Annotated in this window: 230 protein-coding genes, 4 tRNA genes, 2 pseudogenes and 1 riboswitch (2 of these 237 running past the window's edge); of the genes and pseudogenes, 103 read left to right on the top strand and 133 right to left on the bottom strand. The window is 64.5% G+C overall.

Annotation, left to right across the window (positions count from 1 at the left end; all coding sequences use genetic code 11):
- Positions 1-885, top strand: partial view of a lysylphosphatidylglycerol synthase transmembrane domain-containing protein gene (locus tag WOC76_RS11665; protein WP_341106727.1) — the 3' portion only. The gene continues 111 nt to the left of window position 1, outside the view; only the last 885 of its 996 coding nucleotides appear in the window; its start codon lies beyond the left edge, outside the window; the stop codon is at positions 883-885.
- A 159-nt stretch (positions 886-1,044) separates the two neighbouring features.
- On the opposite strand, the gene sciP is transcribed toward WOC76_RS11665, so the two are convergent.
- The 3 genes from sciP to WOC76_RS11650 form a co-directional block, all read right to left on the bottom strand.
- Positions 1,045-1,320: a CtrA inhibitor SciP gene (gene sciP, locus WOC76_RS11660; RefSeq protein WP_341106728.1), complete on the bottom strand. Its 276-nt coding sequence runs from the start codon at positions 1,318-1,320 to the stop codon at positions 1,045-1,047.
- Between the two features lie 123 nt (positions 1,321-1,443).
- Positions 1,444-2,166: a cytochrome c biogenesis CcdA family protein gene (locus tag WOC76_RS11655; protein WP_341388450.1), complete on the bottom strand. Its 723-nt coding sequence runs from the start codon at positions 2,164-2,166 to the stop codon at positions 1,444-1,446.
- Position 2,167: 1 nt separating this feature from the next.
- Complete coding sequence (locus WOC76_RS11650; protein ID WP_341106730.1) at positions 2,168-2,551, bottom strand: thioredoxin family protein; 384 nt, start codon at positions 2,549-2,551, stop codon at positions 2,168-2,170.
- Between the two features lie 76 nt (positions 2,552-2,627).
- On the opposite strand from WOC76_RS11650, the gene mobA reads away from it, so the two are divergent.
- Entirely contained in the window at positions 2,628-3,242 is a 615-nt protein-coding gene (gene mobA / locus WOC76_RS11645) for a molybdenum cofactor guanylyltransferase MobA (RefSeq protein WP_341106731.1), read from the top strand.
- 22 nt (positions 3,243-3,264) lie between these two features.
- On the opposite strand, the gene WOC76_RS11640 is transcribed toward mobA, so the two are convergent.
- Positions 3,265-4,296 (bottom strand): cysteine synthase A, encoded by a 1,032-nt coding sequence (locus WOC76_RS11640; RefSeq protein WP_341106733.1) that lies wholly within the window; start codon positions 4,294-4,296, stop codon positions 3,265-3,267.
- A 36-nt stretch (positions 4,297-4,332) separates the two neighbouring features.
- Complete coding sequence (locus WOC76_RS11635; protein WP_341106734.1) at positions 4,333-5,214, bottom strand: aldose epimerase family protein; 882 nt, start codon at positions 5,212-5,214, stop codon at positions 4,333-4,335.
- Between the two features lie 127 nt (positions 5,215-5,341).
- Between WOC76_RS11635 and WOC76_RS11630 the strand changes: the two genes are divergently transcribed.
- The 6 genes from WOC76_RS11630 (at position 5,342) to WOC76_RS11605 (ending at position 12,185) form a co-directional block, all read left to right on the top strand.
- On the top strand, positions 5,342-5,992 hold the full coding sequence (locus WOC76_RS11630; protein WP_341106735.1) for a MarC family protein: 651 nt from the start codon (positions 5,342-5,344) through the stop codon (positions 5,990-5,992).
- 72 nt (positions 5,993-6,064) lie between these two features.
- Positions 6,065-7,873, top strand: coding sequence for a single-stranded-DNA-specific exonuclease RecJ (gene recJ, locus WOC76_RS11625; RefSeq protein WP_341106736.1), 1,809 nt, complete (start codon positions 6,065-6,067; stop codon positions 7,871-7,873).
- A 309-nt stretch (positions 7,874-8,182) separates the two neighbouring features.
- The gene (locus WOC76_RS11620) at positions 8,183-9,151 is read left to right on the top strand and encodes a septal ring lytic transglycosylase RlpA family protein (RefSeq protein WP_445730627.1); all 969 of its coding nucleotides are present in this window, start codon (positions 8,183-8,185) and stop codon (positions 9,149-9,151) included.
- A 129-nt stretch (positions 9,152-9,280) separates the two neighbouring features.
- Positions 9,281-10,444 carry a D-alanyl-D-alanine carboxypeptidase family protein gene (locus WOC76_RS11615; RefSeq protein ID WP_341108787.1) on the top strand — a complete coding sequence of 388 codons (1,164 nt, stop codon included), beginning with the start codon at positions 9,281-9,283 and terminating at the stop codon, positions 10,442-10,444.
- Complete coding sequence (gene tmk / locus WOC76_RS11610) at positions 10,441-11,112, top strand: dTMP kinase (protein ID WP_341388446.1); 672 nt, start codon at positions 10,441-10,443, stop codon at positions 11,110-11,112. Before WOC76_RS11615 ends, tmk begins: the two co-directional genes overlap by 4 nt.
- On the top strand, positions 11,109-12,185 hold the full coding sequence (locus WOC76_RS11605; RefSeq protein ID WP_341431423.1) for a DNA polymerase III subunit delta': 1,077 nt from the start codon (positions 11,109-11,111) through the stop codon (positions 12,183-12,185). Before tmk ends, WOC76_RS11605 begins: the two co-directional genes overlap by 4 nt.
- A 19-nt stretch (positions 12,186-12,204) precedes the next feature.
- On the opposite strand, the gene WOC76_RS11600 is transcribed toward WOC76_RS11605, so the two are convergent.
- Complete coding sequence (locus tag WOC76_RS11600) at positions 12,205-13,209, bottom strand: GGDEF domain-containing protein (protein WP_341106741.1); 1,005 nt, start codon at positions 13,207-13,209, stop codon at positions 12,205-12,207.
- A 255-nt stretch (positions 13,210-13,464) separates the two neighbouring features.
- Between WOC76_RS11600 and tuf the strand changes: the two genes are divergently transcribed.
- Complete coding sequence (gene tuf / locus WOC76_RS11595; RefSeq protein ID WP_341104687.1) at positions 13,465-14,655, top strand: elongation factor Tu; 1,191 nt, start codon at positions 13,465-13,467, stop codon at positions 14,653-14,655.
- A gap of 87 nt (positions 14,656-14,742) precedes the next feature.
- On the opposite strand, the gene WOC76_RS11590 is transcribed toward tuf, so the two are convergent.
- Both WOC76_RS11590 and WOC76_RS11585 read right to left on the bottom strand, forming a co-directional pair.
- On the bottom strand, positions 14,743-15,654 hold the full coding sequence (locus WOC76_RS11590) for a metallophosphoesterase (RefSeq protein ID WP_341388443.1): 912 nt from the start codon (positions 15,652-15,654) through the stop codon (positions 14,743-14,745).
- Positions 15,655-15,692: 38 nt separating this feature from the next.
- Positions 15,693-15,893 carry a hypothetical protein gene (locus WOC76_RS11585; RefSeq protein WP_341106742.1) on the bottom strand — a complete coding sequence of 67 codons (201 nt, stop codon included), beginning with the start codon at positions 15,891-15,893 and terminating at the stop codon, positions 15,693-15,695.
- 192 nt (positions 15,894-16,085) lie between these two features.
- On the opposite strand from WOC76_RS11585, the gene WOC76_RS11580 reads away from it, so the two are divergent.
- The 7 genes from WOC76_RS11580 to WOC76_RS11550 all read left to right on the top strand — a co-directional run bounded on the left by WOC76_RS11580 (position 16,086) and on the right by WOC76_RS11550 (position 22,028).
- The gene (locus tag WOC76_RS11580; RefSeq protein ID WP_341106745.1) at positions 16,086-16,862 is read left to right on the top strand and encodes a DUF1499 domain-containing protein; all 777 of its coding nucleotides are present in this window, start codon (positions 16,086-16,088) and stop codon (positions 16,860-16,862) included.
- 106 nt (positions 16,863-16,968) lie between these two features.
- The gene (gene pdhA, locus WOC76_RS11575; protein WP_341106747.1) at positions 16,969-17,970 is read left to right on the top strand and encodes a pyruvate dehydrogenase (acetyl-transferring) E1 component subunit alpha; all 1,002 of its coding nucleotides are present in this window, start codon (positions 16,969-16,971) and stop codon (positions 17,968-17,970) included.
- A 117-nt stretch (positions 17,971-18,087) separates the two neighbouring features.
- Complete coding sequence (locus WOC76_RS11570) at positions 18,088-19,509, top strand: pyruvate dehydrogenase complex E1 component subunit beta (protein ID WP_341106748.1); 1,422 nt, start codon at positions 18,088-18,090, stop codon at positions 19,507-19,509.
- Between the two features lie 6 nt (positions 19,510-19,515).
- Positions 19,516-19,668 carry a hypothetical protein gene (locus WOC76_RS11565; RefSeq protein ID WP_341106749.1) on the top strand — a complete coding sequence of 51 codons (153 nt, stop codon included), beginning with the start codon at positions 19,516-19,518 and terminating at the stop codon, positions 19,666-19,668.
- A gap of 18 nt (positions 19,669-19,686) precedes the next feature.
- Positions 19,687-20,616 (top strand): 2-oxo acid dehydrogenase subunit E2, encoded by a 930-nt coding sequence (locus WOC76_RS11560; RefSeq protein WP_341108788.1) that lies wholly within the window; start codon positions 19,687-19,689, stop codon positions 20,614-20,616.
- Positions 20,613-20,825, top strand: coding sequence for a GDCCVxC domain-containing (seleno)protein (locus WOC76_RS11555; RefSeq protein WP_341106750.1), 213 nt, complete (start codon positions 20,613-20,615; stop codon positions 20,823-20,825). Before WOC76_RS11560 ends, WOC76_RS11555 begins: the two co-directional genes overlap by 4 nt.
- A gap of 75 nt (positions 20,826-20,900) precedes the next feature.
- Positions 20,901-22,028 (top strand): Mrp/NBP35 family ATP-binding protein, encoded by a 1,128-nt coding sequence (locus WOC76_RS11550; RefSeq protein ID WP_341388440.1) that lies wholly within the window; start codon positions 20,901-20,903, stop codon positions 22,026-22,028.
- Positions 22,029-22,092: 64 nt separating this feature from the next.
- On the opposite strand, the gene WOC76_RS11545 is transcribed toward WOC76_RS11550, so the two are convergent.
- The 5 genes from WOC76_RS11545 to WOC76_RS11525 all read right to left on the bottom strand — a co-directional run bounded on the left by WOC76_RS11545 (position 22,093) and on the right by WOC76_RS11525 (position 27,329).
- The gene (locus WOC76_RS11545; protein WP_341106752.1) at positions 22,093-23,430 is read right to left on the bottom strand and encodes an OmpP1/FadL family transporter; all 1,338 of its coding nucleotides are present in this window, start codon (positions 23,428-23,430) and stop codon (positions 22,093-22,095) included.
- A 118-nt stretch (positions 23,431-23,548) separates the two neighbouring features.
- Positions 23,549-23,776 (bottom strand): sulfurtransferase TusA family protein, encoded by a 228-nt coding sequence (locus tag WOC76_RS11540; protein ID WP_341106753.1) that lies wholly within the window; start codon positions 23,774-23,776, stop codon positions 23,549-23,551.
- 9 nt (positions 23,777-23,785) lie between these two features.
- Positions 23,786-24,286, bottom strand: coding sequence for a sulfur carrier protein DsrE2 (gene dsrE2 / locus WOC76_RS11535; protein ID WP_341106754.1), 501 nt, complete (start codon positions 24,284-24,286; stop codon positions 23,786-23,788).
- Positions 24,287-24,388: 102 nt separating this feature from the next.
- Positions 24,389-26,872, bottom strand: coding sequence for a cation-translocating P-type ATPase (locus WOC76_RS11530; RefSeq protein WP_341388437.1), 2,484 nt, complete (start codon positions 26,870-26,872; stop codon positions 24,389-24,391).
- A gap of 130 nt (positions 26,873-27,002) precedes the next feature.
- Positions 27,003-27,329 (bottom strand): hypothetical protein, encoded by a 327-nt coding sequence (locus WOC76_RS11525; protein WP_341106756.1) that lies wholly within the window; start codon positions 27,327-27,329, stop codon positions 27,003-27,005.
- Positions 27,330-27,481: 152 nt separating this feature from the next.
- Positions 27,482-27,576: riboswitch (TPP riboswitch) on the top strand.
- An 86-nt stretch (positions 27,577-27,662) separates the two neighbouring features.
- Here WOC76_RS11525 and thiC point away from each other — a divergent pair.
- Positions 27,663-29,489: a phosphomethylpyrimidine synthase ThiC gene (gene thiC / locus WOC76_RS11520; RefSeq protein ID WP_341106757.1), complete on the top strand. Its 1,827-nt coding sequence runs from the start codon at positions 27,663-27,665 to the stop codon at positions 29,487-29,489.
- Between the two features lie 36 nt (positions 29,490-29,525).
- Here the strand turns inward: thiC and WOC76_RS11515 are convergent, their stop codons facing one another.
- Complete coding sequence (locus WOC76_RS11515; protein WP_341106759.1) at positions 29,526-30,086, bottom strand: Uma2 family endonuclease; 561 nt, start codon at positions 30,084-30,086, stop codon at positions 29,526-29,528.
- A gap of 216 nt (positions 30,087-30,302) precedes the next feature.
- On the opposite strand from WOC76_RS11515, the gene WOC76_RS11510 reads away from it, so the two are divergent.
- Positions 30,303-30,515 carry a hypothetical protein gene (locus WOC76_RS11510; protein WP_341106760.1) on the top strand — a complete coding sequence of 71 codons (213 nt, stop codon included), beginning with the start codon at positions 30,303-30,305 and terminating at the stop codon, positions 30,513-30,515.
- 83 nt (positions 30,516-30,598) lie between these two features.
- Here WOC76_RS11510 and WOC76_RS11505 read toward each other — a convergent pair whose 3' ends face one another.
- Positions 30,599-31,078, bottom strand: a complete 480-nt coding sequence (locus WOC76_RS11505; RefSeq protein ID WP_445730628.1) for a septal ring lytic transglycosylase RlpA family protein — start codon at positions 31,076-31,078, stop codon at positions 30,599-30,601.
- A 387-nt stretch (positions 31,079-31,465) separates the two neighbouring features.
- Here WOC76_RS11505 and WOC76_RS11500 point away from each other — a divergent pair, with 387 nt between their 5' ends.
- From WOC76_RS11500 to cysG, 11 genes are all read left to right on the top strand, one after another.
- The gene (locus WOC76_RS11500) at positions 31,466-33,205 is read left to right on the top strand and encodes a SulP family inorganic anion transporter (protein WP_341431422.1); all 1,740 of its coding nucleotides are present in this window, start codon (positions 31,466-31,468) and stop codon (positions 33,203-33,205) included.
- 45 nt (positions 33,206-33,250) lie between these two features.
- Entirely contained in the window at positions 33,251-33,793 is a 543-nt protein-coding gene (gene mog / locus WOC76_RS11495) for a molybdopterin adenylyltransferase (protein WP_341106761.1), read from the top strand.
- Positions 33,794-34,036: 243 nt separating this feature from the next.
- A complete protein-coding gene (gene dapB / locus WOC76_RS11490; protein ID WP_341106763.1) occupies positions 34,037-34,852 on the top strand; it encodes a 4-hydroxy-tetrahydrodipicolinate reductase in 816 nt (271 codons plus the stop codon).
- 21 nt (positions 34,853-34,873) lie between these two features.
- Positions 34,874-35,494, top strand: a complete 621-nt coding sequence (locus WOC76_RS11485; protein ID WP_341108790.1) for a 2,3-bisphosphoglycerate-dependent phosphoglycerate mutase — start codon at positions 34,874-34,876, stop codon at positions 35,492-35,494.
- A 27-nt stretch (positions 35,495-35,521) separates the two neighbouring features.
- A complete protein-coding gene (locus WOC76_RS11480) occupies positions 35,522-36,148 on the top strand; it encodes an alpha-ketoglutarate-dependent dioxygenase AlkB family protein (protein WP_341106764.1) in 627 nt (208 codons plus the stop codon).
- A 241-nt stretch (positions 36,149-36,389) separates the two neighbouring features.
- Positions 36,390-36,785, top strand: a complete 396-nt coding sequence (locus tag WOC76_RS11475) for a cytochrome c-554 (protein WP_341106765.1) — start codon at positions 36,390-36,392, stop codon at positions 36,783-36,785.
- 309 nt (positions 36,786-37,094) lie between these two features.
- On the top strand, positions 37,095-39,530 hold the full coding sequence (locus WOC76_RS11470; RefSeq protein ID WP_341106766.1) for a TonB-dependent receptor: 2,436 nt from the start codon (positions 37,095-37,097) through the stop codon (positions 39,528-39,530).
- Positions 39,531-39,738: 208 nt separating this feature from the next.
- The gene (locus tag WOC76_RS11465; protein ID WP_341106767.1) at positions 39,739-42,168 is read left to right on the top strand and encodes a TonB-dependent receptor; all 2,430 of its coding nucleotides are present in this window, start codon (positions 39,739-39,741) and stop codon (positions 42,166-42,168) included.
- A 68-nt stretch (positions 42,169-42,236) separates the two neighbouring features.
- Positions 42,237-42,734, top strand: coding sequence for a DUF4405 domain-containing protein (locus WOC76_RS11460; RefSeq protein ID WP_341106769.1), 498 nt, complete (start codon positions 42,237-42,239; stop codon positions 42,732-42,734).
- A gap of 77 nt (positions 42,735-42,811) precedes the next feature.
- A complete protein-coding gene (locus tag WOC76_RS11455) occupies positions 42,812-43,012 on the top strand; it encodes a hypothetical protein (RefSeq protein WP_341106771.1) in 201 nt (66 codons plus the stop codon).
- 178 nt (positions 43,013-43,190) lie between these two features.
- A complete protein-coding gene (gene cysG / locus WOC76_RS11450; RefSeq protein WP_341106772.1) occupies positions 43,191-44,600 on the top strand; it encodes a siroheme synthase CysG in 1,410 nt (469 codons plus the stop codon).
- A 262-nt stretch (positions 44,601-44,862) separates the two neighbouring features.
- Here the strand turns inward: cysG and WOC76_RS11445 are convergent, their stop codons facing one another.
- From WOC76_RS11445 to WOC76_RS11435, 3 genes are all read right to left on the bottom strand, one after another.
- Positions 44,863-45,591, bottom strand: a complete 729-nt coding sequence (locus tag WOC76_RS11445) for a uroporphyrinogen-III synthase (RefSeq protein WP_341106774.1) — start codon at positions 45,589-45,591, stop codon at positions 44,863-44,865.
- Entirely contained in the window at positions 45,588-46,514 is a 927-nt protein-coding gene (gene hemC, locus WOC76_RS11440) for a hydroxymethylbilane synthase (RefSeq protein ID WP_341106776.1), read from the bottom strand. The genes WOC76_RS11445 and hemC overlap by 4 nt, the downstream gene beginning before the upstream one ends.
- A 133-nt stretch (positions 46,515-46,647) precedes the next feature.
- A complete protein-coding gene (locus tag WOC76_RS11435; RefSeq protein ID WP_341388427.1) occupies positions 46,648-46,896 on the bottom strand; it encodes a hypothetical protein in 249 nt (82 codons plus the stop codon).
- Positions 46,897-47,120: 224 nt separating this feature from the next.
- On the opposite strand from WOC76_RS11435, the gene metG reads away from it, so the two are divergent.
- From metG to WOC76_RS11390, 9 genes are all read left to right on the top strand, one after another.
- On the top strand, positions 47,121-48,686 hold the full coding sequence (gene metG / locus WOC76_RS11430; RefSeq protein WP_341106778.1) for a methionine--tRNA ligase: 1,566 nt from the start codon (positions 47,121-47,123) through the stop codon (positions 48,684-48,686).
- Positions 48,683-49,486, top strand: coding sequence for a class I SAM-dependent methyltransferase (locus WOC76_RS11425; RefSeq protein WP_341106779.1), 804 nt, complete (start codon positions 48,683-48,685; stop codon positions 49,484-49,486). The genes metG and WOC76_RS11425 overlap by 4 nt, the downstream gene beginning before the upstream one ends.
- A gap of 32 nt (positions 49,487-49,518) precedes the next feature.
- On the top strand, positions 49,519-49,974 hold the full coding sequence (locus WOC76_RS11420; RefSeq protein WP_341106781.1) for a hypothetical protein: 456 nt from the start codon (positions 49,519-49,521) through the stop codon (positions 49,972-49,974).
- A 67-nt stretch (positions 49,975-50,041) separates the two neighbouring features.
- Positions 50,042-50,443, top strand: a complete 402-nt coding sequence (locus WOC76_RS11415; protein WP_341106782.1) for a hypothetical protein — start codon at positions 50,042-50,044, stop codon at positions 50,441-50,443.
- Positions 50,444-50,452: 9 nt separating this feature from the next.
- A complete protein-coding gene (locus WOC76_RS11410) occupies positions 50,453-51,244 on the top strand; it encodes a TatD family hydrolase (protein WP_341106783.1) in 792 nt (263 codons plus the stop codon).
- Positions 51,241-52,035 (top strand): MBL fold metallo-hydrolase, encoded by a 795-nt coding sequence (locus WOC76_RS11405; protein WP_341388424.1) that lies wholly within the window; start codon positions 51,241-51,243, stop codon positions 52,033-52,035. Before WOC76_RS11410 ends, WOC76_RS11405 begins: the two co-directional genes overlap by 4 nt.
- A 463-nt stretch (positions 52,036-52,498) precedes the next feature.
- A complete protein-coding gene (locus WOC76_RS11400; protein ID WP_341106784.1) occupies positions 52,499-53,167 on the top strand; it encodes a cold-shock protein in 669 nt (222 codons plus the stop codon).
- A 74-nt stretch (positions 53,168-53,241) separates the two neighbouring features.
- Positions 53,242-54,063: a nucleoside triphosphate pyrophosphohydrolase gene (gene mazG, locus WOC76_RS11395; RefSeq protein ID WP_341106785.1), complete on the top strand. Its 822-nt coding sequence runs from the start codon at positions 53,242-53,244 to the stop codon at positions 54,061-54,063.
- Between the two features lie 61 nt (positions 54,064-54,124).
- Positions 54,125-54,688, top strand: coding sequence for a cytochrome b (locus tag WOC76_RS11390; RefSeq protein WP_341388421.1), 564 nt, complete (start codon positions 54,125-54,127; stop codon positions 54,686-54,688).
- Here WOC76_RS11390 and WOC76_RS11385 read toward each other — a convergent pair.
- The 8 genes from WOC76_RS11385 to dusB form a co-directional block, all read right to left on the bottom strand.
- Positions 54,685-55,011, bottom strand: a complete 327-nt coding sequence (locus WOC76_RS11385; RefSeq protein WP_341388419.1) for a DMT family transporter — start codon at positions 55,009-55,011, stop codon at positions 54,685-54,687. The genes WOC76_RS11390 and WOC76_RS11385 overlap by 4 nt on opposite strands.
- Before the next feature lie 6 nt (positions 55,012-55,017).
- Positions 55,018-56,370: a GTPase HflX gene (gene hflX, locus WOC76_RS11380; RefSeq protein WP_445928466.1), complete on the bottom strand. Its 1,353-nt coding sequence runs from the start codon at positions 56,368-56,370 to the stop codon at positions 55,018-55,020.
- An 8-nt stretch (positions 56,371-56,378) separates the two neighbouring features.
- Positions 56,379-56,642, bottom strand: a complete 264-nt coding sequence (gene hfq, locus WOC76_RS11375; RefSeq protein ID WP_341108791.1) for an RNA chaperone Hfq — start codon at positions 56,640-56,642, stop codon at positions 56,379-56,381.
- Positions 56,643-57,300: 658 nt separating this feature from the next.
- Entirely contained in the window at positions 57,301-58,665 is a 1,365-nt protein-coding gene (ntrX, locus tag WOC76_RS11370; RefSeq protein ID WP_341431421.1) for a nitrogen assimilation response regulator NtrX, read from the bottom strand.
- Positions 58,665-60,914 carry a sensor histidine kinase NtrY-like gene (locus WOC76_RS11365; RefSeq protein ID WP_341106788.1) on the bottom strand — a complete coding sequence of 750 codons (2,250 nt, stop codon included), beginning with the start codon at positions 60,912-60,914 and terminating at the stop codon, positions 58,665-58,667. The genes ntrX and WOC76_RS11365 overlap by 1 nt, the downstream gene beginning before the upstream one ends.
- Before the next feature lie 161 nt (positions 60,915-61,075).
- Positions 61,076-62,551, bottom strand: coding sequence for a nitrogen regulation protein NR(I) (gene ntrC / locus WOC76_RS11360; protein ID WP_341106790.1), 1,476 nt, complete (start codon positions 62,549-62,551; stop codon positions 61,076-61,078).
- 28 nt (positions 62,552-62,579) lie between these two features.
- Entirely contained in the window at positions 62,580-63,755 is a 1,176-nt protein-coding gene (locus tag WOC76_RS11355) for a two-component system sensor histidine kinase NtrB (protein WP_341106791.1), read from the bottom strand.
- Complete coding sequence (gene dusB / locus WOC76_RS11350; RefSeq protein WP_341108792.1) at positions 63,752-64,798, bottom strand: tRNA dihydrouridine synthase DusB; 1,047 nt, start codon at positions 64,796-64,798, stop codon at positions 63,752-63,754. The genes WOC76_RS11355 and dusB overlap by 4 nt, the downstream gene beginning before the upstream one ends.
- Before the next feature lie 111 nt (positions 64,799-64,909).
- Here dusB and WOC76_RS11345 point away from each other — a divergent pair, with 111 nt between their 5' ends.
- On the top strand, positions 64,910-66,118 hold the full coding sequence (locus WOC76_RS11345) for a bifunctional 2-C-methyl-D-erythritol 4-phosphate cytidylyltransferase/2-C-methyl-D-erythritol 2,4-cyclodiphosphate synthase (protein WP_341431420.1): 1,209 nt from the start codon (positions 64,910-64,912) through the stop codon (positions 66,116-66,118).
- Between the two features lie 162 nt (positions 66,119-66,280).
- The gene (gene cysD / locus WOC76_RS11340) at positions 66,281-67,186 is read left to right on the top strand and encodes a sulfate adenylyltransferase subunit CysD (protein ID WP_341106792.1); all 906 of its coding nucleotides are present in this window, start codon (positions 66,281-66,283) and stop codon (positions 67,184-67,186) included.
- Between the two features lie 5 nt (positions 67,187-67,191).
- Here the strand turns inward: cysD and WOC76_RS24330 are convergent, their stop codons facing one another.
- Both WOC76_RS24330 and WOC76_RS24325 read right to left on the bottom strand, forming a co-directional pair.
- Positions 67,192-67,392, bottom strand: a complete 201-nt coding sequence (locus WOC76_RS24330) for a DUF6671 family protein (protein WP_445730671.1) — start codon at positions 67,390-67,392, stop codon at positions 67,192-67,194.
- Positions 67,393-67,401: 9 nt separating this feature from the next.
- Positions 67,402-67,552: pseudogene (locus WOC76_RS24325) on the bottom strand (DUF6671 family protein); the annotation flags it as partial.
- A 416-nt stretch (positions 67,553-67,968) separates the two neighbouring features.
- On the opposite strand from WOC76_RS24325, the gene arfB reads away from it, so the two are divergent.
- Positions 67,969-68,391: an alternative ribosome rescue aminoacyl-tRNA hydrolase ArfB gene (arfB, locus tag WOC76_RS11335; protein ID WP_341388414.1), complete on the top strand. Its 423-nt coding sequence runs from the start codon at positions 67,969-67,971 to the stop codon at positions 68,389-68,391.
- A gap of 150 nt (positions 68,392-68,541) precedes the next feature.
- On the opposite strand, the gene WOC76_RS11330 is transcribed toward arfB, so the two are convergent.
- The 6 genes from WOC76_RS11330 to WOC76_RS11305 form a co-directional block, all read right to left on the bottom strand.
- The gene (locus tag WOC76_RS11330; protein ID WP_341106794.1) at positions 68,542-69,024 is read right to left on the bottom strand and encodes a type II toxin-antitoxin system RatA family toxin; all 483 of its coding nucleotides are present in this window, start codon (positions 69,022-69,024) and stop codon (positions 68,542-68,544) included.
- A 407-nt stretch (positions 69,025-69,431) separates the two neighbouring features.
- A complete protein-coding gene (locus WOC76_RS11325) occupies positions 69,432-69,590 on the bottom strand; it encodes a Flp family type IVb pilin (RefSeq protein WP_341106796.1) in 159 nt (52 codons plus the stop codon).
- 165 nt (positions 69,591-69,755) lie between these two features.
- The gene (gene lipA, locus WOC76_RS11320) at positions 69,756-70,742 is read right to left on the bottom strand and encodes a lipoyl synthase (RefSeq protein ID WP_341106797.1); all 987 of its coding nucleotides are present in this window, start codon (positions 70,740-70,742) and stop codon (positions 69,756-69,758) included.
- Positions 70,743-70,767: 25 nt separating this feature from the next.
- On the bottom strand, positions 70,768-71,106 hold the full coding sequence (locus tag WOC76_RS11315; protein ID WP_341106798.1) for a hypothetical protein: 339 nt from the start codon (positions 71,104-71,106) through the stop codon (positions 70,768-70,770).
- Between the two features lie 370 nt (positions 71,107-71,476).
- Positions 71,477-74,938, bottom strand: coding sequence for a DNA polymerase III subunit alpha (dnaE, locus tag WOC76_RS11310; protein ID WP_341106800.1), 3,462 nt, complete (start codon positions 74,936-74,938; stop codon positions 71,477-71,479).
- A 137-nt stretch (positions 74,939-75,075) separates the two neighbouring features.
- Positions 75,076-75,414 carry a phasin family protein gene (locus WOC76_RS11305; RefSeq protein ID WP_341106801.1) on the bottom strand — a complete coding sequence of 113 codons (339 nt, stop codon included), beginning with the start codon at positions 75,412-75,414 and terminating at the stop codon, positions 75,076-75,078.
- A gap of 271 nt (positions 75,415-75,685) precedes the next feature.
- On the opposite strand from WOC76_RS11305, the gene WOC76_RS11300 reads away from it, so the two are divergent.
- Entirely contained in the window at positions 75,686-77,446 is a 1,761-nt protein-coding gene (locus WOC76_RS11300; protein WP_341106802.1) for a D-alanyl-D-alanine carboxypeptidase, read from the top strand.
- Positions 77,447-77,502: 56 nt separating this feature from the next.
- On the opposite strand, the gene WOC76_RS11295 is transcribed toward WOC76_RS11300, so the two are convergent.
- On the bottom strand, positions 77,503-78,213 hold the full coding sequence (locus WOC76_RS11295) for a DnaJ domain-containing protein (protein ID WP_341106804.1): 711 nt from the start codon (positions 78,211-78,213) through the stop codon (positions 77,503-77,505).
- Between the two features lie 3 nt (positions 78,214-78,216).
- Positions 78,217-78,930, bottom strand: coding sequence for a VWA domain-containing protein (locus WOC76_RS11290; RefSeq protein WP_341106806.1), 714 nt, complete (start codon positions 78,928-78,930; stop codon positions 78,217-78,219).
- 124 nt (positions 78,931-79,054) lie between these two features.
- On the opposite strand from WOC76_RS11290, the gene WOC76_RS11285 reads away from it, so the two are divergent.
- The gene (locus WOC76_RS11285; RefSeq protein WP_341106807.1) at positions 79,055-79,585 is read left to right on the top strand and encodes a DUF2478 domain-containing protein; all 531 of its coding nucleotides are present in this window, start codon (positions 79,055-79,057) and stop codon (positions 79,583-79,585) included.
- Here WOC76_RS11285 and WOC76_RS11280 read toward each other — a convergent pair.
- Positions 79,577-80,533: a DUF817 domain-containing protein gene (locus tag WOC76_RS11280; RefSeq protein ID WP_341388406.1), complete on the bottom strand. Its 957-nt coding sequence runs from the start codon at positions 80,531-80,533 to the stop codon at positions 79,577-79,579. The two genes, WOC76_RS11285 and WOC76_RS11280, sit on opposite strands and share 9 nt — an antisense overlap.
- Complete coding sequence (locus tag WOC76_RS11275; protein WP_341106811.1) at positions 80,514-81,548, bottom strand: amino acid ABC transporter substrate-binding protein; 1,035 nt, start codon at positions 81,546-81,548, stop codon at positions 80,514-80,516. Before WOC76_RS11275 ends, WOC76_RS11280 begins: the two co-directional genes overlap by 20 nt.
- A 114-nt stretch (positions 81,549-81,662) precedes the next feature.
- Here WOC76_RS11275 and metC point away from each other — a divergent pair, with 114 nt between their 5' ends.
- The gene (metC, locus tag WOC76_RS11270) at positions 81,663-82,847 is read left to right on the top strand and encodes a cystathionine beta-lyase (RefSeq protein WP_445730629.1); all 1,185 of its coding nucleotides are present in this window, start codon (positions 81,663-81,665) and stop codon (positions 82,845-82,847) included.
- On the opposite strand, the gene WOC76_RS11265 is transcribed toward metC, so the two are convergent.
- The 9 genes from WOC76_RS11265 to WOC76_RS11225 form a co-directional block, all read right to left on the bottom strand.
- On the bottom strand, positions 82,813-83,286 hold the full coding sequence (locus WOC76_RS11265) for an NUDIX hydrolase (RefSeq protein ID WP_341106815.1): 474 nt from the start codon (positions 83,284-83,286) through the stop codon (positions 82,813-82,815). The genes metC and WOC76_RS11265 overlap by 35 nt on opposite strands.
- The gene (locus WOC76_RS11260) at positions 83,283-84,281 is read right to left on the bottom strand and encodes an inorganic phosphate transporter (protein WP_341106816.1); all 999 of its coding nucleotides are present in this window, start codon (positions 84,279-84,281) and stop codon (positions 83,283-83,285) included. Before WOC76_RS11260 ends, WOC76_RS11265 begins: the two co-directional genes overlap by 4 nt.
- Positions 84,282-84,291: 10 nt before the next feature.
- The gene (locus WOC76_RS11255) at positions 84,292-84,936 is read right to left on the bottom strand and encodes a DUF47 domain-containing protein (RefSeq protein WP_341106817.1); all 645 of its coding nucleotides are present in this window, start codon (positions 84,934-84,936) and stop codon (positions 84,292-84,294) included.
- Positions 84,937-85,038: 102 nt separating this feature from the next.
- A complete protein-coding gene (locus tag WOC76_RS11250) occupies positions 85,039-85,782 on the bottom strand; it encodes a DUF2865 domain-containing protein (protein ID WP_341106819.1) in 744 nt (247 codons plus the stop codon).
- A gap of 86 nt (positions 85,783-85,868) precedes the next feature.
- Positions 85,869-85,945, bottom strand: a tRNA-Arg gene (locus WOC76_RS11245).
- A gap of 12 nt (positions 85,946-85,957) precedes the next feature.
- Entirely contained in the window at positions 85,958-86,269 is a 312-nt protein-coding gene (locus WOC76_RS11240; RefSeq protein WP_341388404.1) for an ETC complex I subunit, read from the bottom strand.
- 185 nt (positions 86,270-86,454) lie between these two features.
- On the bottom strand, positions 86,455-87,183 hold the full coding sequence (locus tag WOC76_RS11235; protein ID WP_341106820.1) for a class I SAM-dependent methyltransferase: 729 nt from the start codon (positions 87,181-87,183) through the stop codon (positions 86,455-86,457).
- 11 nt (positions 87,184-87,194) lie between these two features.
- Positions 87,195-87,821, bottom strand: coding sequence for an HAD family hydrolase (locus WOC76_RS11230; RefSeq protein WP_341106821.1), 627 nt, complete (start codon positions 87,819-87,821; stop codon positions 87,195-87,197).
- A gap of 231 nt (positions 87,822-88,052) precedes the next feature.
- Positions 88,053-88,625 (bottom strand): hypothetical protein, encoded by a 573-nt coding sequence (locus tag WOC76_RS11225; protein WP_341431419.1) that lies wholly within the window; start codon positions 88,623-88,625, stop codon positions 88,053-88,055.
- Between the two features lie 51 nt (positions 88,626-88,676).
- On the opposite strand from WOC76_RS11225, the gene WOC76_RS11220 reads away from it, so the two are divergent.
- Positions 88,677-89,066: a hypothetical protein gene (locus tag WOC76_RS11220; protein WP_341431418.1), complete on the top strand. Its 390-nt coding sequence runs from the start codon at positions 88,677-88,679 to the stop codon at positions 89,064-89,066.
- 168 nt (positions 89,067-89,234) lie between these two features.
- Here WOC76_RS11220 and WOC76_RS11215 read toward each other — a convergent pair whose 3' ends face one another.
- The 3 genes from WOC76_RS11215 to WOC76_RS11205 form a co-directional block, all read right to left on the bottom strand.
- On the bottom strand, positions 89,235-90,230 hold the full coding sequence (locus tag WOC76_RS11215; protein ID WP_341388399.1) for a glycosyltransferase family 2 protein: 996 nt from the start codon (positions 90,228-90,230) through the stop codon (positions 89,235-89,237).
- 18 nt (positions 90,231-90,248) lie between these two features.
- Positions 90,249-91,352 (bottom strand): DegT/DnrJ/EryC1/StrS family aminotransferase, encoded by a 1,104-nt coding sequence (locus WOC76_RS11210; RefSeq protein WP_341388397.1) that lies wholly within the window; start codon positions 91,350-91,352, stop codon positions 90,249-90,251.
- Positions 91,353-91,720: 368 nt separating this feature from the next.
- Positions 91,721-93,751, bottom strand: a complete 2,031-nt coding sequence (locus tag WOC76_RS11205) for an acyltransferase family protein (protein WP_341106830.1) — start codon at positions 93,749-93,751, stop codon at positions 91,721-91,723.
- Positions 93,752-94,703: 952 nt separating this feature from the next.
- On the opposite strand from WOC76_RS11205, the gene WOC76_RS11200 reads away from it, so the two are divergent.
- The 12 genes and pseudogenes from WOC76_RS11200 (at position 94,704) to WOC76_RS11145 (ending at position 106,590) form a co-directional block, all read left to right on the top strand.
- Positions 94,704-94,931: an excisionase family DNA-binding protein gene (locus WOC76_RS11200; RefSeq protein ID WP_341106831.1), complete on the top strand. Its 228-nt coding sequence runs from the start codon at positions 94,704-94,706 to the stop codon at positions 94,929-94,931.
- A gap of 130 nt (positions 94,932-95,061) precedes the next feature.
- Positions 95,062-95,571, top strand: coding sequence for a hypothetical protein (locus tag WOC76_RS11195; protein ID WP_341106833.1), 510 nt, complete (start codon positions 95,062-95,064; stop codon positions 95,569-95,571).
- 38 nt (positions 95,572-95,609) lie between these two features.
- Positions 95,610-96,710, top strand: coding sequence for a hypothetical protein (locus WOC76_RS11190; protein WP_341388394.1), 1,101 nt, complete (start codon positions 95,610-95,612; stop codon positions 96,708-96,710).
- Positions 96,711-96,714: 4 nt separating this feature from the next.
- Positions 96,715-98,688, top strand: coding sequence for a hypothetical protein (locus WOC76_RS11185; RefSeq protein WP_341106837.1), 1,974 nt, complete (start codon positions 96,715-96,717; stop codon positions 98,686-98,688).
- 586 nt (positions 98,689-99,274) lie between these two features.
- Positions 99,275-99,475, top strand: a pseudogene (locus WOC76_RS11180) (ProQ/FINO family protein); the annotation flags it as partial.
- A gap of 1,066 nt (positions 99,476-100,541) precedes the next feature.
- Positions 100,542-100,841 (top strand): hypothetical protein, encoded by a 300-nt coding sequence (locus WOC76_RS11175; protein WP_341106838.1) that lies wholly within the window; start codon positions 100,542-100,544, stop codon positions 100,839-100,841.
- Positions 100,834-101,286 (top strand): hypothetical protein, encoded by a 453-nt coding sequence (locus tag WOC76_RS11170; RefSeq protein ID WP_341106839.1) that lies wholly within the window; start codon positions 100,834-100,836, stop codon positions 101,284-101,286. Before WOC76_RS11175 ends, WOC76_RS11170 begins: the two co-directional genes overlap by 8 nt.
- Entirely contained in the window at positions 101,283-101,603 is a 321-nt protein-coding gene (locus WOC76_RS11165; RefSeq protein ID WP_341106840.1) for a hypothetical protein, read from the top strand. Before WOC76_RS11170 ends, WOC76_RS11165 begins: the two co-directional genes overlap by 4 nt.
- A gap of 76 nt (positions 101,604-101,679) precedes the next feature.
- Entirely contained in the window at positions 101,680-102,339 is a 660-nt protein-coding gene (locus WOC76_RS11160) for a hypothetical protein (protein ID WP_341106841.1), read from the top strand.
- A gap of 175 nt (positions 102,340-102,514) precedes the next feature.
- Complete coding sequence (locus WOC76_RS11155; RefSeq protein ID WP_341106842.1) at positions 102,515-103,456, top strand: phage major capsid protein; 942 nt, start codon at positions 102,515-102,517, stop codon at positions 103,454-103,456.
- 287 nt (positions 103,457-103,743) lie between these two features.
- A complete protein-coding gene (locus tag WOC76_RS11150; protein ID WP_341106844.1) occupies positions 103,744-106,035 on the top strand; it encodes a hypothetical protein in 2,292 nt (763 codons plus the stop codon).
- 318 nt (positions 106,036-106,353) lie between these two features.
- A complete protein-coding gene (locus WOC76_RS11145; protein ID WP_341106845.1) occupies positions 106,354-106,590 on the top strand; it encodes a hypothetical protein in 237 nt (78 codons plus the stop codon).
- A 408-nt stretch (positions 106,591-106,998) separates the two neighbouring features.
- Here the strand turns inward: WOC76_RS11145 and WOC76_RS11140 are convergent, their stop codons facing one another.
- From WOC76_RS11140 to WOC76_RS24320, 3 genes are all read right to left on the bottom strand, one after another.
- On the bottom strand, positions 106,999-107,310 hold the full coding sequence (locus tag WOC76_RS11140) for a hypothetical protein (protein ID WP_341106846.1): 312 nt from the start codon (positions 107,308-107,310) through the stop codon (positions 106,999-107,001).
- Positions 107,311-107,474: 164 nt separating this feature from the next.
- Positions 107,475-107,690: a hypothetical protein gene (locus WOC76_RS11135; protein ID WP_341106848.1), complete on the bottom strand. Its 216-nt coding sequence runs from the start codon at positions 107,688-107,690 to the stop codon at positions 107,475-107,477.
- Positions 107,691-107,720: 30 nt separating this feature from the next.
- On the bottom strand, positions 107,721-108,188 hold the full coding sequence (locus tag WOC76_RS24320; protein ID WP_445730630.1) for a GcrA family cell cycle regulator: 468 nt from the start codon (positions 108,186-108,188) through the stop codon (positions 107,721-107,723).
- Here WOC76_RS24320 and WOC76_RS11130 point away from each other — a divergent pair.
- Positions 108,166-108,342 carry a hypothetical protein gene (locus tag WOC76_RS11130; protein WP_341106849.1) on the top strand — a complete coding sequence of 59 codons (177 nt, stop codon included), beginning with the start codon at positions 108,166-108,168 and terminating at the stop codon, positions 108,340-108,342. The two genes, WOC76_RS24320 and WOC76_RS11130, sit on opposite strands and share 23 nt — an antisense overlap.
- Before the next feature lie 165 nt (positions 108,343-108,507).
- Here WOC76_RS11130 and WOC76_RS11125 read toward each other — a convergent pair whose 3' ends face one another.
- From WOC76_RS11125 to WOC76_RS11105, 5 genes are all read right to left on the bottom strand, one after another.
- Complete coding sequence (locus tag WOC76_RS11125; RefSeq protein WP_341106851.1) at positions 108,508-109,110, bottom strand: hypothetical protein; 603 nt, start codon at positions 109,108-109,110, stop codon at positions 108,508-108,510.
- Positions 109,103-110,275 carry a tyrosine-type recombinase/integrase gene (locus WOC76_RS11120; RefSeq protein WP_341431417.1) on the bottom strand — a complete coding sequence of 391 codons (1,173 nt, stop codon included), beginning with the start codon at positions 110,273-110,275 and terminating at the stop codon, positions 109,103-109,105. Before WOC76_RS11120 ends, WOC76_RS11125 begins: the two co-directional genes overlap by 8 nt.
- Positions 110,276-110,409: 134 nt before the next feature.
- A tRNA-Pro gene (locus WOC76_RS11115) sits at positions 110,410-110,486 on the bottom strand.
- A gap of 66 nt (positions 110,487-110,552) precedes the next feature.
- Positions 110,553-111,038: a DUF192 domain-containing protein gene (locus tag WOC76_RS11110; protein ID WP_341106853.1), complete on the bottom strand. Its 486-nt coding sequence runs from the start codon at positions 111,036-111,038 to the stop codon at positions 110,553-110,555.
- A 62-nt stretch (positions 111,039-111,100) separates the two neighbouring features.
- Complete coding sequence (locus WOC76_RS11105; protein ID WP_341108795.1) at positions 111,101-111,712, bottom strand: cold-shock protein; 612 nt, start codon at positions 111,710-111,712, stop codon at positions 111,101-111,103.
- A 405-nt stretch (positions 111,713-112,117) separates the two neighbouring features.
- Here WOC76_RS11105 and WOC76_RS11100 point away from each other — a divergent pair, with 405 nt between their 5' ends.
- The 3 genes from WOC76_RS11100 to WOC76_RS11090 all read left to right on the top strand — a co-directional run bounded on the left by WOC76_RS11100 (position 112,118) and on the right by WOC76_RS11090 (position 114,667).
- On the top strand, positions 112,118-113,566 hold the full coding sequence (locus tag WOC76_RS11100) for an aspartate aminotransferase family protein (RefSeq protein WP_341106855.1): 1,449 nt from the start codon (positions 112,118-112,120) through the stop codon (positions 113,564-113,566).
- Positions 113,567-113,678: 112 nt separating this feature from the next.
- Positions 113,679-114,245 carry a hypothetical protein gene (locus WOC76_RS11095; protein ID WP_341106856.1) on the top strand — a complete coding sequence of 189 codons (567 nt, stop codon included), beginning with the start codon at positions 113,679-113,681 and terminating at the stop codon, positions 114,243-114,245.
- Between the two features lie 26 nt (positions 114,246-114,271).
- On the top strand, positions 114,272-114,667 hold the full coding sequence (locus WOC76_RS11090) for a hypothetical protein (RefSeq protein WP_341106858.1): 396 nt from the start codon (positions 114,272-114,274) through the stop codon (positions 114,665-114,667).
- Positions 114,668-114,802: 135 nt separating this feature from the next.
- On the opposite strand, the gene WOC76_RS11085 is transcribed toward WOC76_RS11090, so the two are convergent.
- Positions 114,803-115,675, bottom strand: a complete 873-nt coding sequence (locus WOC76_RS11085; RefSeq protein WP_341106860.1) for a branched-chain amino acid aminotransferase — start codon at positions 115,673-115,675, stop codon at positions 114,803-114,805.
- A 215-nt stretch (positions 115,676-115,890) separates the two neighbouring features.
- Between WOC76_RS11085 and WOC76_RS11080 the strand changes: the two genes are divergently transcribed.
- The 3 genes from WOC76_RS11080 to WOC76_RS11070 are packed head-to-tail and all read left to right on the top strand — an operon-like array spanning position 115,891 to position 118,520.
- On the top strand, positions 115,891-116,403 hold the full coding sequence (locus WOC76_RS11080) for a MarR family winged helix-turn-helix transcriptional regulator (protein ID WP_341108796.1): 513 nt from the start codon (positions 115,891-115,893) through the stop codon (positions 116,401-116,403).
- Complete coding sequence (locus tag WOC76_RS11075; protein ID WP_341106861.1) at positions 116,400-117,140, top strand: response regulator; 741 nt, start codon at positions 116,400-116,402, stop codon at positions 117,138-117,140. Before WOC76_RS11080 ends, WOC76_RS11075 begins: the two co-directional genes overlap by 4 nt.
- Positions 117,141-117,149: 9 nt before the next feature.
- Entirely contained in the window at positions 117,150-118,520 is a 1,371-nt protein-coding gene (locus WOC76_RS11070) for an ATP-binding protein (RefSeq protein ID WP_341106863.1), read from the top strand.
- 61 nt (positions 118,521-118,581) lie between these two features.
- Here WOC76_RS11070 and WOC76_RS11065 read toward each other — a convergent pair whose 3' ends face one another.
- From WOC76_RS11065 to WOC76_RS11050, 4 genes are all read right to left on the bottom strand, one after another.
- A complete protein-coding gene (locus WOC76_RS11065; protein ID WP_341106864.1) occupies positions 118,582-119,247 on the bottom strand; it encodes a TetR/AcrR family transcriptional regulator in 666 nt (221 codons plus the stop codon).
- Positions 119,248-119,377: 130 nt separating this feature from the next.
- Positions 119,378-120,196: a pyrroline-5-carboxylate reductase gene (gene proC / locus WOC76_RS11060; protein WP_341106866.1), complete on the bottom strand. Its 819-nt coding sequence runs from the start codon at positions 120,194-120,196 to the stop codon at positions 119,378-119,380.
- Positions 120,193-120,696 carry a YbjN domain-containing protein gene (locus WOC76_RS11055; RefSeq protein WP_341106867.1) on the bottom strand — a complete coding sequence of 168 codons (504 nt, stop codon included), beginning with the start codon at positions 120,694-120,696 and terminating at the stop codon, positions 120,193-120,195. The genes proC and WOC76_RS11055 overlap by 4 nt, the downstream gene beginning before the upstream one ends.
- A 348-nt stretch (positions 120,697-121,044) precedes the next feature.
- The gene (locus WOC76_RS11050; protein ID WP_341106869.1) at positions 121,045-121,575 is read right to left on the bottom strand and encodes a L,D-transpeptidase; all 531 of its coding nucleotides are present in this window, start codon (positions 121,573-121,575) and stop codon (positions 121,045-121,047) included.
- Positions 121,576-121,806: 231 nt separating this feature from the next.
- On the opposite strand from WOC76_RS11050, the gene WOC76_RS11045 reads away from it, so the two are divergent.
- The 4 genes from WOC76_RS11045 (at position 121,807) to WOC76_RS11030 (ending at position 123,903) form a co-directional block, all read left to right on the top strand.
- The gene (locus WOC76_RS11045; RefSeq protein WP_341106870.1) at positions 121,807-122,676 is read left to right on the top strand and encodes a methyltransferase domain-containing protein; all 870 of its coding nucleotides are present in this window, start codon (positions 121,807-121,809) and stop codon (positions 122,674-122,676) included.
- Positions 122,677-122,908: 232 nt separating this feature from the next.
- On the top strand, positions 122,909-123,121 hold the full coding sequence (locus WOC76_RS11040) for a cold-shock protein (protein ID WP_341106871.1): 213 nt from the start codon (positions 122,909-122,911) through the stop codon (positions 123,119-123,121).
- 269 nt (positions 123,122-123,390) lie between these two features.
- Positions 123,391-123,636, top strand: a complete 246-nt coding sequence (locus WOC76_RS11035) for a hypothetical protein (RefSeq protein ID WP_341388372.1) — start codon at positions 123,391-123,393, stop codon at positions 123,634-123,636.
- Between the two features lie 18 nt (positions 123,637-123,654).
- On the top strand, positions 123,655-123,903 hold the full coding sequence (locus tag WOC76_RS11030; protein WP_341106874.1) for a hypothetical protein: 249 nt from the start codon (positions 123,655-123,657) through the stop codon (positions 123,901-123,903).
- A 3-nt stretch (positions 123,904-123,906) separates the two neighbouring features.
- Here WOC76_RS11030 and WOC76_RS11025 read toward each other — a convergent pair whose 3' ends face one another.
- Together WOC76_RS11025 and WOC76_RS11020 are read right to left on the bottom strand one after the other, a co-directional pair.
- Positions 123,907-124,254 (bottom strand): protease inhibitor I42 family protein, encoded by a 348-nt coding sequence (locus WOC76_RS11025; protein ID WP_341106875.1) that lies wholly within the window; start codon positions 124,252-124,254, stop codon positions 123,907-123,909.
- Positions 124,255-124,309: 55 nt separating this feature from the next.
- The gene (locus tag WOC76_RS11020) at positions 124,310-125,602 is read right to left on the bottom strand and encodes a glycosyltransferase (protein WP_341106876.1); all 1,293 of its coding nucleotides are present in this window, start codon (positions 125,600-125,602) and stop codon (positions 124,310-124,312) included.
- Between the two features lie 70 nt (positions 125,603-125,672).
- On the opposite strand from WOC76_RS11020, the gene rlmN reads away from it, so the two are divergent.
- Both rlmN and WOC76_RS11010 read left to right on the top strand, forming a co-directional pair.
- Complete coding sequence (gene rlmN, locus WOC76_RS11015; RefSeq protein ID WP_341106877.1) at positions 125,673-126,848, top strand: 23S rRNA (adenine(2503)-C(2))-methyltransferase RlmN; 1,176 nt, start codon at positions 125,673-125,675, stop codon at positions 126,846-126,848.
- 115 nt (positions 126,849-126,963) lie between these two features.
- Entirely contained in the window at positions 126,964-127,596 is a 633-nt protein-coding gene (locus WOC76_RS11010) for an SGNH/GDSL hydrolase family protein (protein ID WP_341106879.1), read from the top strand.
- Here the strand turns inward: WOC76_RS11010 and WOC76_RS11005 are convergent.
- Both WOC76_RS11005 and WOC76_RS11000 read right to left on the bottom strand, forming a co-directional pair.
- Positions 127,593-128,090, bottom strand: coding sequence for a disulfide bond formation protein B (locus WOC76_RS11005; RefSeq protein ID WP_445928465.1), 498 nt, complete (start codon positions 128,088-128,090; stop codon positions 127,593-127,595). The two genes, WOC76_RS11010 and WOC76_RS11005, sit on opposite strands and share 4 nt — an antisense overlap.
- Before the next feature lie 2 nt (positions 128,091-128,092).
- Entirely contained in the window at positions 128,093-128,671 is a 579-nt protein-coding gene (locus WOC76_RS11000; RefSeq protein WP_341106881.1) for a YqaA family protein, read from the bottom strand.
- A gap of 147 nt (positions 128,672-128,818) precedes the next feature.
- On the opposite strand from WOC76_RS11000, the gene WOC76_RS10995 reads away from it, so the two are divergent.
- From WOC76_RS10995 to WOC76_RS10980, 4 genes are all read left to right on the top strand, one after another.
- A tRNA-Leu gene (locus tag WOC76_RS10995) sits at positions 128,819-128,903 on the top strand.
- A gap of 195 nt (positions 128,904-129,098) precedes the next feature.
- A complete protein-coding gene (locus WOC76_RS10990) occupies positions 129,099-130,277 on the top strand; it encodes a tyrosine-type recombinase/integrase (protein ID WP_341106883.1) in 1,179 nt (392 codons plus the stop codon).
- A gap of 179 nt (positions 130,278-130,456) precedes the next feature.
- Positions 130,457-131,050, top strand: a complete 594-nt coding sequence (locus WOC76_RS10985; RefSeq protein ID WP_341388366.1) for a hypothetical protein — start codon at positions 130,457-130,459, stop codon at positions 131,048-131,050.
- Positions 131,051-131,053: 3 nt separating this feature from the next.
- Positions 131,054-132,142 (top strand): helix-turn-helix domain-containing protein, encoded by a 1,089-nt coding sequence (locus tag WOC76_RS10980; protein ID WP_341106887.1) that lies wholly within the window; start codon positions 131,054-131,056, stop codon positions 132,140-132,142.
- Between the two features lie 29 nt (positions 132,143-132,171).
- On the opposite strand, the gene WOC76_RS10975 is transcribed toward WOC76_RS10980, so the two are convergent.
- From WOC76_RS10975 to WOC76_RS10960, 4 genes are all read right to left on the bottom strand, one after another.
- Positions 132,172-132,339 (bottom strand): hypothetical protein, encoded by a 168-nt coding sequence (locus tag WOC76_RS10975; RefSeq protein WP_341106888.1) that lies wholly within the window; start codon positions 132,337-132,339, stop codon positions 132,172-132,174.
- Positions 132,336-132,581, bottom strand: a complete 246-nt coding sequence (locus tag WOC76_RS10970) for a recombinase family protein (RefSeq protein ID WP_341106889.1) — start codon at positions 132,579-132,581, stop codon at positions 132,336-132,338. The genes WOC76_RS10975 and WOC76_RS10970 overlap by 4 nt, the downstream gene beginning before the upstream one ends.
- Positions 132,581-133,456 carry a hypothetical protein gene (locus tag WOC76_RS10965; RefSeq protein ID WP_341431416.1) on the bottom strand — a complete coding sequence of 292 codons (876 nt, stop codon included), beginning with the start codon at positions 133,454-133,456 and terminating at the stop codon, positions 132,581-132,583. Before WOC76_RS10965 ends, WOC76_RS10970 begins: the two co-directional genes overlap by 1 nt.
- 145 nt (positions 133,457-133,601) lie before the next feature.
- Entirely contained in the window at positions 133,602-134,540 is a 939-nt protein-coding gene (locus tag WOC76_RS10960) for a DUF4238 domain-containing protein (protein ID WP_341431415.1), read from the bottom strand.
- Positions 134,541-134,805: 265 nt separating this feature from the next.
- Here WOC76_RS10960 and WOC76_RS10955 point away from each other — a divergent pair, with 265 nt between their 5' ends.
- Both WOC76_RS10955 and WOC76_RS10950 read left to right on the top strand, forming a co-directional pair.
- Positions 134,806-135,354 (top strand): hypothetical protein, encoded by a 549-nt coding sequence (locus WOC76_RS10955; RefSeq protein ID WP_341106893.1) that lies wholly within the window; start codon positions 134,806-134,808, stop codon positions 135,352-135,354.
- Positions 135,355-135,677: 323 nt separating this feature from the next.
- Positions 135,678-135,878, top strand: coding sequence for a hypothetical protein (locus tag WOC76_RS10950; protein ID WP_341431414.1), 201 nt, complete (start codon positions 135,678-135,680; stop codon positions 135,876-135,878).
- Positions 135,879-136,125: 247 nt separating this feature from the next.
- On the opposite strand, the gene WOC76_RS10945 is transcribed toward WOC76_RS10950, so the two are convergent.
- From WOC76_RS10945 to WOC76_RS10935, 3 genes are all read right to left on the bottom strand, one after another.
- Positions 136,126-136,614 carry a hypothetical protein gene (locus WOC76_RS10945; RefSeq protein ID WP_341106896.1) on the bottom strand — a complete coding sequence of 163 codons (489 nt, stop codon included), beginning with the start codon at positions 136,612-136,614 and terminating at the stop codon, positions 136,126-136,128.
- An 885-nt stretch (positions 136,615-137,499) separates the two neighbouring features.
- Positions 137,500-137,733 (bottom strand): type I restriction-modification system subunit M N-terminal domain-containing protein, encoded by a 234-nt coding sequence (locus WOC76_RS10940; RefSeq protein WP_341106898.1) that lies wholly within the window; start codon positions 137,731-137,733, stop codon positions 137,500-137,502.
- Positions 137,734-137,830: 97 nt separating this feature from the next.
- Positions 137,831-139,378: a sigma-54 interaction domain-containing protein gene (locus tag WOC76_RS10935; protein ID WP_341106899.1), complete on the bottom strand. Its 1,548-nt coding sequence runs from the start codon at positions 139,376-139,378 to the stop codon at positions 137,831-137,833.
- Between the two features lie 557 nt (positions 139,379-139,935).
- On the opposite strand from WOC76_RS10935, the gene WOC76_RS10930 reads away from it, so the two are divergent.
- From WOC76_RS10930 to WOC76_RS10920, 3 genes are all read left to right on the top strand, one after another.
- Positions 139,936-140,433, top strand: coding sequence for a hypothetical protein (locus WOC76_RS10930; RefSeq protein ID WP_341106901.1), 498 nt, complete (start codon positions 139,936-139,938; stop codon positions 140,431-140,433).
- Positions 140,414-140,698: a hypothetical protein gene (locus WOC76_RS10925; RefSeq protein WP_341388356.1), complete on the top strand. Its 285-nt coding sequence runs from the start codon at positions 140,414-140,416 to the stop codon at positions 140,696-140,698. The genes WOC76_RS10930 and WOC76_RS10925 overlap by 20 nt, the downstream gene beginning before the upstream one ends.
- Positions 140,699-140,872: 174 nt before the next feature.
- On the top strand, positions 140,873-141,307 hold the full coding sequence (locus tag WOC76_RS10920; RefSeq protein WP_341106903.1) for a hypothetical protein: 435 nt from the start codon (positions 140,873-140,875) through the stop codon (positions 141,305-141,307).
- A 475-nt stretch (positions 141,308-141,782) separates the two neighbouring features.
- On the opposite strand, the gene WOC76_RS10915 is transcribed toward WOC76_RS10920, so the two are convergent.
- The 5 genes from WOC76_RS10915 to WOC76_RS10895 form a co-directional block, all read right to left on the bottom strand.
- Positions 141,783-142,217 carry a hypothetical protein gene (locus WOC76_RS10915; protein ID WP_341106904.1) on the bottom strand — a complete coding sequence of 145 codons (435 nt, stop codon included), beginning with the start codon at positions 142,215-142,217 and terminating at the stop codon, positions 141,783-141,785.
- Positions 142,218-142,345: 128 nt separating this feature from the next.
- Positions 142,346-142,654, bottom strand: a complete 309-nt coding sequence (locus WOC76_RS10910) for a hypothetical protein (protein WP_341106906.1) — start codon at positions 142,652-142,654, stop codon at positions 142,346-142,348.
- A gap of 166 nt (positions 142,655-142,820) precedes the next feature.
- Complete coding sequence (locus WOC76_RS10905; protein WP_341106907.1) at positions 142,821-143,540, bottom strand: hypothetical protein; 720 nt, start codon at positions 143,538-143,540, stop codon at positions 142,821-142,823.
- 169 nt (positions 143,541-143,709) lie between these two features.
- Positions 143,710-144,894: a JmjC domain-containing protein gene (locus WOC76_RS10900; RefSeq protein ID WP_341431413.1), complete on the bottom strand. Its 1,185-nt coding sequence runs from the start codon at positions 144,892-144,894 to the stop codon at positions 143,710-143,712.
- Positions 144,895-144,959: 65 nt separating this feature from the next.
- The gene (locus tag WOC76_RS10895) at positions 144,960-145,262 is read right to left on the bottom strand and encodes a hypothetical protein (RefSeq protein ID WP_341106912.1); all 303 of its coding nucleotides are present in this window, start codon (positions 145,260-145,262) and stop codon (positions 144,960-144,962) included.
- A gap of 143 nt (positions 145,263-145,405) precedes the next feature.
- Here WOC76_RS10895 and WOC76_RS10890 point away from each other — a divergent pair, with 143 nt between their 5' ends.
- Genes WOC76_RS10890 through WOC76_RS10880 form a run of 3 tightly spaced genes read left to right on the top strand, consistent with a single transcriptional unit; the run spans position 145,406 to position 147,531 of the window.
- On the top strand, positions 145,406-146,227 hold the full coding sequence (locus tag WOC76_RS10890; RefSeq protein ID WP_341388350.1) for a lytic murein transglycosylase: 822 nt from the start codon (positions 145,406-145,408) through the stop codon (positions 146,225-146,227).
- A gap of 20 nt (positions 146,228-146,247) precedes the next feature.
- Positions 146,248-147,267, top strand: a complete 1,020-nt coding sequence (locus WOC76_RS10885; RefSeq protein ID WP_341106914.1) for a zinc-binding dehydrogenase — start codon at positions 146,248-146,250, stop codon at positions 147,265-147,267.
- Between the two features lie 33 nt (positions 147,268-147,300).
- On the top strand, positions 147,301-147,531 hold the full coding sequence (locus WOC76_RS10880; protein WP_341106915.1) for a hypothetical protein: 231 nt from the start codon (positions 147,301-147,303) through the stop codon (positions 147,529-147,531).
- Between the two features lie 10 nt (positions 147,532-147,541).
- Here the strand turns inward: WOC76_RS10880 and WOC76_RS10875 are convergent, their stop codons facing one another.
- The 3 genes from WOC76_RS10875 to WOC76_RS10865 are packed head-to-tail and all read right to left on the bottom strand — an operon-like array spanning position 147,542 to position 149,704.
- Positions 147,542-148,276 (bottom strand): class I SAM-dependent methyltransferase, encoded by a 735-nt coding sequence (locus tag WOC76_RS10875; protein ID WP_341106916.1) that lies wholly within the window; start codon positions 148,274-148,276, stop codon positions 147,542-147,544.
- A gap of 15 nt (positions 148,277-148,291) precedes the next feature.
- Positions 148,292-149,176, bottom strand: a complete 885-nt coding sequence (locus WOC76_RS10870) for a patatin-like phospholipase family protein (protein ID WP_341106917.1) — start codon at positions 149,174-149,176, stop codon at positions 148,292-148,294.
- A 36-nt stretch (positions 149,177-149,212) separates the two neighbouring features.
- The gene (locus WOC76_RS10865) at positions 149,213-149,704 is read right to left on the bottom strand and encodes a DUF2165 family protein (RefSeq protein WP_341388341.1); all 492 of its coding nucleotides are present in this window, start codon (positions 149,702-149,704) and stop codon (positions 149,213-149,215) included.
- Between the two features lie 333 nt (positions 149,705-150,037).
- On the opposite strand from WOC76_RS10865, the gene WOC76_RS10860 reads away from it, so the two are divergent.
- Together WOC76_RS10860 and WOC76_RS10855 are read left to right on the top strand one after the other, a co-directional pair.
- A complete protein-coding gene (locus tag WOC76_RS10860; RefSeq protein ID WP_341106920.1) occupies positions 150,038-150,742 on the top strand; it encodes a glutathione S-transferase N-terminal domain-containing protein in 705 nt (234 codons plus the stop codon).
- 44 nt (positions 150,743-150,786) lie between these two features.
- Complete coding sequence (locus WOC76_RS10855; RefSeq protein WP_341106922.1) at positions 150,787-151,470, top strand: orotate phosphoribosyltransferase; 684 nt, start codon at positions 150,787-150,789, stop codon at positions 151,468-151,470.
- A gap of 77 nt (positions 151,471-151,547) precedes the next feature.
- Here the strand turns inward: WOC76_RS10855 and WOC76_RS10850 are convergent, their stop codons facing one another.
- The gene (locus tag WOC76_RS10850) at positions 151,548-151,859 is read right to left on the bottom strand and encodes a peptide-binding protein (protein WP_341106923.1); all 312 of its coding nucleotides are present in this window, start codon (positions 151,857-151,859) and stop codon (positions 151,548-151,550) included.
- 58 nt (positions 151,860-151,917) lie between these two features.
- Here WOC76_RS10850 and WOC76_RS10845 point away from each other — a divergent pair, with 58 nt between their 5' ends.
- A complete protein-coding gene (locus WOC76_RS10845; RefSeq protein ID WP_341106925.1) occupies positions 151,918-152,559 on the top strand; it encodes a M15 family metallopeptidase in 642 nt (213 codons plus the stop codon).
- A gap of 68 nt (positions 152,560-152,627) precedes the next feature.
- On the opposite strand, the gene WOC76_RS10840 is transcribed toward WOC76_RS10845, so the two are convergent.
- The 3 genes from WOC76_RS10840 to WOC76_RS10830 all read right to left on the bottom strand — a co-directional run bounded on the left by WOC76_RS10840 (position 152,628) and on the right by WOC76_RS10830 (position 155,273).
- Entirely contained in the window at positions 152,628-153,038 is a 411-nt protein-coding gene (locus tag WOC76_RS10840) for a type II toxin-antitoxin system death-on-curing family toxin (protein WP_341106927.1), read from the bottom strand.
- A 223-nt stretch (positions 153,039-153,261) separates the two neighbouring features.
- A complete protein-coding gene (locus WOC76_RS10835; protein WP_341106928.1) occupies positions 153,262-153,519 on the bottom strand; it encodes an AbrB/MazE/SpoVT family DNA-binding domain-containing protein in 258 nt (85 codons plus the stop codon).
- A gap of 185 nt (positions 153,520-153,704) precedes the next feature.
- Positions 153,705-155,273, bottom strand: a complete 1,569-nt coding sequence (locus WOC76_RS10830) for a hypothetical protein (protein ID WP_341388336.1) — start codon at positions 155,271-155,273, stop codon at positions 153,705-153,707.
- A 537-nt stretch (positions 155,274-155,810) separates the two neighbouring features.
- On the opposite strand from WOC76_RS10830, the gene recG reads away from it, so the two are divergent.
- Positions 155,811-157,913: an ATP-dependent DNA helicase RecG gene (gene recG / locus WOC76_RS10825; RefSeq protein ID WP_341106932.1), complete on the top strand. Its 2,103-nt coding sequence runs from the start codon at positions 155,811-155,813 to the stop codon at positions 157,911-157,913.
- Between the two features lie 64 nt (positions 157,914-157,977).
- Here the strand turns inward: recG and WOC76_RS10820 are convergent, their stop codons facing one another.
- The 13 genes from WOC76_RS10820 to WOC76_RS10760 form a co-directional block, all read right to left on the bottom strand.
- Positions 157,978-158,268, bottom strand: coding sequence for a hypothetical protein (locus tag WOC76_RS10820; RefSeq protein WP_341431412.1), 291 nt, complete (start codon positions 158,266-158,268; stop codon positions 157,978-157,980).
- Positions 158,269-158,414: 146 nt separating this feature from the next.
- On the bottom strand, positions 158,415-159,110 hold the full coding sequence (locus tag WOC76_RS10815) for a hypothetical protein (RefSeq protein WP_341431411.1): 696 nt from the start codon (positions 159,108-159,110) through the stop codon (positions 158,415-158,417).
- A complete protein-coding gene (locus tag WOC76_RS10810) occupies positions 159,094-160,305 on the bottom strand; it encodes a DNA methyltransferase (protein WP_341106935.1) in 1,212 nt (403 codons plus the stop codon). Before WOC76_RS10810 ends, WOC76_RS10815 begins: the two co-directional genes overlap by 17 nt.
- Positions 160,286-160,807 carry a HigA family addiction module antitoxin gene (locus WOC76_RS10805; RefSeq protein WP_341106937.1) on the bottom strand — a complete coding sequence of 174 codons (522 nt, stop codon included), beginning with the start codon at positions 160,805-160,807 and terminating at the stop codon, positions 160,286-160,288. The genes WOC76_RS10810 and WOC76_RS10805 overlap by 20 nt, the downstream gene beginning before the upstream one ends.
- 48 nt (positions 160,808-160,855) lie before the next feature.
- Positions 160,856-161,992, bottom strand: coding sequence for a tRNA guanosine(34) transglycosylase Tgt (gene tgt, locus WOC76_RS10800; protein ID WP_341106939.1), 1,137 nt, complete (start codon positions 161,990-161,992; stop codon positions 160,856-160,858).
- The gene (locus WOC76_RS10795; RefSeq protein ID WP_341106940.1) at positions 161,989-162,321 is read right to left on the bottom strand and encodes a hypothetical protein; all 333 of its coding nucleotides are present in this window, start codon (positions 162,319-162,321) and stop codon (positions 161,989-161,991) included. Before WOC76_RS10795 ends, tgt begins: the two co-directional genes overlap by 4 nt.
- Positions 162,318-163,397: a tRNA preQ1(34) S-adenosylmethionine ribosyltransferase-isomerase QueA gene (gene queA, locus WOC76_RS10790; RefSeq protein WP_341389820.1), complete on the bottom strand. Its 1,080-nt coding sequence runs from the start codon at positions 163,395-163,397 to the stop codon at positions 162,318-162,320. Before queA ends, WOC76_RS10795 begins: the two co-directional genes overlap by 4 nt.
- Before the next feature lie 124 nt (positions 163,398-163,521).
- Positions 163,522-163,977, bottom strand: coding sequence for a peptidylprolyl isomerase (locus tag WOC76_RS10785; RefSeq protein ID WP_341106941.1), 456 nt, complete (start codon positions 163,975-163,977; stop codon positions 163,522-163,524).
- 151 nt (positions 163,978-164,128) lie between these two features.
- The gene (locus WOC76_RS10780) at positions 164,129-164,683 is read right to left on the bottom strand and encodes a peptidylprolyl isomerase (RefSeq protein WP_341106943.1); all 555 of its coding nucleotides are present in this window, start codon (positions 164,681-164,683) and stop codon (positions 164,129-164,131) included.
- A gap of 18 nt (positions 164,684-164,701) precedes the next feature.
- Positions 164,702-165,202, bottom strand: coding sequence for a pantetheine-phosphate adenylyltransferase (coaD, locus tag WOC76_RS10775; protein WP_341106945.1), 501 nt, complete (start codon positions 165,200-165,202; stop codon positions 164,702-164,704).
- The gene (pyrC, locus tag WOC76_RS10770; protein ID WP_341106946.1) at positions 165,199-166,503 is read right to left on the bottom strand and encodes a dihydroorotase; all 1,305 of its coding nucleotides are present in this window, start codon (positions 166,501-166,503) and stop codon (positions 165,199-165,201) included. The genes coaD and pyrC overlap by 4 nt, the downstream gene beginning before the upstream one ends.
- A gap of 43 nt (positions 166,504-166,546) precedes the next feature.
- Entirely contained in the window at positions 166,547-168,871 is a 2,325-nt protein-coding gene (locus WOC76_RS10765) for an ATP-binding protein (protein WP_341106948.1), read from the bottom strand.
- 168 nt (positions 168,872-169,039) lie between these two features.
- A complete protein-coding gene (locus WOC76_RS10760) occupies positions 169,040-169,621 on the bottom strand; it encodes a hypothetical protein (protein WP_341388327.1) in 582 nt (193 codons plus the stop codon).
- Positions 169,622-169,782: 161 nt separating this feature from the next.
- Between WOC76_RS10760 and ftsE the strand changes: the two genes are divergently transcribed.
- The 4 genes from ftsE (at position 169,783) to WOC76_RS10740 (ending at position 173,183) form a co-directional block, all read left to right on the top strand.
- Positions 169,783-170,445 carry a cell division ATP-binding protein FtsE gene (ftsE, locus tag WOC76_RS10755; protein ID WP_341106951.1) on the top strand — a complete coding sequence of 221 codons (663 nt, stop codon included), beginning with the start codon at positions 169,783-169,785 and terminating at the stop codon, positions 170,443-170,445.
- A gap of 4 nt (positions 170,446-170,449) precedes the next feature.
- Complete coding sequence (locus WOC76_RS10750; protein WP_341106953.1) at positions 170,450-171,427, top strand: cell division protein FtsX; 978 nt, start codon at positions 170,450-170,452, stop codon at positions 171,425-171,427.
- 25 nt (positions 171,428-171,452) lie between these two features.
- Positions 171,453-172,214 carry a YdcF family protein gene (locus WOC76_RS10745; RefSeq protein ID WP_341106955.1) on the top strand — a complete coding sequence of 254 codons (762 nt, stop codon included), beginning with the start codon at positions 171,453-171,455 and terminating at the stop codon, positions 172,212-172,214.
- A gap of 150 nt (positions 172,215-172,364) precedes the next feature.
- Entirely contained in the window at positions 172,365-173,183 is an 819-nt protein-coding gene (locus WOC76_RS10740; protein WP_341106957.1) for a lysophospholipid acyltransferase family protein, read from the top strand.
- A gap of 24 nt (positions 173,184-173,207) precedes the next feature.
- On the opposite strand, the gene WOC76_RS10735 is transcribed toward WOC76_RS10740, so the two are convergent.
- The 3 genes from WOC76_RS10735 to WOC76_RS10725 all read right to left on the bottom strand — a co-directional run bounded on the left by WOC76_RS10735 (position 173,208) and on the right by WOC76_RS10725 (position 174,840).
- A complete protein-coding gene (locus WOC76_RS10735) occupies positions 173,208-173,456 on the bottom strand; it encodes a hypothetical protein (RefSeq protein ID WP_341106959.1) in 249 nt (82 codons plus the stop codon).
- A gap of 76 nt (positions 173,457-173,532) precedes the next feature.
- Positions 173,533-174,102, bottom strand: coding sequence for an RNA 2',3'-cyclic phosphodiesterase (thpR, locus tag WOC76_RS10730; RefSeq protein WP_341106961.1), 570 nt, complete (start codon positions 174,100-174,102; stop codon positions 173,533-173,535).
- A 30-nt stretch (positions 174,103-174,132) separates the two neighbouring features.
- Entirely contained in the window at positions 174,133-174,840 is a 708-nt protein-coding gene (locus tag WOC76_RS10725) for an arylesterase (RefSeq protein WP_341106963.1), read from the bottom strand.
- Between the two features lie 13 nt (positions 174,841-174,853).
- Here WOC76_RS10725 and WOC76_RS10720 point away from each other — a divergent pair, with 13 nt between their 5' ends.
- Positions 174,854-175,531, top strand: a complete 678-nt coding sequence (locus tag WOC76_RS10720) for an ABC transporter ATP-binding protein (protein WP_341106964.1) — start codon at positions 174,854-174,856, stop codon at positions 175,529-175,531.
- Complete coding sequence (locus WOC76_RS10715) at positions 175,531-178,089, top strand: ABC transporter permease (protein WP_341106966.1); 2,559 nt, start codon at positions 175,531-175,533, stop codon at positions 178,087-178,089. The genes WOC76_RS10720 and WOC76_RS10715 overlap by 1 nt, the downstream gene beginning before the upstream one ends.
- 3 nt (positions 178,090-178,092) lie before the next feature.
- Here WOC76_RS10715 and WOC76_RS10710 read toward each other — a convergent pair whose 3' ends face one another.
- Positions 178,093-178,455 (bottom strand): copper resistance CopC family protein, encoded by a 363-nt coding sequence (locus WOC76_RS10710; RefSeq protein ID WP_341106967.1) that lies wholly within the window; start codon positions 178,453-178,455, stop codon positions 178,093-178,095.
- Positions 178,456-178,633: 178 nt separating this feature from the next.
- Positions 178,634-179,809 carry a patatin-like phospholipase family protein gene (locus WOC76_RS10705; protein WP_341106968.1) on the bottom strand — a complete coding sequence of 392 codons (1,176 nt, stop codon included), beginning with the start codon at positions 179,807-179,809 and terminating at the stop codon, positions 178,634-178,636.
- Positions 179,810-180,104: 295 nt separating this feature from the next.
- On the opposite strand from WOC76_RS10705, the gene WOC76_RS10700 reads away from it, so the two are divergent.
- Together WOC76_RS10700 and rplI are read left to right on the top strand one after the other, a co-directional pair.
- Positions 180,105-181,100, top strand: coding sequence for a DUF2232 domain-containing protein (locus WOC76_RS10700; protein WP_341106970.1), 996 nt, complete (start codon positions 180,105-180,107; stop codon positions 181,098-181,100).
- 49 nt (positions 181,101-181,149) lie between these two features.
- Positions 181,150-181,713 carry a 50S ribosomal protein L9 gene (rplI, locus tag WOC76_RS10695; protein WP_341106971.1) on the top strand — a complete coding sequence of 188 codons (564 nt, stop codon included), beginning with the start codon at positions 181,150-181,152 and terminating at the stop codon, positions 181,711-181,713.
- A 74-nt stretch (positions 181,714-181,787) separates the two neighbouring features.
- Here rplI and WOC76_RS10690 read toward each other — a convergent pair whose 3' ends face one another.
- The 7 genes from WOC76_RS10690 to WOC76_RS10660 form a co-directional block, all read right to left on the bottom strand.
- Positions 181,788-182,375 carry a redoxin family protein gene (locus tag WOC76_RS10690; RefSeq protein ID WP_341106973.1) on the bottom strand — a complete coding sequence of 196 codons (588 nt, stop codon included), beginning with the start codon at positions 182,373-182,375 and terminating at the stop codon, positions 181,788-181,790.
- Between the two features lie 61 nt (positions 182,376-182,436).
- Entirely contained in the window at positions 182,437-183,564 is a 1,128-nt protein-coding gene (locus WOC76_RS10685) for an anhydro-N-acetylmuramic acid kinase (RefSeq protein ID WP_341106974.1), read from the bottom strand.
- An 84-nt stretch (positions 183,565-183,648) separates the two neighbouring features.
- Positions 183,649-183,831, bottom strand: coding sequence for a hypothetical protein (locus WOC76_RS10680; protein WP_341106975.1), 183 nt, complete (start codon positions 183,829-183,831; stop codon positions 183,649-183,651).
- A 74-nt stretch (positions 183,832-183,905) separates the two neighbouring features.
- The gene (locus WOC76_RS10675; protein ID WP_341106977.1) at positions 183,906-185,981 is read right to left on the bottom strand and encodes a hypothetical protein; all 2,076 of its coding nucleotides are present in this window, start codon (positions 185,979-185,981) and stop codon (positions 183,906-183,908) included.
- A 148-nt stretch (positions 185,982-186,129) separates the two neighbouring features.
- Entirely contained in the window at positions 186,130-188,904 is a 2,775-nt protein-coding gene (locus WOC76_RS10670) for a DUF4159 domain-containing protein (RefSeq protein ID WP_341106978.1), read from the bottom strand.
- Complete coding sequence (locus tag WOC76_RS10665; RefSeq protein WP_341106979.1) at positions 188,904-189,824, bottom strand: DUF58 domain-containing protein; 921 nt, start codon at positions 189,822-189,824, stop codon at positions 188,904-188,906. The genes WOC76_RS10670 and WOC76_RS10665 overlap by 1 nt, the downstream gene beginning before the upstream one ends.
- A gap of 121 nt (positions 189,825-189,945) precedes the next feature.
- Positions 189,946-190,944 (bottom strand): AAA family ATPase, encoded by a 999-nt coding sequence (locus tag WOC76_RS10660; RefSeq protein WP_341108797.1) that lies wholly within the window; start codon positions 190,942-190,944, stop codon positions 189,946-189,948.
- A 277-nt stretch (positions 190,945-191,221) separates the two neighbouring features.
- Here WOC76_RS10660 and WOC76_RS10655 point away from each other — a divergent pair, with 277 nt between their 5' ends.
- Positions 191,222-191,479 (top strand): DUF6111 family protein, encoded by a 258-nt coding sequence (locus WOC76_RS10655; RefSeq protein ID WP_341106980.1) that lies wholly within the window; start codon positions 191,222-191,224, stop codon positions 191,477-191,479.
- Complete coding sequence (locus tag WOC76_RS10650; RefSeq protein ID WP_341106981.1) at positions 191,476-192,708, top strand: CCA tRNA nucleotidyltransferase; 1,233 nt, start codon at positions 191,476-191,478, stop codon at positions 192,706-192,708. Before WOC76_RS10655 ends, WOC76_RS10650 begins: the two co-directional genes overlap by 4 nt.
- 36 nt (positions 192,709-192,744) lie before the next feature.
- Here the strand turns inward: WOC76_RS10650 and gyrA are convergent, their stop codons facing one another.
- From gyrA to WOC76_RS10595, 11 genes are all read right to left on the bottom strand, one after another.
- Positions 192,745-195,480, bottom strand: coding sequence for a DNA gyrase subunit A (gene gyrA / locus WOC76_RS10645; RefSeq protein ID WP_341106982.1), 2,736 nt, complete (start codon positions 195,478-195,480; stop codon positions 192,745-192,747).
- 209 nt (positions 195,481-195,689) lie between these two features.
- Positions 195,690-197,657, bottom strand: a complete 1,968-nt coding sequence (locus WOC76_RS10640) for a DUF2167 domain-containing protein (protein ID WP_341106983.1) — start codon at positions 197,655-197,657, stop codon at positions 195,690-195,692.
- 117 nt (positions 197,658-197,774) lie between these two features.
- Complete coding sequence (locus tag WOC76_RS10635) at positions 197,775-198,146, bottom strand: HesB/IscA family protein (RefSeq protein ID WP_341106985.1); 372 nt, start codon at positions 198,144-198,146, stop codon at positions 197,775-197,777.
- Positions 198,147-198,165: 19 nt separating this feature from the next.
- A complete protein-coding gene (locus tag WOC76_RS10630) occupies positions 198,166-198,591 on the bottom strand; it encodes a VOC family protein (protein ID WP_341106986.1) in 426 nt (141 codons plus the stop codon).
- A gap of 12 nt (positions 198,592-198,603) precedes the next feature.
- Positions 198,604-198,915, bottom strand: coding sequence for an SUF system Fe-S cluster assembly protein (locus WOC76_RS10625; RefSeq protein ID WP_341108798.1), 312 nt, complete (start codon positions 198,913-198,915; stop codon positions 198,604-198,606).
- An 82-nt stretch (positions 198,916-198,997) separates the two neighbouring features.
- On the bottom strand, positions 198,998-200,239 hold the full coding sequence (locus WOC76_RS10620) for a cysteine desulfurase (RefSeq protein WP_341106987.1): 1,242 nt from the start codon (positions 200,237-200,239) through the stop codon (positions 198,998-199,000).
- The gene (gene sufD / locus WOC76_RS10615; RefSeq protein ID WP_341106988.1) at positions 200,239-201,525 is read right to left on the bottom strand and encodes a Fe-S cluster assembly protein SufD; all 1,287 of its coding nucleotides are present in this window, start codon (positions 201,523-201,525) and stop codon (positions 200,239-200,241) included. The genes WOC76_RS10620 and sufD overlap by 1 nt, the downstream gene beginning before the upstream one ends.
- 4 nt (positions 201,526-201,529) lie before the next feature.
- Entirely contained in the window at positions 201,530-202,282 is a 753-nt protein-coding gene (gene sufC, locus WOC76_RS10610; protein ID WP_341106989.1) for a Fe-S cluster assembly ATPase SufC, read from the bottom strand.
- Between the two features lie 143 nt (positions 202,283-202,425).
- Complete coding sequence (gene sufB / locus WOC76_RS10605; protein WP_341106990.1) at positions 202,426-203,895, bottom strand: Fe-S cluster assembly protein SufB; 1,470 nt, start codon at positions 203,893-203,895, stop codon at positions 202,426-202,428.
- 58 nt (positions 203,896-203,953) lie between these two features.
- Positions 203,954-205,114, bottom strand: coding sequence for a cysteine desulfurase family protein (locus WOC76_RS10600; protein WP_341106992.1), 1,161 nt, complete (start codon positions 205,112-205,114; stop codon positions 203,954-203,956).
- A gap of 9 nt (positions 205,115-205,123) precedes the next feature.
- Positions 205,124-206,200, bottom strand: coding sequence for a hypothetical protein (locus WOC76_RS10595; protein ID WP_341106993.1), 1,077 nt, complete (start codon positions 206,198-206,200; stop codon positions 205,124-205,126).
- A 150-nt stretch (positions 206,201-206,350) separates the two neighbouring features.
- Here WOC76_RS10595 and WOC76_RS10590 point away from each other — a divergent pair, with 150 nt between their 5' ends.
- The 4 genes from WOC76_RS10590 to WOC76_RS10575 all read left to right on the top strand — a co-directional run bounded on the left by WOC76_RS10590 (position 206,351) and on the right by WOC76_RS10575 (position 209,435).
- Entirely contained in the window at positions 206,351-207,025 is a 675-nt protein-coding gene (locus tag WOC76_RS10590; RefSeq protein WP_341106995.1) for an alpha/beta hydrolase, read from the top strand.
- 303 nt (positions 207,026-207,328) lie between these two features.
- Positions 207,329-208,834, top strand: a complete 1,506-nt coding sequence (locus WOC76_RS10585) for a replicative DNA helicase (RefSeq protein WP_341106996.1) — start codon at positions 207,329-207,331, stop codon at positions 208,832-208,834.
- 119 nt (positions 208,835-208,953) lie between these two features.
- Complete coding sequence (locus WOC76_RS10580) at positions 208,954-209,142, top strand: hypothetical protein (protein ID WP_341106998.1); 189 nt, start codon at positions 208,954-208,956, stop codon at positions 209,140-209,142.
- On the top strand, positions 209,142-209,435 hold the full coding sequence (locus tag WOC76_RS10575; protein ID WP_341106999.1) for a helix-turn-helix domain-containing protein: 294 nt from the start codon (positions 209,142-209,144) through the stop codon (positions 209,433-209,435). Before WOC76_RS10580 ends, WOC76_RS10575 begins: the two co-directional genes overlap by 1 nt.
- A 130-nt stretch (positions 209,436-209,565) precedes the next feature.
- Here the strand turns inward: WOC76_RS10575 and WOC76_RS10570 are convergent, their stop codons facing one another.
- The 4 genes from WOC76_RS10570 to WOC76_RS10555 all read right to left on the bottom strand — a co-directional run bounded on the left by WOC76_RS10570 (position 209,566) and on the right by WOC76_RS10555 (position 211,958).
- Positions 209,566-210,120 carry a PRC-barrel domain-containing protein gene (locus WOC76_RS10570; RefSeq protein ID WP_341107001.1) on the bottom strand — a complete coding sequence of 185 codons (555 nt, stop codon included), beginning with the start codon at positions 210,118-210,120 and terminating at the stop codon, positions 209,566-209,568.
- A gap of 154 nt (positions 210,121-210,274) precedes the next feature.
- Positions 210,275-211,333, bottom strand: coding sequence for a MaoC family dehydratase (locus WOC76_RS10565; protein ID WP_341107003.1), 1,059 nt, complete (start codon positions 211,331-211,333; stop codon positions 210,275-210,277).
- 12 nt (positions 211,334-211,345) lie between these two features.
- Entirely contained in the window at positions 211,346-211,675 is a 330-nt protein-coding gene (locus WOC76_RS10560; protein WP_341107004.1) for a DUF167 family protein, read from the bottom strand.
- Between the two features lies 1 nt (position 211,676).
- Positions 211,677-211,958 (bottom strand): YggT family protein, encoded by a 282-nt coding sequence (locus WOC76_RS10555; protein WP_341107006.1) that lies wholly within the window; start codon positions 211,956-211,958, stop codon positions 211,677-211,679.
- Between the two features lie 158 nt (positions 211,959-212,116).
- Here WOC76_RS10555 and WOC76_RS10550 point away from each other — a divergent pair.
- Together WOC76_RS10550 and WOC76_RS10545 are read left to right on the top strand one after the other, a co-directional pair.
- A tRNA-Ala gene (locus tag WOC76_RS10550) sits at positions 212,117-212,192 on the top strand.
- Between the two features lie 324 nt (positions 212,193-212,516).
- Positions 212,517-212,804: a hypothetical protein gene (locus WOC76_RS10545; RefSeq protein WP_341107007.1), complete on the top strand. Its 288-nt coding sequence runs from the start codon at positions 212,517-212,519 to the stop codon at positions 212,802-212,804.
- Between the two features lie 502 nt (positions 212,805-213,306).
- Here the strand turns inward: WOC76_RS10545 and WOC76_RS10540 are convergent.
- The 5 genes from WOC76_RS10540 to WOC76_RS10520 all read right to left on the bottom strand — a co-directional run bounded on the left by WOC76_RS10540 (position 213,307) and on the right by WOC76_RS10520 (position 218,200).
- Positions 213,307-214,875, bottom strand: coding sequence for a fimbria/pilus outer membrane usher protein (locus tag WOC76_RS10540; RefSeq protein ID WP_341388295.1), 1,569 nt, complete (start codon positions 214,873-214,875; stop codon positions 213,307-213,309).
- Between the two features lie 66 nt (positions 214,876-214,941).
- Positions 214,942-215,790 carry a hypothetical protein gene (locus WOC76_RS10535; RefSeq protein WP_341388293.1) on the bottom strand — a complete coding sequence of 283 codons (849 nt, stop codon included), beginning with the start codon at positions 215,788-215,790 and terminating at the stop codon, positions 214,942-214,944.
- Positions 215,765-216,481 (bottom strand): fimbrial biogenesis chaperone, encoded by a 717-nt coding sequence (locus WOC76_RS10530; RefSeq protein WP_341107011.1) that lies wholly within the window; start codon positions 216,479-216,481, stop codon positions 215,765-215,767. Before WOC76_RS10530 ends, WOC76_RS10535 begins: the two co-directional genes overlap by 26 nt.
- A gap of 79 nt (positions 216,482-216,560) precedes the next feature.
- Positions 216,561-217,064: a Csu type fimbrial protein gene (locus tag WOC76_RS10525; RefSeq protein ID WP_341107012.1), complete on the bottom strand. Its 504-nt coding sequence runs from the start codon at positions 217,062-217,064 to the stop codon at positions 216,561-216,563.
- A gap of 176 nt (positions 217,065-217,240) precedes the next feature.
- Entirely contained in the window at positions 217,241-218,200 is a 960-nt protein-coding gene (locus WOC76_RS10520) for a Csu type fimbrial protein (protein ID WP_341107014.1), read from the bottom strand.
- Positions 218,201-218,402: 202 nt separating this feature from the next.
- Between WOC76_RS10520 and WOC76_RS10515 the strand changes: the two genes are divergently transcribed.
- A complete protein-coding gene (locus WOC76_RS10515) occupies positions 218,403-219,527 on the top strand; it encodes an alpha/beta hydrolase (protein WP_341107016.1) in 1,125 nt (374 codons plus the stop codon).
- A gap of 120 nt (positions 219,528-219,647) precedes the next feature.
- Here the strand turns inward: WOC76_RS10515 and WOC76_RS10510 are convergent, their stop codons facing one another.
- Positions 219,648-219,860: a hypothetical protein gene (locus WOC76_RS10510; RefSeq protein ID WP_341388289.1), complete on the bottom strand. Its 213-nt coding sequence runs from the start codon at positions 219,858-219,860 to the stop codon at positions 219,648-219,650.
- Between the two features lie 147 nt (positions 219,861-220,007).
- Positions 220,008-220,221: the 3' portion of a beta-N-acetylhexosaminidase gene (nagZ, locus tag WOC76_RS10505; RefSeq protein WP_341107017.1), read on the bottom strand. It continues 791 nt past the right edge of the window; 214 of the gene's 1,005 nt are visible here — the last part of the coding sequence; its start codon lies beyond the right edge, outside the window; it ends in the stop codon at positions 220,008-220,010.

Here is a 220,221-nt window from a genome sequence, read left to right as displayed (position 1 = left end):
TGGGCCAATCTCAAGGCCATACCGCCGACCGATTATCTCTTCGCCTTCCTCTCCACGCTCGTCGCTTATGCGGCGCTCGCCTGGTACGACCGGATCGCGCTGCTGCATCTCGGGGTAAAGCACATCTCCTGGATGTTCATCTCGATGTGCTCCTTCACCACTTATGCGCTGTCGCACAATATCGGGGCCAGCGTCTTTTCGGGCGCGATGGTGCGCTATCGCGCCTATTCCACCAAGGGCCTGTCCGCGACGCAGGTCGCCGCGCTGGTGGTGCTGTGCTCCTATACCTTCGCCTTCGGCAATGTTCTCCTCGGCGGCGTTCTGCTGACCTACGATCCGGGCATGATGCAGCGCCTCGCTGGCTTCCTGCCGGATATTTTCACCCATCCGCATACGGCGCGCACGGTGGGGCTCATCTGCCTCGGCTTCGTGGCGCTTTATGTCGCGGGCTCGCTGATGCATTTTCGGCCCTTCCGGCTGGGCCGCTTCGAGATCCTTTACCCGCGCCCCGACATCATGGTGCGCCAACTCTTCGCGGCGCCGCTGGAACTTATCGGCGCGGCGGGCATCATCTATTTCGCGCTGCCGGAGCAGGGGAACCCCGGCTATGTCGTCGTGCTCGGCGCCTTCCTTTTGTCCTTCTCGGCGGCGCTGGTCTCCCACGCGCCGGGCGGCCTCGGCATCTTTGAGCTCATCTTCATCAATCTGATGCCCGAGGTGCCGCGTCTCCAGGTTCTGGCCGCGCTTCTTGTCTGGCGCCTGTTCTACCTTATCATCCCGCTTCTCGCGGCCCTCGTCGTGGTGGCGCTTTTCGAGCGCAAGAAGCTGATCGAAAAATTGCGACACGCGGTCGAAGGCGAGACGGAAGAACCGCCGCCCGCATAGCGGGGAATCGGCGCGCGCGGGGCGCCGTCAGGGCTGCCGGCGCGATCCGCGAGGCGCAAGAAACTCAAACCCTGCGAGCGCGACGCCGCGGGGGGCCACCCACCCCGAGAGAGGGAGGGGCTTGGCTGGCCCGATAGACCGAGGCGTATGGGAGATTTTTTAAAGTCGATATTGCTGGAGGCGGGTGGTGCGCAGGCCGGCGAGGCCGTGCTGATCGATTGAAATTTGCCAGCTCAGAAATTCGTCGACCGTGAGCGTGTAGCGGCTGCATGCCTCGTCGAGGGAGAGAAGCCCGCCGCGCACGGCGGCGACAACTTCCGCTTTGCGGCGAATGACCCAGCGCTTTGTCGTCGGCGGGGGAAGATCCGCGATGGTCAGGGGGCTGCCGTCGGGTCCAATTACATATTTGACACGCGGACGATGCGTCTCGGTCATTTTGTCAACTCACATACCGTACAACAACACAGTGGCCACTTTGTAGCGCGGCCGCTTTTAATTTTTGGCTAAAGGACCAAGCCCTTAGGGCGATACGATTTGAAACGGGGGGTCAACGGCCGCTCAGAAGCGCGTCGTCAGCTGCGTGAGCCATTCGGGCGAGGCGGAGACCAGTACGGTTTCGAGAGATTTGTCCGCGCCGCTGATGACGAGCAGGCCGAGCGCCAGGAAGACGAGCCCCAGCGCCTGTTTCATGCGCTTGGAGGCCGCAAGCAGCGAATCTCGCCAGTGCATGAACGCCTTGCGCGACAGAAGGCCGAGAAGGAGCAGGGGCGCCGCGGCGCCGGCGCCGAAGACGCCCATGGTCACAGCGACGGCGATGAGATCCTCGCCCCGCGCCGCCAGCACGGAGGCGGCGCCGAGCGTCGGGCCGACGCAGGGGCTCCACACCGCTCCGAGTAGAAGACCGACGGTAAATTGTCCGAAAAGCCCGCGAGATGGTTCCCCGCCGAAAGCGGCGTTCAGGCGATCGCTCAGCGGCCCGCCCGCCGCCGCGACGCGCGCCTGCAGGGCGGGGAAAAGCAGAATGACGCCGACAGCCATCATCAGCGCCGCCGCGACGGTGCGGAATACGCCCGCGTCGAGCCCGATGGAAAAGCCGATTGTCGCCACGAAAAGACCAATGACGACAAAGGACAGCGCGACGCCGAGTGCGAGCAGGGCCGGCGCCCATTTGTGTTCGGCCGCCGCCGCGCCGAGAACGAGCGGCAGCAGCGGCAGCACGCAAGGGGAGAGCGCCGAGAGCAGCCCGGCGACAAAAGCGAGGCCGAGGGCGCCGGCGCTCACCTCAAAGCGCCTTGTCGATCAGATCGGCGATGGCCTTTGGATTCGTCTCGCCCACCGAGCGGCCGACCTCCTTTGCGCCCTTGAAGACGATGATGGTGCTTTGCGCGCTCGCCTTCAGCGCCCGAACCGCGTCCTTCTGCCCGTCGAAATCGACGCGAAACGCCTCCGCGCCCGCGAATTTCGGCTCGGATTCAAGCTTGTGAAGAATTGGCTCCTGCGCCCGGCAGGTCGGGCACCAGGGCGCATAGACATGGACGATGATCGGCTTGCCGGCGCCCTGCGCGGCCGCGAGCGCCTCCTGCGTAAAGGGCTTCTCGGCGGCGAGGGCGGCCGTAAGCGAGCCGAGAAAGGCGAGGGAGGCGAGAAGGGCGCGACGAGACAGCATGAAAGCTCCTTTCCGTAAAACCGTGCTTTGAGGTAGATCGACCCTCGGGGCTTTTCTTGCAAGGGCGGCTGAGACCATGCGGCATTGTGGCGGCGTTCTTCTCGCGGGCGGGCTGGCGCGCAGGATGGGCGGCGGCGACAAGCCGCTTCTCGAGCTCGGTGGTCGCCCCATTCTCACCCACGCCATCGAGCGGCTCGGCCCGCAATGCGCCGGCCTTGTTCTCAACGCCAATGGCGACCCCGCGCGCTTTTCCGCCTTCGGCCTGCCGGTCGTTTCCGACAGCGTCGAGGGATTCGCCGGCCCGCTCGCCGGTGTGCTGGCGGGACTGGATTACGCGCGCGCCCACTGGCCGGACGTGACGGACATTCTCAGCGCCCCCGCCGATACGCCTTTCCTGCCCGCCGATCTCGCCGAGCGTCTCGACGCGGCCCGCGACGCCGCCGGGGCGCGGATCGCCGTCGCGGCGTCTGGCGGGCGGGTCCATCACGCGGTGGCGCTCTGGCCCGTCGCGCTGCGCGAGGAACTGCGCCGGGCGCTGGTGGAGGAGGGCGTCCGCAAGGTCTCGGCCTTCATCGCGCGCTACCCGAATGTAACGGTAGACTGGCCCGTCGCGCCGCGCGACCCGTTCTTCAATGTGAACGAGCCGGAAGATGTGGCGCAGGCGCGGGAAATGATGGCTCGGCCCGACTGAGCCAGACCGGGAGGAGCCGAGATCAGACGAAACCCGGATCGATCGCGACCTGCCTCTCCAGCCATTTCGGCGTCGGCAGGTTCTGGCTGCGCAGGAAGGCGACGTTGAAGAGTTTCGAGGCGTAGCGGGCGCCGCCGTCGCAGAGGATCGTCACGATGGTGTGGCCGGGGCCGAGGTCGCGGGCGAGGCGGATGGCGCCCGCCACATTGATTCCCGACGAGCCGCCGAGCAGCAGCCCTTCCTCCTCGGCGAGGGCGAAGACGATGTCGAGCGCCTCGCTGTCGGGGATCTGATAGGCGACGTCGATCGGCGCGTCTTCGAGATTGGCGGTGATGCGGCCCTGACCGATCCCTTCCGTGATGGAGGAGCCCTCGGCCTTCAGCACGCCGCTGGTATAATAAGAATACAGGGCCGCGCCGAAGGGGTCGGCCAAGCCGATCCGGATCGCCGGATTGCGCGCCTTCAGCGCCATGCCGACGCCCGCGAGCGTCCCGCCCGTCCCGCAGGCGCAGATGAAGCCGTCGACCTTGCCGCCGAGCTCCTCGTAAATCTCCGGGCCGGTCGTGACGATATGCGCCTCGCGGTTGGCGACATTGTCGAACTGATTGGCCCAGACGGCCCCCGCCGGGTCTTCCTTCGCCAGCCGCTCGGCAAGGCGGCCGGAGACCTTCACGTAATTATTGGGATTGGCGTAGGGGACGGCCGGCACCTCGACGAGCTGCGCGCCCTGAAGCCGCAGCATGTCCTTCTTTTCCTGGCTCTGGGTCTCCGGGATGACGATGACCGTGCGAAAGCCCATGGCGTTGGCGACGAGGGCGAGGCCGATGCCGGTATTTCCCGCCGTGCCCTCGACGATGACGCCGCCTGGCTTCAGCGCGCCCTTCGCGATGGCGTCCTGCACGATGAAGAGGGCGGCGCGATCCTTGACCGAGCCGCCGGGATTCATGAACTCCGCCTTGCCGAGGATGCGGCAACCCGTGGCCTTGGACGCGGCGCGCAATTCGATCAGCGGCGTGCGGCCAATGGCCTCGATAACGCTGGCGGCGATGGTCATGAAAAGCGATTCCCCGATGTGGAACGATCTCATTTCCTAACCGGAAGCGGGGTTCCGCTCAAAGGCAAAACGCGCGCCGTGCCGCGCCCGGGCCCCAGGCGCGAGAATACGCATGGAGGGCTTCTGGTAGAGATCGCCGTGAAAATCCTCCGGGTCGCCATATCCGGTCCAGGGTTCGATACAGAGATAGGGCGCCGGCGGCAGCGTCCAGAAGCCGACATGGGGGAAGTCGTCGAGCGTCACTTTCAGCCGCGCGCCGGCCCCATTGTCGAAGACGAGGCTTCGGCTGTCGATATTCAGGAAGCACAAGGCGTCGCGGGCGAACATCTGCGGCTCGAGCGGCAGGCGGTTCCCTTCGAGCGGAGTTCGGCGCGCAGGCTTCGAGAAGAGGCCGCCCGGTCCGATGATCGGCACGTCGGGATTTTCCGGCTTCTCGAAAATGATGGCGTGCTCGGCGCCCGAGCCGGCGAGGGGCCAGCGGAAGGCGGGATGCAGGCCGCAGGCGTAGGGCAGGGGCCGCGGGTCCGTGTTCGTGACGATGAGATTATTGTCCAGCGCGCCCTTGCGGAGCTGGAACTCGACTTCGAACCGAAAGGCGAACGGATAGAGCGCATGGGTCTCGGCGTCGTCCAGCAGCACGAGCCGCAGATAATCGGGACGCCTCTCCGCGATCTCGAAACATTTTTTCCAGGCGAAGCCGTGGAGCGCCAGCGGATAGGTCTTGCCCTCGACGGTGACGCGCCCGTCGCGCGTCCAGCCCACGACGGGGAAAAGAACAGGCGCAGTCTGGTCCCAGATCTTCGGGTCCTTCGCCCAGATCATGTCCACGCCATCCGCCCGCCAGGCGGAAATCTCTGCCCCAAAAGGAGAAATTTCGGCGCGGTCGCCGTCTGCCTCGAGAAGAATCGCGTCGCTCATCGCTTGACCTTTGCATGTGTTGCGGGCCATGTCGCCTCGTGGGCTCGGGGACGGACAAGGGCCGCCGACGATGTCCCTGCCTGAAAACCCATCCGCCTTGCGGGGGGTTCATTCTCCAGGAGCGAACGTGATCGCCGGCAATCTCCAGCTTTTCTTCACCTCCTTCACGACGCTGCTTGCGGTCATCAACCCGTTCGAGGTCTTGCCCGTCTTTCTCTCTCTGACCCATGACAGGGACGCCGCCGGTCGCCGCGGGATCGCCTTTCGCGCCTCGCTCTATACGGCGCTCCTGATCCTCTTCTTCCTGTTCTTCGGCGCGTTTGTGCTGAAGATCTTCGGCGTGTCGCTTCCCATGGTGCGGATTGCCGGCGGCATCGTTCTGACCCGCATCGGCTTCGCGCTCTTTACGCCGTCGTCCGGCAACAGCTCCTTTCTCGACCCCGGCCCTGAGGCCAATATCGCCTTCATGCCGCTCGCCATGCCGCTGATGTTCGGCCCCGGCGTCATCGCCACCGTGCTCGGCCTGATGGCGACGATCGAGAAATCGCCCAGCGAAATCTCGGCTTACGCCGCCATACTGAGCGCCGGCGCGCTCGCAGTCTTCGTCACTTATCTCTGTCTCGCCTTCGCCGGGCGGCTGGTGAAGTGGCTCGGGCGCACAGGGATCGACGCCGTCACCCGCATCGTCGGCTTTTTCGTCTCCGCCATGGGCGTGTCGCTGGTCTTTGGCGGCGTCATGACGGCGCTCGGCGCCTATGGGGTCAAGGTCGTGCTGTGACGTGGCGCGGTTTCCTGTGGATTTCCGCCGCCCGGCCTCAAAAAAAGCCGGGCGTCCCGTCCAGTTGACGCAATGTCTGAAATGATTGCTCCCCCACGCGCCTTTCTGGGCGTCGAACGCTCCGTCCTGGGCCGTCCCTGGCGGGCGCGGCTGGATGCGGCCGGCGAGGCGGCGGCGCTCGCGCTCTCCCAGACGCATGGGCTCGACGATCTCCTCGCGCGCGTGCTTGCCGGCCGGGGCGTCGGCGTCGCCGAGGCCGCGCGCTATCTCGATCCGGCGCTGCGCGATCTGATGCCCGACCCGTCGACTCTGACCGCGATGGACGAGGCTGTGGAGCGGCTGGCCCACGCCATGGAGACCGGGGAGCAGATCGCCATTTTCGGTGACTACGACGTGGACGGCGCCTGTTCCTCCGCGCTCATCGTCGACTACTGGCGCGCCGCCGGGGCGCCGGAGCCGCTGCTTCACATTCCAGACCGCATCTTCGAGGGCTATGGCCCCAACGCCGACGCCATCCGCGCCCTCGCCGCCAAGGGGGCGACGCTCCTCGTCACGGTGGACTGCGGCACGGTGAGCCACGAGCCCTTCGCCGTGGCCAAAAGCCTCGGGATGGATGTGATCGTTCTCGACCATCATCAGGCCCCCGAAGCCTTGCCTGCCGCTATCATCGTCAATCCAAACCGGCAGGACGATCTTTCAGGCCAGGGCGGGCTGTGCGCGGCCGGGGTCGTGTTTCTGGCGCTCGCCGGTCTGACGCGGCGGCTTCGGGGGCAGGGGTTCTGGACGGAGACGCGTCCGGCGCCCGACCTTCTCGCCGCGCTCGATCTCGTGGCGCTCGCCACCGTCGCCGACGTGGCGCCGCTCAAGGGGCTCAATCGCGCCTTCGTCGCGAAGGGCCTCGCGGTGATGCGTAACCGCGCCCGGACGGGGCTCGCCGCGCTGATGGACGCCGCCCGAATGGATGGGCCGCCGCGCGCCTATCATCTTGGCTTCGCGTTGGGGCCGCGGATCAACGCCGGCGGGCGCATCGGCGACGCCGGGCTCGGCGCGCGGCTCCTCACCTTGTCCGATCCGATCGAAGCCGCTCGCATCGCGCGCGAACTGGACCGGCTGAATGGCGAGCGGCAGGTCATTGAGAGCGCCGCGCTGGAGGAGGCGATCGCCAGGGCCGAGCTGCTCTTCACGAAAACCAACCGCCTGTCCTGCATCGTCGTCGAGGATGATCACTGGCATCCGGGCGTCGTCGGCCTGATCGCCTCACGGCTCAAGGACCGCTTCAACTTTCCTGCGTTCGCCATTGCTTTCAATGGAGAAACGGGAACAGGTTCTGGTAGAAGTTTAACTGGCGTCGACCTCGGCAAGGCCGTTCGGCAAGCGGTCGAGCTGGGCCTCGCGGTCAAGGGCGGCGGCCACGCCATGGCGGCGGGCGTGACCCTCTCTCGCGAGAAGCTCGCCGACTTCCGCGCCTTTATGGACGACGCGCTCGCCGACGCCGTCGAGGCGGCGCGGGGCGCCGACGCGCTCGTCATAGACGCCGCGCTCTCGGCGCGCGGGGTCGGCCTCGATCTCCTGCGCCGGGTGGAGAGGGCTGGCCCATTCGGGCAGGGGAATCCCGAGCCTGTCTTCGTCCTGCCGGAGCATCGGCTGATCGACGCCATGATCGTCGGCGAGCGCCACATCCGCGCGCGGCTGCGCTCGGGCGACGGCGCCGCTCTCGAGACCATCGCGTTTCGGTGCGTCGGCGCGCCGCTCGGCGACGCGCTGCTAAAAGGGCGGGGCGAACTGTTCCATGTGGCGGCGCGGCTGTCGCCCAACAGCTTCCGCGGCGTCGAGCGGGTGGAGGCGCGCCTTGTCGATATGGCTCGCGCCGACGCGCGTTAACGATAACTGTGGCGCCGTGGCCACAGCCGTTCCGAAAAGGCCTGCTTGGGCGCAAGCTGGGGGCAATGTCTGATTTTCGCCAGATTTCAGCCGCCTTTCCGCCAAGGCCGAACCGTGTCGTTAACGTCGACTTCAGACTTTCGGGGGAAACTCTCGGCGTTCGCTTCGTCATCGGCTGGGCAGGGGATGCGTCCTGCGCAATCCGCCACCATGTCGGATGTGAACGATATTCCGATAGCGGCCGCCCGAACGTCGCCTTCGACAAGGACCGTTTCGATGCGATTTGCCGTGTCCCGGGAGCGTGATTGCTTGTTGAGCCCTGTTGAGCAAACGGTCGTCTCTCTTCGCCGGTCGATCCTCTTCCTCTCCCTGGCTTCCCTTGCCGGTTGCGCGTCCACGGCGACCTCGCCCCGCTATCCGGGCGTGGCCGGCCTCAGCCATGTCGACCCTCGTTATGGCGTCCGCCCGAGCCCCCGCGTGGTGGTCGATGGCGAGGAGGTGCCCAAGGGCGGCGGCGCCTATATGGTCGGCAAGCCCTATAAAATCGCCGGCCTGACCTATGTGCCGAACGAGAAACCCTATACCGCCACCGGCACGGCTTCCTGGTATGGGTCGGATTTCCATGGTCGCCGCACGGCCAACGGCGAGATTTTCGACCGCGACTCGATTTCAGCGGCGCATCCGACGATGCCGCTGCCGAGCTACGCGCGCGTCACCAATATGAAGAACTCCCGCTCGATCATCGTCCGCGTGAACGACCGCGGGCCTTATCACGGCCACCGCGTGATGGATGTCTCGCAGCGCGTGGCGGAGGCGCTGGATTTCCGCTCGGTCGGAATGGCGCGGGTGAAGGTCGAGTGGGTCGGCAAGGCCGAACTCGCCGGCGACGACGACGCCCGGCTTCTCGCCACCTTGCGGGACGACGGCGAACCGGCGCAGATCGAGGGCGCCGCCCCGGTCATGGTCGCCTCGAAGCAGGACCCGCTGCGCACGGCGGCGCTGGCGGAGCGGGCGCAGGAGGAGAATACTCCCGCGACGCAGCCCGTCGTCGGCGAGGTCGAGATGATGGCCTATGCCGAGACGGAGGCCGCAGCTGCCTCTGCGGCGCAGGCGGCCAGCAATGCGGCGGAGGAGAAAGCGGAGGCGGAGGCCCCCGCCGCGCCGGCGCGCGCGATGAAAGCCTTTCAGACGGCGCCCCTGCCGCCCGTTCGGCCCGAATCTTTCGGCCATAGCGAAGTATCGGCGCCCAAGCCCCCGCTGCGTCACGCGGCCAACTGAAGCGCCTGCGTAGACAGGCGTGCCGCGTTGCATTTTCGCGTTCGCGGGGCCATTCTCTGCTTGCGTCGCCGGGTGAGGGCGTCGCAAGCGAGCGGAGCGTACGCCTTGTTTGAGCGCAAAACCCGGAAAATCATTTCTTATCTTCTGTTTCTTTTTGCGGTGCTGATCGCCGGCGCGGTGCGGGCGCAGCCTTTCCAGACAAGCGTTCCGCAGGCGATCCTGATCGACGCGGCGACCAACACGGTGCTTTTCGAAAAAGGCGCGGACGAACTGGCGACCCCCGCCTCGACGGTGAAGATCCTCACCGCCGAACTCGTCTTCCGCGAATTGGCCGAGGGCCGCCTCAAGCTCACCGACCAATTCCCGGTTTCCGAATATGCCTGGAGGAACGGCGGCGCCCCCGCGGGCGGCTCCGCCATGTTCCTCAAGGTCAACAGCAGCGCCAGCGTGGAAGATCTACTGCGCGGGCTGGTGATCGTCTCGGGCAATGACGCGGCTCTCGTTCTGGCGGAGGGCCTCGCAGGCTCTGAGGAAGCCTTCGTGATACGCATGAACAAGCGCGCCTCCGAGCTCGGCCTCGTGAAATCGCGCTTCGGCAATCCGTGGGGCAAGGCGAGCGACGACCAGAAGGTCACCGCCCGCGAAATGGCGAAGCTCGCCCTCCACGTGATCCAGACCTATCCCGACTTCTACAAATATTTCGGCGAGAAAGAGTTCACCTGGAACAACATCCGCCAGCAGAACCGCAATCCCTTGCTCACGATGAGCATCGGCGCGGACGGGCTCAAGACCGGCAATATCGAGAAGGGCGACTTCGGCATGGTCGGCTCGGCCGTTCAGGACGGCCGCCGGCTGATCGTCGCGGTCTACGGCGCCAAGACCGCCAAGGAGCGCGCCGAGGAAGCGCGCAAGCTCCTGCAATGGGGCTTCCGCAATTTCGAGGAGAAGGAATTGTTCAAGGCCGGCGAGCCGGTCGGGCCGGCGCAGGTCTATGGCGGCACACAGGGCTCGATCGACCTTGTCTCCAAGAGCGACGTGAAGGTGCTTCTGCCGCGCGGCGCCACGGAGCGGCTCACGGGCAAGATCGTCTATGAGGGGCCGGTGATTGCGCCGGTGGCCGAAGGCCAGAAGATCGGCCGGCTCGAAGTCAGGCGGGGCGCCAATGTCGTGCTGGAGCAGCCGCTCGAGGCGAGCGCGGCGGTGGATGAAGGGTCGCTGTCGAGGCGGGCCTTCGACGCCGTTTACGAATATGCGGCCGCCAAGATCCACGAGAAGCTGCTGGCGAAGAAATGACCGGAGCCGAAAAGGGCCGCTTCATCACCTTCGAGGGCGGCGAGGGCGTCGGCAAATCGACGCAGCTTGACCGCCTCGCGGCGCATCTGCGCGCCCGTGGGCTCGAGGTCGTGACGACGCGCGAGCCCGGCGGCACGTCCAAGGCCGAGGCGCTGCGCAAGGTTCTGCTCTCCGGCCGCATCGCGCCGCTCGGCCCGCTGGCCGAGGCGGCGCTCTTCGCAGCCGCGCGAATCGACCATGTGGGGCAGATCATTGCGCCGGCGCTCGCCCGCGGCGCCTATGTGCTATGCGATCGCTTCGCCGACTCGACGCGCGCCTATCAGGGCGCGCGGGGCGGGGTGGACGCGGGAACGCTTGCGCTTCTCGAACAGGCGGCGATTGGCGACACTCGGCCCGATCTGACCTTCATTCTCGATCTGCCGCACGAACAGGGCATGGCCCGCGCCGCCAGCCGCCGCGAAGCCACGGGGCTGAGGGCCGACCGCTTCGAGGCGGAGGACAGCGCCTTCCACGAGGGTCTGCGCCGCGCCTTTCTCGACATAGCCGAGCAGGAACCGGAACGCTGCTGCGTGATCGACGCCTCCCGGCCTGTGGACGAGGTGGCGCGTGCCATCCGCCAGATCGTCGATTCGCGTTTTCTGGACACGCAGGCCGCCGCCGCGCAATGAAAAAGGAGCTTGCCGGTCCGCCCGAGAGCGACCGTTTCGAGGGCGCGCCGCATCCGCGCGAGACGCTCGCCTTCTTCGGCCACGAGGCGGCCGAGCGCGAGCTGCTCGACGCCTATCGGCGCAACCGTCTGGCGCAGGCCTGGATCATCGGCGGCCCGGAGGGGATCGGCAAGGCGACGCTCGCCTGGCGCGTGGCGCGTTTCCTGCTCGCCCATCCCGACCCGGCCTCGCCGGAGGTGCAGAACGCCTCGTCGCTTGTCGTGCCCGAGGAGCATCCCGCCGCGCGGCGCATCGCGACCCTGGCGCTCGCCGACATCTTCCTGCTGCGGCGTGAGTGGAACGAGAAGGCGAAGCCTCCGAAGCACTTCACCGAGATCAGGGTCGATGACGTCCGCGAGATCACGCGGGCCTTCCATCGGGCCTCCGGCGCCGGCGGCTGGCGCGTGGCCATCATCGACTGCGCCGACGATCTGAACAGGAACGCCGCCAACGCGCTCCTCAAGCTCATCGAGGAGCCGCCGGAGCGGTCGCTGTTTCTGCTGGTGGCGCATCAGCCGGGCCGGGTTCTGCCGACGATCCGCTCGCGGTGCCGAAAGCTCATGCTCGGCGCGCTGACGCAGGAGGAGACCGTCGCGGCGGTCGAGGGGCTCGGATCGCCCTGGAGCGGGCGGGGGGATGAGATCGCCGCCGCCGCCGGCCGGGCCGAAGGCTCCGTTCGCGAGACGTTGCGCCTGCTCGGCGGCGACGCCATGGCCTTCGACGCCGCTGTCGCCCGCCTGCTGCAAAGCCTGCCGCGCGTCGATTGGCTGGGCGTGCATCTGCTCGCCGACAAGCTGACCGGGCGCAGCAATGAAGACGCCTATGAGACCTTCATGCGCGCGCTGGAGCGGCATCTCGATGCGCGGGTGAAAACGCTCTCACGGGACGGCGCCCCGCCCGCGCGCCTCATTGGCTACGCCCGCGCCTGGGACGAGATCCGCGACCTCGCCCGCGAGACGGAAGTGTTCAACTTCGACAAGAAGGCGATGGTGCTCGGGGCGTTCGACCGGCTGGCGCGGGCGGAAGGGGCGTAGCGCGGAATTCCCCGCAAGGTCAAAATAGCTCGACCTCGTCGGCCGCTCGCGTGTGATCGACCAGTTCGCACGCCGCCACCAGCTCTTCGTAGGAGAATAGCTGATTGCGGCCGTTCCGTTTGGAGAAATACAAGGCCTGGTCGGCGCGGCCGAAGGCGGCGGCCCCGGTGTCGCCGGGACGGATTTCACTGAAGCCCAGGCTGACCGTGACGCTGCCGACCTGCGGAAAGGGGAAGCTTTCGACCGTCGCGCGGAGACGCTCCAGAGTCGCGCGCGCCTCCGCTGAGGTCATGCCGTCCAGGAGAACGACGAACTCCTCGCCGCCAAACCGGAAAAGATAATGCGTATCCTGGAAATGCGCGGACATGAGCCGCGACAGCAGCACGATCACCTCGTCGCCATAGGGGTGGCCGAAGGCGTCGTTGATGCGCTTGAAGTGGTCGATGTCGATGACGGCGATGAAGCCGCCGCCAGCCGTGTCGTCCCCAAAGGCTCGGGTCGAGACCTTTCTGAACGTCTCGTCATAAGTGCGACGATTGAGAAGGCCGCTCAGTTCGTCGCAGTCGGTGTCGTCCAGCAGTCCCAGATGATTGCGATAGACGCGCAGAAGGCCCAGAACGAGCCGTTCCTGTTCTTCAGTCAGCGCGTCCGGGCGCAAAATCTCAAGAATGCCAATCGGCTCCCGGCTATCGAGGATAGGAAAGGCGTGCCGACAAAGGCCATTGGCTCCCGCTGGCCACCGCAGATTGGCGCGGGCGGCATAACAGGCATGAAGCTCGGGCCAGGAGTCGAGCTTGCTGCGCGGCGCCGCGTCGCCAGAGTCGTGCGCCGCGCTCTCTCCGCCGCTCCCGCCAAGGGAGACGCGCCGGCGCAAGACCACGGCGTCGTTCTGCCGCGATAGCCGCCACAGGACGAGCCGCGCCGCACCGAGGAGATCGAACATCGCCGCCGCGAGGCTCTGCTCCAGTGAGTCCTTGTCGCGTGCGTCGGTCAGATCGCCGACGGAATCGAGCAGTCCATCCATTTGATTACCGGCCGAGCCGAAGTGACTGACGCGGCAATGCTCGCGGCAAAGACCTAATTTTTCGTTTTCGATGTAAGCGCAAATGATTGTAATCACGCGAAATTTTATCGCACGCGCCGCTGGGTGCGCCGCCTGGGCCGGGACCGGCGCGTCAATGGCTCCGCAAGGGGCCGATCCGGCCCCTTGCGGATTTTCTTCAACGGCCTTAAAGGCTCGCCCGCGCGCGGGCAGTGGACCCGCCAGAGGAACGGGACCATGGCCAAGGAAAAATTCTCTCGCACCAAGCCGCACTGCAACATCGGGACGATCGGTCACGTCGATCATGGCAAGACGTCCTTGACGGCGGCGATCACCAAGGTTCTGGCGGAGACGGGCGGGGCGACCTTCACGGCCTATGACCAGATCGACAAGGCTCCGGAAGAGAAGGCGCGCGGCATCACGATTTCGACGGCGCACGTCGAATATGAAACGCAGAACCGCCACTATGCGCACGTGGACTGCCCTGGCCACGCCGACTATGTGAAGAACATGATCACCGGCGCGGCGCAGATGGACGGCGCGATCCTGGTGGTTTCGGCGGCCGACGGCCCGATGCCGCAGACGCGCGAGCACATTCTGCTCGCCCGCCAGGTGGGCGTGCCGGCTCTGGTCGTGTTCCTCAACAAGGTCGACATGGTCGACGATCCGGAGCTCCTCGAGCTCGTCGAGCTGGAAGTGCGCGAGCTTCTGTCGAAATATGAGTTCCCGGGCGACGACATTCCGATCGTGAAGGGCTCGGCGCTGTGCGCGCTGGAGAGCAAGAACCCCGAGATCGGCCATGACGCGATCCTGAAGCTGATGCAGGAGGTCGACCGCTACATTCCGCAGCCGGAGCGTCCGAAGGATCAGCCGTTCCTGATGCCGGTCGAGGACGTGTTCTCGATTTCGGGCCGCGGCACGGTGGTGACGGGCCGTATCGAGCGCGGCGTCGTGAAGGTGGGCGAGGAAGTCGAGATCGTCGGCATCCGTCCGACGACGAAGACGACGGTGACGGGCGTCGAGATGTTCCGCAAGCTGCTCGATCAGGGCGAGGCGGGCGACAACGTGGGCTGCCTGCTGCGCGGCACGAAGCGCGAGGACGTGGAGCGCGGCCAGGTGCTGTGCAAGCCGGGTTCGGTGAAGCCGCACACGAAGTTCAAGGCCGAGGCCTATATTCTGACGAAGGAGGAGGGCGGCCGCCACACGCCGTTCTTCACCAACTATCGCCCGCAGTTCTACTTCCGCACGACGGACGTGACCGGCATCGTGACGCTGCCCGAGGGCGTCGAGATGGTGATGCCGGGCGACAACGTCACGATGGAAGTGGCCCTGATCGTTCCGATCGCCATGGAGGAGAAGCTGCGCTTCGCCATCCGCGAAGGCGGCCGCACGGTCGGCGCGGGCGTCGTCGCCTCGATCATCGAGTAACAGAAAAGACAGGGAGGGCGCCGTTGGCCTCGAGCCAATCGGCGCCCTCGCCGTTTTGCGCCCGCGAAGCCCCTCAGCCGCTCGAAGTCACGCGGCGGCCGGCGGCGCCACTGTCACTTCGACGATCTCCGGCGGCCGCATGAAACGCATGGGCAGGATCGACTCGCCGAGGCCGCCGGAAATGACGAGGTGGCGCCCGTCCTGCACGTAATGCCCGTAAACTCTGCTGCCGCCGCCATAGCGCAGTTCCGCGGCGATGGGGCCAAGAACGGGCAGATTGACCTGCCCGCCATGCGTATGGCCGGAGAGCGTCAGCGCGACACGGCCCGGCACGCGGTCGAAGACGAAGGGCTCATGGGCCAGAAGAATGGCCGGCGAATCGTCGATCACGCGAGCGAGCGTCGCATCGAGATCGTCTCGCCCCCGCCATCGCCCGCGCTTTCCGATCTGGACCCATTCGGCCAACTGGTCGGCGAGGCCGAGAAGCCAGAAGGGCTCGCCGTTCTTTTCCAGACGCATGGCGTCGTTCTCATAGAGCCGCGCGCCCATCTGCTTCAACGCGGCGCGCGCGGCCTCGGCGCCGTCAGACGGATCGCCGGGAAGGGCGCCGTGCCACCAGTCGTGATTGCCGAGCACCGCATGAACCCCGAGCGGCGCCTCGAGGTTCGAGAGCGCCTCGGCCCATTGCTCGGGCTGCACAGGGCCCGTGACGAGATGCGTGCCCGCCGCGAAATCGCCCAGCAGCACGATGAGATCGGGCGCGAGGGAATTGGCGAGTGCGGCGATGCGGCGGATGCGCGCCGACGGCATCCAGGGCTCGCAGGCGTGCAGGTCGGTAATGACGGCGATGCGCAGAGAGAGGGCGGGAGGCCAGTCTTTCGGCGTCACGCGGTAACGCGTAACCTCGAGCCGGAAGTTCGGCTCGATGGCGACGGAATAGGCCGCGCCTGCGAGCGCGATGGCGGCGGGCAGGCGCAGAAAGGCGCGGCGGTCGATCATTGAGCCCCCAAGGCAAAGGCCAAGGCAGGGCTCTTCTATCAGGCTGCGATCTCGCCGCCCAGCGGCGACCAGGCGCCGTCTTCTTGCGGCGCGTCGTCCGTAAGGTCGGAAAATTGCGCGGCTTCGAGCGCGGCGGCGACGGCGGAAATGCCGATCTCGCGATAAAGCCGCGCGAGGAGATCATGGGGATGGCCGCCGGCCTGCGGCTCATTCGACTCGACTGGATGATTGTCCGACATTGCGGGCCTCTACGCGAACGCAGCTACAAGAAAAATGCACGCCCTCAAATTCGCCGCATTCGCTTAACGCCGCGCTAACGCGCCAGCTGTTTTCACGATGCCGCTATTTCGTTGCATTTCTCGCCGCCTTTGGCGAAAAATGCGCTCATCGCCGCATCCAGCGGCATGAAACAGGCGAGGCCGCTCGGTCCCATGCGTCGCACACTTCCGCCGGAGCCATGGTCGCGGGCCGCGTTGTGGAGCCGCAGCGTCGCCGTTTTTGCGGGAACGGTCGCCATCCTCTCGGTCCTGCTGGTGCGGCTGAACATGATCGCGCCCGTTTCCGCGCTGGCGTCGCTCGGAGCCGCCGTGGCGTTGGCGCTCATCGGGCTTTTGCTCGTGGGCGCCGCTTGGGTCAGCATCTGGAACACCGGCCGGCGCGGCGCGGGGGCTGCGTTCGCCGGCGCGCTGATCGCGCTGCTGACTCTCGCCTATCCGTCCTATCTCGCCTTCGAGGCGGTGCGTTTGCCGGTGCTGTCGGACATTTCCACCGACATCGCCAACCCGCCGTTTTTCTCGTTGTCCGGGGCGGCCTATGCGGCGCGGGGAGGCTTTCAGCCAAAGGGCGTGACGCAGAAGGCGCGCGAGGCCCAACGCCCCGCCTATCCGGACGTCGAGCCCATCGTCGTCGATCTCGACGCCGACGAAGCTTTCGCGCTCGTTCTCAAAACGGCGAAGGCGATCGGCTGGAAGGTCGTCGATCAGCGCCCGCCCGGCGGCCGCACCGGAGAAGGGCACGCCGACTTTCTCGACAAGACGCTGATCATGGGGCTCGACGAGGACGTGACAGTCCGACTCAAGCCGCTGCCGGGTCAGACCCGCATCGATCTGCGCGCCGCCTCCCGCTACGGACGCCACGACTTCGGCGCCAACGCCAAGCGGATCATGGCCTTCGCCGAAGAGCTGCAGACGCAGCTCGACGCGAAATAAGCCACAGCCGCAACCGGTGGGGACCCGGCGCCCTCGTCTTTGAACGGCGACTCTGGTATTGTCCCGCTCGTTCTCCAAATAACGGTTGGGAGGCCGAGAACAGCCGATGGCGACTGCAGGCGACGGCGCGAGCGCCGCTCAATCCGTTCCACCTTTCACCCGCGAGGAAGAGCTTCACGCCCTGCGCGACATGTTGCTCATCCGCCGTTTCGAGGAGAAGGCGGGGCAGCTCTACGGCATGGGCGTGGTCGCCGGCTTCTGCCATCTCTACATCGGCCAGGAAGCCGTGGTCGTCGGCGCCAAGATGGCCGCGCGCGAGGGCGACGAATTCACGACGAGCTATCGCGACCATGGCCACATGCTCGCGAGCGGCATGGACCCCAAGGGCGTGATGGCGGAGCTTGCCGGCAAGCGCGGCGGCTACTCCAAGGGCAAGGGCGGCTCCATGCACATGTTCTCGCGGGAGAAGAATTTCTTCGGCGGCCACGGCATCGTCGGCGCGCCGGCGCCGATCGGCGCGGGCGTCGGTTTCGCCAATCTCTATCGCGGCGACGGACGCGTGTCGCTCACCTTCTTCGGCGAGGGGGCGGCCAATCAGGGGCAGGTCTACGAGACCTTCAACATCGCGGCGCTGTGGAAGCTGCCGGTGCTCTTCATCGTCGAGAACAATCGCTACGCCATGGGCACGTCGCTGACCCGCGCCGCAGCGCAGACGGACTTCGCCATGCGCGGCGGCGCCTTCGGCATCCCCGGCCGGCAGATCGACGGCATGGACGTGCGGGTGGTGCGCGAGGCGACCGCCGAGGCGCTGGCCTGGTGCCGCTCGGGCAAGGGACCCTATCTCCTGGAAGTGCAGACCTACCGCTATCGCGGCCACTCCATGTCCGACCCTGCGAAATATCGCTCCAAGGAAGAAGTGCAGAGGATGCGCGAGGAGCACGATCCAATCGAGCAGGTGCGCCTGCGCCTGCTGGCCGACGGCGTCAGCGAGGACGAACTGAAGAAGATCGACGCCAATGTTCGCAAGGTCGTCGCCGAAGCAGCCGATTTTGCGATGAGCGACAAGGAGCCGGAGCCTTCCGAGCTTTATACCGACGTGCTGGCGTAAGGATCGAAAGACAATGACTTTCCTATTTGTGCGGGCGATCCGCGACGCCGATAGAGGCTGCGCTCTGCTCCCTCTGCCGCGCCAGCGGAGAGGGGCGGGGGAAGAGGTTTCCTTCAAATGACTGTCAACGTCCTCATGCCCGCCCTGTCGCCGACCATGGAGCAGGGCAAGCTCGCCAAATGGCTGAAAAACGAAGGCGACGAGGTCAAGGCCGGCGACGTGATCGCCGAGATCGAGACCGACAAGGCCACCATGGAGGTTGAGGCGATCGACGAAGGCGTGCTGGCGCGCATTCTCGTGCCCGGCGGTACCGAGAATGTCGCGGTCAATACGCCGATCGCGGTGATTGCGGGCGAGGGCGAGGATGCGTCGGCCGTGGCCGCGCCGCCCGCCGCCGAGGCCCCGGCGCCGCCGAGCGCGCCGCAGGACGAGGCGGGCGAGGCGAATGCGGCGCGACTCGAGGCCGCGAAGGAGGCAGCCGCGCCGGCGCCCAAGCCGGTCAGCGTCTCCGCGCCGCCGACTGTCAGCGCCGCGCCGGAAGTGCCCGCCGGCACGACCATGATTCCGATGACCATGCGCGAGGCGCTGCGCGACGCCATGGCCGAGGAAATGCGGCGCGACCCCAATGTCTTCATCATGGGCGAGGAGGTCGCGGAATATCAGGGCGCCTACAAGGTCACGCAGGGGCTGCTTCAGGAATTCGGCCCGATGCGCGTGCGCGACACGCCCATCACGGAATATGGCTTCGCCGGCATCGGCGTCGGCGCGGCCTTCGCGGGCCTGAGGCCGATCGTCGAATTCATGACATTCAATTTTTCGATGCAGGCCATCGACCACATCGTGAATTCCGCAGCGAAGACGCTCTACATGTCGGGCGGGCAGATCAACAGCCCGATCGTGTTCCGCGGCCCGAATGGCGCGGCGGCGCGCGTCGGCGCCCAGCACAGCCAGGATTACGCCGCCTGGTATGCGCAGGTGCCGGGGCTCATCGTCATCTCGCCGTCCAACGCCAGCGACGCCAAGGGCCTGCTGAAGGCGGCGATCCGCAGTGACAATCCCGTCGTCTTCCTCGAGAATGAAATTCTCTACGGAAAAACTTCGGATGTGCCGGCGCTGGAGGATTTCGTCCTGCCGATCGGCAAGGCGCGCATTGCGCGGCCGGGGACCGACGTGACGCTCGTCTCCTTTTCCATTGGCATGACCTATGCGCTCGGCGCCGCCGAGGAGCTTGCGAAGGAAGGAATCGAGGCCGAGGTGATCGACCTGCGCACGCTGCGCCCGATGGACAGCGCGACGATCATCGAGTCCGTGAAGAAGACCGGCCGCTGCGTCGCCATCGAGGAAGGCTGGCCGCAAAGCGGCGTTTCGGCCGAGATCGCCACGCGCGTGCAGCTGGAGGCGTTCGACTATCTCGACGCGCCGGTCCTGCGCGTGACCGGCAAGGACGTGCCCATGCCCTACGCGGCCAATCTCGAGAAGCTTGCCTTGCCGAGCGTCGCGGAAGTGATCGCGGCCGCGAAGGCCGTTCTTTATCGCTAGGCCGCCATGCCGCGCCGGAATGTCGTCATCGTCGCCGCCGCCCTGTCGGGAGTCCTGCTGACGGGAGCCTACGCCGTCTCGCAGGATCAGGCGTTCGTCGGCGATCTGTTCCGCGCGCTGTTCGGCCTTTCCGGGGGCAATACGGCCGGCGGACAATAGGAGAGCATCTTGAACGCCATGGCGCGCATATTCGCTTCGCCCCTCGCGCGGCGCCTCGCGAGGGAGGCGGGGCTCGACCTCTCCGCGCTGGCGGGCTCCGGCCCGCATGGCCGCATCATCGAGCGCGACGTGAAGAGCGCGCTCGCGGGCGGCGGCGCCCGCAAGGCCGCGCCGGCGCCCGAGGCGAAGCCGGCGCTCGCGGAGGCGCCGTCCGCCGCGACGACGCGGAAATTCTACGAGGCGGGCTCCTACGAGGAAGTCCCGCACGACTCGATGCGCAAGGCCATCGCGCGGCGTCTGACGGAATCGATCCAGACCGTCCCGCATTTCTACCTCGACGTCGATTGCGAGATCGACGCGCTGCTGAAGATGCGGGAAGACTTCAACGCCGCCGCCCCACAGCGGGGCGATGGGTCGCCGGAATGGAAGACATCGGTCAATGATTACGTCGTGAAGGCGCTGGCGCTGGCGCTTCAGCGCGTGCCGGAGGCGAATGTCACCTTCACGCCCGAAGCGATGCTGAAGCACAAGGCGTCGGACATTGGCGTCGCGGTCGCCATCCCGGGCGGGCTGATCACGCCCATCGTCCGCAATGCGCAGGCCAAGACGGTGCGGGAGATTTCCGAGGAAGTGAAAGAGCTCGCCGGCCGCGCGCGGGACCGCAAGCTGAAGCCGCAGGAATATGAGGGCGGCGTTTCAGCGGTCTCCAATCTCGGCATGTTCGGGATCAAGAACTTCTCGGCGGTGATCAACCCGCCGCAGTCGACGATTCTTGCAGTGGGCAAGGGCGAGCCCCGCATGGTCGTGAAGAACGGCGCCCCGGCCGTGGCGAACATGATGAGCGTGACGCTTTCCTGCGACCATCGCGCGGTGGACGGCGCGCTCGGCGCACAGCTGCTGGCCGAGTTCAAGCGCCTCATCGAACAGCCGATGGGGCTCTTCGCATGAAGTCCGTGGCGTCGATCAAATGCCCGCGTTGCGGCCATGCCGCTATGATGACCATGCCGTTGGACGCCTGTGTGGTCGTCTATGACTGCCCCGCCTGCGGAGCCCGACTGACCCCAAAAGCCGGCGACTGCTGCGTCTTTTGCTCTTATGGCGACGCACCCTGTCCAGCGGTGCAGGCGGAGGGGCGTTGCAGCGGAAAGTCGGTCTAAATATCGCATGGACGCGGGCGGCGTTTAGCGGCATATCCTTGTCTAGAATAACTCTAAACAGGCAAGGAGCGGCCCGTGGCGACGGAAGCTGACATTCTCAAAGCCCTTGAAAACCTTTACGGCCCCGGCGGCGTGTCGCTGGCGAATGCCGTGAGTGGCGTCAATCTTTCCGGCGCGAAAGCCTTTGTTTCGCTCTCGGGCGATCCCGCAAAGCCCGAAGGCTGGGAGGCGGCGCGCGTCAACGCCGAGAAGGCGCTCAAGGCGGTGCCGGGAATCGAGTCGGCCGTGGTGACGCTCACCGCCGAGCGCGCGGCAGGTTCGGCGAAGCCCGCCGGCGCCGGGCATCATCACCATCATGGCCACTCCCACGCCGCACCGCCGCCGCCCCAGCGCCGCGGCATGTCGCCTTCCCTCGACAGGATTCGCTACATCGTCGTCGTGGCGTCGGGCAAAGGCGGCGTCGGCAAGTCGACGACGGCCGCCAATCTGGCGCTCGGCCTTGCCGCGCAGAACTGGCGTGTCGGTCTGCTCGACGCGGATATTTACGGACCGTCCGCGCCGCGCCTCTTCGGCCTGCACGAAAAGCCAAAGGTCGAGGGCGGCAAGCTCGTTCCGCTCGAAGCCTACGGAATCAAGATCATGTCCATGGGCTTCCTCGTCGATGAAAATACGCCCATGGTCTGGCGCGGGCCGATGGTCGCGCAGGCGCTGACGCAGCTTCTCAACGAAGTCGCCTGGGGCGACCTCGACGCGCTCGTCGTGGACATGCCGCCCGGCACGGGCGACGTGCAGCTCACCATGGCGCAGCAGACGCCCATCGCCGGGGCGGTGATCGTCTCGACGCCGCAGGACCTCGCGCTCATCGACGCGCGGCGGGCGGTGGCCATGTTCCAGAAGGTCGAGGCGCCCATTCTCGGCATCATCGAGAACATGAGCTACTTCCTCTGCCCGCATTGCGGCGGCCGCTCGGAGATCTTCTCCCACGGCGGCGCGCGCCATGACGCCGAAAAGCTCGGCGTGCCCTTCCTCGGCGAGGCGCCGCTCGACATGAAGATCCGTGAAACTTCGGATTCGGGGAAACCCGTCGTCGGCGCGGAGCCCAACAGTCCGCAGGCGGCGGTCTATCTCAATCTCGCCGCCAAAGTGAAAACTCTTCTGGAGACGGCGAAACCCCGCGCCGCCCCCAATATCGTCGTGGGCTGAGCGCGGCGGCTTTAGTGGAAAGAGCGGGCAAGCCGGTTTGCAGCCGGGTTGCCCGCGTGACAGTCTAGAAGCGCAGGGGAATGAGCGAATTGTCGCCCTGATCCCATTTGTAGTCGTAGCCGAATGTCAGCTCCCACCCCTGCACCCAGGGCGTGATCGTCGCACGCGGATTGGCCGAGCCTAAGGGCAGGGTCGGCTGTTGGGGAATCCACTCCACGCCCGTGAAGGAATTCTTGAAGCCGTAAACGAAGGCGAAATCGAAGGCGGAATTCTCGGTGAGGGCGTAATTGGCGCCGAGCGCCGCGTGATGGCGGTTGATGATCGGAGCCAGCGCGTTCACCGTCACTGAGCGCCAGCGGAGCGGGTTCGATGTGTAGTGATAGCCGGTTCGCAACGTCAGCGCCGGCGAGTAGCGCCATTCGAGGCCGACGGAGCCCGAGTCGACGTCGGTCCAGTCGAAGCCGGAGCCGTTCGGCGTTCCCATGGATCGGTAGGTGAGCGGATTCGACGGGTTTCCGAGCGAGGGAACGCCCGAATAGAAGACATGCCGCCAGTCGAGCATGGCGGTCAGATTGGGAAGCAGATCATAGGCGACGCCCGCCTGCATCGTGGCCGGAATGTCGAAGCCGCCATGGTCGGTAAGGAGCCCCGCGTATTTTCCGAATTTCGACATCCACATCGGCGTCGAGGCCGAGAAGCCGAAGCGGGCGCTGTCCGTCACGGCCCAGGTGAGGCCCGCGCGCAGGCCGCCGCCCGCTGACCAATCGTAGCCCATGTCCGACAGCCGGTAGGGATTGGAGGAATAGGGCGCGAAAACGCCCGCGCCCTGGATGTTGAGCATCTGCACCGCCAGTGTCGGCGCGACTCCGAGCGTCACGTCTCCGGCAGGCGTCGCGAAGCGGCGCGCGTAGCCGGCGCTGATGAAGGATTGTTGCAGATCGACGCCCGTGAAGCCGCCGCCGAAGAGGCCGCCCCTCGGGGCGTGCCAATTGCCCCAGCCATAGGATGTGTTGACGCCCCCATTGGCGTAGCTCACGACGCTCCAGGCCGAGTCCTCGTCGATCGGCTGGATGTAGCCGCTGTTGGGGACGGGGAACCACGGTCGGCCGCTCTCGACATACCCCGGCGTGATCACGCGCGTCGGCCCACTGGTGTAATAGCCGCGCTCGGCGTTGATGACGGTCATGCCGAGTTGAAATTGGCGCCGCAAGCCGACGATCCCGGCGGGATTGACCGAGAGCGCCATGGCGTCGCGCTGATCGGCGGCGCCCGCGCCCGCGAGCGCCTTCTGGCGCGGACCGTAGCCGATCAGGAAATAGCCGTCGGCGGCGAAAGCGGCCTGCGGACCGGCGGCAAGAATTGCGAGAATAAGCGCGGACGAACGGGAAACATATCTACGCATGGCGGCGGCCGGGGTGAGCGAACTTTATGGTAAAGTTCACCCTAACGCCCCCAGCTTGCGCAAGGCAGTACAGCGGCATGGTCGAAAGAAAACCGCCTTGCGGCTTAGCGGCAACAGTTCAGCTCTTGCGACGCAGCACGTAGCGGAAATGCCCGTTGGCTTCCTCGGCGGTGACCAGTTCGTCGCCGGTCTGACGCGCGAAAGCGGCGAAATCCGCCATGGAGCCGGGATCGGTCGCGAGAACTTCGAGCGTCTCGCCAACGGCCAGTTCTTTCAGCGCCTTTTTTGTACGCAGGATCGGCAGCGGGCAATTGAGGCCGCGGGCGTCTACACTATGGTCGGTCATCCGGAGTCCTTAAACGAAAAGATTGACGTCGGCCTTCACGGCCTCTTCGAGATAAGTCGCGGCGCCGCCGAAGCAGACGCCGTCGATCATGTCTTCCTTTTTGAATTCGAAAAGGTCCATCGTCATCTGGCAGGCGACGAGCTTCACGCCGCTTTCGAGCGCGATGTCGCGCAGCTCTTCGATGCTGGCGACGCCCTTTTTCGCGATCATGTTCTTCATCATCGCCGTGGCGCCGGCGGTGACGCCGGGCAGCGCCGCGACGAGATTGGGCATGCCGAGATGCATCCCGCCCATGGGCATTTTCATCGCCGGATTGCCGAGCGGCGACACGCCGAGATCGAGCTTCTTCTTCAACAGGCCGAGGCCGTAGAAGGTGAAGAAGAGCGTTGCGTCCATATCCATCGCCACCGCAGTCGTCGCCAGGATGAAGGGCGGGTAGGCCCAGTCCAGCGTCCCCTTCGAGACGATGATGGAGAGCGATTTGCGGTTCTGCGCCGTCTCGTTTGTCACGTTGGGTCCATCTGTTGCGCGGTGCCGCGAAGGCATATCAGCCCGCATGACGGGAATGCAAACGTCGCCCGTGGCGTCGCTCTCCGGCCGGGGAAGATTGGATCACGCTCGTCCGACCAGCCGCCGCCACATGCCGTACCAGCCCCCCGCGCTGAGCCCGAGGAGCGCCCCCAGCGCAAGGTCCTCCGGCTGTGGCGGCGCGAAGCGCAGCAGATTTGCGAGGGGCGGGAAAAACAGGCCCGCGGCGACGACCGAGAGCGCCGTCGCCGCGATGGCCCAGAACGGCAGATTGTCCCGCGCGAAAGGCGAGACGCCCCTCGGCAGCGCATCCGACAGGGCGAGCGTCAGATTGCCGATGATCAGCGTCGCGAAGGCGAGGCCGCGCGCCTCGGCGTCGGCGACGGAGAAGCTGGTCGCGAGAATATAGATGCTCAGAACCGCGAGGAAGACGGCAAGGCCCTGCACTGCGCCGAGCAGCAGGTCGCGCGTCCCGAACAGCGGCTCGCTCTGCGGGCGGGGTGGCTTGAGCATGGCGTCCCTCTCGCCGGGCTCCGCCTCGAAGGCGAGCGAGCAGGTCGGGTCGATGATCAGCTCCATCAGCACGACATGGGCGGGCAAAAGCATCGGCGGCAGGCCCATCAGAATGGGTGCAAGCGCAAGGCCGGCGATGGGGATGTGGATCGCGGTGACATAGGTCAGCGCCTTGCGCAGATTGCTGGAGATGCGGCGGCCGAGCTCGATGCCGGCGACGATCGAGGCGAAACGGTCGTCGAGCAGAACGATATGCGCCGCCTCGCGCGCCACGTCGGAGCCGCGCTGACCCATCGCAATGCCGATATGGGCCGCTGCGAGGGCAGGGCCGTCGTTCACGCCGTCGCCGGTCATGGCGACGATATGGCCGTCCGCCTTGAAGGCCTCGACGAGGGCGAGCTTGTTCGTCGGCATGATCCGCGCGAAGACGCGGATGCTTCTAATTTTCTCGGCAACCTCTTCCGGCGCCATCGCGGCGACCTCCGCCCCGGTCAGCGCGCCGGCGCCCGTGTCGATGCCGGCGTCGCGCGCGATGGCGAGCGCCGTTGCGGGATAATCGCCGGTGATCATGGCGACCGAGACGCCCGCCCGCCGCGCCGCCGCCACTGCCTGCGGAACGTCCTCGCGGATCGGGTCCTCGAAGGCGACAAGGCCCCTGAGCCGGTAGGGTGCGGCCTCCACGGCCGTCGTGCCGGGCTCGGTCTCCGCGACCGCGAGGACGCGCATCCCCTCGCGCGCCATCTCTTCGACGACAGCGCCATAGCGGGCGCGCTCGTCGTCCGTCGCATGGGCCAGGCGCAGGACAGCCTCGGGCGCGCCCTTGGCCGCCCGCGTGACGCCGCCCTCGACCCGCCATGTCTGAATGAAGGCCAGAAGCTCGGGGCGGATCGGAAAGCTTTCCGTCACGGCGCCGCCGGCCGGGATTTCGAGCCGTTCCGCCAGCGCATGGACGGCCCGGTCCATGGGATCGACGGGATGTTCGGACGAGGCGCGCAGCGCCGCGCGGATCAGCCGGTGCTGCTCGGCGTCGGGCGCGTCGGGGACCGGCTCGATCGCCCCGCCCGTATAGAGCGCGATCACCGCCATGCGGTTTTCGGTGAGCGTGCCGGTCTTGTCGACGCAGAGCAGCGAAGTGGAGCCCAGCGTCTCCGTCACGGAGGAACGGCGCACCAGCACATTGCGGCGCGCCAGCCGGAAGGCGCCGAGCGCGAGGAAGATCGCCAGCACCATAGGGAATTCTTCCGGCAGCAGGCCGATGGCGAGCGTGATGCCGGCGATGGCGCCCTCGAACCAGTCGCCATGGACGAGCCCATAGGCGACGATGACCAGCGCGCAGAACAGAAGCGCGAAGGCCCCGAGCCGCGCCACGAGCGCGCCCGTGCGCTGTTGCAGCGGGCTCGGCTCTCCCTTTATGGCGGCAAGAGAGGCGCCGAGGCCGCCGACGGCCGTGCGCGCGCCCGTGCGCTCGACATGGGCGACGCCCGAGCCGCGCACGATCATCGCGCCCGCATAGAGGAAGGGCGTGTAATCCCCGCCGGGATCAGGAAAGTCGAGATCCGTTTCGCCGGCGAGCGTTTTGGTGACGGGCGCGGATTCGCCAGTCAGGATCGACTCGTCGACGACGAGCGCGTCGCCCGCCATCAGCAGGGCGTCGGCCGGAATGCGCTGACCCTCGCCGAGAAGGAAGATGTCGCCCGGCACGAGGTCGCGCGCGGGGATGCGCCGCGCCTCGCCATCGCGGCGGGCAAGCGCGGAAGGCTCGGCGAGCCGTTGCAGCGCCTGCAAGGCGCGTTCGCTGCGCAGCTCCTGTATGACGACGAGCGAGATGGAGGCGCCGGCGCCGGCGACCATGAACAGGCCTTCGCCGAGGTCGCCGACGAAAAGATAGATCGTCGCCGCCGCCGCCAGCAGAAAGAACATCGGTTCTTTCAGCGTGCGCAGCGCGATCTGCAAAATGCCGGGCGGGGGCGCCTCGGGCGGCGCGTTGGGACCATATTCGGCGAGGCGCCGGGCGGCTTCCTGCGAGGTGAGGCCTTGGAGGCTGAGCGAAGTCATTCGGGGTCCCGACGGAGAATCTCAGCCTGAAACTATCTCGTTATGTGCACTATGAAACGTGAAGTAGCTCCTTCGGAAAGATGGAAGGACTGGGCCGCGTGCGCGCGCCCGCGGCCAGTCCCCCCGGGGCTTACATCGGTCCGAACGTCTTCGTCTTCCCGTCGTGGGTCTGGATCGTGACCATGCGGACATAGCCGCAGCCAAATCCCGGCACGATGCTGCCTCCCTTGGCGGGGACCGTGAACTTGTCGCCTGCATTGTAGGGGTGGTGGAGAACCTCGGCGTTTTCCGCCACCGGACAGCCGCCGCCATTGACCGTGATCGCGTCGACGACGACCTTGTCCTTCTTGACCTCACATTTCACAGAGCCGTCGTTCTTCTTGGCGCAGTCGACGGCGTCGTCGCTCGCATAGGCGAGGGTGGGCAGCAGCGCGAACAGAAACAGAAATTTCTTCATGACGATTCTCGACCTGGAGGGTTGCAGACGATTGAGCCTCGAGCTCCAGCACACGGCAAAAGCACAGCCATAAAAAGGAAATATGACAGTCCGAAAGCTTTGGCGGCGCCATGAGCCGCCTTGCCCCCGCCTGCCCGACGCGCTAGCTTTGTCGGGTTGGCGAGGGGCGCCGCGCGTCGCGGCTGAGAAGCACCCATCGAACCTGATCCGGGTCATGCCGGCGGAGGGAATGCCAGGGCAGGGCGGTTCGCGCCCTCACAACCCGATTCCGCGCTTCGTCTGCATCCCCCTCAATCCGCTCCCCTTGAAGGAGCGCGATCAATGGAGCGCGACATGAACCTGCACGACAAACGCACGCCCCTGACCGTCACCACCGGCCCCATCGGCAAGTCGCGCAAGGTCTATTCCTCGCCCGAGGGGCGCGATGACATCCGCGTTCCCTTCCGCGAAATCCCGCTCGATCCCTCATCCGGCGAACCGCCGCTGCGCGTCTACGATCAGTCCGGCCCCTACGGCTGCGGGAATTTCACGCCCGACCTCTCGGCGGGCCTGCCGGCGGCGCGGCCCTGGCTCGCGACCCGCGCGGGGCTCGAGACCTATGAGGGACGCGCCGTGAAGCCGGAGGACAATGGCTTCGCCGAGGGCGAGCGGCTCGTGCCGCCGTGCCCGGCCGAGCGCAAGCTCTATCGCGCCGCGGGCGCGGCGCCCGTCACACAGCTGGAATTCGCGCGCGCCGGGACCATCACGGAAGAGATGATCTTCGTGGCGCATCGCGAAAATCTCTGCCGCGCGCGCGCGCTCGACGTGGCGAAAGAGCGCATCGCCGACGGCGAGAGCTTCGGGGCGGAAATTCCGGAATATGTCACGCCCGAATTCGTGCGCGCGGAGATTGCGCGCGGGCGGGCGATCATTCCGGCGAACATCAATCACCCCGAGCTGGAGCCGGTCGTCATTGGCCGCAACTTCCTCGTCAAGGTCAACGCCAATATCGGCAATTCGGCCGTGACTTCTTCGGTGGCGGAAGAGGTGGAGAAGATGGTCTGGGCCTCGCGCTGGGGCGCCGACACGGTCATGGACCTCTCCACGGGGCGCAATATCCATAACATCCGCGACTGGATCATCCGCAACGCCTCCGTGCCGATCGGCACTGTGCCGATCTATCAGGCGCTGGAGAAGGTCGGCGGCGATGCGCTCAAGCTCGATTGGGAGGTGTTCAAGGACACGCTGATCGAGCAGGCGGAGCAGGGCGTCGATTACTTCACAATCCATGCCGGCGTGCGGCTCGCTTATGTCCCGCTCACCGCCAATCGCGTCACGGGCATCGTCTCGCGCGGCGGATCCATCATGGCGCGCTGGTGCCTCTCCAAGCACAAGGAGAGCTTCCTTTACGAACGCTTCGACGAGATTTGCGACATCATGCGCAAATATGACGTCTCCTTCTCGCTCGGCGACGGGCTGCGCCCCGGCTCCAACGCCGACGCCAATGACGCCGCGCAATTCGCCGAGCTGGAGACTCTGGGCGAATTGACGAAGATCGCCTGGGAGAAGGGCTGTCAGGTGATGATCGAAGGCCCCGGCCATGTGCCGATGCACAAGATCAAGGCCAATATGGACAAGCAGCTCAAGGCCTGCGGCGAGGCGCCTTTCTATACGCTCGGGCCGCTCGTGACCGACGTTGCGCCGGGCTACGACCACATCACCTCGGGCATTGGCGCGGCGATGATCGGCTGGTTCGGCACGGCGATGCTCTGCTACGTCACGCCGAAGGAGCATCTGGGCCTGCCCGACCGCGACGACGTGAAGACCGGCGTCATCACCTATCGCATCGCCGCCCATGCCGCCGACCTCGCCAAGGGCCATCCGGCGGCGCGCGAGCGCGACGACGCCATGAGCCGGGCTCGCTTCGATTTCCGCTGGACCGATCAATTCGAGATCGGACTCGATCCCGATACGGCCCGCGACTACCATGACGAAACCATGCCCAAGGAGGCGCACAAGCTCGCGCATTTCTGCTCCATGTGCGGGCCGAAATTCTGCTCCATGCAGATCACCCGCGACCTGCGCGAGGAGGCCGCGGCCATCGCCGAGCGCGAAAAAGGCATGGCCGACAAGGCGGAAGAGTTCGTGGAGAAGGGCGCGGAAATCTATGTCGCGCGGTAAGCGACTGTCCTTCGCGGGGCTCAGCCCGGCGAGGGACTACCTGCTTGCGTAAATCTCCGACAGCGCAAGCGTGAGGCCCGGCGGATCGAGCGACAATATTCCGTCCCGCAGAATATGCGTGAGAATGTCGCCGTCGGGCCGGCGCTGGTGGTGGATGATCAGCGGCGCGTCCGTATCGACGATGAGATAATGGGCGAGGCTCGGCAGGCGGAAATAGTCTGCAAGCTTGCGCCCCTTATCGTTTCGCCCGGTCGTCGGAGAAAGAATTTCCACCACGATGACCGGATTTTCGACGACCATGGAGTCGCCATCCACTTCGCGTCCGCAGTAAACCAACGCGTCAGGCTCGTAAGCGGTCCTCTCATCGATCCTGACAGTCGCGCCATCCGGCACGACATGGCAATCGAGGGACTTGGCTTTCACGGCGTTGAGCAAGGCGACATGCGTCGCGAGCTTGATCGTCCAATGCTTCGCCCGCTCTGACGCCTGAGCCACGACCTCGCCGCCGATGAGTTCGTAGCGGCCGGGACGGCCCGCCGCCCAGACAAGGAATTCGTCGACCGTCATGCGGGGCGGCGTTTGCTTGGGCGTGGTCATGGCGCGTCTGTCGCTTCCGAAAAGTCGATAAGCGGAATCTAGCAGCTCCTCGTCCGGCTCGCCATGAGCGCCGGGGAAAGGCGGCGTGGCGAATTTCGCGCTCCTTTTGACAGGAAATCGGCTGTCGGGGACGCGGCCGGTGCGAAACTATCGTGTCACTGGCGCTCGAAGTTGCGGCGTCTTTCACAGATGCGCCTGATCGAAAAGGGAAACGCCATGGCCAATCATGAATCGAACCTGCCCAAGGACAAATACACCGGCATGCGCAGTTTCGACTTCGCCATCACGCCCAATGTCCTGATCTGCGCTGCGGCCGGCGCGGTGCTCGGCCTTGTCCTCGCGCTTTGGGGCACCTCCGACCTCGGCATCGTTACGGCGACGGTGATCGTCTTCTCAATCCTTTCCGGAATCTTCGGGATGTTTGTCTGAGCTCAAGTCTCCAGGAGTCTCATCAACAGCCGAAGGAGAGGCGCCCGGCCCTTTTGGGACCGGGCGCTTCGCTCTTTTTAAGATCAACCGCCGTTGAGGACCTGCACCAGCACGGGCCCGGTTCCATTGGCGATGAGGCCGATGCGCGTCGCGGCGCCCCGCGAAAGATCGAGGCTTCGACCGGTCCAGGCCGCCGGCCCGCGATCATTCACCCTTACAACGACCGAGCGGCCATGGTGCGTCACGAGCAGCCGCGTGCCGAGCGGCAGCGTGCGATGGGCCGCGGTCAGGCCCCACTGATTGAACCGCTCGCCGCTCGCGGTGTGCGTATTGGGTTCATAGCGACGCGGGCCGCCGCCGTAATAGGACGCCTTGGCCGTGAAGGAATGGGCGCCATCGGGCATGGCATTGCCGGGAACGCCCTGGCTCGCTCTGCCATAATGACCTTCAGGCGCCTGCTGTTGTTGTGGTTCGGCCCCTGGTTCGCGTGCGGCGAGAACATCCGCGGCGGCGGGAATGGTCATGAGACCGAGAAGGGCAACCACAACAGATATACGCTTCATTCGTTAGTCTTCTCCTGTTTTACCCCAATCGTCAGAAGAATACGCATGCGCCATAAGAGTGGACGCATGGATATTTCGATCGAACTGACGATGTGGGGATGAGGCGATAGCCGGTCTAACGGCGAATGATGGCCAAAACGTCCAGACAATTTGACAATTTGTTCAGAAAATGTGGCGTGTATGAACGTTATTCTGTCTGATATTGCGCGGACAGGCCAGAAAAACGTGATTTGCTCTTACTGAGGCAAAAACCGTGGTCGGCAATGTTTTGCACCCATGGCGCTAGGGTTTTGGCGCGCGGATGACTAAATCTCCCTTATTCCAACAGCTGCGTGCGGCTTGCGCATGGATGCGCCGGGCTCCGGCCAGGCGCTGGGAGGTGAATGAATGTCGATTGACGTGGTGGGGGGAGGCGCCGCTCGAGGGGCGCGGTTTGTCGAGCTTTTCATGCCGAAGCTGGTGACGGCGCTGCGGGAGGGCTACGGCCTGGCCCAATTGCGCGCGGACTCCGTCGCAGGGCTGACGGTCGCCATTGTGGCGCTGCCGCTTTCCATGGCGATCGCGATCGCCTCGGGCGCGAGCCCTGCCCAGGGCCTTTACACCGCCATCGTCGGCGGGTTTCTGGTTTCGGCTCTGGGCGGTTCGCGGTTCCAGATCGGCGGCCCAGCCGGCGCCTTCATTGTTCTCGTCTCCACCGTGGTCGCAACGCAGGGGATGGAAGGGCTCGTCATCGCGACTTTCCTCTCCGGGCTCATGATGGCCGCCATGGGGCTGCTGCGCCTCGGGACCTTCATCAAGTTCATTCCGTTTCCCGTGACGGTGGGCTTCACGGCGGGGATTGCGGTCATCATCTTCGCGAGCCAGCTCAGGGAGTTGCTCGGTTTGACCCTGGCCGAGGGCGAGCCGGGGCCGCTTCACGAGAAGATTCCCGTGCTTGTCGCGGCGGCGCCCAGCGTCACGTTGGAGGCGGTCGCCCTGTCGTTCGGGACTGTCGCCGTCATCGTCGCGCTGAAATATGCGCGCCCGCATTGGCCGGGAATGCTGATCGCTGTTGCAGCCGCCGCTGCGGTCGCGGCTGGCCTGCATCTGCCGGTCGCGACGATCGGCTCGAAATTCGGCGGCATCCCAAACATTCTGCCCGCGCCCGTGCTGCCCGATCTCTCGCTCGAGAAAATTCAGGCGGCGCTGCCGGCCGCGGCGTCCTTCGCGCTGCTCGGCTCCATCGAGTCTCTGCTCTCGGCCGTCGTCGCGGATGGCATGACAGGCCGGCGGCACCGCTCCAATTGCGAGTTGGTGGCGCAGGGCGTCGCCAATATGGGCTCGGCCCTGTTCGGAGGCTTCTGCGTCACCGGCACGATCGCCCGCACCGCGACCAACGTCAGGGCCGGCGCCCATGGCCCGGTCGCGGGCATATTGCACGCGCTTTTCCTGTTGCTGTTCATGCTGCTCGCCGCGCCGCTCGCGGCCTATATCCCGCTCGCCGCACTTGCCGGCGTGCTGGTGATCGTCGCCTGGAACATGGTCGAGCGGCCCGCGATTGCGGTGCTGGTGCGGTCGGGATGGGGGGACGCGGCCGTGCTGGCGGCGACCTTCTTCCTCACCATCTTCCGCGAGCTGAGCGAAGCGATCATGGTCGGTTTCGCGATGGGCTCGGTCCTGTTCATCTACCGGATGTCACAGGCGACGGCTGTCCAAAAGAGCCGGCCGCTCGTGCGCGAGGACGCGCCGGACGAGGGCCGGGCCTATGACGAGACGCGCGCCGCCGATCCCGAAGTGGTGGTCTATCGGATCGTCGGGGCCTTCTTCTTCGGCGCGGCGGCGTCGATCGGCTCGGTGCTCGACCGCATTTCCGACAGCTACAAGGCGCTGATCATCGACTTCTCGGAGGCGCCCTTTCTCGACTCGACGGGCGCCAATGTCATGGAGGGGCTCGCGCACAAGGCGCATCGCAAAGGCGTGCAGCTCTTCGTGACGGGCGCCAGCCCGGACATCCGCCGCGCCCTGACGCTGCACGGGCTCGACCCGAAGCAGGTTGGCTATGCGGCGACGGTGGACGAAGCTCTCGCGCAATATGACCAGACGCATCCCGGTCATCGCGCCGCGCATCCAGCCGTCTCGATGGGCTGACAAGCCGCGCGCGAGGCGCCAAAAGGGCGGCGGGAGATCAAACGCATGACCGACACCAGAAGCGAGGCCGTCATCGGCGTCGTCACCGCCTCGGACCGCGCCAGCGCCGGCGTTTACAAGGACGAGAGCGGCCCGGCGATCGAGGCCTATCTTTCCGCCGTCCTCACGACGCCTTTCCGCATCGAGCGGCGCATCATCCCGGACGGGTTCGAGAGCGTGCGCGACACGCTCATCGAGCTCGCCGACGCTGTGGGCTGCGATCTGATCGTCACGACAGGCGGTACCGGCCCGAGCCCGCGCGACCTCACGCCCGAGGCGACGCTCGCGGCCTGTCCGCGCGAACTGCCGGGGTTCGGCGAGCTGATGCGCCAGGTCTCGCTGGCGCAGACGCCCACCGCCATCCTCTCGCGCCAGGTGGCCGCCCATCGCGGCAAATGCCTCGTCATAAACCTGCCCGGCAAACCTGCCGCGATCGAACTCTGCCTCGACGCCGTAATGCCCGCCGTGCCCTATTGCCTCGACCTGATCGGCGCCGCCTATATCGAGACCGATCCTGCCCGCGTCAAAGCCTTCCGGCCCAAGAAGTAGCCGCCCGTACGGGTGGGTCCTGAACGTCGCCGCGACAATTCGAAGGCTTCTCTTAAGCGGCCGCGATCTGTATAGGAGGGTGCGCGTCAGAAGGCCCGAGTCGCCTGTCCGAGCGTTATGAGCTTTTTCAGCCGTAGCGATCCGGTTGGGAAATCGCGTCGAAACAAGGCGCTGGAGCAGGCTTTCCTGATCCGGGCGGCCGGACAGACTCCGGTCAGGGCGCCGCAGGCGAGGGCAGTTGAGATGAGCGAATTGCGTCTGGTCGTGGTAGGCGCGGCGGGCCGCATGGGCCGTATGCTGACGCAGACCATCCCCGACACGCTGGGCGTGCGGCTCGTCGCGGCTCTGGAAGCGGAGGGGTCCTCGGCCATCGGCGCGGACAGCGGCGCCGCCTTCGGACTGCCGCCGACGGGCGTTCCGGTCACCAGCGACATTCCCGCCGCATTGGCCCAGGCCGACGCCGTCATCGATTTTTCGACGCCCGCCGCCACGGCGGCCATGTCCAAAGCGGCGGCGGCGGCGCGCGTCGCCCATGTCATCGGCACGACCGGACTGACGGCCGAGGATCTCGCCCGGATCGCCGAGGAGGCCCGCGACACGGTCGTCGTGCGCTCGGGCAATATGAGCCTCGGCGTCAATCTTCTCGCCGGACTCGTCGAGAAGGCGGCCAAGGCGCTCGGTCCCGGCTGGGACGCCGAGATCGTCGAAATGCACCACAAGCTGAAGGTCGACGCGCCGTCGGGCACGGCCCTGCTGCTCGGCGAGGCCGTGGCGCGGGGCAGGGGAATCGACCTTGCCGAACACAGCGCGCGCGGGCGCGACGGCGTGACCGGCGCCCGCAAGCCTGGCGACATCGGCTTCGCGGCGCTGCGCGGCGGGACGGTCGTGGGCGACCACACGGTGATCTTCGCCGGCATGGGAGAGCGGATCGAGTTCTCGCATCGCGCCGAGGACCGGGGCATTTTCGCACGCGGCGCCCTTGCGGCGGCGCTCTGGACCCGGGGCAAGACGCCGGGCCTCTATTCCATGGCCGACGTTCTCGGCCTCTCTGGCGCCTGAGTCTCGAGTTAGCCCATGAGCATGCACCGCACCCTCGTCCTCGTCCGGCACGGCCAGAGCGAATGGAACGCGAAGAATCTCTTCACGGGCTGGAAGAATCCCGACCTCACGCCGCTGGGCATAGAGGAGGCGCGGCGCGCGGGCCGTGAATTGCGCAAGCTCGATCTCCTTTTCAGCGTCGGCTTCACCTCCGCGCTGCTGCGCGCGCAGCATACGTTGCAGCTCATCTTCGAGGAGCTGGGCCAGTCCAATGTGCCGACGGTGAAGGACCGCGCCCTCAACGAGCGCCATTACGGCGACCTCTCCGGCCTCAACAAGGACGAGGCGCGCGAGCAATGGGGCGAGGAGCAGGTGCGCCTGTGGCGGCGCTCCTATGATGTGCCGCCGCCGGGCGGCGAAAGCCTCAAGGACACTGTCGCGCGCGTCGTGCCGTTCTACGTCCAGCGCATTCTGCCGCCGGTGATGCGCGGCGAGCGCGTGCTGGTCGCGGCTCACGGCAATTCGCTGCGCGCGCTGTGCATGGTGCTGGAGCAGATGACGCCGGAGAGCATCTCCACGCTCGAAATCGCGACCGGCATTCCGATCATCTACAAGCTCAACGCCGATTCGACGGTCGCCTCCAAGACGGTTCTGGAGCCCTGATCCTCGTCCGGCGGAGGCGGTAAGCTTTTGCTCGAACGCGCGCCCGGCGCCTTCCATCATCCCGGCTGGCTCGATTCGGCCGCGCAGGAGCGGCTGGCCGAGGCGATCGCGGATGTGATCGCCCGCGCGCCGCTCTTCGTGTCCCGGATGCCGAAGTCCGGCCTGCCCATGTCGGTGCGCATGACCAATTGCGGGCCGCTCGGCTGGATGAGCGACAAGGACCGCGGCTATCGCTACGAGGCGACGCATCCGGAAACCGGCGCGCCATGGGCGCCGATTCCCGCCATGCTGCTCGACTCCTGGGCGGCGCTCACCGGCTACCCGAAGCCGCCGGAAGCCTGCCTGATCAACGTCTATTCCGACGACGCCAGGATGGGCTTGCATCAGGACCGCGACGAACAGGATTTCGCGGCGCCGATTCTCTCTTTCTCATTGGGAGCGGATTGTCGCTTCAGGCTAGGCGGACAGAAGCGCACAGACAAGACTCTCGCCTTCACGCTATCCGCAGGCGATGCGCTCGTTCTCTCCGGCCCGGCGCGGCGCGCGTTTCACGGCGTGGATCGGATTTTGCCATCGATTCTCACACCGTTGCCTGCGCCGCTCTCCGGCCTTGGCGCGCGGGTGAACCTCACCTTGCGCCGGGTGACGTTTTGAACCATCACAGCGGGCGCTCTCTGACCAGCGTTTCGGGCGGGGTTCAGGCGCTGTTCAGTTCCGGCCCGATAGGTTTGGCGCGTCGGGACGAAAGAGTGGCGTATTGTGTCGGGGCGCACCTTCGTTGTAGTTTCGAAGCCGTCTAAAGTGCGCCGGCAAGGCGCCGACCTTTGGCATGGCGATTTCAAGAAATAGGCGAACGCTCGCATAGCGAACGCCAAGGATGAGGAAAGGATCAAGGATGAAGACGATTTCCCTGCTGACGTTCGCTGCGAGCGTCGCTTTCGCCGCTTCCGCCGGCCAGGCCTTCGCCGCTGGCGACGCCGCCGCGGGCGAAAAGGTCTTCGCCAAGTGCAAAGCCTGCCATCAGGTTGGCGAAGGCGCGAAGAACGCCGTCGCGCCGGAGCTGAATGGCCTGAACGGCCGCAAGGCCGGCTCGGTCGAGGGCTACAACTATTCCGAGCCGATGAAGAGCTCGGGCATCACCTGGGACGAGGCCTCCTTCAAGGAGTTCATCAAGAACCCGAAGGCCAAGGTGCCGGGCACCAAGATGATCTTCCAGGGCCTCGCCAACGACGCCGATCAGGAGAACGTCTGGGCCTACCTCGCCCAGTTCAACGCCGAGGGCAAGAAGTAAGATCAGCCCTGTTGAGACGCCAGGAAAGCGGCCCTGATCCAGGGCCGCTTTTTGTTTCATTTGTGCAACAGTCAAGAAATACTACTATTTTCTAAAAGAGAAATAATTCCAAAAAGGAAGTCTGTCCGACCTGATTCAATACAGGCGGAAAACTTACAAGATTTCCAAGGTCTCGCACCTCGCGTTGACGCGCTTTTCGGCGCTGGAATACTGATCTGCATCCGACTCTGTAAGGAGCCGAAATCGATTGATCGCCGGAGTGTCTCCTTGGTTCGCTTCTTCGCGTCTGGAAAATTGAATCGCCCGCACGTGAGCCTTTGCGCTCTCAGCGCCGCATTCATTTCCGTCGCGCCGTCCACCTTCGCCCAGCAGGCGCTTCCCACGATCGAGGTCGGCAAGGCGCGCAAGACAGTCGCGCGCACCCAGGCCCCGCGCCCGACGCGTCCCGTGCAGGCGGCGCCGGCCGCCGCGGCGCCTGCGCCTGGACCTGCGCAACCCTCCGAGCCCACGCCCTTCGTGCCTTCCGAGCAAGTGCTCGGCTACGGCCCGAGCGGAGTGGTCGGCTATGTCGCGCGCGGCACCTCGACGGCGACCAAGACGAACACGCCGATCATCGACATTCCCCAGTCGATCACGATTCTTACCAAGCAACAGCTTCAGGATCGCAACAGCGTGTCGCTGAATCAGGCGCTCACCTATGTGCCGGGCGTGACGGTGACGGGCGGCGAGGGCAACAAGGACGCGGTCACGATCCGCGGCCAGAGCACCTCGGCCGACTTCTACAGGGACGGCGTGCGTGACGACGCCGAATATTACCGCGACCTCTACAACATACAGGCGGTCGAGGTTCTGAAAGGACCGAGCGCGCTGACCTTCGGTCGCGGCGGCGGTGGCGGCGTCATCAACCGCGTCACCAAGAAGGCCGATGGCGAGACCATCCGCAATATCGAGACGAGTTTCGGCAGCTTCGGCCGCAAGCGCGTGACGGCGGATCTGGGCCAGGCGGTGTCGGACACGCTCGCCGTTCGCCTGAACGCGCTTTACGAGCAGTCCTACGGCTATCGCAATTTCTTTCGGATGGAGCGGTACGGCGTCAATCCGACGCTGACCTGGAAGCCGCTCGAGAAGACCTTCGTGACGCTCGGCTATGAGCATTACCACGACCGGCGCTTCAACGACCGGGGCATTCCGTCGGTCGGCATCGGCTCTTTCGTCGAGGGCTTCCCCGCCGGCCTCGCGGCCTTCGCGCCGGGCTATCCCTCGCCTGCGCCGCGCTGGCAATTCTTCGGCGACGTCAACCCGAGCGCGATGGCGAACAATTACGCCCGCGTGGATGTGAACTCCGTCGATCTCAATATCGAGCACACAACCGATTTTGGCCTCGAAATCCGTAACCACACGGTCTACGCCAACTACCAGAAGCGCTACGCCAATACTTTCCCGGGCGAGAATGTCCTTCTCTTCGAGGGGCCGCCCGGCGGGCAGATGGAAATCGAAGGCTACGTCCACAACACGCCACGGCGCAATGTCTTCAACCAGACAGACCTCGTCTATCGTTTCGAGATGACGCCCGAGATCAAGCACACGCTGCTCATGGGCTCGGAGGTCGGCAATCAGAAATCGGCGAGCGAGCGCAATCTCTCCTGCTTTGGCACGCCGGAGAATAACTTCAATGTCGCCTGCGACGGCAGCGCGGTCGCGGTTGACGCGCCCTTCTTCAACCCGACGATCTATAATCCCATGGTCTACGGCGACGCGCGCGAGCGTCGCTACACGAATCTCGACGTGGCCTCGGGCTATGTTCAGGATCAGATCGCGGTCACGAATTATTTCGACATTCTCGCCGGCGTGCGGTTCGACCATTTCGATCTGACATTCCGCGGCGCGGATTTCCCGCTTCCACCGGGCGCCGATCCGGCGGGGCAGGCGACGGAGCAGGCGGAAGGCGAAATCGTCGACTCGCTCAACCAGACCATTCGCAACGTCACCAACAAATGGTCGCCGCGACTTGGCGTCGTCTTCAAACCGACGCCGGATCTCTCGTATTACTTCGCTTATTCGCGCTCCTTCCTGCCCGCCTCCAGCGATCAGTTCGTCGTGCTGACGCCGTCTCTCGCCGCGCTGTCGCCGCAGGGCTTCGAGAATCTCGAAGTCGGAACGAAATACCAAATCACGCCTCGGTTGCTGCTCACCGGCGCGCTCTATCAGCTCAATCGCTCGAACCAGCCTGTCACGGTCAACGCCTTCAACGCGGTCGCCGCCAATACGCGGACGCGGGGCGGCGAAGTCGGACTCGTCGGCTATGTCACAGACGAGTGGCAGGCCTCGCTTGGCTATGGTTTTCAGTCCGGCCGCGTGCTGAACGCCAGCTATTTTCCAAATCCAGCCGATCCGTGGCTCGTCTATTCGGGCAAGGTGACGCCCAATGTCCCGCGCAACACCTATTCCTTCTGGAACAAGGTCGACATTTCGTCGCTCTTCGACGCCGGGCCGGGGGCGCTGGGTCTTGGCGGCGGCGTCATCTACAACGCCAAATTCTATCCGGCGATTGACAACGCCGTCGTCGTCCCCGGCTACGCCCGCGTCGATGCGGCGGCCTATGTGAAGCTCAGCGAACGGGTCAACGCGCAGCTCAATATCGAAAATCTGCTCGGGGCGCGATATTACGTCGCCGCGACCAACAATAATAATATCATGCCCGGCGCGCCGCGTTCAGCGTTCGTCACAGTAAACGCGAAGTTTTAAACCTCTCGCATTTTGATCGGCGTGAGCTTCGGGCGAGTGTCCAACGACGCTCGCCTATTTGCGTTTCCTTGGTGAAACGCCATTTCGAACTTGAAAAGTTTCTCAATTATTTCAGTATTTATTTGTGGCAATGAACTGGAAATATTAGCGTGAAGGCCAGGATGTTTGCCGGGTTCTGACGACCCGCCGCACTTCAGGACTTTGCGACATGACGAAATCGACCTCCGCGAGATCTCTGCCCCTAACCTGCCTCTGCGCGATCTCGACGGCGTTTTCTTTTGCGGACGTGGCGCTGGCGCAGCAGTCGCTACCCACCATCAATGTGGGAGGCGCCCGGCGTGCGTCTACGGCCTCCGGACCCCGCGCGGTTCGTCCGGTTCAGGCGGCGCCGTCGGTCGTCGCCGCGCCGCAATCCGGCTCGGGCTCGGGGAGCGGAACGGGTTCCTTCATTCCGGCGGGCATGCAGGTCGGGCGCGGTCCGACGGATGTTCACGGCTATTTCGCCGGCGGCACGTCGACCGCGACGAAAACAAACACGCCGATCCTCGACATTCCGCAGTCGATCACGATTCTCACCAAGCAGCAGCTCGAAGATCGCAACAGCCTGACGCTCAATCAGGCGCTCGCCTATGTGCCGGGCGTGACGGTCGCGCAGGGCGAGGGGCAGCGCGACCAGATCACCATCCGCGGTCAGCCGACGACCGCCGATTTCTACACGGACGGCGTGCGCGACGACGCCGAGTATTATCGCGACCTCTACAACATACAGGCGGTCGAGGTGCTGAAAGGCCCGAGCGCGCTGATCTTCGGACGCGGCGGCGGCGGCGGCGTGGTCAATCGCGTCACCAAGAAGGCCGACGGCGTGATGCGCCGCGACATGCAGATCAGCACGGGCAGCTTCGGCCGCAAGCGCATAACGTTCGATGTGGGGCAGGAGATCAACGATCAACTCGCCTTCCGCGTCAACGGCCTCTTCGAGCAATCCTACAGCTACCGCGATTTCTTCAACATGCGTCGCTGGGGCATCAATCCGACTTTCACCTGGAAGCCGCTCGACAAGACTCTCGTCACGCTCAGCTACGAACATTATTTTGATCACCGCTTCCTCGATCGCGGCATACCCTCGGCGAATTTCAACCTGGGGCCCGAAGCCCTGCGCGCGCAGACGCTGGGGCTCGGCTATCTCTTCCCCGGCTATCCATCGCCAGCGGGGCGCTCGACTTTCTTCGGCAATCCGGCGGTCAATTACGCGAAGACCGACGTCGATCGCGCGGTCCTCATGATCGACCACACGACGGACTTCGGCGTCAACATCAAGAACCAGACCGTCTTCGCCAATTACGCTAAGTTCTATCAAAACACCTTCGCCAACAGCGGCGTCATCTTCAACGCCGCCTGCGCGGGAACGCTGCCACCCTGCGTGCAGCTCTCCGGCTACAATAATGAGACGCCGCGGCAGAACATCTTCAACCAGACGGATCTGACCTACACGCTGGTCATGGCGCCGGAGATCAAGCACGTGCTGCTCGGCGGCATGGAGTTCGGCAATCAGAAATCTGACACCAATCGTAATAATGCACGCTGGCTCGATCCCTTCACCGGCTCGGCGAACTTCAATACGTTCTTTGGGGCGCCGACGGTCTATTCGCCGGTCGTGTTCAACAACTCCAATGCGCCGAACGGCTTCCGCCGCCATACGGATCTCGATCTCGCAGCCGGCTATGTTCAGGACCAGATCAGCATCACCAAATATGTCGACATTCTCGCGGGCGTGCGCTTCGACAACTTCAATCTGAAATACGTCAACAATTTCGCAGGCATCAATCCGACCATCGACAATTACCGCGGACAGACGATTTACAGCAACACGAGCCGCTGGTCGCCGCGCGTCGGCCTCGTGGTCAAGCCTCTCGAACACGTCTCTCTTTACGGCGCCTATTCCCGCTCCTTCCTGCCTGCCGCTGGCGATCAGTTCAATACGCTGACGGTGTCATCCGCCAATCTCCAGCCGCAGGGCTTCGAGAATGCCGAAGCCGGCTTCAAGGCGGAGATCACGCCGACGCTGCTGTTCACCGGCGCGCTCTACAATCTCAACCGCACGAACCAGCCCATCGCCATCAATGCGTTCTACAATGTGTTGACGAACACGCGCACGGTCGGTGGCGAACTGGGGCTCGTCGGTTATCTCACGAAGGAATGGGAAATCTCGCTCGGATATGGCAACCAGCACGCCTATGTGACGAGTTCAGACCGAAACGTCGCACTCGCGGGTACGGGCAGCGGCGTGTTCTTTACCGAGAAGGGCAAGAACGTTCCCTCCGTTCCGCAAAACACCTTCTCGTTCTGGAACAAATACGACGTTTCTTCGCTCCTCGGCCTTGCGCCCGGCGTCCTCGGTCTCGGCAGCGGCGTGATCTACAACAGCAAATTCTTCGCCGCGCTCGATAATGCGGTGATCATTCCAGGCTACGCGCGGTGGGATGGCGCCGTCTATGTCAAGCTGACCGACAACATATCTGGCCAGGTCAATGTGGAGAACATTCTGGGCGCCTTTTATTATGCCTCCGCGCACAACAACAACAACATCATGCCCGGCGCGCCGCGTTCGGCTTATGTGACCATCAACGCAAAGTTTTAGATGAAGAGAGGAGGGCGCGCGTTTCGCCTTCCTCCTGCATAAATCAAAAACCAATTTGGAGTGGGCAAGTGCAAATCTCCCGCGAATGGGCGACGCCGCTGACCATCGGCGCATTCAGCCTGATGAGCGTCACGGGCCTGTTGATGTTCTTCCATTGGGACTTGGGTCTGAACAAGCTCGCTCACGAATGGGTCGGGCTGGTGATGATCGGCGGCGTCGCCGCGCACGCGGCGGCGAATTGGCCGGCTTTCAAGCGATATTTCCTGGCAGGCAATCTCGGCCGCGGCATCATTGCCTTCAGTCTTGCCGTGCTGGTCGGCTCCTTCTTTTCATGGACGGGCCAAAAGCGCCTGCCGCCTCCTGTCATGGCGATGCGCGCTATTGTAAACGCGCCGCTCGCCAAGATTGCGCCGCTGTCCGGCCGCTCGACGGAGCAAGCCATCGCCGCTCTCGCAAAAGCCGGCGTTCACGTCGCAAGCGGCGAAATGTCTTTGGAACAGGCGACAAACCGCGACCGAGACATGCAGGCGAAGGCGATTACTGTTTTATTCGGCAAAGGCCATTGAGCGCCCGTCTCCAGGTTTTCGGCTTAATGGATTTTTAAGACGCTACGGCAATGCTCACGGTTGTGAGGGCGTGAGCTATGCTGAAACTAAGTATAATCGTCATGGGGGTCGTTCTGTTCAACGCCTATCTGATCCTCGACAAAAAGGCGTTGCTGCTTACGGAGGGGATGTCGTCGGACGGCTGGCGGCGTTCCTGCACCTATTATCGTCCGTTCCGCAAAATTGTGGTTTCACGGCCGATCCATTTCACCTGCACGAGATTCGAGAGCCTTTCCTGAGGCTCGCGGAAGCGGTTCGGCGTTCGACTCAGGGGCCCCATCCTGAAAGCCCTGCGGCGCTCGCGCTTCGACAGGACGGCGACCGCCCCGGACACGTCACTCACGCTCTTGCGGCCGGCGCCTTTTGCGGCGCTGCGGGATGGGCTATGCGTTTGCCTTCTAGCAAACAGGCCCGATCGTGACGCGTAAACCCGACGAAGTTTCATCCAGTCTGATGCAGCCGCTCGAAACGCTGCCGGTTTTCTACCCCCTCGCGGGCAAGCGGGTGGTGGTGATCGGAGACGGGGAGGGCGCCGCCTGGAAAGTCGACCTTGCCGCCGCGACGGGAGCGCAGGTCGACGTTTTTGCGCGCGACCCGTGCGAGAAGCTGCGCGAGATCGCCAGCGACAGAGATAACGTCGCCATATACGAGCGCGCCGCTGCGCCGGCCGATTTCGAGGGCGCGACGCTCGCCTTCGGCGCGACATTCGACGACGCCGAGGCCGAGGCCGCTCGCAAGGCGGCGGATGCGGCGGGGGTGGCGCTCAATCTCGCCGACCGGCCGGCGATGAGCGATTTCATCATGGGGGCGATCGTCAACCGGTCGCCGCTCGTGATCGGCGTCTCCACGGGCGGCGCGTCGCCGGTCTTCGCCCAGGCCGTGCGCGGGCGCATCGAGTCTCTTGTGCCGGCAACCTTTTCGGCGTGGGCCAAGGCGGCGCAGGAGTGGCGGCCGCAGGTGCTCTCTTCCGGCCTCGACTTCCTGGCTCGGCGCGATTTCTGGCGCCGCTTTACGCGGCTCGCTTTCCGCGACATAGAGCGCGCGCCGACGCAGACGGACCGCGACGCGCTCCTCGCCGAGGCGCGTGCGGCGGGTGACGACGCCGTGCGCGGGCGGGTGACGCTTGTGGGGGCGGGGCCGGGCGACCCCGAGCTTATGACGCTCAAGGGCCTGCGCGCGCTGGCGGGGGCCGACGTGGTGCTCTTCGACGATCTCGTGCCCGCAAGCATTCTCGACTTCGCGCGCCGGGAGGCGACGCGGATCAATGTCGGCAAGCGGGGCTATGCGCCCTCGGTGCGGCAGGAGGAGATCACGACACTGCTGGTCGAACTCGCCCGCGCGGGCAAGAATGTCGTGCGTCTGAAGGGCGGCGACCCTCTGATTTTCGGCCGCGCCAATGAAGAAATCGCCGCACTGCGCGAGGCGGGCTTCGCGATCGAGATTGTGCCCGGCGTCACCGCCGCCTGCGCCGGCGCCGCCGCGCTCGGCGCATCGCTGACCAGCCGAGAGACGGCGCGGCGCGTCCAGTTCATCACCGCGCACACCAAGGACGGCGAGTTCCCCGAGGATTTCGACTGGAGCGCGCTCGCAGACAGGCGCGCGACGACGGCGGTCTATATGGGCAACCGCACGCTTCCGGCGCTCTCCCGTCGCCTGCTCGAAGAGGGCATGGCGCATGACACGCCCGCCTTTGTGATCGAGCGCGCCTCGACGGCCGAGGAGCGGGTCATCCGGGGCACGATTTCCGATCTCCCGGCCAAGGTCGCGCAGGAACGTCTTACGGGGCCCGTCATGGTTCTGATCGGATGGGCGCTGATCGAGAACTAGATCCAGCGACTCGGATTTCTGCCGTTTTAACGGATGTTCGTTCGAACATTTGTTCGTATTCGCCAGATCCTGACGCGTCGCCTCTTGGCGCTCGTGCGGATTAGCCTGACGCTTGCCCTCCCATGCCGCAAGACCGTCCATCGGGGATGGTCATGCCCCGTCCCGACGTGAGGGACGAGGAGTTGTCGGCGCGCCCTAATCGTCTCGTAGATTCGACGCTGAAATTACGACACACGTAAAATACGCATAACGTAAGCCATATTTACGTATCTCGTAATAAGGCGCCCTCCAGGGCGTTGCGCGCCGCCGCAAGCAATCCGGCCTCGTCGGGCTTTGCTGCGACGGCAGGGTTGAGGCCGATGGCGCGCAGGGGTTTTGCGACCTCTTCCGACAAGGCGACATGAGCCATGCGAGAAAGATGGGGGGTGAGCCCGGCGGCCTCGGCGAGCGCGAGGAAGATTTCGGCGCTGCGTCGGGAATAGTGCAGCGCGATGTCGACGGCGCCTTCGCGCATCGAGGCGACCGCCTCGTCGGACAGGCGCTCGGCCGCGCGCGCCTCATAGACCTCCGCGGCCGTGATCGCGTGACCGCCGGCGCGCAGCCCCGCCTCCAGCGCCGCCTGACGATCGCGCCCGGCGAGATAGAGGAAATGGGCGGGGGCTCCATAATGGTCAAGGAGCAGCGGCAGAATGGCCTCGGCGTTCCCCGCGACGATTTCCGGACGCCAGCCCTGGGATTGCGCCGCCGCGGCGGTCTTGGCGCCAACGGCGTGGAACGGAAGAGATTTGTAGGGCTGCGCCTCGGCCCCGGCGCATTCGAGGCCCTTGGCGCTCGAGGCCAGAACGGCGTCATAGGCTCCAGCCGGAATCGGCTCGCCTGTCGCGGCGATTTCCAGCACCGGAGAGAGCAGGGGCTCGTAGCCGAGCTCCCTTAGCTTCGCGGCCGTGCGCGCGGCGTCTTCCCGCGCGCGCAGCACGAGCGCGCGCGTCACATCAGCCCCGCAAGGCCATGCGGCAGCTTCAGCACGATCTCGTTGCCGGCGTCCGCGCCGATCATCGCCGCGTCAATGGCGCGGCCCTTGCGGCGCGCCATCCAGACCTCGCTGCCATCCGATTTGAGCACCTCGCCGTAAAAGGAGAGTTCGCCGCCGTCGACCGTCGCATGGCCGGCGATTGGCGTCCGGCAGGAGCCGTCAAGGGCGGCGAGAAAGGCGCGTTCGGCGGCGAGCGCCAGCGCGGTCGCCTCGTCGAGAATGGGCGCGAGCGCGGCGCGCGTCTTCTTGTCGTCGGCCCGTGCGGTAATGCCGATGGCGCCCTGTCCCACGGCGGGTGGAAAGGCGTCGAGCGGCAGCAGCGCGGTGGCGCGGTCGGCGAGGCCGAGCCGCTTCAGACCCGCCAGCGCCAGCAGGGTGGCGTCCACCTCGCCGCTCTCGACCTTGGCGAGACGCGTATGGACGTTGCCGCGCAGAAGCGTCGTCCGCAGATCGGGACGGCGGCGCTTCACCTGCGCGGCGCGGCGCAGCGACGCCGTGCCGACGACGGCGCCAGAAGGCAAGGCGTCGATGCCCGCGCCGTCTCTGCCGATCCAGGCGTCGCGCACGTCCTCGCGCGGCAGATAGCCGGCGATCACGATCTCCGCGGGGAGATGCGTCGGCAAGTCCTTGGAGGAATGCACAGCAAGGTCGATGCCGCCGGCGATGAGCGCGAGATCCAGCTCTTTCGTGAAGAGCCCCTTGCCGCCGGATTCGGAGAGCGGGCGGTCCTGGATCATGTCGCCGGTCGTCTTGATGATCTCGATGGCGAAATGGTCCTCGGCGACGCCGTGCGCCTTCGCGAGCAGCGCGCGAACCATGTGGGCCTGGGCGAGCGCAAGCGGGCTGCCGCGCGTGCCGATGCGTAGGCTCTCGATCGTCATGGACCTTTCCAGCGTGGGAGGAAGCCGGGACTATAAGGTTCGGGAGGGGAAGGGCAAGCGGTCCTTGCTCGGCCTCTTCGGGACGCGCGAAGCGCCCCACGGCCGCGCCTCCTCGCTCGCCATCCACGCCGCGTCAGTCTGCGCTCGGCAGGCGCCGCATGACGAATTCGATTCGTCCATCCTCGAGCTCACGCCAGAACTCGATTTCGGTCATGTAGGCAGCCTTGGGATAGCGGTCGAACCACTCCCGCGCCTTGGCGCGGGCGTCGGGGCGCGGCAGGGTGAATGTCTCGCGCCGCCAGCCATCGCCCTTGTCGCTCCTTGCTCGGCTTTTCTCGCCAAGCCGGCGCGCAATGTCCCTCGGCGCCCTGGACATGCTCATGACGACACTCCCGAAGATCGTTAGAAGATAACGCGCGGCCGCAGGGAAGGGGAGTCGAATCACAACCCCCCGCTCCCGGCCCGGACCACGCTTTAGGCGACGCGTGTTTAGAGGTGATGAAGGCCGGCGGCGCCGTCAGGCTTCCGGCAGTCGGCCCCATGTGTCCCGCAAATGGCGAAGGCTGCGACTTTCCCCTTTCGCAAAAGCGCGCTATCTCCGCGCCCATGTCTGAGCGCCCCACTTACATGATCACGACCGCCATTCCTTACGCGAATGGCGCGCCCCATATCGGCCACGCCTATGAGCGTATCGCGACGGACGCCTTCGCGCGGTTCAAGCGGCTCGACGGCTTCGACGTGCTCTTCGTCACCGGCATGGACGAGCACGGGCAGAAGATGCAGCGCACGGCCGAAAAGGAGGGGCTGACCCCCCAGGGCCTCGCCGACCGCACGGCCGCCCAATTCGCCCGCATGGGCGAGGCGCTGAACGCCCGGGCCGACGACATCGTGCGCACGACGCAGGAGCGCCACAAGAAGACGGTGCTGGAAATCTGGCGCCGGATGGAGGCGAACGGCGACATTTATCTCTCAAAATATTCCGGCTGGTATTCCGTCCGCGACGAAGCCTATTACGACGAGAGCGAACTCACCGAGCGCGAGGGCAAGAAATTTGCGCCCACCGGCACGCCGGTCGAATGGGTGGAGGAGGAAAGCTGGTTTTTCCGGCTTTCGGCCTATGCGGACAAGCTCCTCGCCTATTACGAGGCGCATCCCGAGTTCATCACGCCCGAGCACTACAGAAACGAGATCGTCGCTTTCGTGAAGCGCGGCCTTTCGGACCTTTCGGTCTCGCGCACGACCTTCGACTGGGGCATTCCGATTCCGCCCAGCCCGCAGACGACCGCCAACCATGTGATGTATGTGTGGGTCGACGCCCTGACCAATTACATCACCGCGACGGGCTGGCTCACGAAAGAGGGCGACAAAACGGGCTTTTGGCCGGCCGACGCCCATGTCATCGGCAAAGACATTACGCGGTTTCACGCCATTTACTGGCCGGCGTTCCTGATGTCGTCAGGCGCGCCGCTGCCGAAGCAGGTCGTCGTGCACGGCTTTCTGTTCTCGCGCGGCGAGAAGATGTCGAAGTCGGTCGGCAATGTCGTCGACCCGATCGAGCTCGCCGAACGCTATGGCGTCGATCAGCTGCGCTATTTCTTCCTTCGCGAAATTCCCTTCGGTCAGGACGGCAACTATTCGCACGAAGGGATCGTCATGCGGATCAACGCCGATCTTGCGAACGATCTCGGCAATCTGGCGCAGCGCTCGCTGTCGATGATCGCCAAGAACTGCGCCGGCGCCGTGCCGAAAAAAGGCGCGCTTAGCGAGGCGGATCAGGACATTCTCGGGCAGGCCGCCTTCGCGCTGGACAAGGCGCGCGCGGCGATGAACGACTATGCCCCGCATCATGCGCTTTCGGAGATTTTCCGCGTGGTCGCGGAGGCCAATCGCTATTTCGCCGGCGAGGAGCCCTGGGCCAAGAAGAAGACCGACCCCGCCCGCATGGAGACGATCCTCTATGTGACGGCCGAGACTTTGCGCCGGCTGGCGATCCCGCTTCAGGCCTTCATCCCGGAAGCCGCGGGCAAGCTCCTCGACCTTCTGGGCGTCGGGCCGGATTCGCGCGATTTCGCCCACGCCGACGCGGCCAATGCCTTGCAGGAAGGCGCGCCCCTGCCGCCGCCCGCTCCCGTGTTTCCGAGATTCGTGGAGCCAGAGGAGGGGGCGGCATGACCGACCCGGCCCGCTTCGTCGGGGACATCCCGCGCCATTACGACCGCGGCCTCGGCCCAATCCTTTTCGACCATTATGCGCGGGACATCGCGCAGCGGGCGGCGCTGCGGGCGCCGCGCGCCGTTCTGGAGATCGCGGCCGGGACGGGCGTCGTGACGCGCAGGCTGCGCGAGGTTTTGCATCCGCAGGCGACGCTCGCTGCAACGGATCTGAACGCGCCCATGCTGGAGGTCGCTCAGGACAAGTTCGAGCCTGGCGAGGTCGAGTTTTCCGTCGCCGATGCGCTGGCCCTGCCGTTTTCCGACGGCGCCTTCGACTGCCTTGTCTGCCAGTTCGGCCACATGTTCTTCCCCGACCGGGACGCGGCGCACCGGGAAGCCTGGCGTGTGCTTGCGCCGCATGGGCGCTACCTCTTCAGCGTATGGGACGCGCCCCGCTACAATCCGTTCTCGCGGATTGGGCTAGAGGCGGCGGCGCAATTCTTCCCGGACGATCCGCCGAAATTCCTCGAGAAGCCATTCTCCTGCCCGCAGATCGATCCCGTGAAAGAGTCGCTGATCGCGGCGGGCTTCACGCATATCGCCGTCTATGTCCTGCCGCATCTCCAGGAAATCCCCGACGTCCCCGCCTTCGCGCGGGGCCTCGTCTTCGGCAGCCCGTTGATCGAAGAGATACGCGCGCGCGGCGGGGTGGAGCCCGAGGCCGTCGTCGAGAGGCTCGCCGAGCGTTTCACCGAGGAATTCGGGAGCCCGGCACGAATGCCGTTGCAGGCCATTCTCTTCGACTCGGTGCGAGGGTGAGGCTCTTTCTCGGTTTGCTCCTCGGAGCCCTTTTGCTGGGCTCCGCGTCCGACGCTGCGAGCTTCCGACCTTATCACAACGACCGATTCGGCGTGACGGCGGACGTGCCCGCCGGCTGGCGCATGGGCGAGGCGCCGGAGAATGACGACGGGCGGGTTTTTTCGTCTCCCGACGGGTCGGCGGAGATCATCGTTTCAGGCAGCTTCGTCGTCCTGCCGATGGCGGAGGAATTCGCTCTGAGGCTGAAGGCAGAAGCGGGCGAAACAATCGACTACACGAGCCGGGGCAGGGACCGGATCGTCGTCGCCGGCCGCAAGGGCGACCGCATCTTTTACCGCAAGTCGGTTTTGAGCTGTGGCGGAACGGTCTGGAACAGCGTCTCGCTCGATTATCCCGCCGCCAGCAAGACGGCCTTCGACCCCATTGTCGCCCGCGTCGCCGGCTCGCTGCGTGGCGGCCGGGGGTATGGAACCGGCGCGTGCAGGTGACGCGTCGACCGGAAAGGCGCTATTTGTCCTTGGAAAATGCGGCGACGATCGGAGGCGAGCGGCCCGGATGCTTCTGCACCACGCCAAAGACATCCTCATCTGCGCTTTTCTTTTTCCCGCCATCGCTCCGGCGCAGGCCGGCTCCGCAACGGCCGCCGTTCCGGCGGGGAACAGCTTCGACGGGCAGTGGGTCATCGACGCCACGACTTCCAGCTTCTTCTGCCCGGTGAAAAAGAAGCGGCTCATCGCGACCATGGCGGGCGGACAAATCGTCAGGCTCACGGGCCTCCCCGCGTCGGCGACCGGGGGCGTCGGCGAGGACGGCGCCGTATCCATGAGCCTCAAGGCCTTTGGCGTCACGGCAATGGTGCGCGGCCGCTTGACGGGTGGGGTCGGCGCGGGCGACTGGTCTTCCAACAGCGTGATCTGCGCCAAGGGCGGCTGGCGCGCGGCGCAATCCGGGAACTAGAAACCACACATGCTCATCGACACCCATTGCCATCTCGACTTTCCCGATTTCGCCCCCGAACAGGCGGACATTGTCGCCAGAGCGCGGGCGCGCGGCGTCGGGCGCATGATCACCATCTCCACCCATCTCTCCCGCTTCGACCGGGTGAAAGCCGTCGCCGAAGCCTATCCGGACGTGTTCTTCACCGTCGGGACGCACCCGCATCATTCGCATGAGGAGGCCGAGCCGACGGTCGAACAGCTCGTCGAGCTCTCGCGCCACCCGAAATGCGTCGGGCTCGGCGAAGCCGGGCTCGATTATCATTACGACCACGCGCCCCATGAAGTGGCGCAGCGCGTCTTTCGCACCCATATCGCGGCCGCGCGCGAGACGGGCCTGCCGCTCGTCATCCATACCCGCGACGCCGACGCCGACTGCGCGGCGATTCTCGAGGAGGAGATGGGGAAGGGCGCCTTCCCGGCCCTGCTCCACTGTTTCACATCGAGCCGCCAACTCGCTGAAACCGCTGTCGGGCTCGGGCTCTACATCTCCTTTTCTGGCGTCGTGACCTTCAAGAATTCGGCGGAGCTGCGCGAGACGGCTAAGGCCGTGCCGCTCGAGCGAATGCTGGTCGAAACCGACGCGCCGTTCCTGGCGCCCGTGCCGCATCGGGGCAAGCGCAACGAGCCGGCCTTCGTCGCGGATACGGCGCGTTTGTTGGCCGAACTCAAGGGCGTATCGGAGGCCGACTTCGCCCGGGCGACGACCGAGAACGCGCTGCGGCTCTTCTCCAAAATGCCGCCGCTGGAGAAAGCGGCGTGACGCTCGCCGTCACGATTCTCGGCTGCGCTTCGTCGGGCGGCGTGCCGCGCGTCGGGCAGGGCTGGGGCAAGTGCAATCCGGACAACCCCAAGAACCGCCGCCGCCGCTGCTCGATTCTGGTCACGCGCGGCCATGCGCAGGACGGGACGCAGGTTCTCGTCGACACCGGTCCCGATCTGCGCGAGCAACTCGTCGCGGCGGATGTCATCCGGCTCGACGCCGTGCTCTACACCCATCCGCACGCCGACCATACGCATGGGATCGACGACGTGCGCGGGCTCGTTATCCGCAACGGCCGGCGCATTCCCGCCTATATGGACGAGCCGACCTCCCGCGACGTCTCCCACAAGTTCGGCTACATCTTCGTCACGCCGCCCGGCAGCTATTATCCGCCGCTGATGACCGAGCACCGGCTGCATACGGGCCGGCCCGTGACCATCGAGGGTCCGGGCGGACCGATTGAGGCGACGCCGTTTCGCCTCGACCACGGCGACATGGACGCGCTCGGCTTCCGCTTCGGGAACATCGCCTATACGCCAGACCTTCACGCCGTTCCGCCGGAAAGCGCGCGCTTTCTAGAGGGTCTCGACCTCTGGATCATCGACGCGCTGCGCTGGCAGCGGCACGGAACCCATCTCTCGGTCGAACAGGCGCTGGCGCTCATCGACCAGTTCCGGCCGCGCCGCGCCATACTAACCGACCTCCATGTCGATCTCGACTACGACGCGCTCGCCGCGACGCTGCCGGCCAATGTCGAGCCGGCCTATGACGGCCTGCGAATCGAGGTGTAATCCTTCGCCAGCCGCCGAGATGTGGAGCGGCGGTTCGTAATCGGCGTTGGCCCCGCGTCCGCCCCCTGGGGTTTGGTTCCATAATATCGATTATACGAATCGTGGGGCCCGGTATCTTCCGCCCTCCAATTTGAGCCCTGCACCGAAATCCCAGGGATCCAGGGGCCATTCCTTCAGGGATCAAATGCGGCGGCTTCGCGCCGGTCGACCTCCTCGTCTGTGGGGCGCGAGCCTGGCCGCATCGAAGCATTTCCTAGGGTTTTTTCGATCGGGCCACGAAATTTTCTGGCCAGATCGGGCCTTTATCTGGTAAAAGGCTTCCCGCGCGGGACTATATGGCATTCAACTGGCAACATCCCATCGTTTCTCGACGGTCGCAGATTGCGCGCCCGATTGAGCACGCCTGGGCGCATGCGTTTGACATAAAAGTCTTGCCGTGATTGGCGGAGACGAGCAGGTAAACATGAGCAAAGGTAGAGACTTCCGGGGACCTCGCAAACGCGGGTTCGATGACGACGGGCCGTATGGCTATGACGCCCCGCGCCCCAGCCGTGCGCCGCGGTCGCCGTTTGGCGGCGGCGGTTTCCCGGATATGGCGCCCCCGATGATGAGCAACGAGCCCGCGGTGGACGCCATTGTGAAATGGTTCAAGGCCGACAAGGGCTTCGGCTTTGTCGAGCTGGGCAATGGCACCGGCGACGCCTTCCTCCACATCGGCGCGGTGCAGGCGGCGGGCTACGACTCGTTGCCGCCGGGCGCCAAGCTGCAGGTGCAGGTGACGAGTTCCGTGAAGGGTCAGCAGGTCGCCCGCATTCTGGATGTCGATCTCGCCGGCGCCGCCGAGCGCGCCCCTCCGCCGCCCCCGCGCGGCGGCGGCTTCGATAGCCCCCGCCCCCGCCGCCAGGCGCCCGACCCGTCGTCGGCCGTGCCGGTCTCCGGCAAGGTGAAATGGTTCGACGAAACCAAGGGCTTCGGCTTCGTCCAGTCGAACGACGGCGGCAAGGACGTCTTCGTGCATATCTCGATTCTCGGCCCCTCCGGCGTGAACCGCCTGCTGGAAGGTCAGCCGGTGACTATGCAGGTCGTCGACACCGCCAAGGGCCGCGAGGCGCTGTCCATTACGCTGGACTGATCGCCCGAGGCGCTTCAAATCGACGCCGCGTTCCCGCGAAGGGCAGCGCGGCGTTTTGCTTTTGTGGGAGAGACATGTCCGGCGATATTTCGCGACTGATCGAGATCATGGCTGCCCTGCGCACGCCGGGGACCGGCTGCCCCTGGGATCTCGAGCAGGATTTCCGCTCCATCGCGCCTTACACGGTGGAAGAAGCCTATGAAGTCGCCGACGCCATCGAACGTGGCGACCTGGAGGATCTTCGGGACGAATTGGGCGATCTGCTGCTTCAGGTCGTTTTCCATGCGCGCATGGCGCAGGAGCAGGGCGCCTTCGCCTTTCCCGATGTCGTCGTGGCAATTTGCGAAAAGCTCATCCGCCGCCATCCGCATGTTTTCGCGCAAGCCGACGCGCTGACCGCCGAGGGCGTCACTGCGCAATGGGATGAGATCAAGGCCTTGGAAAAAGCCGCCAAGGCGCGGCGCGCCTCGGAAGGCCTCGCGCCCGCGAGCCTACTCGACGGCGTTCCGGTCTCCCTGCCCGCCCTTACCCGCGCGGTCAAGCTTCAGAAAAAAGCCTCGAGGGTGGGCTTCGACTGGAACGACGCCAGGCATGTTCTGGGCAAAATCCGCGAGGAGACCGAGGAGGTCGCGGCCGAACTGGAGGATCCGGAGGCGAACGCAAAGGCGCTCGAAGAGGAAATCGGCGATCTTCTCTTCGTCGTGGCCAATCTTGCCCGCCACGCCAACGTCGACCCGGAACAGGCGCTGCGCGGGGCCAACGCCAAATTCGAGCGCCGATTCCACCATATCGAGCGGCGCCTATCGGAACAGGGCTCCACGCCCGAAGCGGCGTCGCTGGACGACATGGAGGCGCTCTGGATCGAGGCCAAGCAATTGGAAAAGAAGAGCGCCTGAGACAAAGCCATAATTTTTGCCCGTCGTCGCGCTAGGGTCAGCCAAACAATATGGAGGCCAAATGACCCACGCCGCGCTTCGCTTCGGCCTACCCACGCAAATCTTCCACTGGCTCACCGTGCTCTGCGTCCTTGCGGCCTGGACGCTCGGCCTGCTCGGCGACGAACTTCCTCGCGGCCCCATCCGCCACGCCGGCGAATTTACACATGTGATTTTGGGCGAGCTTGTCGTGATCTTGCTCGCTTTGCGTGTTGTCTGGCGTTTCGTGGCGCCCGCCCCCGCGCCCGAGCCGACGCGGTTCGGCACGGCGGGCGATATCGCCGCGAAAGCCTTGCAGCTTGCCCTCTATGGCCTGCTTCTCGCCGTACCTGCGGTGGGCCTCGTCACGCTGTTCCATGGCGGCGAGCCGCTGTCGCTGTTCGGCGTGTACGACATCCCCTCGCCCTGGCCGAAGAACCGCGAACTCAAGCATAACTCCAAGGAGATTCACGAGTTTCTCGCCCATCTCCTGGTCGCGCTCGCGATGCTGCACGCAGCAGCCGCGCTGGTCCATCACTATCTGTTCAAGGACGACACGCTGCGGCGGATGCTGCCAGCGGCGGCGCTACCCGGCCGGCGAAGCTAAGCCCCCGCCTTGCCGCCGAATTTAAGGATCACGACGCCGAGCGTGATCAGCACGATCCCGAAAATCTCGGCGGCGCCGAGGCTCTGCTTGTAGTAAATCCAGCCGACGAGGGAGATCAGCGCGAGGCCAACGCCGGACCAGACTGCATAGGCGACGCCGAGCGGGATCTCTTCGAGCGTAAGCGAAAGGAAATAAAACGCCGCGCCATAGCCCGTCACGACAAGCAGCGTCGGGAGCGGATTCCGAAAGCCCCCTGACGCGGGCAGCGCCGATGAAGCAATGACTTCCGAGAGAATCGCGATAGCGAGATAGAGCCAGTGCATGACAGCTTATGCGTCCTTCTGCGCGGGGACGTCCGCGCCGTAGCGCCGCCTGACCTCGTCCGCGCGCTCGGGCGCGACGCGCACCAGGAGGCGGGAGCCGCCGTCTTCACGCGTCTCGCGCGAAAGCACCTCGGCATGGGCATGGAGCCAGGCGAGCCCCTGCCCGTCTTCCGGCGCAAGCTCGAGCGAAAGCGTCAGGCGGCTTTCTGCAAGCAGATTCTCAATGCGCGCAAGGAGATCGTCGAGGCCCTCGCCGGTCAGCGCCGACACCAGAGCCGGCCGGCGTGCAGGCTCATAACCGCGCGCAGCGATCCGCAGCGCATCCAGGCGTTCGAAATCGAGCGAGTCGATCTTGTTCCAGACCTCAATGATCCGGCCTTCGGCCTCTCCCTTGAGGCCAAGCTCCTCGAGGATGGACTCGACGTCGCGCGCCTGCGCCTCCGAGTCTTCATGCGAGACATCCCGGACATGCAGGATCACGTCCGCGAGCGTCACCTCCTCCAGCGTGGCGCGGAAGGCGGAAACGAGCATGGTCGGCAGGTCGGAAATGAAGCCCACCGTATCGGACAGCAGCACCCTCGCGCCGTGTGGCAGGCGAATCTGGCGCAGCGTCGGGTCAAGGGTGGCGAAGAGCATGTCCTGCGCCAGCACCTCGGCCTTGGTTAGCCGATTGAAAAGCGTCGACTTTCCGGCGTTGGTGTAGCCGACGAGGGCGACCACCGGGTAAGGCACGTCGCGCCGCGTCTTACGATGCAGCCCGCGCGTGCGCTTCACCTTGTCGAGGTCGTGCTCGATGCGGCGCATGCGCTCCTCGATGAGGCGGCGATCGGTTTCGATCTGCGTTTCGCCCGGACCGCCAAGAAAGCCGAAGCCGCCGCGCTGGCGCTCGAGATGGGTCCAGGAGCGCACGAGCCGGGATTTCTGATAGGCAAGGTGGGCGAGTTCGACCTGGAGGGCGCCTTCCTTGGTGCGCGCCCGTTGGCCGAAGATTTCGAGAATGAGCCCGGTGCGGTCGATGACCTTGGCGTCCCAGGCTTTTTCAAGGTTGCGTTGCTGCACGGGCGACAGCTGGCAGTCCACGCTGACCAGCCCCGCCTCCTGCTCTTTGACGATCTCCGCGATCTCGTCGACCTTGCCCTTGCCAAGGTAGGTCGCGGGACGCACCTCGCTCAGCGCCACCTGAATTTCGCCGGCAATGTCGAGATCGATCGCCTGCGCAAGGCCCACGGCCTCGCAGAGGCGCGCCTGCGGGTCTCGCGACAGCGCGGCCGCGCCGCGCGCAAGATAGGGTCCAACAACGATCGCGCGCGTCCGGCTTCCGCCCGGCGCAGGGCCATGGTCCGACTGTGTCTCGTTCAAAATATGTTCTACCGCTGCTTCTCCGCAGGCGCTTCGTCTTCGCCTGGCTCGAACATCTGGATCGGATGACCCGGCATGATGGTCGATATGGCGTGCTTATAGACGAGTTGCGAGTGTCCATCGCGCCGAAGGAGCAGGCAGAAATTGTCAAACCAGGTGACAATCCCCTGCAGCTTCACGCCGTTGACGAGGAAGATGGTAAGTGGGACTTTGTTTTTCCGAACGAAATTCAGAAATGTATCCTGAAGATTTTGCGAACGCTCCGACGACATCGGCTTTCCTGTTTGTTTTTTGATTGAGCCGAGCGGTTTGACGCCGCCCCCCGGTTATCTTTATTTTTTGGCCTCCGCAGGCGCGCATTAGACCCCTTCGCTTGACGAAGCGCAAGGCGGAAGTGGGCGGGAGCGTCAGCTCAGCGCCCATTGTGGCTGGGGCCCCCTCTCGATCGGCAGGCTCAGGCGGGACCGGCATGCGCCAACGCCGCAAGAAGCCTAGCAGCCAAGGTCGAGAATAACAACCTTCGCGTGCTTTTCATGCTGCGAGTCAGAAGAAAAAGCCGCCGCGCCCCTCCGGGCGGAAGCCGCCCACGCCGCTGTGGATCTATCCCACTCTGTGTGGGCGCACGCGCCGATGCAAGAGTTTTTATTGCGCCGCAATATCGCGAGCGGATCGAAACCCGCTTTTCGGGCGGACCGCAGGATTGGCGTGCGCCGGACGCCGGGCCGCCCGGAGCGCATGCCGCCTGAGAGCAAATCTCCGAGGACAGTTTTCGGACCGTCTTTCCTCCGATCGCGCGGGCGCCCTTCACCGCGACGGAGGTGAATTCCGCAGCCGCGACCTTTTCCCCACGCGACTGCAGCGAAAGCTTTTTCTCGCCGCGCCTCATCCTCAGAAAGAGGATGAGGTATCAGTCAAAAATTTTTGATTTTGCTAGTCGATCGAGAGCGACTTCAGCTTTCTGTGGAGGGCTGATCGCTCCATGCCGATGAATTCGGCGGTACGCGAAATATTGCCAGAAAAGCGGTTGAGCTGGGCCACCAGATATTCGCGCTCGAAGACCTCGCGCGCCTCGCGGAGCGGCAGGCTCATCAGTTTTTCGCCCCTGACGCCCGCCGGTGTGGCCGGCACGAGCTCCCCGACATCGGCCGGCAACATGTCCGCCGTGATCGCGGCGCCGGGCTCGCCCGCCGTCAGGATCATCAGTCGTTCGACGTTGTTCTTCAACTGACGGATGTTTCCTGGCCAGTCGTGCAACTGGAGGACGGCAAGCGCATCCTCGGCGATTTTGCGCCGCGGCATGCCGGAGGCGAGCGACATGTTCTCCATGAAATACTCGATCAGCGCGGGAATATCCTCCCGCCGCTCGGCCAGCGACGGCACCCGGATCGGCACAACCGCAAGGCGATGGAACAGGTCCTCGCGGAGCGCCCCCTCCTCTATGGCCGAGGCCAGGTCGCGCGCCGAGGAGGAGATCACGCGCACATCGACCTGAACCTTGGTGGAGCCGCCCACGCGCTGGAAGGTCTGGTCGACAAGGACGCGCAGGATCTTGGCCTGCGTATCCTTGGGCATGTCTGCGATCTCGTCGAGAAACAGCGTGCCGCCATGGGCCTCTTCCAGCGCGCCGATCTTGCGCTCGCCATCTGGACCCTCGCGCCCAAACAGCTCGATCTCCATGTTTTCAGGCGTGATCGTGGCGGAATTGATCACGACGAAGGGGCCGCCGGCGCGCTGCGAGGCCTCGTGGATGCAACGGGCGGCGAGTTCCTTGCCCGTGCCGGGGGCGCCGGTGATGAGCACGCGGGAATTCACGGGTGAGACGCGGGCGATCACCTGCTGAAGCTGATTTGCGGCAGGGGACGCGCCGACGATGCGGTCGAAGGCCCCTGCCCGCTGGCGCAGCGCCGAGAGTTCACGGCGAAGCTGATAGGCCTCCAGCGCGCGCTCGGCGACCAGCACGAGCCGATCCGCCTTGAAGGGCTTCTCGATGAAGTCGTATGCGCCGATCTTGATGGCGCTCACGGCGGTCTCGATGTTGCCGTGGCCGGAAATCATGACGACCGGCAGGCCCTTGTGCTGCTTCTGGATCTGCTCCAGCACCTGGAGGCCGTCGAGGCGCGAGCCTTGCAGCCAAATGTCGAGAAAAACGAGATGGGGCCGGCGCGCCGCCACTGCCGCGAGCGCCTCGTCCGCGTCCTTGGCCGTCCGAGTCCCATGGCCTTCGTCGCCCAGAATGCCCGCGACCAGTTCGCGAATGTCCGCTTCGTCGTCGACGATAAGAATGTCGCTCGCCATCAAGCCCCGCTCGTTTCGGATGAAATCGCCGTTTCCGGCTCGCCCCTGTCTTTCTCCGCCAGCGGCAGGATGAGCCGCACGCAGGCGCCGCGGCCGGACGGCGCGTCCAGAAGCTCCAGCCGCCCCCCGTGATCCTCTATGATCTTGGCGACAATAGGCAGACCGAGGCCCGTGCCGTCGGCGCGGGTCGTCATATAGGGCTCGAGCAGCCGCTGCCGGTTCATCGCCGGGAAGCCCTTGCCATTGTCGATCACGTCGATCTCGGCCATGCCGTCGTGCCGCGCGACCCTGATCTCGACCCGGCCCTTCTCGGCGGCGTCCGTCTCCTCGCGGGCGGCGATGCCCTCGGCTGCGTTCTTGATGATGTTGGTGAGAGCCTGGGACAGAAGCCGGCGGTCGAACTGGGCGTAAAGCGGCGTCTCCACATGGGTTTCGACGATGTCCAAGTCGGCGTTGCCGACGCGCATCAGAAAGGCCACCTGCCGCACGCATTCATTGAGATCGTCCCGCTCCGGCCGCGCCTTGGGCATGCGCGCGAAGGAGGAGAACTCGTCCACCATCCGCTTGATGTCGTCCACCTGGCGCACGATCGTGTCCGTGCACTGGTCGAAAATCTCTCGGTCCTGCTGGATGAGCTTGCCATATTTGCGCTTGAGCCGCTCGGCGGAGAGCTGGATCGGCGTCAGCGGATTCTTGATTTCATGGGCGATTCGACGGGCCACATCCGCCCAGGCCGAGGTGCGCTGCGCCATGACGAGGTCGGTAATGTCGTCGAGCGTCACGACGAAGCTCGGATGGCCCTCGCCCGCTCGCCGGGCCGAGGTGACGCGGATGTTGAAGGTCCTTTCCGCCACGCCGCGCTTGATCGTGATCTGGCTCTGGACCGCGCGCGGGAACAATTCCATGGCGTCGGTGAGCAGCGGCGCAATCTCCGGCATGACCTCGGCGATGCTCGCGCCGACCGTCGCCTGCCCCTTGGCGTCGTTGAGCGAAAGCTCCTCCGCCGTACGGTTGAGGATGGTGACGACGCCGTCGGAGTCGACGCCCATGACCGCCGCCGGCACGCCCGCCAGCACGGCTTCGGTGAATTCCCGGCGCTCGTCGTTCAGTCGGTTGGCCTCCAGTAGCCGGCGCTGCTGGAGGTTCAGCTCCGTCGTCATATTGTTGAAGACGTCGCCGAGCCGCGCCAACTCGCCATGCGAGCGGTCGAGCTTCACCCGCACGCCGAGATTGCCCCCCGAGACCTGATCGGTCGCGGCGATGAGCGTTCGGATGGGCGAAACCAGCCGGTCCGCGAAGTCGAGGCCGAACCAGATCGACGATAGCAGCATGATGGTCGTGAGCAGCGCGTACATCTGCACGAAGGCCCGCTGCACGGCGGCGCGGTAGCTGTCGAATTCGTCGTAGCGGCTGATGAGCATGTCGGCCTGTTTGGGAAATTCGACCGCAAAGGGGTCGATCGGCCGGGTCACATAGAGAAAAGTGTTCTCGAAGGCGCTCAGCGCCCTGACCGCCACGAAGCTCTTGCCGTCGTCGATCATCAGGCAGAGCGGTTCGCCCTTGCGGGCATTGTCGAATTCCGATTGCGGCGGCGCGATGATGATGGCCGAGGCGTTTTTGGCGACATCCACGCGGTCGATGATCTCGCCGTTGGACTTGACCAGCGCCGCGACCGAGAAGCCGAGAAAGTTCGCCCGCGAGGCGAAGATCTGATGGAAATAGTTCCGGTCGGTGATGAACAGCACGCGCGCCCGGTCGAGATCCGAGGCCGTGAGCTGCGCCTCCTGCAAAAGCGCCTGACACTGGCTCGACTGGAAGGCCTGCGCCGCCTGGGCGGTGTTGTGGACGAAGACCTTCACGCTCGACATGAAGGACGGGTTGAGCGCCCGCTCCAGAGTCATGGAGCCGGCGATGGCCAAAAGCACCGCGGGAATCAGGGCGATGACCGAGAATACGCCGACGATGCGCACATGCAGCCGCGCGGCCGCCTCGCCCCGCCGCCAGACCCGGTAGAGCCGCGTCGCCTTGACGACCACCATGACGAGCAGGACGCTGACGAGCACGCCATTGGCGATCAGCAGCGGAATGAGCCGATCGTCGGTCGGTGAGACGACCCCGAACTCGGCCGTCGCCAGGAAGGTCGCGAGGGCGCAGCCGACGGCGCCTATGACGATAATCGGACCAAACCAGGCGCGGGGACCCGCAACCTTGCCGCTATCGGTCAGCGCCTGTTCGCCCGCCTGTTCCATGGCCGAAACTATATGCCGGGGGCGTCACTGTGGCAAATCTGCAACGCGTAAAAGCAGCGCTTGCGAATGGGCGGCTCCAGATCGGGCGATATGATGGCCCGTCCCCACGCCGTGGGAGACGGGGCCGTCGCCTTTATCGCAGCCGCGGCCCCGTTGCGACGTCACCGCGGCGAGCGCATCAGCCTGATATCGAGGTCATTGACCTTCTTGCGCAAGGTGTTGCGGTTGAGGCCGAGCAGCTCGGCCGCCTTGATCTGATTGCCGCGCGTCGCCGCCAGCGCGGCGGAGATCAGCGGGATTTCGATCTCGCGGATGACCCGGTGATACAGCCCCGGCGGCGGCAGGCCATCGCCATAATCCCGGAAGAGCTTGGCGAGGTGCTGCTCGACGGATGTCGAGAGCGTCTGGCCGTTCTCCAGCTCGCGCGACGGCTGGCCGGAGCCATTGCCGGCAGGCCTTTCCGCGACCGCCTGGCGCAGCTCATGATCGAGTTCCGCCTCGACGAGCGCATCGGAGATCACCTCCTGCGGATGCAGCGCCGCAAGCCGGCGGATCAGATTCTCTAACTCGCGGATATTGCCCGGCCAGCGGTATTTCTTCATCCGGTCGAGCGCCGCCTGCTCGATATATTTCTGCGGCAGGCCCTCGTTTGCGGCCATCTTGAAGAAGTGATGCACGAGGTCGGGAATGTCCTCGGCGCGCTCGCGCAGCGGCGGCAGCCGCAGCGGCACGACGTTCAGGCGGAAATAGAGGTCCTCGCGGAACAGGCCCTGCTGGATCAGAATGCGCAGGTCCTTGTTGGTCGCCGCAATGATCCGGACATTGGTCTTGATCGGCGTGCGGCCGCCGACCGTCGTATATTCGCCCTGCTGGAGCACGCGCAGCAGCCGGGTCTGCGCCTCCATGGGCATGTCGCCGATCTCGTCGAGAAAGAGCGTGCCGCCCTCCGCCTGCTCAAACCGGCCGGCTGAACGCTGGTTCGCGCCGGTGAAGGCTCCCTTCTCATGGCCGAAGAGTTCGCTCTCGATGAGGTCGCGCGGAATCGCCGCCATGTTGACGGCGACGAAGGGGCCTTTCTTGCGCTTGCCATAATCGTGCAGCGCACGGGCGACCAGCTCCTTGCCGGTGCCAGACTCGCCGTTGATCATGACCGTCAGGTCGGTCTGCATCAGCCGGGCGAGCGCGCGGTAGATCTCCTGCATCGCCGGCGAGCGACCGACGAGCGGCATGCCCTCCATCTCCTCGGGCCGCTCCTCCTCGCCGGATTTCCGCGGCTCGGCCATGGCGCGGCCGACAATGCCGACGAGCTCCTTCAGGTCGAAAGGCTTGGGCAGATAGTCATAGGCGCCCCGCTCCGAGGCGCGGATCGCGGTCATGAAGGTGTTCTGCGCGCTCATCACGATGATCGGCAGCTCGGGCCGAAGCTTCTTGATGCGGGGGAGAAGCTCGAAGGCGTTTTCGTCCGGCATCACCACATCGGTGACGACGAGATCGCCCTCGCCCGACTGCACCCAGCGCCAGAGAGTCGCCGCCGTGCCGGTGGTGCGCACCTCGTAACCCGCGCGCGACAGCGCCTGCGCGACGACGGTGCGGATGGCGGCGTCGTCGTCGGCGACAAGTATCTCGCCTCTCGTCATCAGACCATTCTCCTGCGGGCGCAAAACCTCATGAACGCCTGCCCTCCTGCTGTTCGGCCGGCTTGGCGCGATACATGGGCATCAGAATTCGAAAGGTCGTGCGTCTGGGTAGGGAGTCGCATTCAATAATGCCGCCGTGGTCGTTGACGATCTTGGCCACCAGTGCAAGACCGAGGCCAGTTCCCGAGGCCTTTGTAGTCACAAAGGGATCGAAGAGATGGGCGGCGATGTCGTCCGGCACGCCGGGGCCGTTGTCGCGCACACAGAATTCCAGCGGCAGGCCGACGGGATTCCGCGCCCCCAGCGCGCGTAGGCTGACGCCGGGCCGAAATGCGGTCGAAAGCTCGATCTCGCCGTCGAGCGCATCGCCGCCGATCGCCTCGGCGGCGTTCTTCACGAGATTGAGGAACGCCTGCACGAGCTGGTCCCGATTGGCATGGACCGGTGGGAGCGAGGGATCGTAATTCTCGACGAATCTGATCCGGCGCGCGAAGCCGCTTTGCGCCACCTGCTTCACATGGTCCAGAACCGAGTGAATATTGACGCGCTCGCGCTTGAGCGGTCGGGCGTCGGAGAAGACTTCCATCCGGTCGACGAGGCGGACGATGCGGTCCGTTTCTTCGCAGATCAGCCGCGTCAGCGCGCGATCCGCGTCCGACAGACCGGGCTCCAGGAGTTGCGCCGCGCCGCGGATGCCGGACAGGGGATTCTTGATCTCATGGGCGAGCATGGACGCCAGCCCGGAAACCGAGCGCACCGCCGCGCGGTGGCTGAGCTGCCTGTCTATTTTATCGGCAATTGTTCGTTCTTGCAGCATGACCAGCACCAGGCCCTCGACCTCGGCGAGCGGCGCGCAATGCACGTCGACGCGGCGGTCGCCTTCCTGGCCGGGGCGGCCGAGGTCGATCTTGTACTCGTTGATCGCGGCGCCCCGGTCCCGCACATGCTGGATGAGCGTGATGAGCGGCGAGCCAAAGGGCAGAAGCCGGCCGATTTTCTGGCCGATCAGCAGCGGTTTGCCCAGTTCGAAGAAGGATTCGGCGGCCGCGTTGGCGTCCTCGATCACGCCGTCGCGGGTGACGGTGAAAATGGCGTTGGGCAGGGCCTCGAGCATGCCGCTGCGGCTGCGCTCGTCAATGATCTTGAGCGGGCCCAGCTCCCTGCGACGGGGATCGTCGCGCCCGGAGCGATCCGACAGGCTCATGCGGCAGCCTCTTGCGTCTTTGTGATGAAGATGGCGTCGATCAGCCGAAAAGCCTCCTGCGCGCAATTCGACGTCACCAGCGCGCGGCGAAGATCGGCGACCTCCGGAAAGCCTGCGCCGAAGGCCTCGTCGACATAGGCGGCGAGGTGTTTGCGGGCGTGGCGCAGCCCTGCCCCCGCGCCCATTTGGGTCAAGAGCCCGTCGAGATGCAGGCGCGCCGCCTCTCCCCGCTCCGAAAGCGCCGGCTCGGCCCGCCGCCGGCCGGTCGCGAGATAATGGGCGACGTCGCCCACGAGCCAGGGACGCCCCTGCGCCGCGCGGCCGATCATGACCGCATCGGCGCCCGACGCCTTGAGCATGTCAGCCGCGTCCTCCACGCTCTTGCAGTCGCCATTGGCGACGACCGGGATCGACACCGCCGCCTTGACCTCGGCGATCGCCGCCCAATCGGCCGAGCCCGTATAGAACTGCTGCCGCGTGCGGCCATGAACGGTGACGAGGGCGGCGCCCTCGGCCTCGGCGCGGCGGGCGAGTTCGGGCGCGTTTCGGGCGGCGTCGTCCCAGCCGAGCCGCATTTTCACGCTGAGCGGCGCGCGGATCGCCGCCCGCGCGGCGGCGATGAGCGCGGCGGCCTGGTCGAGATCGCGCATCAGCGCCGCGCCGGCGAGGCCGCCGGTCACCCGCTTGCAGGGACAGCCCATATTGATGTCCACCCAGTCGGCGCCGGCGTCTTCCGCATGTTTGGCGGCGGCGGCGATTCCGGCCGCGTCGCGCGCCGCGATCTGGATCACCCGCGGCGCGGACTCTGTCTTGCGCGCCTGACCGAGCCGCAGCGCGGTCTCCCGGTCGCCGCGCGCAACGCCCGCAGCAGTAATCATCTCGCTCACGGTGACGCTGGCGCCATAATGCTCCGCGATTCGCCGCATGGCCGGGTCGGTGACGCCGGCCATGGGCGCGAGAAAGGCGCGGCCCGAAAGGCTCAGGGGACCAATCCGCAAATTCGCCTGCACGGGCTGCGGGCCTATTTTTTCGGCATTATCCATCTTGCACACAGCATAAGCAGGGCTCTTCGCAGTTGCAACATGACTTTTTGTCACTGCTCCGCTTTTGAGACGGTAGTTTGACGGACGGCGCGAAAAGCGACACAGAGCGGCATGTCCGATCAGACCCTGGTTTCCATCCTCGTCGTCGCCGGCGGGCGGGGCTCCCGCGCCGGTGAAGGTCTACCGAAACAATATCGCAGCCTCGCCGGCGCCAGCGTGCTCGCCCGCACATTGGAGGCGATGCACGCCGCCGCGCCTGCCGCGCGGCTTACGGTCGTGATTCATCCCGACGACCGGGCGCTTTATGCCGCGAGCGTTTCGGAGCTGACCGATTCGGCCCGCGCCGCCCTCGCCGCCCCTGCGCTCGGCGGCGCGCTTCGGCAGGAGAGCGTCCGCAACGGGCTGGAGGCCATTGCGCGAGAGGCCGAGCCCGAGATCGTGCTGATCCACGACGCCGCGCGGCCCTTCGCCGATCCGGCGCTCGTCGCCCGCGCCATTGCCGCCGCCCGCGACCATGGCGCGGCGGTTCCGGGCGTGCCGCTCAATGATACGGTAAAGGAGATCGACGCGGCGGGCTTCGTCGTCGCGACGCCGGATCGCGCGCGCCTGCGCGCGGTGCAAACGCCTCAATCTTTCCGCTTCCCGCTCATCCTCGCCGCGCATCGCGAGGCCGCCGCGGGCGGGCGCGAATACACCGACGACGCCATGATCGCGGAGGCTGCCGGCTGCGCCGTGCATGTCTTTCCGGGCGATGCGCGAAATTTCAAGCTTACGACGCCGGAGGATTTTGCCCGCGCCATGCAACAGCTCGCACCCCCTTCCCTCGCCGCCCTGCCCGATGTGCGCATGGGCCAGGGCTATGACGTGCACGCCTTCGCGGAAGGCGACAAAGTCTGGCTTGGCGGCGTCGCAATCCCGCACAGCCATGCGCTCGCGGGCCATTCCGACGCCGACGTTCTCATGCACGCCATCACCGACGCCGTGCTTGGCGCAATCGCCGAGGGCGACATCGGCGCGCATTTCCCCCCATCCGACCCGCAATGGAAAGGCGCGGCGTCCGAGATTTTCCTCGCCCACGCTTGCAAGCTCGTGCGCGAACGCGGCGGCATGATCGCGCATGTCGACGCGACCGTCGTCTGCGAGGCGCCGAAGGTCGGCCCGCACCGCGAGGCGATCCGCGCCAGCCTGGCGAAAATCATGGGCCTCGACATCGGCCGCGTCGCCATCAAGGCGACCACGACGGAGAATCTCGGATTCACAGGACGCCGCGAAGGCATAGCCGCGCTGGCGATCGCCACGGTGCGGCTGCCGGAAGGCTGACCGGCGATGGTGGCGGGGGCGCTCCATAGGCGGGGCCGATGGAGCTCATCGTATATTTGAATAAGTTACGGATTTCGCGTCTATTTCGTGCCTCCAACCTTGCTGAATGCGCTGCAACATCGCAGTCTGACCCCCGCTATTTTCTAATTAAGGGACAGAGCGATGGGGCGGGCGCTTTCTCATCTGGCATGGCTCGAGGCCGAGGCCATTCACATCATCCGGGAGGCGACCGCCGAGGCGGACAATCCGGTGATGCTGTTTTCCGCGGGAAAGGACTCGACCGTCCTCGCGCATCTGGCGTTGCGCGCCTTCTACCCGAGCAAGCCGCCCTTCCCCCTCCTGCACATCGACTCGACCTGGGAGTTTCGCTCGCTCATCGAATTTCGAGACGATTTCGCGCGCCGCCATGGTTTCGATCTGATCGCGCACGCCAATGAGGAAGGGCGCGCGGCGGGCCTCAATCCCTTTGATTACGGGGACCGTTACACGCTGCTCATGCGCACCGAGCCGCTGAAGGGGGCGCTCGACCGGGGCAAATATGACGTGATCTTCGGCGGGGCGCGGCGCGACGAAGAGCGGTCCCGCGCCAAGGAGCGCATTGTTTCCGTGCGGGAAAACAATCACGTCTGGGATCCCCGCCATCAGCGGCCCGAGTTCTGGCGGCAATTCAATCTGCGGCTCGGGTGCGGCCAGTCCGCGCGCGTCTTCCCGCTCTCGAACTGGACGGAGCAGGACATCTGGGTTTACGCGATGCAGAAGGAGATCGAACTGGCGCCCCTTTATTTCTCGCAGCTTCGCCCTGTCGTGCGGCGCAAGGAGGCGCTCGTGGTCGTGGACGACGAGGCGCGGATGCGTTTCCAGCCGGGCGACGAGATCGAGATGAGGCGGGTGCGGTTCAGAACGCTCGGCTGCTGGCCCGTGACTGGCGCGATCGAATCGGAGGCGACCGACATCGCTTCCGTTCTCGACGAAACGCTGGACGCGCGGGTTTCCGAGCGGCAGGGCCGGATCAGCGACGGCGAGGACGGCGGCTCGCTCGAACAGAAGAAGCGGGAAGGATATTTCTGAGGCGCTCAGGGGTTGCAGAGATCGCAGCACTGCGCATCGGCGCGCAGGGACGGCGGGCGCATATGCCTTTGCGCTTCGAAGCCGCACCCGCGGCAGCGATGCAGCTCCCCGCGGACGATACGGGTCGGCGCGCCGCAGTCGGCGCAGGGCAAGCCGCGCAGCACGGTCTCGACGCCGAAGCCGGGCGCGCCGCACGGCGGTCGAATCGTAGTTCGTCCGCGTCCGTCTCTGGGCGGTGATTTCGAGCCCTCTCTCCCCGTCGAGCAAAACGATGAGCTCCACGCCGGAGGCGAGGAACGGGACGATGGGAGGCGGGCCGAAGGCGCCTTCGCTTCCCAGGCCGATCGGAGCGCCGGAATGCGCCATGGCGAGGCGCGCCTTGGCTCGCGCGGCGTCGAGCATGCTCCCGAAGCGCGAGATCTCTCCGGTAAAGGCGCCCAGGCTGTCGGTATCCACATCGGCGACGAGCGCCACGCTCAAACCCAGGCGGGACAGCGGTTCGCCGATGACGCGGTCCTTGTCGTGCATGGTGGCGATCGCGGCGCGCCGTCCGTGGAAAGGATGTCTCTGCGCCATTTTTCGAGCCGTCGCCTGTCTGCGCGCCTGCCCCTTGTAGCCTTTTTCGCAAGGGCCAGAAATTGCCTGCCGTTGTTCTAACGTTCGTAAAATTATATGGCGTTAGAACGATAGTTATAATCAACGCTCTCGTCTTGACATTCCCCGAGCCGGGGCGCCGATTGATATGAATTTCGCGCAGCGCCCGAAAAGGCTTGGGACCCGCCATGATACGAATCACGCCATTCCTCTGGCTCGAAGACGGGGAAATCACGCTCGAATTCCTGCGCGCTTCCGGCCCCGGCGGACAGAATGTGCAGAAGGTCGAGACCGCCGTCCGCCTGCGCTTCGACGCGCGGCGGTCTCCGAGTCTTCCCGAGGGCGTCCGGGCGCGGCTGGAGCGTCTGGCGGGCGCGCGGCTCACCAAGGATGGCGTGATCATCATCGAGGCGCAGCGCCACCGGACCCAGGAGCGAAACCGCGCCGACGCCATCGAGCGCCTTATCGACCTGATCCGTGAAGCCGCCGCCCCGCCGCCACCCCCGCGGCGCAAGACCAAACCGACGCTCGGTTCGAAAATCCGTCGCCTGGAAGGCAAGAAACTGCGTGGCGGCGTCAAGGCGATGCGCGCCCGACCGGATCATGATTAGCGCTGGAATTACGCTTCCCGTATTTATGCTGTGACGTAAATTACGTGCGACGTAAAGTTTTTACGCTGGACGTAATTCATCAGGAAGGTGAGTTGGACGGTCCGGCGCCGCGATCGCGCGCCGGTGGGGCCTTTCTCCGACGGACAGGTCTTATTTCGGCGCCCGACGCCGGCCATAAACCTCGTCGGCGCGCTTCACGAAGGCGTCGGCGTATTTCTGGAAAGCCTTGTCGAACATGGCGCCCATGACAAGGCCGAGCGCCACGCTCTTGAATTCGTAGGCGATGAAGAAATCAATGATCGAGCGGGGCGCGCCGTCGGGTCCCGGCGCCTCTTCACGGAAGGACCAGCGGTTGTCGAGCTTGCGGAACGGCCCGTCGATGTAGCCGACCCTCACCTCGAGCGTGTTCGAGTCGCAGGTGACGCGGCTCGTATAGCGTTCGCAGATGGCCTTGAAGCCGACCTGCATCTCGGCCACCAGCTCGACGACCCCCGGCGCGACTTCCGCGCGGCGGCGGACTCGCATGGCCTCACAGAGCGGCACGAATTGCGGGTAGGTCTCGACATTGGCGACCAGGGCGAACATGTCAGCGGCGCTGTGGGAGACGTGGCGGCGCGTGCGAAAGCTTTTCATGGGTCCGGGCTTTTAAGCGATTTCCGCCGGGGAGGAAACGTGCTCGTCGACGGCTTCGATAGCGCTGGAGATTACGTCGCCTGTGAAAGGAAGGAAATATGCCGGGGGCGCGCTCATCCGGGAAAGACCAATCCGCGCCCGAAAAAGGCTTCTGGAGCCACGGCGCCCTGCCCGCCCGAGGGTGAGAACGCCGAAGATTACGGGCGGCCCTCGCCCGCTCTGGGCCGGGAGCGCCAGAGCGGGAGGGCGTGCGCTCTCGCGCGTCTCACGGGGGGGGGCACACTCGGAGGGGCGCCGGTGCGGCCATCCGGGAGCTGGGCCTAAAAAACCAGGCGCCGAGCGCATCTCGACCCCTGCCGCTTTGGGCGCAGGGCGCTCGAAGGCTCATGCGCCCCCTGTAGACGAACCTAAAGGTTGCCCGTGACCGCCGCGAAGGTCGTCGAAAGCTTCGTTCCTAGCGCCCTGGTCGACGCAATGATGCCGGTGCAAAGCAGCGCTGTCAGGAGGCCGTATTCGATAGCCGTTGCGCCAGAGTCATCGGCCAAAAACTCCTTGATCTTTCTCATTGCTGGAACTCCGTATCCAAGCCTCCGCCATGCCTTCCACGGCGTCACGCGTCGACAATTATTGTCGACAAGGCTCAGGATCAGGTTAACAGCTCGATCTCGACAGTCGGGCGCTCTTCGCATCCCTAAAAAAGTGACACCACGATACGTCGGAAAGTGTCAGCGTCATTCCGCCGAGCTGTCCATATCGACTCCCGCCGTGCGCGCCTTCCGCAGCCGCTCGAAATCCTCGCCGGCGTGGTGCGACGAGCGCGTGAGCGGCGAGGCGGCGACATGGGCGAAGCCCTTGGCGAAGGCGAGCGCCTTATAGGCGTCGAACTCCTCGGGCGTGACGAAACGGGCTACGGGATGGTGCTTGCGGGTCGGCTGGAGATATTGGCCGAGCGTGATGAAGTCGATGTCGGCCGAGCGCATGTCGTCCATCACCTGCATCACCTCGTTGCGGGTCTCGCCGAGGCCGAGCATGAGGCCGGATTTGGTGAAGAGCCGAGGGTTCAGCTCCTTGACGCGCTGCAAGAGCCGCAGGGAGTGGAAATAGCGGGCGCCGGGGCGCACTGTCACATAGAGAGACGGCACGGTCTCGAGATTGTGGTTGAAGACATCCGGCGCCGCCTCGACCACCTGCTCGAGGGCGCCCTCCTTGCGCAAAAAGTCGGGCGTCAGCACTTCGATCGTCACGCCGGGACATATCTGCCGGATTGCCCGGATCGTCCGCGCGAAATGCTCGGCGCCGCCGTCCGGCAGGTCATCCCGGTCGACCGAAGTGACGACGACATGAGAGAGGCCGAGGGCGTTCGTCGCTTCGGCCACCCTGTCCGGCTCGTCCGGATCAAGCTGCGCCGGAAGACCGGTGGCGACATTGCAGAAGGCGCAGGCCCGCGTGCAGACCTCCCCCATGATCATGAAGGTGGCGTGCTTCTTTTCCCAGCACTCGCCGATATTGGGACAGGCGGCTTCCTGGCAGACCGTGGCGAGGCCGGCGTCCTTCAAGAGCGCGCTGGTCTCGGCCCAGGCTTTGGAGCCCGGCGCCTTCACCCTGATCCACGACGGCTTTCGCAGCACGGGCTGATCGGGCCGGGCCGCTTTCTCAGGGTGGCGCAGCGCGCCCGTTTTCGGGCGCGGGTCGTTGTTCAAGAGGTCGATGACGGGCACAGGGAGCCTCCCCCTGCGCCTTTATCTAGGCGCTGAACCGGCCAAGGGCAATGTGGTCGGGTCGCTCCGATAATGGCGGATGCCGCCGGCGCCACGCATAGGCAAGCGCCGCCGCGCCCAGAAACGCGGCTACGAACTCGGTCGCGCCGCCTCTCGTCGCCCGCCCAATCAGGCAGGCCAGCTCCGCCCCGAGCCAGGCGCCGCAAACGCCCATGATGGCGAGCGTTGGAGACCAGCCTCCCCATCTGCCCGATTGCTGCCCGAGGCCCCACCCCACGGCGAGCCCCATGATCACAAAGGCGGCGAACTGTACGTGCAGGGAGGACGCCGAGGCGCCGAGCGCCGCGTCCAGAAAATCGCCCATGACAGACTCCCCCGACGCCCCTCCGCCAATCGAAGGAGCGCACTGGGTTAACGTCAAATGCGCCGCCATCGTTCCCTTTCCCACGCCGCCATCAACAGGAGCATTTTCCTATCAGCGCTTCGGCTTGCCATTCAGGCCATGTCAGTGGAGCTGGCGCGAGGCGTCTCTCCTCTTGCCGCGCGGGCATGGCATTGAATGAGGAGCCTCAAGGCCGGCGGCCTCAGTCTGGGACTTCCCAGCATGGGTCGAAAACGGGTTCAGCAGTGCTGAGAAAATGGATTAAAAGTGATACATGAAAATTGAAATATTTTAATATCAGTGACTTACAAAATTAAGTTCAACTTGAACTTCAAGTTCAACAAGAACTTCATCACAAATATTCGACCTCCAGCACACCGGGGATTTCCCGCAGCGCGGAGGCGACTTCAGCGTTGACCGGATAGCCGCCCGGCAGGCGTATTTCGATTTCTTCCGGCGCGACATCGCGCCGGACGAGGACCGAAATCTCGCCCTCGCCCTTTCCGGAGATCCTGTCTTTAATCCTATCGATCGGACTTTTGTCCCCGACAACGACTCGCAGGCCGCGATGGGCGCGGGCGGCCGCGGCGGCCAGCGGCTCGACCGTGACGATGCGGGCGCGCACCTCGTCGCCATCGACGCTGGCCGAGAGCGTGACCAGAACGGCGGCGCCCTTCTCCAGTGCGTCGCGATACTGGTTGAGCGCTTCCGAGAAAAGGATGGCCTCATATTGGCCAGTCGTATCGGAGAGCTGGACGATGCCCATCTTGGAGCCGGACTTGGTTCGGCGCTCGGCGCGGTCCAGAACCACCGCCGCGAGGCGGCCGGCGGTGGCGCCGTTCTTCACGTCGGCCACGAATTTGGTCCAGCGCGACACCCTCAATTTGGGTAGGAGGCCGGCATAGGAATCGAGCGGGTGGCCGGAAAGGAAGAATCCCGCCGCCTCATATTCGCGCCTGAGCCTCTCCCCCGCCGGCCATTGCTGGACCTTGGGCAGCGCGAGGTCGTCCGCCTCGGCCTCCCCGAAGAGCGCGTTCTGTCCGGCCTTGCGGTCCTCGGCGTGGCGGTTGGCGGCGGCGAGGATCGGCTCGATGGCGGCGAAGGCGCGGGCGCGATTGGGGTCCAGCTCGTCGAAGGCGCCGCAGGCGGCGAGATTTTCGAGCACCTTCTTGTTCACCTCGCGCGGGTTGAGGCGCCGCGCGAAGTCGGAAAGGCTCGTGAAGGGGCGGTCGCCGCGCGAGCGGACGATCGACTCCGCCTGCCCCTCGCCCACCCCCTTGATGGCCGAAAGCGCATAGCGGATCGTGAGCTTGCCGTCCGCGCCGGGCGCCACGTCGAAATCGACGCCGGAGCGCCGGATCGAGGGCGGCTCAACCGCAATGCCCAGCCGGCGCGCCTCGTCGCGAAACTCGGCCAGCTTGTCGGTCTGGCTCTTGTCGAAGGTCATAGAAGCGGCGAGGAACTCGGCCGGGTAATGCGCCTTGAACCAGGCGGTCTGATAGGCGATCAGCGCATAGGCCGCCGCGTGGGATTTGTTGAAGCCGTAGTCGGCGAATTTCGCCAGCAGGTCGAAGATGAAATTGGCGAGATCGGCCTTCACCTCTCGCTCGATGGCGCCTTTGACGAAGCGCTCGCGCTGGGCGTCCATCTCGGCCTTGATCTTCTTGCCCATGGCGCGGCGGAGCATGTCGGCCTCGCCCAGCGTATAGCCGGAGAGCACCTGGGCGATCTGCATCACCTGTTCCTGATAGATGATGACGCCGAAGGTCTCCTTGAGGATGGGCTCGATCTTGGGGTGGTAGTAATCCGCCTCCTCGTCGCCGTGCTTCACCGCGCAATAGGTCGGGATGTTGGCCATCGGGCCGGGGCGGTAGAGGGCGACGAGGGCGATGATGTCCTCGAAACGGTCGGCGTGCATCTCGACCAGCGCCTTGCGCATGCCGGCGCTTTCGAGCTGGAACACACCCACGGTCTCGCCGCGCCCGAGCATGGCGTATGTGTCCCTGTCGTCGAGCGGAACCTTGGCGAGGTCGAAATCCGGGTCGCGGCGGCGGGCGAGCTTGCCCGCCATGGCGAGCACGGTCAGCGTCTTGAGCCCGAGAAAGTCGAATTTGATCAGCCCGGCCGGCTCCACCCACTTCATGTTGAACTGGGTCGCCGGCATGTCGGACTTCGGGTCGCGGTAGAGCGGCGTCACCTGATGCAGCGGCCGGTCGCCGATGACGACGCCCGCGGCGTGGGTCGAGGCGTTGGAATAGAGCCCTTCGAGCGCCCCAGCGATCTTGAACAGCCGCGCCACGCGCTCGTCCTGCTCGGCGGCCTCCTTCAACTTCTGCTCGCCGGCGACAGCCTCCGCAAGAGTTACGGGCTTGGCCGGGTTCTGCGGCACGAGCTTGGCGAGCTTGTCGACCTGGCCGAGCGGCATTTCCAGCACGCGGCCGACGCTGCGCAGCACGCCGCGCGCGAGAAAGGAGCCGAAGGTGATGATCTGCGCCACGCGGTCCGCGCCGTAGCGGTCGCGAACGTAATCGATCACCTCGCCTCGCCGCGTCTGGCAGAAGTCGATGTCGAAGTCCGGCATCGACACGCGCTCGGGATTGAGGAAGCGTTCGAAGAACAGCCCGAAGCGCAGCGGATCGAGGTCGGTGATGGTCAGGGCGTAGGCGACGAGCGACCCCGCGCCCGAGCCGCGCCCCGGCCCCACCGGAATGCCTTGCGCCTTGGCGTATTTGATGAAGTCCGAGACGATCAGGAAGTAGCCGGGAAAGCCCATCTTCTCGATGGTCGAGAGCTCGAAGTCGAGGCGGGCCGAATAGTCTTCGCGGGTAAAGCCCTCCGCCGGACCATGGGCGGAGAGCCGGGCCTCCAGCCCCTCGGTCGCCTGGCGGCGCAGTTCCTCGGCCTCAACTTCGGTGAGCGGCCGGTCGTCCGGCGCGTCGCGCAGAAAGCGCGGCATGATCGGCTTGCGGGTGCGCGGTCGGTAGCTAACGCGGCGCGCGATTTCGACCGTATTGGCGGTCGCCTCCTCGAGATCGGCGAAGAGCGCCCGCATCTCCGCGCGGGTCTTGAAATAATGCTCCGGCGTGACGCGGCGGCGGTCGGCGACGCCTGTCACCGTGCCCTCGGCGATGCAGAGCAGCGCGTCATGGGCCTCGAAATCGCTGCGCGCGGCGAAATAGGGCTCGTTCGTCGCGACGAGAGGCACGCCCTTTCGATAGGCGAGGTCAAGAAGCTGCGGCTCGACCTCCTGCTCGGAGGGGAGCTTGTGGCGCTGAAGCTCCAGATAGAGCCGGTCCCCGAAGAAGCCGAGCAGCGTCTCCAGTCGCGCCCGCGCGGATTCCGGTTGGCCAGCCGCGAACATGCGGTCGAGCGGCCCATCCGGCCCGCCGGTCAGCGCGATCAGCTCGGCAGCGTCCTCGGCCAGAGCGGCGAGCGTTACATGCGGCTCGTCGCCCTCCTCCGTATCGAGCCAGGCGCGCGAGGCGATCCGCATGAGGTTGAGATAGCCGGTCTCGGATTTGGCGAGGAGGACGATATTGCCCTTGCCCTCGTCGCGCGCCGAGGCGCCGCTGCTCCTCGCGTCGCCGAAATCGACGCGCAGTTGCACGCCGGCGATGGGCTGTATGCCAGCCTTGGCTGCTTTTTCGGAAAATTCCAGCGCGGCGAAGAGATTATTGGTGTCGGTGACGGCGAGCGCCGCCTGTTCGTCGCGCGCGGCGAGGTCGATCAGCTTGCCGATCGTCAGCGCGCCCTCGCGCAGAGAAAAGGCAGTGTGGAGATGGAGGTGGACGAAACCAGCTTTTCCGGCGCTCATGGCCGAAGTTTAATGATTTACAGCCCCCGCCGAAACAGCAGATTGCGGGCGTCCACAAAAGCAAAGCCCGGCGAAGCTTGGCCTCGCCGGGCGAAATCCGTCGCGCCGCCCCGGACGAAAGAGGCGCCGATGGAGCCTTACTCGGCCGGCGTGAAGGTCTTCGTCACCGACTCGAACGGCTTGAAGGCGTCCTTGGCGATCGAGGCGTAAAGCTCGCCGAGCTTGGTCGCCTCGGCGACGAAATCCTCGTAGCTCGTCTTGGCGAAGTCGGTCTGGAGGGCGAAGGCTTCGTCGATCTTCTTCACCGCAATGAGCTTTTCAGCAAGCAGGCGGCTCTTCTCGAAAGACTTCTTGGAATAATCGGTCGTCTCGGCCGCAATGCTCTGCCAGCCCTTCGTGACCGCCGCGGCGGCTGCGGAAACAGCTTCGAACTGCTCTTTTCCGATCTGCTGCACGCTGTCGAAATTGGCGACCATGGGGTTCGTCCTCTATATTGGCGCTGCATCCTGAGATACGCCGCCCCCTGGCGGCGCGGCGTACGCGCCGGCTAACATCCAAAATATATGCGCTGCACAAAAGATCGTCAATAAAAATGTTGCGGCGCAAAAATGCCTGTCAGTTTTGGAAAAAAGCTTAACCCGCAAGTAACCGCATTCTCTTACCCTGAGGAACTGTAGCGTTTTTGCGACTCCTACTTCTGGTTGTCGCCTCCCGAAAGTGCCAGTTTCCGTAAGGGCGCGTATACCCATGTCGAAATCGAGTTTGCTGGACCGCCTGGCTCAGCCCCGCTCCCTCGCCGCGATTTTTGCGGCCATCATGGCTTTCATTGCCATCACGGCGATCCCGGCCGAAGCGCGTCGCCACGGCCATCGCTCCTATCACGCTTTCCATCACCACTTTGTACATCACCGCGCTTACGCGCAGCATGAGCGCAGCCACCGTTTCACCGCCTCGACTGCTGGCGGCGGCGACGCGATCATCGGCGAGCACCGGGGCTTTGCGGCCATTGTCGTCGACGGCAACAGCGGCGAGACACTCTACGCCCGAAATGAGCACGAGCTGCGTCACCCGGCCTCGGTCACCAAGGTGATGACGCTCTACCTGCTCTTCGAGCAGCTCGAAAAGGGCCGTCTGCGGCTCGATACGCCGCTGATGATCTCCTCCCATGCGGCGGCGCAGGCGCCCTCAAAGCTCGGGCTTCAGCCGGGCGAGACCATCAGCGTCGAGAACGCCATCAAGGCCGTGGTGACCAAATCGGCGAACGACATCGCCTGCGCCATCGCCGAGAACATCGGCGGCGACGAGCGGACGTTCGCGCAGATGATGACCCGCAAGGCTCATGCGCTCGGGATGCGGAACACCCATTACGCCAACGCCTCGGGCCTGCCCGATCCCGCCCAGATCACGACCGCCTATGACCTTTCGGTCCTCGGGCGCGCGATTCAAGATCGCTTCCCGCGCTACTATCGTTATTTCTCCATCCACAGCTTCGCCTACAATGGCGCGCTGCACGGCAATCACAACCATCTCCTCGGCCGCGTCGAGGGCATGGACGGGATCAAGACCGGCTACACCCGCGCGTCGGGCTTCAACCTGCTGACCTCCGTGCGCCGGGGCAATCATCACATCGTGGCCGTCGTCATGGGCGGAACCACGGCGGCGGGCCGCGATCGCATCATGGCCAATCTGATCGAGGAGCATATCCGCGGCGGCGCGTCCGTCCGCACGGCGGCCGCAATCACGGAAGACGCTTCGGCGCCGGACGAAGCCGCCGAGGCGCCCTCGGTAGAGCGCGTCGCCGAGTCCCGTGTCGTGGAGCCTCGCGTCGCCGCTCCCGAGCCCGCGATCCAGCCGGCGGTTGCGCGCCAGCCGGAGCGGCTCGCCTACGCCGAGGAGCCCGCGCTCGCCCCCGATCCGGACGAGGCCGCCGCCGCGCCCGCGCCGCTGGCGCTGCGCCGCGCCGTCACCGCTCCGGTTCCTCCCGCCGCGATCCCGGCGCGGGAAAAATCCGAGAAGTCTGTCGAAAAGGCCGCGCAAGTCCGCCCCGCCTTCGTCTCCGGCGTTCAGAAGCGGGTCGCGGAAGAGCCTGCGCCGGCCAAAAAGGCGCACGGCAAGGATTTGCCCAAGCATGAGCTCGCCTCCGTGATCGACGGCTCCACCTCGAGCCGCGCCGCCAGGGGCAAGGAAATCACCGTCGCCACGACGACGCCCTCGGCCATCCGCACGACCAATGTCGCGAAGGCCGACGCCGCGCGGCCGACCAAGCCGGGCTGGATGATTCAGATCGGCGCCGCCGAGGACCCGGAGAAGGCCAATCAGATGCTTTCGCGCGCGCGGAGCCAGCTTCAGGGCTTCCCGCCCACGGCGCGGGCTTTCACCGAGAAAGTGCAGAAGGGCAATGAGACGCTCTGGCGCGCCCGCTTCGCGGGGCTCGAGGAGCAGAGCGCCCAGTCGGCCTGCAAGGCGCTCAAGAAGTCCGGCTTCGCCTGCTTCACGACGAAGAACTGAGAAGGTCGCCCGCCATGTCCGCCACCTGGGATCATGACGAACCCGCGCGGCGCCGCCTAGTGATGGCGCCGCATCAGGACATCCTTGGCTTCATTTACCCGCGCGGCCAGATCCGTCGTCCCGCCAAGATCTGGATGAAGTTTCTTCATCAGATCGCGGTGGGCCCGGGCAATGTCGGCCGCCGCCGCGCCCTTTTTCAGACCGAGAATTTCGTAAGCTTCATCCTCGGTAATCGTGCCCGAGCGGCGCGCGCCCGTCTCGCCGCCGCTCCCCGCGTTTCGGTGCGGATCGCCTGCCGCACGCCATCCGGAAAAGCGGCGGTCCATATACGCCTCTAGCAGGCGGGCGCCCTCCGGATCGTCGCGGAGGCAAATGTTGTAGAGCTGGAGAAGAGCGGGTCTGGTCAGCGCGTCCAGCCGCTTGCCCTCGTCCTTGCCCGCGAGGATCATGCCGCGAATGGCCCCTGTGGCGTGGTCGAGCTCCATCTCGATCATCGCCGAGCGCACCCGAGAGACGCCTCCCCCGCCCGAACCCGCGTTGCGCATCCCGGTCTGAGAGCCAAGGCTCATCAGCCAGAGTCCCGTAGCCCCCAGGCCGATACCGAAGTCGAGGCGCCCGCGCGCCAGCAACAATCCGCCGAGCGCCATCAGCAGAAAACCGCCGCCCCGCCGGAGGAGCCGCGCGAGAAACGCGGGCGACGCCCGAGTATAGGCCTTGAGCGCATAGAGCCCGAGTGCAAGCGCGATTATTCCGACAAGGACAGGCATGGCTTATCGTGACCCCATCTGCGACAGCAGCAGCCGGGCGGCGCCCTCGCCCTGCTCCGCGCGTCTTTCCAGTTCCGGCAGGCCGCCGGCGGCGTAAGCGGCGGCGGCGCCCAGCAATTCAGCGAGACGGCGCGGCGCCGAGAGATCGAAGGCGGCGTAAGCTCCACCCGTGAGGCGCGCGATCTCGCGGAAGGCGGCCCTGGCCGCTGGATCGTCGCCCTCCTGAAACATGAACGCCTTGAGCCCGAGCAGGCCGAGTTCGCCAGCAAGCGACGCCAGATGGTCGGCTTTCTCCTCCATGGCGTCGCCGATATAGACGAGCGCGCCCACGCGCCGCGCGCGCGCCTCGTCGAGCGCATGGCCGAGCACGCGGCCGATCTGGGTCTTGCCGCCCTGGCAGGAAATGCGGCCCATCAGCGCGCCGAGACCCTCGCCCTGCGAAACAAAGCGCGAGGCGCGGCACTCGCCGAAGCCGCGGAAATAGACAAGCTGCACGTCGAGCCCGCCCTGCCGGGCCGTGGCGCGAAACATTTCGCCCTGAATGGACTGCGCCACATCCCAGGTCGGCTGGCGGCTCATGGTCGCGTCGAGGGCAAAAATCAACCGGCCGCGCCCGCCCGCCTCCGCGACGCCGCGCGCCTTTTCGAGGAAGGCGTCGATGGCGCTGTCTTTGCCTGCGGGGCGCGGCGCCGGCGCCTTGTTGCGGTCATCGCCCACTGAGGTTCACGTCGCTTGTTCGTAACGTTATTATAAAATCGGTTTCCTCCGATACAAAACAAGTGCCGCCGCGGCTAGCGTCGGCCGCTCCCGGCGCTGAAACGCAAAGAAAAAAGGGGTTCTGATGGAACGCGACGCCCTGCCGCCCACCCCGATCGCGGCCCTCCCCGCGCAGGAAAGCGAAACGGTGCAGTCGCTGATGCGGCGATTCGCGCTCGAACTGACCGATACGGGCCTGCGCGTCGGCGGCGTCACCCAGATGCGCGGCGCCGACCCCTCGGGCCGCTCGCGGATCTTCCTGCGCGACGTGGCGTCGGAAGCGGAGTTCCTGATCTCGCAGGATCTCGGCCCCGGTTCGGTCGCCTGCAATCTCGACGCCGGAGAGCTGGCGCTGGCCTGCGCGGCGGTCGAACGCGCGGCGCGCGCAGGCGCCGATCTCATCGTCGTGAGCAAATTCGCCAAGCAGGAAGCCGAGCGCGGCGGGCTCTGCGACGCCTTCCGGGCCGCGATGATGGCGCGCATCCCCGTCGTTGCGGCGGTCTCGCCTTATTTCCGCGAGGAATGGCGGCTCTTTGCCGGGCCTCTGGCCGAGGATGTGGCGCCCTCGCGCGAGGCCTTGGCCGAGTGGTGGGCGCGGGCGCAACGACTAGGCTGAGAGCCCCGCGCGAAGCCGGTCGTCATGGCGGGCGCGCGAGCGCGTCAACGGCGCCTCGCTCGGCGGCTGCGGTTTGCAGACGAGCGCGACCATCGCATAGCTGACGATCTGCAACAGGAACCAGGAGCCGAGCTTGCCCAAGCCGACAGGCCTCCAAGCGTTCAACTGATTGGGATAGAGCCAGATATGGCTGTAAGTGCTGGCGTTTTCCGCCAGCCAGATGAAACACGACGCGAGGAACGCGGCCAGCAACAAAGGCATCGTACGCCAGCAATGATGAATGCGGTAGTAAATGGTCGTGCGCCAGAACAATGCCGCGGTCGCGACAAAAAGCGCCGCGCGCATGTCGGCCACATAGTGGTGCGCGAAGAAATTGACGTAGATCGCCACGGCGAGCAGCGAGACCTGCCACATCGGGGGGTGGTTGCGAAACCGAAAGTCGAACAGCTCCCACGCCCGCATCATGTAGCTGCCGACGCAAGCGTACATGAAGCCGGTGAAGAGCGGGACGCCGTCGATGCGAAAAAAGGCGGTCTCGGGATAAACCCAGGCGCCGTGAGCGGTCTTGAACAGCTCCATCACCACGCCCACCAGGTGGAAGAGGAAGATGACGCCCGCCTCTGTCACCGACTCGAAGCGAAGAAGCAGCAGCGCCGCCTGAACGCCCAGAGCGGCTAGAAAGAGGAAGTCGTACCGGCTGAGAGCTGCATCTGGCGGATAGAAGAGCCGCGTCGCCAGCACCAAGGCGAGCATGACGCCGCCGAACAGGCAGGCCCAAGCCTGCTTCAATCCAAACCTGATGAATTCGTAGAAAAATCGTCGGAACGGCCCGCCCTCGACCGCCCATCGGCCGATCCGCGCGTCAATCTCGACGAAACGGCGTAGCGGCGGCCAGAGCTCCGCCGCGCTTTCTCCCCTCAGACCCCTCTCATCTGACCGCTGGCGCATACATCAACCCGCCTTTGTTCCATAGCGCGTTGACGCGCCGCTCCATGTCGAGCGGCGAATTATGCCCAAGGTTGCGCTCGAAGACATCGGCGTAATTTCCGACATGCTTGACAATGCGGTAAGGCCAGTCGCCCGCGAGTGCGAGGCCCGCGCCGCGATCGCCTTCGACTCCCAGCAGATGGCGGATGCGCGGGTCTTCCGATTTCAGCGCGGCGTCGGCGTTGGCGGCCGAGACTGAAAGCTCCTCGGCGTCGATCATCGCAAACAGCGCCCAGCGCAGGATCGTGAGCCATTGATCGTCGCCCTGCCTGACGACGGGGCCGCGCGGCGCCTTGGTGAGAAGGTCGGGGAGAACGTCGTGCTCCTGCGGATCGGTAAGCTTCGCCCGCGCCGCGTAGAGGGTCGAGGCGTCGGCGCTCAGCGCGTCGCACTGGCTCTTGCCGTAACCGGCGGCGGCCTCCTCGAACGTCGGAAAGGACTTCGGCGCGTAGGGCGTCCGGCGGGCGTGAAAGAAATCGGTCAGTTCCAGCTCGCTCGACGTGCCCTGCTGCACGCAGACAGAAACGTCGGCAAGATCGGCGGCGGAGGCAAAGCTGCGCTGGCGGCGCACGAGAAAACTTTGGCCGTCGTGGAAGGAAACGCCGGCATAGACGACGCGCTGCGCGCCATCCCGCGATTGCGTCCAGGGCGCCGCGCTTGCGAGCAGGTCCACCCAGCCCGATTGCAGGGCCGAGACGCGATCCTTTTGACCGAGGCCGAGAAAGCGCACCTTGGCGGGATCGTCGAAGATGGCCGCCGCGACGGCGCGGCAGAAATCCACATCGAAGCCGCGCCACGTTCCCGTTTCGTCGGGCTGGGCGAAGCCCGCGGCCTCGGTGACGCCACAGGACAGATACCCGCGCCGCAGCACTTGCGCGAGGGTCGGACCCGGCTCCGTTTGAGCAAAGGCGCCATGGCTCACGAACGCAAGCATGACTGCTGCGGCGACGGCGCGAAAAAAGCGTCGGGCGATCATCGTCAGGCTCGGCTTTGCATGGCTGTTATACTAGGTTCGATTCCAGCAAGCGCAAACGGCGCGACCGGAACGGCGATGGCGAGCGATAAGGACAAAAAACGGCGAAAAAACAGTATGGCGACGCTGGTGACCCAGGCCGGGCGGGCGCCTTTTGACCATTTCGGATTCGTCAATCCGCCGGTGTACCGCGGCTCGACCGTGCTGTTCCCGACCATGGGCGATTTGGAATTACTGCGCCAGCCCTACACTTACGGCACCAAAGGCACGCCCACGACGCGCGCGCTCGAGGGCGCCTGGAGCGAGATCGCCGGCGCGGCGGAGACGGTGCTCGTCCCCTCGGGGCTCGCGGCCATCGCGCTCGCCTTGCTCACGGCGACCAAGGCCGGCGCGCATCTACTCGTCACCGACTCGGCCTATTCGCCGACCCGCGCCTTTTGCGACGGTTTTCTCGCGCGCTTCGGCGTGACGACGGAATATTACGACCCCGCCGTCGGGGCCGGGATCGCTACACTGATCAGGCCCGAAACGACGGCCGTTCTCGTCGAATCGCCCGGCTCGCAGAGCATGGAGATACAGGACGTTCCGGCCATCTCTGCGGCGGCGCGGGAGAAGGGCGTCTGCATCGTCATCGACAACACCTGGGCGACGCCCCTGCTCTTCCCGCCGCACGAGCGCGGCTGCGATCTGGCCATCGAGGCCGGCACCAAATATCTCTCCGGCCACTCGGACATTCTCATCGGGCTCGTCTCGGCCAACGCCAAATGGGCGAAGCGGCTGCGCCATACCTTCAATCTTTTCGCCATGGGGGCCGGCCCGGACGACGCCGCGCTCGCCTTGCGCGGAATGCGAACCATGGCGCTGCGGCTGAAGGCGCAAGGCCGCGCCGCTCTGGACATTGCGCACTGGCTGGCCGCGCGCCCGGAGGTCGTGCGCGTGCTGCACCCCGCCCTGCCAAGCCATCCGGGCCACGATATATGGAAGCGCGACTTTTCCGGTTCGTCGGGCGTGTTCTCGATCATTTTGAAACCAGCCCCCAAGGAGGCCGTCGAGGCTTTCGTGGACGGGCTGGAGCTCTTCGGCATTGGCTATTCCTGGGGCGGCTATGAAAGCCTTATCCTGCCCTTCGACTGCGCCCCCTACCGGACGGCCACCCGCTGGGCGCCAGAAGGCCCGGCCCTGCGCTTCTCGATCGGGCTCGAGGATGTCGCCGACCTGAAGGACGATCTTGACGCGGGCTTCGCCAGGCTTGGGGACGCCCTCTCCCTCAAGGCTTCACTGATTTCCCGAAGGCCAGAATAATCTCGCGCAGGCCGGGCTCGTCCACCTGTCCCGCCGCGACGGCGAAGGGGAACCAGTAAGTGACGCGCTGCCCCTTCTCCGGCCATTTCTTACGCTGCCGCTCCACACGCAGCGCGTAAACCTCGACCCGACACTCCACGAGGCCGCCGCCCTTCATCCGTTTTTCGTAGTCGAATACGCCAAGACTCGATTTTTCAATCTTGCCGTGAAGCCCCGCCTCCTGCTGCGCCTCTATGGCCGCGACGATGTGGGGCTTGCGGCCCTTCATCGGCCAGCCCTTGGGAATGACCCACCGCTTGGTGTCGCGCGAGGTCGCAAGGAGGATTTCCAGGCCATGCTCCTCGCTCACGCGCCACGGCAAGGCCCCATATTGCAGACGTGGCGTGGAGGGCCGCTCGCTCTTCTTCTTGGCCTTCGGCTCCTTCTTCGCCTGCTTCATCCAAAGAAACTCGCGCCCGTGTAAAAAGCCGCGGCGATGAAGGCCGACATCGGCATGGTTACGATCCAGGCGATGACGATGTCCTTGGCGACGCTCCACCGCACCGCCGAGACCCGCCGCGCCGCGCCGACGCCCACAATGGCGCCGGTGATTGTGTGCGTCGTCGACACCGGAATGCCGAGGCCCGTCGCAAGAAATAGGGTGATCGCGCCGCCTGTCTCGGCGCAAAAGCCCTGCATCGGCGTCAGCCGCGTGATCTTCGAGCCCATGGTGTGAACGATCCGCCAGCCGCCGAAGAGCGTGCCCAGTCCCATCGCCGCCTGGCAGGTCAGCACCACCCAGAACGGCACCTTGAAGTCGCCGCCATAGACGCCATGCGAATAGAGCAGTACGGCGATGACCCCCATCGTCTTCTGCGCATCATTGCCGCCGTGTCCGAGCGAGTAAAGCGAGGCGGAAACGAATTGTAGCGACCGAAACAGCGTATCGACCGCGAGCGGCGTGCGGCGCACAAAAATCCAGGAAACCGCGAGAATCAGCAGCAGCGCCAGAACGAAGCCGAGCGCCGGCGAGAGAACGATCGCCGAGCCGGTCTTGAGGAGGCCGCTCCAGACGATCGCGCTTGTTCCGGTCTTGGCGACGCCGGCGCCGACAAGGCCGCCGACGAGCGCGTGAGAGCTCGACGAGGGGATGCCGAGCGCCCAGGTGATGACGTTCCAGGAGATCGCGCCCATCAGCGCGCCAAAGATGACCTTGTCGTCGACGATCTGCGGCGAGATGATGCCCGAGCCCACTGTCTGCGCCACATGGAGGCCGAAGAACAGAAAGGCCACGAAATTGAAGAAGGCCGCCCAGAAGACGGCGTATTGCGGCCGCAGCACGCGCGTCGAAACGATGGTGGCGATGGAATTGGCGGCGTCGTGCAGGCCGTTCAGGAAGTCGAAGGCCAGCGCGACCGCGATCAACGCGTAAAGGAGAAGCGGTGCGTCGGCCATGCTGAACCTTTCAGCTATGCTCGATGACGATGCCCGTCACCCGGTTGGCGACATCCTCGAAGCCGTCGACCACCTTTTCCAGATGGCCGTAAAGCTCCGACCCCACGACGAAAGCCATCGGGTCACTCGTGCGATGCAGGCGGAAGAGCTCTTTGAGGCCATGATCGTGGATGGCGTCGGCCTCGTCCTCGATGCGGGTGATTTCCTCGCTGAAGGCGTTGAGCTTGGCGGCGTTCTGGCTCATGGCGCGCAGGAGCGGCAGGGCGTTGCGCGTCAGCTCGGCCGACTGGACGATGATGTCGCCGATGCGGCGCATCGAGGCGTCGAACTCCCGAACCTCGTAGAGCTGCGTCGCTTTCGCCGTCTGGTGCATCTGGTCGATCGTGTCGTCCATCGCCACGATGAGGTCGCGAATGTCGCTGCGGTCGAAGGGCGTGATGAAGGTGCGGCGAACGGCCAGCAGCGCCTCGCGGGTGATATCGTCGGCGGCGTGTTCCTGCCGGCGGATTTCCTGGCAGCAGCTCAGATAGCCCTCGCCGCCGTCGAGCATCCGGCGCAGCGCCCCGGCGCCGGCCACGAGCGTCTCGGCATGGCGCTCGAAGAGGTCGAAAAATCCTTCTTCTCGCGGCATCAGGGCCTGGAACCACGACAGCATTTGCGCCCCCCACGTTGAGCCGACGACCCTCGCCTTGTCACAAAAACGTCACGAAAGGCCCCGGCGGGATAGCCGCGCCCCGGCTTTCTGTAAAGCAGGAAATCAAGGCGCCGCCTGTCGCGCGGCCGCAACGCCGGCCTGATCGTCCTTGCTGATCTCGAGAGCCGGCGGCGCCGGCGCGATGGTTCCGGTGAGGACGGGCGGCGTCATCGGGCTGCGGCGCAGCATGGCGCGCAGGCGGTTGCGGAGATTGGACGAGACGGCGGCCTCGCCGAGCGGCACGAGTTTCGAGCCGCTATAGACGAAGGCGCCGTCCGTCTCGACGAGGATGTCGCCGTTTTGCAGCGTGGGGTCGTCTTTCGAGGCGCGTTCGGAATAGGCTTCGGCGCTTCCCGGATCATTGCAGACGCAGTCGCCGGACGCCTTGTCGCGGAAGGCGAAGGCGCGGGGCAAGGCGGAATAGCGCTGGCCCTTGCGGTTCCGGGCGCTCTCGATCGTCGAACCGTCATAGACGTCCATGGCCGCCGAGGGACAGGCAAGCTGACAGGACTGCTGGCGCGTGGCGCGGGTCGATTTGATCAGCGGGAAGAAATAGCCGTCGCAGGTGCGCACGCAAAAGCCGCCGGCGCCGGGATCGGAGGCGAAGCCCGCGCCCGGTCTGGCGCCTCCGGACCCTGGCGCCCCGGCGCGGCGGCTGGGAGCCGATTCGCGCGGACGGGGCGCCGCCTGCTGCGGCGTCGGATCGGGGCCGAAGAGGAATTCGAGCAGGCCCTGCGCCGCGCCCGGCGCGGGTGCAAAAGACAGCGCGAGCCCCAGCGCCAGGAAGACCGCAAGACGGTCCCGCATCCTCGCCCTTCCCTTTCAGCAGCCCGCCCGGCTTTGCCCGAGTTGAGCGCGCGAATATGTCATTTGTGGAGAAGCGCGCGTCGCGCTGGCGACCCCGACAGGATTCGAACCTGTGACCTACCGCTTAGAAGGCGGTTGCTCTATCCAGCTGAGCTACGGGGCCGGACGCCGTCTCTCAGTGCGTCCACAAGCCTATGCGATTCGTGCGGAAATTGTCGGAGTAGGACGCCGTGCGGCGCGAGGCGTTGTCCGGCTTGGGCTCCTCGACCCGGTAGGGAATGCCGGTCCGCTCGGCATAGGCCACGGCCTCTTCCTTGGTGACGAAGCGCAGGCGAATCTGCTGCTTCATGTCCGCAGAGCTGGTCCAGCCCATCAGCGGCTCGATGGAGCGCGGCGATTCGAGATCGAAATCGAGCCGCCAGGGCTTGTCCGATCCCGGTCCCGACTGGGTCACGCTCGGAGACTGGCGATAGATACGAGCCGTCATTTCAACCTCTTGCTTTGTTCGAAAGCGGCGGGCGCCGCCCGGTCTTGCCCCGCCGAGGCGAAAACCCCTCGCCCCCTTCGTAATCGGCCGAGGAGATTTTTCAACCCGATTTTCGCCGCCCAGCCCTGCGCCCGCCTTGCGGCGCGAGGGCCTTGCGCTGGCCGCGAGCCTCCATTGGCCGCGGATCAAGCTTTGGCGATGATGTAAATCTCCGCCCCGATATCGGGATAGCGTTCGCCGAGTTTCATGAAGCTCGACAGCATGGCCTCGCTCCAGCTTGCCTCGATCTGCGCATTCGAGACCGGCTTGATCCAATAGCCGCCGAACACTTCGATCTCCAGGCCGGCCTCATTGAAATCCCGCCTGAAAGTTTCGGGATTGTAAACCCGGCGGTGGCCCTGGCGCGTATCCGATTCATTGAGCGCCTCCTCGAAAGGAAGAAGCCCCATCAAAACAGCCGCCTGCCGATGGAGGGAGCGGCTGTTCGGAACGGCCGCGAGGATCCTGCCGCCGGGCGCAAGCCAGGACCGAGCCTTTTTCAGAATGTCAACCGGATTTTCGACGTGCTCGAGAACATGGCCCATGAGAATGTTGTCGAACTTGTTCTGCGGCGTGAAACCCTCGAACAGCGAATGAACGACCGTCAGGCCAGGATGCCGCGCCCTGATCTGATTGCAGAAAGCCTCCGACCCTTCGACGAGCGTGAGCGGCTGATTCAGCGTGACGAGCAGATCGGTCATTATGCCTTCCGCCGGCCCCAGCTCCAGTATGGAGCCCGGTTTGAAATACCGGCGGACGACGGAGAATGTGTATTCCACCAAGGCGCGGTTGGCGTTGGCGTCCGGCCGCCCAGCGAGAGCGATGTTGTTGAGAGTCCGCAGCTCTGTCTCATGCGCCGATTGTTGCGTGCTCATGGTTCCTCTTCTTACCTGCGATCGTCGATTGCCCAGGGGACAAAGTCGGTAAACTTATCCAGCAACACGTCGGGATCATAGGGCGCCAGGCTCTCGCGACTGAGAAAACCGTTGCTGACGGCGGCCGTTCTCACACCCAGTTTTTTTCCGACCTTCACGTCGTATCCCGTATCGCCGATCAGCCAATCGGCTGGCTCCAGCGCTGCTCCCTCGAGAAGCTCATCCTTGCTTCGCTTGCCGCCCGTGATCAGCAGGCTCTTGAACAAGGACGACCACCCCATCTTTTCCAGCTGGCGCCGGACCATCTCGGGCCTTTGCCTCGCGGTCAAGAGATGAAGGTCGACGCTTTGCGCCAATGTTTCCAGATGAGCGCCGACTCCCTCAAACGGCGTGTCCCGTTCAAGCCAGTCCTCATCCTCGATGCGATCAAGCCACCGTCGCTCGAAATCCCGGATTTCTTCGTCGCTGTAGCCAAAGCGCTCTTTCAGGATGACGGCGTGGCTTTGCTTTGCTCTCTTCAGGTCCCAGTATTGCCGCAGGCTGAGACTGGCGTCGTCACCGATCATCTCGCAGAACAAGCCGTACAGACGACCGCTCGCATCCAGCAGCGTTCCATCGAGATCAATCAGGCAATTCATTCGATAACAGACACCGTTCGCATCTTTGCGACATTGAACACCATGTCGTGGACCGGCGCGTGTTCCACGGCGACCATTGCGCCGTTGATGTGCACAATCATTCTCACGAGCTACGGCGATGCCGGCGCGCCGCCTTTCGGCGGTATTTATCGGGCCAACGCCACCCGGTGTCAACGCCGTAGGAGAGGCGGCGGATGGCCTCCTACAAGCCCCAATGCGCCCCTGACGGGATCATGAATGCCGCCCATAGTCGATCTGGCTATTCAAATCGGCTTCCGTGCAAAGCATTGGCGCGCGGTCCATGCCTCGAAGCCACATGAGCCCGTCCTTCAGGGGAGACCTCACCTTCTCGAGCCGGGGCCTTTCACCAAAGAGCGCCAGATTCGCGAAGATCTCGGGCATATTGAGGCCCGCTTCGGTGAAGAACAGAATCGTCGTGAAGAAACGCGAAATGTTGATCTCGGTCGGATTGGGGACGCCCTCCGCGTCATAGGCGAGATCGACGCCATATATTCCATGCGGCTTCGGATCAACGGCGCGGATTGTGCTCTCGGCGATACGGTCCAGCTCGGGGCTCGAGAATGTTACGCCCACCTTGGTCACGCCGGTAATCCCGGAGACCGCGCGACTGCCGTGAGTCCATCCCTGCCGCGCCCTGCCCTGCGCCACAATGAGTTCGCCTTCGCGCCAAATGGAGAGCCAGGTGACTGTATCCTTGGTGAGCATCTCGGCCGCGACAAAATCGCCCCACCCCTTGTAGTGGTCGATCCAGGCCTTGGCGAATTCGAAGCTCGATGTCGGCAATGCGCCTTTTCCGCCCCCTCCGATTGATGAGGCGCGCAACCATATGTTCCCTTGTTGCTTGCCAAGCGTATCAAACGCCCTTCGCAAATCTTCTTCGTTATGGATGAGAATATTCTCGGGCACTTTGATTCCGGCAGCTTTGAATTTCTGCCAGGATTTGTATTTGTGAACGCAGGCGTCGATCGTTTCGTGGCTTGGCATGAATATTTTCACGCCGGTTTCGACGATCTCATCGCGCAGCAAGGACGCGTGATAAATCTCGAGATCATTCTGGAAATGCACGAGATCGGGCTTCTCGAACCGCAGTATCTCGAGCAAGCGCCCTTTGTACTCAGGGGCGTTCGCGTAAGGAACCCAATATTTGCGCGAGGCGGCCGACAATATCAGGTCGGTGGGCTCGCTACCCATCCCGACAGTCTCGAAGCCGGCTCTGTTCAATGAATGGATCACGCCTTCCGAGGGCGCTCCACCTGCGCCGGCAACCAGTATCTTAGCCGTCCGTCCCATCCTGCACTCTTTCCCTCGCGCCGGGCGCCGCCAGACTGCTTGCGGGCGAGGTCGATCCCGCCCTTTGTTCACCGCGATATTCCAGCGCCGCCCCTGCCCTACTCAGAAAGCGACAGCGCGCAGTTTTGCAAGAAGCCCCTTCTTGTGCGGAATAAATGAACGAGCCAGGGCGGCAAGAGCTTTTTGTTCTTGATCGTCGAGCGGCAGCCTCCGCGCGGAGACGGCAATGTCTTCGAGTTCGCCGGCGAATGTCTCGGCGAAGTCGGGATAGGCATGAAGCCAAGCCCGAATGTTTTCGGCAAGGTAGACATAAGCAGAATAAAGTTCCGAACCTTCGACAATCCCCTCGTCAGCCGCGAGGTCGATAACCTTGCGCCAGTCCATGATCAGATGCGGCCAGTTTCCATTCTTGCCGTGACTGCTGAGGGATCCGGTGTGGATTCGAAAATAAGAGAGCGTGTCCGGCGCCGCGACCGCATTCCCTTTGGCCAAGAGATGCGTGAAAACCGAGACATCGCCAAGCCCGTTGCATGGCTTTCCCCGTATCTTCATGAACTCGATGCTTCCGTCGGGTTCGGCAAGATCCTGCTTCCTGAACAAGACTGTCGTCAATTCTCCGATCGGATTGAGCAAGGTCTTGGCCATTCGCCGGATGATTTCGCGCCCCTCGATCACGGTCGTCGATGTGACGCCAAAGGGGTTGATCAACTCGATCGGATGGTTGTGCTCGTCGATCGTCCGCCGGGGCGAGAAGGCGAGCTTCACATTTCGGTCCGCGGTCGCCTCCAGAGCCTCGACGAGATATTGCGTGCAGAAGGGATGCAATATGTCGTCGTCGAAGAGGAACTTGATGTAATCGCCCTTCGCCGCCGCCATGACGTGATTGACGTTGTTGACCCCCCAGCCGCCCGGATTGGGGTTGCGCAGATAGGTGACCTGCGCGCCGAACTCCGCAACGATGTCCCGGATTGCGTCGGTCGGACAGTCGTCCGAAACGATGATCTCGCGGTTTTCCCACGTCTGCGCGACCGCGCTCGCCAGGCACATCCGGAAATGCGACGGCTTGTAGGCCGGAATGAGAATCGAAACCAGCTTCATCGGCTTTGGCGCCCTTCTTCAGCTTTCCGCAAGCGCCGCACGCACGGCGAAAATAACCCGATCGACATCGGACAGGCTCAGATGCGGGCCCATGGGCAGGCTGAGAACTTCATTCGCAAGCCGATCCGCAATAGGCCATTGCGGCGCAAATTGCGCCATCTCGCCATAAGCCTGCTGCCGAAACGGCGGAATGGGATAATGGACGAGCGTGCCGACGCCGCTCTTCGTGAGACGCTCCTGCAAGGCGTCGCGCTTGGGCGTCGTGACGACATAAAGATGCCAGGCATGGGTCAGGCCCGGCGAGACCGACGGCAGGCCGATGGGCAGGCTGGCGAGGCCCTCTGCATAGCGCCGGGCAATCGCCTGGCGCCGGCCATTCCATTCGTCGATGGAGCGCAGCTTGACCCGAAGGATCGCTGCCTGAAGCGGATCGAGACGGCTGTTCATGCCTTTCTCGACGTTTACATATTTAATCGACGATCCGTAGTTGCGCAGCATGGAGATGCGTTTCGCGAGGCCGGAGTCGTTGGTCGTCACCGCGCCGCCGTCGCCCATCGCGCCGAGGTTCTTGCCAGGGTAGAAGCTCCAGGCGATCACATCGCCGTCGGCGCCGATCCGGCTCTCGCCGATCCGCGCGCCATGCGCCTGTGCGGCGTCCTCGACCATTCGCAGCCGATAGTGCGCGCAAATCTCCTTCAGCCGGGCGAGGTCCGCGGGATGCCCGTAAAGGTGCACGGGACAAAGCGCGCGTGTTCTATCGGTGACGGCGGCGGCGACGCGATCGGGATCGAGGCAGTGCGTGGCAGGATCAGGCTCCACCGGCACTGGCCTGGCGCCACATGCCGAGACCGCCAGCCAGGTCGCTATATAGGTATTGGAGGGGACGATGACTTCGTCGCCCGGACCGATATCCAGCGCCTTGAAGGCAAGCGTCAGCGCATCGAGCCCGTTGCCGACGCCAACGCAATGCGCGGCGCCCGCATAGGCCGCGAATTCCGTCTCAAAGGCTGCGACCTCCTCGCCCAGAATATAATGACCGGAATTGAGGACACGCGCGACGGCGCCGTCGATCTCGTCCTTGAGTTCCGTGTAGGGCGCCTTCACGTCGAGAAACGGTATCACCTGCTCGCGCTCCGCCATTCGGGGAATATCACAGTGTTCCGGATCGTGCTGGCGCCGGAGCCAGGGGCGGAAATTCGACGAGCTGCCGTTCTTCGGGAACCCATTATGCCTCACAGTCTGATGAAGGGCGCCCAGGGTCGGAAGCGGACCCCGGACCACGCAGGCGGCGTCGCCTCCCCCATTCCATTCAAAGGTCGCTCCTATCCCGTCGCAGGGTGGAGGGCGAGCTCCATGAAGCCTAACGTTAGGAGCGAGGTCAAAGTCAAGCTGACCCATCTCGGGCGAAGACCGACCGCGACAATAAGCTCTGTCGGAACATGATCAAGATGGATCGCCGCCCGCGCTTCCGGCGTGTCCCCGCAAGCATGTCATTTTCTTACCTCCCGCATCGGCTCGTCGGCGACCACGGCGGCGGCGAGAACTTGCCTGGCGAGATATTCGGACGCGGCTATTGTCATATGGGCGTCGTCCACCGCGGTGAGACCGGTATTGCGGTCGTCTCCGACGTAAATCTTGCACCCGCTTTCACGGCAGAACTGGTCAATGGCGCTGATGTAGATGAAGCCAGCCTTGTTTCGAAACTTTTCCTTTAGATATCCGTCGTAGAGAATGAATTTGTCTTCCAAATGGGCAAAGCTGTATCTTGGCGTGTCCGGCCAGAGCTTTACTGCGACAATAGCATGCAGATTATGCCGCCAATGCGGGACCGATCCCAAGAAGATCACCTTTTTTGCGCCGAGCTGCTTTAGATGGTCGCCGAGCGCGGTCATCACTTCAGGGCTGTGAACGCTGTCGTGCGCGACGACAACCACTTCCGGCTTCGTTACCGCGATCTGCTCGAGGGCAAACCAGTTGGACTGCTCGCAGTAATTGGTTGCGCTGCCGGCTGACACAATTACGGGGGCGCAGCCTGAACTTGCGACCTGCAGGATCTGCCAGTCTTCGGGAAGAGTCCGTTTAAGACCCGGATGGAGCTGCTGTGCATGGCTGTCCCCCCAAAGGAAGACGGCCATCCTGAATTTTGGGTCGCGCTCGTAGCATTCCTTTGCGATCCCGGCCTTGGGCACTGTGCTGATGAGCCCCGCACGGTGGGAGTCGAAATTGTAGAAGTCGCACTGGAGCCGGAATTCGGACGAAACGTGCTGAGTCGTAAAATAACGCCACTCTGGGGGGTTATTATCGAAACGCGCCAGAAAGTCCCGGCGGGCTTCGTCATATCTCCCATCGAAGCCATTGTTCATCACCGCCGACACGCCGAAAAAAAGCAGAAGAAGGCCGGCCGCAAAGCTGGAAGCAAAGATTTGGGGGCGGGTCAGAAAACGACCCGTTCGGAACGGGCGCTCCACGAAACGCCAGGAAAAATAGGCGATGGGAAAAGTGGCCAGAACGACGACGCTGGCGGAACGCGTTGTGAGGCCTCCAAAATGAACGTTTCGGGCGAATGCCAGCAGGGGCTGGTGCCAGAGATAAGCGCTATAGCTGAGCAGGCCCACGGCGACGAGGGCTCTCGCCCCCAGAAGCTTGCCGATGATCGTGTGGCTTCTCGCGAAGAGGATGATCAGAACCGCGCCAATTGTCGGGGCGAGCGCGTAAAAGCCCGGAAATGGGGTTTGTCTGTCATAAGACATGATGGCGTAAAGGATCAAAAGCAGACCGATCCCGCCGGGAATTTCCCGCCAGCCCTTTCCAGCCAATCGCGGGCCATTTGGATAAAAGGCCGCGAAGGAGCCGAGAAAGAGCTCCCATGCTCTCGTCGGGAGCAGATAAAACGCCGCCGAGGGGTATCGGGGCAACGCCCAGTGCGCCAGCAAAAAGCTGAGAACAGCGAGAGCGATCAGCGCCTGGAGCGCGCGTCTCTCGCTTTTTCTCAGCAACAGGACGAGGAGAAAAGGGAAAAACAGGTAAAACTGTTCTTCGACCGCCAGACTCCACGTATGGAGCAATGGCTTCAGCTCGGAGGCCGAGTCGAAATAGCCGCTGGTCGCGCTGAAAAATATGTTCGAAGTGAAAAGACAGACGGAAACCAGACTTTCGGAGAAGGTTGTCATTTCCTGCGGCGTCAGCAGGGCCCACGCAGCCGGCAGGCAGGCCGCCAGCATGAGAAGCAAAGCCGGAACAATGCGCCGGACCCGCCTCTCGTAGAAATTCACGATAGAGAACGAGCCGGCTCGAGCCTCGCTCATGATGATCGAGGCGATAAGATAGCCGCTGATCACAAAGAATATGTCCACGCCGACGAAGCCGCCCCTGGCGATATCGAAGCCCGCATGGAACAAGATGACGGGAACGACGGCCAGCGCACGGAGCCCGTCGATTTCCGGGCGATATGCCAGGGCGTCATGCCGCTTCGGTCCCGATCCTGCCTCAGCGGAAGCAAACCCCCATGCGATCGATCCCATTATCCGGCGAGAGATCAGACGAGCCTGAGTCGGGAGCGTGGTAATTTTATCCAAATAATGGTCGCCCTGTTACGCAGCACAACCGTAACCGTTCTGCTGGATATTGTTTGACGGACCCGGCCAAAAGCCCGGCTGGATATGGCTAAGCTATAGCTGGGTAATCAAAATTTCCGTAACAATAGAATGAAGCAAAACCCGAGTCAAAAAGGGTCGCGCCTTCAGTATAGCTCTGGCGGTTTGCTTCAGAGCTGGCCAAAGGCTGTCACTGCCGGACGTCCGAAATCGGGACGAGCGAGAATCCGGCGCACGGCAAAGCGGCCGCACGCCGAAACAGAAGGCTAACTCTTTGAAATATCTCTATGGAGCTGGTCGGGGCAGCAGCCCGCAACTATTGCTGTCTATCTATTTGTTTATACATAGCTATATACTTCGATATCGTCACTCCGTCCCCCAGTTTACCCACCAAATTTCTCCGATTAAGCGCGGTCGCCAGTGGACGGAGGCGGACAAACCTGGGCGGGCGCCGAGCCCGCCTATGTTCCGCTCGAAACCGTGATTTTGGGCCATAACTCCGCCTGCGGTCCCCCGTTTAGCCCGCCGCATGTGACGTCCCAGCGGATATATTTTCTTGGCTGGGTGTGGGGTCCGGAAACAACGGTGCAAACGGTGCAAACGGGGCGAAACCGCTCTCTGCGCCCCCGAGTGATTCGCCAAACGGCGACATCCCCTTAAACGCCCCGAATTTGAGACAATTTGAGACAAGGCCGCTCAAAAACTCTTTCATCTCAACCGCTTGCATTGTCTTAAATTAAAAAGCGCAATTCGGGACACGGTAATTTTCAGACATCCCCCAAATCCGTGCTGCAACTGCCTGCGTCCACCGGGAGCCGGGCGGACGGTCGCGAACAAAGAGCCAGCGACCATCCCGGCCCCTTCGAAAACGGAGCAAGGCATGCGCAACATCGAGAGAACCGCCCCGCTTGTTACGGTCGCCGACAAAATTGCGGCCGGCGGCTTCCTGACCATTCAGGAACTAGCCGCGCTCAAGTCGGTTGGGCGGACGACAATCTATGAGGACATCCAGGCCCGCCGGCTGCCTGTCGAGAAGCTTGGGAGAAGCACGCGCATCGCTGGCGCGGTAGCCAAGGCTTACGTCCCCGGTAGGGGCCTGGCCGCCTAAGAAAAAAAGCGCGGCGGCGGGGGCCACACACGCTCTCTGGGTTTCTGTAAGCAAGAATCCATATAGAGCCTTTTCCGATAAACGTAAACCCTCGCCTGCCGCCTTCCGTAACACATAACGGACGGCGCAAATGTCGAATCCTCTCGATCGCTACTCGAATTTAATTCGTCCCTTCCCCGAGCGCGGAGTCTATGACGTTCGGCCGGAACCCGGACTCGCCCGCTCGATCCTCCGCGACACCCCCAAGCAAGGCCGCATCTCTGGCGCGGCGGCGGTCTTCAAGGTCCTCGGCGGCCCCTATCCCGATGGCGCGGCGCCAGAAAAGATGACGCGCGATGGCGGCTACATCGGCCGCGTGATCGACCTCGAGTTTCACGAGGAAAGCCGCCTCTCTTGGCGCGTCGAGCGGGACATCGGGCTCGTGCTGGAGATGGCGCGGGGGCTCGACGTCCAACGCCTACTCTCACCCAACGCGACGCTCGCCGACATCATCAACGCCGTTGCGGGTCGATTGCAACCTACAGTGAAAAACTCCCACCCTCCGCGCCTACTTATGACGGTCGAGTGCAGGGCTGGAAACGACGGACGAAGATATTTCGCCGCAGTCGCGGCGGAGATCGCCGGGCCGTATTCAAAATGAAGGCCGCCGCGCTGAGCCCGTTGGAAATGGAATTTACCGTGCTCACGACCGTTGATGGCCGTTTCGCGGGGAAGAAGCCCCTGGAAGACGAGAACGGAAAACTCACCCTCCGCGCCTATAGCGCGGGGGAGGAGTTTTACTGTCAGACAGGAACTGTTCGCGGGATGCATGGGCTTCATCGTCTCTTGACCCGACTTTCTACTAACGGCTCATCCTTTATTGTCCGCGCGGCGCCGCGCCCGGGGGTCGATTTAACGAAGCCGATCCAGCGCCGTTACACCAACCCCGGCGGCGGAAATGACCTTGTGCCGCGCCCGCGTAATTGGGCCCCGCTCGACCTCGACGACTTTCCTGTGCCGGAGCCCTACGGGAACGGCGAGAATATACGTGCTGCGGCGTTGCACGCCCGCGATAACTTATTGCCCGCCGCATTCCGTGGCGTCGATTGCATCGCGACGCCAACCACGCAGTCGGGATGGCGCGGACCTGATAAGGCCCGCGTGCGCCTATGGTTCGCTATCCACCCGCCGATAGATGACACGCGCCTAGGGGCTTGGGCGACAAGCGTCCAGCTCGTGACGCGCATCGGTCTCGACCCCGCAACGCTGCGAACCGTCCAACCCATCTACACCGCCCGCGCGCCCTACCCCGAAGGCTTTACAGACCCGATCGCGCCCGAAGACCGCGTCATGTTTCTCGAAGGTTCCATAAGCGATCGCGTGTTTCTGGACGTCGACGAGTTCATGGCGCGCGCGGTTGCAATCCAGGCAGAGCTTGACGCGAAGCATCGAGCGGAGCTTGCGGCGCGCCCGACGCCTACAAGCAGCGGCGCGGAGGGGTGGCTCGACTACGGGCGTCAGATCATCGGTCTGGGCGGCCATGTGCGCGAGGCGGCTGTGCGGACGATCGGTCACGCGGTTCTAGCCGGCGCCAGCGATGAAGAGATTGAAGACGGGCTGCTTGATTTGATCGAGCCCTACGGCGGCATGGAGCGCGTCGACTCCTATGGGGGACTCGATGGTTGGCTCCGCCGGACCATCCGCGACATTCGCCTGCGCCAGTCCGCGCAAGATACGCGCGCCAACGACGCTCGGAGTCGTCTTCGTAATTTCCTGAACAATACGGGCCGGAAGGGCTAAGACAATGCAGGCTACTAAGCTCACAATTCTCGATGTTGAGCGTATGCGTATCGAGCGCGACTTCCCGGTCGAGAAAGTCGCCGCCGCGCTTGGGTGGGACGGCCGCGCATACAAGCGTTATCTCGAAAAGGCGCAAACGGGGGGCGCGAAACCCTTGCACGCGGATTTCCAGGCGAAAGCCTCCGCGCTCTTTTCCAATGACAACGCAACCGAATCTCCGGGGCCGGAATTGGATGGCGACCCGGAACTCGCAGCGATGGAAGCGGCCAACCGCTCGAAGGTATATGGGAGTGACAATCCTTTTGTGGGGATGACTCCCGAGCAGCTCACTGAAGCTGCCGAGGGACTGTCCGCCAAGGAATCCGACAAAGCGCGCAACATTATTAACGCCGCCGCGATCGTCGGTCTCGATGCGCTCACGTTCGCGCCGATCAAGGAGGCGATTAATAAGAAATGCGGCGTCGGAAAGCGGGACATCGACAAGCTGTTCGCTAACGCGCGCGCGGCGCACGCGGCGCGAAATGCGAAATCTCCCGAAGAGCTTGCTGCGGAAGCTGCGGAAGCCGCTCGCAAGCGGGCCGAAGAAGAGGTGGAAGCCCGCACCAAGCTGCGCGCTGAGTTGTGGGCGAAGGTCGATAAGCTCGCAACGGACCCCAACTTGATGCAGCGCGTAATCGACTATACGCAAGCCGCGGGGGTTGTCGGCGAAGAGGCGGGAATTGTCGGGGCCTATCTCACGGCAACATCGCGCTTGCTCGACGGCCGCGCGCTGTGTCTGCTTCGTCGGGGCGCGCCGGCAAGCGGGAAAAATTATTTAACGGAGAAAGTGCTGGAAACTTTTCCGATCGAGGATATTATTCGCTTGAACTCCGCTTCGCCAAAAGCGCTGTTTTACTATGGTGGGTTGGATGACGTTCACGCGATCTCCCATAAAATAGTTTACGTGCCCGAAGTTGCAGGGCTTGTGCTCCGCGACGGCAAAGAGCACGAAATCCTCCCAGTCATCCGAAGCATTGTGAGCGACGGGAAGGTTTCTTTCGTGGTTGCAGATCACGAGACGAGGGCGGAGATCAAATTCGAAAAGGAAGGCCCTATCGCGCTAATAATGACGAGCGCGCGTTCGAACGTTGAAGACGAAATGCTTACGCGGCTCCTCCTCGTGGACACTGACGAGTCTCGCGAGATGACGCAGAAGGTCGTCTCGCGCATTTGCGTTACAGCAAACGGCGCGGCGCCTGCGGAAGCGCGCGGCGTCTCCAAAAGCGAGCTTATCGACTTTCAACGCTGGCTTGCAACGGGCGGGCCTTACGACGTTATCATCCCCTTCGCAGACGCGCTGCTCGGGGCGCTGTTGCGTCTCTCTGCGCCGCTCCGCGCGCGGCGCGATGTTGGCAACATCATCGCGGCGGTTGCCGCATCGGCCATCGTCTATTCCGCGCTGCGCGAGCGCGATGCTGAGGGCCGCATCGTTGCGACCATGCAAGATTACGAATGGGCGCATTTTGCTTTTGCCGGCGGCCTTGCGGCCATGTATGCGCCGAGAGCCGACAGGGGAGTAGTGGCGCTTGTCACCGTTCTCGAACGGCTTCACGAAAAGGCGACGGCCCCCGTCCGCGAGGAGCTGGAAGCATGGCGCCGCGCCAACCCCGGCGTCGATCCAAACAGATCCGAGGACGCGCCTACTGTGCCTGACACTGTGCAGGTCTCTCAACGGCAAATCAAATCGGCGTTGGGAATCGACAGTAGCGACGCCGTCCAAACGCGCATCAAGAACGCGGTGGCGGCGGAAATCGTTGAGATAGTTGATCCGCCTTTCGGGAGCAGCCGCGGCCGCGCGGCTCACACCTACCGCGTCAAGATTGGTTCAAAGGACTTGGCGGAGCAGCTCGAAGGCGTCCAGGCCATTCCGACGCCCGAGGCCGTCCGGGACATGGTCGACAACCCGTGGAAGCAGGACCCCGACAACCCCTTCGAATAATTTTCACGGGGTGTCTGGGGGCCAGAACGGACGGTGCAAGCGGTGCAAACGGTGCAGGAGGAATTAGGCGACAAAACCAACCTAAGCGGGATTTGCGCCGCTTGCACCGTTTGCACCGCTTGTTCTCAGCCCCAGACCCTCCAAAGAAAATATATCGCGCCACTCCCGGTGAAAGGCTAGATCATGGCCGTTAATCTCGACACGAAGCTGGGGCCTTCTGGCCGTCCGCTCCTACGACTTTCGAAAGCCGTAAAGTCCCCAACGCGGCCTGCACCTGCGGGGACCCTGCCGCCCCTACCCCCGCGCAACCGCAACCGCGCCCCGACCCGCTGGCCGCTTTGGCGGCTGCCGCCAAGCGCGCGCGGTCCGCAGCACCCCCAGCGCCCGCCAAGGAGCCGAAGCCGGCCTCCGACCCTGCGGGCATCTCACAGGCGCGCAGAGCGCGCACAGAGACCGCCCGCGCGTGGATGACCCGAACTTATCCGTCGGTCTTCGGTCCTGACCCGAAACCGCTCGTCATCGGAATCGCAAGGAGCTACGCGCTGCCGGGCGTGAGGCTGGCCATGGCCTTCTCGCGGTCAAAGGCGCCGTGGGTAGGCACGTCGCGAGCTACGGCTACCTCGTGGCGCTCGCCGCGCCCGGCGCAATGCGTCACGACCTGCGCGGCAACCCGATTAAGCCCGTCTCTGACGAGCATCGACAACGCGCGCAAGAGACGCCCGGGGCGTTGCGCGTGAAGCGTAAAGGAGCTGGGCAGCTTGGCTTTTTAGGTCCGCTCGTCACGTAATATAATCCCTGTCATGCAGGGGTCAGCATAACAGCGGGAAATCGGATATAGGTAGCGGTTGAATGCCGCCCCTTTTCTTAAATTCAAAAAAGCGATCCATTATTTTCCACGATCTAGCGGAAATATCGAGAAGCTTTTCTCCGCTTATATGTGCGGGGTCTCCGTGTCGTGGACCTGTCGAAAGATCAGTTATCGGCCGGACGAAAGTCTCTGCTATTCGAAGGGCGTCACACATCGAGCGCCACCCCTGTTTTCGATTTTTTCCCGGAGCAACGTTATGCCTAATTGCCTCGACGGCTCGCGCACAAACGATAGGAGTTATGTGCGTCTCTCTTAGGCAGTCTGTAAGATCGTGTATGGCTCGAATGATACTCGGGCTCCCAAGAATAATCCGCATGACTGCATCAAAGTCACTTGGGCTTTTCACAGAAAGGCTGAGTTGCTCGACCTGCGGATTATTCAGGATCAGCGGGCTGCTAAGTCCAACTACATTAACGAATGTATCCAAAATAACGTCATATCCGACTCCGGTAGAGAACGCTGCTAAATCGACTGCTGATGTCGCAATATCTAACGCACGCATATAAACCTGAGGGAACAAGTCCTGCGACCATCGCGAAATATCGCATGTGATCCTTACCTGACTTTTCTCTATGTGGAGATTAAAATCCATAGTCAGCCCGAGATCCGGGGAAACCCAATTTATGTTAGGCACATCGGTGATGCTGATTGGCTGAGCGTGAGGATGGACTCTTCCTAGAAACAGTATCCTTGGCATGATCATTGTCCCCGGGGGCCAGCTCGTTTGCGAGCGAGTCTGTCTGCGGCACTCAGAAGAAGCCAGCCCAGAATGATCGACCGAGAGTGAATGCTATATCTTGACGGGGGGGGGTTATTCTTAAGCTTACGCAATGGGGGCCGCGACCGGCGACGGGGCCATCCACAGATTTACGCGCGCGAGAATTAAAACTTCCGGAAATTCAACTTTTAGGCGTTCTTCTTTTGAAACAACGATCTATTCCATTGACTATGGTATTATGTTACCGTGAATAGCTGAGGCATTGAGATGAAAGACGCGAAAATCATAAAGGCGAAAGGCCGTGGAGGGCGGCGGCCTGGAGCCGGACGCCCTAAGCTCGCGGTCACGCTGCAACGGCAGATTGAGAAGCTTTGCATCGCCCCCGAGCAGATCGACCCGGAGAAGATCCTGGCGTCGATTGCACTCGACCCCTCGGCGCCGGCGGCCGCGCGGGTTTCAGCCTGCCGAACGCTGATCGACCTGCGGAAGGAGCCGGCGAAGCCTGACGCCGCGCCGCCGCAGAAGCACGAAATTATCTGGAACAGGAGGCCTGGCGCAGATGCGTGAACCCATTCCTCACATTGGTTTCTATCGTGACGTTCCGATTCACGATTTCCAGAGCCCCGAGCGCATTGAGCGGATTGTCGTCCCGCACATCGATGAGGCCATTGCCGCCGGCGATAACCCCGAGCGCCTCCTAGCCATTCTGCGGCGGATAGACCGCGCGCCGGAGGCGAGAATCTACTGCGGTCGGAAGCTGCTCGAGCCGCTCGAGGCAGCCAAAGACGCGCGGCAAAAGATGAAGGTCGATCTCGACTTGATCAAGGCGCTCATGGTCTGCCGCGCGTATCTCGACGGCCAGCTCGACACGCATTACGCCGCCCGCTTCGATACCTGGGGGCCGAAGATGCAGGGCTACCCCCAGCCCGACGAGCGGCCTGAGCCATTCCGCTCACAGATCCATGAGGCCATCGAGGCCGCGCGGATGCGGCGAAAGGCGCTGGCCGAATGAGCGACGCGCCCGCCGACCCGCTCCCCGTAACGCCGGAGCTGCTCGCGGCGATAGAGGCGCAAGTCCGCGCCTTCAAAACCGGTTGGCGGGCCGCGCTCAAATTGACGCCCGCCGAACGCGCGGAGCAGCTTCTAGTCCTGCGCGACGCCGACATTCGCACCTATGCGAACACGCAATATGAAGGCTACTCACAAAGGCAGAAGGCGGAGAACGTGGCGCGCGATATGCTGCGTCACCGCGACGTGCGCGACGCCCTCGGCGGCGAGGCGCTAAGCGCGGGGCAGATCCGGAAGATTCTCACCGGCGGCCGTTCCTAACGCTGGCCCGTCAGGCCCTATTGTAACGGGCCACGCGGCGCGGTGTTCTGCTCACATGAGCAGGACAGCACTCGCCATGAAACTCACCCCTTCCACCCACCCCACGCCCACGCCCGCGAAAGTCGATCGCGAGCACCTGCTCTCCGCGATCGAGCGCGGCGAGATCGGTGCAAAGATTCGTCAAGAATTGGCGGCGAGCCGACTGCGCGAAAGGCAGGCGTTGCGCCGCGCCCTGGACGAAGCCGACGCCAGCCTCTCGGCGGAGCTGCCTGAGCTCGAAGCCGGAATCGAAAACGCCGTGCGCGCCGTTCGCGAAGCTGAGCTCGCCTTGGCGGATGCGATTTCGAGCGCGCAGATCGCACGCGCCGCGAAGGCGTCCGCGCTTTTTGAACATGATCGGCTTGTGCAGCTTTACGCGGGTCAGCTAACCGAGCACGCAGCGCCGGAAATCGAAGAGTTTGTCCGGTGGCTCCGCGACGAAAATTACGGGTTGCGTAAGCATTTGGTAATCGACCGCAACGTCGAGATGACGATGCTCGGCAAACGCGAGACCGTAAGCTCCAACTCCGAAGCTCTCGCGGCGCGTCAGAGAGCCATCATTCGCATTCTGCAAGAGGAGGTTCCGCTCCTCCAGATCGAACCCGATGACGCCGCCGCCACGGCGAAAATCGCCGCGCTCAAAGAGGCGCTCCCGAAAATCGAAAACACGGTGACGACCGATGACGAAGCCCGTTAATTTTCCCGCCAACCGACGCGGTAGCGCCGCACGCGAAGTATACTCGATCGATGAACTGAAGGAGGTCGCGCGCACGGGCGGCCGGACCGTTTTCGCGAGTTTGGGCGACATGGCCCGCGCCGCGCTCGATTCCGGAATTTTCGAGTCCAATCGCGACCGGCTTACGAGGGCGCCGTTGCAGCGCGCGCCGCAGGGCATGGGCGAAGTCGATCCAGCGAGCGGCGGCTTCCTTTTTGCTCCGGAATACGAGCGGAAGTTTCTGCAATCGCTTTACGACGCAGCGTCGATTTTGAGCCTCTGCACGATTATCGAGAGCAGCGACGGCCGACCGCACAAGTTTCCGCGAATTGATGAAACCTCGCGCGCCGATAACCTTCGTTTCGGCGGAGTCTATTCGGCGTGGGTAGACGAGGGGACGCAGCCGCCGGCCGGCAAGCCTAAAGCGGAAATGATCGAGCTGACGCCGCATAAGGTCATGGCGTTGGCGTGGGCGAGCAATGAATTAGTCGCCGACATCGACGATTTGTTGTCGCCGTTTTTGGAGCGCAGTTTCACCGGCGAGCTCTCCTATAGGATCGAGCATGCGATAGTCCAAGGCCTTGGCGGCGGCCAACCGATGGGCATAATCCACTCCCCGGCGACTATCACAGTCGCGAAGGAAGTCGGGCAGGCTGGGGGAACAATCGTTAAGGAAAATCTCGACAAGCTTTGGGACGCGATTGCATATCCCCTGCGCTCGAAAGCCGTATGGCTGATCGGCGAAGGCGTCGAGCGCCAGCTGAATAAAATTAACGCGGCGAATCCCGGAACCTTTTACTACGCTCGCCCGAGCGAAACGTCGGCCGATTGTTACGCGACGCTTTACGGTCGCCCGGTGATCCCGACCGAACATTGTCCCGCGCTTGGCACCCCCGGCGACATCATCTGTTGCGAGTTGAGCACCTATGTCTGTCTCCGTAATACCGGCATTGCCGTGAGTGGTCACGCTGGCTTCAGCTCGGACCACTCGGTTTTCCGCGCGGTCGCGCGCGTGGATGGAGCGCCGTTGCTCGGAGCGCCGGTGACAGCGACAGATGGCACGCAGCGGTCTGCCTTTTCGATACTGGCGGCGCGCTAGTGTATTTTAGTTTTTCGGCGCGCCTTGGTGTCATACTAGCGCGCTGGAATGGGGGCGGAGCGTATTTGAACGTCAACGTTTGTGCGCTCCGCCCGGCAAGGAATCCGTCGCGTGTGATTCGCCTCCACACGGCGGGATAGGCGCTCTGGCCGCGAACCGGAGTTGACGCGCCTGTTGCCGGCAGGCGCAGAAGGCGGGGGCGGTGGCCTGAGAAACGCCGTCCCCTGCCGCCATATAACTAACGAGGCGCTGCCCGCGTCGCCACTATCGTCAAGGAAAAGAACGCAATGGCCGCCGAGAAAACAGTCGCCGAACTTGAATTAAAAGTTACAGAAACGGGCGTCCAACAAGCGACACGATCACTCGGCGAGCTAGAAAAAGCGCAGATCGGCGTCGCCCGGCAACTCGACCTTACGGCGCGCAAGGTCGATCCTCTTAGTAAGGCGATGGCCGAGGCGGAAAAATATCAACGCTTGCTTACTCGCGCGCAGCAGCAGGGCCTTGAGGGCTCGCGCGCGTATAACGTCGTAGCCGAGCAATTGGCGCGGACGCAAAAGACGCTCGCGCAGGCGCATAATGACAACGCCAAGGCGGTTGGGCTCAACCGCATGCAGATGATGGAGCTCGCCCACGTCAGCCGCTCGCTCTTCGATAGCATGGCCGCGGGCCAAAGCCCGATCCGCGCAGTCGGAATGGAACTCGGCCGGGTTTCTCAGATTGCGGCGTCTGGCCAAGGTGGTCTCGGCGGTCTGCTAAAATCCCTCAGCGCGATATTCACGCCGGGACGCCTGGCCGCAGGCGGAATCGTCGGCGGCCTTCTCGCCATGGAGGCAGCGGCCACGAAGACGCATGAAAGCCTTGCCAAGGTCGCCGGCGACGCCGCGCGCACGGGCTTTTCTGCGTCGAGCATCATTCGAGCGGGCGTCATCGGCGCGGGCGCGGGCGTCGGAGACATGGGCGGCGCGATGTCGACAGCCGGTCACGCGTTCGAACAATATAAGCGCAATACCGGCGACGTTCTCGAGCTGCTCAAGAAATTCGATGCGAGCTTCCTGAAAGTCGCGGACAGCGCCAAGAGCGCAGACGATTGGGTTGCCAAGATAATTGACGAGATCCGTAAACTCCCCTCTGAGCAAGGGCTGAATCTTGCTCAGGCGCTTTTTGGCCAAGACGAGGGGCGCGCCCTGTTCAAGAACATCGGCGGGCTCGCCGGCGCCTTCAGTGACGCGAAATCCCCCATTAACGAAGCCGCCAAAGCCGCCAAGGAAATGGACGACAAAATCGCCGAGGCGGCGAAGCGCGCGGACAGCGAGCTCCTTATCGCATTCCAAAAACTAGGCTCGCCCATCGAGGAATTAAAGCTCGGTTGGTATGGCGTGGTTGAGGCTATCGCTCAGGCCATTCAAAAATCCGAAGGGCTCCAGAAATTTTTCTGGGGCTTCACCCATCCGCTCGCGGCGATTATGGGCGGTCAACCCGAGCCGGGAGGAGCAGCGGGCGCAACCCAACTGCCGCCGATTTCGATAGGCGGAACGCGCCGGACCTATGCCGGCTATGGAGCCAAGAGCAGCCGCGGGGGTAGTTCCGCTGAAGATAATTACACGAAGATCACGCGCGAACTAGAGCAACAAATCAGGCTCGCCTCCGCTATCGGCGACGAGCATAAGAAAATTCAGGAAGCGATCGACAAGGAGAATTGGCTCGCGAAGCTCGGCAAGGACACGTCCGTAGAGCATCGAGATCACGTCGCCGAGCTGGCAGATAAATTAAACGCTGCGAAGGAAGCGCAGGACAAGCTCAACGAGTCGGCGAAGGGCTTCAATGAAGCCTACAACCACATCGGCCAGACCGTATCCGGCGCTCTGAAGGACCTCGTCCACGGCGGCAAGCCGGGTGACGTGCTGAAGAAATTCGGAAGCGGCTTCGGCGACAATATGCTCGACGCCGCTCTGACCGGCTCCGGCCCCTTCGCGAAAATGTTCAAGATGGAAGGGAAAGACGGCGCCATGGGCGGCCTCTTCGGCGGCCTCGCCCAGCTCATTACCGGCGGCAAAAACGTCGGCTCTATGGACGTGAAAGCGGGCGTGGTCAACGTCGCGGGCGCGAGCAGCGATCTTATCGGCAAGGCCGGCAAGGCCCTCGGCGGCCTATTCCCTGGCGCCGGCTCCAGCGATTCCGCCGCGGCCGATTCTGGCGGCGGCTTCTTTTCCGGTATCGGCGACTGGTTCGCCAATACGTTCAAGTTCGCGGACGGCGGGATCATGACGAGCCATGGCGCGCTGCCGCTGCGGCGCTATGCCGCCGGCGGGATCGCCAATAGTCCGCAGCTTGCCTTGTTCGGCGAGGGCTCTGGCCCGGAAGCCTATGTCCCGCTCCGGGACGGCCGGACTATTCCCGTATCGATGCAGGGCATGGGCGGCGGCGCGCGTGTGACCGTGAACAATCACCACGGCGGCGCGCATGTGGAGGCGCGCCAACTGAGCTCCGGCGAAGTGGAGATCCTCGTCAACCGCCGGATCAATCAGGCGATGGCGAAGGTCCCGAGCATGCTCGCCGACCACATGCGGAGGCAGGCATGATCACGAAGCTCATTATCGGAAAAATCCGCGTCATGATCGCGTCGCGCCTTGTTCGGTTGTCGATCGTTCTGACCGACATCGCGCGTTGGCTCATGCCAGTCTGATGGAGGCGAAATAACGGGCGATGGCAGATATAGAAAAGGGCGCTAAAGCGGCTGCAACCGCCCCAGCGCCCAGACAGAAGCTTGACTATCCTTGCGAGACCCAGCCTAGCCCCGACGAGCTCCAAGAACAACGCCGCCGGTATCTCGCCAAGCGCGGCGTCGCCGAGCCGCTGGCCAGCGTCTCCGTCAATCTCGCCTTCCCGGAGCCGCGGCGATGACGGCGCCCAGCGCCCGCTGGGGCTCGATGACAAAAGGCGAGAAAGAGCTGTGGCTTCTTTGCGCGCTAGGTTTCTCCCGCTTGAAGCGCAAGCACTTCCCCCGCGAATGGGTCTCCGGCATTCCGTGGGAAGAGACCGAGGGTGCCGCCGCCGACGCTGCGCTCGGCGGCCTCGAGCTGACGCCAGATGGCGCGGCGATCGTGGACGGTCTGGCGCGTCTGCTCGGTGTCTGACCTGTATCAGCGAAAACCTCGCCCCCGGATTAGGCTAGCGCAGGACAGGCCCTTGCCTGCCTGCTCGCTTGGGCTACCTCATTCAAAGGATGCAGGCGCCCCCTCTCGCGTCTGTCTATCCCGCCGCTGGCCCGACAACCTCCTCCTCGCCAGGGGGCCAGCGGCCGCATCGCGCGTCGCCCGCCGCTGCTCCGCTCGCCATCGCATTCCAGCGGTCTACCTATGCGGAAGGTCACGCCATGGACCTTGGCCGCCGGCTCAACATCAGCCCCATGAGTCGGCGGCCTCTATTTGGCAAGGCGCCTAGGGACAAACGCGCGCCGGCGCATTCGGAGCTCTCGGGAGCGAGGGCTAACAGCTTCTTCGGCTACGTCATCGGCGACATCGAGGCCCGCGCTTTCTTCGCCGTCATTCGGCGCCTTCCTTCAAGCGGTGGCGCCGCTCCTGCGTCCCGATAGGGACAAGGGCCTCGCATGCCTCGCGCGCCTCACGACCCGTGACCGCTACTCCGGTCCCGCCGTTGAATGGCGTCCCGTCCGGCGCGACCTGGACGAACCAGGACCAGGCGCCGGCCTGCGGGCCATAAAGGTAATGATGGATGCGCGCCAATGGGCGGCCGTCTTCGTCGCAGAGGGTCCAATCGTCGGGCGCGGTCTCGACGGTCCCACCGAGCAGGCGAAAGGACGTTCTGCGCCAGTTCCGCTTAACAGTATTTTCCACAGCTATCCCAAAAGGTTGCGCGGCGTAAGCTCCGGCCTGCGCGGATGGATATACTCGCTCGTGATCCTCGCGTGGCGCCTATGCCGACGGGCGCTCGGCTGGCGGTCATCTCAGAGGGGCTGGGTGGCCGCCAGCCTGCGCTCTATCGAGGGCGCGGGAGAAAGCTAGAATGGTCTGCGCCGAGAAGATGAGGGACCGAGGCATTTCCCCAACAGCTCCAGGGCGCCCTCGGCGATCTCCTCCGGATCATCCTGCCCGTTACACGACCCGGTGACCGCGAGCACGGCGCGCGTCAGCGCAGCTTGGTCAATGTCTATCCCGCGATCGGCGGCCATTCGAGTTGCAGCGTCTATGGCCGCGTCGATTAACTCCGGATTCATGCCAGCTCCATTCAGGAAGCTACAGATGGTTTAGACTGGCCGCGTGGCAGCGGCGTGAGGGCGTTTTGGGACAAACGCACGTCTGCGGCAGGCAGGGCAATAGGATGACCCCAGCGCCGCCGGTTCGCCGCAAAACAGCTCCGTGACGGGGGCGCGAAGATCCAGGACATCCCCCAGAGGCCAACGGCATGAGTTGGGCCCGAGCTCCAGGAGGGTGACGCCGCGCCGCGCCGGGCGTGCTGGGGCTGCATCATCGGCGGCGTCCTCCGCGACCTCGATTGCTTCGATGAAATCGACCATACGGCGCTCCCTCCGGTTCAGAGGGGGCTTGCGTATATCACACGCCTTTTTCGTCGTCTTTGTAGGTTTCGTAGAGCTACATAAACTACTGAAAATAAAGCAAAATCTGGCTTGACGAGGCTCAAAGGGTAAGGCAGGCTCGCGAGCGTTTGATAGACGAACGGGAGCTTTGAAAATGGACGTTGAGATCAGAATCATTGGCGATTCCCGCGAGGGCGCGAAGGGGGACCTCCTCTACATCTGCGAGCAGATGGGGCTCGAGCCCCCTTCCCACGTTGAGGTCGAACAAGTCTCGCCCTTTACCTGGATCACGGCGGGCGTCGGATCGACGAGACCGCTGCCTAAGCAGTAGCCTTTGGTATCTTTGGATCTACCTTCCAGCGCCGCCACGGCGCGGGGCACGAAGGGCGCTCTGACCGCGGATGGACCGGCAGGGCGCCTTTCTGCTTTTGGGGGCTTCGCACCGTTTGCACCGCTTGCACCGTCCGTTCCGGCCCCCAGACACCCCCGCAAGAAACTATACGCCCGCGTCCTCTATTCTGATCTCATCGAGGGCGTCGCGGATAGTGGTGCGCGAGACGCGAAATCTCTTCGCCATGTAAGTCTGCTTGTTTTTGGGGTCGAAAGGATCAAAGCCTTCTTCCGCCATGGCGCACCGTATCGCAGCCTTGGTGCTTTCCTTTACGACGGGTGGCTTGCCCCTGCCCCGCTTTTCCGTTGGGGGCGCTTTGGAGAGCGGGGGCCATTTCTTGAACAACTGCTCCCGTTCGACCCCAACCGCGTGATAGGTCCGGTTGGGGTCGCGATAGGAGGCCACGGCATCGGGCGCGGCGGTGGACTCAAGAAAGCGCCATTCCAAGGCCGGTATGTTCACCGTGTCGCCCGAGGGGGAGGCGCCGTTGGCTTGAAGCTGGTTCTCCCGTAGCGCGCGCCAAAGCTGCTCTTTGGCGTCGTAGAAGTTATGCCCTCTCGCGCTTAGATCGCTGAATCGCCAGAAGCTCGCCTCGTAAGCCTTATCGAGATCGCGATAGGCTATCCATGCGACAGCCGCGGTCAGCCCAATATCGACGCCCTCGAAAGCGGCGCGCGCCATGTATTCGAAATCCGGCTCGTTATTCATGCTGCGTCCCCAAATAGTCCGCCCATGCGTCCATAAGCTCGCGTCGCTTTTGGAGCGCGTCGCCGCGCCTGTAGGCAGCTTCAACTTCGCTTCGGATTGAATGGGCCAGCGCGGACTCGGCAACGTCTCTCGGAAATTTCGTGCAGTCGCCGCACCAGTCTCGGAACGTCGATCGGAAGCCGTGCACGGTTACGCCTTCGACCCCCATGCGCCGGATTACATGCGCCATGGCGATATGAGAAAGCGGCTGTCCCCTGTTGCGGCCGGGGAAAACGTAATCCGAAACACGATGGCGCTGCATCTCTTCAAGGATTTCGAGAACGCGAGGGATCAGCGGAACGCGATGCTCCTTTGCCCCCTTCATGCGGCCTTTGGGAATTACCCACAGCTTTTCGTCGAAATCGAACTCCGCCCATTGTGCTCCGAGGGCTTCCCCCGTCCGCGCCGCAGTCAAGATTGTGAACTCCAACGCCCTCGGCGCGACGCCCTCGACGCCGCCGAGCTGAGCGAAGAAGCCCGGCGCGTCTTTGTAGGGAAGCGCCGCGTGGTGGCCGTTGGCGCGTTTGTCATGGCGCGGCAGCAGATGTTCGAGATGGCCGCGCCAGCGGGCCGGGTTATCGCCCTCGCGCAGCTTGTGGACGCTGGCGTAATCCAGAACCGCCTCGATCTTCTCCCGCACACGCCGCGCCGTCTTGGGGGTTTCCAGCCAGAGGGGTCGCAGGACAGACAGAACGGCCTCAGTGTCCACGCGATCGACCGGGAGCGGTCGGATGGCCGCAACAGTTCTGGTCAAGGCGAGCCGTGTCATCTCTCGATATTTGGCGTTGCTGTATTCCGACTGCTTGGCGGCGAAGAAGGCGTCGGCCGCGTCCCCGAACGTCTTGCCGGCTACCCCGGCGCTCTTGCTGGCGCGCTTGGCGTCAATGGGGTTGATCCCCGCTTTCACCTGCCGGCGGGCCTCTAGAGCCGCCTCACGCGCGTCGGCAAGGGAAACGTCGATCAGGCTGCCCAAGCCCATCTCCGGTCGGCGCCCCTGCCACGAAAAACGGTAGATCCAAGACTTGGATCCCGAATCGCTCACGCAAAGGTAGAGCCCGAGACCGTCCGGATAGACGCCCGGTCCCGCCGTTCTGACCTTAGCCGCCGTCAGACGCTGATAGGCCATCCAGTCCCCCAATTTTCCCACCAGGGTGAGCCGGATATAGGGGGACTTTGGCGAACGGTCAAGGACGATTGAGCCGCCAAAACCCTAGGCTTTCTGGGCTTTCCGGACTTCTACGGACCTCTACGGTTAGGGTTTGGTCGGGGCAGCAGGATTCGAACCTGCGACCTGAAGTACCCAAAACTTCCGCGCTACCAGGCTGCGCTATACCCCGCCGGACCTGGAATTGCCATCCGGGCCCTTGTCGCTATCACGCGACGCATACTCCCACAAGGCGGCCTCAATTCCTGAAAGCCGGATGCCTGACCGCATCGCCGGGTTTGAGCCCGATCTTCTTCGTGGCGCCGGCGTTGAGTTCGATCACGGCGTAAGCCTGGCCGCCAGGGATCACCTCTTCCGACATTGGCGTCGTGTCCGCTGCGATACTGGTCACGACCCCCTTCTTCGAAACGAACACCATATCGAGCGGGATATAGGTGTTCTTCATCCACATCATAATGGGAGTTTCCGTGTGGAAATCGAAAAGCATCCCCTGATCCGCCGGCATTGCGCGGCGGAACATCAACCCCTTGGCCCGCTCCTCGGGCGTATCCGCCAATTCAACCTTGAAGACATGCGGTCCGCTGTCCGTCATGAACTCCAGGCGCTGGAGCGCCGTCTCCGCCCTGGTCCCCGTCGCGGCGACGAAGAACAAGAGCGATACAACAAGTCCAGCGAAAGCGGACGCCCCGTCGGCGCGTCCCGTGGCGAAACGCCAAAGTCTCATCAGCGGCTCTCCGGCTGTTTGTCACCATCGCCTATCATAAAAGCCGCCGAAAAACCGCCAGGTCAATGAGAGGGGCTCTTCGCTTCGAGCGGACGCACCTCCGCGGCCATGAGTCCCTTGGGGCCGTCGCCATAGCGAACGAGAACGCTGTCGCCCGGCTTGAGCTCCGTCATGCCGAATCGGCGGACTGTCTCCATATGCAGGAAGATGTCTTCCGTGCCCTCCCCGCGGGTGAGGAAGCCGAAGCCCTTCACGCGGTTGAACCACTTCACGATGGCGATCTCATAGCCGCTCGTCGCCTTGATCTGCACATGGGTCCGGCCGGCGGCAGACTGCGCCGGATGCACGGCCGTGGTTTCATCCATAGCCAGCACGCGGAACACCTGCATGCCCTTGGAGCGCTTCTGCGCCTCGCAGACCACACGCGCGCCTTCGAAGGCGGTTTGCAAACCGCTCCGGCGAAGAATGGTCACGTGCAAGAGCACGTCCGGAGACCCGTCGTCCGGAACGACGAAGCCGTAACCTTTTGCGACGTCGAACCACTTGATGCGGCCCGCAATCTCGACAAGCTCTATAGCCTCATCGCCTTCGGCCGAGGACTCGGCGCCAAACTCATCCTGAAAAGTAACCTTCGCTCCCAACCGACCAACTCCCCCAGTGCTGATCCAGAGCATTCGACCGGCGCAGACAGCGAGCAATCAGAATCTCGAATCGCTGCGTGGCAAATGAATCGCTAAAAAGAAGATAACATCGACGGCGGACCATCCAACCAGAGAATTTTCTCCCAGACGCGAAACGCTGTGGATACACGGGGAGCGAGCAAAGCTCTCCAAGGCTCAGTTTTTCCCCGGGATATGCGCAAGAGATTCAAACCAAAACGCTTTTCGGTCAGTTCCGGATTCGGGCGCCCGTCGGCGCGCCTGCGACGGCCACGGTACGCCGCCAAAGCCCGGAAACCCGATGTGAATTCCCGCCCCGCCACATTTGACAAATCGGCCGGGGCGCGCAATCGAAACGAAGGCGGACCGGGCCGTTCTCGCGCCCGCGCCCGTTTTTCTCGTCCCACGTGGAGCCGCCGCATGACCGATCTGTCGACCGCGCCGTCGAGCGCTTCCGCCGTGAAAAGCGTCGCCCACGCCGATCCTTATGATCTTGCGGCGCTCGTCGCGGCTCGCGAGGACGAACGTTTCGCGCTGCACTCCAAATATCTCAACGAAATGTGGGTGCGGGTTCTCAAGACGATCGGCTACGACGTCGGTTTCACGCGCGGTCTCGGTCCCTATCTGTGGGATCGCAAGGGCGACCGCTACCTCGATCTGCTCAGCGGCTGGGGCGTCTTCGCGGTCGGGCGCAACCATCCTGCCGTCCGCGAGGCGCTCGTCAGCGTGCTCGACGGAGAATTCGCCAATCTGGTGCAGCTCGACGTCTCGACGCTCGCCGGCATCCTCGCCGAGAAGCTCATCGCGCGCGCCCCCTATCTCGAGAAGGTGTTTTTCGCCAATTCCGGCGCGGAGTCGGTAGAGGCCGCCATCAAATTCGCCCGCGCGGCGACGGGGCGTCCCGGCATTCTCCACTGCGCCCATTCCTTCCACGGCCTCACCTATGGCTCGCTGTCGATGAACGGCGACGAGATCTTCAAGAAGGGCTTCGGGCCGCTGCTGCCTCACACGCAGGAGATTCCCTTCGACGACCTTCCGGCCCTCGAACGGGCGCTCGCGGGGCGCGATGTCGCCGCCTTCTTCGTCGAACCCATTCAGGGCAAGGGCGTCAACATTCCCGCCGACGATTATCTCGCCGGCGCACAGGCGCTCTGCCGCAAATACGGGACGCTATTCGTCGCGGACGAAATCCAGACGGGCCTCGGCCGCACCGGCAAATTCTTCGCAATCGACTATTGCCCCGGCGTGGAGCCTGACATGATCGTGGTGGCCAAGGCGCTCTCGGGCGGCCATGTGCCGGTCGGCGCGGTTCTCACGCGCAAGTGGGTCTTCGACAAGGTCTTCGACCGCATGGACCGGGCCGTCGTGCACGGGTCGACCTTCAGCAAGAACGACCTCGCCATGGCGGCGGGCGTCGCCACTCTCGAGGTCATCGAGAACGAACGCGTCATGGAGAACGCCGCCGAGAAGGGCGCGCGCCTGCTCGCCGCTTTCCAGAGAATGGCGGATGGCTATGAGCTCATCTCCGACGTGCGCGGCCGCGGCCTGATGATCGGCGTCGAATTCGGCCCGCCGAAGTCTCTCATGCTGAAAGCGACCTGGAACCTGCTGGAGACGGCGAGCTCCGGCCTCTTCGGACAGCTCATCTGCATTCCGCTCTTCAAGGACCACAAGGTTCTCACCCAGGTCGCCGGCCACGCCAATCCGACGATCAAGCTGCTGCCGCCGCTCAACATCAGCGACTCGGATTGCGACTGGATCGAAAGCGCGTTCGACGCCGTCATCGCCGACGCGCACAAGTCCTCGGCGGTGTGGTCGCTCGGCAAGACGCTTGCGGAACATGCGATCAAGGCGCGCATGAGCGGCTGATCCCGGAACGAAGATTGCCCTTCCTCTCCCGGTGCGACGCTGTCGCGCGGAATTCGAACTGTTCCGACGCAACGCGTCCCGAACTGGTTCGATAAACAGGAGGGCGTCAGTCATGTGTTTCAAATCGGGACTGCGCGCGGCCGCCCTGGCGGGCGCGCTCATGCAGTCGGGCCTTGCCCTCGCGCAGGCTGCCGGCGGCTTTGGCGGAGGGCATCCTGGCGGTGGCGGTCCGCCGCCGCCTTCTGCGCTGCCCGGCGTCGGCGCCGGCGCCTATGCGCCGGGTCAGGGTCCGACCGGCGCGGCCGGCTGGAACGGCGGCTCCTGGCGGGGCTATACGAACGCCTTCGGCCCGTTTTGGGGCGGCGGCTACTCCGGCTACGGCGGCGGCGACAGCGGCGGTTCCGCGGGGGCCGGCGTGTCCGCCAATATCCTTACCTACAACCACTTCGACAATCGTCGTCGCGATGGCGGCTTCTATGGCGGCGGCGGCGTTTTCTACGGCGACGACGGCTACAGCCGCCTGACGCCCGCGCGCGCGCCCGAAGGCGAGGAGTCCCAGCCGCACAAGGCCGCCGATGAGGCGGCCGGAGTCGAGCGGCCTTCGGCGAACATCATCTATTTGCCGGTCGAAAACCAGCGGACGGCGCGCGGCGGCGCGCGGCGCGAGGTCCGCCACTGACCGAAATGTGTAAGAGGAGAAGTAACGTGCGTATCGTCCCGGTTTTTAAATCTTTGCTACTGATCGCAGCCGGCCTTTCCGCGGCGAGCGCGGCTCGGGCGTCCGATCTCGACGAGCCATTTTTCGGCGGCGGTTATGCGCCCCCGCCCGGTTATGTCTACAGCCATGGCTATGGCGCTCGGGCGCCGAATGTCGTGGTTGGCCCCGTCGGTTATGATCAGGCCTATTACTATGGCGGCTACCAGTATCCCGCAGGCGGTTATGGCGGCGGGCCTTACCGCCGCGCAGCCTACAGCGCCGCCGATATCTACGTCAGCCGCGACTATGCGGCGCCGCTTTATTATCCGCAGCCCTACTATGCTTATCGAACCTATGCGCGCGGATATTATGCGCCAGCCTGGCGATCCGGCGGGCTACTATAATGCTGCCTATCGGCCCTATCGCGGCCTGCGGCAGCGATGCCAATGCATCCTCTACTGAAATGTGTCCTCTACTGAAAAGGAAACGGCGGCCCTGTTGGGCCGCCGCTCAAAACGTTTACCTTAGTTCAAAGGATTTCAGGCGTTGACGGCCTTGTCGTAATCCTCGACCAGGGCGCGCGACAGGGCGCCGGGGACGAAATGATAAGGCCCGATCTCGGCGACCGGCGTGACTTCCGCCCCGGTGCCGCAGATGAAGCATTCCTCGAAGCTCGCCAGTTCGTCGGGCATGATGCGCCGCTCGATCACCTCGATGCCTCGCTTCTTGGCGAGATCGATCACGGTGCGGCGCGTGATGCCGTCGAGGAAGCAGTCGGCGATCGGCGTATGCAGCGCGCCGTCCTTCACGAAGAAGACATTGGCGCCGGTGCATTCGGCCACCCTGCCCTGCCAGTCCAGCATCAGCGCGTCCGCATAGCCGCGGCGCTCGGCGCGGTGCTTGGAGATGGTACAGATCATGTAAAGACCCGCCGCCTTGGCCATGGACGGCGCGGTCTGCGGGTCGGGCCGGCGATATTCGGCGATGTCGAGCTTGATGCCCTTCATCTTCGTCGCGATGTCGAACATGCTCGGCCAGTCCCACACCGCGATGGCGACGTTGATGGTGGAATTCTGCGCCGCGACCGCCATCATCTCGCTGCCGCGCCAGGCTACTGGACGAACATAGGAATTGACGAGATTATTGGCCTTGAGCGTCGCGTCCTTGGCGGCGTCCAGCTCGTCGAGCGAGTAGGGAATCTCGAAGTCGAGAATCTGAGCCGAACGCTTGAACCGCTCGGAATGCTCGCGCGACTTGAAGATCTTGCCCCCATAGGCGCGTTCGCCCTCGAAGACGCAAGAGCCATAATGCAGGCCGTGCGAGAGAACATGCAGCTTTGCGTCGCGCCATGGAACGAGCGCGCCGTTGTACCAAATGAATCCGTCGCGCTGATCGAAGGGCGGGACACTCATGGCAGGCTCCGGGAAAGCGGCGCCCTGGGGAGGGCCGAACGGCCGCTTGGACGCTACACGCCAGCACTAGCCATCGGCCGGAAATATGTCAATATAGCTGACGTAAAAGCGTCTCATGAGGATCGGGCCGGAGTCGGCGTTTGAGCGAGCTTCTCCAGCGAAAGACAACCGCGCGGGCGCAGGAGGCGCTGACAGATCTGGCGCCCGCCGAGCCGATGCGCGGCGCCCGCCCGGCCTTGGGCGCCGAGGACGACGCGGAGGCGCTCGACCTCGTGGAGCTGTTTTTCTTCGCCTATCGGGACTTCGTCGGCGACGCCGACCGGCTGCTGGAGAATTACGGCTTCGGCCGCGCCCATCACCGCGTGCTGCATTTTGTCAGCCGACGGCCAGGACTGACCATCGCGTCGCTGCTCGAGATTCTCAAGATCACCAAGCAGAGCCTCAACCGTGTGCTCAAGCAACTCCTTGACGCGGGCTTCGTCGAGGCGCGCGCGGGGGCGGCCGACCGCCGCCAGCGCCTGCTCTATCCGACGCCGCGCGGGGGCCAGCTGGCGCGCGAGCTCGCGGCGCTGCAATCGGCGCGTTTCCGCCGGGTGCTGGAGTCGCTGCCCGGCGAGACGCGCGGCGCGGCGGCCGAATTCCTCTTCGCCATGCTGGACCCCGAGGAGCGCGAGCGCGTGCGCGCGCATCTCGGCCGGCTCGACATCGGCCGGGGCGTGCGATCATGAGCGTCGCCGCCGCTGCCGCTCTGTCCAAAAACGCGCATATCCTCGTCGTTGACGACGACAAGCGCATCCGCATGCTACTCGCGCGCTATCTCGCGGCGGAAGGCTATCTCGTCAGCTCCGCGGCCAGCGCCGAAGAAGCGACGCAGCGGCTGCGCGATTTCGCCTTCGACCTCATCGTGCTCGATGTGATGATGCCGGGCGAGCGCGGCACCGCCTTCGCCGCGCGGCTGCGCGAGGGGCCGGAGCCCCTGCGCTCGGCGCCGATCCTGATGCTCACCGCATTGGCCGAGACCGCGAATCGCGTCGAGGGACTCGAGGCCGGCGTCGACGATTATCTCGCCAAGCCCTTCGATCCGCGTGAATTGTCGCTGCGCATCGCCAGCATTCTGCGCCGCGTGCGGCGCTCCGGGCCGCCGGATCCCTTGGTGCGCTTTGGCCCCTTCGCCTATGATCCCTCGCGGGGCGAACTCACGCGCGCGGGCGAACCCGTGCGGCTCACGACCCGCGAGCGGAACCTGTTGCAGACACTCGTTCATCACGCGGGCGCCATTGTCTCCCGTCAGACTCTGGCCAGTCGGACGTGCGAACACAGAGCGTCCGAGCGGACGGTCGATGTGGAAATCGCCCGCCTGCGCCGCAAGATCGAGACCGATCCCAATGCGCCGCGCCACTTGCAGACGGTGCGCGGCCAAGGCTACCGGCTGCTCGTCGAGTCGCCGTTCAAAATGCAAGGCTAGAGGCGTCAGATGTCGCTTGTGATCAACGAGGTCCTGTCCGCGCCGCGTCAGCTGTGGCGCAATTTTGCCGACTGGCTGCATGCGCGCATGCCCAAGGGTCTCTACGCGCGCGCTTTGCTCATCGTCATCCTGCCTGTCGTGCTGCTGCAATCGGCAGTCGCTTATGTCTTCATGGAACGCCACTGGGAGGTCGTGACCTATCGCCTCTCGGCGGGCGTCGCGCGTCAGGCCGCAGCGGTCGTGGACATTTACCGGACCTTCCCGGACGACGCCGAGCATAGCCAGCTGCGTCGCATCGCGGCGCTGGATCTCAACATGGAGCTGTCGATTCTCCCCAGGGAGCCGCTGCCGCCGCCGTTGACGAAGCCGTCGCTTTTCGCCCTGCTCGACAAGGCGCTGAGCAAGGAATTGTCGCGCAAGCTCATGCAGCCCTATTGGATCAACACCAATGTGCCCGGCAATCTGATCGAGATCCGCGTCGCCCTCGACGACGCGACGCTGCGGATGCTGGTCACGCGCACCCATGCCTACGCCTCGAACTCGTATATTTTCTTCATGTGGATGGCGATTGCCTCGGTCATCATCCTCGCCATCGCCACCTCCTTCCTGCGCAACCAGATCCGCCCCATTCTCAGACTCGCGCAGGCGGCGGAGGAGTTCGGCAAGGGCCGCGACGCGAAATTCAGCCCGCGCGGCGCGCGCGAAGTGCGCCAGGCCGGCGCGGCTTTTCTGGAGATGAAGCGCCGCGTGGAGCGCGCCATCGAGCAGCGCACCACCATGCTCAACGGCGTCTCGCACGATCTGCGCACGATCATCACGCGCTTCAAGCTTTCTCTGGCTCTGATGGGCGACGGCGCCGAGGCGCGCGAGATGCGCAAGGACGTGGATGAGATGGAGCGGATGGTTGAGGCCTATCTCGCCTTCGCGCGCGGAGACGGCGGCGAAGCGTCGGCGCCGACGGACATGCGAATGATTCTGGAGGAGCTGAAGGCCGACACGGAAAGACGCGGCATCGCCGTGGCGCTGAAGGTAGAGGGCGATCCGACGCTCGACGCCCGGCCCGCCGCGATCAAGCGTCTGCTCGCCAATCTCGTGGGCAACGCCCAGCGCTACGGCGCTAAGCTCGAATTCTCGCTGGAGAATGACGGCGAGATGATGATGATCCACATCGACGACGATGGGCCGGGCATTCCGGTCGAACGGCGCGAAGACGCCTTCCGGCCCTTCTACCGCCTGGACGAGGCGCGCAATCAGGATAATGGAAATTCCGGATTGGGCCTCGCCATCGCGCGAGATATCGCACGCTCTCACGGCGGGGACATCAATCTGGACCGCAGCCCCCTTGGCGGCTTGCGGGCGACGGTGACGCTGCCGATCTAACATTCCTGTCTCCTCTCCCGCTGGGCGGGAGAGGGTGTCGGGGGTGGCGCGTTACGCCGCCTCAGGCGTGCGAATGCGGATGGTCGTCGTCCGCCGCATGGGCGTGGCGGCGGCGCATGCCGCCGAATTCGAACAGCCGGTTCGCCATATCCGTGAAGGGCCGGGTGATGCGGGCGAAGTCCTCGACATGCTCGACGTAGCGTTCGCCGCGCGCGATCTCACGGTCGAGCGTCTCGAGCGCAAAAGAGAAGCCGTTCTCGAACCAGGCGTCCAGCACGCGGCCCCAGGCCATTGCGAGGCCCTGGAGCTTCAGCGAGCCGACTGGGCCGTCGCAGTCGATGTCCGCCGCCTCCAGCATGAAGCGCATGGAATTTACCGTCTCACGGTTGAGCGCCGTCGAGGTGATCGGGTCGCGCGCCGCCCAGCGGGCGATGCTCGACAAGGCTTCGTGGTAGGGCTCCAGCGCCTCGAGCCGCTTGCGCAAAACGTCATAGAGACGGTCGCGCGCAGGATCGTGAGAGTTCAGCCCCGAGAATTCATCCAGCACTTGCCGGTCGATGCGCCGGGAAAAGCCGCCGACGATCGCGCCCTTCGAGGGGAACAGGTCGCGCAGATCCGCCAGTGAAAGGTCGGACTCCTTGGCGATGTCGGTCAGGCTGACGTCCCCGAAATCTCGGCGGCCCGCGAGCTTCATCGCGGCGTCGATCACCCTGTTTCGAGTGCTCATCATGATCTCCGATGTCGGTTTTCGTCTTCTTTCGCTAATCTATTGCCGGGCCGCAACCGGGCAAGGCGAAAAAGCGCCGCTTCGACGCCGTTTTCGGCCCACGGCGCATATGTTGAACGAAAAAAGCACGCTAGCCGGACAGCTCCGCAGCGCGTTTCCTGGCGGCGCCCACGGCGCGGGCCATGAGCGGCGCGAGCCCGTCATCCGCCATCAGCACGCCGAGCGCCGCGGCTGTCGTGCCGCCGGGCGAAGTCACGCGCTGGCGCAGCGTTTCGGCGCTGGCCTCAGGCTGACGATGAAGGAGCTCCCCCGCCCCCTCCACAGTGGCGCGCGCCAGCCGCTCGGCCAACTCCTTCGGCAGGCCAGCCTCCACTCCCGCCGCAGCCAGACATTCGACCAGCAGAAAAACATAGGCGGGGCCGGAGCCGGACACCGCCGTCACGGCGTCGATCAGCGCCTCGCTGTCGACCCACTCCACCTGCCCCGCCGCGCGGAGCAGCGCATCGGCCAGAAGCCGCTGGGAATCCTTGGTCCCAGGGCTTGCGAAGGCGCCGGTCATGCCGCGCCCAATAGCGGCGGGCGTGTTCGGCATGGCGCGCACAACGGCCCCAGCCGCGGGCAAACGCGCCGCAATATCCTCGACGCGCTTTCCGGCGAGGATGGACACGACGACAGACCTCTCTCCAACGAAGGGCGCGGCCGCCTCCGCCCCGGCCTCAAGCATTTGCGGCTTGACGGCAAGGATCACGGCGTCGCGCGCCCCGGCCGCGCCGGTCAGAGCGAATCCGTGCACGGCGCAGAGGTCGCGAAGGCGCTGTGAAGGATTGGGCTCGACGACGGCCACCCCTGTGCCGCGGGCGCCTTGGCTGGCCCAGCCCTCCAACATGGCGAGCCCCATGTTTCCGGCCCCGATCAGAGCAATCGAGGCGTTCTTCAACGCGTCGCTCACGCCTCGCCTTTCGTTTCGAAATTTGCGGCGTCCAGCGCCTCGCGCGCGGATTTGCCGGCCCAGAGCACGAACTGAAATGCCTGATAATAACGTTCGCAGGAGGCGAGCGCGTTGTCGAGCAGGGCCGCGCACTGGGACGCGGAAGGCTGCGCGCCGCCGGAGAGGATCAGCCCATGTCGGTGCATCGCGACGCCTTCCTGCGGCCAGAAGTCGAAATGGCCGATCCACATTTGTTCGTTGATCGCATTGACGAGCGACAGGACTTCGGGACGGCGGCGCGCGGGCGCCTTGAGATCGAAGGCGCAGCTGACGTGAAGCGTCTCGAGTTGGGGAAGCCAGGTGAAGGCGACCTGATACTCGGTCCAGGCGCCGGTGACGGCGATCGAAATTTCGTCTTCGTCCTCGCGGTCGAAGCTCCAGTCGTTGGTGGCGGCCAGTTGCTCCACAACATCCACCGGATGCTCGGCGCGTTCCGTTTCTTTTTCTCTAGCGATCAGCATGAGCCAACCTTCATCGGGGTGTCGGCAGGACGCGGCGACTGACGAACTGAGGGACGACGCTACAACGCGATCAACCGGTAACAGGCGCCTCCTTTCACGAAGATTCGCGCCAACGAATCAATCACTCCCGCCAATATACTCCACCTGTTTCAGAAACGCGTGACGGCTCTTGGTGCGAAACACGCGTCGATCGGGCGCAGACTGGGGGATTCGCCCTGCCCCGTCCATGGGCCGGAAGCTTCATTCCACAGATAGACGCAGGCGCGGAGACAAAAACCTTTGGAGAAGTCGCCCTTTACTTCCATCCGGCGCCAGTTGGCTTCCCGGCGCCGGGCCATGACGCTGTGATCAGGGCCGCATCAGCACGGGCGAACCGACGCTCACGCGCTCATAAAGGTCGGCCACGTCCTCGTTCAGCATGCGGATGCAGCCATAGGACGCGGCCGTGCCGATCGAGGCGCGCATCCTGGAGGTGGTGCCATGGATCGCCACGTCGCCCCGATCGAGCGTCAAGGCCGCGACGCCCATCGGATTGCGCGGGGAGCCGCCGGGGATGAAATTCGGAAGCTCCGGGTGATCCGCCTTGACGACCGCAGGCGGAACCCAGTCGGGTTGAACATATTTGCCATCGACGGAAGTGTAGCCCGACCACTCCTTCCCACGCTTGGGCACGGCGACCGGATAGCTGATGGCGACGCCGGGGCTCACGACATAAAAGAGACGGCGCTGGCTGGCGCTGATGACGATCGTGCCGGGCTCGACCTCGGACGAGAAGGCGATCGTGTCGCGAGCCGAAGCGGATTGCGGGAGAGCGGCGAGGCCAAGCGTCGCCGCGGCGGCGAAAAGCGGGACCATGGCCCGGAAAAACGATTTACGCATGGATACACACCTTGGGCTGAACGCAGGTACGGAAAGCTATTGGCGCATTTTAACCTTGGCCCTCAGACTGTCTAAGAGTTCCGCAACTTGCGGTTAGGGTTTAACCTTAAGACTTTCTGACCTGCGCGGAGGGGCGTCCTCCGTGAGTCCGTTATCTGAGTAGATGAAGCGCGCCGATCCGCGACGCCAAGGCGCTTGCCCGTTCGATCCTCGCGCGCAATAGACAAGGCCATGACGAACAAGCTTTCCGCTCCGCGCATCTTCGACCGAGACCTGCTGCACAGACGGCTACGTCGGGCGATTGCGCGCGGCGCCCCGGATTTCCTTCTGGCGCGTGCAGCCGACGACCTGCTCGACAGGCTTCTGACTGTCAAACGCGACTTCCCGCGTTCGCTCGACCTCGGCGCGCCGGGGGAACATTTCTCGGCGGCGATCGTCGCGAGCGGGCGCGCGGCTCCGCTTCGCGCGAGCCGTTATGGCGGGGCGGCGGTCGTTGACGAGGAGACCCTGCCCTTCGCGCCGGCCTCCTTCGACCTTGTCGTCTGCGGCATGGCGCTGCAATGGGTAAACGACCTGCCGGGCGTCCTCGCTCAGGTGCGCCGCGTCCTCGCGCCCGACGGACTGTTTCTGGCCTGCCTCCCCGGCGGGACGAGCTTGGTGGAGCTGCGCGTCGCGCTGGCGCAGGCCGAGGAAGAGATAACGGGCGGCGCCAGTCCACGCGTCTCACCCTTTGTCGACGTGCGGGACATGGGCGGGCTCCTGCAACGGGCGGGCTTCGCTCTGCCCGTCGCGGATGTGGACAGCTTCACTCTCCGCTACGACTCGGCGCTCGCGCTGATGGCCGATCTGCGCGCCATGGGCGCGGCCAATGTTCTCGTGAAGCGCGCGTCTCGGCCGCTCCGCCGGGACGTGCTGGCGCGCGCCGCGCAGATTTACGCCGAGCGTTTTTCCGACGCCGACGGGCGCGTGCGGGCCAGCTTCGAGATCGTCTGGATTTCCGGCTGGGCGCCGCATGAAAGCCAGCAGAAACCCGCCAGACCCGGCTCGGCGACCGTGCGGCTGGAGGATGCAATGAAGTCGGCGCGCCGCACGTCGGATTGAAGCTACGTATTTCTCCCAAGGCATCTATTGAAAAAATAATAAAAAATAAGTTTTCATCATCATTGTTTTTAATCTCCGCCCAGCTATATTAAAGAAATCGGGTTTCGGCCGGACGATCTTACTTTCTCTCACGCCCTTGGCGCGTCGGCTTGTGTCTTCCTCTCCAGAACTTCGATCTATCGCGCGGCGACGATCTCGCAGCCGCACAACCGCTCCTGGAAAGGACACCCCAATGCAAACAGGCACCGTAAAGTGGTTCAACGCCAACAAGGGCTTCGGATTCATTCAGCCGGAAGCCGGCGGTCCCGACGTCTTCGTTCATGTCAGCGCGATCGAGCGCGCCGGCATTTCTTCCCTCATCGAGGGCCAGAAGGTCGGCTACGAGCTCTTCGTCGACAAGCGCAGCGGCAAGTTTTCCGCCGACATGTTGCAACTGCAAGGTTAGGCCGTCGCGTCTGAAGGCTGTCCCTGAAAAGGGAAAGGGAGCGGCGGCGATACTGCCGCTTCCGGACGTCTCCGACAGAAATGGGACGACGGATATGGCCAAAGGTCAGCGCCGCAGCAACCGCGAAGCGAAGAAACCAAAAAAAGAGAAGCCGGCGGTCGCCCCCGCGTCCGGCGCGGCGGCCCCTTGGTCGACGATCGAAAGAATCAAGTCCCAGGACCGCGCCAAGAAGTGACGATCGGGGCTTACAGTCTGAAAAGAGGCGGCCAATGACGACGGACAGCATCAACGCGCGGGAGCGGCATCGGCGGGCGAGACCCGTCGCGACGCCCACGCATAAATTCCAGGTTGGCGTCATCGTCGCCTATCGCCCCAACCCCTCGGGGGAGCGTGGCCACTTTCGGGTGACGCGCCAGCTGCCGGACGGCGGACAGGGCCTTCAGTACCGCATCCGCTCGGAACGTGACGGTCAGGAGCGTGTCGTCGTGGAAGCCGCCCTGGAACGGGCTGGCTGATTTACCCGGGAGGCCGTGATGGAGATGAGCGCTTATTTCGAGCAGGCCTCGCTCTATTACGCCAAGAGCCCCCATAGGCGGCGGAAGGCCCTCGTCTTCCGGCGATTCGAACAGGCCGCGGAGGCCATACGTTTCGCCGTCGAAGAGCTGGCGCCGGAAATTCTGAAGGGCTCGACGCTCGAAATCAACGACACGCATTACTTCGGGGATCAAATCCGCCCGCTTTACGACGACGGCGCGTTCCCCCTGCGCCGGCGGGGCAAATAAACTCTATCTGAAGATTTCGATCCGGATCTCTCGCGTCTCCGCTGGTGCTGGCTCCCAGGGGCGTTGATAGACGAAACGAATCGACGCCTGTCCCAACTTCTGGGCGCGGATAGACCAGACATGAACGCCCGGCGCGCCGGGGAGTGGTTTGCCCGGCGTGTGCCCGCGGTCCGCGATGCCGATGAGATCGAGCCCCTTGCTTGCGCCCTCGTCGATGCGCCATGAGTATCCGGTCGACGGAGTCTCCGGGAGCCGAACGGACGCGCTGGCGCCGAGTTTCAGTCGCAGCGCATCTTGCGCTGTCGCGTGCGAGCCGAGCAGAACGGCCAGAACGATAGCCCCCCTCAGCATGAAGCCCATTCTCTCCCGGCGCCTTGACCGACCAGCGCCGCGATCCGCACCGCCGCTACGCCAGCGCCGTCCTCTCTCCTGACGAGGCCCGCCACTTTCTCCGCCTGCGCCGCGCAATCGTGGTCGAGGCGGGAGAGCGCCCGCCACAGCGCGTCAGCGGTCGCGGTCTTGCCGTCGACCACCTGCGCCACGCCGAGCCGCGCGAGCCGCTCCGCGTTGTCGAACTGATCGCCAAGGAAGGGCGTGACGACCTGCGGCCGGCCGGCGCGAAGCGCCTGCCCGACTGTGCCAATCCCCCGTGGTGCACAATCGCCGCCGCGCGCGGGAAGATTTGCGAATGCGGTATGTAGGCGGCGGCGAAAACCCCGTCCGGCAGGTCGTCGCCGATCTCGTCGACCTCGTCCGCATGGGCGAGCAGGACGGCGCGCCGACCAAGCCGCTCGGCGACGCGGGCGCAGTCGCGATAGTAATCCTTCCGGGCCAAAGTGACGAAGCTGCCGAGCGTAAAAACGACGGGCGCCTCTCCGCCGTCCAGGAACTCCTCAAGCTCCGCGGCGAGCGCGCCGCCGTCGAGATAGCGGTCGTGGAACGTATGCCCGGCGATGAGCGTCCGGGAGCCGTGATCGGGCTGCGACGGGGCCAGCGCCGGGCTGAACAGGCCGATGACGGCGGTCGAGGATTTAGATCCCAGCAGCAGGTCCAGCCCGTAACGCGGCCGCAGTCCCAGCTCGCGGCGCAGCCGACGCAGCGGCTCGGCCCAAAGGCCCACGGCCTGCGCCAGCGACCACAAGAGAAGCCGGTTGTAGGCGATCTCGATCGGCCAGACCGGCGCGCGGCGCAGCGGAACTCGTGAAGCGAGCGGCGGATCGAAGGCCGAATAGAGCATTAACGGCGAGAGCAGCACGGTCACGAGCGGCAGGCCCTTCGTCTCGGCCACGAGGCGCGCCGCGAAGGCGAGGCTGTGCGAAACCACGACTTCCGCCCCCTCGGCGGCGGCCAGAAGGTCGTCGTAGCTCTCGCGAAGATGCGGAAAGATAAGCGTATCAAAGAGAAACTTGTCATCTTCCGCCATCTTGCGGGCGATTTCGCCGAGATCCATGCCGAGCCGCGCCATGAGATCCTCGGCATCCGGCCGGATGGGCGCGAAGCCGAGCCCCTCGCCGCGAATATGGTCCGCATAGACGGCGCTCGTCGCGATCACGGGCGCGAAGCCTTCCCGCGCCAGCGCCTGGCCCAGCGCAACGAAAGGATGGATGTCGCCAAGCGACCCGAAGGTCGCTATGAGGATTTTGCGCGCGGACAGTTTCGCCTGGTCCTTGCTCTGGATAAAATGGGCGGAAATGCGCATCTCTTGGGCGCGGGCTCGCCCGGCCGCCAGCGCCAGACCCAATTAGAGCGCCAAGCTCCAGGGATCGAATATGACTTTGTCACACACCGCCGCCGCCGACAAACCATCGCTCGCCGGCATGACGCGCTCCGGCATGGCGGACTCCTTGCGCGCGCTCGGCCTACCGGAACGCGAGATCCGAATGCGCGTGGCGCAGCTTTGGCACTGGGTCTATTTCCGCGGTGCGCGCGGATTCGAGGAAATGCTCAATATTTCCAAGGCGTTGCGCGCGACGCTCGACGACGCCTTCGAACTTCGCCTGCCGGAGATCGTCGAGGAGCAGATTTCCGTCGACGGCACCCGCAAATGGCTCTTGCGCCTCGCCCCCGTCGACGCCCTCGACAAGGGCGCGGAAGTCGAGTGCGTCTACATTCCCGAAAGCGACCGCGGCACGCTCTGCGTCTCCTCACAGGTCGGCTGCACGCTCAACTGCAGCTTCTGCCACACCGGGACGCAGAAGCTCGTGCGCAATCTGACGACGGCGGAAATCGTCGGCCAGCTTCTCGTGGCGCGGCAGCGGCTCGGCGACTTTCCCGACCGGGAGCGCCCCACCGACGGCCTCGTCCCCTCGGGGGAAGGCGTGCGCGCCGTCTCCAACATCGTCTTCATGGGCATGGGCGAACCGCTCTACAATATCGAGAACGTCATGGCGGCCGTCGATATCATGGCCGATGGCGACGGGCTCTCCCTCTCCAAGCGGCGCATCACGGTCTCGACATCGGGCGTCGTGCCGCAGATCGAGCGGCTCGGCGCGGATTGCGGGCCGGCGCTGGCCATCTCGCTCCACGCCGTGCGCGACGATCTGCGCGACGTGCTCGTGCCGTTGAACAAGAAATATCCAATCAAGGAACTGTTGCAGGCCTGCCGCGACTATCCCGGCGCAAGCAACGCCCGCCGCATCACCTTCGAATATGTGATGCTCAAGGGCGTCAACGACAGCCCGGCCGAGGCGCGCGAACTGGTGCGGCTGCTCAAGGGCGTGCCGGCGAAGATCAATCTCATTCCCTTCAACCCTTGGCCCGGCGCGCCTTACGAGTGCTCGGACTGGGAGACGATCGAACGCTTCTCCGATATCGTCTTCAACGCGGGCTACGCGAGCCCCGTGCGCACGCCGCGCGGCCGCGACATTCTCGCCGCCTGCGGCCAGCTGAAAAGCGAGACGGAGAAACTGCGGGCTCGGGCGCGCCTCGCCGCGGAAAGCGCGTAACGCCTACGGCTCGGCGCAGGGCGTGCGGACCGCCTTGCGCATGGGGTCTTTGCGGCGGCTTCGGCCCGCGCCCTATATTCCTCGCAGGACAACAGGGACGCAGGGTGGCACCTCAATGGCGCATCTCGCGCTCGTCGGCGACTCCATCTTCGACAACGCGGCCTATACGGTAGGCGGACCGGCTGTCATCAAGCAGGTGAGGAAGCATATTCCGATTGGCTGGCGGGCCACGCTCGGGGCTGTCGATGGCGCCCGGATCGACGAGGTCGCCCCGCAACTCGCGAAACTCCCGGCCGATGTGGACAAGCTTGTCGTCAGCGTGGGCGGCAATGACGTGCTCGAGCTTGCTCCGCTGCTCGACGCGCCGGTGACCAAGAGTGCGCAGGCCGTCGCGATGATCGGCGACGCCGCGCGCGCGTTCGAGGCGGCCTATCGCGCCATGCTCGAGGGCTGTCTGCACATCGACAGGCACTCGGCAATCTGCACGATCTATTGGGGGAATTTCCCTGACCAGATATTCCAGAATATCGCCAGAACGGCGCTCGCGCCTTTCAACGACGCCATTATCCGAATCGGCGTCGAGCATGGCCTCACCATCATCGATCTGCGCCTTGTCGTGAACGCGCCCGCAGATTACGCCAATCCTATCGAGCCCTCGTCGGCCGGGGGCGAGAAGATCGCAAAGGCCATCATCCGTGCGGCCACGGGCGATGGCGGTTGGGAGCGCAGCGCGCGGATCATCGGCTAGCGGGATCGGGCGCCCATGGCGGCGAGCGCCCCGAGCGCCCCCGTGATCAGCACGTTCCAGTTCGCAAGCGTGAGGCCCAGCACGAAAAGCGTGGGTTCGTCGCAACGCACGACCTTCACGGTCTTGAGCTGCTTCATGAAGTCGTCCATCGAGCCGGCCGCGCTCAGCGCGCCGGAGCAATCCGAAGGACCGGCAAAGATCTTCCATTCGACGCCCGAATGATAGATCGAGAGGCCGGCGTCCGCGACAAATAGCGCCGCCATCAGCAGAAATGCCCCGCGGGCGAGGCCCGCCCTGCCCGTCTGCGCGGCGAAGGCGGCGAGCGGCGCCAGCGCGAAGGCGACGTAATAGGGAATGCGCTCCTTGTAGCAGAGCTCGCAGGGCAGATAGCCGAGCGCCTCATAGGCCCAGGCGCCGCCGATCGTCGCGGCGGACAGGGCGAAGATGAACGTCGCGATAAGGCGCGGGCTCATGTCCGCAAGGAGAGCCTTCACGATCAGAACATCTTGGCCGCAAGGGCGAAGCCCGCGACCACGACCACGGCCAGAGACCCTACGAAGAGGCCGAAATGGCTTTCGAGCTTGTCGCGGATCGGCTCGCCGAAGCGGTTGATCGCGGCCGCCAGCACGAAGAAGCGCGCGCCCCGCGTGATGAAGGAGAGCGCGATGAACAGCGGGAAATTATAGCCCAGCAGGCCGGACACGATGGTCACGAGCTTGTAGGGGATCGGCGTGAAGCCCTTCACCAAAATGAAGATCGCGCCCCATTGGGCATAGAAGGCGCGCAGCGCCTCCATCTTCGAGCCATAGCCGTAGAAATTGATCAGCCACTGCCCGATCGTATCGTAGAAGAGCGACCCAAAGGCATAGCCAAGCGCCCCGCCCGCGACGGACGCGATGGTGCACAGCGCCGCGTAATACCAGGCCTTCCTGGGCTCGGCGAGGGTCATCGGCACCAGGATCACGTCCGGCGGCACGGGGAAGAACGAGCTTTCCGCGAAAGCGATGGCCCCGAGCGCGAAGGGCGCGTGCTTGCTGGCCGCAAGCGACATGGTCCAGTCGTAAAGCTTTTTCATCTTCCCTCGTCGAGGCCGTCTGGCGGGATGGCAGGCCATAGCACGAAAAGTTTAACCTAAAGAAGGCGGCCACGCGGCTTGACGCGCCCTGCCGCCTCGCTAATATCCGCCCCGCTGACGGACGGTTTCGATGAAGCCGACGCTCGGGCCCCTGTGGCGGAATTGGTAGACGCGCTCGACTCAAAATCGAGTTCCGCAAGGAGTGCTGGTTCGACTCCGGCCAGGGGCACCAATTCCCCTTTTGTTCTCCTTCCCGCCCCTCCCCGCCGCTCCCCGTAGCTCCCCGCTAAATCCTCGTTTTCTCTAGGCATTTCGCCGGTTTTCCGCCCCCCTCAGACCCGCCGCGCCCCGCCGCTCCCCGTGGCTAACCACGCGGATTTCCTGTAAAGTCGTCTGTAACGCGCGCGCTTTACAGGAAATTACAGAAATGGCTTTGACCGATCCGGAGATCAAAAACGCCAAGCCCGATCCCGCTCGCCCGATCAAGCTCTTAGACGGCCGCGGCCTGCAGTTGTGGGTGTCTCCCAAGGGCCTCAAAACCTGGCGGCTCTATGTCTCGGCCAAAGGCCGCGAGATCGGCAAGACGCTCGGCCATTATCCAAAATTAAGCTTGCGCGACGCTCGGATCGCCGCCGATCGCGTCCGGCTCAACATCCTTCAAGCCGTCGAGGCCGAGGCGACAGCGCCCACGCCGGCTGAGACCTTCGGCGAGGTGAAGGCGCGCTGGCTCGATCAAGTCGAGCGCTCGCACGCCTCGGCCTCGACAAAAGAAAAGGCGCAATGGCTCTGCTCCAATATGGCCGCGCTCGATCCGCTTCCCCTCGCCGAGATCAAGGCCCCGACCATTCTCGCTTTGCTCAAGCCGTGGGAGGCCTATGGCAAGCACGAGACGGCGGCTCGGCTCAAATCGACCATTTCGCGCATCTTCCGCTACGCGGCGGCGCATGGCCTTGTCGAGCATGATCCGACGGCGCTTCTAAAGGGCGCCCTGATCGCGCCCAAGCCCAAAGGCCGCGCCGCCCTCGTCGAGCGCGACAGCTTCGCACGGCTGATGCGGGCCATTGCCGGCTATGGCGGCGACAAGCCCTCGATCCTGCGCGACGGGCTCATGTTGCTGGCCTTAACCGCCGCCCGGCCGGGCGAGCTGCGCCTCGCCGAATGGGAGGAATTCGATCTCGACCGCGCTGAATGGACGCTTCCGCCCGGCCGCATGAAAATGCGCCAGCCGCATCGCGCGCCGCTGTCGGCGGCTTCTGTGCAAATTTTGCACAGATTGGCCCAAGAAAACGGGACTGTGCGGCCGGCCTCTCCCTTTATCCTCCCCGGCCCGCGCGCCGGCCGGGCGCTCTCTGAAAACGCCTTTAACGCCGCGCTGCGCGCCATGGGCTTCGGCAAGGACGAAATGAGCGCCCATGGCTTTCGCTCGTCGTTTTCGACGCTCGCCAATCAATCGGGGCTCTGGGCCTATGACGCGATCGAGCGCCAGCTCGCCCATGTCGACGCGTCCGACGTGCGCCGTGCCTATCATCGGGCGGATTATTTCGACGAGCGACGCCGGCTCATGGATTGGTGGGGGCGCGAGATCGGGGCAATGATTGCGGCCTAAGCGGGTTAAGTTGTCGGCCTCGGCCTCGATCATCCGACGCGCAAGCGATCCCCCGGGGCGGCACAATACTGAAAAGGCTGGGAACTCAGGGCATCGCAACGATTATGAAATTTTTTCGCTCGATTTACGAAACAGAAAGGTGTATGGCCTGATTATCGAAATCAGCGCGAGTCGCCATCTTGACTTACCCCACCGCCGACGACGTGTACCATCTTCTCGAACGCTATGAGCAGCCGTTAATGTCCGCGCACTTGAAGGCGTGGGATCGGTTGGTATCAAACACCGCTTGGCCGACGCTGACCTTCCAGCGCACCGCGTCCAGTATGATGCACGACTTCATCGTGCAGGAGGCTGGCATAGTTCTCGACGAGCTCCCGGGCATACGCCGCATCCCCCACGACAAGAGCGTCCGCTATCTGGTCGAGGACAAGCTGCTTTTCCGCTTTAAGCGCGGCACAAGAAAAGGGCTCGGTAGCAACATCGACACCCAAGCCAACCATGACTTCATCGACGCTGAGGTCAACCTGCTCGGCGTTTCGCCGATCTGGAAAGTCGAGTTACTTTGGTACCCGAACCGATTCCAGACCAAATTGGATCGCGTCGAAGTGAGTGCCCGTGACGGAAAGCGCCGCCTATGGGCCTATACGATTGGCAACGAACCCGACATCGCAGCGCTGCCGCTCGACCTGCCGATCGGCCCGGCCGCTCCAGCGCAGGGGCTAATCACGATCAAGCCAAAGCCGAAGACCGCAGAGAACGAGGGCGAAGAGTAGTAAATGTCATTCACTGGAGCGATGCTGCGACTCGCGAGGCAGAGAAGAGGTGTTCGCCAGAACGAGGCGGCCAAGAAGCTAGGCGTCTCCCCCACTGATCTGTCCCGCATTGAGAACGACGCCAAGGAGCCGCCGGCTGACCTTCTCGCGAAGGCCGCCAGCGAATTCGCGGTGCCCGTCGAATTCTTCGCATTGACCGATCGTATCTACGGCGCACCGGTTTCCGTTCACCCTATGTGGCGCAAGAAGGCCGATGTGACCGCTGGCGAGATGGATGCTGTGATCGCGGAGCTAAACGTACGCGTCATGCACCTTCGCCGCTTGCTGCACTCAACCGACCTAAATCCGATCCGCACAATCCCTAAGCTTGACATCGAGCAGTACGGCAGCCCGGCCAAGATCGCCGCGCTGTTGCGTGCCCACTGGATGCTGCCGGCCGGGCCCATTCAAAATCTGACCCAGATTCTGGAGGAGGCTGGCGTCGTCATTGTGCATTCGCGCATGGGGGGGTCGTCGATCTCAGGAGTAACTTTCCGCGTTCCTGGCCTGCCGCCGCTGATCGTGCTCAACAACGACCAACCGGCTGATCGGATGCGCTTCACCTTGAGCCACGAATTGGCGCATATCGTCATGCACCAGTTCCCGACGCCGGCGATGGAGCAGGAGGCGAATGAGTTCGCAAGTTGCTTTTTGGTGCCAACCAAGGACGTTGCACCGCATTTCGGGCCCGGTCGCGTGGACCTGCCGAAGCTTGCCGCGCTGAAACGCATTTGGAAGGTTTCAATGGCGAGCCTGGTGTTTGCCGCCGACCGAGCGGGCAAGCTGACGACGTCGCAGAAGAATTATCTTTGGCAGCAATTTTCGATGGCTGGCATCCGCATTTCCGAACCGCCGGAGTTAGACTTTCTTGCCGAGCAGCCGGCCATCGTGGCGAGTCTTCTCCGCATCCATGTTGAGAGCCTTGGCTACACAATCGCCGATCTGGCCAAGATATTGACCATCACTGAGGCCGAGCTCCTTGACCTATACGACATAGCTGACTTGCCAGGGACAAAACCGAACCATCCGAAGGGCCTGCGCGTCGTCAAGTAATTCGCGCATGGTGACTGCCAGCCATCGGCTTACCTCCCTTTCATCGCCGCGAGCTCGGCGCGCAGTGCGTCGAGCTGTTTGGACACCGCCAAATTAGTCCGGATCAATTCCTCGGCGAAGGCGTCGTCGCCGGCCGCTTCCGCCGCGAGGCGCTCGGCAGCGAGGGCGCGGCGCTCGGCGACCTCGGCGCGGTTCAAGGAAACCTCGAAATCGTGCTCCTGCTGACATTAAACCGCCGCGCGAGGTCGGCTTGCGTCGCGCTGCCTTCGGCGAGCGCCGCAAACGCCTCCTCGCGCTGGTGGCGGGTGAGGGCAGGAGGTCGCCCCATGTGAACGCCCCGCGCCTTGGCGCGGCTGCGCCCCTCGCCAATGCCGGCGCGCATTAGCTCGCGCTCGAACTCGGCGAAGGTTGCGATTTTTCGAGCAAAGCGAGCTGTCACTATGCAGGGACTCCTGCCTTTTGCAGCCACTCGTCGAACAACTCTGGCGTCAACGTAAGCGCCCGAAAGAACAGGTCTCGCTCGGTCAGGAATACGCTAGCACCGTCTTTGCTGCCCTCCATGTCTGCCCTCCCGCTGCTAGGATGACCTTCGAAAATAATTCCCACAGGAAAGAGTTCTTCATCTTCAACTTGGCGCTCTGCATGTCCCTCCACAGCATATACGGGGCCGCCGCTCATTCCGCTGAAATAATAGCCGTGCGCCTTGTCGAGAAGGCTCGACAGCGTAATTTGCCGCTCCGACCGTGCAAGCCGTGAGCTTACCTCGGCGACAACGACAAAGAGTTGGCTACTGACCTTTTCTGCTCCGCCAGTGGTTACCTTTGTTTTTTTCTCGTCAGGGTACCCCGCAGCGAGGCAATATTTGACGGCATCCCACTTCGGTTCACGCCAGTTATCGAGGTCGATCGCCATCTTGTTTTTCTTGCTGGTCAGCAGCCCCCAATAACTGCCGTCTATCGGCGCTATAGCAACGTCAATTTCTTCGCGCTTGGTCTCTGCGTGTGGCGCACCCACGCCCAGCGACAGTCCCTTCGCAGTAAAATAGGACAAGTTCAGCACAGCCCTATCTATGTGAATGGCGATGGTTGGGAACCTTGCCCCCGGCACCATCTTTGGGTCTGAAATCGCTTCCATTACATGTCGGCAGGTGACGGCATAATGCCTGTTGCGTCGTTTGATAAAGGTAAAGGTTGCGCTTCTTGTAGTTTCGTCGTGCCCTGTCTCCAGAAAATGGTCTTGCAGCCAAGCGGGGTCCGTTTGCCGGCGTGGTAGGCTTTCAGGTCTTTGTTCGTCCATGCTGTTCATGCTGTTCATGCTGCTCAATGCTCCTCGCGCATTTCTCAAACGGGTGCGATTTTTCGAGCAACCCGCGTTGCGGAAATGTTGATTTATGCACCACGGCCCCACGCGATCGGCTCGCTGAGAGAGCGAACATGGTAATCATAGCGCAACAGCCGCATCACGCCGTGAATATGCCCTTTTTTAGCGAGGTGATTTCTCCCAAGTAGGAGCGATCATTCGAATATACCTGATCATAACACGCGGAATAGATGGCGTAATTGTAGTTTTCAACCTCAAGAACACTGACATTACGTTCTTTAGGTGACAACTTGCTTGCATCCTTCGTCAACAACATTGCTCGCTTCGGAGACAAAGGATAAAATAACTCAACATCCGTATCCTTGTGAGTTTTCATATTGATCACAGGCTGATCCCCCGTTATGAATGGGACGCGCCCGTTATTCACCAAAAAGATGATTCCATAATTATTCCTTTCTAGGAAAAGACCTGCTCCGACATTTGCCGCATAAATGTGGCACTCGACGACACCCGTCCTGACCAAATCGAGGCCAGGAAGTGGGTTCGGAATGCTCTCGAACAGGGCGCGCATTCTAGGCGTGCGGAAATATTGGTTTGTCAAAAAATACATAAAAACTGAGCATTGAGAAGAATCTGAGTAAAAGCTGTCGTCGCCTCTCCTAAGCGAATCTAGTATATGCTGAGCATTCCTTTCGATATTTGCGTGATATGATTCCCCTACGGTCTTCTCGATAACTCTGAGCTGCTCACATAGTTTTTCGTTCTCTTGCTCGGAGATGGCTGAATTTTTGATACGTTCACGCATAAGGAAACTTAACTGAAATAGCTGCACAAAGCGCCGGTTGATATCCTGAAGTCCCTTATGAGAAGCTTTGCCAATCAGCCCTTTGAGATAATCAACATCTACCGGGGACAACTCAAACGTTTCATAGAAATATTTTTCGCTCGCAACTGATTTTGCTATCGTTTCAAACAAATTCTTAGCCCGGCAGCGATAGCAAAAGAGCTTCCCCCCTGTAGCCCACGCCTCAAGGTGGTAGCGCCAGACATAATGCTGATTTTTCTGAACAGTGCTCACGCGCCCTCGCCTCCTTGCTGCGAGCGAGCGCGGCGCTCGCTCACAACGCTTTTTTCGCGCACGAGCTGCGCGAATCCGGCACCCAATGATTCACACGTGCCAATCCCATAACGCTCAATTCTCTAAAACACAGAGACCGCTCTGGGCGGCCCTTTCTCCTTGCGCCCGTCTCAAAAGCTTTGACTTGTGCACAAGCAATCCGCCTTGCCGGGTGCAAAAATCGTGGATAATGGTGAGTATATTAGCACCATCTGGAGTCGCATGGATGAGCATTGTCGCAGCCCCACCTCCACGTGCAGCTCCACCTCCACGTCAGGCAGGTCCACATTGGTGGTGGCCGTTCGGAAAGCAACCGCAAGCCCGACCGAGTGACATGCCAGATAATCTAGCAGACCTCCTTAGTGAACTTGAGGAGTGGGCTGCAGGAAACGAAAAAGATGCTAAAAGAGATGCTTTAGCGTTTTGGTTTCTAAAAATACCAGCAATAATTTCGTCCGCGCTTGCTGCGTTATTGGCTTATTTTCACCAAGAAATACCAACAATGGTATTAAGCGCAATCGCAAGTGGCTGCGTCTCTGTTGATAGTATTAATCCAAGAGGACTGCTTAGAAATGTCCATGTGCGCGCGGTTCATGACTTAAGGATACTCTCAATGAGAATTGTGAATCGTTGGCGTGCGCGTGATCCATCGTCGGATAAGGCGATTATCGCGGCACAGATCATCCATGATTCAGAAGGCGAACGAGATCGAATTGCAATTTACATACGGGACGCAGAAAGTGCCCTAAAACCTCACAATAGTGGGCCGGTGTAAATCCAACTTCTGGTCACCCAGGCCGCTGCGGCCGGGACGTTATTAAGCTTGTAAACGGGCTGATTGGCACCATGGTCGCACTGATCTTGGGCCTGCTCATTGCATCTGCGAACAGCACTTACAACGAGCTGAGGTTGATTTCCGCAATGCTGTTTGGCTTGATCGGAAACTAGCGAGGTGCCGCGCGCTGCGCCTCAGTTAAAGCCAGCCATTCGCCACACTGCAGACTCTTCAGCGGTTACGTAGTTTCCACAGCTAGCTAAACAATGGATATTAAACATTGTTTTATCAGCCGGCGGGAAGTAGCGAGTGAGGATTTTAGAATGCAAAAATTCAAATCTCCGTATGAAAAACCGGCTGTTCGTGTGCTCAGCCAAAAGGAAGTAGCGGAAGTTCATCAAACATTCGCGGCTCTTATTGCAGAAAAAAAAATTCCAAGCCGAGAGCTGAGCCAGGACAATTTCGATCTCCAGCGTCCCGAGCCCACGCGAAAGACTCAAAGGATAGAGGCTGAGGTGGATTAGTCTCACTCGATTCAATCGGCGCCTGCCACAAGCGGAGGCACAACCGTGCTGGCGATATCGGACGAATGCTCGCCATACCGAAATTTGTAATTTTTATGTAGGCGCACCAGAAACGAAAGCAAAATCAACAGGTGGCGACTCCGGCCAGGGGGGCACCGCTCTCAAACGCCTTACGCACCTTGAACGCCCCCGAGTTCGTTATGACGCCCAAAGCGTCGCCCCCTCCGGCCGGGCTAGCGTCTGAGCATCAGCGCCGCGTGTGCTCCAGAATTTGCAGAACCCGAAATGCTGGATTGTTAGCGTCTGCTGTGGAGGTTCTCGCCAATTCGCGTAACTGCTTGATCGCGTTGCTATAGCCATGGTTGATGAAGAGTTCGAAGCCAGTGAGAGTTTTGAGCTGCTCCACAAGACCAGTTCTCACAATCGGAGACCAGAACATAAAGCGCGGTGTGAAACCATTCAAAAACCTCGCGGCATACTCTTGCTGACGACGATGCTTATCCGAAAGTTTCTTTATGGTGGCGTCGGTGCCTTTGCCTATGAGCAACCCATCCAAGTGAGTCGTCACCTCGCAGAGGTATGCGTTCCGGTTAAGGAGATCGAACCCGATGACATCGAGCTCCCCCAGACCTTGAAGGCCGCCACCCGGTGGGCGCGCGTTGTAATCAACGACGCTGCATTTTAGCACCAGTTTTAAGTAAGCTCCGACGAGATATTCTCCCATTTCAGTTGACATGGTCGCCCCACATCTTCGCTGTATTGCTCATGGCACGAGCCTCGAAACATGCTCCGCGCCGCCGCGCAAGGGCGGCCTGCGTCGCCTTGCCCTTGGCAAAGTCACGCAAGGCCTCACCGCGCTGATGCGGCGTGAGACAAAGCCGCAATCTGAGCGCCAACGCTCTGGCCGTCGGTCGAAACGCGGGCGTAGCCGAAAATCACGCTGGCAGCGTGCCGGAAAGCCGAAACTTTCGCAATAAACTTTTGCATACGCCAAGACCCTGATTTTCAAGGGCTCGACGTGTGCTTGCAAAACTCTAAAGTTTTGCACACCGACCATTTCAAGAAACGCACACGGATAACAGGCGGAACCGTTAGTGGGTTTTGCGAATTTTGCTAGGCACCGCATTACGCCCGTATGCGGCGCTTCAAAGCGAAATTATCGTGCTTGCCGGATACATGAGGGGAATTGGTGATGCGAAACCTACGCTTGACAGCGTTCGCTCGGCATTCAGCCTTGGTCGCATTAATTGGCTATAGTTTGATGTTGCTGGGAGGAGAAGCGCTTGCCTGTAGCCCGCGAGGAGCAACTTGCAAAACCGAATGTAACCATTGGGGAACTTGCACAAAATATTGGTGTAATGGAGCGGCGTGGGAGAGCCAAGGCCTGTGCAATCCCGGCTTTTGCCCGCCGAACAATTGTCCTTCTGAGCTCCGGAAGCGCCGCCATTAGCCCCTAGTTCCGATTTGACGTGTGGAAGGCGCAAGGCGGCTTCGGTGCCGCAACCGTTCGGGCCGCGGAGCGCTCAAACACCGAGCTGCTGGCGGCGCGCTTAGCCCGTAAATCTTTTGGGAATCCCTTATCCCGCTCACGCAAGAATGAATACGACCGTCCGAATAGCGCTCACTGGCGCGTCCCATATCCATGCCTTGGCAACCTACTGGGTGAACTCGCCGCGAAGTGCGGGCTCCAGACATGGATGGTCGAGGTTTCTACCACAAGCCGTATTTCTTCCAGCTGCTGGATGAACAGGAGGTAGGTGATCTGCTCGATGACAGAGAGCGGATTGGAGACGCCGCCGGACCAGAAGGCGTCCCATATCTTGTCGACCTGATTGCGGATTTCGCCGGTGAGCATGGGGTTGGCGCAATTCCCTGATCAAAGAAGCCAAATCGAAGCCCGGGGGCTTCGGCGCACTATGGGTAAAGCCATCGCTGACGACCGGCAAGCGGGTTCACGGCCGCGCATCCGGACCCGCGCCCATGCCGCCGACGCCATACTTCTCCAGCCAATTCGCGAGGGTCTGATAACTCGGCAGGCTGAGCATGGCTGCGGCGCGGGTCTTGTTGCCCTGCGCGGCCGCCATGGCGCGGGTGAGATAGTGCCGCGCGACATCGGCCAGCAGCTCCGGCAGATCGACGCCGGGCTCCAGCGCGCGGTTCAGCACGGCGTCGCCGCGGGGCGTCGCGCGCGGGAGCAGCGCATCGGCGACATCGGCGGCGTCGATGGTCTCACCGTCGCACCACACGACCGCGCGGCGTAGCGTGTTCTCCAGCTCGCGGACGTTACCGGGCCAGGTCTGGCGCATCAGCTGTTTCTTCGCCTCCGCCGAGATGCTTCTCGGCGTGAAACCGGGCTCCTGCGCGCTCTGCTGGTTAATCCGCGCGAGCAGGCCGTCGATAAGGGGCTCGAGGTCCCCTTCCCTCTCCCGCAGCGGCGGCATGCGCAGGACAAGGACGGCGAGCCGGTAGAACAAATCTTCGCGAAATCGCCCGCCAGCGACCTCGGCCGCAAGCTCGCGATTGGTGGCGGCGATGATGCGCACATCGACCTGGAGCGTCCTGTCGTCGCCCACGCGGCGGATTTCGCCCTCCTGTATCGCGCGCAGCAGCTTCACTTGCGCGGAGAGCGGCAACTCGCCGATCTCGTCCAGAAACAGCGTGCCGCCATGCGCCGATTCGAAATGGCCGACGCGATCCCGGATCGCGCCCGTGAAGGCGCCCTTCACATGGCCGAAGAGCTCCGACTCCAGGAGCTCGCCCGGAATGGCGCCGCAGTTCACCACCTGAAACGCCTTGCGCCGCCGCGCGCTCGCTCGATGAATGGCGCGGGCGAGCAGCTCCTTGCCCGTGCCCGACTCGCCCTCGATGAGGATCGGCACAGAGCGCGGCGCGGCCTTCATCGCCCGCGCGATCAGCCGCTGCATCGCCAGCCCGCGGTAGATGATGTCGCCGAATCTGACCCCCGCCTCCACGGCGCCCGCGCTCGCCTGTTCAAGCCGGCGATCCGGAAGACGCAGCGCGTCCGTCACAAATTCGGGAGAGAGCGAAATATCGAACGGAACCGAGGCCGTCTCGACGCCCTTCTGACGCGAGGCCTGCAATAGCTCGGCTCGATACTTGGTTTTGCCGAGAATGACCCACGTCGCCGCCATGGCCGGCGTGCCGGAGCTCAGATTGAAGCAAAGCTGCGGCCGCTCCGGGAGAGCCCGCAGCTCTTGATCGACGTTGTGCGTGACCGCCGAGTAGATCTCTTCGAAATTCGTCGGGCTTGAGAGCTCGACGCGCGCGATCGAGAGGTCAACGCGCTTCTTGGCGCCGAGCCGCGCCCGCAGCCAGCCCTCATATTTCCGGACGCGCTTTTGGTCCTGATCGGCGATCAGCAGCACACGGTCGAATTCGCGCGCCGCAAGCGTCGAGGCGACCGGACCAATGTCGGTCTTGTCCTCGGCCTCGGGCGACTTCAGATCGGCGGCGCCGAGCCATGAGACCAGGATACGCATCTCGAATGCGTATAAGATTGTTTATGTTAGCACAAGATATCTCGTGTTTTTGAGCGCCCTCGTCACGGCGCGGCTTGCGGCGCTGAAGGCATTTTTAGATTTTGATTCATATATTTGCATGCAATTAGCCACCGAGCGGGTCCGCCGATGGCGGCCCGGCATCATCATTGCGCCACGCGTGGCATGAGAACGCGACGACCTCAGCGGAAACCCTCCCATAAAGCGATTGCCGTCTGCTTCGGCCGACGGCGCCTGTAAAGGCCGGAACAGCCAGCCAGCTTCGCCAGGCGGCGCAGCAATCTACGCGGCGCATCTCCGCCTCCGCGCTTATGCGACCCCAGGCGGGTCACTCACATCCCCTTTTTATTCCAAGCAACCCGAGAACGACGATGAGACCATTCGAATATCCGCTCCGCGAACTGCGCGATGGAGCCATCGGACTGTGCCCGGATGGGTCCGTTGTGGATCTGGCGACAGCCACGTGCATCGAACTGTGTTCGACGCATCAAGCCGCTGTAACGGTGACTGTTACGCGTTTTTTCCGCAGCGTCGAACCTATGCCCATCAAGGCCGCGGTTCCAATTCTGTCGCCTCCCAACGCAATTATCCGGCGCCTCACTGTCCGGGTGGGAAAATGCATCCTGGATTGCGCGCCAGCGCCCGGCCAGGACAACGCGCATGCGAGCCTCGCGAAACCACGTCAAGGGCTTCATGTCATCACATTCCCTGCCTTCCCCGCACAGGAGGAAGCCCAAATTACAGCCGAACTGGCTGTGCCTCTGTCGATTTCCGGCGCAGAGCCGCGTCTGAAATTGCCGACGAAAATATCACACGTTCTCGATCCGTCGGCTGGCGAAACGATCTCCGAGGCGAGCGCCGCGCCGACAGCCATGATGGTTGTCTCCGACCGCGTCGGGATCGTCCTGCTACACGGGCGACCCATTGGGGAAGGGCCGATCATGATCTCGGCGAGGGGTCCGATCGAACTGCATTTTCCGGGAGTCGCGCAGGATTTTCAAAAGCGAAAACTGCCACATGAGCAACACACTTATTGAGGCTATCGCGGATCACATGCTCGCGGTTCGGGCCTTCCGCTACGCATGTAAGGAGAATCCCGGCACGACAAAAGAGTACGACGCTTTCGAGGCCGAGCGCCTCGCCATGATGGCGCTTCTCTCATTTCCGCCCGAAACAATAGAGCAAGCGCGCGTCCGCGCCGCCTATCTGATGACGACGCGATTTCCGCACGGTCTCAACGCGGAGGGCTTCGCCTTTTTGCAATCATTCACAACCAAAACGGAGTCTCCGGATGCAGACTGACTTACTCACGGCCGAACCCATTTATGCGACGTTGGACGCCGCTATTGGCCGCCGCGCGACGCTCGTCGACCAGTCGGCAATTTGACCTTTCCCAGCGGCCCAGCGCGTTCGTGCGAGCAGCTCGTTTCGGTGGATTTGTCGAGTCAAATTGACTTACGTAAAAAGGAATTAGACATGAATAAGCTTGCGCTCTGCTTTGGCCTCGTCACTTCAACGGCAATGGCGGGCTGCGCGACCATGACGCGCGGAACAACTCAAACAGTGGCCATCAACACACCCGGCGCACCCGGCGCCGTATGCACGCTTATTTCCCCATCCATCGGCACGCAGACGGTGACGACGCCCGGCGTCGTCACCCTCGCCAAGGGCTCAAGCGCTGTCTCCATCCGATGCAGCAAGGAATGCTACAGCGATGGAACCGGCGTCCTTGCATCGAACATGGACGGGATGACGGCGGGAAATGTGGTCGTCGGCGGAGTCATTGGACTCGGGGTGGACGCCGCCACTGGCGCAATGAACCAGTATGCTCCGCAAGCAGACATCGTGATGACTCCAGACGGTTCCTGCACAGCGCCGGCAGCGCCTTTTTTACGCCGAAGCCGGCGGTGATCACTACCACTCGCCTTGTGATCCTGCGCAGCGACTCACGTCTGTAGAATTTCCCCGCCTGCCTTTCGCGAACGCGATCCGCCTCGATCCGGAACGCCGCGAGGCTATGCAAGACTGGTGCGCGGGCTCGCGAGAACTACTCGCCAAACTGCGCCCGCTCGGGCTATGGACCTCTCTGCAATAAGCGTAATGGATTACTTCTGCACAATAAGTGGTTGCAGGGTGTATTTTAACGGAGATAAAAAATCAGGTATCACAAGCTGGGATTACGGCCAGTTTAACGCCGATAGCCTCCACGCATTTTGCGAAGGACGTGCTCACGCCGCTGCTGATTGGCGAAGTGGACAGCCCACGCAATTTCTCCCGCTTTCCTTGAGAACGCAAGCTTCGTCCAAAAGATGGGCGAGCATCTTGGCGGCAAAAGGATCCTTGCCGCCAAGGGCTCGCTCGCGCGAGACGCTTCATCTTCAGGCGATTACCAGCCGTAGCCGTAGCCCCAGCCAGGGTAGGCGCAGACGTTTACCCATCTTTGCGCCCAGCCCCAGCCTGTCCAGACAGGGCGCAGGCGGTAGCAGCCATTGTAGCCTCCCCAGTAGTAGCCGACAGGTCTGTAAAAGTTGCGCCGGTAACCCCAGCCGTAGCCGACGTAACGAGGGCCGCCCCAGTAGCGCGGGCGTCCGAAGCCGCCGCCCCAGCCGTGGCCTCGCCATCCCGCGAAGCCGCCGCCCCAGCCGCCGCGACCGCCCCAGCCGCCGCCGTGACCGAAACCGCCGCCCCACCCGCCGTGACCGGCAAAACCGCCGCCATGGCCAAAGCCTCCGCCCCAACCACCGCGCCCCCAGGCAAGGGTTTCCGATGGAAGGACCGTGGCGATTGCCAAAGCGCCTAACAGAGCGATCTTGTGACGCATTTCAACGCGCTCCTTTTCGAAAGACGCCCCTCCCTCTCGAAATTAGGCGTTGGCTTTGGCGCGCGTGTGTCGGGATTGTTGCCGGGCTGTGGCGCGACTGAATGGATTCTGCGCCCGCCGCTTTTTACTCAGGCGACGAGATTCTCATAGTCGAAAAGCCGCTCCGGGTCGGCGGCGGGCGCGGGCAACCGGTCTGCTTCCGCGACGAACGCCTCTATGGCGGCCTCGAGGATATCCGGGAAGGCGCCGTGCTCGGACGCGATCATGCCGGCGAGCGTGTCCTCCAGGGCGACGATGAAACAGCCGAGAAACTCTTCCTGACGTTCGGGCGCGACCTCGCGGCGCCTTTCGACATAATCTCGAGCGGTCCCGCGCCCAAGGCGCATGGCCATGTCGTAAGCGGCGTTCAGATTGCGCAGGCCCGGCATGTCGGTCAACTTCAGCTAAATGCCCGCCCCTCTTTGCAGGATTGGCTTTGCGAGCCGCGCTGCGCGTTCAGGGGATCGATTACATGGTTAATCCCCTCAGAGTTAAGGAAGGGTTGAGGACCGCGGACCTGGCGCGAGGAGGGACAGGCCGCCCCTCCCGCCCCCGGCCCTTCCCTTATTTCGCCGGCCCGACCTTGCCCGGCAGGCTCAAATTACCCGAGGTCACCTTGAACACATTCGCGACGCAGAGCAGCGGCGATGCGAGATCGGCGTTGACCCGCAGGCCGGCGGTGACGCCGTCGAAGGATGCGGACGGCAGCGCCCCGATCTTGTCCAGCGGGACTTTCACCTCGACCGTGTCGCCGGATACCTCTGTCTGATAATCCGGGCTGTCGATCAGGATCGGCGCGCCGGGCCAGCCCTCCGGCGTCTTCGGATGCGCGTCTTTTGGAATATCGCGCACTTTCAGTCCGCCGCCGCAAGATTTATCGTCGGCCAGCACGACCCAGTGCGGATGCCAATGATCGCGATTTTTGCCGCCCTTGGCCGCGTCGTCGAAATCCGGATGGAAGGTGACGGCAAGCGCGACAATGCCCTGGTCCTTGTCGAAACCCACGTCGGCGCTATTGAGCGACGTCGGCCAGACATAGGCGTAAACGCCCGAGCCCTGGAATTTGCCCGTCGCGTCGGGTCGCGCCTTGCCGGCGTCGCCGCGCACCCTCGTCTCGAAGACAGCATAGCCATTCTTTGTCGAGACTTTCGTTTCGACAATGTCGAATGGCGCGAGGACCTTGGCGTCGCTCGGGGCCTTGATCTCATTGCCCCAGGCGCCGCCAGCAAGGCACGAGAAAAGCCCGGCAAGGAAGCCGAGGCCACTCAATTTTTTGCTATTCATAGCTCGAAGCTCCTCGATGTGATGGTCTTTTGCGTTTTCCGGAGAGCGGCAGAAGAAGACCCCAGGAAACCTGAAAGCCTGGATTGGCTTCGTTCAAGCGCCACACCATCCCGCCTCGATGGGGCCAGCGACCCCGCCCCGAGGGACGACGCTTCCATTGAAGGAACTTTTACGCCGGGCCGCCGTCTTGTCGCGAGACGGCGCAAAAACCATTGAGGACGAGCGTCCTGACGAGATCCAGTTTACCCGCCGCCTCCGGGGGGCCGGGCAATTCCTGAATCTGAAACCTTGCGGTTTGCAGCGCAAAAATCAGGCCGGAAAGAACGGAAGGATCGAAGGAGACCGCAACGCCCTGCCCCATCAGCCTTATAGCGTCCGGGCCCGTCTCGATCGAATAGAGCAGGTCCTTTCGGACCTCGATCCAGCTGTTTTGGGAAAGCGCATGAGCCTGTCCGACGCTTTCTCTCGGATTTTCGATCCACGGAGATCGGCTCGAGAGCAGCTCATTCCAGATCGAGCGCAGGCCGAGCTCGAGGCGCGCCGTTTCCGCAAGCCTGTTGATCAGACGCGAGAACGCTTCTTCCAGGTCCGCACGATCGGCGCCGAGAAAACCCATGGGGAGACTCGCACGGAAAGCTGCATCCTTTCTCAGGGCATCCGCTACCGAGCGTTGGAGAACATCGACCCAAGTGTAGGGGAAACTGTAAAGGGAGATATGTAAGGAGGGCTGATCCGCCGCGCAGACAAGGTGCGGGAAGCCTCGGGGAACGTAAAGCATGTCGCCGGCGTTGAGCGCATATTGCGCCAGCGGATTTTCGTCGGCTAAAGCATCATAGCAATGCTCATCTCGCAGCGGCAACGTCTGCGAAGGATAGACGCGCCATTGCTTCGAGCCGGAGATTTGCAGCGCGAAGACATTATTGGCGTCGTAGTGAACAGGAAAAGCCCGCCCCCCCGCCGGAGCCCAGTACGCATTGGCGGAAAACGGCGAGTTGAAATATTTCTCCATTGAACGGCAGAGCGTCGCAACGGAGGCGCAATAGGCGTCGACGTTTCTGTGAACGATCGTTGCGCCCTCTTCAAAAAGCTCGAACAGACGCAACGCATCGACCTCGCCGCGCGCGTCTGCATATTCGTCGGTCGCGATCTTCCTTCGGCTGTCGATGGCAAAAACTTGCGTGTACTGTGGACGCGACAGGAGATGGAGCCTGTCCATGTCCTCCAGACGAAAGAGCGACGCGTGATAACTGGCGGATGACCTCTGCAGAAAAAGCGGTTTCTTTTCGAAATGCTCCAGCGCAAATGCGCGCGCGCCGACCGGGCGCAGCAATTCTTCGAGACCGAAATCCGGCATCGATCAATCCGCTCGAGTGCGAAAAAAAGGCGGGCTCGCTCGGCTAAGCCCGCGAGCCCTCTTTACTAGAAAACCCACCACGGCGCCGAAGAAATCGGATTTTGCGGCCCGGGTATAACGGCGACGCCGTGGAATCCCTTCAATCCCGGATCGCCCTTGGCCGGCCCCGGCAGAACGGATACGCCGTGAAACCCATGCACGCCAGGGTCTCCAGTCGGCGGGCCAGGCTGAACGGCCACGCCGTGGAATCCGACTCCGGGCGGCGCAAGGACTGGTGGCCCGAGAAACGCCGGTGGCGCTGCGCTTACCGGATGCGCCATGGCGCTCGCCGCGAGCGTCACGACAGATAAAGTTACACGTCTGTTCATGATGCCTCTCCCTCTTGGCATGAGAGTTCAGCGAAACATGTTTTGGCGGTCGCGCCTAGTTGTACTTTCGGATACAAAGCTGACCCTTGAGCACATGCCGCTTCAAGGGCGCGCGCTCTTCGTTCGGCTCGCTGGGAGAGACGATGATAACAAATCATTCGATCATTCGCCTTGTGGCGCTGGCGCTGTTGGCATGGTCCGCGCCGGCGTGCGCTGCGGGCTGTGGGCGTACAGCGGAAGGATTTCCTGCGTGGGTGCAGGAGTTCAGGCGCGCCGCGGCGGTCGCAGGGCTTTCTGAAGGAACGATAGATGCGTCGCTCGGCGATGTCGTCTACGACCGCGTCGTTATCTCCCGCGACCGGAGCCAGAAGGTCTTTCGCTTGAGCTTCGAGGCTTTCGCAGCCCGGCTGATCACGCCGAGGCGCCTCGGTCAGGGGCGCGAACTCATGCGCCGTCACGCCGCCCTGTTGCGCCAGATCGAGGCCCGTTACGGCGTCCCGCCGCCCGTGCTCGTTTCCATCTGGGGCCTCGAGACTGGCTTTGGCGCCGACAACGGCCGTTTCAAGACGATGCAGGCCCTTGCGACGCTCGCCTACGACTGCCGGCGCGGCGCGCATTTCACGCAAGAGCTGACGGACGCGCTGCGAATTGTCGAACGCGGAGACATGACTGCGACGCAAATGCGCGGCGACTGGGCTGGTGAAATCGGCCAGACGCAATTCATGCCCTCGTCCTATCTCAACTACGCCGTTGACTTCGACGGCGACGGCCGCCGCGATCTCGTTCATTCGACCAGCGACGCATTGGCGTCCACGGCGAACTTTCTCAAGAGCAAGGGTTGGCAAGCGGGCGCTGGCTTTGCAGAAGGCGAACCCAATTATCCCGTCTTTCTGGAATGGAACCAGGCGCGGGTCTACGCCAGAACGCTCGCCTATTTCGCCGGCAAGCTCGCCGCAGCGCAGTAACGTCCATCAGGAGGCGCAAGATGCGACAAATCTGGATCACGAAGGCGGGGCGGCCCGAAGTCCTCCAGGTGAAGGAAGCACCCGATCCCGCGACGCAAGCGGGCGAGCTGCGCATCCGCGTCGAGGCGAGCGGCGTCAATTTCGCCGATATTCTTGCGCGACTCGGCATCTATCCGGATCTGCCCGGCCTTCCGGCCGTCGTGGGCTATGAAGTGGCCGGGTCGGTCGACGCCGTCGGCCCCGGCGCCGATCCGCATTGGCTTGGACGCGATGTCTTCGCGGCCACGCGCTTTGGCGGATATTCGGACCTCGTCTGCGCGCCGGAAAGTCAGGTCTTCCTGCGCCCGGCCGGCATGTCGGCGCAGCAGGGCGCCGCGCTGCCCGTGAATTATCTCACCGCGTGGCAATTGGTCGTCGTCATGGGCGGGCTGAAGGCGGGCGAGACGATGCTGGTGCATTCGGCGGGCGGCGGCGTCGGCATCGCGGCGACTCAGATCGCGAAACATATCGGCGCGCGCGTGATCGGCGTCGCCTCCGCGTGGAAACACGCCGAACTCGAGAAGCTAGGCGCCGATCACCTTCTCGATGTGCAAGGCGATCTCGAAGAAAGTGTTCGCGACTTGACCGGGGGACGTGGCGTCGAGCTTGTGCTCGATCCGATCGCAGGCTCCTCATTCAAGCGCAGTTTTCGAATGCTCTCCGCCACCGGCCGCCTTGGCATGTTTGGCGTCTCCTCCTTCGCAAACGCCAAGGAGCGCGACCTCTTCAACGTGGTGAAATCTCTCTTCGGCACACCCCTGTTCCAGTTCATGCCGATGACGCTCATCAACGCGAACAAGGGCGCCTTCGGCGTCAATCTCGGGCGCATGTGGGGCGAGACGGATCGTATGCGTCTCTGGGCGGAGGACTTGCGCGCCCTTTGGGCAAAAGGCGCGATCAAGCCGCGCATCGACCGGACGTTCAGCTTCGACGAGGCGCCGCTCGCGCATCATCATCTTCAGGACCGCAAGAACATTGGAAAGGTGCTGCTGACGCCGTAGCGGTAGCCTGGCAATGAGAAGCGATGCCTTAATTTGTCCATGCGGTTTGGATTATTGATTGCCTCTCTGATCCATCGACAAGCAACGGAGGCGCTCGGTTTGTCGGAAGAAGTCGAAAAAACAACGATGTCCAACGAGGCTGTCCAAGACCTGATCGACTCTGCGGAAATTCTGAAGCAGCTGCACGACGAGATTTTGGCTCAGATCGAGAAATTCGACGAACTCGCCGAGAAAATTTCATCCATGAAAGGGTCGGCTTCCTGAAAGCGGCCGGTCATCCCTTCACCGCGGAAAGAATGACGCTTTTGGGGTTCGACAAGGTCGCGCGCCAAAACTCCTCGCCGAATTCGAGAATACCTTCAGGCGTCACCTCGAAGCGTATCCATTCGATCTGAGAAAAGCCGTTGCGTGCGAGGACCATTTCATAGATTTCCCGATCCCATTGCATGCAGTCGATCGAAAATTCAGACTCCCCGTAGAAATGCATCCTGAAGCGCGCGCCCGTCTCGTTACGCTGCAATTCTTCGATGAAGTAGCCATAAGGCAATGTGTCCTTACGGCCGTTTACGAAATCTGGACTGGGCACGACTGCGAGAAGCCGACCATTATCCGACAGATTGTCGGATACATTTGAAACCATGCTTTCGAGCGTCTCGATATCTTCCGCATAATTGAATAGAAATACTGCGGTCGCAATGTCGAAGGTTCCAAACTTCCTTTTCACCGAGGCATCGCCCACGAAGTAACTTACGCCCAAAGGCGCGTGATCCTCCTCCCTGCGCGCGAGCTCGATCATCTGCGGCGAGAGATCCACTCCCACCACAACCGGAGCGCCAAGCCTTTTCAGAATTCTCGAATAAAAACCCTCTCCGCAGGCGAAGTCGATCGCGCGCTTGCCGTCCAACCGGCCAATCGCTTTGATGACGGATGGCGCTTCCAGAAAGAGCGATGTCGGCGCTTGCCTCGCCCCTTGATAGGCCGCGCCAATGTCCTCGTATTGATCGTCCATTCGGAGCTCTTTGGTTCACATCGAATGTGTCGCCGGATGTCCAGCGTGCTGATGGTGGTGTGGCGCAAGCTGACGGGGCGACGCGGGTCTCGTCAAGCCGCCCTGCTCGATCCATCTGCGCGTCGACAGGGTCGCCCGCGAGATCAGGCTTTCGGCCTGCGAGAAATCATAAGGCGATACGTTGAGCGGGCAGAGCGCCGGCGCCATGCGCACTTCGATTTCTTCGGGCAATCGTTCGATGTCGCGCATCAATTGCCACGCGATGAGCAAAGTGATGGCGTGCAGCGCCCGCGCCACGGCGCCCGACGGGGGGCCCTCGAGATCGCAGGCGTAGCCGGTCGGCAAAATGAATACCCGCCGTGCGCCGAGGGCAGCCGCGAGGCTGAGCGGCGTATTGGCGGCGACCGCGCCATCCATCAATGAAACGTCGTCGATCTCGACAGGCGGAAAGACGCCGGGCACGGCGGCGCTCGCCATGATCGCTTCTACGGCGTCTCCCTGCGACAGCGGCACGGCGATGCCCTGCATGTCCGTCGCGACGAGATGAACCGGCAGAGGCGCCTCCTCGAGCCGCCGAAACGGGAGCGTTTTCTCGACGAGGCGTCTGAGCGGCGCTGGATCGACGAGATAGTCGCGTCCCTTGAGCACGGCCAGAGCCGTGGTCATGCTGAACGGAAACACATCCCTGCGGCGCAGGCCGAACCAGATGGTCGCCAGAGCCTCGACGCCTTCGGCGTGCGGATAGGCCGCGAAATAGCTGGCGTTCAAGGCGCCCACGGAGGAGCCGACGACAAAATCCGGCGCCACGCCCGCCGCAAGCAAAGCGCGCAGCATCCCGACCTGCACACAACCGAGACTGCCGCCGCCGGCGAGGACAAAGGCTGTCTTCCCTGCGCTCATGATCCCGCCTCCGCTCGGCGAGAAGGTAGCGCGCGGCTAGATCAGGTCCATATCGGCGAGCGAGATGAAAACCAGCGAGAGCCCGAGCATGCCGATGAAGCGGAAGGCCGGCTCCTGCAAGTTGTACACGCCTGCGCGCCACATCTGGAACCATTCGCCGCCAACGGTCATGAAGCCGAAGGAATAAAGCAGGAAGCCCAGCGCGACGCCGGCGATTGCGGTCTTTTTCGTCGTATTGAAGATGCCGGCGCCCCCTGCCCGCGCCCCCCACAGCAGCCACGCGCCGTAGAGCGCGAGCGCGCCCGACGCAAACTCGACGACGATGATGAAGACATAGAAAAGATGGTGCAGCGCCGGGCTGGCGATGGCGCGCCATTTGAATGGACTTGGCGGGACCATGTCCATCGAAAGAATATGCTGCACGACGTCGAAATTCGTCCCGTAATCGAGAACGTTGTCGAGCGCGACGATGAGCATCAACACGCCCATCGCCGCGGCGACCGCCATCTTTGCAATTCGCACGACCACGATGCGGCTCCCTCTTTCTGCAATGCCCGAAGCCTAGCGCGAATGCGCGCGAATGAGAATGCGGAGCGCGATTCGATACGCCCTGCGACCGCCTCATATGAAAACAGGAGGCGGAATTGGAATGCAGACGGCGCCCCGCGGCCACATCATCCACTCCCGCACGGCCCTCGGACTGTCCGCAAGATTGCGCTTGGGAGCCAAGGGTTTGCGCTACGGCTACCGACGTCTGGCCGAGGCGTCGGAGCCACAATAGCCACGCTTATGCCTGGGCGCCTATCGACAAGTTCGAGCCACAGTGGGAAAGAACGTGCGGACGGCCGGAAGGAGCGCTGAATGATCGACCTGTATTACTGGCCCACGCCCAACGGCCATAAAATCACGATCCTTCTGGAAGAGACGGGCCTCGCCTACCGGATCAGACCCGTCGACATCGGCAAGGGCGATCAGTTCAAGCCTGAGTTTCTCGCGATTTCGCCGAACAACCGCATGCCCGCGATCGTCGACCACGCGCCCGCCGACGGCGGGGCCGAAGTCGCAATCTTCGAATCCGGGGCCATACTGCTCTATCTCGCCGAGAAAACCGGCCGGCTGCTTCCGCAGGACCTGCGCGGGCGCATGCGCGCGCTGCAATGGCTGTTCTGGCAGGTCGGCGGCCTCGGGCCCATGGCCGGGCAGAATCACCATTTCGCCAAATACGCTCCGGCCCGCATCCCCTACGCCATCGAACGCTACCGCAACGAGACCGCCCGCCTCTATGGCGTGCTCGATCGGGCGCTGGCGCAATCGCCCTATGTCGCGGGCGACTATTCCATCGCCGACATCGCCTGCTACCCCTGGATCGTCCCGCATGAGGACCAGGGACAGGACCTCGACGACTTCCCGCGCCTCAAGCGCTGGTTCGAATCGATCAGGGCGCGGCCCGCTGTCGCCCGCGCCTATGCCGCCGGCGCGCCCTACGAGCGACGCCGCATGGATTTCACGGCGCTGGAGCGGGAGATTCTCTTCGGCCAGACGGCCGCGCGCCCGGACGAAAAATAGGTTATGGCTGCTCGACGCAACCAACAGGGAGCCTTGCCTCTTTCATGTCCAACGACCGTCAATTCGCCGCGCAAGAGACCGCCAAGGCGCTGATCGAAGTGCAGGCAGTGCTCGTCAATACGCAGAAGCCCTTCATCACGACGGCGGGCTGGGCGTCGCCGGTCTATATCGACATGCGCAAGATCATCAGCTACCCGCGCCTGCGCCGGCGGCTTGTGGACTTCGCGACCCGCGCCATCGAGCGCGACATCGGCTATGAGTCGCTCGATGTAGTGGCCGGCGGCGAGACGGCCGGCATCCCCTTCGCGGCCTGGATCTCGGACAGCCTGATGCTGCCGATGCAATATGTGCGCAAGAAGCCCAAGGGCTTCGGCCGCAATGCGCGCATCGAAGGTGATCTGCACGAGAACGGCCGCGCCCTGCTTGTCGAAGACCTCGCCACCGACGGCGGCTCCAAGAAAGATTTCGTGCAGGCGCTGCGCGACTCGGGCCAACGCTGCGACAACGTCTTCGTTTTCTTCTTCTACGACATTTTCGCCGGCGCACGCGAAGACCTCGGCAAGCTTGGCATCAACATGCACTACCTCGCCACCTGGCGCGACGTGCTCGCGGTCGCGCGCGCGCATCGCTATTTCCCCGAGGATGCGCTGAATGAGGTCGAGTCCTTCATCGCCGACCCGATCGCCTGGTCGGCGGCGCATGGCGGGGCGGACAAGCCCAAGGGGTAAAGGAGCCGCCGTCTCGACCAAGCGAACGCGCCCCTCCCGGCTGGCCGAGGGAGGGGCGATGAGCGCCCCGCATTCGCTCAGTAGCAGCTGATGAACTCACGATAGACCCAGCCGAGCGTCCTGCCGGCCGGCGTCATGACGAGCGCCCACGGTTTTCCCTCGTTGTCCTCTCCTACCCGGCGGACAACGACGATTCGGCCGTTCGGAATTGTGCCGATGATATTCTTCTGCTGATCGCGGATATTGAGCGGCGTGCCCGTTGGATCGGTGACCATGCAGCGGTCCGCCGCGCCTGCGGGACTGGCGAAAGCAGCGCCCAGGCCCAGCGCCCCGATGAAAAGACCCTTAGTTAAATTCCCTGACATTGGAACCTCCGCAAAATGCGGCATCAGATATACTTCTCGCTCCTTGTCTCCCGATTTGCGCCCGCGCACATGGATTTTCGAAATGAACAGAAAAGCCTTCCTCGCCGGCTCGCTTCTCTTCGCCGCCGCCGCGCACGCCGAGCCGCCGCCGGGTTTCTCGCGCCTTGCCGACGTCGCACCCGATATCAGTCAAGACATGCGCTATGCGGGCCGCAACAATTTCACCGGCCACCCCGTTCCCGGCTATGACGCGCCGCAATGCTGGTTGAGGACGGAAGCGGCCAAGGCGCTCGCCGCTGCGCAGGCCGAGGCGAAGACCAAGGGCTTCTCGCTCGTGGTTTATGATTGCTACCGCCCCAGGCGCGCCGTCTCGGCCTTTGTGGACTGGTCGCGACGCGCCGATCAAACCACCAAGCCCAACTATTATCCGCGCCTCGACAAGAGCCAGCTCTTCCCGCAGGGCTATATTGCGGCGCAATCCACCCACTCTACCGGCCTTGCGGTCGATCTGGGCGTCGCCGGGTGGAATTTCGGCACGCCATTCGATTTTTTCGATCCGCGCTCGTGGACGAAATCGAGGACGACCGGCGACGCCCGCGCGCATCGTGACGTGCTCGTCGCGCTCATGCGGCGCCATGGGTTTGAAAATTACCCGCGCGAATGGTGGCATTATACATTCAAGGGCGCCGAGAACGCCGAAAGTTACGACGCGCCGGTCAACTGAATCGGGACCGGGACGAAGGACGCGCCAGCTCGCCTGCGATGGCGACGACCGGTCCCGCGGCTTTGCTGCTACCGTCGAGACGGTAAAATGTGAGCCCGCACCCATGCCGCGAGCGCCTCCTCGTCGATCTCCCGATGAGCGAACTGCGCGAGGACGAGGAAGCATTCTTCGTCGCTGGCCGCAAGAGCGTAACCATTGTCAGCCAGAAACAGCTCGAGCGCGACGAGCGCCACACGTTTCTTGCCCTGCACGAAGGGATGGCTGCGGATAAAGCCGCCGGCGCAGGCGGCCGCAAGGCGCGCCGCGTCACAGCCGGGATTAGCGCGCGCAACATCCAGCGGTCGCCGCAGCGCGGCCGTCAGGGCGTCCTCGCTGATCAATCCCACGGCGCCGCCGTGCGCGGCCAGCGCTTCCTCGTGAATGGCGAGCGCAATTGCACGATCGAGGAAGCGCCAGCCTCCCGCTGCGTCGGTCTTCATGGCTGAACCGGGCAAGCGGCCATAGAGCTTCCCGTCGCCGTCACTGCCTGGGCGTAAACCCGGCGGCGGCGCCGCGAAGCTGGATGGTTCCGGCGCTTGGCCCCGCGTCCGAACTACTGGCGCAAGCGGCTAAGGCGAGGGCGAGAAGGAGACAGGCGAGCCTTGCCATTTCATACCTCCTATTTGCGTGCGGCGCACCCGCGCGTCGCGCCGCCGAGAATCATCATCCGAGCTTCGACAACTCGCGCAGCGCGTTATGTCTTTTGCTCATGATGCGTTTCGCCAACACCACGCGGCGCTCGAACTCAGGGTCGCTTTTCGTCAGGCGATAGCCCTCGGGCGAGCGGGTGAGAAAAACCCTGTCGCCCTTCTCGACAGCAAGATCGGCGACGATCTCCCGCGGCAGAACGACGCCCAGCGAATTGCCGATGCGTATGACCTTCAACACGCCATAGGCTTCAATCGGATCAGTGTCGCTCATTGTTGGAACAGCCGTTTCAATCTTCCATGTGCAAACGGAGGTTATAACAGCGTTCGGGAAGCCGCAATATGGCGACCGCCAGCCAGGGCCGCGTCCACAGGCCGGCAGACGCGCCCGTGCATGGCGTCGTTGCTTTCGATGGGAGACCCCGCCGCAGCGCCGCGGCGGGGATATTGGCTGACGAGTTACAAAGCCTTCAGGAAGGCGACCAGATCGCGCTTTTGCTGCTCAGAGAAACCGATATTGAAGCGAACGTCGTAGAAGTTCACGACGTCGAGCAGAGTAGAAGCCGAACCATTGTGAAAATACGGCGCGCGTGCCGCAAGGCCACGAAGAATCGGCCCCTTGAACTTGCCGATGTCGGCGCACTTCCCAGAAATCAGCGCGCGGCCTGGATCCGTCGTTCTGAATGTTTTCCCAGCCAATGGCCCGCTATTACAGGCCAGGTTGAATACTGGTAGACCCGTGGCGTCGATCACACCCGGCGGCAAATCCACCGGCGCGTTGGCCACACCGATATTCAACGGCATTTTGACAGAATGATTTCCGACATTGGGCGAGTCGTGGCACGTTCCGCAAAAGCCGGAGATCGACGCAATGCCGAGTTCATCGTTCAGCCCGCCAACTTTGGTAATAGCGAATTTCGTGTTGTTGAACAGCGCCTCGCCACGGGCGACCGCGGCCTGATCGGACGTGAGTCCGGCGCCGCCGAGCATACCTTCCCAGGATGCGTAGGTTTTGAATATGAGTGAGGTGAATGGCGTGCCTTTTGGATTCAGACCGATTGGATCGTTCACCCCTGGATAAAACTCGGATAGCTGTTGTTGCAACGGCGCGGGGCCGCCTGCGACGCCATTTGCCCCGGTTAAATTCTTCGCTTTGCTGTCATATGCCTGTGCTGTGAAAATACCGGTCTCAAAGCTCACGATCTGGTTCAACTGATCATTGTTTGGCGAACCGTTTGCCTGGGCGTGTCCAAGCGTTGCGTCATTCGCCTGGCTCGCAAGGCTCGGCTCTCGCCCGTCCCACATGATCGTTGGGTTCAGCCGTTTATCGGCGCTAGTAAAATCAACCCCCAGAAAGCCCAGGTTCGTCGATGGCAGCGGGCGCCGATAAATCGAGACAATCCCCGTCGCGACGCCCGTGCGAGGATCCGTGTTGCAACCAAAATCATCGCTCGCTACGGATAGGGAAAATTCAGCATTGTTGGGAATTGGCAACCCGATTCGTATCAGGCCCTTGCTCAACAAGAGACTGTAGGCATTGAGCTTCGCGTCGATCGACGAAACGTCGGCGGTCGGACAGGTTGCGCCGTCGACCAAACGAAAAATCGGGTCGTTGCCAAAGCTGACGGCAAAACGAGTTTGCACACTCGTCGCGCTGATTGTCCAGCCATTTTCTGGCGCGTGACAGGTTAGGCATGTACGTCCGTTCGTTCCGAGATTACGAAAAAAGGCGTTTTCTGAAGTTTGCGTCGGACCCTTTGGCTGAAACGTCGCAATCATGCCCGAGGGATCGAAATCCAGCCTGTTGACCGGGATCGTTTTGGGTGTGGGCTGTTGTCCCGTCACCATGTCGCGAAACATGCGCATTTTCTGCGCATGCGCGATCGCACGCGCCTGCCATGCATGATTTGCCGGATCGTCACCAGGATTTTGCGCCATCAAGGGGCTGGGCGCGTAGAATACGCAGCACAGCAGGAGCCGAGTCCAGTTCCGTGCCGGCAGCGTTCGCCCATTTCTTGTCGCCTGCATAAGCTCTCCCCCCACCAATTCTGATTAATCTGATCCCGGCGTTAAAAAAGGCCACGTCGAGAGCTCGTTACAGCAATACTTAGTGGAGATCTCCACTAGTCACTATTTGCTGAAAGCTCGATCAGATTCACCGATTCGGTGGAAAGCGCAAAACATTACTCATGCGGCAGTAATCTTAGCTATCTGTTATTGTAAAGCATACGTTTGTGATTTTATCGTTGTTAAAAGAGCGTGGTTATCGTCGCTTATTTTGTGAACGATAATTATCGTAACAATATTATCAACAATATGAACATGCGTATAAATACGTAGAACTATTGCAGTCGCAGGCGCGTGGGACTAACCAGCGAAAATCTCAGGAAGTGGTTCACCTGGGCAAAATGTGACCTTTGCGCGGATCAGCCACGCGAGCGGCCCGGCGCCGGATCTTCGGCGTCGCTTTCGAGCGGCGAGACACCCTCCTGAGCCCGGCGCGGCCGGTTTCGCAGACGAAGCAATACTCGCCAAACCGTGCTAGGACGCTCCACAGAGAATCCGATGCGTCCCGACATACTCACCCCGCTTTTTGGCCGGGCAACCGCCCTCCCCGGCGTCGGCCCGAAGACTGCCCCGCTTTTCGACCGTCTGCTCGCCAGGCCGGGAGCGCAGGCGCGCGTCGTCGATCTGCTTTTTCACCTGCCCGTCAATATCATAGACCGTAGCCAGCGCCCGACCATCGCCGCGGCGCCCCTTGATATGCAGGTCGTCATCAAGGCGCGCGTCGTCGACCATCGTCGACCGCAGGGGCGCTATGGCAAGCAACCCTATCGCGTCATGGTCGAGGACGAGACGGGCGACGTCGAGCTCGTCTTCTTCCTCGCCAACGCCGACTGGATCGAGCGCAGCCTGCCGCTTGGCGCAACCCGCTGGATTTCTGGCCGCATCGAGCTCTATGACGGCCGCCGTCAAATGGTGCATCCGGACCGCGTGCTCGACGAAGCGGGGATCGCGCGGCTTCCGCCATGCGAACCTGTCTATGGGCTGACGGAAGGGCTTCAACCGCGTTTTGTTTTACGCGCAACGGAAGAGGCGCTGGCGCGCCTTCCCGATCTGCCCGAATGGCTGGAGCCCTCCGTGCGCGCCGCGAGCAACCTCCCGGCTTTCGCCGAAGCCCTGCGCGCTGCGCATCGGCCGGAAAGCCTCAAGGCGCTGTCGCCGCAGCATCCCGCGCGTCAGCGGCTCGCGCTCGACGAACTGCTTGCGAGTCAACTGGCGTTGAGATTGACGCGCGCGAAAATGCGCCGCCTGCCGGGTCGCGAGAACAAGGGCGACGGCCGCATCTCGTCCGCGATCGAGGTGGCTCTGCCGTTCCGGCTCACGGGCGCGCAGCGGCGCGCGCTTGAGGACATCCGCGCCGACCTCGGGTCCGACATGCGCATGCTGCGTCTCGTGCAGGGCGACGTGGGCTCAGGCAAGACGGTGGTCGCCGCGCTGGCCATGGCCAGCGTCGTCGAATGCGGGCGGCAGGCGGCCCTGATGGCGCCGACCGAAATTCTCGCGCGGCAGCATTATGAGCGTCTCGTGCCGCTCCTCGAGCCCTCGGGCGTGCGCGCCGCGCTGCTCACCGGGCGGCTCAAGCCCAGCGAACGCGCGGCGGCCCACGCGGCCATTGCGGCAGGCGCGGTCGACATCGTCGTCGGCACCCATGCGCTGGTTCAGGGCGATCTCGCCTTCCATGATCTCGGGCTTGCCGTGGTCGACGAGCAGCACCGCTTCGGCGTACAGCAGAGATTGGCGCTCGGCGCCAAGGGCGAGGCGGTGGACGTGCTCGTCATGACGGCGACGCCCATCCCCCGCACGCTGGCGCTGACCGCCTTCGGCGACATGGACGTTTCCGCGCTGGATGAAAAGCCGCCTGGCCGCACGCCCATTTCGACCCGCGCGCTCCCTGCCTCACGCATCGGCGAGGTCGTGGCGGGTCTGCGGCGCGCAGTGGCGGCGGGCGCCCGCGCGTATTGGGTCTGTCCGCTCGTCGAGGAGAACGAGGATCTCGACCTCGCAGCCGCCGAGGCGCGCGCCGACGATCTTCGGCACTATTTCGGCGAGGCCGTGGGCCTGCTGCATGGGCGCATGAAGGGGCTCGAGAAGGACGCCGCCATGGAGGCGTTCCAGCGCGGCGAGACGAAAGTCCTCGTCGCCACCACTGTGGTGGAAGTGGGCGTGGACGTGCCCGAGGCGACAATCATGGTCATCGAGCACGCAGAGCGTTTCGGCCTCGCGCAGCTTCACCAACTGCGCGGTCGGGTCGGACGCGGCGCGGGAGAATCGAGCTGTCTTCTCCTCTACAAGGGGCCGCTCAGCGAAGCCGCCAAGGCGCGGCTGATGATCTTACGCCAGACGGAAGACGGATTCCGTATAGCGGAAGAAGACCTGCGCCTACGTGGTGAGGGCGAATTGCTCGGCACGCGCCAGGCTGGCCTTCCCGGCTTCCGCCTCGCCGATCTTGCCGCCCATGCCCGCCTTCTCGCCATCGCACGCGACGACGCGGAGCTCATCCTGCGCCGGGACCCAGACCTGTCGAGCGAGCGCGGGCAAGCACTGCGCGTCCTACTCTATCTGTTCGAGAGAGACGAGGCGATCCGGTTGCTTCGCGCCGGATGAGCGATCAGGCCGCTGACGCCTGCTAGCGATATTCGAGCGCGGTCGCGAAGAAAGCTTCTCGGAGTCAGCGCGACTCCAAAAAAGCCCTCACTCTCGGGCTGAGATTCACCACCATTTTCGCGCCGGGATTTCTGGCGCAGGCATATTTCAGCCTGTGATAGCCGTTCCATAGCCGGAGGGCTGTTTCTGAGCCAAGCTCCGTCCGGGCGTCATAGTAAAGAAAATCAGCCTCGGAACTGCTTACATTGAGAATGTCGGAGCATGAGGCGGCATAACGATCGGCGGCGGCGGGCGTCGAAACGCTGAACAAGAATGCCGCCAGGAGGTGAGCGAAAACAACGTGCTTTAGTTTCATCAGCCAACCCTACGCACATGAAACCCTTTCGACATGAAAGAGAGCCGGAGATTATGGCCGGAGTATGCGCCCCGCCCCGTTGTCCCGGATCGTGACGACCGGGAGCGAGAGAGGTCCGTGACCAGCCGTTTGCGCACGATAAGCGATCAGGCTGCTGGCCGCCTCCCAGCCCCGAAGTTGGGGATGAAGCCGCGGATATCTTCGAACGGAATGCGCCGGTCGTAACTGAGCGTGTGCGCGTCCTGGTCGATCAGCTTCCGCGGCGCAAGCAGCACTGTTTCGAAATCAGTATAGCCCGCGAGAGATTCCTGATCTCTCATGGATTGAGCGGATGTCTGGCGGAGGGCGTTCTTGGAGGCTGCGAGATTGCCAACATCGGCGGCAATCGCCGTATGCAACGCAAAGCGCAACTGCGTGGGCTCGACTTCAAAAATGAAAAGCATTTCGGTTGCATGGCGGCCGTTTCCGCGCCAGTTCTCCCACCAGGGGACCTGCCCCCGCCATTCCTGCTGCTCTTGGTGAAGGAGACGCGCGAGAGGCCAAAGTCGGCCAAATTTGGTGCGGGCCAGAAACCACGCCCGGAAGTCGGTGGACGCGACCAGATTGATCGCGAAAAGCTGCTGCAACCCAGTGCTGAAGTCATTGTCCTGCATGTCCCGCCTCGGAAGATGGCCGTGATCCCGCCAAAACAGCGTTGTGGCGCACGCCCTGGCGGCTCGTTGTGAGCGTCGCGGGACCGGTCTCCAGTCGGCCTCCGACGCATCCGCGGTCAGAATCTCAAATACCTGATTGTCAGATTTGACTAGACCAGGACAATAGCCAAGGTCAAGCACGGCGTGCAAGAACGATGCGGTTGCTGTTGACGCCCTTGGCGTTGTTGGCGACGCCCCAGCAATTGCTGGTCTTGGTGAATTTCTGCTGATTGACCATGACGCCCAGGCGCTCGAAGGGCAGGCCCGCCATGGCGTCCCAGACGAGCCGCTCCAGCAGCACGCCGCCGCCGCGCACCTCCCCGACCTCGTAAGCCACATGGCCGCCGGGCCGCAGGATGCGGGCGAGTTCCTCAAAGACGCCTCGCGTCATGCGCGTCCAGGCGGCGAGGCCGCGCAATTGAGAAATCGCGATCGTCTCGGTCTCCACGCCTGCGAACCAGTTGCGCAGCCAATTGTCGCCGCGATAATCGACAACGTCGAGAAAGGGCGGCGAGGTGACGACCAGATCGGCGCTGTTGTCGGCAAGATGCGAAAGCCGCGCGGCGTCAGCTACGGCCAGATTTGCGGGCGGCGACGGCGGCGGCGGACCGTCGGCGAGAAGGGCGCGCGATTTCTTGAGGATCAGCCGAGCGATGTCCCGCATCGGCGGCGTCTGCGCGCGGCGGGCGTTGATCTTGAGCTGCGCCTTCACGCTCACCGCCTGGTTGGGCGGCATGGTGTAAACAGAGAAAAACCCCGGCGAGTGACCCGTCAGCCGGTTGAGCGCCACCATCCTGATCCAGTCGTCGACGCGGTCGGGCGTCGCGCCAGAGAGGCGGGCGGCGAGCCAATCGCGCAGCGCGCAGATCTGGCGCAGCGTCTCAGGGTGGTAGAAGGCGAGAAGATCCTCCCGAAGGATGTCGCCTGACGACAGCGGCGCCTCGGCCAGCCTTTCTGCGACGGCGTCGAGCGCCGGCGGCCCCAGCCGGGGACGCGTCAACATCACCGAGAGCGGATTGGCGTCGGAGCCGACAGCGCGGCGTCCCATCAGAGCGGCCTGAAGCGGCGTCGTGCCGCGTCCCATGAAGGGATCGCAAACAGTCTCGCCCGGCGTCGTCAACCGCTCAATGAAGAAGGCGGGAAGCTGCGGCTTGAAACAGGCGCGATAGCTGATCTCGTGCAGCGAATGAGCGGAACGCTGCGCGGAGGTCCAATATTCGTTTACGTAATAGGTAAGACCGCCCTCCTCCACGACTTGCGTCGGCGCGCCGAAGGCGTCGAAGGCGCGTATCGCCGCGAAGAAGCCCTCGACCCGTGGCGCCGGCTTACGAAACGCGGTCGGCAAGGCGGGGCAGCCTCTTCACTTTGACGCCCACTTCGTGACGCGCCACGGCCAGCTCATATTCGAGTTGCAGGCCGAGCCAATCCTCGGGATCGACGCCGAACCAGTGACCGAGGCGTAGCGCCGTATCCGCGGTCACGCCGCGCTGCCCGTTGATGATCGCCGTCACCCGATTGACGGGCACGTCAATGTCTCGGGCAAGGTCGGAAGCAGTCAGGCCGAGATCGGCGAGATGCTGGGCCAGAACCTGACCCGGGTGCGGCGTCATGATGCGCGACTCCATTGGAGCGGAAAACTTCGGCGCAGGGGAGGCCCGGCGCACGGGATCGCGCCGCGCAAGCGCGGCATGAGACGGCGGCGGTGGGTCTGGCGGTGGCCGCTGGATCGGCTCCGGACGCAAGGCCGGCGCGGCGGCGCCGTCGAGACGGGCGCTTCGGCCGGGAAAGCCCCCGGCCAGAAAAAGCCGCGTCAGCTCTTTATCGTAACGGCTATGGCGACGGCCCATCTTCGGCTCCGGTCAATCGCTCATCCATTTACGCGCGTCGTAAAAACCCTATCGAGGGCAATTGGCCGCCTCCCCCGCGTCCCATCCGGCACGGGTCTCGGCGATGAAGTCGGAGAGTCGCCCTTCCGCGATCGCCGTCCTCAACCCCGCCATCAGGCTCTGATAATAAGCCACATTGGCCTGCGTGAGCAGCATCATTCCGAGGATTTCCCCCGCTTTTACGAGATGATGCAGATAGGCGCGGGAGTAGTCGCGCGCCGCCGGGCAATCCGATTGGGGATCGAGCGGAGACAGATCTTCCGCATGGCGTGAATTCTTGATGTTGATTTTTCCGAACCGCGTATAGGCGAGGCCGTGGCGGCCGGCGCGGGTCGGCATCACGCAGTCGAACATGTCGATCCCGCGCGCCACCGCCTGCACGATGTCGTCCGGCGTGCCGACGCCCATGAGATAGCGGGGCTTCGCATGCGGCAGATGCGGCAGCGTCGTCTCCAGCATGTCGAGCATCACTTCCTGCGGCTCGCCGACCGCGAGGCCACCGACCGCAAGGCCATGGAAATCCATGTCGGCGAGCGCTTTCGCGCTTTCGATTCGCAGGGGCTTGCAGGCGCCGCCCTGCACGATGCCGAAGACCGCCCTGCCAGGCTCGTCGCGAAAGGCCTTGCGCGAGCGTTCGGCCCAGCGCAGCGAGAGGCGCATCGCGCGCTCGGCCTCGGCGTCGGAACAGGGCAGACGCACGCATTCGTCGAATTGCATCTGAATGTCGGAACCCAGGAGGTGCTGGATCTCCATCGAACGCTCGGGCGAAAGATGATGCCGCGAGCCGTCGATATGCGACTGGAAAGTGACGCCCTCCTCATCGAGCTTGCGCAGCTTGGCGAGCGACATGACCTGAAAGCCGCCCGAGTCGGTGAGGATCGGATAAGGCCAGTTCATGAAGCGATGCAGGCCGCCGAGGCGTGCGACGCGCTCGGCACCGGGGCGCAGCATGAGGTGATAGACATTGCCGAGCAGAATGTCGGCGCCCGTGGCGCGCACGTCCTGCGGGAACATGGCTTTCACCGTCGCCGCCGTGCCGACCGGCATGAAGGCGGGCGTGCGGATGGTTCCGCGCGGCGTAAGGATCTCGCCCCTGCGGGCGGCGCCGTCCGTCGCCTCAACGATAAAGGAAAATTCCGCGCTCATGTGCGCTCCTTCGCGCCGGGTTCGGCGATCTTCACGATTTTGTAGGCTCCGAAATCCGTCTCGTTGAACCAGACCGAGAAAAGCGTCCCGACCTTCAGTTCCGCATCACGTAAATCCGTGCGCCACCTGTCGCCGCTCTCACCGAAGTCGATGCGTCCGTCGCGTCGCAGGATGAAGGGACGCGGGCGGGCGCCGTCGAGGTCGATGGCTCCGAACACGTCCCACGGCGCGGCGAAGCGGAGCCCGTCCATGCGCAGATCGACGGTCATCAGCGCCTCTGTCGGATCGTCGCGCCATTGCGCGATCAGGCGAACGCCGCGAGCCGTCATGGATCGGCGCGGTAGAGCAGGCTCGCGTCGCCATAGGAGTAGAAGCGGTAGCCCTCGGCGATGGCGTGGGCATAGGCGGCCTTCATGCGGTCGAGGCCGCAGAAGGCCGAGACGAGCATGAAAAGCGTCGAACGCGGCAGGTGGAAATTGGTCAGGAGCATGTCCGTCGCACGGAACTTGTAACCCGGCGTGATAAAAATGCCTGTACGCGCCGCGTAAGGCGCGATCAGGCCGTCGGGCGTCGCGGCGCTTTCGAGCGTGCGCAGCGCCGTCGTGCCGATAGCGACGATGCGGCCGCCCCTGGCGCGCGCCACGTTGAGCGCCTGAGCCGTCGCCGCGTCGATTCGCGCGAATTCCTCATGCATCTTGTGCGCTTCCGTATCCTCCGCCTTCACCGGCAGGAAGGTGCCGGCGCCGACATGGAGCGTCACGCGCGCGAGACGCACGCCCTGCGCGTCGAGCGCCGCGAGCAACGCGGGCGTGAAATGCAACCCCGCCGTCGGCGCGGCCACGGCGCCCGCCTCCCGTGCGAAGACGGTCTGATAATCGGATTCGTCGCGGGCGTCGGCGGCGCGCTTGCCGGCGATATAGGGCGGCAGCGGCATCTCCCCCGCCGCCTCGATCGCGTCGTCGAGCGCCGCGTCGCAAAGGTCGAAGCGGAGAGTAATCTCGCCTTCCTCGCCCTTCGCCTCCACACGGGCGTCGAGCGCGCCAAGGAGACAGGCGCCCTCGCCTTCGCGGCCAAAGCGGACGAGATCGCCGATCTGCAACTTCTTCGCCGGCCGCATCAGCGCGCGCCAGCGCGCCGCGTCGAGCCGCTCGATCAGCGTGGCCTCGACGCCCGCGCTCAAGTCGCCGCGCAGCCTCTTGCCGGAAAGGCGCGCGTGAATGACGCGCGTGTCGTTGACGACGAGAATATCCCCCGCCTTCAGAAAGGACGGCAGGTCACGCACGATGCGGTCGTCGAAACCGCCCCTCGGCGGGACGACGAGCAGGCGCGCGCTGTCGCGCGGCTCGGCGGGCCGCAGCGCAATCCGGTCCTGGGGGAGATCGAAATCGAAGAGATCGACGCGCATGGACGTGTCAGGGCGCTTGTTCAGCGCGTCATGCCCGCGCTCGTCGCGGGCATCCACGCGGGTGTTCGCCCCTCGCCGGGGCGTGGATGGCCGGGACGCGCCCGGCCATGACGGTGCCGGCGGATCAGCCCAGCGTCGCCTTGACGATCTTGTCCGGGTCCCGGACAGGCTCGCCGCGCTTGATCTTGTCGACGTTCTCCATGCCCGAGATCACCTCGCCCCAGACCGTATATTGACGGTCGAGGAAGCGGGCGTCGTCGAAGCAGATGAAGAATTGCGAATTCGCCGTGTCGGGATGCGAGGCGCGCGCCATGGAGCAGGTTCCGCGCACATGCGGCGCTTCGTTGAATTCCTGCTCGAGGTTCGGATATTGCGACCCGCCGGTGCCGGTGCCGCGCGGGCAGCCCGTCTGCGCCATGAAGCCCTCGATCACGCGGTGAAAGACGATGCCGTCATAGAAGCCCTCGGATACGAGCTTCTTGATGCGCTCCACATGCTTGGGCGCGAGGTCGGGGCGGAACTTGATGACGACCGGACCTTTCGTGGTCTCGAGCGTCATGGTGTCGGCGGCTTCGGTCATTTTTGATTCCTTTTTGGGTCGCCTCGCCGCGTCTCGACCGGACTTGTCCGGCCTCGTGAAAGCGGCTCAGCGTGGATGGCCGGGCCAAGCCCGGCCATGACGCTGGAAGTCGGCCGGGTCGAGCCCGGCCGTGACGCTGGAGGATCGGCGCTCAGCTCTCGTCGCCGGCGACGCGAACCTTGAGCATGCGGTCGGGATTTTCGACCGCGCCGTTATTGGCCTTGTCGCCCTTCTTGATCTTGTCGACGACGTCCATGCCGGAGACGACCTCGCCCCAGATCGTGTATTTGCCGTTGAGCTGCGGCGTCTCGGCGAAGCAGATGAAGAACTGCGAATTGGCCGAGTCCTTGTCGCCCGGCTGGCGGGCCATGGCGACCGTGCCGCGCTTGAACGGCTCGCTGCTGAATTCCGCCTTGAGATCGGGATAGCGCGAGCTGCCCATGCCAGTGCCGTCGGGATCGCCGCCCTGCGCCATGAAGCCTTCGATCACGCGATGGAAGGCAATGTTGTCGTAGAAATGCTCCTTGGCGAGCCGCTCGATGCGCTCGACATGCTTGGGCGCGAGATCGGGGCGCAGCTTGATGGTGATGCGCCCGTCCTTGGTGTCGATATAGAGGAGCTTGTCCTCGGCGCGGGCGATCGAGGCGGTCCCGAGCGCAGCGGAAATGGCCACGGCGGAAAGCAGAACACGGCGGGTGAGTTTCATCGAGCCTCCCTTAAGGCTTTAAGTGCCGCGCCTTTTGATGGCGCGTTCGAGGGCCTCGACGGAAGCGGCCGGCGCGAAGGCCGACACGTCGCCGCCAAGCGCCGCGATCTGACGCACGAGGGTGCCGCTGATGTGGCGCAGCCCCGGCGACGCAGGCAGGAAAATTGTGCGAATATCGGGCGCGAGCGTCCCGTTCATCCCCGCCATCTGCATTTCATAGTCGAAATCGGAGCCGTCGCGCAATCCGCGCAAAATGGCGCCGGCGCCGGCGGCGCGCGCCGCCTCCACGACGAGGCCGTCGAAGCTCCTCGCCTCCACCCGGTCGGCGAAACCCTCCTCCGCGCATATGGCGGCGATCGTCTCGGCGCGCTCCTCGAACGTGAGCCATGGCGCCTTGCCGGGATGCACGCCGATCGCGACGACGACCTTGTCGAACAGCGCGACGCCCTGCCTCAACACGTCGAGATGGCCATAGGTCAGCGGATCGAAGGTGCCGGAGTAAATCGCGATCCGGCTCATGGCGCGCTCTCGTGCACGATGCGCCCGGCGACCATGGTCGTCTTGACGACGCCCTGCAACAGCGCGCCGTCGAAGGGCGTGTTGCGGCAGCGCGAATGGAGCAGCTCGGGATCGACGACGAAGGGCTCGTCGGGGTCGAATCGGATCAGATCGGCGGGCGCGCCCTTGCGCAGGCGCCCCTGCGGCAGTCCGAGAATGTCGGCCGGCCGCGACGACATGGCGGCGAGGAGCCTCGGCAGGGTCACATCGCCCGAATGGACGAGACGCAGGCCGGCGGCAAGCATGGTCTCGACGCCGATCGCCCCGAATTCGGCTTCCGCGAACGGCAGGCGTTTGGTCTCCACGTCCTGCGGATCATGGTCCGAAACGACGACGTCGATCAGGCCCTCGGCGAGCGCCGCGACGAGCGCCTTGCGCTCCTCTTCGTGGCGCAGCGGCGGCCGCAGTTTCAGGAAGCTGCGATAATCGCCAATATCGTTTTCGTTGAGCGTCAGATGGTTGATCGTCACGCCGCAGGTGACGGGCAGCCCCGCCGCCTTGGCGGCGCGCAGCGAATCGAGCGAAAGCGTCGAGGTGAGAATCGCCGCGTGATAGCGTGCCCCGGTGAGCGCGACGAGCCGCAAATCGCGGTCGAGCATGATTGCCTCGGCCTCTCGCGGCACGCCCGCCAGCCCGAGACGCAGGGCGAATTCGCCCTCGTTCATCACGCCCCCGGCGAGGTCCGGGTCCTGAGTGAAGTGCACGACAAGCGCGTTGAAATCGCGGGCGTAGCTCATCGCCCGCCGCATCACCAGCGCGTTGCGGATCGAGCGCGCGCCGTCGAAGAAGGCGACGGCGCCGGCCTGCTGGAGGAGGCCGATCTCGGCGATCTCCTTGCCCTCGCGGCCCTTGGTGAGCGCCGCCATGGGCAGCACCCGCACCTTGCCGGTGTCGCGCGCGCGGCGCAGCACGAAATCGACGACGGCCGGATCATCCACGGCTGGCAAGGTCGAGCTGGTCGAAACAAGCGTCGTCACGCCGCCGATGGCCGCCGAGAGCGTTGCGCTGGCGATGGTCTCGCGATGCTCCGCGCCGGGCTCGCCGACAAAAGCCTGCATGTCGATCAGGCCGGGCGCCACGACCTCGCCGCCGCAATCGATGACGCGCGCGCCCTCTGGAGCGCCGTCGCGGGTCAGCCCCGGTCCCAGGTCGGCGATGCGCCCGTCCGAGACGAGAAGCCCGCCCGGCGTCTCGCTCCCCATGGCGGGATCGACGAGGCGGGCGTTGACGAAGAGGGTCGGCGCAAGGGGTTCGGACGGCATGGCGCCTGATTAGGCCATTTTGCCGGGGTTGGGAATGCGCCTCCTACTCGGAAGCGGTCACGGGCTGGCCGCTCGGGAATAACGCCGCAATGTCCTCGATGCGCGCCGGCTTGATCAGATGACCATCGAAGCCTGCCTCCTTCACGCGGCGGCGCGCCTCCTCCTCGCCCCAGCCCGTGAGAGCGACGAGCTCGATCTCGGCGCCGCCCGGCTGCGCCCGCAGGGCGCGCGCGGTCTGGTAGCCGTCCATGACGGGCATGCCGAGGTCGAGCAGCACCAGATCGGGCGTGAAGGCCGCAGCCCGCGCAAGGCCCTCCATGCCACTGTAGGCCACGTCCACCTCGAATCCGCAATGAGAGAGCGCGATCGCGAGACTGTCCGCCGCGTCCCGGTTGTCGTCGATGATGAGCGCCCGCCGGCCGCCGACGCCGATCGGCTGCAAGTCCGCGGCGTCCACGCCCGCCGCCTGCGAGACGCCCTCGGCCAGCGGAAACCGCACGAGAAAGCGCGCGCCGTGGCCCAGGCCGTCGCTCTGCGCCTCCACCGAGCCGCCATGCATTTCCACGAGCTTGCGCACGAGCGCGAGGCCGATGCCGAGCCCCGCGCGCCCCTGCTTCGGCGTTCCCTCGCCCTGCGTGAAGAGATCGAAGATCATCGGCAGCATGTCCGGCGAAATGCCCGCCCCGGTGTCGCTGATCGCAATGCAGATTTCCATGCCGTTGCGCTGCGCCGCGAGACGGATGGTTCCGCCGCCGTCGGAATATTTGATGGCGTTGTCGAGCAGATTGACGATGATCTGCGACACGCGCACGGGATCGCCCACCATCGGCATGGGCGCGTCGAAGCCGCGCATGTGGATCGCGAGATTCTTGGCCTCCATCAGCGCGCGGACATCCGCGATCGCCTGTCTCACGATGGCGACGGCGTCGATCCGCTCCTTTCTGAGCTCCACCTTGCCTCTGCTGATGCGGGAGATGTCGAGGAGGTCGTCAACGAGGCGCACCAGATGCGCAACCTGACGCTCCATGATGTCCTGCATGCGCGCGAACCCAGGTTCGCCGGGTCTCACGCGGCGCATGAATTGGAGACCCGAGCGCAGGGGCGCGAGCGGGTTTCTCAATTCATGCGCCAGCGTGGCGATGAACTCATCCTTGTTGCGGTCGCTCTCGCGCAGCCGTTCTTCCGCCTCTCGCAGCCTCTGCTCGTTTCGTATGCGCTCGGTAATGTCCGTATGACTGAGAATGACCGCAGCGGGAGGCCAGGACAGCCGCATGGCGTGCAGCATGAACCATTGTTCGCGGTCGGGCGCGTGGCACGGATATTCCAGAATGAATTTGTCGCGGCTGCCGGTCAGCACCGAGCTGATGCCCTCGAAAGCCCGGCTTGCGAAAACATCTCCCTCCATCGCCGCGATCCGCGCCGAGGCGAGATAATCGACGCCGAGCCCGACGCTGTCGGGCGCGCCGCCATTCGCTCTCGCGAATCGATCCCACGGCTTGTTGACGGCGATGATCCTTCCATCCTCTCCGATCACCGCCACGTGATGCGGCAGCGAATCGAGCATGGCGCGGAGAAATTCCTTGTTTCTCTGCAGCGTCTCTTCGGCCGCCTTCTGTTTGGTGATGTCGAACGAAGCGAGAATGGCGTGGCTGGCGCGACGCTCCGCCCCCTCTCCCTCGAAAATCACCTGCTGGCGGGCGCGGTGCCAACGGACCTCCCCCGACGGCCGGACGATCCGAAGATCCAACTCGAACCAGCCCGGCCCGTCCGGGCGAAGCGACATGGCGATTGCCTCCATGACCCGGTCCCGGTCATCCGGATGCACCAGCGAGGGAAGCTCATTCAGGGATAGGGTCGTCGCCTCGTTCCCGAGGCCGAGCAGCCGCGCAGACTCGACCGATAAAAAAGCCAAGCCCTGCTTGAAATCCATGCTCGCCAAGGCAAGGCCGGCGGTCGCGCATCCCAGTTGCAGCCGCGCCTCGCTCTCCAGCGCCTCCTGCTGCGCCCGGCGGGTGTCGGTGATATCCCGGCAGACGCACAGAAGCCGCATCGCCCCGCCCGATTCTGTCCGGATCGGCGCGACGCAGACATCCCACCATTTTTGCGAGCTGGTCCCATGGCAAGACTCGCGAAAGCGCACGGTCTCGCCCGCTCTCGCGGAACTCAAAGCTTCAGAGACATTCTTGCGCGCCTCGGCTGGCCACCGCTCGACCCAAAGGTCGCCGACAAGATCGGGCGCTCCGACCGACTCCATGAGGCGCCGGCAGGTCTCATTGACCATCAGCGCGCGGCCTTCTTCGTCCAGTATCAGAACGCAGTCCGAACTGGCGTCGAAAAGGACGCGTCGCAAATTCTCGTCCGAAAACATCGCAGTCTCCGCACCGGGGAGCTGCGCCATCGCCGAGAGCGCGCAAGCGTGCAGACGCCGCGCGCTATTCGTGCCTCCTCCCGCCGCCAGGACCGAGCAGCATGGCGCTCGCCGAAATTTTCCACGAATCTACATAGGCTTGACTGTAGCTACAGTCAAGGCGATGGTTTAGCGGTCCTCAGCCTGGGCGAAGCGGACAAAGACTTCCGTCCCGTCCTCCGGCGGCGACGCCAGCCGGGCGCTGAAGGCGATTGTCTCGGCCCCCTCGAGCCGGGCCTTGGGCGCCGGCGTGGTCCAGACATAACGGGCGAGGCCATTGGCGCCGCGCACCGAGAGCGAGAGCGGCGGCGGCCGGTTGGGCTCCCGGCGCAGGTTGACGATCTCACCCTCCGTCACCAGCACTCTGCGGCCGTCGTCGGTCACGATTCGCGCTCTAACGTCGCGCAGTTCGAGCCCCGCGAGATTCACGGGCGCGCCGATCAGGCGATAGCCGGTCGCCATCGGCGGGAAGATGCGCACGATTCGCTCGCGCATCGCGATGAGCGCCGAGGAGCCAAGGACGATTGCGATAATCGTGGCGATGATCGGCCAGCGGTCGCGCTTGGCCGGCGGAAGGGCGCGGATCGCCGGACGCGCCGCGTCGCCCCACAACTCGTCACGAAATTGCGCACGGCTGGCGGCGCTCGCCGCCTCGGCCCTGATCTCTCTCTGCGATGGCCGTTTCTCTACCCGCTCGGCTTCAGCCCTCATCCGACGCTCCAGATTTTGCGGCGCAGTGAACAAAACGTTTCTTTTATTAACGGCGATTGTGGTTAAGGGCGCGTGAACTGATTATCCTCGCGGCGCGCGATTCTCTCTTCGAGGCCCCTCGCGCGTCTGTTTGCGCGGCCGGCCTTTGGGAAAGAACGAGCGTGTTGAGCTTCGAAAATGTCGGACTGCGCTACGGAGTGGGGCCGGAGACGCTCCGCGACATCAGTTTCGACATCGCCCAGCAGTCCTTCCAGTTCCTCACCGGGCCTTCGGGCGCCGGCAAGACGACTCTCATGCGCCTCATCATCATGGCGCTCAAGCCGACGCGGGGCCTCATCAGTATTTTCGACCGCGACACCGCCACGCTCGACAAGGACGACGTCACCGAGATGCGCCGCCAGATCGGCGTGGTGTTCCAGGATTTTCGCCTGCTCGATCATCTGACGCTCTATGAAAATGTCGCGCTGCCGCTGCGCGTGCTCGGCCGCGAGGAATCGAGCTACCGGGCCGAGGTTCTCGAACTGCTCAAATGGGTGGGCCTCGGCGACCGCAAGCATTGCCTGCCGAGCGTCCTCTCCGGCGGCGAGAAGCAGCGCGCCGCAATTGCGCGCGCCCTCATCTCGCAGCCGAAGCTTCTCCTGGCGGACGAGCCGACCGGCAACGTCGATCCGACGCTGGCGCGCCGTATCCTGCGGCTCTTCGTCGAGCTGCACAAATCCGGAACCGCCGTCATCATCGCCACGCACGACCTGAGCCTGATGGACCAGTACGAGGAGGCGCGTCGCCTCGTGCTCGCCGAAGGCCGTCTGCATATTTTCGAGTAAGCGCATGGACTGGGAGATGGCCAGCCGCTGGGTGGCGCGCATGGGAGCGCCGCGCGCGCCCGTGGATGCCGGGGAGGACGACCCCGCCCTGGCCTCGCCGCTCGTGCCGACCGATTCCATCGCCGGGCGCTCGCTCGTGATGGTGATCGCGATCATGACCTTTCTCGCCGCCCTTGCGGCGGCGGCGGCGCTTCTCGTGGCCGACTCCAGCAGCGAATGGCGCAGCGAGGCGGCGAGCGAGGCGAGCGTTCAGGTGCGGCCCGCGCCCGGCCGCGACATGGAGTCGGACCTGCGCGTCGCAGCCGACATCCTGCGCGACACGCCCGGCGTCCGGGAGGCGCAGATCTATTCCAAGGCCGAGTCGGAGGGCCTTCTCGCGCCCTGGCTCGGCCAGGGGCTCGATCTGTCGCAACTCCCGATGCCGCGCATGATCGTCGTCAAGCTCGATCCCCGTAACCGCCCCGACCTTTCGGAATTGCGCGAGGCGCTGGCGGGCGCCGTGCCGAGCGCCACCTTCGACGACCACCGCATCTTCACCGCGAGGCTGGGCGACATGACCCGCGCCGTGGTCGCCGTGGCGGCGATGATTTTCATGCTCATCATCGGCGCCATGGGACTCGCCGTCGCCTCCGCGACGCGGGCCGCCGTGGCGACCAATCGCGAGATCGTCGAAGTGCTCCACATCGTCGGCGCCGCCGACGCCTTCATCGCGCAGGAATTCCAGCGCCGCTTTCTGGCGCTCGGCTTGCGCGGGGCGCTCATCGGCGGCGGCGCGGCGATCGTCTTTCTCCTCGCCGCACAGGCGCTGCTGCGGCAGTGGCGCACGACTGCGGGGGGCGAGCAGATGCAGGCCATGTTCGGCGACCTCACGATCGGGGCCGAGGGCTTCGTCGTCATCCTGCTTCTCGCCGCCGCCGCCGCGCTTCTGACGGGCTGGCTTTCCCGGCGCATCGTCTTCCGCCACCTGCGGGGACTGGGATGAGGCCACTCGCCCCGAGCCGCGGCTTATGACCATATATCTCTCCAGGAATCGCGCCTCGACGCGCGGTCGGCTGAAAAGCGAGAGGAACGGCACGGTGAGGGCGATGGCGCGCTGGTGGCGCGCGACGCGGGCCCGCGTGGCGCGCGCACTCCTCCTGACGGCGGCGAGCGTGGTCGGGCTGGGCGCGGTCGCCTTCGCGCTCGGCTATGTCTGGTTCGCGCTGTCGCTGGCGCGGGTCGAGCCCACGCTGTCGGTGAAGGCCGAGGGCGTCGTGGCGCTGACCGGCGGCTCCGACCGCGTTCTGGAGGCGGCCGAGCTTCTGGCGCGCGGACAGGCGCGGCGCCTGCTCATCACCGGCGTCAACCGCGCGACGCGCAGTTCTGTTCTCGCCCGACGTCTGCCGGTGTCGCGCGACCTCTTCAATTGCTGCGTCGATCTCGGCTACGAGGCGCTCGACACCTTCGGCAACGCCCGGGAAACGAAACAATGGGCGCAGGTGCACAATATCACGCGCTCGCTCATCGTCGTTACGTCGAATTATCATATGCCGCGCGCGCTCGTTGAGCTTTCCGCGGCGCTTCCCGAGGTGAGGCTTTATCCCTTCCCGGTCGTGAGCGAGCATGCGAACGTCGCCGACTGGGCGAGCGATCCTGCCGTCATGCGCCTCGTCGCCAGCGAATATGTGAAGTTTCTCGGCGCCCTGACGCGCGTGGCGTTGACGCGCCCGGACAGCGCCGGCGAACTCGACCTCGGCCCGCTGCGCAGTAGTGAGGCGTCCGCCGATTGAGCTTCTTGTGAAATCTGGCTCCGCTGGCGTAAAAGGCGCGCGACTGGAGCGCCTTCCGCCGAAGCGGGAATCGGTTTGGCGGCAGAGAGCGCGACGAGACAAGAGAGCCTGACGCATCAGATCGAGGCTCTAACGCGAACGGTATTGGCAATGCTCTTCCTGCGCTCGCTTGTTTTTCAAGTCCTGTTCTGGGCCAACACGATCCTGCTGATGGTGATCTGGCTACCGGGCCTCGTGATGCGCCGGCAAGTCTCCATGGAGCTCGGCCGGACATGGGGCCGCACCTCGCTCTGGCTCGTGGAAAAGATCTGCGGTCTGAAAATCGAATGGCGCGGGCTCGAAAACATCCCGCCAAACGGCGGCGCCATGATCGTCGCCAGCAAGCATCAGTCGATCTGGGACACTTTCGTCCTGCCGATCCGTTTTCCCGACTTCAGCTATATTCTGAAGCGCGAGCTGGTGATGATCCCCTTCTTCGGCTGGTATCTCTTGGCCGCCGAGCAGGTCGGCATCAACCGCGCCAAGGGCGGCAAGCTGCTGCCGCAACTCGTCGAGAAGGCGAAGCATATTTTCGCGCAGGGGCGCCAGCTTTTCATTTTCCCCGAAGGCACGAGACGCCCGGCAGGCGCCCCGCCGGCCTACAAATTCGGCATCGCCCATCTCTACGCCGCGACCGGTGCGCCGGTGCTTCCCGTCGCCCTGAACGCCGGCCTCTTCTGGCCGCGCCGCTCCTTTCTGATCCGCCCCGGCACGGCGACCATCGAATTCCTGCCGTTGATCCCGCCGGGCCTGCCGCCCCGTGCTTTTTTCGAGACGATGCAGTCGGAGATCGAGACCGCCTCGAACCGGCTGATCGCCGAGGCGGTGGCGAAAGATCCGGGCCTCGCCGCCGTTGCCGAAGAGGGCCGCGCCAAGGCGATCGCCAGGGACAAGCAGAAAGCCGCAAAAGCGCGCAGCGAGAAGGCGTAAAGGCGTAAAGGCTTGCGACGATCCCTAGTCCTTGCGCGTGCGGTCGATTTTGGCGTCCAGCGTCGCAAGGTCGGACGCTACGCCAGCGCGCAGCGAGTGAAGTTCCGAGGTCAGATCCGCCTTCGCCTCCGCGAGGTCGCTCTTCGTCGCCATTTCGGCGCGCAGGCTCACCATTTCAGCGCGCAGGGACGCCGTCTCTCCGCGAAGAACGGCGACATCCCCGCGCATTTCTAACATAAGCTGCAGAAGCAGACCTTCGGGTTGTTCGCTCACGTCTTCGGCTCGCCTCAAAAAGACGACCGATTGTCGACCGCCTTCAGCGTCAGCGCAGTATCCATCTTGCGCAAAGCTACAGCCCCACCACGCCGTTGAGCGCCGCAGGCGCGGGGAGCAGCGGATATTCGGCCTCGACGACATAAGGACCGCCGCCGACCGAGTCGCGCGACGAATAGAGCACGAAACGCTCCGCCGTGAATTTGAGTGGCGGGAAGTAGCCGCGCGCGCCGAGATAGGCGGCGACGGAGGCGGAATTCGATCCTCGCAGCCGGGCGAGCGTCACATGCGGCGCATATTTGCGGGCCTCGCTCGGCGCGCCGAGCCGTCGCATCAGGCGCTCCTGCTCCGCCTGCAATTCGAGGAGCGCCGGGGCCGGCCGCACGCGGGCGACGATGGCGCGCGGCTTGCCGCCTCCAAAGGAGTCGAGCTGGTCGATCGCGACGTCCAGTTCCGGCCGGCGGATGAACGACAAGGCATGCGCCGCGTCGCGGGCGAAGGCGTCGTCCACATCGCCGATGAAGCGCAGCGTGATGTGGTAGTTCTCGACGTCGATCCAGCGCGCGCCGGAAACGCCGCCGCGCAGCCGCGCGAGGTTTTCGGCGACATGGGGAGGAACTTCAAGGGCCGTAAACAGTCGGGGCATGTGTTCCTCCTCGGTCACCAGGCCGGCGCGCTATCTTGCGCGCGTTTCTCTCTCCGCGCCCGAGGGCGCGAGAGATTTCTCCACATAAGGGGCTACTTTTGCGACGATCTTGCGCACGCCTGCCGGATTGGGATGCAGGCCGTCTCCGAGCAGGAGACCGGGGTCGCCCCAGACGCCTTCCATGAAGAAGGGAACCATCGTCACCCCGTATTTTGTGGCGAGGTCTGGATAGATCGAATCGAATTCCTGCCGGTAAGCTTGCCCCCAATTGTTGCTTGAGGCCATGCCCGCCAATATGACAGTCACCCCTTTCGCACGGAAAATCTCGATCATCTTCTCGAGATTGGCCCGCGTGTCCTTTGGCGGCAGGCCCTGAAGCATATCGTTTGCGCCGAGCGCAAGAACGGCGACATGCACCGGCTCGCCCGAGAGCGCATAATCGAGACGCTCGAGACCCATGGCCGTCGTGTCGCCGGAGACGCCGGCATTGATCACCTTGACGTCGAGGCCGTCGGCCTTGAGCCTCTTCTCCAGCTGGGCCGGAAGCGAATCGCCCGCGGGCAAGCCGTATCCAGCCGTCAGACTGTCGCCAAACGCGAGCACGCGCTTTAGCGTCGCGGCTTCCGCTCCCGCGCCGCCGCAAGCCAGCGCGAGGGCGAAAGCGGCGATTTGAAGCCAGCGCCCGAACAGGCGATAAGGCTCGAAAGTCACAAGCGTCTGAAAGGGCGCGCCATTCAAGGAATGTCTCTCCGTGCGACCGGTGATCGAACTCGCCGATGTGGACCTGACGCTGGGCGAAGGCGCCGCGCGGGTCCATGTTCTCAAGGGCGTCAGCCTCAGCATAGCCCATGGCGAGACGGTTGGTCTCCTGGGGCCGTCTGGCTCGGGAAAATCGACGCTGCTCATGACCCTCGCCGGACTGGAGCGCCCCGACTCCGGTTCGATCACGGTCGACGGCCGCGAACTCGGCGCGCTGCCGGAAGACGCGCTGGCGCGGTTCCGTGGAGAGAAAATAGGCGTGGTCTTCCAGTCTTTCCAGCTCATTCCGACCATGACGGCGCTGGAGAACGTCGCCGTGCCGCTGGAGCTTGCCGGCAGGACGGACGCTTTCGCCGTCGCTGAGGCCGAACTCGCCGCCGTCGGCCTCTCCCACAGGCTCGCGCATTATCCCGCACAGCTCTCGGGCGGCGAGCAGCAGCGGGTGGCGCTGGCCCGCGCCCTCGCCCCTGATCCGCTGATTCTCGCCGCCGACGAGCCGACCGGCAATCTCGACTCCGAGACCGGCGCCGCGGTCATCGACCTCATCTTCGCCCAGCAGAAGCGCCGGGGCGCGACGCTGGTGCTGGTCACCCATGATCCCGGCCTCGCGGCGCGCTGCGGGCGGCGCGTGCGGCTGCGCTCGGGGCGCATCGAGTCGGACGAGGCCTGATGCGCGCCATCCGTTTTCGCGCCTTGCCCTTCGGTCTGCGCTTCGCCCTGCGCGACCTCCTCGGGGATCCGCGCGGCTTTGCAATTTTCATCGCCTGCATCGCCATCGGCGTCGCCGCGATCTCGGGCGTCTCGGGCCTATCGCGGTCGCTCGAACAGGGCCTCGCGCGCGAGGGTCGCACGATTCTGGGCGGCGACGCCTCCTTCAGCCTCGTCGCCCGTGAGCTTTCACCGGAGCAGCGCGCCTTCTTCGAGTCGCGCGGGCGACTCTCCGAGATTTCGCTCATGCGGGCGATGGCGCGGCGCGCGGACGGCGAAGCCGCGATGGTCGAAATCAAGGCGGTGGACCCTGCGACCTACCCCGCCTTCGGCGCCGTGGCGCTCGATCCCGACCAGCCGCTCGCCGAGGCGCTCGCCGAGAAGGACGGCGTCTTCGGAATCGCCGTCGATCCCATGCTGCTGGCGCGACTCGACATCCGGATCGGCGACGCGCTCATGATCGGCGGCGCCCGGGTTACGCCGCGCGCGAAACTCGACAGCGAACCAGACAAGCTCGCGGGCGGCGTCGGCTTCGGCCCTCGCGTGATGATGAGCCGCGCCGCTCTCGCCGAGACGGGGCTCGTGACGCCCGGCTCGGTCGTGCGCCATGTGACCAGGGTAAGGCTCGAGGGGAACGCGAGCGACGAGGCGGTGAAAGCCTTCGTCGAATCGGCCGAGGCGGCCTTCCCGCAGGCCGGCTGGGAGGCGCGCCGGCGCGACGCCGTCTCTCCGCAGTTCTCGCGCAATCTCGAGCGTTTCACCCAATTGCTGACCCTCGTGGCGCTCACCGCCCTTGTCGCCGGCGGCGCCGGCGTCGCCAACGCCGTGCAGGGCTTCGTCGAACGCAAGCGCATTCAATTCGCCATTCTGAAGGCGCTGGGCGCGACCGGCTCGCGCGTCTTCGCCATTGCGCTGGCGCAAGTGATGGCGGCGGCGGCCTTCGCCGTCCTGGTCGGGCTCGGCGTCGGCGCCCTCATTCCCTGGGCGGCGGCGGAAGTCCTGCGTCAGGCGGCGGACCTTCCCGTCTCGGCGGCGCTGGATGCGCGCGGCGCCCTTTACGGCGCGCTCTACGGCCTGCTCGTCACGACCATCTTCGCGCTCACGCCGCTCGGGCGCGCGCATGAAATCCCCGTGGCCGCCTTGCTGCGGGACGATCCGCGCGGCGGGCGGCTCCTGCGCTACCGGCTCGGCGCCGCTCTTGCGGCCATTGCCCTTGCCGCGCTGGTGATCCTCTCCTCCTCGGACCTGAAGCTCGGCTTCTATTATGTCGCCGCCTCGGTCGCGGCCTTCGCGCTGCTGCGCGGCGCAGCCTGGCTGACGATGCGCGTCGCCCGCGCCCTGCCGCGCCCGCGCGACGCGCGGCTGCGGCTGGCGCTCGCCAATATCTGGCGACCAAAGAGCCTGACGCCCGCGCTCGTCGTTTCGATCGGGCTCACCCAGACGCTGCTGATCGCGCTAGCGCTGGTCGAGGGGTCGATCCACAATGAGCTCGAACGCGCCGACGCGGGCGAAATTCCGAATTTCTTCTTCATCGACGCCCCGAAAGCGCAGGTGCAGGCCTTCGGCGATTTCCTTTCCCAACAAGTCCCCGGCGCCAGGATTCAGCATGTGCCGATGATGCGGGGACGCATCGTCGAGGTGAAGGGCGAACCGGTCGGCCAGATCGCCGTGGCCGACGAGGCCAAATGGGCGCTCGAAGGCGATCGGGGCGTCACCTTCTCAGCCGCCGTGCCTGCCAATTCCGAGCTCGTCGCGGGGGAGTGGTGGCCGGCGGATTACAGCGGCCCGCCGCTCGTTTCGCTCGAGCAGCGCATCGCGCAGGGGCTCGGTCTGGCGCTTGGCGACGAGATCAAGGTGAATGTGCTCGGCCGCGAGACCGTCGCGAAAGTCGCGAGCCTGCGCAAGGTGGACTGGCGCAGCTACGGCATCAATTTCGTGATGGTCTTCTCTCCCAATACGTTCGCCGCCGCTCCCTACATGGAGCTCTTCACCATCGCCTATGGCGCGCCGACCGTCGCCGCGCGCGACGCCATGGATGCGCGGCTCGCCCGGGAGGCGGCCAAGCGTTTTCCCATGATCGTCTCCGTGCGCGTGAAGGAGGCCCTCGCGGCGGTCGACAAGATCGCCGGGCAATTGGCGCTCGCCGCCCGCGCCGCGGCGGGGCTCGCCATCGTCACGGCCGTCCTCGCGCTCGCGAGCGCCGTCGCGAGCGGCCAGCGGGCGAGACTGCACGACGCCGTCGTGCTGAAAACGCTGGGCGCGACGCGGGGGTGGCTCGCCGTGGCCTATGGGCTGGAGTTCGGCCTCGTGGGCCTCGTGGCCTCGCTCATTGCGCTCGCCGCCGGGACCGGCGCCGCATACGCCATGGTGACATGGCTCATGAAGATCGACTTCGCCTTCCCCCTCGCCGCCGTGTTCGCCACCAGCGCCGGGACGCTCGCGATCACGATCGGCCTCGGCCTCGCCGGCACATGGCGCGTGCTCTCGCGCCGGCCGGGGCCGGAACTGCGCGAACTGTGATGCTTACGCCTCCAGCCCGTAGATGGAAAAATCCAGCTTGCCCTCGACAATGTCTCCGTCGTTCGAGAGCACCCGATAAACGATGTGATACTGGCCGGGCATCAGCGACGGCGTCGGCAAGGTGAGCTCCCTGGACGGCGCTTTCTGGGTTTTCTCCGCGATCACCGCCCCCTTGCTGTCCTTGAGTTTCACCGTCGAATAGAGCGCATCCGCCTTGCCCGAGAACACCAGCCGGATCGAATGCAGGGGCTTGAGCACCTGCTGTTTGTTGGCAGGATAGGAATCGACGAGGACGGCATGGGCCGAGGCCTGGACGGCGACAATCGTCAGGGCGAGCGCGAGCGCGCCCGTCAGAACGGGTTTCATTTTCGCTATCTCCTTGCGGCTCCGGTGCGAAAGGCGGGGCGCGATTTGCTTCTGAAACGCCGTGCAAACGGGCGCTGTTCGCGCCATGCGCTTATTTTTCGAGGGCGCGCCCGCAACGTCTGGCGACCTGCGGCGGACTGCCGGCAGGAACACAGCTTACGCTCGGCAAATTAGGCGCTTATTTTGCCTGAAAACCCGGAGGAGCATGGTCCCAGGGGTAGCCGCCCCTGGCCTTGTCGAAAGCATATGAGTAAAGCGCCCCCATATATCCCCTGTCGAAATCGACGGGATGCGGCGCGTGGAAATCTTCGCCGATGTAAGCGAGGTTGAACGAACCGCCGCCGCGTTTAACGATCATGTATATTTTGTAGAGATCGCCGACGCCGCTGTAATTCGTCAGGACGGCGACGGCTTTCTGAGCGACGGAAAGAGTTTGTCGATCGACGTCGCTCCATTCGGCCTTCAACTTTCCGTTTCGGATGACGTAGGTTTCGACTTTCCTCCTGAAACCTGCTTCCTCCCTGGCTTTTTCCGGGTTCAGCGCCGCAGGGCCGATAAAGGACTGGCTGACGGCGCCCCCGTCGACGTGGAGTTCCTGATAGGGTTTGCCATTGACCTCGACATCGAAAAGCACCGGCGGGAAAGCGGCGGGGATGGCCGCCGACGCGAGAAGAACATGCCGGATGAGGTCGAGAGCCTGCGGGTTTCCGCTGGCGGCGATGGCGCCGATGTTCCAGAAAACCGGCCGGCCGGCGTCGAGATCCGTCGTCTGTATCGCGAGGAGCCGCCCTTTCTCATATTCAAGGGCGATCTTCCTCATGATCTCTTCCGTGAAATAATGTGAGATCGTCTGGTAGAGCGGCCCCGTATCCGAGAGCGCGTCCTGCGCAATGGCGGCGACCGGCAGAAATCTCTCCTCGTAAACCTCCGAGGGGTTCAGTTCCGTATAAACCTCCGTGAGGAGAGGGTCATATTCAGGTCCGAGAAACGCATAGACGGAAATGAGCGCGCCGGTGCTGACCCCTGTCACGAGCTTGAACGCGGGGCGATCGCCATGCGCCGTCCACCCCACAAGCAACCCCGCGCCAAATGCGCCATTGTCGCCGCCGCCGGACAACGCCAGCACATGCGCGGCCGGAAGAACCCCGCCTCTCTTTACGCCCAGATGTTTCGCTTCGCGGATCAGCGCCTGCTTCTGCACCTGCTCGATCAGGGCGGTTTCGTCGCTGAAGAAGCGTGCCTCCGGGATGCCGAGAACAGTTGCGGCGCTTCGATATTCGGGCGGCACGGCGGCCTGCCGATCCAGCATCGAGCAGGCTGACAGGAGCACAGCCGGCAGAATCAAGGCGGCCATGAGCCAAAAACGGCTCCGGTTGTTTTTGGAAATCGCCATGGAACTCGAGAGACGTTACACAAAGCCGAGGGTCATAAATCCCGGAATTTGGGAAGAATGCAAGCCTGCCAAAGCTGCGGCTGCGGCGCGCGGGCCTTCCTCTTGCCGGCGCAGGAGACCGCATCACTTGCCCGAGAAGCCCGTTTCGGAGTAGAAGCGCGTCTCGCGCCGCCGGCCGCAAGGCCGTTTCGGCGCTTTTTGGCTTGACCGCGCAGCTGCGCGGAGGGGCCGCTCATCTGAATCGGAAGTCGACCCCGTGCCCGACAAGAGCGTGTTCACGCCGCAGAACATCGGCATTTCCGTCCTTGGCGGCATCGCCGCGGCGGCCATCGGCGCCGTCGTCGCGCGCGGGGGTCTCGGCGGACTTCTGTTCGCCCACCTCGCGCCGCTGCCGCTCGTCATCGTGGCGCTGGGCTTCGGCGTGGTTCACGGGGCGACCTCCGCCCTGGTCGCGACGGTCGTTCTCTCGCTCGCGCTGCATCCAGTCATCGGCATGGGCTACGCCCTGCTCGTCGCCGGGCCGGCCTGGGTCGGCGCCTACGCCGCCTCCGGGGCGCCGCGCGGGGGCCGCGATCTTGTCGTCCGCAACGTCTCAAGCTGGAGCTGCCTCGCCGCCGGCGCGCTTCTGGCGGGAGCCGTCATCCTTTGGCTCATCGTGGCGACGCTGAGCTTCGGCTCGCTCGACGAGGCCCTGAACCCGATCCGCGCCCGCGCCTTCCTGCTGCTCGACGCCATGCTGCGTGAGAAGGAGTTGCCGGAAAGCGCCAATCCGACCGAGCTTTCGGGCGTCGTCGCCCGCTCCGTCCCGGCATTTCTGGCGGGCTACGGCCTGCTGATTCACATCGCCAATCTTTGGCTCGGCGGCTCCATCGCGAGGGCCTCGAGCCTGCTCACGCGTCCCTGGCCGGACATTGCGATGGACTTCCGCCTGCCCCGCGCGGTGACGGGCGTATTCGCCTCGGGCGTCGTCCTGTCCCTGTTCAGCGGGCCTTCCGCCGCCATCGGCCTGGTGCTGGTCGCGACCATGGGCATGTTGCTGATGCTCCAGGGTCTCGCTGTCGTGCATGTGCTGTTGCGCGGCTCGAAGTCGAGCGCGCTGGTGCTGTCGATCATCTATTTCATGCTCGGCCTTCTCGGTTGGCCGATCGTGCCTCTCGCTGTGCTCGGCGGCGCCGACACAATCTTCAACTATCGCGACCGCAAGTCGGCCGCGGCGCCCAATCAGCCGCAAAAAACGGCGGAATCGGATTGACTTTGGCCGGATTTTCCTGACAAAGGCGCCAACTCTCGGAGAAACGAAAATGGAAGTCATTCTGCTCGAACGCGTGGCCAAGCTCGGTCAGATGGGCGAAACGGTCAAGGTGCGCGACGGCTACGCCCGCAATTTCCTCCTCGCCCGCGGCAAGGCGCTGCGCGCCACCGAATCGAACAAGAAGCATTTCGAGAGCCAGCGCGCCCAGATCGAGGCCCGCAATCTCGAGGCGAAGAAAGAGGCCGAGGTCGTCGCCGAGAAGCTCGACGGGCAGACTTTCGTCATCATCCGCCAGGCGGGCGAGAGCGGCCAGCTCTATGGCTCGGTCGCGACGCGCGACATCGCCGAGGCCGCGACGGCCGGCGGTTTCTCGCTGAACCGCAACCAGTTGGTTCTCACCCATCCGATCAAGACGCTGGGCCTGCACAATGTGCCGGTGCATCTCCACGCCGAGGTGGACGTGAAGATCGTCGTCAACGTCGCCCGCTCCGAGGAAGAGGCCGAGCGTCAGGCGCGCGGCGAGTCGGTTCTGGCCCGTGAGGAGATGTCCATGGACGATCTCGGCCTCGAGGTCGGCGCGGCGCTCGCCGAGGCTGGCGACGTCGAGCTGTAAGCCTCGAAACAGAAGCTTTCCCAAAGCCTCCCACGGTCCGCTGTGGGAGGCTTTTTATTGGCTCCCGCCCGTTCTCAGGCCTTGCTGGCGAGACGCGGCGCAATTTCCTTCTCGATCATCGCCTCCGTCAGCCCCTCGTTGGTCTGCCATTCGATGACATGACCCGGCCCGATCACGAAGGTTCCGGGCACGCCGCGCAAGCCGAGCGCGCGCATGAGGTAGCTCTCCGCATCCGCCCCGATGGCGACGAAAGGGTTGCCATGCTGCGCGAGAAAATAGCGCACGCGCGCCGGCGGGTCTTTCACGTCCGCGCCATAGATCGGCGCCAGGTTGCGCTGCGCCAGCGCCACAAGATGCTTGTGCTCCTCACGGCAGACCGGGCACCAGGAGGCCCAGACGTTCAAGAGGCAGCGTTTGCCGGCGAGATCGGCGCTGGAGAGACCGGGAACCGGCTTGCCCGCGGCGTCGAGCAGCCCCGGCACCGGCGGCAGTTCGAAATGGGCGAGCGTGAAGGGATTGAAAAGCCGCGCCCCTATGTCCTTCTTTTTCCAGACATGTTCGACGGCGGCGACGGCCGCGCCGAGCCCCACCGCCCCCATCGCCCCCAAGACGAGACGGCGCCGGGAGAAACCATTGTGCGGCGAATCCGTGGTGGCGGTCATGGCCATGCTCTCAGACCGAGAAAACGAACCTGAGCCTTAGCCGTAAATGACTAACGGAGTTCTATCCTGACGCGCCCGCGTCGCCCGCGGCCCGCGCCAGGCGGCCGCCAGCCATGGGCTCGGGCGCTCCCGTCGTGGTCGGGAAGGTGATCGGCAATCCCTCCAGCACGCGCGCCGCGAGATAGGCGAAGGCTTGCGCCTCCATCGAGTCGGCCGACCAGCCGACGGCGTCGGCGGTCGTGACCTTGCACGGCAGGCGCATCACCAGTTCGCGCACGAGAATCGGATTGCGCGCGCCCCCGCCGCAGACGATGAGCAATTGCGGCTGCGTCGGCAGATGCGGAAAGAGCCTCAAAACCGAGGCCGCCGTGAAGGCGGTGAGGGTCGCGGCCGCGTCCTCCGTGGGGAGCCGGCTCACGGGATCGAGCGAGAAGGCGTTGCGGTCGAGCGACTTCGGCGGCGGCTGATCGAAGAAGGGATGGGCAAGCAGGCGCAAGAGCGCCGCCTCGTTGACCCGCCCGCGCGCCGCCATGTGGCCGTCGCGGTCGATGGGCGCGCCGGTGCGCTGGAGCATGAGATCGTCGATCAGCGCGTTGCCGGGGCCGGTGTCGCAGGCGATCGGGGCCTCGCCGTCGGCGATGTAAGTGACATTGGCGACGCCGCCGATATTGAGAAGCGCCACCTCGCCTTTCATGCCGCCGGCCATCACGAGCGCGCGGTGGAACACCGGCACGATGGGCGCGCCCTCCCCACCCGCGGCGATGTCCGCGGCGCGGAAGTCATAGGCCACGTCGACGCCGAGCCGGTTCGCGAGCCCCTGCCCGTCGCCGATCTGGACGGTGAGCCTCTGGCGCGGCTTGTGCAGCACCGTCTGGCCATGAAAGCCGACGACGTCGATCGACCCGGCCTCTATGGCGTTGTCGCGCAGGAACGCCTCGACGGCCTCGGCGTGCCTGTCCGTCACCATGCGCTCGGCGAAGGCCAGCACGCCCGGCCGGGCGTCGCGATCCTCCAGCGTGGCGGCCTCGGCCAGCGCATTGCGCAGCAGCGCGCGGTCGGCGTCGTTATAGGGAAAGTGCCCCGTCGGCCCCAGGGAGACCGAAGTCTCCCCATCCGTCTCGACGAGCGCCACGTCGACGCCGTCCATCGAGGTGCCGGACATGAGGCCGATGGCGCGGTATGTGGGCAAGGCCGAATCTCCCGGATCGAACGCCGCGAGATTAGCAGGCTCCTCCGTGGAGCGCCTCCGGCTTTGTCACATCGAGAGCCGGGCTCAACTCTGATGCGGCCCCAGCATCTCCTTGATGGCCGCCTCGATGCGCCGCCAGGTCGTGGCCTCGTCGGCCTTGCCCTGCTCTTCGAGGGCGCGCGCCTTCTGGGCGGCTTCGGCGGCGGCCTTTGGCCCATGCGCCTGGAACAATTGGCGGGCGTAGTCGGCGACTTCCACTCCTTGCATGGCGATGCTCCACGGTTTCCCCCGCGCCCCCGGTTCATATAGGGCGGCGGAAGCGTGAGGAGACCCGAGAGAGACTACCGCCTGCCCTCCCAGGCCCAGGCGGTGACCACCACGCTCAGCAGGGCGAGCATCGCCCAAAGCCCGAGGCCCAGCGGCGCCGCCTCGACGCCGACGAGGGTGGAGGCGCCGGTCTGGCGGACGCCGATCCAGTCGGCGCCGCCATAGCGGCTGGCGTCGCTCATCTCGACGACGCGCGGCAGCGTCACGGCGTCCGAATTCTTGCTGAGCCGCCGCACCGTGCCGCCGGTGGCTTCGGCGAGCGGGCGCAGCTTCTCCATCGTGGACGCCACTTCGCGGAACTCGCGCGGATTGGCGGGGCCGACATTCACGAGCGCGGTCAGCCCGTCGCTCTGGAATCGCCACAGACCCATTTCCTGCGCATCGAGCTGGGCCCGCCACAGGCCCGGCTCGCTCTGGCGCAGCGCCACCTGCTGGGTCGCGCCCGAAGGCGCGGTCGCCGTCACCGGGGCCGCTTCATCCTTGAGGGTCTGGCGCTCGATCGTCACATCGCGCCCCCGAGCCTGCGCGCGCAGCGCCTCTTCCTCGAGGTCGGGCTCCTTCATCAGCCAATGCGCGAGCCGCCGCGTGAGGTCGGCGCTGGGGCCGCCGCCGTCGAAGCCGCGCGCCCAGAGCCAGATCTGATCGCTGAGCAGCAGCGCCACCCTGCCCTTGCCCTCATGCGAGAGCACCAGCAGCGGCTTGTCGCGCGCGCCCGAGAGGATCGCATTGCCCTTCAGTACGCCCGCGTCGACCTGCCGGAACCATTCGCCCCATTGCGGCGGATCGGATTTGGCGCCCGGCAGTCCGCGCGTGACGGGGTGTTTCTCGCCGTCCTTGCTCACGCGCGCCTTGAAGGGCTGCTCGAAGAGAGAGCCGTCCGGCCGCGCCGGCAGAAGATTCTCGAGCGGCGAATAATAGAGCCCCTGAGCGGTCGCGTAATCCGGCCCCACGGCCGCGAGAAAGGCGCCGCCATTCTCCACGAAGCGCGCAATATTGTCGAAGTAGATCGACGGCAGGAGCGTCTGATTGGAATAGCGGTCGAAGATGATTAGGTCGAATTCGTTGATCTTGCGGCCGAAGAGATCCGCGGTCGGAAAGGCGATCAGCGACAGTTCCGAGGCCGGCGTCACGTCGAGCTTTTCCGGCGGGCGCAGGATGGTGAAATGCACCAGCTCCACATTGGCGTCGGCGCGCAGCAGGTTGCGCCAGCTGCGTTCGCCCGGATGCGGCTCGCCGGAGACGAGCAGCACTTTCAGCCGATCGCGCACGCCCTCGATGGACAAGACCGCCTTGTTGTCGGCGAGCGTGATCTCGCCCGGCGCGGGCGGGACTTCCAGCTCGACGATATTGGCGCCGCCATGGGTGATCTTGACGGGGATGTTGACCACGTCGCCCGGCACGGGACTGTAGGTCGGGAGCTGTTCGCCGTCGCGACGCACGGTGATCGGCGCCCGCGCGCCGTCGCCGCCCGTATCGACGACGCGGGCGCGCACCGTCTGCTCCTTGCCGACGATGCCGAAGCGCGGCGCCTCGACGAGCTCGATGCGGCGGTCGCGCTCGCCTTCGCGCCCCGTGACGAGCGCATGAATCGGCGCGCGGAAGCCGAGCGCCTCCGCCTTCGCCGGAATGTCGTGGACGACGCCGTCGGTGACCAGCAGGGCGGCCCCGACGCGCTCGGGCGGCACGTCCTTCAACGCCTGCTCGAGCGCGCCGAACAGCTTGGTGCCATCATTGCCGCTCGCGTCATTCGTCACCGTTACGACGCGCGTCTCGACATCGCCGAATCTGGCGAGCGCCGCGTCGAGACCCTTGCGCGCGTCCTCGGTCTGCGCGGCGCGGGCGCCGAAGTTCTGGCTCTCGCTTTTGTCCAGAACGACGGCGACGACGGTTTTCTGAGGGTCGCGCTTCTCGCGCACGAGCGTCGGGTCGGTCAGCGCCGCGAGCGCCAGGGCGAGCGCAAAGGCGCGCAGGAGCGTCGCCCGCTGGCCGAGCGTCGCGCCGAGGACGAGCGCCACGGCGGCGAGAAGCGCCAATGCCGCGAGCAGCGGCCAGGGCAGCAGCGGCGCGAAGGTGATGTTGAGGTCGGTCATCTCAGCTCCGCACGCCGCAATACGTCATGCCCGCGCTCGTCTCGGGCATCCACGCCACCGCGCAGGACTTCACCTGCCGTGTCCCGTGGATGGCCGGGACAAGCCCGGCCATGACGCGCAGAGACGTATGGCCTGAGACCCGCGATCGTCACTGCCCGAGCCTCTCCAGCAAATCACGCACATGCACCTGATCGGATTTATAATTCCCCGTCAGCGTGTACATGACGAGGTTGACGCCGCCGCGCAGCGCCAGCTCCCGCTGGCGGGCGCCGCCGGGCGTCAGCGGAAACAGCGGCTGGCCGCGCTTATCCATCGCCCAGGCGGCGGCGAGATCGTTCGAGGTTATGACGATGGCCGAAACGCTGTCGGTCGCGCGGACCGGCCGCGCGGCGTCGTCCTTCGACTCGGGCGGAAGCGCCTCGACCCATGTTTCGCCGCTCGTGTACCGGCCCACGAATCCGTCGAGCAGATAGAAGGTCTTGGTGATGACGTGGTCGCGCGGCACGACTTCCAGCTCGGGAATGTCGAGCCCCTTCGAGAAGTCGCGCAGCCACTGCATTTCCGGCGTGGGCGCGCCGCCCGGCCGCTGGCTCAGCGCGTCGCGCGTGTCGAAGACGATGGTGCCGCCCTCCTTCATGTAGGCGGCGACGCGCGCCGCCGTCTTGGCCGCGGGCTGCGGCGCGTTGGCGAGGACGGGCCAGTAGAGCATGGGATAGAAGGCGAGTTCGTCCTTGGCGGGATCGATCCCCACCGGATCGCCGGGCGAGAAGGAGGTGCGCAGCGAGAGCGCCCTGGACAGCGCCTCCAGCCCGAGCCGCGAGACTTCGTCCACCTTGGGATCGCCGGACACGACATAGGCGAGCTTCGTCGTCAGCGCCGCCTCCCTGTCGCGCTGCGTCAGGGCCGCCGCCGCGCGCGCATCGGGGGGATTCGCCACGGCGGAAAAGATGAGAAGCGCGCCCGCCGTCGCCGCGAGCGGCCGCAGGCGGAGCTTTCCCGAAAGCGCCAGCACGATGAGGGCGTCGGCCACGAAGGCGAGCACGGCCGCCGCGAGAAGCGGCCCGCGAAAATCGACGGGCGCACCGGCGGCCAATCCCGCCGGAGCGAGCCCTGCCGCCTCGAAGTCGAAGCGGCTCAGTTCGTCCGCAGGCTGCAATGTTTGCAGGGCGACGAAGGCGTCGCCCGCGCCATAGAGGCCCGGCGGATGCTGGGCGCTCGCGCGGCCCTCGAAATGCGCGGGGATCGGCTGCGCTTCGGGGCCGGGCGCGCCGAGCGCCCCGAAGCCGTCGAGCGCCTCGAGCGGTGCGAAAACGCGCGCGTCCCCGGCGGCGGCCGTCTCCGCCGCCTCGGGCAGCGGCGCGGATTCGCCCGCCATGGCGAGAATGCGTTTCAGCATGTCCACGAAGAGGCCCGAAATCGGCAGGTTGGACCAACTCGTATCGGCGTTGACGTGGAAGAGGACGACCAGCCCCTTGCCGCGCCGCTCGGCGGTCACGAGCGGCGTGCCGTCCGAGAGGCGCGCCCATGTCTTTTGCACGAGGCCCGGCTCCGGCTCGGCCAGCACCTGCCGCTGCACGCTCACGTCCTTGGAGGCGGACAGGCCGTAGAAGGGGCTCGCCGCCTCGAACTCCGCAAGCGCCTTGGGCGTCTCCCAGGACATGGCGCCGCCGAGCACGCGGCCGTTGCGCCGCAGATGCACGGGGAGCAGATCGTCGGCGGCGTTGGCGAGGCGCGGACCGGCGAAGCGCAGAAGCGTCCCGCCCTCCTCCACGAAGCGGGCGAGCGCGTCATAGGCATCGCCCGGCGCGAGGCTCACATCGGCCAGCGCCACCGCATTGGGCCGCTCGGCGAGAAGCGTCAGGATCGGATCGACCGCGCCGGGCCGCGTCTCGCGCAATTGCGCAAAAGGCGCGAGCGCCTTGTCGAGATAATAGACCGGTGAAAGCAAGGGCTGCGCCTGATCGAGCCCCGCGCCGCCGACGAGCGCCACGCGCCGCACCTTCGCGCGCGCGTCCAGCAGCGCGACCGCGCCGGCGGAGTTCTCGCCCGTGACGCGCAAGACGCTCACATCGTTGCGCAGCTCCACCGGCAGATCGAACTGCGCCCGCGCCCGCATCGACGCGCCGAAACTGGCGCGGGCCTCTCCGATGATCTGGCCCTTCGAGTCATAAGCGGCGACGGTCGCCGCGCCGGGGCGGGCGGAATCGGCGCGCAGCACCTCGACGGAGAGCGTCGCGGCGTCATTGGCGGGCGCGGCCAGCGCGAGCGGCGCATGGTCGTCGACCAGGACCTCGACGCGCGCGCCAAGCTTTGCGGCGTCCTTCAGAACCGTCGCGAAAGCCGCCGTCTCGCCCTGCGCCAGGGCGTCGGCCAGCCAGACGACTCGTCCCCTGGGATTGGCTTTTGCGAAGCTCGCGACGGCGTCCGCCGTCGCGCGCCGGTCGGGAAGATAGGGTTTCGGGCGCAAAGAGCGCAGCTTCTCCAGCGCGCGGGCGCCGTCGCCCTGCGCGGGCGCCGCGGTCTCGGAAACCGCCATGATGGCGATGGGCGCCCCTGCCCGCGCCGCGCCCTCGACGATCGCCGCCGCGGCTGCGACGCGCCGCTCCCACGAGGGCGCCGAGGCCCAGCCGTCATCGAGCGCGACGAGGGTCGCCTCTCGGGAGGCGACGGCGGTTCCCGCCGGGCTCCAGACCGGGCCGGCCATGGCGAGGACGAACGCCGCAGCCAGTGCCAGACGCAGGAGCAGCAGCCACCATGGCGTGCGCGCGGGCGTCTCCTCGTCGGGCCGCAGCTCGCGCAGGATTTTGGTCGGCGGAAACACGATCTCGCGCGGGCGCGGCGGCGTCACGCGCAGCAGCCAGTAAATCAGCGGCAGGCTCGCGAGGCCGATCAGCGCGAGCGGCGCGGCGAAGGAGAAACCCATCAATTCTCCTCCTCGACGCCATGCAGGCCCATGGCGAGGGTCAGCGCGGCTTCGGCCGCCGGCCGGTCGGTGTGATGCTGGAGAAACAGGAAGCCGACTTCACGCGCCGCCGCCCGCACCGCCTCGCGATGCGCCTCGAACCGGCGGGCGTAGGCCTTGCGCAGGCTGCCGGCGTCGCCCGCGCGAAAGGCGGGACCGCCGTCCGTGTCGAGAAACATGGTCTCGCCCGTGAAGGGAAAGCTTTCCTCACAAGGGTCGATCACCATGAGCAGCGCGCCCGTGGCGCCCGCATCGGCGAAGCGGTGGAGCCGCGCGGAAAGCGCCTCGAGATCGCAGAGAAAATCGGAGATCAGGACGACGCGCGCCCTCGGACGCAGCGGCGCGTCGGGCGGAATATCGTCACGCGCCGTCGTTTCGGCGTGCTCGTAGAGCGCGCGGGCCAGCCGGTCGATGACGTCGCGGGCCGAAATTGGCGCCGTGAGCCCCAAAGCGGCGACGCGCTCGCCGCCGCGCACCAGCACGTCGGAAAGCGCGAGGCCGAGCGTGACGCCGCGGGCGAGCTTGTCGTCCTGCGCCAGCGACGAGGCGAAAGCCATGGAGGGCGAGCAATCCATCCAGAGGAAATAGTCGTGCGCGGCCTCCCACTCACGCTCGCGAACATAGAGCTGGTCGCCCCGCGCAGAACGCCGCCAGTCGATGCGATGCGCGGCCTCGCCACTGGTAAAAGGCCGATATTGCCAGAAGGTCTCGCCCAAACCGGCGCGCTTGCGGCCATGCACGCCATAAGCGACGCTGGCCGCAATCTCATGCGCCCGGTTGACGATGCGCGGCAGGCTCGCCGCGAGATCGGCGGCGACCGAGCCCTCGACCGGCGCGCGGCGCGCGGGATCATAGGCGCGGGTTTCGACCGGGCGGATCATGCTTCCCCTTCCCGGCAAAAGCCGTCACGGCGGCCAAATTCCTCCCTTTTGCGGGGAGGGTGGCCCTGCGAGGGGGAGAGATGGCCGCCCGAAGATTCGACGTGAAATCCCGAGAGGCCCATCACCCGATCCGCGCGACAAGCTTCTCGATCAGCTCAGGCACGCTCGTTTCGCGGCGGGCGGCGAAATTCAGCGCCATTCGGTGGCGCAGGACGGGCGCGGCGAGCGCCGCCACATCGTCGAGCGAGGGCGCGAGGCGGCCCGTGACCAGCGCGCGGGCGCGGGTGGCGAGCATCAGCGCCTGCGCGGCGCGCGGCCCCGGCCCCCAGGCGACATGCGGCGCGATCGTCGGATCACCGTCGCCCGGCCGCGCCGCGCGCACCAGATCGAGGATGGCGTCCACCACCTTGTCGCCGACCGGCATCCGCCGCACGAGCCGCTGCGTGGCGATCAGCTCCTCGGCGTCGAGCGCCTGGATGGGTTCTGCGGCCGTCTCGCCGGTCGTCGCGAGCAGCACGCGGCGCTCGCTCTCGCGGTCCGGGTAATGCACGTCGATTTGCAGCAGGAAGCGGTCGAGCTGCGCCTCGGGCAGCGGATAGGTGCCCTCCTGCTCGAGCGGATTCTGGGTCGCCAGCACATGGAAGGGGCTCGGCAGGTCGTAACGCTTGCCCGCGACGCTGACGTGATGCTCCTGCATCGCCTGGAGCAGCGCCGATTGCGTGCGCGGAGATGCGCGGTTGATCTCGTCCGCCATCAGGAGCTGCGCGAAAATCGGCCCCTTGATGAAGCGGAAGGAGCGCGAGCGGTCCGCCCCCTCCTCCAGCACTTCCGAGCCGATGATGTCGGCGGGCAAAAGGTCCGGCGTGAACTGGACGCGCTGCTCCGCGAGGCCGAGCACCTTGCCGAGCGTCTCGACGAGTTTGGTCTTGGCGAGGCCGGGCACGCCGACGAGCAGGCCATGGCCGCCGGCGAGAATGGTGACGAGCGCCTGCTCAACGACCTCGTCCTGGCCGAAGATGACGGCGCCGATGGCGGCGCGGGCGCGCCCGATATGGTCGAGGGCGCGTTCGGCTGATTCGGCGGCGGCCGTATCGAGGGGCGCGATGTGGATCGAATTCATGAGCGCGGAACAGTCCATCTGCCACGGTTGCAGGGAGGAGATGGGGATCGGCGCCCGCGATTGCATCCACCCGGGCCACGCGCCATCTCGTGAAAGGGAAACCATCCCCAGGGCGCGATTTTGGACGCTCGGCGGCATCGGCGTCAAACGCGCGGCAACTTGAGCGCGTTTAACGCTCTATCGAAAGAAAATCAATTGCTTCCGTCCCGCGAGCGGGGCGCGCAAAAAGAATGTATAAGTCGATCGACCATAATTCGCCTGAAAGGCCCCCTCGCCCATGTGGCGCGCATTTCTCGAAACCACTCTCCTTTTTCTCACGCCGTTCCTCGTTTATGTGGCGTTCCAGCTCCTCCAGCGGCGCTGGCCCTTCGTCGCCGAGCTCTGGCACGGACGCATCGTTTCGGCGCTGGTCATCGCCGGGCTGCTGCTCGCCATCGCCGGGGTCGTGGCGGCCGGCTTCACGTCGCGGGAACAGGGCGCCTATGTTCCGGCGCATGTCGAAAACGGCCGACTCGTGCCGGGCGCGTTCCGATGAACGCCGAGCGCCTTCTCGACGACCCGCGCCTCGCGACGCTCTTCGCGGCGCTGGCGCGCACCGGGGCCGAGACCCGCATCGTCGGCGGGGCCGTGCGCGACGCGCTCTTTGGCCTGCCGCCGCATGAGATCGACCTCGCGACCACCGCCTTGCCGCAGGAGGTGCTCGCCGCCGCGCGGACGGCGGGGCTCAAGGGCGTCCCGACAGGGATCGAACATGGCACGGTGACGATCGTCGTCGCCGGCGCGCCCTTCGAGGTGACGACGCTGCGCGAGGATGTCGAGACCGACGGCCGCTACGCGGTCGTGCGCTTCGGCGGCGATTTTGAGCAGGACGCGCGGCGCCGTGACTTCACCGTGAACGCCCTCTCGCTCTCGCCGGACGGCCGCCTGCACGATTACACGGGCGGGCTGAAGGACATCGCCGACCGGCGCATCCGCTTCATCGGCGACGCCGCGACGCGCATCCGCGAGGATTATCTTCGCGTCCTGCGCTTCTTTCGCTTCAACGCCTCGCATGGCGAAGCCGGTTTCGACCGCGAGGGGCTGCATGAGGCCATCGTCGCGCGGGAAAATCTCTCGCGCCTCTCCCGCGAGCGCATCCGCGCCGAGCTTATAAAGCTCCTGCCGGCGCGGCGCGCGGGCGAAATCATGCGGGTCATGTCGCAGGCCGGGATCATCGAAGTGCTGCTCGGCATGGGTTATCCCGCGCGGCTCGAGCGCCTCGCGGCCTTCGAGGCCGCTCAGGGCAAGAAGGGCGACGCTGTGCTGCGCCTCGCCGCCTTCTCCGTCCTCGTCGCCGAGGACGCCGACCGCCTGCGCGATCGGCTGCGCCTGTCGAATGACGAACATGCGCGGCTTCTCGCCGCCGCCCGCGCGCTCACGCCCCTGCATGGGCGCGACGGACCGCCGCCGGTCTCGCATCTGCGCGAAATGCTGTTCCTTTGCGGATCGCGCGCCGCCGCCGACGCGCTGGCCCTCGCCTTCGCTGAAAGCGCCGCCGCGCCAGATGATGACGAATGGCTGGCGGCGGCCCGCTATCTCGATGAGACCCCCGCCCCCGTCTTCCCGATCAAGGGCGCCGACCTGCTCGCGCGCGGCGTCTCCCCCGGCCGCCAACTCGGCGCGGCGCTGAAGTCGCTTCAGTCGAGATGGATTAGAACCGGCTTCCCCCGCGATCCGGCTGTCTTGCGACAGTTGGTGGAGGACGCCATACGGGAGAAGGACTAACGGATCGCGCGACGCCGGGGCTTAAGCGCGAGAATCTCAGGCCGCGCTGTCCTCCTCGCCGCCCTCGCCCACGTCGCCGATATGCTCCACCGAGACGACGCGCTCGTCCTCGGCCGTGTTGAAGACGATGACTCCTTGAGTCCCGCGGCCGGCGATCCGAATTCCCTCGACCGGGCAGCGAATGAGCTGGCCGCCATCCGTGACGAGCATGATTTCGTCGCCCTGCTCCACCGGGAACGACGCCGCCAGCTTGCCGTTGCGGGCGTTCACCGCCATGGCGACGATGCCTTTGCCGCCGCGTCCGGTGATGCGGTACTCATAGGAAGACGTGCGCTTGCCGTAGCCGTTCTCGGAGACGGTCAGAATGATCTGCTCGGCCGCCTGCATGGCGGCGAAACGCTCGTCGGAAAGCTCGACCGACGCGCCGCCCTCCTCGACCTCCGCGCCCGTCTCGGGCGCCACGTCTTCGCCCATGCGGCGGCGCAGGGCGCTCGCCTTCTTCAGATAGGCCGACCGCTCCTCCGAGGCCGCCTCGAAGTGCTTCAGGATCGAAAGCGAGATCACCTTGTCGCCGGCGCCGAGCGATACGCCGCGCACGCCCATCGAGGTGCGCCCCTGAAAGACGCGCACTTCCGGGACCGCGAAGCGGATACACTGGCCGTCGCGCGTCGTCAGCAGAATGTCGTCGCGCTCCGTCGCCGTCGCGACATCGACGATCGCCTCGCCCGCGTCGAGCTTCATGGCGATGAGGCCGTTGCGGCGCACCTCGCAGAAATCGGAGAGCTTGTTGCGCCGCACCGTGCCGCCCGTCGTCGCGAAGATCACGTCGAGCTTTGACCAGCTCGATTCATCCTCGGGCAGCGGCATGATCGTCGTGATGCGCTCGTTCTGCTCCAGCGGCAGCATGTTGACGAGCGCCTTGCCGCGCGCCTGCGGCGCCGCCAGCGGCAGGCGCCAGACCTTTTCCTTATAAGCCTTGCCGAGCGAAGAAAAGAACAGCACCGGCGTATGCGTATTGGCGACGAAGAGGCGGTGAACGAAATCCTCCTCCTTCGTCTGCATCCCCGAGCGGCCCTTGCCGCCGCGCCGCTGCGCCCGATAGGTCGAAAGCGGCACGCGCTTGATGTAGCCGGCGTGCGAGACGGTCACGACCATGTCCTCGCGAGCGATGAGGTCTTCGTCCTCGACCTCGCCATCCGCTTCGATGATCTGCGTGCGACGCGGCGTGGCGTAGGCCTCCTTCACCGCCAGCATCTCGTCCTTGACGATGCCGAAGAGCTTTTCGCGCGAGCCGAGGATTTCGAGATATTCCGCGATTTCCGCGGCAAGCTTGTTCAGCGCCTCGGCGATCTCCTCGCGGCCGAGCGCGGTGAGGCGCTGGAGGCGCAGATCGAGAATCGCGCGCGCCTGCGCTTCCGAGAGGCGGATCGTCCCGTCGTGGCTCAATTTGTGGCGCGGGTCGGCGATCAGCTCAACCAGAGGCGCCATGTCCTTCGCCGGCCAGTCGCGCGCCATCAGGGCCTCGCGCGCCGCCGCCGCGTCGGGCGAATTGCGGATGAGGCGGATCACCTCGTCAATATTGGCCACCGCAATGGCGAGGCCGACCTGGAGATGCGCATTGTCGCGCGCCTTGGCGAGCCGGAACTTGGTGCGCCGTGTGACGACCGTTTCACGGAAGTCGATGAAGGCGCGCAGAACGTCAGAGAGCGTCAGCAGCTCGGGGCGACCGCCGTTGAGCGCAATCATGTTGACCGCGAAGCTCGATTGCAGGGCAGTGTGGCGCCAGAGCTGATTGAGCACGACGTCGGCCACCGCCTCGCGCTTCAGCTCCACGACGATGCGCATGCCGTCGCGGTCGGACTCGTCGCGCAGATCGGAGATGCCCTCGATCTTCTTTTCCTTGACGAGCTCCGCGATGCGCTCGATCAGCGCCGCCTTGTTCACCTGATAGGGAATCTCGGTGAAGATGATCGCCTCGCGCTCCTTGCGCAGCGTCTCGATCTCCGCCTTGGCGCGCATGATGATGGAACCGCGACCTGTCGCATAGGCGTTTCGGATGCCGCCGCGGCCGAGAATCGTCGCCGCGGTCGGAAAGTCCGGCCCCGGCACGATCTCCATCAGCTCCGCGACCGTCATCTCCGGTCTGTCGATCAGTGCGATCGCGGCGTCGATCACTTCGCCGAGATTGTGCGGCGGAATGTTCGTCGCCATGCCGACGGCGATGCCGCCCGCGCCATTGACGAGGAGATTGGGAAAGCGCGCCGGCAGGACGGTCGGCTCATGTTCCTTGCCGTCATAGTTCGGCTGGAAGTCGACCGTGCCTTCGTCGATGTCCTCGAGCAGCGCAAGCGCAGGCTTGGCGAGCCGCGACTCGGTGTAACGCATCGCCGCCGGCGGGTCGTTGTCCACTGAGCCGAAGTTGCCCTGTCCGTCGATGAGCATGAGCCGCATCGAGAAAGGCTGCGCCATGCGCACCAGCGCGTCATAGATCGCCGCGTCGCCGTGGGGGTGATATTTACCCATGACGTCGCCGACGACGCGCGCGGACTTCACATAGGGCTTGTCCGGCGTGATGCCGTTTTCATGCATCGAAAACAGGATGCGCCGATGCACGGGCTTCAGGCCGTCGCGCACGTCCGGCAGCGCGCGGCTCACGATCACGCTCATCGCGTAATCGAGATAGCTGCGCTTCATCTCATCGGCGATCGAAACGGGCCTGATGTCTGAGCCGGGTTTGTCGGAACCGTCTTTTTTCGTGTCGTCGTCGGCCAAGGGCGCGCCAATCCGGGTGAATTTCAGCCTTTTGATCCTATAGGCGATTCTTCCGGGCGGCGCCAGTTTGGACGAAGAAAGAACAACAAATCAAAGCAATGAGTTATCAAAAACCGCCTGCCAGCGGGGCCTTGACTGGCAGGCGCCACGTTGAAAATCGGCCGGCTTTTTGAGCGCGGCCGGGGCGCCGCGTCGGGACTGATCCGAGATCAGCCATCCGTCCGCCGCGCGCGCGCCGCATTGATCGCGGCGGAGGCGGCCGCGTCTCCGGGCTCGATCAGCGCAAAATCGTCGCGGTCGAGCGCGGGCGCGACATCCTCCCTGCCGGAGAGAGACAAACGCATTTCCGATTCGGGAGCGCCGGTCTGCAAGGCGTCGGCTTCAGTGAAGAACTGAGGGCTGGCGTCGAGGTCTTCGGCGAATGCCGGGGCGGCTCCGCCCGTGCGGCGCCGACGCAAGACCCGCGCAGGGTCGACGGCGGGAGGCGGCGGTTCTTGAGCGCCACGCATCCGGGCGGCGAATTTCCGAAGCGCCGACACAGGTTCCTCCGCGTCATTGGCGGGAGGCGCAAGAGCATCCTTCTGCGCGTTCCCGGCCGGCGCGAACGGCCGTAGCCGTGAGAATTTCGCGGCGAGAGTCGCGAGCGCCGGCTGATCCTGAGTCGATCCGGACGGGCGGGCGGCGGGCTGCGTTCGCGCCCCGCGCCCCAGACGCGCCTGGAGAGTGGGCGCCAGGCGCGCGAAAAACGAAGGCCTCACAGTTTCGTTGGACTCGCGCTTTGGACCGGGTCCGGACGGCCCGTCGTTGGCGCCGCGCGGCTTTAGCCTGAGATAGGCGAAGACGGCCGCCAGGCCAAAAAACGCCGGATAGGCCAGCCCCGACAGACGGTCGATGAGCGACTCCCCGGCGGCCTCGCGCGCCGACGACGCTCGTGCGGCGATTGGCTTCGCGCTGACGTCACGCACGACCAGATCGGCCGCGCGATATGGCGCGACCTTGTCGGCCGCCGGGTCGAAATCCTCATAGGTCTTGCCGTGATCGAACACGATCTTGCCAGCCAGCGCCCCGATCTCGTTTTTGAGCTGATCCGCCTTCTCCACGGCCCCGACCAATCCGATCCTGATGGCGCCCTCGCGTCCGACGATCCAGGCCTCGCAATTCAAGAAGCGATCTGGCGCGCTCGTATCCACGGTCGCGACCATGACGCAGGCTGAGAGGCGTCTTCCGGCGGCGTCGAGGGCGGGCGGGGCAAACCAGCCCTCGAGCGCCACCGGAGGCTGTCCTGCGCCCGCCCGGCGCGCGTTCACGATGGGCAGACTGCCCCTGAAGCGGGAAAGCAGCTTATCGGGGTCCAGGGACCTGGCGTCTTCGGCGTCGATATGGCCGTCATCGAGAAGCTCGACGGGGATCAGCCAGTCTGGCGCGGCCCCGGCTGGCGCGACAAAGCCCTGCGTCCCCTCGCGCCATTGGAGGCCAACTTCGCCCGCGAGCGCCCGGGCGGCTTCGAGCGGGATGAAAACCCGCCCGGCCGGCAGCCACATCGACGCGCGATCGGCGAGCCGCACCTCGACCGGGCCGACAAGACCTTCGGCAAGAAGCGCGGAAATACGCGTCTCCGGCGTGGCGGCTGACTCGGCCGCCGCCGTCTCCTGCGCCGGCGCAGCGGGGTCGAGCAGAGGAAGGAGCGAGGGCGCCGGGCCAGACTGGAGTCCGATTGGATCCCTGTCGAAGGCGCGCGCGGGCGCACGCCATTGCTCGGTCGCCACGGGGGCGTCGATCGCGATGGTGGGCAGGTCGGCAGGCGCGGACGAATTGGCCTGCGCTTCCCCCTCGACTGTGGTCGCGCCGCCACCCTTCGACGGCGCCGCCCCCGTAGCGGCTTCAGACGAAGCCGGCTTCTGCTCCGCTGGCTTCGGTGCTGGAGATTCCGAGGGCTGGGCGCCCTTGTTCGCCAGGCCCGGCTTTTTGGATGGCGCGGCGGCTCCGGTCAGGGGCTTCATCGGCGGCATCACATAGATGACGTTGTCTGACCCGCCGGCGTCGGCTGGCGCCGAGTCCTCCAGGATCGTCTCGCTTCTCGCCCGAGCCTCGCGGGCGTGACCTGGCGCGGCAGAGGCGGCGAGAGCGGCGAAGAGCGCAATGCTCGACGCGAAGGAAGGCGACTTGGGAAACGGCATCGGCGGCTCCGCACATGAACCCTGCCGGAAGCTTTGCCGTTCGATATTGAAGAAAATGCTATTCAGATGCCCTGAGGGTAAACAACGCGGCGTCAGAGTTAACGCCGCGCTTACGGGCTACGCGACGCCCATCGCCGCAGGATCGGCCGCTTTCAGTTCGACGCTTTCCCCGCAGCCGCAGGCCGATGTCTGGTTCGGATTTTCGAAAACGAAGGTCGAGGAAAAGGCCGTCGTCTTCACGTCCATGCGCGAGCCCAGCAGATACAGAACCGCCTTGGCGTCGACGATCACCCGGCCGCCGTCGAAGTCGATGACCTCGTCGCCCCTTTGCGGCTCGCCGATCTCCATCTTGTAGGACATGCCGGCGCAGCCGCCCTTCTCCACGGAGACCCGCAGGCCTCTGCCGGCGGCGGCTTTCGCCAAAAGACCCCGCACGCGCTCGGCCGCGGCGGGGCTGATGGTCATGACATCCAGCTTGGGTAGCGCCATTTGAGCTTCTTTCCTTGCCTCAATAATTCGCCCAGAGCCCCGGCGTCGCCAATTCGACGAGATGGCCGTCGGGGTCGCGGAAATAGAGGCTCTCGCCTCCGCGCCGCCATGTCATGCGCGCCTCTATGTCGACGCCGCATTCCGCGAGCCGCGCCTCCCAGGCCGGCAGATCCTCGGCCGCGACCGAGAAGGCGAGATGCGCCGGACCCGATCCATCATGCGGCGGAATGCGTCCGCCGGGGAGCTCGACGGCCTCCAGCGCGCCGCCGCGCCTGAAGAGGAGCAACACGCTCGCCGGCCCGCAATCCAGGGCCCACATGCGGCTGTCCTGCGCCATGGGCGCGAGGCCGAGCGCATCGCCGTAGAAGCGGCCCGCCCTAGCCAAATCCTCCACATAAAGCGAAGTTTCCAGCACCTTCGGCCTTGCCTGCGGAACGCGCTGCATGGCGCCCTCCTCTCACCACATGTCGAGCGCGACGCGCGCCTCGTCCGACATGCGGCTTTGATCCCATGGCGGGCTGAAGACCATATTGACCTTCACATCGCTGACGCCGGGCACTGCGCTGACCGCGTTCTTCACCCATATGGGCATTTCGCCCGCGACGGGACAGCCCGGCGCGGTCAGGGTCATGTCGATTTCGACGACTCCCTCGTCGGAAATGTCGATCCGGTAGATGAGCCCGAGCTCATAGATGTCGGCGGGGATTTCGGGGTCGTACACGGTCTTGAGCGCCTTGACGACGTCATTCGTCAGGCGCTCGTTTTCCATGGCCTCGGCGGTCTCGCTGGTCTCCGCCGCGCCTTGTGTCCCGCTGGTGTTGAGAGCTTCGCTCATCAGCAAGAGAACCTCCTCACGCGAAAAGTTTTTGCGCTTTCAGCAAAGCGTCTGCAAGCCGGTCGATCTCCTCACGCGTGTTGTAGAGCGCGAAGGAGGCGCGACATGTCGAGGTGACGCCGAAATGGGTGAGCAACGGCATAGCGCAATGCGTGCCCGCGCGCACCGCCACGCCGGAGCGGTCGATGATGGTGGCGATGTCATGCGCATGGGCCGACGCCATTTCAAAGGCCACGATCGGCCCCTTGTCGGGAGCGTTCCCGAAGATGCGCAGCCCCTCGATCTCGCGAAGGCGGCTCTGCGCATAAGCGGTAAGCTGCGCCTCGTGAGCGCGGATGGCGCCCTTGCCGATCGTCTCCACATAGTCGAGCGCCGCCGCCAGCCCGACGGCTTGCGCGATCGGCGGCGTACCGGCCTCGAAGCGATGTGGGGGCGCGTTATAGGTCACGGTCTCGCGCGTCACGGTCTCGATCATCTCGCCGCCGCCCGCGTAGGGCGGCAGAGTCTCGAGCCATTTACGCTTGCCGTAAAGCGCGCCGATCCCTGTCGGGCCGTAGAGCTTGTGCCCGGTGAGGACGTAGAAATCCACGTCGAGCGCCCGCACGTCCACGTTGAGATGTACCGCGCCCTGCGAACCGTCCACGCTGATCGGCACGCCATGAGCATGGGCGATGCGCGCCATCTCGGCGATGGGCGTCGGCGTCGCCAGCACATTGGACATGTGCGTCACCGCGACGATCTTCGTGCGCGGGGTGAACATCCGCGCAAAGGCGTCGAGGTCGATGTTTCCGTCGTCGTCAGGCTCGATCCATTTCAGCACCGCGCCCTTGCGCTCGCGCAGGAAGTGCCAGGGGACGATATTGGAGTGATGCTCCATCAGCGAGAGGATGATTTCATCGCCCTCGCCGATATGCGCCAATCCATAGGACGACGCGACGAGATTGAGCGCCTCCGTGGCGCCGCGCGTGAATATGATCTCTTCCGTCGACTCGGCGTTGAGGAAGCGCCGCACGGTCTCGCGCGCGCCCTCGTAGCCTTCGGTCGCCGCATTGGCGAGATAGTGAAGGCCGCGATGGACGTTGGCATATTCGTGTTCGTAGAAATGCGTCAGCCGCTCGATCACCGCGCGCGGCTTCTGCGCCGAGGCCGCGTTGTCGAGATAGGCGAGAGGCTTGCCGTAAGGCCGCTCGGCAAGGATCGGGAAATCTTTCCGGATGGCCTCGACGTCATAGGCCGTGAAGGGAGCACTGTCGTTCATCACGATCTCCGGGCCAGCCAGTGGGCGACGCGCTCCGAGAGGAACGTGCGAAGCGCCTCGTTCCCGAGCGTGGCGAAAGCTTCATTGGCGAAGCCTTCGATCAGCAGGGACTCCGCCTCGCGACGCGGCACGCCGCGCGACATGAGATAGAAGAGCTGGTCATGATCGAGCCGGCCGCAGGTCGCGCCATGGCCGCATTGCACGTCGTCCGCGAAAATCTCCAGCTCTGGCTTGTTGTTCATCGTGGCGCCGTCGGAAAGGAGCAGCGCCTTGGACTGCATGGCGCCATCCGTCTTCTGCGCGTGTGGCCGTACGACGATCTTGCCCTGAAACACGCCGGTCGCCTGGTCGTCGAGAATGCTGCGGAAACGCTCCCGGCTCTCGCCGTGCGGGCGCGCGTGGTCGACGACGAGGGTCGTATCGACATGCTGGCGCCCGCGCGCCAGCGTCGCGCCATTGAGGGCGATCTTCGCGTTCTCGCCGTCGAGCCGCGCGAATATCTGCCGACGTAGCAGGCCCGCGCCTTCGAGCAGCGCGTGGGAATCGAGCTCGGCGCCCGCGTCGAGATGGGCGACGAGGCTCATCACCCGAACCAGCGCGTCGCCCTGCCCCGTCACATGGCTGACGAGATGGAGGGCGGCGCCCCGCGCGAGGCGCAGGATCAGCGCCTGATTGTCTTGCGCGGGCGCGGCGCCAAGCGCGCCGACGCTCTCGACGATCGTCGCTTTGGCGCCCTCGCCGAGGATGACGAGCGAGCGGGAGAAGCTCGACTGCGGCGCCTCGCCCGAGACGAGGCTCGACAGTTCGATCGGCCGCTCCAGCGCCATGCCGGCGGGAATGCGCAGGATGACGCCGTCCTGCATCAGCGCGGCGTTGAGCGCGAGCATGGCGTCGTCCGCCTGTACGTCGGCGCTCGCGACGAGCGCCATGAGACCGGGCTCGCCCTGCGCCAGCGCCTCGGCAAGCGCCTGGGCTTTTACGCCTTCCGGAAGCGCGTCGAGATCGGAGAGATCGGGACGGAAGACGCCGTCGAGCGTGACGAGACGGACGGCGTCATGCGCCCGCGCGAAGGCGCGCGCAACCGCGACGCCCGCCGCAATGGGCGCGGGGTTGGCGAGCGCCGCCTTGAGGTCGGTATAGTGCCAGGCCTCGACGCGTCGATTGGGCAAGCCCATGCGGGAAAAGCTTTCCCATGCGGCTTCCCGAAGAGCGGCCGCGCCCTTGCCCTTCATCTCCTCGAAGAACGAGGCGAAGGCGGCGTCGGCGTCTGTCGCAAGCTTGATCATCCGCCTACGCCGCCTCGTCCGACAGATATTCCTGGTATCCGCGCTCTTCGAGCTCCAGCGCCAGTTCCGGCCCGCCCGAGCGTTGAATCACGCCCTTCGCCATCACATGCACCGTGTCAGGTTTGATGTAGTCGAGCAGCCGCTGATAATGGGTGATGACCAGGAAGGAGCGTCGCGGCGACCGCAGCGCATTGACGCCCTCCGACACGACCCGCAGAGCATCGATGTCGAGGCCGGAGTCGGTCTCGTCGAGAATGCCGACGGTCGGCTCCAGCAGCGCCATCTGCAACACTTCCATGCGCTTCTTCTCGCCGCCGGAGAAGCCGGAGTTGAGCGGCCGGCGCAACATCTCCTGAGACACGCCGAGCTTGCCCGCGGCGTCGCGCACGCGCTTCATGAAGTCGGGCGTCTGCAACTCCGCGTCCCCACGCGCACGTCGCTGGGCGTTCATCGCGGCCTTGAGGAAGGTCATGGTGGCGACGCCGGGGATTTCGACCGGATATTGAAAGGCGAGAAACAGCCCCCGCGCGGCGCGCTCGTTGGGCTCGAGGCCGAGAATGTTCTCGCCATTGAGCAGAACCTCGCCGTCCGTGACATCATAGCCCTCGCGGCCGGCGATCACATAGGAGAGCGTCGACTTACCGGTGCCGTTCGGCCCCATGATGGCGGCGACCTCGCCGTCCTTTACGGTGAGGGAAAGACCCTTGAGAATCTTTCGGTCGCCGACCGAAACGTGGAGGTTTTTGATTTCGAGCATCGTAAAACTCTTCCGGCCTTTGGTCGTCGTGGCCGGCCTTGCGCCGGCCATCCACGTCTTTCCTGTTCCATAATTGCGGGCGAGAGCCGCAGTGTTCGACACGCGTGGATGGCCGGGAAAAGCCCGGCCATGTCGCGGGGCGCTTACCCCACGCTCCCCTCGAGCGAGATCGAGATCAGCTTTTGCGCCTCGACCGCGAACTCCATCGGCAATTGCTGCAAGACATCGCGCACGAATCCGTTGACGATCAGCGCCGTCGCCTCTTCGGCCGAGAGCCCGCGTTGCATGGCGTAGAACAGCTGGTCCTCGGAGATCCTCGAGGTCGTCGCCTCGTGCTCGAACTGCGCGCTCGGGTTCTTCGATTCGATATAGGGTACCGTATGCGCTCCGCATTCGTGGCCGATCAGCAGACTGTCGCATTGCGTGAAGTTGCGCGCGCCATCCGCCTTGCGATGCGCCGAGACCTGTCCGCGATAGGTGTTTTGCGACTTGCCTGCCGAAATGCCCTTGGACACGATGCGGCTTCTGGTGTTGCGGCCCAGATGAATCATCTTCGTCCCGCTGTCGACCTGCTGATGGCCGTTCGACACCGCAATCGAATAGAATTCGCCTTGCGAACCATCGCCGCGCAAAATGCAGGACGGATATTTCCAGGTGATCGCCGATCCCGTCTCCACCTGCGTCCAGGAAATATGCGAATTGCGGCCCCGGCAATCGCCGCGCTTGGTGACGAAATTGTAAATGCCGCCTTTGCCCTCGCTGTCGCCGGGATACCAGTTCTGCACCGTTGAATATTTGATCTCGGCGTCGTCGAGCGCGACGAGTTCGACCACCGCGGCGTGGAGCTGATTCTCGTCGCGCTTTGGCGCCGTGCAGCCTTCGAGATAGCTGACATAAGAGCCTTCGTCGGCGATGATCAGCGTGCGCTCGAATTGCCCCGTCTTCTGCTCGTTGATGCGGAAATAGGTCGAAAGCTCCATCGGGCAGCGCACGCCCTTGGGCACATAGACGAAGGAGCCGTCGGAGAAGACGGCGCTGTTCAGCGTGGCGTAGAAATTGTCGGTCACCGGCACGACCGAGCCGAGATATTTACGCACGAGTTCGGGATGCGTCTGCACGGCCTCGGAGATCGGGCAGAAGATCACCCCTGCCTTCGCCAGTTCCTCCTTGAAGGTCGTCGCGACGGAGACCGAATCGAACACGGCGTCGACCGCCACCTTGCGCGTCTCGACGCCCGCGAGAATCTCCTGCTCGCGCAGCGGGATGCCGAGCTTCTCATAGGTGCGCAGAAGCTCTGGATCGACCTCGTCCAGCGACTTCGGACCCGGCGTCGATTTCGGCGCGGAGTAGTAATAAAGGTCCTGATAGTCGATCGCAGGATAATTGACCCGCGCCCAATTCGGCTCACGCATGGTCAGCCAGCGGCGATAGGCCTCCAGCCGCCATTCGGTCAGCCACTCGGGTTCGTTCTTCTTGGCGGAGATGAAGCGAACAATGTCTTCGCTCAGCCCCTTGGGCGCCTTCTCCGACTCGATATCGGTCGTAAAGCCATACTTATAGGCGTCGACGTCGATTTCCTCGACGCGCGCAACGGTCTCCTGACGAGCCGCCATCGTCTCTTCTCCTCGTCACGACGGGTTCAAGGCCCGCCGGCCGATCCGGTCCCGCCGATTAGGCGACGGAACGTCGCAACCTGATACGGTCCACGACCTCCGATAGAACCATTCCAAACTGTTCTACATCGACTTCGCGCGTAGACCAACCCAGACTGACGCGCAACGCCTCTTTTTCTTGCGCCCCCATCGCCGCCAGCACATGGGACTCGCGCACCTTGCCCGACGAGCAGGCGGAGCCGCTCGAAACGGCGACGCCAGAAAGATCCAGCGCCATCAACAAGGTATGCGCCGGCATGCCGGGAAGGGCGAAAGCCGAGACGCAAGCGACGCGCGCCGCTCCCCGCCCGAAGAAGCGGGCGTCGGGAGCAATCTGCGCAATCCGCCTTTCCAGCCGGTCGCGCAGCAGGCCGAGCCTCGCGGCCTCCGCCTCCCGCCCCTTCGACGCGGCCTCGAAAGCAGCGGCGAATCCGGCGATTGCGGCGACATTCTCGGTGCCGGCGCGGCGACCGAACTCTTGTCCGCCGCCGCGCAATAGTGTTTCCGTTATGTGGAGATTATCTTGCGCCGCGGCAAGCGCCCCCGCCCCCATGGGACCGCCGAGCTTGTGCGAGGAGAAGAACAGGAAATCCGATTCGGTCGTCTCGAATGTCGTTTCGATTCGGCCGATCGCCTGCGTGGCGTCGCAGACGACGAGGCCGCCCACGGCGTGGACCCGCGCCGCCGCCTCACGGACCGGCTGAATCACGCCCGTCTCGTTGTTTACGGCCTGTAGCGCGAGCATGAGCCGCCGCCCGGCATGGCGGGCGAGCGCCGCGTCGAGGGCGGGCAGAGAGAGCGCCCCGTCCGGCGTCAGCGCCACGCGCTCGACGGCCCCGGCCGGAAAGCGGCCGCCCTGAAGCACGGCCGGATGCTCCCCCGCGCCGAGCAGGAGAACGTCGATCGGAGCCTCTTCTTTCTCGCGATGCAACATGGGCGTGAGGACGAGAGTCGCCGCCTCGGTGGCGCCGCTCGTGAAGGTCACGTTTCGGGCCGCTGTCCCCAGCCCCCTGGCGATCGCCGCCCGCGCCTGCTCCAGCGCCGCCTTGGCCGCCCGCCCTTCAGCATGGACGGCGGAGGCGTTGCCCGGCCCCTCCAGCGCCGCGAGCATCGCCGCGCGCGCCTCGGGGCGCAGCGGCGAGGTAGCGTTATGGTCGAGGTAGATGCGATTCCTTGACATGGGACAGATTTACTCTTTCCGGCGCCCGAGTGGGAGGCCTGCCCCCAACCAGAACCCAAAACGCTGGGCCAGCATGGCGAGTCCGAGGAGCGCGCCGAGACAGGCGAAGACCGCCTCGACCGCTGCCGTCGTGAGACCCAGAAAAACCAGCGCCCCCCGCCCGAGGGTCGCCAGAATCGCCCGCGTCGCGCCGCCTCTCGCCGCCGCAAGGCGCGCGGCCTTGCGAACCTCCGCGCCGTCTTCGGCGACCGCCAGAACGTCCCGCACGCCCCGCGCGCCCGCCCGGCGGTAGATCGCCGCCGCATCCTCGCCGAGCGCACGGAATCCCGTCAGCGCGCCGGGCCGCACGGCCTTGATCACCGCCGCGCGGGCGGCGGCGAGGTCGAGCCGGGCCGCCGCCGAAACGCCGGCGGACAACGCGTCCCGATCCACCGCCGCCGCGGCGGCGGCGCTCAGGGTTTTGGCGAGCGGCGTGGAGAGGCGCCCGGCTTTCCGGGCGCTTTTGACAAGCGTGAGGCCAGAGCGCGCGGGCAGCAAGGCGCCGACGCTGGACCAGGTGGCGGCGGAGAGCGCAAGCCCGGCCGCCGCCAGCCCGATGACGACTTCATCTGTCTTCTCGCCACGACGGCCCTTCTCTGCTTCGTTCCACAGATCGCGAACGTCCCCATAGCCGGTAAGGTCGCCGGCGAGCGCCCCGGCGAAGGCCGCGCCGCCTTCCCTTGCGCCATGGAGGAAGCCCTCCGCAAATTCCTCGACCGCCGCCTCTCCGGCCTTCGCCCGGAGCGCCTCGAGCCGTCCCTGCTGCTCAGGCGTCGGCGCCAGCCCGCGCGTTCGGCCGAGCGCGAGAAAGCTCTCGGCAAGGTCGGCGTCGCCAGCCACAAGCGCCGACTCCAGCCCGGCCGAGAATCGCGCCGGCGTCAGCGTCTGGTCGAGCCCGGCGTCGGCGAGCGCGACAGGATCGTCCCTGGCGGCGGCGAGACGGACGCCGTCGAAGGCCGCCGGAAAGCTTGTCGCCGCGAGCCAGAGAAGAGCCGCAGCGAGAGCCAGAAGGATGGGCGCGCGAGCGCGTGAGGCGATGACGGACATAAGAAAGATGTAGGCGCAGCGGCCCGACTTCGGGAGATGCGCGGCCGGGCTTCGACCCGGATCGCGTCACCGGCGCCATCGAATTCCCTTGCATTTTACTCGGTCAAGCGTGGTAAGAAGCCGCCCAGCCCGTTTCCACAGGGATTTCCAATGCCCGAAGTCATCTTCACCGGACCGGCCGGGAGGCTCGAAGGCCGCTTCCATCAGTCCGCCACGCGCGGCGCGCCGATCGCCATCATCCTGCATCCGCACCCGCAGTTCGGCGGGACGATGAACAATCAGATCGTCTATCACCTGTACTACGCTTTTGCGGAGCGTGGCTTTTCGGTGCTGCGCTTCAACTTTCGCGGCGTCGGCCGCTCTCAGGGCGCTTTCGACCATGGCTCGGGCGAATTGTCGGACGCCGCCGCCGCGCTCGACTGGGCGCAGGCGGTGAACCCCGAGGCGCGCGCCTGCTGGATCGCGGGCGTATCCTTCGGCTCCTGGATCGGCATGCAGCTGCTCATGCGCCGGCCCGAGATCGAGGGCTTCGTCTCGGTCGCGCCGCCGGCCAACCGGTTCGATTTCTCCTTCCTCGCCCCCTGCCCCTCGTCTGGCCTCTTCATCCACGGGGATCAGGACCGCGTCGCCCCGCTCAAGGAAGTCACCGGGCTGATCGAGAAGCTCAAGACGCAGAAGGGCATCGTCATCGAACACGCCGTGGTCGAGGGCGCCAATCATTTCTTCGAGAACAAGGTCGAGCCGCTGATCGCGCATGTCGACGCCTATCTCGACAGGCGCCTCGGCAATCCGCCGCGCATCCTGATCCCCGCGCGCGGGGATTGATCAGGTGGATCATGCGCCGCGCGGGCGGCGGCGCATGCCCCCCATAAAACGACAGCCATTGGCGCCATCGCGGCGCGAGCGTACGATGCGAAGGTGATTCGCGTCGCAGGCAAGCTCTTTTGTCGCCGCTTGGCGAAATCCTGGCCGTGGTTGTGGATATGACTCGCAACCCCGGCCGAAGAAACCTGTCGTTAAGAGCCGTGGCTGGCGCGGGGAGCGGCGGCGTGCGAATGTCTCGTGCCGTCCGGACGGCTTCCGCGTCGCGTCAGAAAGCCCCGGCGTTTCATTCACAGTTGAGACCCAATGCCTCCAGTCGAACACTTGGCGGGCGCGCGCCTCTATCAGGTCGCGCAGCCCGATGCGCCAGCCTATCGCTCGCCTCCGCATAATATCGAGGCCGAACAGGCGCTGCTCGGCGCCATTCTCGTCAACAACGACGCCTTCGATCGCGTCTCCGACTTCCTGCGCCCCGAGCATTTCTCGGAGGAGCTGCATCGCCGCATCTTTGAGACGACCGCGCAGCTCATCCGCGCCGGCAAGCTCGCCACCGTCGTCACGCTGAAAACCTTTCTCGCCGACATCGAACTGCCGGCCGGCGTGACGATCCAGGCCTATCTCGCCCGTCTCGCCGCCGAGGCGACGACGATCATCAACGCCGAGGACTATGGCCGAATCATCCACGACCTCGCCCTGCGCCGCGACCTCATTGTCATCGGCGAAGACATCGTCAACACGGCTTTCGATTCGCCCGTCGACGCGAGCCCGCGCGCGCAGATCGAGGAGGCTGAGCGCAAGCTCTATTCGATCGCCGAGACGGGCCGCTATGAAGGCGGCTTTCAGCGTTTTTCCGACGCGCTCGCCATCGCCATCGACATGGCGTCCAGCGCCTATATGCGCGACGGCCATCTCTCCGGCATTGCAACGGGTCTGATTGATCTCGACGAGAAGATGGGCGGCCTGCAAAAGTCCGACCTCATCATCGTCGCCGGCCGTCCCGGCATGGGCAAGACGGCGCTCGCCACCAACATGGCCTTCAACATCGCGAAGGCATACCAGTTCGACGTGGAGCCCGATGGTTCCCACAAGACCATCAATGGCGGCATCGTCGGTTTCTTCTCGCTCGAAATGTCCGCCGAGCAATTGGCGACGCGCGTGATCGCGGAACAATCCGGCGTGCCGAGCTACAAGATTCGACGCGGCGATCTCAACCAGGACGATTTCGAGCGCATCGTCGCGGCCTCGCGCGAGATGCAGAGCATTCCCTTCTACATCGACCAGAGCGGCGGCATCTCCATCGCGCAGCTCGTCGCGCGGGCCCGGCGGCTGAAGCGGCAGAAGGGTCTCGATCTCCTGGTCGTCGACTATTTGCAGCTTCTCGCCGGCTCGCGGTCGCGCGGCGACAATCGCGTGCAGGAGCTCACCGAAATCACCACCGGCCTGAAGGCGCTGGCGAAGGAGCTGAACGTTCCGGTGATCGCGCTTTCGCAGCTCTCGCGTCAGGTCGAATCGCGCGACGACAAGCGCCCGCAGCTCTCCGACCTCCGCGAATCGGGCTCTATCGAGCAGGACGCCGACGTGGTGCTCTTCGTCTACCGCGAGGAATACTACCTCAAGAACAAGGAGCCGCGCGAAGGCACCGAGGAGCATATCAACTGGATGGCCGAGATGGAGCGCGCCCATGGCCGCGCCGAGGCCATCATCGGCAAGCAACGCCACGGCCCCACTGGGACAGTCCCCCTCGCCTTCGAGGCGGAGGTCACGCGCTTCTCGAACCTCGCCGACGAGGACAAACTGCCGGCTCGGATGTGAGTTTTGCTATAGGCAGCCAGCAGCCCAACTGAAAAATGACGCCACAGATCTTGAAAATGTGCCCAATGGGCACAATCTCTGAGAAATAAGGCGCTAAGCCTGATTTTTAGGAGAAATAGATGAGCACCGAGAACACTCACACCGGACATGGCCATGGCGGCTGTTGCGGGGGCGGCAAGGCCGCGGCTCCGACCTTGGCGGAGCTCGAGCGGCAGCTTCATGCCCTCTGGGCGCGCGTCCAGGAGGAGCGCGCCAAGCAGGTTCAGGCAACCGAGCCCGCGAGAAAGAAGGGCTGCTGCTGCGGCTGATGATGGACAAAGACGAGGCGCGGGATTTCGCGCCTCTCTCATTTTTCGGTGGCGACATGACCGGCGAAGAACTCCGACGATCGCGGCTTGCCCTCGGGCTCACCCTCGATGAGTTTGCGCGGCTCGTGCGTGTCTCGAGCGGGAGGACGGTTCGGAAGTGGGAGGACGGAGAGCGCGAGGTTCCCGGACCCGTCGAAGTCCTGACCGAACTTTTTCTCCTGTCATCCGATGCGTGGCGCTGCCGCTGCAAGATGAACGACATGACGGACGCCTTCCGCTGCAAATGCGGCTGATGGAAAGCTGCCTGATCTCAAAAAAGCAGGATCGAGCGGGTTCGGAAATTCGACGAAGAAGTAACACGAACCCCGCCACATCCTGCGGCGGGGCTCATCTCGAGCCAGGTTTTCAGCGCGTCATATTTCTTCAGCGGACAGCCACCGTCCAGGCATTCTTCGAACGGTCGTAACGGAAGCCGGGCGCCGTGCGCAGCTCATCCTTGCTCGCGTTCATGCTCAGCCACCACTTGTTGTCGCGCTGGGTCGCCCCGACGGCGTCGAATGGAACCGCCACATCCTTCTCGCCCATGCCGAGGAAGCCGCCCACAGAAATGATCACGGCCTGAACCTTGCCCTCGCGATCGAGCAGCATGTCCTTCACTTCCCCGATCTTGTTCTCATTCGGGTCGTAAACGTTCTGATCGTACCAATTGGAAACGGCCGTCACATGCTGCGGCAAGGTCGTCATCATCTGGGCGGTCTTACCCATCGCGCCTTCGCGGGCGCCCATCGTCTGCGAGCCCGCCTTGCCCGTCCCGCCAGTGGTCCCCCGCTCCATGCCCATCGTGCCGGTGGTTCCGCGCTCGGCGCCGGTCCCCATGGTCGAGCCCGGCGTTCCGCCGGTGGTTCCGCTCTGCTGCGCATAGACGACGCCAGCTCCCGCCGTGGCCAGCGCAGCCGCGAACACAATCGCCTTGATCATGTCTGTTCTCCCGTCACAGCGCGGAGTCCGGGCGCATGAGGTCATGCGCCCGTTCGATGAAACCGCGCCTTTTGACTAAGCGCGCACCCAATTGCGTGCGCGCCCTAACAACAGTCGGGCTGCGGTGTTGTTCCTGGCGCGACGGGAGCGGCGCTTACCTCGGCAGCACCGCCCAGTAATCGAGATCGAGCAGCACGGCGGGATCGGGCTTGCCGTCGGCGCCGTTGAGCGGGAAGTCGGCACAGGGCTTGTCCTTCGTCGCGACGAGGCGCATGCGCAGCGCGCCAATGTCGCTGCGGCCCGGAATCTCCGCCTTGTCCAGCACTTCGCTCCAGGCGAAGATCGTTCCGCCCGAGAACAGCGGATTGACGTGCTTGCCGCCGTTCACCGCCGAGATGTGGAACACATTCTCCAAACCGTTGAAGGACAGCGCGCGCGCCATCGAAATCACATGGCCGCCGTAGATGATCCGCTTCCCGAAGCGCCCCTGCGATTCGTAATACTGGTTGAAGTGCACTTTCGAATTGTTCTGGTAGAGGCGCGTCGCCAGCATGTGCTCGGCCTCTTCGACGGTCATGCCGTCGATATGGTCGATCTTCTCGCCCTTGTCGTAATCGCCCCAGAAAAAGGGAGAGCCGGCGAGCGCCTTGTCATAGGCTGCAACCTTGATCGGCGGCACCGCCTTGCCGAGTTGCGACGGATCGACCGCCTTCGGCAGGTCGGGCACGACCGTGGGGCCGACGGGCGCATCCTTGTCGCGCTTCTTCACCATCACCCAGCGCGCATAGGAGAGCACGGTTTCGCCGCGCTGATTCTTGCCGGTCGTACGCACATAGACGACGCCGGTCTCCTTGTTGGAATTTTCCTTCAGGCCGATGACTTCGGAAACGGCGTCGAGCGTGTCGCCCGGATAGACCGGGGCGAGGAACCTGAAATCCGCATAGCCGAGGTTCGCGAGCGCATTGAGCGAGACGTCCGGCACCGTCTTGCCGAGCACCAGATGAAAGACGAGCATGTCGTCGATCGGCGCGTCCTTGTAGCCGATGGCTTCGGCGAAAGCCTTGGAGGACTGCACCGCGAAACGGGGCAGATAGAGCGCCGTGTAGAGCGCGACCTCGCCGACAGTGACGGTGCGCGGCGCGGCGTGGCGCAGGATCTGACCGATCGAGAAATCCTCGAAGAAATTGCCGACGTTGATTTTCGACTTGCTCATCTCTTTCGCTCTTCAACCTTTTGTTGGCGCCAGCCGGGCCAGCGCGTCGAGATAGGGCGCGGGATCTCCCGCGACGAAAAGCTTTTTCACGCGGCTCGTTTCGCCCGAGCGGATGGACACGGCCTTCTTTGGCGCCGAGAGCGCCCTGGCGATCAGCTCGATCAGCGCCGCATTTGCGCGACCATCCTCCGGCGCGGCGCGCACGCGCGCCTTCAGCACGGTCTTGCCGTCGGCGAGCGTCTCGATTCCGTCGATCGAATCGCGCCCGCCCTTCGGCGTCAGGCGCAGCCAGAGCGTGACTCCGTCGCGCTCGGCGATCCAGGGCGCCTCGGGCTCGGCCAAATCAGCCCACGCTGTGGGTCAGGAGATTTTGCAGGAACTGGATGCCGAGAAGCAGGATCAGCGGCGACAAATCCAGACCGCCGATGGCCGGCAGAACCGAGCGGATCGGACGCAGGAGCGGCTCAGTCAGTGCGTCGACCGCGCGCCAGATGGTCTGGGCCGCCTGGGAGCGCGTATTGAGCACGTCGAAGGCGACGAGCCAGGAAAGGATGACCGAGATGATCACCACCCACCAGTAAAGGTCGAGGATGGTGAGCAGGAGACTGAGGACTGCGTAAGACATGATAACGTCCCGCGAATGAAGGTGCGCGGCCTGTCTAGCCTCCCTGCCCCCGCCCGGCAACCTCCCGCGGCGCCGCAGCCGTGGAGGAAAAAGCGCGCAAAACGAAGAAGGGCGATTGACACGGAAAGACGCGCCGTATACTCACCCGCCCACGGCTCGGGGCTGTAGCTCAGATGGGAGAGCGCTGCAATCGCACTGCAGAGGTCGGGGGTTCGAATCCCCCCAGCTCCACCAAGTAGACTTACCTACTTGGCGGGTATCAATGTCTCGGGTCTCCGACCGCTAGACGCGTAAAAAGCTCCATCGCCGCAGTCGATTCTAAAAAGCAGCCATCTGTCTCTTTTGCCGTGACGATCAGAGCCGACCGTCGAGTCTGCGACGACGCGCGCGTGCTGAGCCCGATGGCCCCAAGAGCGCCGGGGCGGCGGCGGTCTGAAAAAAGTAATCCTTCCAAACAAATGCTTAGCTTGTCTGAGCGCAAAACTCCTACTAGGTATTTGTACGTATTTGGAAGCGCGCCCAAGTTGCGGAAGGGCGGCCAGACGCGAGGATTGCATATTGGCTAGCGTCAAACAGCATCGCGCCCTCGTTGCGTCACGGCTCGGTCAGAGAGCAGCGCGCCGTATGGCGCTATTGAGCGCAACCGTTCCTTTCGACCAGGTGGACGAGGCTTGCTACCGCGAGTCGGAATTTCTCGATATGGCGGTCGACATCACGGCGGAAAATCTGGCCCTCGCGCCAGGCCGGAGTCGGAGTCGTTTCGTGGCCTCGGTCTGCAAGTCCCTGAACGAGGAGACAGACCGCATCCTCTCGCTGATCGCCAGAGGATCGCCGTCGCCTCAGTAGGAAGGCCAAACCGGCCAATGTCCGCGCGCGGTAATGCGCGGCGCCCTGCCTGCCTCTCCTCCCTGCCCGGCCTAGTCTCGGCAAAAACTCTCATGCTAAGGTTGCGACGACGCCAGAGGAAGCCCCTGTCCAATGCTCGGGGCGGGCGTCTGGTAACGCACGGATGGCCTGCCCGGCCGATCCAGAAGGAGAGTTTCGGCGATGAAATGGCTGATCGGATGTACGATGTTGGGGTCTCTTCTGCTGGCGTCGGGCGCTTATGCTCAGGGAACGTCGGAACAGCGGGACGCTTGCGAGGCCGACGCCTACAAATGGTGCCCCTATGACATTCCCGATCCGACAGCCATCGAGGCTTGCCTCCGGCAAAACATCCGGTGGATCAGCCCTGCCTGTCAGGCTCAATTCGGTTACCGGGCGAAGAGACGATAGGCCGACGTCACGCCGCCGGCCCCGTGCGCAGGGGCCGGCTTGCATCAAGGACATTGAGCGACCGCGCCGCCGCTCATTCGCAGACGACGGGACCGATCGTGCGGGGGCTCTCCGGCGCGTAAGAGAAAGACGTCCGGCATTCGTTCATGCCGAGCGACACGACGATTTCATTCTGCGCTTGCGGCTCCGTCAGCCAGAGACGGCCATCGTAGCCAACGACGGCGGGTTCGCCTGATCCATTGACGACAGCCCGCGAGCCGGGCGGGAGAAATGCGCCGCTCGCGTCCTTGAGTATGACCGTGACCCCGGCCTGGCGCCGCTTGCCCGCGAAATCCACGGCCACGCCCGCATTGCGCGCCGGCCTCACGATGCGCTCGGACTGCGCGACTGAACGGTCGAGCGGCAACGTCTCGACATTGAGCGCGAGGCGGTTCGTCTCATAGGCGCGCAGATTAGGGACCACGAGCGCGCCGAACATATTCGTGCGCCCGATCGGGCGGTTTTCCATGAGCACTTCGACCCCCGGCGCCCCGGCGTTCACCAGTGCGAAGGCGTCGCTGACCGGATTGCCGAGACCCACGCCGCCGCCCCAGACCCCCGCGACCGAGCCTTCCGCCTGCGCATAGCCCCCGAAGCGCCGGTTCATCTGCGACGCCCCCAGGTCGATGCGGCCATATTCATGGCGATAGCCCATTGAGGCTTCGCGATAGGCGGTCTGGCTCGTCAGACCGGCGCTGCGAACGCGCCAGCCCCAGGAGCCCGGCTCCTGGCCGACCATGCGCCCGGCGTCCGCCATCACGGCCGTCGCCTTGTTCCGCGGCGAGAAAGACGCCGACATTGTGGTCTCCCCGCCCAGTGGGATGGAAAGGCCGGCGAAGACGCCGCGCTGGTCGGCTCTGAGGAAATCGTAGGTGACGGCGATATAGGCGGTGACGTCTCCGAAGAAGGCGCGCGTGGCGCCCAAGGTCAGCATGCGCGAATTATTGACGCCCCCGCCCCCCGCGATATTGGCGAGCGTCAGGTTGAGCGCGGTTTTTTCGTCGAAGGGCGCGGCGAAGCCGAGCGAGATGCGATCGAGCGCGCGCGACGGCCGCAGGCTGTCGTAGTAGGATCGGAAAAAAGCGGCCGATGCGCCCGGACTCCAGGGATAGCCATAGAAATTGCCGGTCGGCGACGCGAGCGGCTGATTGTAGAAGCTGGAGGTCGGCGCCGTCACCGAGGCGAGATCGTTGAAAATTCCAATCGTGCGCTGCGAGGAGGCGGAGACGGAAACGCCAAAGAGGCGGGTCTCCAGACTCGCGTAGAAGAGTCCGCCAATCTCGCCGCGCCAGTAGCTCCCGCCGCCCGCCAAGGTCGCCACGGCGCGATCGAGAAGGCGGAAGCTCGCGCCCGCGCTGGCGCCGCCGAAGCGGGAAGACGAGGTTTCGCCATGCGCCTGCAGGGTGAGCCAGTCCGTCAGCCCGCCGCGCATCGAGCCGGAAGCGACAGCGGTGCGCGCATATCGATCGGACAGGATTGCGTAATACTGGCGCGGCAGGCCAGCCTCGAAGGACCAATCGAAAATCCCCTGGCTCAATATCTTGCTGTTGACCATGAAGGGCGTCGAGGTCTCGATCACCCGGCCCGTCGCGTCACGCGTCACGACACGCGTCGTGCCGTCGCCCGCGACAGGAATGGCGTCGATGCGATACGGCCCCTCGTCGACGGGCTACGAAAGGGTCAGGTTGTTGTTCACATAAACATCGACCGTCGATGGCACGGCCGCCGAGCCGCTGACCGAGGGAAGCGCCGCCGTGACGAGATCGGGCCGCAGGCCAAAGTTGCGCTGGATCTGCACGCCTCCGAGGCGGATCGACCGCGCCCACGCCGGACCGGACGCGACCGCGTCGCCGACGACGTACGTCAACAGGCGCTTGTCGTCCGCGTAGGTCCAATTGGTGTCGAGGCGCACCTGGGTGAAGCGGTTGGCGACCGTCGAACCGACGATTCCGCCTGATTTCAGGGCGCCGTAATCGGAGAATGCGCGTGCGTCGAAGGTCGCAGAGGCGCCCTGGTAGTCGAATCCCCCACGAGGATCCCGCATCACCGAAGTGCGCAGGTGATAATTGAGCAGGCCGCCGAAAGAGGATTCGAGCGGCGCCTCCTGCGGTTTGTCGCTTTCCACGCCCGCCTTGTAGACGCGCTCGGCCATCGCCCGCTCAGCAAGCGTCAGGCGGATTTGCTGATGGACCTCGTCGTAATCGTAGGAGAGGCCGTCGATATCGTCGAGCGCGACCTCGTCTTCCGGCGCGGCTGCGCCGGGCGCCCGCACGCCGATCTCCGCGAGTTCGGACGCCGCCGAAATGAGACGGCCATCGACACGCTGGCTGAACTTTGCGACGAGATTGCGCGGTCGGCCATTTGCGAAGACCTCGAGCTGTAGCGCCCGCGACCGCGCGGAGTCGTTAGCCTCCGAAGCGGCAAGGGCATGAGGGGCGAGCGCCGCGACGCCCGCCATGATGCGCATGCACGCAATGGCGCGGATGCGCGCGTCAGCGTTCCGCCGTCGCCTCGGCATCGATGGGTCCCTGGTCGCTCATGGCGCTCAAGGCAGCCGTATCGCCGGCAAATCCCTTCGCGAGCTGCGATGTCCACTGGACCTCTGAATGTGGGAGCACATAGCCGACGAGGCCGCCGCCGAAGGAAGCGACGGCGCCGGAGCGGTCTTTCAGCTTGAGAGCGGAAATGCGCACATGGCGCCCGCCATCATTGCGCAGCGTCACGACAATGCGGCCGTCCTTCTTGCGAAAGCGCCACGCGAGCTTGGGCGACTCCGCGTCGGGGGCGTAAAAGAAGACCGGGATCGAATAGCGCAGCAGGAGGTTGACAGCCCGCGCGCCCGGCGCTCCAGCGGTCGGCAGCTCGTCGACGATCAGGCGGTAGCTTTCCTCCTCGGCGACCGGAGACTGATCGGCGCGCACGATCCGCACCGTATAGTTCTGATTGCCCGAAAGCTCGACGACGGGCGGGCTGGCGACGACGGCTTCGGTCGTCTCATAATCGTCCTGGCCCTCGACCTGACGCCACCGGACCACACGCAGTTGCGCCGTGAGCGGGCGATCGCTTCCATTTTTGAGAGTGACCACGCTCGTCGCCCCCGGCGGCGGGATTTCGAGCGTCACGGGCGCGACCTGAAGGGCGGCCGCAAGGGCGGGCGCCGCGGCGAAAACAAGGAGAAGGCTCGAAAGAGCGCCAGTGGCGTATTTCATTTCCTCGATCCGGAAGAAAGGGAGCGGCACAGGCCGTGGAAGGGAAAGCGGGCGCAGGCGGCCCGCGCTCCCGCGCGCGTCAGTAGGTGAGCGTGATCGTCACGTCGTCGGTGTAGAGGCCAGCCGCCGGCGTGTTCTGCGCGGCCACACGGCCATAGATCATCAGGGACTGGGCGGCGCCGGTTCCCGTGCCGGCGGCGGTGTCCGTGCCGGGCATATTGCCCCACACCTGGCTGCGAGCAGCGTCGCGGAAGAGCCCGTAATCGATCGTCGCCGCACCGGCGCCAGAGCCGCTCCTCATCTTGCGCTGGGCGACGCTCCCGCCTCCGAGGCCCGCGTCGATGCCGATCGTGTAGGGCGTTCCGGCCGTGCACTGAACGCCGAGCGTCGTCGTCGCATCCATATTGGTGGTGAGAACGCCAGAGGCCGGAAAGGCCAGAGCGGGGCTCGGCGTGGTGATGGAGCACTGCGCCTGAATCGTCATCGAAACGCGCATCGTCGCGGTGGCCGTGGCCGCCCTGGCGACGTCGACGCTCCCCGCGGCGATTCCCGCCGCCAGGACCAAACGTAAAAATCTACTCATTGCTCGACTCCTGTTCCGGACGCTCGCGTAGCGTCCAGCCATAAAGTCAAGCTCAAGTTTTAAAATGTTGTTAACTAGGAGAAAAGTTGTATCTGTGAGTTTACACAACTTGCCTTGCGCGGGGCTTGACGTGGAGCCTCAGGGCGCCGCAACCGCGCCGCGATCAGCGGCGCCGATCAGTAGGTGAGCGTGACATTGATCGTGTCCGAATAGAGGCCGGGCGGCCCGATCGGCTGGGGCGGCGCGAAACCATAAACAGTCAGCGTCTGCGGCCTCCCGACGCCCACTCCCGATAGTCTGAGCCCGGCGTCGTCGCCCCAGGGCAGCGCATGGGCGGCGTCTCTGAAGAGGCCGTAATCTATCCTGGCGCCGCCCGGCCCGGTCAGTTTCCGCGCCGTCCATGTCGCGCTCACGCCCGCCCCTGACGACAGGCCGACCTCATAGGGCGTGTCTTTCGTGCAGGCGACGGTGAGCGCAGAGGTGGCTCGCACGGAAGCTGTGGGGGAGGCGGCCGGGAAAATCATATCCGTCGCACTGATCATGCAGGAAGCCTGAAGCGTCACGCCCACACTCAGCAGGAGCGCGTCGCCCGGCGTCCCGCCGCTCAGGCAAACATTGGAGACGCCGTCATATCCCGTTTCGCCGGCGACGGAAGTCGCGCCGGCGATGTCGTCCCTGTACTCCCCCGCCGGCAGGCTGGCGGTCGCGGAGAGGATTTTCGCATAGACCGTCCCCTGGAGGCTCGCGCCGTTCATTTTGTCGTAAGGCGCCGACAGAGAGATGGTTTCGGAATCCCCGAGCCATGGGATCGTCGCCTGCGGATCGTGGTACAGACCATAGGCGATTGAATTGCCCCGGCCGTCCTTCATCGTCCTGCTGAACTCGGCGCCTGAACCGCCCGTCCCCATTTTCACGCAAACGCCGACGAAATCGGTTTGCAAGCCTTGCAGGCAGGTCTCGGTAAAGCGGCCGGTCGTCGTCGCACCCTGCAAATCCGAGACGCCGAGCCTGCCAAAAGAAAGCGTGACGGGCTTGGGAGAAAGATAACAGGAGCCGCCGGCGCGCGCCGTCTCCGGAAGAAGACAGACGGCCAACAGCGGCAAGGCTGCAAGGAGCGTTGTCTGTCGGAATTTCATGGACGCTGAGGGCGGCCCGGCCGACACGGGAGCAGCTAACGTTGTCTTGACCATAAAGCCAAGCTACAGCAATGGCCGAGCCCCGAACAGACCTGCGTTTAATTCTTCGTTATCCATGCGCCGGAGCGCAATACGGCGTGCGGGACGACCTTTAACCATTTGTTTTCAGCATGGCGGATGCAGGCGGCAAGCGCCTCGCCCCATGGGACCGATGACAGTGCGCTCAAAGGAGAGCCATGCTCCCGCAAGAATCGCCCGCACGGCGCTGGCGTGCGGGTTGTGCGCGCTATTCGCGGGATGCGCCTCGGATACATGGGAGACGGAGAACAGCGACCCCTCGAGCTTTCTCGCTCTCGCCGGCGCCGCCAGGCAGGCGCCGCTGCGCGTCCCGGTCTTCGTCACATCCATGCGGCGCGACGACACAAACCCGGAGAGCCGCGGACGAGCGCATTTTTCACTGGCTTCCGTCAGCGTGCCGCCGAACCATCGGCCCGGCGTCATCGAGCGCGCCGCCTTCGGCGCCGCCAGGGCGAGCCGCGATTTCACCATCTCTTCTCGCCGCAACCTCGAAGAAGCCGACTTCGCTGAAGAAATAGCCGAGCAGGCGTCGAGCCGCGGTGGCGCCACTCGGGATATCCTCCTCTATGTGCACGGCTACGACATCAGCCTCGACGAAGCGCGCTTCCGCGTCGCGCAAATCGCCGTCGATGCGGGTTTTGCCGGCGTCGTCGCGCTGTTCACGTGGGATTCGGTATCCCGCAGCGGCCTGTTCGCCTATGAGGCGGACAAGGAAAGCGCCACAGTGGCGAGGGACGCACTCGAAAAGCTGGCCCTCGACCTGTCGCGCGTTCCCAGCATCGGCCGTGTTCACATCCTCGCTCATTCGATGGGCGCGTGGCTGGCGATGGAAAGCTTACGAACGCTCGCCATCTCCGGCCATCCCGACCTGGATGGCAGGCTCGGCGAAGTCATGCTGGCGGCGCCGGACATTGATCTCGGCGTCTTCGCGCAACAGTTGTCGCGCGTCGGCCCAGAGCACGTGTCGATTTTCGTCTCCAGCACCGATCGCGCGCTCTCGCTTTCCTCGCGCATCGCGGGCAACCGGCCAAGGCTCGGCGCAATGAATCCAAGCGATCCGAAGGACAGGCAGGTTCTGGATGCGCTGGGAGTTTCCGTTCATGACCTTTCGAAGCTGAATACAGACTTCACGGGCCATAACACCTTCGCGGAGGCGCCGGCTGTCGTGCGCCGGATCGGCGCGCAGCTCGCCCCTCGCGAAGACGAGAGCGCACAAGCGGTCGCGGAGGCGGCGGATGCGCGAGAATAATCCAACCGCACCCGGCTCCGAAAGAGTTAACGCCCGTTTTCCATGATTGGTCGAGCCTGTTGCCACGCAGACGATTTTCCCTGACCTTGCTCGCGCTGGATGGAGTGAGCGTGCAAGATGTCAGCCGACGAAGCCGGTTACCGCGAAGCGCTGGATCTGCCGCAGGAAGGGCCGCTCGTCGGCGAGCAGATAAATCAGGCTTATCGTGAGGTCGTCTGGCGGGCTTTTCATGGACCGGTCGGTTACGACTTGTGCTTCCTGGCCTTGGCGCGAAGCCGCCTGCTGGAGGGTCTCGTCCCCCGCCTCGAAGACCCTCGAGGCGGGCCCGAGCAAATTCCTTTCGGCGCGAAGCGCAGCGAAGGCCGCTCCCATCGCTCGAGGCCCCACCCCGGCGTCAATCCGGCGTATCTGGCTCAAAGGCTGAGGCGTCGCATGCGCCCCCTTTCCCCGGTTCCCTGACTCCCCGTTTTGCCGGCGCCTTCAGGCGACCGTGCCCATCGCCGCGTCGAATTCGGAAAGGGCGGCGGCGACATCGAACGCCTCCATCGCGCGGGTGCATTCCAGCGCCCGCTCGGCCCGCGCCAGCGCCTTGCCGGACAGCACAGGCGCGCCTTCGGCCACCGGCGCTGCTTCGGCGAGGTCGCCATTGCAATGCAGGACCATGTCGCAGCCTGCTGCGATGGCGCGCTCGGCC

The sequence above is a fragment of the Methylocystis sp. IM3 genome (assembly GCF_038070105.1).
Taxonomy (GTDB): Bacteria; Pseudomonadota; Alphaproteobacteria; order Rhizobiales; family Beijerinckiaceae; genus Methylocystis.
The sequence above is the reverse complement of the archived record's forward strand: the minus strand, read 5'-3'. Positions and strand labels throughout refer to the sequence as shown.

Coding starts and splice junctions, on each gene's coding strand:
- sciP (WP_341106728.1), bottom strand. CDS start 1,320: ATGACCGAGACGCATCGTCCGCGTGTCAAATATGTAATTGGACCCGAC.
- WOC76_RS11650 (WP_341106730.1), bottom strand. CDS start 2,551: ATGCTGTCTCGTCGCGCCCTTCTCGCCTCCCTCGCCTTTCTCGGCTCG.
- mobA (WP_341106731.1), top strand. CDS start 2,628: ATGCGGCATTGTGGCGGCGTTCTTCTCGCGGGCGGGCTGGCGCGCAGG.
- WOC76_RS11640 (WP_341106733.1), bottom strand. CDS start 4,296: ATGACCATCGCCGCCAGCGTTATCGAGGCCATTGGCCGCACGCCGCTG.
- WOC76_RS11635 (WP_341106734.1), bottom strand. CDS start 5,214: ATGAGCGACGCGATTCTTCTCGAGGCAGACGGCGACCGCGCCGAAATT.
- recJ (WP_341106736.1), top strand. CDS start 6,065: ATGTCTGAAATGATTGCTCCCCCACGCGCCTTTCTGGGCGTCGAACGC.
- tmk (WP_341388446.1), top strand. CDS start 10,441: ATGACCGGAGCCGAAAAGGGCCGCTTCATCACCTTCGAGGGCGGCGAG.
- WOC76_RS11605 (WP_341431423.1), top strand. CDS start 11,109: ATGAAAAAGGAGCTTGCCGGTCCGCCCGAGAGCGACCGTTTCGAGGGC.
- WOC76_RS11600 (WP_341106741.1), bottom strand. CDS start 13,209: ATGGATGGACTGCTCGATTCCGTCGGCGATCTGACCGACGCACGCGAC.
- tuf (WP_341104687.1), top strand. CDS start 13,465: ATGGCCAAGGAAAAATTCTCTCGCACCAAGCCGCACTGCAACATCGGG.
- WOC76_RS11590 (WP_341388443.1), bottom strand. CDS start 15,654: ATGATCGACCGCCGCGCCTTTCTGCGCCTGCCCGCCGCCATCGCGCTC.
- WOC76_RS11585 (WP_341106742.1), bottom strand. CDS start 15,893: ATGTCGGACAATCATCCAGTCGAGTCGAATGAGCCGCAGGCCGGCGGC.
- WOC76_RS11580 (WP_341106745.1), top strand. CDS start 16,086: ATGCGTCGCACACTTCCGCCGGAGCCATGGTCGCGGGCCGCGTTGTGG.
- pdhA (WP_341106747.1), top strand. CDS start 16,969: ATGGCGACTGCAGGCGACGGCGCGAGCGCCGCTCAATCCGTTCCACCT.
- WOC76_RS11570 (WP_341106748.1), top strand. CDS start 18,088: ATGACTGTCAACGTCCTCATGCCCGCCCTGTCGCCGACCATGGAGCAG.
- WOC76_RS11565 (WP_341106749.1), top strand. CDS start 19,516: ATGCCGCGCCGGAATGTCGTCATCGTCGCCGCCGCCCTGTCGGGAGTC.
- WOC76_RS11560 (WP_341108788.1), top strand. CDS start 19,687: ATGGCGCGCATATTCGCTTCGCCCCTCGCGCGGCGCCTCGCGAGGGAG.
- WOC76_RS11555 (WP_341106750.1), top strand. CDS start 20,613: ATGAAGTCCGTGGCGTCGATCAAATGCCCGCGTTGCGGCCATGCCGCT.
- WOC76_RS11545 (WP_341106752.1), bottom strand. CDS start 23,430: ATGCGTAGATATGTTTCCCGTTCGTCCGCGCTTATTCTCGCAATTCTT.
- WOC76_RS11540 (WP_341106753.1), bottom strand. CDS start 23,776: ATGACCGACCATAGTGTAGACGCCCGCGGCCTCAATTGCCCGCTGCCG.
- WOC76_RS11530 (WP_341388437.1), bottom strand. CDS start 26,872: ATGACTTCGCTCAGCCTCCAAGGCCTCACCTCGCAGGAAGCCGCCCGG.
- WOC76_RS11525 (WP_341106756.1), bottom strand. CDS start 27,329: ATGAAGAAATTTCTGTTTCTGTTCGCGCTGCTGCCCACCCTCGCCTAT.
- thiC (WP_341106757.1), top strand. CDS start 27,663: ATGAACCTGCACGACAAACGCACGCCCCTGACCGTCACCACCGGCCCC.
- WOC76_RS11515 (WP_341106759.1), bottom strand. CDS start 30,086: ATGACCACGCCCAAGCAAACGCCGCCCCGCATGACGGTCGACGAATTC.
- WOC76_RS11510 (WP_341106760.1), top strand. CDS start 30,303: ATGGCCAATCATGAATCGAACCTGCCCAAGGACAAATACACCGGCATG.
- WOC76_RS11505 (WP_445730628.1), bottom strand. CDS start 31,078: ATGAAGCGTATATCTGTTGTGGTTGCCCTTCTCGGTCTCATGACCATT.
- WOC76_RS11500 (WP_341431422.1), top strand. CDS start 31,466: ATGTCGATTGACGTGGTGGGGGGAGGCGCCGCTCGAGGGGCGCGGTTT.
- mog (WP_341106761.1), top strand. CDS start 33,251: ATGACCGACACCAGAAGCGAGGCCGTCATCGGCGTCGTCACCGCCTCG.
- dapB (WP_341106763.1), top strand. CDS start 34,037: ATGAGCGAATTGCGTCTGGTCGTGGTAGGCGCGGCGGGCCGCATGGGC.
- WOC76_RS11485 (WP_341108790.1), top strand. CDS start 34,874: ATGCACCGCACCCTCGTCCTCGTCCGGCACGGCCAGAGCGAATGGAAC.
- WOC76_RS11475 (WP_341106765.1), top strand. CDS start 36,390: ATGAAGACGATTTCCCTGCTGACGTTCGCTGCGAGCGTCGCTTTCGCC.
- WOC76_RS11465 (WP_341106767.1), top strand. CDS start 39,739: ATGACGAAATCGACCTCCGCGAGATCTCTGCCCCTAACCTGCCTCTGC.
- WOC76_RS11455 (WP_341106771.1), top strand. CDS start 42,812: ATGCTGAAACTAAGTATAATCGTCATGGGGGTCGTTCTGTTCAACGCC.
- hemC (WP_341106776.1), bottom strand. CDS start 46,514: ATGACGATCGAGAGCCTACGCATCGGCACGCGCGGCAGCCCGCTTGCG.
- WOC76_RS11435 (WP_341388427.1), bottom strand. CDS start 46,896: ATGAGCATGTCCAGGGCGCCGAGGGACATTGCGCGCCGGCTTGGCGAG.
- metG (WP_341106778.1), top strand. CDS start 47,121: ATGTCTGAGCGCCCCACTTACATGATCACGACCGCCATTCCTTACGCG.
- WOC76_RS11425 (WP_341106779.1), top strand. CDS start 48,683: ATGACCGACCCGGCCCGCTTCGTCGGGGACATCCCGCGCCATTACGAC.
- WOC76_RS11415 (WP_341106782.1), top strand. CDS start 50,042: ATGCTTCTGCACCACGCCAAAGACATCCTCATCTGCGCTTTTCTTTTT.
- WOC76_RS11410 (WP_341106783.1), top strand. CDS start 50,453: ATGCTCATCGACACCCATTGCCATCTCGACTTTCCCGATTTCGCCCCC.
- WOC76_RS11400 (WP_341106784.1), top strand. CDS start 52,499: ATGAGCAAAGGTAGAGACTTCCGGGGACCTCGCAAACGCGGGTTCGAT.
- mazG (WP_341106785.1), top strand. CDS start 53,242: ATGTCCGGCGATATTTCGCGACTGATCGAGATCATGGCTGCCCTGCGC.
- WOC76_RS11390 (WP_341388421.1), top strand. CDS start 54,125: ATGACCCACGCCGCGCTTCGCTTCGGCCTACCCACGCAAATCTTCCAC.
- WOC76_RS11385 (WP_341388419.1), bottom strand. CDS start 55,011: ATGCACTGGCTCTATCTCGCTATCGCGATTCTCTCGGAAGTCATTGCT.
- hfq (WP_341108791.1), bottom strand. CDS start 56,642: ATGTCGTCGGAGCGTTCGCAAAATCTTCAGGATACATTTCTGAATTTC.
- ntrX (WP_341431421.1), bottom strand. CDS start 58,665: ATGGCGAGCGACATTCTTATCGTCGACGACGAAGCGGACATTCGCGAA.
- WOC76_RS11365 (WP_341106788.1), bottom strand. CDS start 60,914: ATGGAACAGGCGGGCGAACAGGCGCTGACCGATAGCGGCAAGGTTGCG.
- ntrC (WP_341106790.1), bottom strand. CDS start 62,551: ATGACGAGAGGCGAGATACTTGTCGCCGACGACGACGCCGCCATCCGC.
- WOC76_RS11355 (WP_341106791.1), bottom strand. CDS start 63,755: ATGAGCCTGTCGGATCGCTCCGGGCGCGACGATCCCCGTCGCAGGGAG.
- dusB (WP_341108792.1), bottom strand. CDS start 64,798: ATGGATAATGCCGAAAAAATAGGCCCGCAGCCCGTGCAGGCGAATTTG.
- WOC76_RS11345 (WP_341431420.1), top strand. CDS start 64,910: ATGTCCGATCAGACCCTGGTTTCCATCCTCGTCGTCGCCGGCGGGCGG.
- cysD (WP_341106792.1), top strand. CDS start 66,281: ATGGGGCGGGCGCTTTCTCATCTGGCATGGCTCGAGGCCGAGGCCATT.
- arfB (WP_341388414.1), top strand. CDS start 67,969: ATGATACGAATCACGCCATTCCTCTGGCTCGAAGACGGGGAAATCACG.
- WOC76_RS11330 (WP_341106794.1), bottom strand. CDS start 69,024: ATGAAAAGCTTTCGCACGCGCCGCCACGTCTCCCACAGCGCCGCTGAC.
- WOC76_RS11325 (WP_341106796.1), bottom strand. CDS start 69,590: ATGAGAAAGATCAAGGAGTTTTTGGCCGATGACTCTGGCGCAACGGCT.
- WOC76_RS11315 (WP_341106798.1), bottom strand. CDS start 71,106: ATGGGCGATTTTCTGGACGCGGCGCTCGGCGCCTCGGCGTCCTCCCTG.
- dnaE (WP_341106800.1), bottom strand. CDS start 74,938: ATGAGCGCCGGAAAAGCTGGTTTCGTCCACCTCCATCTCCACACTGCC.
- WOC76_RS11305 (WP_341106801.1), bottom strand. CDS start 75,414: ATGGTCGCCAATTTCGACAGCGTGCAGCAGATCGGAAAAGAGCAGTTC.
- WOC76_RS11300 (WP_341106802.1), top strand. CDS start 75,686: ATGTCGAAATCGAGTTTGCTGGACCGCCTGGCTCAGCCCCGCTCCCTC.
- WOC76_RS11295 (WP_341106804.1), bottom strand. CDS start 78,213: ATGCCTGTCCTTGTCGGAATAATCGCGCTTGCACTCGGGCTCTATGCG.
- WOC76_RS11285 (WP_341106807.1), top strand. CDS start 79,055: ATGGAACGCGACGCCCTGCCGCCCACCCCGATCGCGGCCCTCCCCGCG.
- WOC76_RS11280 (WP_341388406.1), bottom strand. CDS start 80,533: ATGCGCCAGCGGTCAGATGAGAGGGGTCTGAGGGGAGAAAGCGCGGCG.
- WOC76_RS11275 (WP_341106811.1), bottom strand. CDS start 81,548: ATGATCGCCCGACGCTTTTTTCGCGCCGTCGCCGCAGCAGTCATGCTT.
- metC (WP_445730629.1), top strand. CDS start 81,663: ATGGCGACGCTGGTGACCCAGGCCGGGCGGGCGCCTTTTGACCATTTC.
- WOC76_RS11265 (WP_341106815.1), bottom strand. CDS start 83,286: ATGAAGCAGGCGAAGAAGGAGCCGAAGGCCAAGAAGAAGAGCGAGCGG.
- WOC76_RS11260 (WP_341106816.1), bottom strand. CDS start 84,281: ATGGCCGACGCACCGCTTCTCCTTTACGCGTTGATCGCGGTCGCGCTG.
- WOC76_RS11255 (WP_341106817.1), bottom strand. CDS start 84,936: ATGCTGTCGTGGTTCCAGGCCCTGATGCCGCGAGAAGAAGGATTTTTC.
- WOC76_RS11250 (WP_341106819.1), bottom strand. CDS start 85,782: ATGCGGGACCGTCTTGCGGTCTTCCTGGCGCTGGGGCTCGCGCTGTCT.
- WOC76_RS11240 (WP_341388404.1), bottom strand. CDS start 86,269: ATGACGGCTCGTATCTATCGCCAGTCTCCGAGCGTGACCCAGTCGGGA.
- WOC76_RS11235 (WP_341106820.1), bottom strand. CDS start 87,183: ATGAGCACGCAACAATCGGCGCATGAGACAGAGCTGCGGACTCTCAAC.
- WOC76_RS11230 (WP_341106821.1), bottom strand. CDS start 87,821: ATGAATTGCCTGATTGATCTCGATGGAACGCTGCTGGATGCGAGCGGT.
- WOC76_RS11215 (WP_341388399.1), bottom strand. CDS start 90,230: ATGAAGCTGGTTTCGATTCTCATTCCGGCCTACAAGCCGTCGCATTTC.
- WOC76_RS11205 (WP_341106830.1), bottom strand. CDS start 93,751: ATGGGATCGATCGCATGGGGGTTTGCTTCCGCTGAGGCAGGATCGGGA.
- WOC76_RS11200 (WP_341106831.1), top strand. CDS start 94,704: ATGCGCAACATCGAGAGAACCGCCCCGCTTGTTACGGTCGCCGACAAA.
- WOC76_RS11195 (WP_341106833.1), top strand. CDS start 95,062: ATGTCGAATCCTCTCGATCGCTACTCGAATTTAATTCGTCCCTTCCCC.
- WOC76_RS11185 (WP_341106837.1), top strand. CDS start 96,715: ATGCAGGCTACTAAGCTCACAATTCTCGATGTTGAGCGTATGCGTATC.
- WOC76_RS11175 (WP_341106838.1), top strand. CDS start 100,542: ATGAAAGACGCGAAAATCATAAAGGCGAAAGGCCGTGGAGGGCGGCGG.
- WOC76_RS11170 (WP_341106839.1), top strand. CDS start 100,834: ATGCGTGAACCCATTCCTCACATTGGTTTCTATCGTGACGTTCCGATT.
- WOC76_RS11165 (WP_341106840.1), top strand. CDS start 101,283: ATGAGCGACGCGCCCGCCGACCCGCTCCCCGTAACGCCGGAGCTGCTC.
- WOC76_RS11160 (WP_341106841.1), top strand. CDS start 101,680: ATGAAACTCACCCCTTCCACCCACCCCACGCCCACGCCCGCGAAAGTC.
- WOC76_RS11150 (WP_341106844.1), top strand. CDS start 103,744: ATGGCCGCCGAGAAAACAGTCGCCGAACTTGAATTAAAAGTTACAGAA.
- WOC76_RS11145 (WP_341106845.1), top strand. CDS start 106,354: ATGACGGCGCCCAGCGCCCGCTGGGGCTCGATGACAAAAGGCGAGAAA.
- WOC76_RS11135 (WP_341106848.1), bottom strand. CDS start 107,690: ATGAATCCGGAGTTAATCGACGCGGCCATAGACGCTGCAACTCGAATG.
- WOC76_RS11130 (WP_341106849.1), top strand. CDS start 108,166: ATGGACGTTGAGATCAGAATCATTGGCGATTCCCGCGAGGGCGCGAAG.
- WOC76_RS24320 (WP_445730630.1), bottom strand. CDS start 108,188: ATGATTCTGATCTCAACGTCCATTTTCAAAGCTCCCGTTCGTCTATCA.
- WOC76_RS11125 (WP_341106851.1), bottom strand. CDS start 109,110: ATGAATAACGAGCCGGATTTCGAATACATGGCGCGCGCCGCTTTCGAG.
- WOC76_RS11120 (WP_341431417.1), bottom strand. CDS start 110,275: ATGGCCTATCAGCGTCTGACGGCGGCTAAGGTCAGAACGGCGGGACCG.
- WOC76_RS11110 (WP_341106853.1), bottom strand. CDS start 111,038: ATGAGACTTTGGCGTTTCGCCACGGGACGCGCCGACGGGGCGTCCGCT.
- WOC76_RS11105 (WP_341108795.1), bottom strand. CDS start 111,712: ATGCTCTGGATCAGCACTGGGGGAGTTGGTCGGTTGGGAGCGAAGGTT.
- WOC76_RS11100 (WP_341106855.1), top strand. CDS start 112,118: ATGACCGATCTGTCGACCGCGCCGTCGAGCGCTTCCGCCGTGAAAAGC.
- WOC76_RS11095 (WP_341106856.1), top strand. CDS start 113,679: ATGTGTTTCAAATCGGGACTGCGCGCGGCCGCCCTGGCGGGCGCGCTC.
- WOC76_RS11085 (WP_341106860.1), bottom strand. CDS start 115,675: ATGAGTGTCCCGCCCTTCGATCAGCGCGACGGATTCATTTGGTACAAC.
- WOC76_RS11080 (WP_341108796.1), top strand. CDS start 115,891: ATGCGCGGCGCCCGCCCGGCCTTGGGCGCCGAGGACGACGCGGAGGCG.
- WOC76_RS11075 (WP_341106861.1), top strand. CDS start 116,400: ATGAGCGTCGCCGCCGCTGCCGCTCTGTCCAAAAACGCGCATATCCTC.
- WOC76_RS11070 (WP_341106863.1), top strand. CDS start 117,150: ATGTCGCTTGTGATCAACGAGGTCCTGTCCGCGCCGCGTCAGCTGTGG.
- WOC76_RS11065 (WP_341106864.1), bottom strand. CDS start 119,247: ATGAGCACTCGAAACAGGGTGATCGACGCCGCGATGAAGCTCGCGGGC.
- WOC76_RS11055 (WP_341106867.1), bottom strand. CDS start 120,696: ATGCTGATCGCTAGAGAAAAAGAAACGGAACGCGCCGAGCATCCGGTG.
- WOC76_RS11050 (WP_341106869.1), bottom strand. CDS start 121,575: ATGCGTAAATCGTTTTTCCGGGCCATGGTCCCGCTTTTCGCCGCCGCG.
- WOC76_RS11045 (WP_341106870.1), top strand. CDS start 121,807: ATGACGAACAAGCTTTCCGCTCCGCGCATCTTCGACCGAGACCTGCTG.
- WOC76_RS11040 (WP_341106871.1), top strand. CDS start 122,909: ATGCAAACAGGCACCGTAAAGTGGTTCAACGCCAACAAGGGCTTCGGA.
- WOC76_RS11035 (WP_341388372.1), top strand. CDS start 123,391: ATGACGACGGACAGCATCAACGCGCGGGAGCGGCATCGGCGGGCGAGA.
- WOC76_RS11030 (WP_341106874.1), top strand. CDS start 123,655: ATGGAGATGAGCGCTTATTTCGAGCAGGCCTCGCTCTATTACGCCAAG.
- WOC76_RS11025 (WP_341106875.1), bottom strand. CDS start 124,254: ATGCTGAGGGGGGCTATCGTTCTGGCCGTTCTGCTCGGCTCGCACGCG.
- WOC76_RS11020 (WP_341106876.1), bottom strand. CDS start 125,602: ATGCGCATTTCCGCCCATTTTATCCAGAGCAAGGACCAGGCGAAACTG.
- rlmN (WP_341106877.1), top strand. CDS start 125,673: ATGACTTTGTCACACACCGCCGCCGCCGACAAACCATCGCTCGCCGGC.
- WOC76_RS11010 (WP_341106879.1), top strand. CDS start 126,964: ATGGCGCATCTCGCGCTCGTCGGCGACTCCATCTTCGACAACGCGGCC.
- WOC76_RS11000 (WP_341106881.1), bottom strand. CDS start 128,671: ATGAAAAAGCTTTACGACTGGACCATGTCGCTTGCGGCCAGCAAGCAC.
- WOC76_RS10990 (WP_341106883.1), top strand. CDS start 129,099: ATGGCTTTGACCGATCCGGAGATCAAAAACGCCAAGCCCGATCCCGCT.
- WOC76_RS10980 (WP_341106887.1), top strand. CDS start 131,054: ATGTCATTCACTGGAGCGATGCTGCGACTCGCGAGGCAGAGAAGAGGT.
- WOC76_RS10965 (WP_341431416.1), bottom strand. CDS start 133,456: ATGAACAGCATGAACAGCATGGACGAACAAAGACCTGAAAGCCTACCA.
- WOC76_RS10955 (WP_341106893.1), top strand. CDS start 134,806: ATGAGCATTGTCGCAGCCCCACCTCCACGTGCAGCTCCACCTCCACGT.
- WOC76_RS10950 (WP_341431414.1), top strand. CDS start 135,678: ATGCAAAAATTCAAATCTCCGTATGAAAAACCGGCTGTTCGTGTGCTC.
- WOC76_RS10945 (WP_341106896.1), bottom strand. CDS start 136,614: ATGTCAACTGAAATGGGAGAATATCTCGTCGGAGCTTACTTAAAACTG.
- WOC76_RS10940 (WP_341106898.1), bottom strand. CDS start 137,733: ATGCTCACCGGCGAAATCCGCAATCAGGTCGACAAGATATGGGACGCC.
- WOC76_RS10935 (WP_341106899.1), bottom strand. CDS start 139,378: ATGCGTATCCTGGTCTCATGGCTCGGCGCCGCCGATCTGAAGTCGCCC.
- WOC76_RS10930 (WP_341106901.1), top strand. CDS start 139,936: ATGCCCATCAAGGCCGCGGTTCCAATTCTGTCGCCTCCCAACGCAATT.
- WOC76_RS10925 (WP_341388356.1), top strand. CDS start 140,414: ATGAGCAACACACTTATTGAGGCTATCGCGGATCACATGCTCGCGGTT.
- WOC76_RS10920 (WP_341106903.1), top strand. CDS start 140,873: ATGAATAAGCTTGCGCTCTGCTTTGGCCTCGTCACTTCAACGGCAATG.
- WOC76_RS10915 (WP_341106904.1), bottom strand. CDS start 142,217: ATGCGTCACAAGATCGCTCTGTTAGGCGCTTTGGCAATCGCCACGGTC.
- WOC76_RS10905 (WP_341106907.1), bottom strand. CDS start 143,540: ATGAATAGCAAAAAATTGAGTGGCCTCGGCTTCCTTGCCGGGCTTTTC.
- WOC76_RS10900 (WP_341431413.1), bottom strand. CDS start 144,894: ATGCCGGATTTCGGTCTCGAAGAATTGCTGCGCCCGGTCGGCGCGCGC.
- WOC76_RS10895 (WP_341106912.1), bottom strand. CDS start 145,262: ATGAACAGACGTGTAACTTTATCTGTCGTGACGCTCGCGGCGAGCGCC.
- WOC76_RS10890 (WP_341388350.1), top strand. CDS start 145,406: ATGATAACAAATCATTCGATCATTCGCCTTGTGGCGCTGGCGCTGTTG.
- WOC76_RS10885 (WP_341106914.1), top strand. CDS start 146,248: ATGCGACAAATCTGGATCACGAAGGCGGGGCGGCCCGAAGTCCTCCAG.
- WOC76_RS10875 (WP_341106916.1), bottom strand. CDS start 148,276: ATGGACGATCAATACGAGGACATTGGCGCGGCCTATCAAGGGGCGAGG.
- WOC76_RS10870 (WP_341106917.1), bottom strand. CDS start 149,176: ATGAGCGCAGGGAAGACAGCCTTTGTCCTCGCCGGCGGCGGCAGTCTC.
- WOC76_RS10860 (WP_341106920.1), top strand. CDS start 150,038: ATGATCGACCTGTATTACTGGCCCACGCCCAACGGCCATAAAATCACG.
- WOC76_RS10855 (WP_341106922.1), top strand. CDS start 150,787: ATGTCCAACGACCGTCAATTCGCCGCGCAAGAGACCGCCAAGGCGCTG.
- WOC76_RS10850 (WP_341106923.1), bottom strand. CDS start 151,859: ATGCCGCATTTTGCGGAGGTTCCAATGTCAGGGAATTTAACTAAGGGT.
- WOC76_RS10845 (WP_341106925.1), top strand. CDS start 151,918: ATGAACAGAAAAGCCTTCCTCGCCGGCTCGCTTCTCTTCGCCGCCGCC.
- WOC76_RS10840 (WP_341106927.1), bottom strand. CDS start 153,038: ATGAAGACCGACGCAGCGGGAGGCTGGCGCTTCCTCGATCGTGCAATT.
- WOC76_RS10835 (WP_341106928.1), bottom strand. CDS start 153,519: ATGAGCGACACTGATCCGATTGAAGCCTATGGCGTGTTGAAGGTCATA.
- WOC76_RS10830 (WP_341388336.1), bottom strand. CDS start 155,273: ATGCAGGCGACAAGAAATGGGCGAACGCTGCCGGCACGGAACTGGACT.
- recG (WP_341106932.1), top strand. CDS start 155,811: ATGCGTCCCGACATACTCACCCCGCTTTTTGGCCGGGCAACCGCCCTC.
- WOC76_RS10820 (WP_341431412.1), bottom strand. CDS start 158,268: ATGAAACTAAAGCACGTTGTTTTCGCTCACCTCCTGGCGGCATTCTTG.
- WOC76_RS10805 (WP_341106937.1), bottom strand. CDS start 160,807: ATGGGCCGTCGCCATAGCCGTTACGATAAAGAGCTGACGCGGCTTTTT.
- tgt (WP_341106939.1), bottom strand. CDS start 161,992: ATGAGCGCGGAATTTTCCTTTATCGTTGAGGCGACGGACGGCGCCGCC.
- WOC76_RS10795 (WP_341106940.1), bottom strand. CDS start 162,321: ATGACGGCTCGCGGCGTTCGCCTGATCGCGCAATGGCGCGACGATCCG.
- queA (WP_341389820.1), bottom strand. CDS start 163,397: ATGCGCGTCGATCTCTTCGATTTCGATCTCCCCCAGGACCGGATTGCG.
- WOC76_RS10785 (WP_341106941.1), bottom strand. CDS start 163,977: ATGACCGAAGCCGCCGACACCATGACGCTCGAGACCACGAAAGGTCCG.
- WOC76_RS10780 (WP_341106943.1), bottom strand. CDS start 164,683: ATGAAACTCACCCGCCGTGTTCTGCTTTCCGCCGTGGCCATTTCCGCT.
- coaD (WP_341106945.1), bottom strand. CDS start 165,202: ATGAGCCGGATCGCGATTTACTCCGGCACCTTCGATCCGCTGACCTAT.
- pyrC (WP_341106946.1), bottom strand. CDS start 166,503: ATGCCGTCCGAACCCCTTGCGCCGACCCTCTTCGTCAACGCCCGCCTC.
- WOC76_RS10765 (WP_341106948.1), bottom strand. CDS start 168,871: ATGTTTTCGGACGAGAATTTGCGACGCGTCCTTTTCGACGCCAGTTCG.
- WOC76_RS10760 (WP_341388327.1), bottom strand. CDS start 169,621: ATGAGGGCTGAAGCCGAGCGGGTAGAGAAACGGCCATCGCAGAGAGAG.
- WOC76_RS10750 (WP_341106953.1), top strand. CDS start 170,450: ATGGACTGGGAGATGGCCAGCCGCTGGGTGGCGCGCATGGGAGCGCCG.
- WOC76_RS10745 (WP_341106955.1), top strand. CDS start 171,453: ATGACCATATATCTCTCCAGGAATCGCGCCTCGACGCGCGGTCGGCTG.
- WOC76_RS10740 (WP_341106957.1), top strand. CDS start 172,365: ATGCTCTTCCTGCGCTCGCTTGTTTTTCAAGTCCTGTTCTGGGCCAAC.
- thpR (WP_341106961.1), bottom strand. CDS start 174,102: ATGCCCCGACTGTTTACGGCCCTTGAAGTTCCTCCCCATGTCGCCGAA.
- WOC76_RS10715 (WP_341106966.1), top strand. CDS start 175,531: ATGCGCGCCATCCGTTTTCGCGCCTTGCCCTTCGGTCTGCGCTTCGCC.
- WOC76_RS10710 (WP_341106967.1), bottom strand. CDS start 178,455: ATGAAACCCGTTCTGACGGGCGCGCTCGCGCTCGCCCTGACGATTGTC.
- WOC76_RS10705 (WP_341106968.1), bottom strand. CDS start 179,809: ATGGCCGCCTTGATTCTGCCGGCTGTGCTCCTGTCAGCCTGCTCGATG.
- rplI (WP_341106971.1), top strand. CDS start 181,150: ATGGAAGTCATTCTGCTCGAACGCGTGGCCAAGCTCGGTCAGATGGGC.
- WOC76_RS10690 (WP_341106973.1), bottom strand. CDS start 182,375: ATGACCGCCACCACGGATTCGCCGCACAATGGTTTCTCCCGGCGCCGT.
- WOC76_RS10680 (WP_341106975.1), bottom strand. CDS start 183,831: ATGCAAGGAGTGGAAGTCGCCGACTACGCCCGCCAATTGTTCCAGGCG.
- WOC76_RS10675 (WP_341106977.1), bottom strand. CDS start 185,981: ATGACCGACCTCAACATCACCTTCGCGCCGCTGCTGCCCTGGCCGCTG.
- WOC76_RS10670 (WP_341106978.1), bottom strand. CDS start 188,904: ATGGGTTTCTCCTTCGCCGCGCCGCTCGCGCTGATCGGCCTCGCGAGC.
- WOC76_RS10665 (WP_341106979.1), bottom strand. CDS start 189,824: ATGATCCGCCCGGTCGAAACCCGCGCCTATGATCCCGCGCGCCGCGCG.
- WOC76_RS10660 (WP_341108797.1), bottom strand. CDS start 190,944: ATGAATTCGATCCACATCGCGCCCCTCGATACGGCCGCCGCCGAATCA.
- WOC76_RS10655 (WP_341106980.1), top strand. CDS start 191,222: ATGTGGCGCGCATTTCTCGAAACCACTCTCCTTTTTCTCACGCCGTTC.
- WOC76_RS10650 (WP_341106981.1), top strand. CDS start 191,476: ATGAACGCCGAGCGCCTTCTCGACGACCCGCGCCTCGCGACGCTCTTC.
- WOC76_RS10640 (WP_341106983.1), bottom strand. CDS start 197,657: ATGCCGTTTCCCAAGTCGCCTTCCTTCGCGTCGAGCATTGCGCTCTTC.
- WOC76_RS10635 (WP_341106985.1), bottom strand. CDS start 198,146: ATGGCGCTACCCAAGCTGGATGTCATGACCATCAGCCCCGCCGCGGCC.
- WOC76_RS10630 (WP_341106986.1), bottom strand. CDS start 198,591: ATGCAGCGCGTTCCGCAGGCAAGGCCGAAGGTGCTGGAAACTTCGCTT.
- WOC76_RS10625 (WP_341108798.1), bottom strand. CDS start 198,915: ATGGAAAACGAGCGCCTGACGAATGACGTCGTCAAGGCGCTCAAGACC.
- WOC76_RS10620 (WP_341106987.1), bottom strand. CDS start 200,239: ATGAACGACAGTGCTCCCTTCACGGCCTATGACGTCGAGGCCATCCGG.
- sufD (WP_341106988.1), bottom strand. CDS start 201,525: ATGATCAAGCTTGCGACAGACGCCGACGCCGCCTTCGCCTCGTTCTTC.
- sufC (WP_341106989.1), bottom strand. CDS start 202,282: ATGCTCGAAATCAAAAACCTCCACGTTTCGGTCGGCGACCGAAAGATT.
- sufB (WP_341106990.1), bottom strand. CDS start 203,895: ATGGCGGCTCGTCAGGAGACCGTTGCGCGCGTCGAGGAAATCGACGTC.
- WOC76_RS10600 (WP_341106992.1), bottom strand. CDS start 205,114: ATGTCAAGGAATCGCATCTACCTCGACCATAACGCTACCTCGCCGCTG.
- WOC76_RS10595 (WP_341106993.1), bottom strand. CDS start 206,200: ATGTCCGTCATCGCCTCACGCGCTCGCGCGCCCATCCTTCTGGCTCTC.
- WOC76_RS10590 (WP_341106995.1), top strand. CDS start 206,351: ATGCCCGAAGTCATCTTCACCGGACCGGCCGGGAGGCTCGAAGGCCGC.
- WOC76_RS10585 (WP_341106996.1), top strand. CDS start 207,329: ATGCCTCCAGTCGAACACTTGGCGGGCGCGCGCCTCTATCAGGTCGCG.
- WOC76_RS10580 (WP_341106998.1), top strand. CDS start 208,954: ATGAGCACCGAGAACACTCACACCGGACATGGCCATGGCGGCTGTTGC.
- WOC76_RS10575 (WP_341106999.1), top strand. CDS start 209,142: ATGATGGACAAAGACGAGGCGCGGGATTTCGCGCCTCTCTCATTTTTC.
- WOC76_RS10570 (WP_341107001.1), bottom strand. CDS start 210,120: ATGATCAAGGCGATTGTGTTCGCGGCTGCGCTGGCCACGGCGGGAGCT.
- WOC76_RS10565 (WP_341107003.1), bottom strand. CDS start 211,333: ATGAGCAAGTCGAAAATCAACGTCGGCAATTTCTTCGAGGATTTCTCG.
- WOC76_RS10555 (WP_341107006.1), bottom strand. CDS start 211,958: ATGTCTTACGCAGTCCTCAGTCTCCTGCTCACCATCCTCGACCTTTAC.
- WOC76_RS10535 (WP_341388293.1), bottom strand. CDS start 215,790: ATGCCGAGGCGACGGCGGAACGCTGACGCGCGCATCCGCGCCATTGCG.
- WOC76_RS10530 (WP_341107011.1), bottom strand. CDS start 216,481: ATGAAATACGCCACTGGCGCTCTTTCGAGCCTTCTCCTTGTTTTCGCC.
- WOC76_RS10525 (WP_341107012.1), bottom strand. CDS start 217,064: ATGAGTAGATTTTTACGTTTGGTCCTGGCGGCGGGAATCGCCGCGGGG.
- WOC76_RS10520 (WP_341107014.1), bottom strand. CDS start 218,200: ATGAAATTCCGACAGACAACGCTCCTTGCAGCCTTGCCGCTGTTGGCC.
- WOC76_RS10515 (WP_341107016.1), top strand. CDS start 218,403: ATGGGACCGATGACAGTGCGCTCAAAGGAGAGCCATGCTCCCGCAAGA.